We start from the raw sequence: 230,686 nt of genomic DNA on the forward strand, positions 1-230,686 counted from the left end.
GGGACAGGCGGACCCTGGCGGTGGCCGCGCCGGCATGCCGGGCCACGTTCGCCAGGGCCTCGGAGGCGATCCGGTAGGCGGCCACCTCCGCCGCGGCGGGCAACCCCTCGAGATCCTCGCCCTCGACCGTGACGGTCAGGCCCGGTGCGCGGAGACGTTCGGCCTGCTGGCGTACGGCGCCCAGCAGGCCGACGTCGTCCAGGGCCGGCGGCCGCAGGTCGTGCACGAGCCGCCGGACGTCCGCCAGCGCGGCGGTCACGTCCTCGCGGGCCTGGCGCAGCAGCCGGTCCGCCTCCTCGGGCTTGCGGGCGGCCAGGTTGCGGGCGGTGTCGATGCGCAGTGCCACGCCGCCGAGCGTGGGCCCGAGCCCGTCGTGCAGGTCGCGCCGCAGCCGGCGCCGCTCCTCCTCGCGCGCCGCGACGATCCGCTCCCGGCCGCGCTGGAGCTCGGCGGCGAGGTACGCGGTCCGCGCCGCGATCGCCGCCTGCCGCACGATGTCGCCGAGCAGCCGCTCGTCGCGCGCGGACAGCGACGCCCGCCGCGACGGCAGCACCAGCCGGCCGACGGTCTCGTCCCGGTAGGCGATCGGCAGCACCTGCGTGTCCGCCGGGGCGGTCCCGTACGCCGCCACCACGCTCTCCCCGCCGGGGCGGTCGACCTCGACGGCCACGTACGGCACCCGGAACGCGGCCGCGACGCCGCGGGCCACGGCGACGAGCTGCTCCTCCGGGCGGTCCTGCCGTTCCAGCTGCTCGGCCAGGCCGGCGACCACGCCGTACGGGTCGTCGCGGCGGCCGCGCACGAGCCGGCGCACCAGGGTCCACAGCCGCTGCCGCAGCGGGCCGTAGACCGCGGTGACCAGCAGCAGCGCCAGCACGGCGGCGTCGCGTTCGGCCAGCCGCTCGCCCAGCACCGTGCTCGCCACGCCCAGCACGCAGGCGTCGACGAGCAGCACGGAGAGGGCCATGGCTGCGTAGAGAAGGGTGCCCCCGAGGAGCCGGTCGATGTCCACCAGCTGCGGTGCGACGATGCCGACCGTGAGGGCGATCCCGGTGAGGCCCACCGCCACGCTCAGCCCGATCGACGTCAAGGACTGCGGCAGCACGAGCATGGCGAGCATGGCCAGGACGTCCACCACGGCGGCCCAGAGCAGCCAGCGCATCCGGGCGCGGCGCCGCGGGTCGCCCCCGGACCGCCGGTAGCGGCCCAGGACCACCGCGAAGGGTACGACCAGACTGACCGGGACCAGCGCGCCCGCGACGGCCAGCACGGGCGCCCACACGGACGTGGGCAGGGCGATGGTGGTGGGATCGAGGTCGAGACCGGCGAAAGCGGCCGGGAGGGGATGGCCGGCGTCGGCCTGGGCCACGCCGGACGGTGCGAACAACAGCGCCAGCGGCAGCAGGGCGGTGCTCGCCAGCCCGGCGAGCGCGGCGACCCGCCACCGCCCGCGCGGCAGCCGCCCGTCCGGGTAGAGCAGCAGGATCAGCGGCAGCGACAGGAGCAGCGAGGCGCCGAGCCGCTGGTAGAGCCAGAAGGCCAGGCCCGCGCCGGGAAGCGCGGGATCGCTCAGGGTGGCGTACGCCAGCCAGGCGCAGGCCAGCCCGTCCAGGGCCCAGTGAACGCCGGTGATCAGCAGCACCCACGCGACGGGGTGCCGCGGCATGCGGTGCAGGAGCAGCGCACCGGGCGCGCACAGGAACGCCCCGGCGACCCCGGCGACCCAGCCGAGGTCGAGCCGGGTGGCGGCGCGGTGCGCGGCGGGCACGGCGGTGTCGATGACGGCGGCGGCCGCCACCGCGGCGAGCGCGAGGGCGACCGCGGCGCCGCCCACGACCGCCGGCAGCGTGCGGCGGGGCGCGGGAGAGGCGGCCGGCGTCACCCGCGGGCGCGGGGGTGCGTGCGAGGTCACCGGGTCATCGTCGCAGCGTGGGCGTCCCGCGGGCCCGAGGACCGGTGTCCCGGATTTCCCGGGACATTCTCCGGGACGCGGACGGGGGCGCGCGGCCCTGCCGGCCCGGGACGCGTCCCCGCAAGAGTTCTCCCCGTCACCGACGAGCACCACTTCCGCAGGGAGAACGACATGACGATCACCACCGCCCCGGCGCAGGCCCGCACCGACGTCACCACGCCGGCCGCGGCCGCCACCTCGACCCGGCAGGTGCGCCGCACGGGCCTCGCCGTCGCGGCCGGCTCGCTGGTCTGGGCCGCCTCGATGGCCGCCGTCAACCCGCAGTCGACGGACAGCACCGACATCCTGATCACCGACCTGGGCGCGATCCCGTTCCAGCTCTCGCTGTTCGCCCTGGTCACCACGCAGCTGCGGACGGCGGCGACAGGCACCTCCCGCCTCGCCCGGGGCATGCTCGCAACGGAGTACGTCCTGCTGACGCTCGCCACGATCTGGACCGTCCTGCACGGCCTGGTGCCGGCCTTCCGCGACGACCTCTGGCTGGCCGTCCTGGACGCGTTCTGGCCCCTGTCGATGCTGGGCATGTTCGTCATCGGCGCGAAGATCGCCTTCGCGGGCCGCTGGCGGGGCGTGGCCCGCGCCTGGCCGCTGGTCGCGGAGAGCTGGGCGGTCGTGGCCGTCCCCGCGATCGGCATCCTCGGCGCGTCGGGCGGCCGCTTCGTCGGCGCCGCGCACCTGCTGGTGGGCTACGTCGCCCTGGGCCTGATCCTGGCCCTCCGCCCGCACCTCACCACCGCCCGCGACTGACGACCTCACCCTGGGGAGACCCGGCCCTGCGGGCCGGGTCTCCGCCTTTCGCGCGCCACCACTCACGCAGGTCGCCGGGGTGGGCCGAGCGCTCTGGGCGCCCCGCGCCCATGCTCGGCCCGCCCCGGCCCTCGGCGGGAGCAGCGGTCTGTACCCACCACCCCGCTACGACATCCGCCTTTGACTTTGGCTCTTGACCTTGCTTGTGAACCGCCGCCAAAGGGAATGATGACCCTATGCCCTACGTCTCGGAGTCCGGTGAGTTCACCCGCGACCAGCGCTACATCGCCACCCGGATCACCGCGGACGGCCGCGACGGCTACCCGGTGGAGCCGGGCCGCTACCGCCTGGTGGTGAGCCGGGCCTGCCCCTGGGCCAACCGGGCGATCATCGTGCGGCGGCTGCTGGGCCTCGAGGACGTGCTCTCGATGGGCGTCGCCGGGCCGACGCACGACGAGCGGAGCTGGACGTTCGACCTGGATCCGGGCGGACGCGACCCGGTGCTCGGGATCGAGCGCCTCCAGGAGGCGTTCTTCCGGCGCTTCCCGGACTACGACAAGGGCATCACCGTGCCGGCGATCGTCGACGTGCCGACCGGTCAGGTGGTGACGAACGACTTCGCCCAGATCACCCTCGACCTGTCGCTGGAATGGACCGAGTACCACCGCGAGGGCGCACCCCGGCTCTATCCGCCGGAGTTGCGGGAGGAGATCGACAAGGTCGGCGAGTACGTGTTCAAGGACGTCAACAACGGCGTCTACCGGGCCGGGTTCGCCGGGTCGCAGGAGGCGTACGAGCGGGCGTACCACCGGCTCTTCGACCGGCTGGACGAGCTGTCGGACCGGCTCTGCCGGCAGCGCTACCTGGTCGGCGACACGATCACCGAGGCGGACGTGCGGCTCTTCACGACGCTGGTGCGCTTCGACGCGGTCTACCACGGGCACTTCAAGTGCAACCGCAGCAAGCTGACCGAGATGCCGGTGCTGTGGGCGTACGCGCGGGACCTGTTCCAGACGCCCGGCTTCGGGGACACGATCGACTTCGTCCACATCAAGCGGCACTACTACGAGGTGCATCGCGACATCAACCCGACCGGCATCGTCCCGGCGGGACCGGAGCTGTCCGGGTGGCTCGAGGAGCACGGCCGGGAGCGGCTCGGCGGGAGGCCGTTCGGGGACGGGAGCCCGCCGCCGCCACCGAAGGCGGGCGAGGAAGTGCCGGCGCTGTAAAACGTCGTACCCCGCCCCTACAGTCTGCGCGTGCCCGTCGAACGCTGGTCCGCCGCCCAGGTCACCGCCGTCGCCCCCGACGCCGGGTCGCTGACGGGCGCCCGCGGTGTCGCCGCCGCCTCGAAGTGGCAGGCGACCGGCCTGCTCGACGACGTCCTGTGGGGACTGTGCAAGGGCAGCGGGAAGAATCCGTACCAGGTGGCTGTGGACCTCTCCGGCCCGGCTTACAAGTGCTCGTGCCCGAGCCGCAAGTTCCCGTGCAAGCATGCGCTGGGCCTGCTGATGATGTGGGCGGAGGGCACCGCGCCCGACCCGGCCCCCTCGCCGCCCGGGTTCGTCGCGGAGTGGCGGGCGAGCCGGGCGGCGCGCGCCTCGGCCACCGCGCAGAGATCCGCCGGACCGGCGGATCCGGAGGCGGCCCGCAAACGCGCCCGGCAGCGCGCGGAGCGGGTCGCCGCGGGCATGGCGGAGCTGGGGCGGTGGCTCGACGACCAGGTCCAGCAGGGGCTGGCGGGCGCCGAGCGCGCCGGCCGGGCACCGTTCGAGGCGATGGCGGCCCGGCTCGTCGACGCGCAGGCGCCCGGCGCCGCGTCCGCGGTGCGCCGCCTCGGCGACGTCGCCGGCGTCGGCCCGCACTGGGCCGACCGGCTGCTCGGCGACCTCGCCATGCTGCGCCTGCTGGTGGCGGGTCACGAGCGCCTCGACGCGCTGCCCCCGGCGCTGGCGGCCACCGTGCGCGCGCGGATCGGCTTTCCGGTCGCCACGGAGGACGTGCTGGCCACGCCGCCCGTGCCGGACCACTGGCAGGTGCTCGGCCGGGCCGACAGCGACGACGGCACGATCATCACCCGGCGCACGTGGTTGCGCGGTGTCGACAGTGGCCGGTTCGCGCTCCACCTGTCGTTCGCCGCGCCCGGTCAGACGCCGGCCGCCGACCTCGTTCCGGGCACGTCCTTCGACGCCGACCTGTGTTTCTATCCGGGCGCCGCACCGCTGCGGGCGCTCGTCAAGGAGCGGCGGTCGGCGCCCCGGCCGCTGACGGCGCCCAGCGGCGCGACCGGCGCGCGGGAGGCGCTGCGCGGCTGGGCGGCCGTCCTCGCCGCCGAGCCGTGGCGCTTCGATGCTCCGGTGCTGCTGGCGGGCGTCGCTCCCACCACCGACGGCTGTCTCACCGACGCCGCCGGCGACTCGCTGCCGCTCGCGGCCGGGCACCGGGAGCCCTGGTGGCTGCTGGCCGCCGCCGGCGGAGCGCCCGCGACCGTGGCGGCCGAGTGGACACCGGCGGGCCTGCGCCCGCTGGCCGCCTGGGTGGACGGCCGCTTCGTGCCGGCGGCTCCCCCGGTGCCCGACGGCGCGCCGCGGCGCTCCCCCGAGCTGCCGTCCGGCCTGCTCGCGGCCGCCCTGGTGGGCACGAGCCGCCGGCCGTTCTCCGCGGCGACCGTCGACGTCGGCGACCGCGGCATCGAGCTCGGAGCCGGCTGCCCGCTGCTGGAGGCGGCGGCCACCGCCCTGGTCTACCGCCGCGCCGGCACGACACCCTCCACCTCGCACCCGCCGGTCGCGCGGGCGCCCGCCGAGACCGGCCCGCCGGTCCCGGGCGCGGCGGGCGCACGGCTGCTGCGCCTGCTCGGCGACGGCGCACCCGGCGGCACACAGCAGGCTCAGGAGCTGCTCGCCCAGTGGCTCGCCGCCGCCGCAGCGCACGGCGGCCACGTCCCGCCGGAGTCGCTGCCCGCGCTGCTCGACGCGGGCCGCCGCAACGGCGCGGTCCGGCCCGCGATCGGCCGGGTCGCCGGCGCTCGCGGCCGCTGGCTGGCGGACCTGCGACCGGAATGGCGGTGGTTGCGCGAGGAGGCGCCCGGCACGGCCGTCGCCGACGATCCCACCGTCTGGCAGACGGGAACGAGCGGGGAGCGCCTCGCCCACCTCACCCGGCTGCGCGGCGGCGACCCCGCCGCCGGCCTGGCCACACTGCGCGGCACCTGGCACACCGAGGCGCCGGAGGACCGCGCCCGGTTCGTCGCCGCCCTGGGCACCGGGCTGTCCCTCGCCGACGACGAGTTCCTGGAGGCGGCGCTCGACGACCGCCGCAAGGAGGTGCGCGAGGCCGCGGCCGAGCTGCTGCGCCGGCTTCCCGGCTCGGGCCTCGGCCGCCGGATGGCGGCGCGGGCGCTGGCCGCGGTCACGCTCGAGCGCCGCACCCTGGGACGCGACCGGCTGGCCGTCACGCCGCCCGCCGAGGTCACCGCCGAGCTGCGCCGCGACGGGGTCGCCGCCCAGCCCGCCCGCGGCACCGGCGTGCAGGCCTGGCTGCTGGAGGAGATCGTCGCCGGCACGGCGCTGTCCACCTGGACCACGGCGTTCGGCCGCGGCCCGTCCGCGGTCGTGGAGCTGGCGCGCGGCAACGACTGGGAGGCGGCGCTGCTGCACGGCTGGGCCCGGGCCGCGATCGTCCAGGCCGACCCGGGATGGGCTGCCGCGCTGGTGCACAACGACTCCCGGGAGAAGGCGGCGGGGCTGCGCGAGGCGGTCCGGTGGGACCTGCACCTCCTGCTTCCCCCGGCTGACCTCGCCCGGATCGCCGCCGACTTCCTGCGCCGCGAGGACCATCTCGCCCACCGCCTGCTCGCGGTGCACCCCGGCGCCTGGCCGGACGAGCTGGCCGTCGCGGTGGTCGAGACCATCGCGCACCGCGCCCGCACCGACCGGCACAGCTGGCAGCTCGCCGAGCTGTGCCGCGCCGCCGCGACCGCCATGCCACCGGCGTACGCGACGCACGTCACCGCCCTCGCCGCCCGGCTCGACCAGGACGCGGCCGACCCGTCCCGGATCCGGCCGGTCGCCGAGCTGGCCCGCACCCTCACCTTCCGCCACGAGATGCTCCAGGAGTTCGCATGACCGCTCTGCGTCCCCACGCCGAGGACCAGTACGCCGACGAGCTCGCCCTGCTGGCGGAGGCCGACGACCGGCCGCGGCCGCCCGGCTGGCGGCTGTCCCCGCAGGCCGTGGTGACCTACCTGCTGGGCGACGGTGCGAAGATCACCCCGAAGTACGTGGGCCCGCGCCGACTCATGGAGGTGGCGGTGTCCACTCTGGTCACCGACCGGGCGCTGCTGCTGCTCGGTGTGCCGGGCACGGCCAAGACCTGGGTCTCGGAGCACCTCGCCGCCGCCATCAGCGGCGACTCCACCCAGCTCGTGCAGGGCACGGCGGGCACGGCCGAGGAGGCCATCCGGTACGGGTGGAACTACGCGCGGCTGCTCGCCGAGGGCCCGTCCGAGGCGGCTCTGACCCCGAGCCCGGTCATGCGCGCCATGCGCAGCGGCACGATCGCCCGCGTCGAGGAGCTCACCCGGGTGCCCTCCGACGTGCAGGACGCTCTTATCACCATCCTGTCCGAGAAGACGCTGCCGGTGCCGGAGCTGAACACCGAGGTCCAGGCGCAGCGCGGCTTCAACCTGATCGCCACGGCCAACGACCGCGACCGCGGCGTCAACGAGCTGTCGAGCGCGCTGCGGCGCCGCTTCAACACGGTGGTGCTGCCCGTGCCCGCGTCGGCCGACGACGAGGTGGAGATCGTGGCGCGCCGGGTGGCCCAGCTCGGCCGGTCGCTCGATCTGCCGGAGGTGCCCGCCGCACTGGAGGAGATCCGCCGGGTGGTGACGATCTTCCGCGAGCTGCGCAGCGGCATGACCGAGGACGGCCGCACCAAGCTGAAGTCCCCGACCGGCACCCTGTCCACGGCCGAGGCCATCTCCGTGATCACCAGCGGCATGGCCCTGGCCGCGCACTTCGGCGACGGCCGGCTGCATCCGGGCGACGTGGCCGCGGGCATCCTCGGCGCGGTGGTCAAGGACCCGGTCTCCGACAGCGTGGTGTGGCGCGAATACCTCGAGACGGTCGTGCGCGAACGCACCGACTGGCGCGACTTCTACCGCGCGGCCCGCGATGCCTGAACGGCTCTACGGCATCCGCCACCACGGCCCCGGCTCGGCGCGGGCGGTGCTGCGCGAGCTGGAGCGGCACCGGCCGTCGGTGTTGCTGGTCGAGGGCCCGCCGGAGGCGGACGACCTGGTCGGCTGGGTGGCCGACCCGGGCCTGGAGCCGCCGGTGGCGCTGCTCGGCTACGCGCCGGACGACCCGCGCCGGTCCGCGTTCTGGCCGTTCGCCGTCTTCTCGCCGGAGTGGCAGGCGATCCGGTGGGCGGTGCGCCAGGGGATTCCGGTGCGGTTCTTCGACCTGCCCTACGCCTATCGGCTCACCGACGGGGCGACGCCGGCCTCGCCGCCGGCCGCGGGTCCTCCATCGACCGATCCTTCCTCGGCCCCGTCCTCGCCGGATCCTTCGTCGGCTCCTTCCTCACCAAATCCTTCGCCGGGCCCGCCCTCGCCGGATTCTCCGTCGGTTTCGCCCTTGCCGGGTCCGCCCGCGGCGCCGCCGGCCGGGGACGGGGGGTCGCCGGAGCGGGTGCGGCCGGTCGATCCGATCGGTGAGCTGGCCCGGGCAGCCGGGTACGACGATCCCGAGCGGTGGTGGGAGGACGTGGTCGAGCATCGCGGCATGCCCGCCTTCGCCGCGATCGCCGAGGCCATGGCCGCCATCCGGGAGACCTCCGCCGAAGACCCCGAGGACCTTCTCCGCGAGGCCTACATGCGCACGGTCCTGCGCGAGGTGCGGCGCACCCACGAGGACATCGCCGTCGTCTGCGGCGCGTGGCACGTGCCGGCGCTCACCCGCAAGGTCACCGCGAAGGACGACGCCGCGCTGCTCAGGGGACGCCGGAAGGCGAAGGTGGCGTTCACCTGGGTGCCGTGGACGTACGGGCGGCTGGCCTCGTGGTCCGGATACGGCGCCGGGGTGCGCTCCCCCGGCTGGTACCACCACCTCTTCACCGCCGGCGGCGACGTGGTGCCACGGTGGCTCGTCGACGCCGCGGGGGTGCTGCGCGCCGAGGGGGTGCCGACCTCGTCCGCGCACGTCATCGAGGCGACCCGGCTGGCCGAGGCGCTGGCCGCGCTGCGCGGCCGGCCGCTCGCCGGGCTGGCCGAGGTCACCGAGGCCGCCGAGGCGGTCATGTGCGACGGCGAGCCGCTGCGCACCGAGCTCATCGGGCGGCGGCTGGTCGTCGGCGAGCGGCTCGGGGGCGTGCCGGACGAGATGCCCGCCGTACCGCTGGCCAAGGACCTCGCCGCGCGGCAGCGGGCCGTACGCCTCAAGCCGGAGGCCCTGGAACGCGTCCTCGAGCTGGACCTGCGCCGCGACATCGACCTGGCCCGCAGCCGCCTGCTGCACCGGATGCGCGCGATCGGGGTGCCGTGGGGCGAGCCGGAGACGGCCCGGCGCGGCACCGGCACCTTCCGCGAGCAGTGGCGGCTGCGCTGGCTGCCCGACTTCGCGGTGCAACTGGTCGAGGGCAGCATGTACGGCACCACGGTCGAGGCGGCGGCGACCACCAAGGTGACCGACGCGGCCCGCAAGGCGGCCAGCCTGGGCGAGGTGACCGCGCTGGTCGAGGTGTGTCTGCTCGCCGACCTCGCCGACGCCTTCCCGCCGGTGCTCGCCGCCCTGGACACCCGCGCCGCGGTGGACGCCGACATCACCCACCTCATGGCCGCGATCCCCGCCCTGGCACGGGCGCTGCGCTACGGCGACGTGCGGCGTACGGACGTCGCCGGCCTCGCCACGGTGACGGCCAGCCTGCTCACCCGGGTCTGCGCCGGCCTCCCCGCGGCCGTCGGGTCGCTCTCCGACGAGGCCGCCCGGGAACTGCGCGACCGCGTCGACGAGGTGCACCGCGCAGTGGGCCTGCTGGACGACCAGCGCCCGGCCAACCACGACGGCGACAAGCAGGGCGACCACCGCGGCGATAGCGACCCCGACGGCGACCACCGCAGTGACGGCGACCCCGACGGCGGGCCCGACCGCGAGGACCTGCGCGAGCGCTGGCTTGGCACGCTCCTGGCGGTGTCCCGGCGGCCCGGGTTGCACGGGTTGCTCGCCGGGCGGCTGACCCGGCTGCTGCTGGACGCGGGCCGGCTCGACACCGCCGAGGTGCGGCGCCGGCTGCGGCTGCCGCTCACCGTCGGCACGCCGCCCGCGCACGGCGCCGCCTGGGTCGAGGGATTCCTCTCCGGCGGCGGGTTGCTGCTCGTGCACGACGACGCGCTGCTGGAGCTCATCGACGGCTGGCTCGCCGACATCCCGGCGGACGGCTTCGACGACGTGCTGCCGCTGCTGCGGCGCACGTTCGGCGCCTTCGCGACCGGGGAACGCCGGGCCATCGGCGAACGGGTCGCGGGCGGTGCCGGGTCGGCGCCCCCGGAACCGATCACCCTGGACCACGACCGGGCGGCGCTCGTCCTGCCCACTCTGGGCACTCTCCTCGGCCGGGAGATCAGATGAACGGCATGCTGCGGAGCAGCCGCGTGACCGAGGTGCTCGGACGGGAGATCGGATGACCGGCAAGCTCCAGGGCAGCCACGCGACCGACATGCTCGGACGGGAGATCGGATGACCGACATCGACGATGCGGCGCGGCGGGAACGGCTGCGCCGGTGGCGGCTCGTGCTGGGCGGTCCCGCCGACGAGGCGCTCGGCGAGGCGCAGGGTCGCGACGCCCGGATGGACGCCGCCCTGGCCGCCCTCTACGACGGCGCCGAGGACGCGGAGGGCCGGCGCACCGCGCGGTCGGCCGGGCTCGGCGGCTCGGCGCCGAAGGTGGCCCGCTGGCTCGGTGACATCCGGGAGTACTTCCCCAGCACGGTCGTCCAGGTCATGCAGGCGGACGCCATCGAGCGCCTCGACCTGACCCGGCTGCTGCTGGAACCGGAGATGCTCGCGGCGGTCGAGCCGGACGTCCACCTGGTCGGCACGCTGCTGTCGCTGAACCGCGTCATGCCCGCGCGCACCAAGGACGCGGCCCGTCAGGTCGTCCGCAAGGTCGTCGCCGAGCTGGAGGAGCGGATCAGCCAGAAGACCCGGGCGGCGGTCAGCGGCGCGCTGAACCGGGCCGCCCGGATCAACCGTCCCAAGCTGACCGACATCGACTGGGACCGGACCATCCGCGCCAACCTCAGGCACTACCAGCCCGAGCACCGCACGGTCGTCCCGGAACGCCTCGTCGGCTACGGCCGGCGCACCACGGCCGTCCAGCGCGACGTGGTGCTCTGCGTCGACCAGTCCGGCTCGATGGCGGCCTCGGTGGTGTTCTCCGGCGTCTTCGCGGCCGTCCTGGCCTCGATGCGGTCGCTGAAGACCTCGCTGGTCGTCTTCGACACGGCGGTGGTCGACCTGACCGACCAGCTCGCCGACCCGGTGGAGGTCCTCTTCGGCACCCAGCTCGGCGGCGGCACCGACATCAACCGCGCGATCGGCTACGGCCAGCAGTTGATCACCAGGCCCCGGGACAGCATCTTCGTGCTGATCAGCGACCTGTACGAGGGCGGCGTGCGCGAGCAGATGCTGCGCCGGGTGGCCGAGATGACCGCCGCGGGTGTCCAGGTCGTCGTGCTCCTGGCCCTCTCGGACGAGGGCGCCCCGGCCTACGACCACGACAACGCCGCGGCGCTGGCGGCCCTGGGAGTCCCGGCTTTCGCCTGCACCCCGGACGCCTTCCCGGACCTGATGGCGGCGGCCATCGAACGCCGTGACCTGATGGGCTTCGCCCAACGGCTCGCCGAGCGCTGACCTTCAGCCCGGCACCCAGGCAACGCTCCGCCGCCTGCCTCGCGCGGGCCGACCTATCCAACGCCGACAGGTCATGCCTGTCTGCGCCGCAGGCTTTCAAGACGGGCATCGACGCACGGCCACCGAAGACCACAGGTACACCGCCTACGCCGAGGGATCCCGCAACGGCGGCGAGGCCACTGGTCGCGGCTGTCGAGCAGTGCCGTCGCCCGCCACAGGCGGACTTCGCTCAGAAGTGCGACGAGACGCTGGGAGGCGGAGGTCTGCTACTCCGGATCCGCGAGGCGACCGTACGACAAGCACTGACTCCCTGGTTCCGGGAATGGGCGGCCATCGAACGGGACGCGCGCACGCTGCGATCGTTCCAGCCGCTGGTGCTGCCGGGCCGTTTCCAGACGCCGGACTACGCCCACGCACTCTGCGCCATGGGCAGTCCGCTACCGGCGGATCTGGTGGAACAGATCGTCGCGAGCCGGATCGAGCGGCAGGTGGTCTTGGAACGGACGCCACCTCCGCTGCTGGTGGCGGTGACCGACTACACCGTCCTCGAACGGCCCATCGGTGGTCCGAAGACCATGCGCATCCAACTCCAGCGTCTGATCCAACTCGGCGAGCGGCCCAACATCCATATCCACATCGGGCCGAAGAGCGTCGGCGGCCATACCGGCCTGAGCGGTCCGTTCGTCATCGCCTCTCCGTTCGAGGGCAGGGAGGTCGCCTATCTCGACCATCAGATAACTGGTGTGGTGGTCGACCTGCCGACCAAGGTGGGGCTGCTGAACGAGGCGTGGGAGGCTGTGCGGTCCGAGGCTCTGCCGAAACGGCAGAGCGCCGGCGCGGGCGACTACAGGACGATGGCGGTCAGGACGATGCCGTCCGCCACCAGGAAGCGGCCGGTCAGCGTGCCGAACGGCCCCGGGCGGAGCAGCCGCGCGGTGAACTCGCCCGTGTCCGGGGTGAAGGTCAGCGTCGCCTCCTCGAAGCCGAGCCATTCGCCCGTACGCGGGAACCAGACCTTGTAGACGGACTCCTTCGCGCTGAAGAGGAGCCGCTCCCACCACGTCTCCGGATGCTTGGCGGCCAGGGCCGCGAGGTGGTCGCGTTCCTCCGGCAGCGAGACCAGGTCGAGCACTCCGTCCGGCAGCGGGCCGTGCACCTCCGCGTCGACGCCGATGCCGGTCACTTCCGTGTCCCGGGCGACCGCTGCCGCCCGGTAGCCGGCGCAGTGGGTGAGGCTGCCGACGATTCCCCGGGGCCAGATCGGTGCGCCGCGCTCGCCGCGCAGGATCGGGCCGGGTGGGATGCCGAGCTCGGCGAGCGCGGTGCGGGCGCAGTGCCGCACGGTGGTGAACTCGGCGCGCCGTTTGGCGACCGCGGTGGCCACGAGTTCCGCCTCGCCCGGGAACAGCGGGGCGTCGCTCGGGTCGTCGAGGGCGTGGGCCGAGCGGACCGGCGGCGGCAGGATGCGTTCGATCATGCCTGGGACAGCCGGGGTGCGGCATCGGCGAGAATCGGGGGCATGGCGGAACCTTACCGGGCCGCCGCCACCGCAATCCGAGCACGCAGAAGGGGTCGACCATCATGCCATTGACCGGCGAGTACGCACCCAGTCCGTCCGACTGGGCGCGGGAGCAGGCGGAGAAGTACGAGGCGTCGAACGGCGCGGAGGCCGGCACGCTGCAGGGCAAGCCGGTGATCGTGGTCACCTCGGTGGGTGCCAAGTCCGGCAAGCTGCGCAAGACGCCGCTGATGCGCGTCGAGCACGACGGTGAGTACGCGGTCGTCGCCTCGCAGGGCGGTGCGCCGACGCATCCCGTCTGGTACTGGAACCTGGTGAAGAACCCGCACGTCGAGCTCCAGGACGGCGCGGAGAAGCACGACTACCAGGCGCGTGAGGTGCACGGCGAGGAGCGGGCACTGTGGTGGGAGCGGGCCGTCGAGGTGTGGCCGGACTACGCGAACTACCAGACCAAGACGGACCGGGTCATCCCCGTCTTCGTTCTGTCGCGCCTGCCGGAGGCGTGAGGCGGCGGCTCCGGGCGTCCCGCGCGGCCGGCACGACCAGGGGCGTGCCGGTCTGCGGGTCGGGGATGACCGCGCAGCGCAGCCCGTAGACGTCCTCGACGAGCGCCGCGGTGATGACCTCACCCGGGTCGCCCGAGGCGACGATCTTCCCGGCCTTCATGGCGATGAGGTGGGTCGCGTACCGGCAGGCGTGGTTGAGGTCGTGCAGGACCGCGACCAGCGTGCGGCCCTGCTCGTTGAGGTCCGCGCAGAGGTCCAGCAGGTCGATCTGGTAGGCGATGTCGAGGTACGTCGTCGGCTCGTCGAGCAGCAGCAGGTCGGTCTGCTGGGCCAGCGCCATCGCCATCCAGACGCGCTGGCGCTGGCCGCCGGAGAGCTCGTCGACCGCCCGGTCGGCGAGCTCCGTCACGCCGGTGGCCTCCATCGCAACGGCGACCTGGTTCTCGTCCTCGGGAGTCCACTGCCGCAGGAGCTTCTGGTGCGGGTAGCGGCCGCGGGCCACCAGGTCCGCCACCGAGATGCCGTCGGGCGCCGTGGCCGTCTGCGCGAGCAGGCCGAGGCGGCGGGCGACCTCCTTGGCGCGGTACGAGCCGATCGCCTGCCCGTCGAGCACCACCGTGCCGCGCTTCGGGCCGAGCAGGCCGGACAGGGCCCGCAGGAGCGTCGACTTGCCGCAGGCGTTGGGCCCGACGATGACCGTGAACGAGCCGTCCGGGATGGTCACGTCCAGGTCGGACGCGACGACCCGCTTGTCGTAGGCCAAGGTCAGGCCGGATCCCGACAGCCGCGATGTCATCAGCTTCCTCTCCGCCATTGCACACTGAGCACCCAGGCCAGATAGACCCCGCCGACCGCACCGGTGACCACGCCGACCGGCAGCTGGGCCGGGGCCAGGAGCCGCTGGGCGGCGAAGTCGCTGAGCACCATGACCAGCGCGCCGGTGACCGCCGCGGGCACGAGCTGCGGCGTCGCCGAACCGGTCAGCCGCCGGGCGATCTGCGGCGCGGCCAGCGCCACGAAGGCGATCGGACCGGTCGCCGCGGTCGCCACCGCGCAGACCGCGACGGCCAGGAGCACGAGCAGCGGGCGGGTCGGCGCCGCCCGGACGCCGAGGGACCGGGCGGAGTCGTCGCCGAGCTCCAGCATGGCCAGCCGCCGGCCCAGGATCAGCAGCAGCGGCGCGAGCACGAGCAGGGCGATTCCCAGCAGCCTGACGTACTGCCAGGTCCGGCCGTTGAGCGTGCCGACCAGCCAGGTCGCGGCGGCCTGCGCCTCGGCGAGGCGGGCCCGGCTGAGCAGGTAGCCGTTGACGGCGGCGAGCATCGCGCTGACGCCGATGCCGACGAGCACGAGGCGCCGGATCGCGCTGCCGCCGAGCGCCGCCAGCCCGTACACGACGGCCGCGGTGAGGGTGCCGCCCACGACGGCCCCGACGGCCGCGCCTTCGGCGCCGGTGCCGAGGACCAGGATCGCGACGATCGCGCCGGTGGCCGAGCCGACGGTGAACCCGATGACGTCGGGGCTGCCCAGCGGGTTGCGCGACAGGCTCTGGAAGACCGCGCCGGACATGCCGAAGGCGGCGCCCGCGAGCAGCGCCAGGGTGACCCGGGGCAGGCGCAGGTCGAGCACGATGAACCGGTCGGCGCGGCGTCCTCCGCCGCCGAGGACCTCGACCAGGTCGGCGTACGGGATCCGCACCCCGACCGCGGTGACGGTCCAGGCCGCGACGGCCGCCGCCACCAGGACCAGCAGGACGGTCACCGCGATGGTGCGCAGGTCGACCCGGACGGCGATGCCGGGAGCCCGCAGGGTGAGCCGGCGGGTCACAGCGGCACGATCCGGCGGCGCAGGATGATGGCGATGAACACCGGCGCGCCCAGGAAGGCGGTGACCAGGCCGACCTCGAGCTCACCGGGCCGCGCCAGCACCCGGCCCAGGATGTCCGCGAGCAGCAGCAGGACCGGCGCCAGCACCAGCGAGTAGGGCAGCAGCCAGCGCTGGTCCGGCCCGACGAGGGTACGGGCGATGTGCGGCACGGCGAGGCCGATGAAGCCGATCGGGCCGACCGCCGCGGTGGCCGCGCCGCAGAGCAGGGTGATGGCGAGCGCGGAGAGCATCCGCGTGCGGTTCAGGTTGGCGCCGAGGGCGCGGGCGGTGTCCTCGCCGAGCGCGATCGCGTTGAGCGACGGGCCGAGCGCGAGGGTCAGCAGGACGCCCGCGGCGATGAACGGCAGGACCGCGAACAGCACGGAGAGGTTCTTCGCGGTGAGCGAGCCGATCATCCACATGCGGTACTGGTCGTAGGTCGCGGAGTTCAGCAGCGCGACGCCGTTGACGACGGCGAACAGGGCGGCGTTGACCGCGGCGCCCGCGAGGGCCAGCCGCTCGGGCGAGGCGCCGGAGCGGCCGCGCGAGCCGAGCAGGTAGACGAGGGTGAAGGCGGCCGCCGCACCGGCGAAGGCGAACCAGATGTACCCGGTGAGCGTGCCGACGCCGAGGACCTGGATGGCGATGACCACCGCGGCGGCGGCGCCGGCGTCGACGCCGAGGATGCCCGGGTCGCCGAGCGGGTTGCGGGTCAGCGCCTGCAGCAGCGCGCCGCCCAGGCCGAGCGCCATCCCGGCGACCAGGCCGAGCAGCGTACGCGGAATGCGCAGCTCCACGATGAACTGGACGTCCTGGGCCCGCTCGGGCAGGCTCGCCCGGCCGTCCAGGGCGTCGGCGACGGTGCCGAGCGGGATCGACTTGGTGCCGACCGCGACGCTCAACGCCGCGACGGCGGCGAGGGCCACCACCGCGGCGAGCAGGCCGAGGCCGCGCGTCGTGCGGCCGCCGCGGGCACGGACGCGCTCCTCGAGGGGCGCGTACCCCGCGCGCTCGGCGGCCTCGTGCTCCCGCTCGGCGGCGATGGTCACGCCAGGGCGTCCTTGACCATCGGGACGAACTTCTCGATGGTGTACGGGGTGCTCAGCACCGAGTGGGTGGAGAACGCGTTGACCAGGTCGGGGTCGTCGATGACGAGCAGCCGCTTCGCCTTGGCCGACGGGATGCCGTTCAGCACGGTGTCCTTGCGGATGGCGTCGCCCGCGCCGAGGCCGAAGACCACGGTGAGGTCGGCGTCGAGCAGGTTGACGCGCTCCTTGGAGATCTCGGCGTAGAAGCTGGCCGGCTTCAGGTCCTCGATCTTCGGGGAGTTCTCGAAGCCGAGGGCCTCCATGAACTGCACCCGGCCGTCGCCGCGGGTGTAGGCGCCGTACTGTCCGTTGAACGCGGCCGCGACGACGACGCTCTTGCCGGCGAAGCCCGGGTTGGCCGCCTTGGCGTCGGCCAGCGCCTTCTCGCTGGCGGCCACGAGCGCCTCGCCCTCGGCCTTCCTGCCGAGCGCCTCGGCGATGAGCATGGTCTGGTCCTTGAGCGTGGTGCCGTACGGCTGGACGCCGGCCGGCCCGCTCAGCGTGGGCGCGAGCTTCTCCAGCTGCTCCCACTTGGCCTTGTCGTTGTCGCTCTTGGTGAACGTGACGAGGTCGGGCCGCAGGGTCGCGACCTGCTCGTAGTTGATCTCGGGGCCCTTCAGGACGGTGGGCTTCGCGCCGCCGAGCTTGTCCTGCGCCCACGGGCCGACGCCGACCGGCCAGGCCTGGAACCAGTCGAGGATGCCGACCGGGACGACGCCGAGCGCGAGCAGGGCGTCCGCGTCCGCCCAGCCGAGCGAGACGACGCTCTTCGGCGCCTGCTCGACGGTGGTGGTGCCGAACTGGTGGGTGACCTTGGCCGGGAACGCGCCGCCGGCGGGCGCCGAGGTGGCGCTCCCACCGGTGCCGCCGCCGGACTTGTCGTCACCGCACGCCGCGAGCAGCCCGGCGGCCGCGACACCCGCCGCGCCGAAGAACAAACCACGGCGCGAGATGAGCGGGTTGCTCGCCATGTCCGCCTCCTGAATCCATATGTGTGCTGGTCAATGCGGGTTAGGTAACCCTCACCTTAGCGATCGGGCAGGTTTCTTGAGAAAACGGGGTCGCCGGCGGCGCGCCGCCCCTGGCGAACGGTCCCGTTCGGACCATCTTGCGGGAAAACAGGGTGCTCCTCCGGGACTTTGGAACGATCATGGGGTAATGCGTACCCCCCACCAGTCCGTCGACCGGCTCGGCAGCCGTACCGTGGAAGCGGCGGCCGTCCCGCCCGCCCACCACCCGCTGCCGCTGTCCGGTTCCGTCGACGACGGCGACCGGCTGGTGGACGTGGTGGACCTGCTCGCCCTCGACGCCTTCGTGACCGGGCGCGAGCCGTTCGGCCGGACCAGTTACCTGGAGAACGTCCGCGCGGACGCGGCCCTGACCACCGACGACGCCCGGGTGGTCCGCGACGCCCTCGAGGAGGACAGCCACGGACGGTTGTCCACCGGCGACGGCTGGACGCTGCACGTGACGCGCTGGAAGCAGAGCCGCCGCGCCCGGGTGACCGTGACCGCCGTCACCGCCGAGCTCGCGGAGTCGGTGCTCGCCGCGGCCACCGCCCACGCGGTCGAGGAGCCGGCACCGGCCGCGGACAGCGTGCCGATCGGGTTCTGGCACTACGGCCCGCACGGGCCCCGGCGGGTGCAGCGCGAGATCGACGCCGCGCCCTGGGACAAGATCCGGCACAACTACGCCGGCCCGGTCGCCGGCACGCTCGAGCGCCTCATGGCCGTCGACGGCTCCGCCGTCAACGGCCGCCTCCTGCTGCTGCACGGCGAGCCGGGCACCGGGAAGACGACCGCCCTGCGGGCACTGGCCCAGCAGTGGCGCTCGTGGTGCCAGGTGGACTGCGTGCTGGACCCGGAGCGGATGTTCGGCGACCCCGCCTACCTGATGAGCGTGGCGCTGGGCAGCGGCGACGACGACGAGCCGCGCTGGCGGCTGCTCATGCTGGAGGACTGCGACGAGCTGATCAGCGGCGAGGCCAAGGCGAGCGCCGGGCAGTCGCTGTCACGGCTGCTCAACCTGACCGACGGGCTGCTCGGCCAGGGCCGCAACGCGCTGATCGCGATCACCACGAACGAAGACCTGGCGTCGCTGCACCCCGCCGTGGTCCGGCCGGGGCGGTGCCTGGCCAGCATCGAGGTGGGGCGGCTGCCGTACGCGGAGGCGACCGCCTGGCTCGGCACGTCGGCCGGGATCGGCCCGGAGGGGGCCACCCTCGCCGAGCTGTACGCCCTCAGGACCGGCGCCCGCCCGGTCACCGTGCCGAGCACCGCGCCGCCGACCGGCCTCTACCTGTAGCGGTTCAGCTTTCGGAGCCGCCGTGCCGATAGGGCAGGCGTGACCATTTCCTCGTCCCGCTCCGGGATCCACCGCGTCTGGCGGCTCTTCCCGAGCCTGCGTGCCCTGCTCATGACGCTGGCGATCAGCCTCAGCGCCCTGGTCGTGACCATCGAGACCATCGCGGCCGTGATCCTGGTCGGCGACGGCCTCACCGGGCCGGAGTTCGACGCGTTCCTGCGCCGTCAGCTCGTCGTGGGCGTCGTCGCCATCCTGGTGGTGTCACTCGTCGTCTTCTGGGTGTCGTTGAGCGTGACCCGGCCCCTGCGCGACACCCTGGCGTTCCTGAACCGCCTCGTCGCCCGGGACCTGAGCGCCCGCATGCCGGTCGACGGGCGCGACGAGGTGGGCAAGATCGCCGAGGGCCTGAACCGGATGGTGGACATCCTGGCCGAGGCGGTGGGCGGCATGAGCACCAGCGCGGGAGAGCTCACCCGCTCCGCCGAGGAACTGACCACCGTCAGCCGCGAGCTCGGCGGCGACGCCTCGCGGACCTCCGCGCAGGCCGGCGCGGTGTCGTCCGCCGCGGGGCAGGTCAACACCACCATGCAGGCGGTGGCCTCGGGCATCGAGCAGATGCGGGGCAGCATCGCCGAGATCGCCAGCAGCGCCGCCGAGGCGGCCCGGGTCTCCGGCAACGGGGTCACGGTGGCCGCCCGCACCAACGAGGTGGTCGGGCGCCTCGGGGACAGCTCCACGGCCATCCACGACGTGGTCCGGACGATCGCCGCCATCGCCGCGCAGACCAACCTGCTCGCCCTCAACGCCACCATCGAGGCCGCCCGCGCCGGGGAGAGCGGAAAGGGCTTCGCGGTGGTCGCCGGCGAGGTCAAGGCCCTGGCCCAGCAGACGGCGGACGCCACCGAGGACATCACCCGCCGGGTGGCGGCGATCCAGACGGAGAGCGGCGACGCGGTCCAGGCGATCACCGAGATCAACGGCATCATCGCCGAGGTCAGCGCCCTGCAGAACACCATCGCCGCCGCGGTGGAGGAGCAGACCGCGGTGACCGGCGAGATCGGCCGGGGCGTCGCGGAGGCGGCGGGCAGCAGCAGCGACATCGCCGAGGGCGTGACGACCGTGGCGGGCGCCGCGCACAACGCGTCGCTGAGCGTCGACCGGACCCACCGGCTCGCCGAGTCGCTCCGCGACACCGCACATGATCTGCGTACCCTGGTCGACCGCTTCACCCTGCCCTGAGCCGGGCGTCATAATTGTCAAGGCCGCCGCCCTCCGAAAAGGGCGGCGGCCTTAGGTGAGGCTCACTTTAGAAACACTATTACCGAGCCGAGTACGTCAGACAATCCGCGCGGTCCTCGGCGGCCCCGACCGTGATCGCCGGCGCGCGACACTCGAGGTCGGTGTTGTGCACGCACTCGGCGCGGTGGCAGGCGCCCACCTGGGCCATGACCTGGCCCATTCCGCCCTCGTCACCCTCGATGAACGTGTCGCACTCGGTCTTGGCGCGGCCGATCGTGATCGCGAAGGCCGTGCAGCCGTCGTGGTTGTACCCGCAGCCGCTCACCGTGCACGTCTGCACGCGCGGCATCTCCATCATTTGAGTCATGGTCTGGCCTCCCTTTCTCAACGCCGACGATAAACCATTGGCGCGCGCGGCGCGCGGCGGCGGACCGCCATTCCATGAATGCAGGAAAATACGTCAACCATTCTTTAGGCAAGGCAAACCTTTCCTTTCCCGCGCCACCGGGAGGGCGGCGCCGGGGCACCCGTCCGGCCGTTCCCACGGGGGACCCGTCACCCGGCCGCACGGAAGGTGGCAGACTTCGGCGACACGCTGCGACCGCCGGGAGATCACCACATGGCCCAGGAACGCTGGAGCGGCCGCCGGTCGGTGGTGGTCGCGGCCTTCGCGACGCTCGTCATCCTGACCGGCCTCGCCGTCGGCGTGGCGACGGCGGAGTCGCACCGGACCACGCCCGGCGCCGGACCGGCCGCCCCGGCGCCGGCATCCGCCTCCCCGGGCCCGGCCTCGCCCGCCCCGGGCGTCACGACGTCCCGGCCGGCCGCCGGCGCGCGCGATCTCCGGTCGGCGCGGCAGCTCATCGCCCTGCCGCGGGCGAACGGCTCGTGGCCCGGCCCCCACGGCCTGTCCGGCGTGAACGGCGACCCGCGGTTCGACACCGCGCACGTGAACGCGTTCTGCTCGGCCCGGGGCCGGCCGTGCCGGGTCACGCAGACCTACACCGACCGCACGTCCTGGCAGTCCATGACCCGGGGCACCGGCTGGACCTTCGAGCTGCTGGCCGACTTCGACGGCATGCTGGTGATCTCCCAGGGCCTGGTGCCCAAGGGGGCCAGCAAGGATCTGCCGTCCTGCGCCCGCGGGGAGCACGACGCCGACTGGCGGGCGTTCGGCACGCTGATGCGCAACCACGGCCGGGGCGACTCGGTGGTCCGGCTGGGCTGGGAGTTCAACGAGCGGACGTCGCCATGGCTCGCCACGGACCCGAAGACGTGGATCGCGTGCTACCGGCGGGCGGCGGAGAACATCCGCGCCACCAACCCGGACGTCCTGCTGGACTGGACGATCAACGCGCACAGCACCCCGGCCGGCGTGTGCGGCGGCCTGAGCACCAACTGCTATCCCGGCGACGCGTACGTGGACATCATCGGCATCGACAACTACGACCACTATCCGTGGTCGCCGACCAAGGCCGCGTTCGACCGTACGGCGGCCGCCCCCGAGGGCCTGACCTGGCTGTACGACTTCGCCCGGGCACACGGCAAGCCGTTCTCGGTGGGCGAGTGGGGCGTCGTGCCGACGGCGGACGCGGGACGGGAGAACCCGGACTTCGTGACCTGGATGCACGAGTGGTTCGCGGCGCACGCGGAGCACCTGGCCTACGAGGCGTACTTCTCCGACTGCGGCGCCGGCGGCGTGCAGTCGAGCCTGTTCCGCGCCGACCCGGCCTGCCGCCGGAACCCCGGGTCGGCGGCCAGGTACGCGGCGCTGTTCGCCGGCTAGGGTGCGGTCCCCCGGCCCCGAGCGACATGACGGGCGAACCCATGGACGCCGGCACCGTGCATAGTGGACGCATGGACAAACGTGCACTCGTACTCGGCGGAGGCGGCGTCACCGGCGTCGCGTGGGAGATCGGACTGCTGCACGGCCTCGCCGAACACGGTCTCGACCTGACCGCCGCCGACCTGTTCGTCGGCACCTCCGCCGGATCGGTGGTGGCCGCCGAGCTCACCGGCGGCACGCCCCTGCCCGAGCTGTACGCCCGCGAGCTCACCGACACCAGCGGCGACACCAGCGCGGTCGTCGGCACGCGGGTGCTGCTCGGCTTCGTGCTGGCCGCGCTCTGGCCGGGCGGCCGGACGCGGGGCAGGGCACGCCTGGGGCGGGCCGCGCTGCGCGCCCGTACGGTGCCCGAGTCCGAGCGGCGCAGGGCGATCGCGGCACGGGTCCGGCGCGACGACTGGCCCGCGGCCCGCCTGCTGGTGCCGGCCGTCGACGCGCTGACCGGCGCGGTCCAGATCTTCGACCGCGACAGCGGGGTCTCGCTGATCGACGCGGTCGCGGCGAGCTGCGCGGTGCCGCTGGTCTGGCCGCCGATGACGGTCGGCGGCCGGCGCTACGTGGACGGTGGCGTGCGATCCGCCGCGAACGTCGACCTGGCCCGCGACCACGACCGGGTCGTGGTGGTCGCGCCGATCCCCGCCGCCGTCCGGCGCGTGGACCGCCCGGCCGAGCAGGCGAGACGGCTGGGGCCCGGCGTACGCACGGCCGTGGTCAGCCCGGACGCCGCCGCCCGGACCGCCATCGGGCGCAACGCGCTCGACCCCTCGCGTCGCGCCCCGGCGGCCGAGGCAGGCCGGGCGCAGGCGGCCGCGGTGGCCGAGCGGGTGCGCAAGGCCTGGCAGTAGCGGCTCGTGATCCGATCGCCCCGGAAAGTCAGCGCAACCTTTCGCGGCTCCCGCCCGTCTCCACTGTCGTGGGACAAGGCCGACGAGGTGACGACGAGTTCGTCGAGTTCGCCCAGGCGAGCTCGGCGCGGCTGCAGCGTGCCGCATATCTGCTGACCGGCGACCGGCATCAGGCCGAGGAGGCCGCGCAGGCCGCGCTCGTCCGGGTCTACGCGTCCTGGGGCCGGGTACGCCGCAAGGACCCGTACGCCTACGCGCGCACCGTCCTCGCGAACCTGCTCACCGACCAGTGGCGCCGCCCGCTGCGCGAGTACGCGACCGAGGAGCTCCCGGAGCGTCCGGTGGCCCGCGACGTGGCCGACGAGGTCACCCGGCGGCGCTGGCTGATCGGGGCGCTCAAGGCCCTCTCGCCGCGCGAACGCACCGTCATCGTCATGCGACATTTCTTCGACATCACCGAGATGGACGTGGCTCGGGAGCTCAACCTCTCCCTCGGCACGGTCAAGAGCCTCAACTCCCGCGGGCTGGCCAAGCTCCGGGTCTCGATTCCCGCCCCCCGCCAGGGCCTGGAAACCGGAGCGGCACGATGACCGACCTCGACGACCTGAAGGACGCCATGCACTCGACGCCCGGCTTCGAGCCGCGTCCCCTCGACCTCGGCGCGGTCATGGCGCAGGGCGGCCGCCTGCGCCGCCGGCGCCGTCTCGCGATGGGCGCGGCCTCCTCCGCCACGGTCCTGGTCCTGCTGGTCGGCGGCGGGGTGCTGGCCCGCGCCCGCGACGGCGGCGCCGAGCCCGCGCCGGGCCCGGTCGCCGCCGCACCCTCGACCGCAGCGCCCTCCGGCGCACCGTCCGCCACGGCGCGCTCCACCGCCGAACCCCCCACCGACGTGCTCGGCGACGTGATCGACACCGGCCTGCGGACCCCCGGCGGCGAGCCGGTCCTGCTCTGGTTCACGCCGCTGGAGAGCGAGTCGCTGCCCAGGACGACGTTCGGGCTCACCACCGGCCGGCGCACCCCGGACGGAGTCCTGCAACGCGAGGTCCTGACCAACGAGAGCGAGGGCTCGGACCGGGCTCCCGGCTTCCACTCGCCGCACGAGGCCACGGAGGTGGACGGCTTCCTGTCCCCCGCCTTCGGCTACTTCGTGGGCGCCGACGTCGCCCGGATCAGGGCGATGGCGGGCGGGAAGGCCGTCTATGCCAGGCTCGCGCGGTGGAGCGACGATCCGTCGGTCGTCGCGTTCTGGTTCGATCCGGCCGACGCACCGCCCGGGAAGTCGCTGACCAGGCTCTTCGCCCTGGATGCGCAGGGCAGGCCGATGCCCACTCGCGACGTGGGGTTCGGCGTCGGCTGACCCGATCGGGGTGGCCCGAGGCCCGGGTCAGTCGCGGAAGGTCCGGCGCAGCCGCGCGGCCAGGCCGGGCGGTCGCGGCGCGACGGGTGCGGGCCCGCGGGTCGCCGCGGACGGCTGGGAGCGGCCGACCGGCCGGTCGTAGTCGGCGCGGGCGACGGCCTCGACGATCTGCTCCTCGCCGAAGTTCTCCGAGCCCGGGATGGACGGCACGAAACCGACGAGCACGCCGTTGCGCATGATCTGCGCCTCCAGGCCCGCGGTGCCGTCGTTGTCCCAGATCGCCTCGCGGCCGTCGGGCAGCACCACCCGGATCCCGTAGCGGGTGATGCCGGCATGCGGGAGCTTCACGTGCGCGAAGACGTTACGCGCGCGGAGTGTCTCGACGACCCGGTGTGCCCTTTCCTCGTCCATGCCGCGACGCTAACGGCCCGAGCTGTGGACACGCTGAAGAACGGCGGTAGCGCCGTCGATGGTCAACTACTGTTCGCGCATGAAACATAACCGCATGACATACATGCAGGTCACATCGATGCATGTTACTACTTTGTAACCGCGATGTCACTGGATTTCTTTCGGCGAGCCCTTGACTTACTCTTCGGTAACCGGAGCGCTTCGGCCCCCATCCCCCGTGGATCTGGAGGCCCCCGATGAGCAGACGTCTGTGCGTCCTCGCCTGCCTCGTCACGTCCATCCTGCTGACCGTCCTCACCGCGGCCCCGGCGGCCGCCGCTCCACCGTCCGACTGGGACTACGTCGCCATGGGCGACTCCTACTCGTCCGGCGTCGGCACGCCCGGGCAGTCCGGCAGCTGCCTGCGCAGCTCCAACGCGTACCCCGGGCTGTGGGACGCCGCGAACGATCCGGCGTCGTACCGGATGGTCGCGTGCAGCGGCGCCACCACCAGCTCGCTGCGCTCCAGCCAGCTCTCCGCCCTCTCCACGACCACCGACCTGGTGACGGTGACCATCGGCGGCAATGACGCGGGCTTCGCCGAGACCGTCCTCACCTGCACGCTGACCAGCGACAAGGGCTGTGCCGCCAAGGTGGACGAGCAGCTGGAGCTGCTGGACGAGGAGATTCCCGCCCGGCTCGACGCCACGTACCGCGACATCCGGGCGAAGGCGCCGAACGCCAAGGTGGTCGTGCTCGGCTATCCGCTGCTGTTCGACGTGGCCGCGCCGAGCTGCGGCTTCGCCGGCATGAGCATTCCCAAGCGCAAGTCGCTCAACCACGGCGCCGACGAGCTCAACCAGGTCATCGAGGAACGGGTCCGCGCGGCCGGCTTCACCTGGTCGGACGTGACGGACGAGTTCGCCGGCCACGGCATCTGCGGCGCCAGCCCCTGGTTGAACGGGCTCACGCTGCTCCCGCCGACCGACTCGTTCCACCCCAACGGCAACGGCCACAAGTACGGCTACCTGCCCGCGCTCAATTCCGTGCTGCGCTGACCTTCGGTGACGATGACGGCGGGCACGCGTCGACCGTGCCCGCCGCGACCGGCGCTAGAAGGAGAACTCCGAGCCGCGCGCGGAACCGGCCTCGACCCGGCCGTCGCGGCTGAACCGCCAGGACATGACCACCTGGTAGCGATGTCCCCGGCGCGGGCTCACCGTGGCGGGACCGCACTCCCGCGACCGGGAACCCTCCTGGAAGACCAGGCCCGTACAGGTCTTCGCCGGATGGCTGGCGCCGGTCGCCACGTCGCGCAACTCCAGCGAGAGCGTGGCCGTGCCGTCGCGGGGCGCGGTCAGGGTCGCGGAGACCTGGACCTTGTCCCCCACCTTGTGACAGGGCCGCACCGCCATCGCGTTGTCGTAGCTCAGCGCATACTGCTGCGCGCACTCCCAAGGGCCGTAGGTCTTCTCCGTGACCGGGGACCCGGTGGCCGCGGCCCGGCTGGGCCGCGGGCTCGGTGTCGCCACCGCGGCGGCCGCGGCGGCCTTGGCGCCCAGCCGGCTCTGGCTCCGGCCGGAGTCGTCGGCCCGGTTCCGCGCGGAGCGGGCGGCCGGTGGCGCCGATCCGGCGGAGGCGGCGGACGGCCGCACATCGCCGGCTCCGGTCCGGGCCAGCGCCGCCTCGCCGCCCGGTTCCCCGCCGGCCCGGCCGAGGTGCCACGCCGTGGTCGCCACCCCGGAGGCGAGCATCGCGGCGCAGACCAGCGCGATCATCGCCCATGGCCGGGCCCATCGCCAGCTCGCCGGCTGGTTGCGCCGGCGCGGCACCAGCGGCCGGCGTGCGCCGGTGTGCGACGGATGCCGGCCCGGGCCGGCGGCCGGCGGTCTCGAATCGGGGCCGCGCGACGGCCCGGACCCGGCGGGCGCCCCGCCGGGCGACGAGCCACGGCCGCCGGACCCCGGGCCGGGGTCGCCGGGTGACGAGCCGGGGTCGCCGGGTGACGAGCCGGGGTCGCCGGGTGACGAGCCGGGGTCGCCGGGTGACGAGCCGGCGGAGCGGGCCGGCGGGCCGGCGGAGTCCCGGGAGCCGCCCGGCCGCGCGGCCGGCGCGGACAGCGCGGGGGCGTCCACCGCGCGGGACACGTCGCCGAGGTCGACGGCGAGCTCGGCGGCCGTCGGGCGCAGCCCGGGCTTGCGCTCCAGGCAGCTCGCGACGACGTCCCACAGCGGGTCCGGGATGCCCGGCCGGCGCTCCGGAACACCCTCCAGGTGCAGGCGCATCAGGTCGGTGACGGTGTCGCTGTCGTACGGCGGGCGTCCCGACACCATCTCGTACAGCAGCACACCGAGGGCGTACACGTCGGCCGCCGGGGTGGTCGAGGAGCTGTGGAACGCCTCCGGGGCCATGTAGTGCGGGGTGCCCACGACGGCGTGGGTGGTGGTCAGGCTGGGCGCGTTGAGCACCCGCGCGATGCCGAAGTCGGTGAGCCGGATGTCCAGGCGGCCCTCCTCGCGGTGCAGCAGGATGTTGTCCGGCTTGAGGTCGCGGTGCACGATGCCGAGCTCGTGCGCCTCGGCGAGCGCCGCCGCGACCTGGGCGCCGAGCCGCGCTACCTCGGCCGGGGCCAGCGTGGGCCGCTCGCGCAGGTAGTCGCGCAGGCTGCCGCCCGGCACGAGGTCCATGACCAGGGCGAGGGACTCGCCGACGCTGAACAGGTCCCGGACCCGGACCACGTTGCGGTGTCGCAGCATCATCAGGATCGTGCGCTCCTGCACGAAGCGGGTGACCAGCTTCGGCTGCCGCAGCAGGCTCTCGTGCAGCAGCTTGACCGCGACCGGCTCGCCGGAGGAGCGGTCGACGCCGCGCCAGACCGTACCGGTCGCGCCGTGCCCGATGGGGCGGAGGAGGATGTACGAGCTGCCGACGCACCGTCCGCTCAGATCGAGGGTCGACGCGTCGTCGGAATCCGCCGGTGCGCCGCTGCTCGTGGGATCCTGGTCCACCTGTGGTCGTGCCCTTTCGCCCGCCGCGGTGCCGCGACATCCGACTTGGCCGACGGGAATGATGCTGTTTGTCCGGATCAATAGGCAACTCAACGCGTCGGAGTTCGCACGTGAGGTAGGTGTCCGCCGCGGCCCGTCACCGGATCCCCCTCCCGTCGTTGCCCGGAATGAGACTCCAGTGAGCTGGGAAAACACCGGATCCGGGGGTCACGGCACACCGATGCGGGGCGTTACTCGTGGGACGAGCCTCGGCCGGATGGTTGCATTCCTCCTGAACCGCCCGCACCGCGCGCCAGTTCCGCAGATAGTTGCCACATGGGTGTCATGGCTTATCCCCTCCGGTACGCACTGGCCGACCTGGCGCTGGCGCTCAGCCGCGTCGCCGAGAACGCGGAAGAGGTGCGCTCGACCGCCGCACGGGCCGCGGCGGACATGGTCGGCGACGGCGCCGGCGTCCAGCTGCTCGGCGACGACGGCCGCTACGACACGCTGACCTACCACCACGTCGACGACGAGCTGGCCCCCGCGTTCGCCCGGCTGCTCGACCGCGCCGGCGAGCTGCCGGACGACGACTTCTCCACCAGCCTCGCCGCGAGCCGGCGCCCGGTCGTCCTGGCCGGCGAGAACGGTGAGCCCCTCACCGAGCTGCCCCGGCCGCGGCACGAGGCGTACGTCGACCCGGGCGTCCCCGCGCCCGACATCCACGCGGCCGTGCTGTGCCCGATCATCGTCGACAACACGTACGCGGGCTATCTGGTGCTGACCCGCGCCACCCCGGGTGCGGTCTACTCCGCCGCCGAGGTCGAGCTCGCCCGCGACGTCGCCGGCGAGCTGTCCCTGGCCCTGTCCGGCGCGCGCGCCATGGAACGCCTGCGGGCCAGCGAGGAGCGCTACCGCCGGGTGCTGGAGACCATCCCCGAGGGTGTGCTGCAGCTCGACGACGACGGGGTCGCCACCTACGCCAACGAGCCCATCGGCGTCGTGCTCGGCATGCCCCGCGCCCAGCTCATCGGCGTCTCGCTGCGCGGTTTCCTGGACAAGCACGGCCAGGCGGAGCTCACCCGGCGGCTCGCCGAGTGCAAGGCCGGGCGCTCCACGGTCGGCGCCACCAAGCTGATGCGCGCCGACGGCTCGCAGCGCAGCGTACGGATGAGCATGATGCCGCTCGAGGACGAGCACGGCCGCCGCAACGGGGTGCTGTGCATGGTCACCGACACCACCGACCACATCGACGCCAAGGGGCTCAAGCGCCAGCTCGACCACCTGCGCCGGCTCGACAGCATGGGCCAGCTCATCGGCGGCATCTCGCACGACTTCAACAACCTGATGACCGTGGTCGCCGGCTCCGCGGACATGATCGCGACGACGACCGCCGAGGGCACGCCGCAGCACCAGATGGCCAAGGACATCCTGGATGCGGTGGCCACCGGGCGCACGCTGACGCACCAGCTCCTCGCGTTCGGGCGCACCGAAGGCAACCGGCCCGAGATCATCCCGATCCCGGACCTGCTCACCGACGTGCAGAGCCTGTTCAGCCGTACGCTCGGCGAGCGCATCGGCCTCGACCTCGCCTTCAGCCCCGACGTGTGGCCGGTCCGCGCCGAGCGGGGACCGCTGGAGCAGGCGCTGGTCAACCTGGCCGCGAACGCCCGCGACGCGATGCTGCACGGCGGCATGCTGCGGGTGGCCGCCACCAACGAGGTGGTGGAGCCGGGCCAGCTCGCCGAGGGCGCCCCGGCCGGCCGGATCGTGCACATGGTCATCCAGGACACCGGGGTGGGCATGAGCGACGAGACCCGCCGGCGGGCGCTCGAACCGTTCTTCACCACCCGGCCCACCGCCGCCGGGCTGGGGCTGGCCACCACCGCGGGCATCGTGCAGGGCATCGGCGGCCACATCGCCCTGGAGTCGCAGCCGCGCATGGGCACCACGGTGCACCTCTACCTGCCCGCGGCCGAGGAGCGTGCGCCGGCCGTCGACCGCCGCGTCACGCCGGCCGTCATCGGCCGGGTGCTGATCGTCGAGGACCAGCCCGAGGTCGCCCAGCTCGTGCAGCGGCTGATCGAGCCGGCCGGGTACGAGATCACCGTTGCCACCGACGCCCTCACGGCGGTGACCCAGGTGGCCGCGGGCGCCCACCCGGACCTGCTGATCACCGACGTCGTCATGCCGACGATGACCGGACCGGAGCTGGCGGCCGCGCTGCGCACCCACCACCCCGACCTGCCGGTGCTCTACATGTCCGGCTACACCGCGGCGTCGCTGGGGCCGCAGCTGCACCTCGACGCCAACAGCATGCTGGTGGAGAAGCCGTTCACCCGCTCGACGCTGCTCGGCGCCATCCACACCCTCTGCGGCCCGCAGCCCGCGCGCCGCACCTCCTAGGCGAAGAGGGCGCTGACCGACTCGCCGTTGTGGATGCGGCGCATCGCCTCGGCGAGCGCCGGCGCCACCGAGAGCACGGTCAGCTTGTCGGTGCGGTTCGCCGCGGGGATGGGCACCGTGTTGGTGCAGACGATCTCCTCGATGTCCTTCTCGGCGGAGAGCCGCTGCACCGCCTGCGCGGCGAAGAGGCCGTGCGTGCAGGCGACCCGGATGCTGCGGGTGTTGCGCTCGCGCAACCGGTCCAGCAGTTCGAAGACGGTGCTGCCCTTGGCGATCTCGTCGTCCAGGATGATCACGTCCCGGTCGGCCACCTCGCCGATCACCGAGCTGATCACGACCTTGTCGTCGGCGTAGCGCTGCTTGGCGCCGGCGGCCACCTCGATGTTCAGCATCCGGGCGAACGCCGCCGCCTCCTTGGCGTTGCCGAGGTCCGGGGAGACGACGACGGTGTTGCTCAGGTCGTACCCGCGGAAGTGGTGCGCCAGCTCGCGCAGCGCGTGCAGGTGGTCGACGGGGACGCTGAAGAAGCCGTGCACCTGCGGGGAGTGCAGGGTCAGGGCGAGGATCCGGTGGGCACCGGCCGTCTGCAGCAGGTCGGCGACGAGACGCCCGCCGATGGAGATGCGCGGGGCGTCCTTCTTGTCGCTGCGGGCGTACGCGTAATGCGGCAGCACGACCGTGACCCGGGCGGCCGAGGCGCCGCGCGCGGCGTCGAGCATGAACAGCAGCTCCACCAGGTTCTCCTGGACCGGCGGGACCAGCGGCTGGATCAGGAACACGTCCCGCTCGCGGCAGTTGCCCTGCAGCTGCACCTCGATGCAGTCGTTGGCGAAGCGGGACGTCTTGGCCGGCATCAGCGGCACGCCGAGGTGCTCGCAGATCTCCGCCGCCAATGCGGGATGGGCACTTCCGGTGAACACGGCGATGTCACGCACGGCGCCCACCCTAGTGTCCGGGCGGCGGACACCGACGGGTGACCCGTACGGTCGCCCGCACGGTCACCTCCGAGGTCAGCGACCGGGCGATGTAGCACTCCTCGTGGGCCTGCTCCACCAGCCGCAGCACCAGGTCCTCGGCGGTGCCGGCGGCCACGTGCACGACCGGGTTCAGCTCGATCCGCTCGATGCGGGCGTGCCGCAGGTCCGCGCTGAGGTGGCCGGTCGCGTCGTCGGTGTACCGCACCACGTCGACATGCTTGCGGGCGGCCACCGACAGGAACGCCAGCAGTTGGCACGAGCTCGCCGCCAGGACCACGAGCTGCTCCGGGTTGAGCAGGGCGGCGTCGCCGCGGAAGTGCGGATCGGCGCTCAGCCGCAGGGACGCCCCGGCGGGCGGGGCGGTGCCCGTGTGGGCCCGCGAGTACGCCCGGTAGCCCTCCCCCGTCGAGCCGTCCCACTCCAGCCGCGCCGTGTGGGTGAGTCGTGGCATGGCCCTCATCTCACAGCCAGCCGCGGCGCTTGAGGTAGACGTAGAGCCCGCCGGCCGAGACCAGGATCAGGAGCAGGCTGGCGAGGAACCCGGACGGCCGCTCGTAGCCCCAGTACGGCACGTTCTGGCCGAAGAAGCCGGTCAGCGCGGTCGGCACCGCGATGACGGCCGCCCAGGCGGCCAGCTTGCGGGTCACGTCGTTGAGGTCGTTGCTCTGCTCGGTGAGGTCCGCCTCCAGCAGCTCGTTGATGCGTTCCCGGGCACTGTCGATGGTCTCCGTCGCCCGGCGGGCATGGTCGTCGACGTCCCGGTAGTACGGCGCGAGCTGCTCGTCGACGAGCCCGCTCTCCAGGCGCAGCACCTCGGCGATGAGGCCGGGCATGGGCGCCACCGGGCGGCGCAGCTCGGCCAGGGCCTTGCGCAGGCCGAACCCGTAGCGGCGGACCGGACGCGGCGCGCCGCCCTCCTCCAGCATCGTGTCCTCGGTCTTGTCCATCGCCTCGTCGAGGGTGCGGGCGGCGGCGAACTGACCGTCCACGACGACGTCGAGCAGGCCGTACACGAGGAAGGCGACGCCGCCGTGCCGGGCGAGGCCGGCGTCGGCGTCCCAGCGGGCGACGAGGCGGGACACGTCGCTCTCCGACTTGCGTACGGTGATCAGCGCCCGCCCGGTGATGAACGCGCTGATCTCCGCCTTGCGCAGGACCGGGGCGGGATCGCCGGTCGAGACGCGCACGTCGTACACGTTCATGAAGAGATGGCCGGGATAGCGGTCGAGCTTGGGCCGCTGATGGTCGTGCACCGCGTCCTCGACGGCGAGCGGGTGCAGCTCGAACTCCGCGGCCACGGCCCGCAGATCGTCCTCCTCCGGATCGAACAGATCGAGCCAGAGCACGGCCTCCGGGTGCTCGGCGAGCATCCCGGGGACCTGCGCCGCGCCGAAGCCCTCGGCCACGAGCCCGCCCCTCTCGTAGAGCCGGGTGGAGACCGGACAGGCAGGCATCGCCGGTGTGGACGTCACGGCAGATCACTATGCCGCACCGGCGTTCCCACGGGGCTTCGAGCCGCTCTCGAGAGCCGCGCGTCACGGTGATCCACAGGCCGTACGAGCGAGAGGAGCCCGGGTTCCATGCCCACCAGACGCACCGTGATGAAGGCGGGCGGAGCCGTGCTCCTGCCGGCGGCCGCGTACGCGACCTCCGCGCTGGCCGCGGCCCTGCCGAACGAGCGGGGTCCGAAGCCCGTCCGCGCCGAGGCCCCGGAGCCGTTCACGGTCCGGATGCCGATCCCGCCCACGCTGAAGCCGGTGGCCCGCACCTCGACCACCGACTACTACACGATGACCGCCCGCAGGGCGAGCGCGCAGATCCTGCACGGGGCCGCGACCGAGGTCTACGGCTACAACGGCCAGTTCCCCGGCCCGACCATCCGCGCCACCGCCGGGCGCCGCGTCGTCATCGCCCAGACCAACCAGCTCGACATGGACACCGCGGTCCACCTGCACGGCGGCCACACGCCCCCGGCGAGCGACGGCTTCCCGCTGGACGTCATCGCCCCCGGCGCCACGCGGATCTACGAGTACCCGAACCGGCAGCAGGCCACGACGCTGTGGTACCACGACCACGCCCACCACATGGAGTCGGAACACGTCTACCGCGGCCTGCACGGCTTCTACCTGATCGAGGATCCCGCCGAGGCCGCCCTGGGCCTGCCCGCCGGGGAGTACGACGTGCCGATCATGCTGCGCGACGCCCGGTTCGACGAGGACGGCAGCCTGCACTTCGAGGCCGAGGACTTCCAGAAGCGCACCACCATCCTGACCAACGGCCGCACGCAGCCGTACTTCCCGGTGGCCGCCCGCCGCTACCGGTTCCGTCTGCTCAACGGCGCCAACCTGCGCTCGTTCGTGCTGCGCCTGGGCGCCGGCGAGGAGGTGGCGCAGATCGGCACCGACGGCGGCCTGCTCGGCGCGCCCGTGCCGACACGCGAGATCAAGCTCAGTCCCGGCGAGCGCGCCGACGTGGTCTTGGACTTCACCGGCCGGCCCGCCGGCACCCAGGTCATCCTCGCCGACGACAACGCGGGGCCGGTGCTGCGCTTCGACGTGGGCGGCCCGGCCTACGACGCCAGCCGCGTGCCCGCCGTGCTGCGGCCGCTGCCACCGCTGGGCGAGCCGGACGTCGTCCGCACCTTCCACCTGGGCATCGACCCCCAGGACTTCACCTTCAAGATCAACGGCAAGGCCTTCGACCCCAACCGGGTGGACACCACCATCCGCCGGGGCGACACGGAGGTGTGGGAGGTCACCAACGCCGACACGTTCACCATCCCGCACAACTTCCACCTGCATCTGGTGCAGTTCCGCGTACTGAGCCGCAACGGCCGGCCGCCGGCGCCGGCCGAGGCCGGCTGGAAGGACACGGTGCCGCTCCAGCCGGGCGAGACCGTACGGCTGCAGGCCACGTTCGCCGGGCCGGCGGGCCGGTACGTCTACCACTGCCACCTGATCGACCACTCGTCGCACGCCATGATGGCCACGATGGAGATCGTCGATTGATCGGCCGGTACCCTACCGCGCATGATCAACGATTCACGGGTGTCGGTCGTCTCCGGCGGGGGGACGGGCATCGGTCGCGAGGTCGCGCGCACGCTGGCCGGTGACGGCGACCGGGTGGTCGTCATCGGGCGCCGGGCCGGGCTGCTGGAGCGGGCCGCCGAGGAGATCAACCGGGAGCTGGGCGCGCGGCGCGTGATCCCGGTCGCGGCGGACCTGACCGATCCGGCGCAGGTCCGGCGCGCCGCGGACCGCATCGCGGAGCTCGGCACGGTCGGCGTGCTGGTCAACAATGCCGGCGCGATCATCACGCCCTCGGCCGGCGAGGGGCTCGAGGCATTGGCCGACGCCTGGCGCCGCGACCTGGACACCAACCTGATCACCGCGGTGCTGCTCACCAACGCCCTGCTGGGACGGCTGAGCCGGCCGGGCGGCCGGCTGATCCTGGTCAGCTCCGCGGCCGCGCAACGCGGCGGCGCCGGCGCCCACTCGGCCGGCTCGTACGCCGCGGCGAAGGCCGCGCTGCACGGATGGGCCTTCGGGCTGGCCCGGCAGCTCGGCCCGGACGGCATCACGGTGAACGTCCTGGCACCCGGTTACATCCGGGACACCGACATCTTCGACGGCCAGGACACACCGGAGTTCGTGGCCGCCAAGGTGGCCGACACCCTGGTCGGCCGGACCGGGACGCCGGCGGACGTGGCGGCGGCCGTCCGCTACCTCGCCTCGCCCGATGCGGGATATCTCACCGGACAGATCATCGGCCTCAACGGGGGTGCCGTGCTCGGCCGGTGAGCCGCGCCGCCCGAATGCTCAACCATCGCCCGCTCGTGTCGATGACCTCAGACGGAGGGACAAGTGACGGGGCGGTCGGTGATGAGCGAAGCGCAGCGTCCGGAGTCGGTCCGGCGGCCCGCACAGCTGACCGGGCTCGACATCGAGGCGGAGCTGGGTCGTGGCGCGTACACGACCGTGTTCCAGGCGCGCCGCGGCGACGAGCGGTACGCGCTGAAGCGTCCCCGCGGCGAGGCGGCCGGCGCACCGGGCACGCTGCTGGCGTTCTCCCGCGAGGCTGCCCTGCTCGCCTGCGTCGACCACCCCGGCGTGGTCCGCGCGTACGCGGCCGGCCGCTACGAGGACGGCCCGGCGCTGGTCACCGAGCTGCTCGACGGCCGGTCCCTCGCCGACCTGCTCGCCGACGGCCCGCTGCCGCAGGAGCGGGTGCTGCGGCTCGCCACCGAGCTGGCGCAGGCGCTGGCCGCCGCGCACCGTACCGGTCTGGTGCACCGTGACATCAAGCCGCACAACATCATGGTTCCGGCGCAGGGGCACGCGAAGCTGATCGACTTCGGCCTGGCGATGCTCGGCCAGGATCTGGACACCGCCGACAAGACGGTCGGTACGTTCCTCTACTGCTCGCCGGAGCAGTCCGGCATGCTCAAGCGGCCGGTCGACGGCCGCTCGGACCTGTACTCCCTCGGCGTCGTGCTGTTCCAGTGCCTGACGGGCCGCCCGCCGTTCTCGGCCCCGGACGTCGGGGAGCTGCTGCGCCTGCACACCACCGCCCCGGTGCCGGAGCTGGGCCCGGGTATCGACCCGGCGCTGGCCGAGGTGGTCACGCGCCTGCTCGCCAAGGACCCCGACGACCGGTACCAGAGCCCGACGGCCCTGCTCGCCGCGCTGCGCGCCGCTGCCGGCGGGGCGGACCCCGCCCCGGCCGACGCCGCGACGCCGCGGTGGCCGTTGTTCGGCCGCGACGCCGAGATCCGGCAGCTGACCGAGCGGTGGCTGCGTGCCCGGGCGGGCGCCGGCGGCGCCGCGGTCGTCCGCGGCCCGGCGGGCTCGGGCCGCAGCAGCCTCGCGGCCGAGGTCGCCGCCGCGGCGGCCGGCGCGACGGTGCTGTCGGGCCGGTGCGCCGAGGGCGAGGCGGTGCCGCTCGGCGGGCTGCGTGCCGCGCTCGAGGGACACCTGGACGCGGTCGCCCGGCTGGAGCGGCCGGCGCGCGACGCCGCCCAGGAGCGGATCCGGACCGCCGCCGCCGGCGTGGGACCGGGACTGATCGCCGGCCTGTCGCCCCGGCTGGCCGCCATGCTGGGCGACGCGCCCGCGACCGCGAGCGACGGCCGTGACGACCGCCTCCTGGCCGCGGTCGCCGTCTTCCTCAGCGAGCTGGCGCGCGCCGGCGACGGCCTGCTGCTGGTCCTGGACGACGTACAGTGGCTCGACGCGGCGAGCCGGCGGGTGCTCGCCATGCTCGGCCCCGACCTGGCCACCCTGCCGCTGCTCGTGCTGCTCACCGAGCTCGACGGCGCGGCCCGGCCGCTCACCGAGCTGGGTGCGGCGCTGGACACGACCGTGCGCTGCGAGCCGCTCGGCGCGGACGCGACGGCCGCGCTGATCGCCTCCCGGCTGCCCGGCGCCCGGGTCCCGGACGCGCTGGTGGCGCATGTCGCGGCGCTGGCCGACGGTTCGCCGCTGGCCCAGGTCGCGTACCTGTTGCAGCTGGTGGACGCGGGGCTGCTGGTGCCGTTGTGGGGCGAGTGGTATCTCGACGCCGCCGGCGCCGAGGGCCTGCCCGTCGCCTCGGACGCCGGTTCGCTGATCGTGGCCCGCCTGGAGGGAGTGGCGGACGACGTCCGCGAGGTCCTCGCCGCGGCGTCGGTCGTCGGCGGCCGCTTCCGCCAGGAAGTGCTGACCGCCGTGTGCGGCCTGCCCGCCGGGACCGTCGCGGCCGCGCTCGGCACGGCGGTGATCCGGCGGATCGTGGAGATCCGCGAGGGCGGCCGGTACGGCTTCGTCCACACCGCGCTGCGCGACGCCCTGCTGGCCGACGTCGCACCCGAGCGCCGGCGGCGGCTGCACGCCGCGGCCGCGGACGCCCTCGACGTGCTGCCGCTCACGCTGCGCGACACCGACCACGAGTACGTGCTCGCCCGCCATCACCGGCACGCGGGCGACGCGGCCGACCCGGACGCGCGGCGCCGTAGCGCCCTCGCCGCGGGCCGGCGTGCCCTCGCCGACCAGGCACCGGCCGAGGCGATCGAGTACCTGACCGGCATCGCCGGTGCCGACGGCCCGGCCGGCAGCGAGGTGCTGCGTCCGCTCGCCGTGGCGTACCTGCGGGCCGGCCACTTCGCCGAGTGCCGGCAGACGCTGGAACGGGCGCTGGCCACCGAGACCGACCGGCAGCGCCGCGCCGAGCTGCGCACCACCCTGGTGGAGCTGCACCACACCACCTGGGCCGACGACCGGGCCGTGCACGCGGCGACCGAGGCGCTGCACGAGCTCGGCCGCCCGCTGCCGGCGAGCAAGCCGGTCCGGCTGCTGTCCACCCTCGCCCTCGCCGCGGCGGGCGCGTTCGTGCGCCGCACCGGCATCGGGTACGGCACCGCGAAAGGCCGCCGCCGCGACGACCTGGCCGCCCTCGCCGCCGTCCTGGACGCCGGCGGGTACGCCGCGGCGCTCGGCATGCGCCTGCGCGAGGCCGCCGTCTTCACCCTGCGCGCGCTGTACGCCATCAACCGCATCGGCCTGTGCCCCGAGTACGTCCGGGTGTACGCGCTGATCGGCTACGTCGTCGCGATGCTGCGGCTGCACGGTACGGCCGAGCGCTGCCTGGCCCGGGCCGCCCGGGACGCCGAGAAGCTGCGCGACCGGCAGCTGATCGCGTACGTCGACTGGATCGTGGGTCTGGCGCGGCTGTTCGCCGGCATCGACGACGGCAGCACCTACGAGAAGGCCCTCGCCCGGCACTCGCACTGGTTCCACCCGGCGCAGATGCTGCCCGGGATGGCCACGACGGCACTGCGGCTGATGCTGCGCGGGTACACCCGCGAGAGCAAGGCGGACTACGAGCGCAGCCTGCGGCGCCTGGTCGACCCCAGCCAGGTGTACGGCACGTCGTTCAGCATGCTCGGCGTCATGATCCCGGCTCAGCTGGGACTTCCGGCCGAGGCCGCCGCGGCGGACGCGGCCATGCGCGAGGCGCTGCCGCCGGGGGTCGCCACGCCCGTGCAGACCGCCAACATGGCGACCGCCGCACTCTGCGCGGCGGTGGAGGAAGGCGAGTTCGGCTCCCGCTTCGACGAGATCGTCGCGGAGTTCGAGGGGCTCAACCTGCGCAAGAGCGAGCTGATGGCCCAGCTGAAGTGGTTCTACGTCTGGCGGGCGCACGGCCGCATGGCACAGGTGCGGCTGGCCGACGAGGCGGAACGGCCGGCCCGGCTGCTGGCGGCGGAGCAGGCGACGCGGGAGCTCGGCCGGGTGGCCAGCACCGTGCTGCTGCGCACCGGCCACCGCACGGCCCAGGCCGCGCTGCTGCACCTGCGCGGCGAGCACCGCAAGGCCATCGCCCTGGCGGACAAGGTGGAGCGGGACAGCCGCGCGCTGGACGCGCCGCTGGTGTCGTTCGAGGTGGCCCGGATCCGGGCCCGGGCGCTGCGCGCCCTCGGGCACACCGGCGAGGCCGAGCGGCAGGCGAGGATCGCCCACCTGCTGGCCGAGACGTACGGCTGGGAGCACCGCCGCCGCCAGGTCTGCCTGGAGTTCGCCATCGACGAGACCCGGTCGCACCCCCAGCGCGCCGACCGCGACTCGCACGACGGGCGCAACCGCCGCCTGGACGCGCTGCAGCAGGTCAGCGTGGCCGGCGCGACGGTCCTCGACCCGCAGCGGCTGGCCCGGGTGGCGCTCGACGAGACGCTGCGCATCCTGGGCGCCGAGCGGGCCATGCTCTTCCTGGTGGACGAGGCCGGCGCGGTGGCGCCCTTCGCCGGGCGCGACGCCGCGGGCGAGGATCTCGACACGGTGACCGGCTACGGCTCCACGCTGGTGCAGCGGGTCATCGAGACGGGCGAGGCCCTGGTCGTCGCCGGCACCGAGCAGGGCGCCGCCCTCGGCTCGCAGAGCGTCGTCGTGCACGGCCTGCGCAGCATCATGGTGGCGCCGGTGCAGTTCAAGGGCCGGACCCTCGGCGTCGCGTACCTGGACAGCCGGATGGCCCGCGGCATCTTCACCGAGGACGACGTCGAGGTGCTCACCGCGATCACCAGCCACGTCGCGGTGTCGCTGGAGACGGCCCGCGCGGCTCAGCTCGGCCTGGCCGTGCAGACCGCCCGCCACCAGCAGCAGCTCGCCGAGACGCTGCGGTCGAGCCTGGCGGAGCTCAGCGCCATCCTGGATCCGGCGCAGGTGCTCCACCGGTTGTTCGCGACGCTGCACACCCACGTCGGCGCGACGGCCGGCGGGCTGCTGCTCGCCGGCGAGGCGGGGATGGACGTCGTGGCCGTCGCCGGCGCGGCGGACCCGGCCCTGCACGGCTCGTGGCTGGTGGAAGGGGTGGATCCGATGCTGGCCGCGGCGTGCGCGGCGGACCGGCCGGTCATGCTGCCGGCCAGCCCCGAGCTGCGCGGGCGGCTGCTGGGCGACGCGCAGGTCGCGCTCGCCGTACCGCTGGTGTCCCACGACGGCCTGGTCGGGGTGGTGCTGCTCGGCGGCGACGGCTTCGACGACACCGCCCGCGAGGTGGCGGCCGCGCTGGCCAGCCAGGGCATGAGCGCGTACGCGAACGCCGGGCTGTTCGCCCGGGTGCAGGAGCTGGCGACCACCGACGAGCTGACCGGCGTCCACAACCGCCGCCACTTCTACTCCCTGGCCACCACGCTGCTGAACGCCGCCGCCCGCAACAACCACGAGCTGGCCGCGGTGATGCTCGACATCGACAACTTCAAGGCGGTCAACGACACGTACGGGCACGGCGTCGGCGACGACGTCATCCGGGAGGTCGCGCGCCGGGTGACGCAGAGCATCCGCGTCTGCGACGTCCTCGGCCGCTACGGCGGGGAGGAGTTCGCGGTGATCCTGCCGGATCTCGACGAGGGCGGCCCGGACCTGGCGGAACGGATCAGGGAGGCGATCGCCGACACGCCGGTCCCGACCCGCGACGGCGCGCTGCCGGTGACGGTGAGCGTCGGCATCACCCATCTTCACCCGGACGACGACGGCCTGGACCAGGTCCTCGCGCGCGCCGACCACGCGCTGTACCGGGCCAAGCAGGGCGGCCGCAACCGGGTGGAGCAGGCATGAGCATGACGTTCGAGCCCGGCCGCAGCGTGGCCGCGTTCATCGAGGCGATCTCCGGCACGTCAGACGTCGTCTCGGCCGCGATCGCCGCCGTCGACAGCATGGCCGCGGTGCTGGCCGCGGACACCGTGGCGATCCTGCAGGACCGCGCCGTCCTCGCCGTCCGGGGCGTCCTGGACCCCGGGATGCCCCAGCCGCGGGTGCCCGCGACGGGCGCCGCGTGCGAGACCGCCGGGGCCCGTTCCGTCCTGACCGTGGCGATCGGCCGGCACACCGGCCGCCGGCTGCTCGCGGTGCGCGACGGCGGCTCGCCGTTCGTGGACGCCGAGGCCGACCTCGCCACCGGGCTGAGCGCGGCCCTGGCGCTGCAGCTCGCCGCCCTCGACCACCTCGCCGAGCAGCGGCGCTATGCCGGCAGCGACACCGAGGCGGCGGCGCAGGACGCCCGGACCGGGCGGATGCTGCTCGAACAGCTCGCCGTGGTGCAACGGGCGGTCGCCCGCCGCGCGCCGCTGAACGAGATCTTCGACGCGATCACCGCGGGCGCGCGTTCCCTGCTCGGCGACGCCATCGCCGCGCTGGCGATGCGCGACGGCGACGACCCGGACATGCTGCACCTCGCCTCGACGTGCGGCTTCCCCGACGAGGTACGCCACCGCCTGTGGCGGGCCTCGCTGGACGCCGCCGGGGTCACCGGCCAGGCGATCCGGCGCGACGAGATCGTCGTGTTCGACGGCTCCGCGCAGGCGCCGGAGTCCGCGGACGACGGCATCGAGGCCGGCGTGCAGGCGGCCATGGCAGCCCCGGTACGCCACCAGGACAAGGTGGTCGGCGGCCTCTTCGTGGCCTCCCGCCGCCCCGACCGCGTCTACGGCCCCGCCGACCAGGCGGTGCTGACGGCGTTCGCCGAGCACGTCGGCGTCGCCATCGAGGCGGCCCGCGCGGTGGACGGCCTCTACCAGGCGTTCCACGACCCGCTCACCGGGCTCGCCAGCTCGGCGCTGTTCCGCAACCGGCTGGTGCACACGCTGGCGCTGGCCGCCCGCGAGAAGAGCCGGGTGGCGGTCGTGCTGTTCAACCTGCACCGCTTCAAGACGGTCAACGACACCTTCGGTCACGCCGCGGGCGACCTGCTGCTGACCGGCGTGGCGGAGCGCCTCTCCGCCGGCCTGCGCGCCACCGACACCCTGGCCCGCTTCGGCGCGGACGAGTTCGCGATCCTGCTGGCCGGCGTGGAGCAGGCGGAGCCGGCGATGGAGGTCACCGAGCGGCTGGCCGCGTCCCTGCGCCGGCCGTTCTGGATCGGCGGCCGGGAGGTCACGATCGACTCCACGGCGGGCATCGCCTTCAGCGCGCTCGGCGAGCGGGACGCGGACGCCCTGCTCCAGGGCGCGGACCTCGCCCTCACCGCAGCCAAGCAGGACGGCCCGGGCTGCATCGAGATGTTCCAGCCCGGCATGCAGGTGGTCCGGGCCCGGCGCGCCGGCCTGGAGATGGACCTGCGGCACGCGGTGGAACGCGACCAGCTGATGCTGCACTACCAGCCGATCGTCGACCTGAGCGACGGCCGGGTCACCGGCTGCGAGGCGCTGGTGCGCTGGGCCCACCCCGAGCGCGGCACGGTGTCGCCGCTCGACTTCATCTCGCTCGCCGAGGAGACCGGCTACATCGTGTCGGTCGGCTCCTGGGTGCTGCACGAGGCGTGCCGGCAGGCCGCCGAGTGGAACCGGTCGCTGCCCGGCGCGGGCCTGCACATCACGGTCAACCTGTCGGCCCGGCAGATCCGCCGCCCCGACCTGCCCGACCTGGTGGCGGGCGTCCTGCGGCAGACCGGCCTGGCGCCCGAGCTGCTGACGCTCGAGATCACCGAATCGGTCCTCGTGCACGACGTCGACGCCACCGTGCACCAGCTGCACAAGCTGAAGGCGCTGGGCGTCCGGCTGGCCATCGACGACTTCGGCACGGGCTACTCGTCGCTGGCGTACCTGCGCCGCTTCCCGGTGGACATCCTGAAGATCGACAAGATGTTCGTGGACGACATCGGCGTCGAGACCCCCGGCGCCTCCCTCACCCCGGCGATCGTCGGCCTGGGCCGCACCCTCGGCCTGGTCACGGTGGCGGAGGGTATCGAGGACGCGAGCCAGTGGAAGCCGTTGCTGGAGAGCGGCTGCGACCAGGGGCAGGGCTACTACTTCGCGCGGCCGCAGCCGGCCGGGGAGGTGGAGAAGCTGCTCTTCGACGCGTACGGGAGCCGCGTCGTGGGCACGCTCGGCTAGGTCCGGTCCGGCAGGTCATGCCTGCCGTGGCGACTCGGCCAGGTCCTTGATCCCCCGCAGCGTCTCCTCGATGCCGCACCGCAGGTCGCCGAGCCGGTACTGGACCACCGCCTCCTCCTGCTCCGGCATGCGGTCGATGGCGAGGCTGAGCCCGGACCGTGCCGGGCCGATCCGCGCGCCGTGCCGCAGCCGGGTGCCGCCGGCCTCCGCCGCGAGGTCGAACCGCCAGGTGGCCAGCGGGGTCTGCGGGTCGGCCGGGCCCCCGCCGAACCGCCCGTCCGGGTCCACCACCGCCCAGGCGAACGCGCGGGGGGCGGCCAGTTCCACGACGTACGAGACGGTCCGCCAGTCGCCCAGCAAGGCGTTGTGGTTGTGGCCCTCGAACCGCGCGTGCAACGCCGGCCGCTCCGCGCCGTCCAGCCACCGCACTCGCCGCAGCTCCGGGCTGAACCGGGCGGGCAGGCCGATGTCGGTCACCAGTTCCCAGACCTGTGCCGGGGCCGCCTTGATGTGCACGTCGCACTCCACGGCCGGGCCGTCCGCATAGCGCACGTCTGACGTCCCCCTTCTCGACGGTCGTCCATTCGCGCACCGAGTATGCCGCACGCACGCATTGACCACTATGGACGCGGATGCCTAAAGTACTAGACAGAACGTTCTATCTAGTCGGTCACGCCCTGGGAAGGTGTCCATGCCGCGCACTGTGCAGTCCGAGATCGTGTACGACTCCAGCTTCTTCACACCGGTGCAGATGCAGCCCCGCAGCGTGCTCTCGATCGGCTTCGCCAACTGGGCCAAGTGGGCAGCGCGGCATCTCGCCAGCTTTCCGCAGTTGATCCGCCGGTTCGGGGTCAGCTTCGTGGTCGTCCGCATCCGGATCGACTACCTGGAGCCGTTCCGGTTCCTCGACGGCGACCGGGTCGTCGCCTCGACCGGCGTGCAGGTCGACACGACGGGCCGCTACCTGCGCGTCACGTCCCAGGTCACCGACGGCGACCGGGCCATCGCCCGGGCGGAAAGCTACGCCCGCTGCGTCCGGCTCGACAGCGACCGCGGTTTCGGCGCCGAGACGGGGCGCATCCCGGACGCCCTGAGCGAGCTGTTCGATGCCGACGAGCACGGCGCCCCGCCCCCGCCACGCATCCTGCACGAGTCGCTGGAAGACCTGGAAGCGAAGCACCCGGCGGTCGTCACCGCGAGCAACCCGATCGTCATGCACCGCGGCCTGTGCGAGGTCGCCGACCAGTGGAGCTTCGTGGAGATCCCGGCGCAGCTCGGCGCCGCACGGGAGACGCTGGTGGCACAGCACGGCCGCCGGATGCCGCGGATCAGGTCCGGACTGACCCACCCGGTGCGGGGCATCGAGATCGAGCTGATGCGCCCGTTCTTCCTCCTCGACGAGGCGACCTTCGCCGCCTCCGCGCACCACGTCGACGACTCCGTCACGTTCTCCCACCGGCTGGTGGGCCGCGACGGGCGCCTGCACGGCCTCGCGCTGGAAACCTTCGACGCACCGGGCGAACCGTCCGAAGAGGCCGCCTGAACCACCGACCCGCCGATCGCCGGAAGGAAACCCATGCACATCCGTCTGCCGGGAACGCTGCTGCACTACGTCGGCCACAGCGACCCGCTCACCTACGACGCGGGCACCGTACGCGACGCGCTGTCCCAGCTCGTCCAGGAGTACCCGCCGCTCGGCCTGGTGCTGCTCGACCCCGCCGGCCAGGTGCAGCGCTTCCACAGCCTGTTCCTCAACGGCGAACAGCTCCGCCACGACGAGCTGGACCGGCCCGCCGCCGCCGGCGACCGGCTCGAGGTGCTGACCGCCATCGCGGGCGGTTGACCGGGGGTCCACTACCCTTGGCCGCTATGGCCCAGGCACCCACCGCACCCGATCGGCGCTCGTCGCCCGCGCGGCAGCGACTGCTCGACGCCGCCGCGCGGGTGTTCTACGCCGAGGGCATCCACGCCGTCGGCGTCGACCGGATCATCACCGAGGCGGGCGTCACCCGGGCCACCTTCTACCACCATTTCCGGTCCAAGGACGAGCTCGTCGCGGCGTACCTCGACGAGCGGGACCGGGCGGTGCGGGCCCGGGTGACGGCCGCGGACCCCGGCGGCGACGATCCCCGCGCCATCCTGGGCGCCCTCGCCGCCGGGATCACCGAGGAGATGTGCGAGCCCGGCTTCCGGGGCTGCGCCTTCATCAACGCCGCCGCCGAGTATCCCGACCCGGACCATCCGGTGTCGCGGGTGATCGCCGGCCACCGCGCCTGGTTCCGTGCCGCCCTGGCCGACTACCTCGCCCGGGCGGGCCATCCGGATCCGCACCGGGTCGCCGGCATACTCGTCATGCTCCGCGACGGCGCGATGGTCAGCGGACACCTGGAGGGCCCCGAGACCGTCCGCGCGAACTTCACCGCCGCCGTCCTCGGCGTCCTGCAGTACTGAGAACGGCTCCCGGCACGCCGGGGCTGTCCCACGGGCGCGAATCTTCGTATCCTGACCCGGTGCCGCCAGATATCGCCTTGAAGGCCATGAACGCCGTCCACCGGGCCATCCTGCGGGCAAGCTGCGGGCGCCTCGGCTGGCAGGTCGCCGACATGACGGTCCTCGAGCTGGTCACCACCGGCCGCCGCACCGGGACGCCGCGGGCGGTGATGCTCACGTCCCCGGTCACCGACGGCGACGCGTACGTCGTGGTCGCCTCCCGTGGCGGCGACGACCGCCACCCGGCCTGGTTCCTCAACCTCCGCGACCGGCCGCAGGTGGAGGTGTCCGTCGCCGGCGGCCCGCGCCGGCCGATGCTGGCGAGCATCGCCACTCCCGACGAGCGTGCCCGCCTCTGGCCGCAGGTGACGAGCCGCTACCGCAACTACGCGGCCTACCAGAGGCGCACCACGCGCGAGATCCCGCTGGTCCTGCTCCGTCCGCCGGCCTGAGGCCGCCGGTGACCCGCACGGCCGTGGTGGCCGGTGCCGGCATCGGCGGGCTGGCCGCGGCCGCGGGCCTGGTCCGCCGGGGCTGGCAGGTGACCGTCCTCGACCGCGTCCCCGCCTTCCGCCCGGTCGGCGCCGGCCTGGTGCTGCAGGCGAACGGGTTGCGCTGCCTCGACGCGCTCGGGCTCGGTGCGGCGGTGCGCGAGCGCGGCCGCACCGACATGTCCGCCGGCACGCGCACCTCGGACGGCCGCTGGCTGACCCGCGTGCGACCCGGCGACCTGGAGCGGCGGATCGGCACCCCGGCGATCGGCGTCCACCGCGCCACCCTCCACGAGCTCCTGCTCGGCGCCCTGCCCGACGGCACCGTGGTGACCGGCGCCGACGTCGAGGCCGTCACCGAGGACGGCGACGTGCGCTGGCGAGGACCGGACGGGCCGGCCCGGATGCGCGCCGACCTGGTGGTCGCGGCGGACGGCATCCACAGCACCGTACGCCGGCTGTTGTGGCCGGAAGCCGCCGGCGCCGCGCGCATCGGCGTGACGGCGTGGCGGGGCGTGACGGCCTGGGACGGCGATCTGACCGTCGGCATCACGTGGGACCGGGGCGCCGAGTTCGGCATGGTCCCGCTCACCGACGGCCGCATCTACTGGTACGCCGCGGTCAACGCCGCAGCCGCGGAGCCCGCGAACTCCCCGGCCCGGCTGACCGACCGCTTCGGCGGCTGGCACGATCCGATCCCGGCCCTGATCGCGTCGACCGGCACGGTCCTGTACGACGACCTCGCCTGTCTCGACGAGCCCCTGACCACCTACGTCAAGGGCCGGGTCGCCCTGATCGGCGACGCCGCGCACGCGATGACGCCGCACCTGGGCCAGGGCGCCAACCAGGCCCTCGAGGACGCCGTCGTGCTCGCCGCCGTCGCCGACCGCCCGGACGGGCTCGCCAGGTACGACCGGGAGCGCCGCCCCCGCAGCCAGCAGGTGGCGCAGGCGTCCCGCAGGATCGGCCGCCTCGGCCAGCAGCTGCGGAACCCGGTCGCCGTGGCCGCCCGCAACACGATGATGCGCCTCACGCCGCCGGGGCTCGCGCTGCGCGCGATGACCCGCTTCGCCGACTGGCACCCACCCGCCCTCGGCTGAGCCACCTCGTGTCCGGCGCGGAGCGCCGGCGGGTGTCAGACGTCGGAGACGACGCGGTCGCGGCCCTCGCGCTTGGCCACGTACAGGTTGCGGTCGGCCAGCGACAGCAGTGACGCGGGCGAGCCGCGGCCGTCGTCCGAGGTGGTCACCCCGATGCTGGTGGTCACCCGCAGGGCGCCGGTGACGGGTTCCCAGGCGTGCGCGCGGATGCGCAGCCGCAGCCGCTCGCAACGCTCGGCGGCCTCGTCCGCCGCCACGCCCGGCATGATCAGCAGGAACTCCTCGCCGCCCATCCGGGCGGCGATCGCCGGTCCGGTCGCCGCCTCGAGCAGCAGCTGGGCGACCTCCTGGAGCACCACGTCGCCGGTGCCGTGCGACAGCGTGTCGTTCACCCGCTTGAAGTGGTCCAGGTCGAGGATCGCGACCGAGATGGGCTGGCGGCGCACCAGCGCCTCGCCGAGCAGGGCGGGGAGCCGCTCGTTGACGTAGCGCCGGTTGTAGAGGCCGGTCAGGGCGTCACGGTGGGCCATCTCCCGGAAGTGCTCGCTCGCCCGGCGCGCCTCGGTGGCCTCGAAGACCGCCTGCAGTGCCCGGGCCCGCGCCTCGCGCTGCGCCGAGTGCAGGGCGGTCGCGGACTTGTGGAAGGCGCGGTGTTCCTCGTACGCGTCGTCGAAACGACCGGTCGCGGCGTACAGGGCGGCCTGTTCCTCGCGGGCCTGGGCGCGGACCCGGTCGAGGCCGCGCTCCTCGGCGGTCCGCACGGCCGCGTCCAGGGCCTGCTGCGCCGCGGCGTAGCGGCGGTCGAGCCGGCGCGCCTCGGCGAGCGTGAGCAGGCAGACCGCCGGCGCGTCACCCTCGTGCCACTCCACCTTCGACTGGTCGCCGTCGAGCAGGACGCCGAGCGTCTCCTCGGCGGCGTCGTAGCGCCCGCCCATCATGTCGATGCGTGCGATCGTGTCCAGCTCGTGCCCGCTGAAGTTGCGCGGGCTGCGGGCCTGCACCTCGTGCATGTGCCGGACCAGGTCCCGGGCGGCCGCCTCGTCGTCCCGCTCGTACGCCGTGTACGCCATGTTGTTGAGGATGTTGAGGGTCAGCTCGACGTCGCCGACGGTCGTGGCGATGTGCAGCGCCTCCCGGAACCGCCGGTCGCCCTCGGCGTTGGAGCCGCTCTCGTCGAGCGCGATCCCGAGCGTCATGAGGTGTCGCGCCCGGATGTTCGGCGGCTCGTCGTCGGTCAGATGGGAGTAGCACTGGACGGCGTGGGTCAGCCCCTCGGCGAGGTCGCCGATCTGGCGGTAGAAGTTCGACAGGATCCGGTGGGCGCGGGCGAGCAGGAACGGGTGGTCGTGCTCCTGGGCCCAGGCGAGCACCTGGTGCGCCCAGCGGCCGCCCCGTTCCAGGCGGCCCTCGCGGACCAGGACGTCGGCGCGCAGGAGCTTCGCGCGTACGGCGAGGTCGTGGAAGCCGAGGGCCTCGGCCCGGCGCTCGACCGCGGCGGCGGGCACGGTCACGCTGCGGAACCAGGACACGGGACGCTTCTCGAGCTCCTCGAGGGTGGCTTCGAAGTGCGCGCGCGTGTCGTCGGCCAGGGTCCTGCCGGACACCTCTGCAGCCTCGGTCGTCACAAGCGCTCCCCGCCTTCCCGCTCGATCCCCACGGGCTCTTCGGTATGCGGTCCTTGATCGGGCGCCGGCGGTCGACACTGAGGCGTTCTGGCCGGTTATCTAGGTCACAATCTCACCGGCGGGCGGTGCACACCGCCGGGGAGGCGGCCACCTTGTCGACGGTGTAGACGACGGCCACCGTGAAGCAGTAGTCGTTCTGCTCGTTGAGGCCGTAGACGACGTAGTCGGTGGTCCCCGCGGGAAGCTGCTGGAACGCCCGCTGCTCCTGCCCTCGGCGGCCCCCCGAGATCAGCACCGGCCCCTCCGAACCCGGTGGGTAGCGCCAGGTCAGCGAGACGCTGTCCCGGTTGTCGCGCAGCTTGACGTCGATAGGCGCGAGCGGGTCGACGGCCGCCGGCGGGCCGGACACCGCGGCGCTCGCCGTGCCTGGTCCGGAAGCGCCCGACGGGCCGCCCGCGCCGCTCGCCGGCGCGGTCGCCGGGCCGGTCGCGGCAGCGCTCGCCGGGGGCGGGGCGGACGTGCCGGCCCGGTCCCCGCGCGGCAGGGTGACCGCCACGATGGCGGCCGCGGCGGCCACGCCGGCGACCAGCACCGTGGCGAGGACGAACGGCTGCCGGCCCGCCGGCAGATCCCGCTCCTCCACAGGTGCGCCGGGGACCGGGGCGCTGGCCCGGTCGACGGGCCGCCGGAACGGCCGGGGATCGGCGGGAAGGGCGACCACGCCCGGAATGTCCCCGGTGGCATCGGTCGCCTCGGTGGACGAGGCCGCCGACGCCCGGCCCTCCTGCCGGGGAACGTGGCCGGGCCAGGCGGCCGGCGGCGCGACGGAGGACGAGGCACCCGGCGACGCGGCAGCGGACGAGGCACCCGGCGGCGAGGCGGCGGACAGCGGGGCAGCCGGCGGCGAGGTGGCCGGCGGCGGAACGGCCGGCGGGGCGTCGGGGCGGGCGTGGCGGCCGGTGAGGTCTCCCGGAGCCGGCTCCGGGCGCACGGGGTGCACGCCCGGGACCGTGGCCGGCATCCGGTCCGGGAACGGTCCGGTCGCCGGTCCGGTCGCCGGGCCGGTCGAGCGGCGTACCTGCCCGCACCGGTGCTGCCCGGACGGGGGGCTCCCGGCCAGCCGGGCGATCTGCCGCGCCAGGGAATGGTCGGCGCTCAGATGGCGGGCGCAGAGTTCCTGGGCCAGCGCCAGGTGCGCGGCGGCGTCCTCGGCACGGCCGCACTCGCGCTCCATCGCGCCCAGCCGGGCCAGCATCTTGATCCCCGCCGCGGAGGCGTCGCCGTGCGCCTCGCGGTGCCGGGCCCAGGCGTCGGCGAGCCGCGCCCGGGCGGCCGTGCACTGGCCCGCGGAGTGCTCGGCGATCGCCAGGTCGGCCTCGGCGGCCAGCACCCGCGCGGACATGGGCCCGTCGGAGGCCGTCAGCTCGCCGACGAGGTCGTGGTAGAGCTGGGCGGCCCGGCCGTGGTTGCCCACCCGCTGCAGCACCGCGGCGTGGGTCGCGGCCGCGGCGATCGTCCGCTCGTCGTGCGGGCCGTGCAGCCGTTCCTCGGCCGCGTGCGCGAAGCCCGCCCAGCTCCGTGCCGCGTGCGCGTCGCCCAGCGCGACCAGGATGCGGGCCTGCAGGGCGGCCGCGAGCGCCAGGTCCGGCGAGGCGCTGCGCGGGTCGGTTCCGGCCGGATCGAGGACTCCGGAGAGGACGTCCCGGGCGCCGGCGAGGTCACCCTCGGCCGTCAGCGTCTGCGCCTGGGCGGTCAGGGCGGCGAGCGGGAGGGACACGTGCCTCATAGTGTCTGTTCGGCCACCGTAGGTACAAGTCCTGACTCGCGTAGCGTTGCGCCGTCGTACCGGGTAGAACTCGGGTATGAGCGCCGACAGCGTCGCCGACGTCAAACGTGAGATCCTCGTCCGCCACCTCGAGGCGTGGGCCCCCGCGGCGCTGCACCGGGCCCGCCGGGCGGTCTACGCGCACGGGTACGCCGACACCACCCGGCCGCTCGCCGAGGCCGCGCTCGGCGTCTTCACCGAACAGTCCGACCTGGTCAGGGGCCGGGAGCTGGCCATGGTCGCGGTCGGCGGCGAGATCGACGGCACGGGCGCCGCGGGCCTGGGCGTCCACAGTGTCCCGGGGCGCACCGAGGACTCGTGGGCGCCCGCGCTGAAGGCGGCCGGCGCTTCGCGCGTACCCGTGCTGGCCTTTCTGGACGCGACGGCCGCCGGCGAACCGCCCGGCGCGCCCCTGCTCACCGCCCTGGCGGCGGGGAAACCCGCCGAGGTCATCATGGTCTTGCCGGGGTCGTCGCCGGTGCCGCAGGCGCGCGACGACCTGCGCAGGGCCGGCTTTCCCCTGGTCGCCGCGGTGGAGCTGGCGGTCTCCGACGCGCCGGGCGAGATCCTGTGCTATGCGACGGCGCTCGGCAAGAGTCTCGAGGCCTTCAAGGACCTGCTGTGGGCGGTCGACGAGTACGCGGGCGTGCGCTACCGCGACCCGGGCGACCCGGAGCGGCACCTGATCGACATCTCGCTCAGCCCCCACCCCGGCCCGCTGCGCCGCGAGCTCCTGGCGCACCTGCGCAAACAGGGCGAGGCAAGCGTCACCGACCTGCGGACGTTCGCGTTGACCGAGACGGTGTACCGGGCGGCGGACGCCACCCGGGTGCTGCACACGCTGCTGGAGGCCGGCACGGTGACCCGGCGCCCGGAGCACGGCCGCCTCGGCGGAGACGTGATCATCTCCGCGTGAGGGTCACTTGTCCTGCTTCCAGGAGAGCGGGCCGGGCAGGTCGACGCGGTGCGCCCGCGCCTGGGAGTTCCAGGACCAGCGGCCGATCTTGATGGTCCAGGAGGAGAGGCCCCGCTGCGTGAAATTCAGAATCAGCGGCCCGAACTTCTTACGAGTGCGGTACATGATGCCCATCGGGGGATCCTTCCGTGGAATCGGTTGACGCACCGATGCCCGAGGACGGATCCTCCGAAACGTGACTCAGCGCGGCTGCCAGGCGTCCGGGCGGGTGGTCAGCTTGCGCACGTGCGCGGGCATCCGGCCGCTGATCAGATCGGCGAGGCTGACCTCGTCCACCACCTCGCGCACGGCGGCGCGTACGGCGACCCAGAGGTTCGGCAGGTTCTCCGCCGCCCCCGAATACTGCGTCTCCTCGGGGCGCAACCCGCGCACGCCCGCGAGCGGGCCGTCGACCGCGCGCAGGATCTGGCCGATCGTCACATCGCGCGGAGGTTGTGACAGCGTGTAGCCGCCCTCGGCCCCGCGTTGCGCACGGACCACCCCCGCACGGCGGAGGTCCGCCAGCACGGCTTCGAGGAACTTTCGGGGCATGTTCTGGTCCAGGGCGACGGCCTGGGCGGACATCAGGGCCGGATAGGCGTTGGCCAGGCTCAGCGCCGCCCGTACCGCATAGTCGCCACGCGCGGAGATCTGCACCCCTCCATCATGCCGCGTCCGTGCTCGCCCACCTCGTCCGCCCCGGGAAATATGGGAATTCGGACGAGCCCTACTCCGCGGCGGGGCGCGGCGCGGGCACCCGGGAACCTTCGCCGGCCGCCGGCTGCGGCACCCCGGCCGGGGTCTCCGCCGCCGCCGCCCAGGCCCGGAACGCGCCGGGGCTCATCCCCGCCTCCCGGTGGAAGAAGCGACCGAAGTTCGTCGGCTCGCCGAAGCCGAGCCGGCGTCCGATCTCCGCTACGGAGAGTTCGGTGCATGCCAGCAGCCGGCGCGCCTCCAGCGCCACCCGGTCGTCGACGACCTGCTTCGCCGTCCGGCCGGTGAGCGCCAGGCTGGCCCGGGTCAGGGTCCGGACCGAGCAGCCGATCCGGGCCGCGTAGTCCTCGACCCGGCGGCTCTGCGCGTGCCCCGCCTCGAGATCGCGGCGGAACCGCACGAAGGTCCGGGCCTCCGCCACCGAGGTCACGGCGCGGGCGCCGTCGTCGAGCAGGGCGATCCGCAGCAGCAGGACGGCCACCTGATGCCGCAGCAGGCCCGCCGCGATGGCCCCGGACCGGTGCCGCGCGCAGTCGACGCCGAGCTGCGCGACCTCGCTGAGGATCGCGTCCTCGTCCTCGCCGGCGAGCTGCCAGCGCGCCGGGCCGGGAAGATCGTCCACGGGTACGCCGGTGATCTCGGCCGCCGCGAGCAGGTCCCGGTGCCACGTCACCAGGGCGGCGTCGAGGCCCGGCCCGGCGCCGAACCGCACGGCCTGGCCCGGCCGGACCCAGAGCAGGGTGCCCGGGCGGCACCGGTGCGCCACGAAGTCGATCTCGACGGTGCCGTGCCCGGCGGTGGTCAGGACGAGCAGGTGGTAGGGCAGGCGCCGGGGCCTCGCCGGGTCCGCGGCGAGGTCGGTCGCGGAGAGCGCGCAGGTCCCCACGCCGGCCCCGAGCGGGGCGGGTGCGGGCCTGGTGCGCTGCTGTCCCGGTGTGACCATCGAGGCCGACCGTATCCGCCCGTGACCTGCGATGCACGTGGGAGTCCGCAGCTCGGCGGATATCCGCCAGACGATCAGGAAAACGGGCATTGAAACGGACAAAAAAGACGCGCTATCCGTACGCAAAAAGCGACCCGCACGGACCGGCAGTGTCCGCGCGGGTCGCCCCGGAATTCCGTTGTGCTATCGACCGGCCAGCAGCCGGTTGACCGCCGCGTCCACGTCCAGGTGATCGGACTCCCGGCCCCGCGGAACCACCACATAGGTGCGCCGCAGGAACCGGACCAGAACGCTGCGTGGTACTTCGAACAGCGCATTGCCGTCGGGCGACGACAACGCCAGGGCGACGAAGTCGCCCCGCGGCGTGGCCCACGGCCACACCCGGACGTCCCCGATCCCCGCGGGCTCATCGAGCCCGGTCACGAGCAGTTCCCGCGCGAAGGACCAGCTCACGGCTTCCCCACCGGCTGATTCTGCGTGGAACAACACGTGGACCGCGTACGGGTCGGCTGGGTCGTACCGCAGGCTGGCGCGCACGGGCAGGGCCGTGGCATCAGGCGCTACGAGCCGCAGCGATGTTTCGACCTCGACGGTCGTTGGACGAATGGTACTCATGGACGAACTCCCCCCGGCACCGCTGCGAGGCTGGTGAACCCCGCGTTTCCCATACTCAGGTGATCCCTGTCATTACGCTCCGCCATACGCTGATCTCACCCAGTAGTGGGAAGACGGTTCCGATAAGCTCTCCGAACGAGCCGTTAAACGGTATGTTGTCCTGTTCTGCCCAAGTACTCGGTTCCGCCCGGCGTCGGGTGGTCCAGCAGTTGACTCACTCCGGTAACGTCCATTCCTCCCGGGTAGTGACGGGGAGGCGGAACACTAGGGGATGAAATGACCGGGAGCCCGCGATCTTTGCCGTGAAAGTGAACGAGATGTCCCAATCAGACCGCGTGACCGATTCCGACTCGCCCGTCGGCGTCCTCGATCGGATCCGGTCCAACCGCACCAGCCACCTGGCCCTGAAGATCGGCATCGCCATCCTGGGCGGCGTGGTGGTCGCCGTGGGAATCGCCCTCATCCCGCTGCCCGGCCCCGGCTGGGCCATCGTGATCCTCGGCCTCGCCATCTGGGCGGTCGAGTTCGTCTGGGCACGCCACCTGCTGCAGTTCACCAAGAAGCACGTCCAGGCCTGGACCCACTGGGTCATGCGCCAGTCCCTGCCCCTGCGAGCCCTCATCGGCCTGCTCGGCTTCGTCTTCATCAGCGCGGTGGTATGGCTCTCCGTCAAGCTCACCATGGGCGTCGACCTGGCCGTGAAGATCCGCGACCTCCTCACCGGCACCTGACGCGCCGACCCTGATTCGCACGCCCGGCGGGCGGTCCGGTACAGTCTGCTGCGGCAAGGGCGATTAGCTCAGCGGGAGAGCGCTCCGTTCACACCGGAGAGGTCACTGGTTCGATCCCAGTATCGCCCACGAGTCTGGGGCTGCACTGTGCCCGCGGGGAGCGCGGGCCGGGCAGCCTCGTTTTGTTTAGCGCGACTTCGTCGCGCGGAGCGGGGGCTTCGCCACCCGCACCCCCGCTGCCGGTGATCGGCTACTTCGTGGGTCGCCGGGAAGGTGCCTGGTCGAGGCGTTTTTCGCGGGCAGCGTAGGACTTTCGCATCCGCATCCGCGTCCATCCGCATCCGCGTCCATCCGCATCCGCGTCGGTGCCGGTGCCGGTGCCGGTGCTGGTGCCTCCGCATCCTGCTGCCGGGTTTTGGGTCAGGTGGGGAAGCCGTCTTCTAGGCGGCGGGCTTGCCAGGGGTGAGATGTTGCGGCGGTTGTGATGGTGCCTTGGAGGGTGGAGTTGGTTCGGGTGGCGACGGCGCGTTGACCGTCGGCTTCCAGAGTGACGGTGGCGTCGTCGAGGCGGACCGTTAGGGGGGACCATGCCCTTGGGGTTGCGTCGGGGAGCCAGGCGCCGGTCCATGCCGAGGTGTTGCCGGGCGGGTGGCCGATCTGGAACCGGAGGAGACCGCCGTTGCCGATCCAGGCGCCGGCGAGGGGGTCCTTGGTGGCCTGCCAGGGTAGCTTGCGGCCGTCTCGCTCGTAGTGTCCGTGGAAGGTGATCGGTTCGCCGGCGCCGGTGCGCCGGCCGGTGAGGACGCCGGCGCCCGTGGCGTTGCCGGGTATGGCCGCGTGACGCAGGACGAGGGTGCCCAGCGCCGGGTCCGATGTGCCCACTACCGGCAGCGGACTGCGACCGGTTCCCTCGGACAGAATGCCGCGGAGCCAGCCGTCGGGGTCGAGACGGACCGTGATGGTGAACGGCTGACCGTCCAGTGTCCCGGCGAGGAAGGCGGCCGAGCGGCGGCCGGGCCGGACCCGGTCGCCACCGGCGCTGATCTCGCCGAACAGCTGCCTGGCCCCGCGCAGGTCACCGCGGCCGATCGCATACGCGTAGGCCTGCCCTCCCTCGGTCAGGTGACGCGGCATGGCCGGATCGGAGCGGTCGACGGTGTAGAGGCCGAAATGCGCCGCTTGCCGGTAGCCCTCGTGCCACTCCCAGTTGTCCGCCAGGGTCCAGTAGAGGTAGCCGCGGATGGTGACCCCGTCGCGGATGGCGGCCAGCAGCTGGGTGAGGTGCGCGACCAGGAACGCGCCACGATGGTGGTCCCGCGCCTGCGGGATCCCGTTCTCGGTGATCAGTATGGGAAGGGCGTAGGTGGAGTGCAGCCGGCGTAGTAGTTCGCCGAAGCCGGCCGGAGAGATCTCCCAGCCCAGGTCGTTGAGCAGTTGGTGCACCTGGTCGCTGCCCTCGAGATGGTTGAGGAAGCGACCTCCGGTGTAGCCGGCCGAGAGGCTCACCAGCATGTCGGCGAACACGTAGACCGAGCGGTAGTAGTTCAGGCCGACGAAGTCGCAGTGGCTCGACCACGGTGTCGTCGGATCGATGCCCAGGAAGGCGGCCAGGTCGCTGCCGGTGAGGTAGACCCGGTTGCCCGGCCGGCGATGGATGGCGGTGTCGAGGCGGCCGTCGATGACGGCGTCCAGCAGATGCCAGTTGTAGAAGTAGTCGAACTGGTTGCGGGCCGCCTCCTGGTCGCCCAGCGGATGGTCGGTGACCGCGGTCGCGACCTTGGCATGCATCATCGCGTGGGCAAGCCCCACCAGCGAGTCGGCGTCGACGGCCTTGATCGCCTCGTACGCCCGGGTGTGCGCGCGGATCAGGTTGAGGTAGGCGGTCTTCGCCCGGCCGCCGTCCCCGGTGAACCCGGGCGGCCAGATCCCCGCGATGTACCCGACGCCGATCATCGAGCCGACCGGCTCGTTCAGCGTGATCCACCACTTCACCCGGGCCGACCAGCGCGCGACGACGTACCGCACGAAGGCGACGAACGCGTCGACCGTCTCCGCGTTCTCCCAGCCGCGCATCGACGCCTGGAAGTCGGGGTCGTCCCCGCTGGCGAAGGGCAGCCCGACCGCAGAGCCGATGGTCGTCTCCCGCGGCGGGTTGAGCACCCAGACGGGCAGGCTCAGATGGTTGAGCGTCACCACCGGCGTCATTCCGCGCGCCTGGAGCGCATCGAGCACACCGTCGTAATAGGCGACGGCCGTCATGTCGAGGTCCGCGTCGGTCAGCGGGCCGCCGTGGGCGGCCCGGGACGGCTGGATGCGGGCCCATTCGACGGAATAGCGGTAGCTGTTCAGGCCGAGGGCGGCGGCGCGGTCGAGGTCGGCGCCGAGCACGGCCAGGTCGGCATGGCGCAGCGCCTCCCCGGGGCCGGTCAGGTCGACAGGGTGCCCGTCGTGCTCGGTCCAGGCGCGGACCCGCCGGCGGATCGCGGGCGAATCGGTGAACGCCGCCCAGTCGTTGTTGGTGATGCCGCCCTCGTTCTGCATGGCGGCGGTCGCGACGCCGAACAGGAACCCCGGCGGGAACGGAGGCAGGCCGGCCTCCTCGTTCGCCGGCTCGGTCCGCAGCGCCCGCAGCACCGCGTCGGCGTAGGCGCGAGCACCGGCCGGATTGGGATGTCCCACCGAGGCCCGGCGGCACTGGAAGACATCGGTCCGGCTCGCGTTCAGCTCGCAGGCGGGGGCGCGGTCCCCGGCGACGAACAGATCCTGTGGCGACAGGTCGCCGTTGATGCCGTACAGCCACGCCTGCGAGGCCAGCGCGGCGTTGGCCGCGGTGAAACCGGGGTCGGCACAGCGGATCCGCGCGGCCGGCAGCTCGTCGTTGGCCTCCTCGACGGCCGCCCTGATCGCGAGGGCCGACAGGTCGTGGAACGCCCGGCAGTTGGTGATCACCTGAGGGATCAGCGAGCTGGTCAGCACACCGCCGGGCAGGCCGGCCAGGCTGACCCCGGCGGCCACGAGGAAGGCCGACAACAGGCCGGTGTCGCTGTCGTCGGACAGGATGCCGTAGTACGACGTGACGACGATCGTGGCGTTCGGGAACCGGGAGGCCGCCGCGGTCAGCAGGGTGCGCAGGTCGCGGCGGCAGTGGGCGTCCACGGCAGGGGCGAAGTCGGACGGCCGGGCCAGCGGACTGACGATCGAGCGGATGTTGACATCGTTGAGGCCGGCGGTGACCAGGACGAGGTCCACGCGGTCGGCCGTCCCGGCGTACGCGTCGAGCTGTTGCATGACGGTCGGGTAGGACGTCGGTATCTCACCGGGCAGGGCGGGCAGGGTCGTGGTGTCGCCGACGCCGATGGTCGCTCCGGAGTGCGCCAGCATCGTCGTGTAGCTCTTGATGCCGCCGCCGCCCTCGCCGAGCGCGCGTTCGACCACGCTGACGTACTTCTCGTGCGGACGCAGACCCTGGCCCCAGGCCACCGAGTCGCCCAGCACGACGATCACCAGCGTGTCGATCGTGAACGCCACGGCGTTGGACGGCGTGCCGTCGGCGAGCAGAACCTCACCGAGGCCGATCTCGCCGTCGGCGTTGTCCGCCGTCGCCACCGGCCGCTGCAGGGTGAACGTCATCGTCGCGCCGTTGACGAACACCGAGTCGGGCATGTCCTCCCCGTTCACCCGCACCCGGGCGCCGGGGGCGAACCCCGAACCGGTGACGGCAACCGTCGTTCCCGGCCTCACCCGCGACCCGTCGCCCACCGCGGTCACCTGCGGCAGGACGGAGAACGACAGGGCGTTCGACCGGGTGCCGTCGGAGCGGCGTACCCGCAGGATCTGGTTCCCTCCGGTCACCGCCGGGACGCCGAACGTCGCCAGGGTGTCCGCGACGACGGTCATCGGCACCGGCTGGTCGGCGATGGTCAGCACGTCGTCCGGGAGCAGGCGCAGACCGCTGAGAGTGACCGTCGTACCGGCGACCGCACGGGCGGGATCGGCGCGCACCAGCGCCGGCTCGGTGAGCTTGCGACGGAACTCGGCCTCGGTGACCGGCACGAACCGGATGCTGTCGCGGTGCTGCCCGCCGTCGGGACCGCGATCACCGAGGTTTCCCTGCCGGCCCGGCGGGCCTGCCGCGCCGTCGTGCCGTTCCTCGGACATGAAGCAGTTCTTCGGTCGTGCCCCGAGGCGCCCGCCGTGGCCGCCGTCGCCCGGCGCGCCCGGCCCACCGCCGGGCCCGCCGGAACCGCCCTCGGTGCTGATGGTGAAGCCGCCCGAGGCGTACGCCTGCAGCACCGGCGCCGGCGCGTACAGGCCCAGCCGGCCGCCGTGCCCGCCGGGGCCACCCCTTCCGCCGCTCCCGCCGTTGCCGCCCGGCCCGCCGTCGCCGCCCGCCCCGGCACCACTGGCACAGAACCCGAGCCAGTCGTAGCGTTCGGCGATACCGTCGGAGCCGTCGCCGCCGTCGCCGCCGTCGCGTCCTCGCCCACCGGGCGAACCGTCCTGACCGCGCAGGTCGAACACCGGCGATCCGGTCAGCTCCACGGCCCACATCTCGATCTCCGGCGCGGCCACCCCGGCCCACCCGGCCCCGCCGGGCGCCCCGTCCTCGCCCCGTCCGCCGGTCTCACCCCAGTGACCGTCCGGAGTGGGCGCCTTCCAGCCCTTGGGCGGCTTGTCGCCCGGCGGCCAGGACATCACCGCCGCCCCCGGTACCGGATGCTCATAGGTGAAGGTGACCCGTTGCCCCACCCGGATCCGCTCGGCGATGAACGTCAGGAACTGGTGCGGCCGGTTCAGCACCACCACGGTGTCGTCGGCGAGATCGACGGATTCGGCGACGAAGTACGCCACGTCGAGCGTGACGCTCGCCGCCGTGGCGGCCGGCGCCACAGCGAGGAGAGTCGGCTCCGCGGGTGCCACATCGAGGCGGGTGCCGGTGGGTAGCGCCGGTTCGACGAATCCCGGCACCAATGTCCGCGGGCCGGACGGCAGCAGGACCCCCACCGGCCCGAGCCGGACCGGGCGGGCCGGGGTCACCGCGGAGCGGGGCGGGACGAGGACGCCGGGAGTTGCGGCCACCACCCCGGACAGAGCGAGCCGGCCCAGGCCGTTCAGCGTGGCGATGCCGTGCTGCTCCAGCACGGCACGGTGGAATGCCAGCCGGGCGACCGCCTGAGCGCGCGCCTCCGGATTGTCGAGGATGTCCACGGCGGACGATCGCAGAGTCATCGGTGGCATGTCCGCCTCCTCCACGGCGCGGGCCCCGTCGTACCGCGCACCAACTCACGGTGAATCGGCTGTTCGGGGCGGTCAATCCCCCGGTACGTCAGGGAAGTTCACCCACTTGACACCCGCTCGGAGGACCAGGCTGTCCGCGGGGAGGACGTCATGACCGCTTCACAGCAGGGAGCCTCCGAGACCGCCGCGGGTGATCCCCTGAACGAGTTCTCGTGGGCCACCGCGGCGACGGACAACGACGCGAAGATCGGCCTTGCCGACGTACTGGTTCGCCTGCAGTTGATGGCGACCGACGCCGCGCGGGAGAAGGCGGCGGAGAACAGCGGGTGGTGGGCGAAAACCCCGCCGTCCATGCAGGTCATCCGATCGGGCACCCAGGCCGTCACCCGATGGTGGGCCACGGCCGTCGCGGCCGTCGGAGGCGTCTCCGGTCTCCTCGCCGGGATCTCCGGCGCGATCGGGTCGATGCGCAACGCCCTCGGCGACGCCGTCGTGGTCGCCCTGCTCGGTGCTGCGGCAGTGATCCTCGCCGCCACGGCCGTCTCGGTCGCGATGTTCGTTCGCGCGGATCTGGAGTCCCGCGGTCAGGCCACCGCGGCGAGGCACGCCGCACGAGCCGAGGTGGCCGCCGCCTTCCTGCACGCCACGGCGGCGCTTCCGCGCAGAGCACCCGGAGCCATGTCACCGGAACAGTTGCTGGGGATGCTGACCGCCTTCCCCAACCGGGTGCGCGTGAGCACGTTCAGGGACCCGAAGTTGCGCCTCGTCAAGGGCATGGGCGTGCAGCCGGGCGGCGGTGTCCAGGTCGAGCTCGAGGGACGGGACTGGGTTGCGATCGAGGACCTGGACCGATACACGACGGCAGCGCCTTAGGCAGCCGGGGAGGCGGTACGGTAGCCAGCCGCCCGGATCGCCGTCAGACCGCCTCGACGAGGCGGTTGAGGGCTACCTCCAGGCGTTTCGGGTCCTGGGCGAAGCAGATGCGGAAGTAGCCCTCGAAGCCGGGGCCGAAGGCCGTGCCCGGGGCGATGCCGACGCCGGCGCGGCGGACGATGTCCTCGGCGTAGGCCAGGGGGTTGTCGGTGGCGCCGGCGATGCGGAAGAACGAGTAGAAGGATGCCGGCACCTGGGGGGCCATGATGCGGTCGTGGCCCTTGAAAGCGTCCGTGACGAGCTGGCGACCCAGGGCGCAGCGTTCGCGCATCTCCGTGACGAACGGTTCGCCGTGGCGGATCGCCGCGACGCCGGCGTGCTGGACGAAGGTCGCCGAGCCGGTGCTGTTGATGGCGCTGAGGTTGCCGACCTGGTGTGCCAGGCCCGCCGGGTGGACCAGCCAGCCCAGCCGCCAGCCGGTCATCGACCAGGTCTTCGAGAAGCTCTGGACCACGAACAGGGCGTCGTCCTCGGCGGCGACCTCGAGGAAGGACGGGGTGGCCACCGAGCCGTCGTAGACGATGCGGTTGTAGACCTCGTCCGCGATCACCCAGGTGCCGCGGCGGCGGGCCAGGTCGAGGAGGGCGCGCTGCTCCTCGGAGGTCATCGTCCAGCCGGTGGGGTTGTTCGGGGTGGCCACGAAGATCGCGCGGGTGCGATCGTCGCAGGCGGCGTCGACGCGGCCCAGGTCCAGGGACCAGACGTCGGCGTCCGCCTCCAGCGGGACGAACCGGACGGTTGCCCCCATGGCCTCGACGGCGATGACGATGTTCGGCCAGATCGGGGACACCACCACGACGTTGTCGCCGGGCTCCACCAGGCACTGCAGCGAGATCATGATCGAGGTCATGCCCGAGGACGTCGCCGACAGCCGGTCGAGGGAGATCTCGAGGCCGTGCGTACGCCGGTGGTAGTCCTGGATCGCCTGGCGCAGCGGCGCGACGCCCCGGCGGTCCGCATAGGTCGTCTTGCCCTGGGCCATGGCGAGCTCGGCGGCCTCCCGCACGACCAGGGGCGTGGGCAGGTCGGACTCTCCGAAGCAGAGGCTGATGGCGTCGGGATGTTCGCCGCAGAGACGCGCGACGTGCACGATCTCCTGGGTGCGCATCCGGGCGAGGGCGGAGCGGAAGGGCGGGATGTTCGTCGGTGCCGAGGTCATGGCGGTGGTCTCCTCAACAGGAAGTGGTGTCAGCGAACCCGCGGCAACCGGATCCACGGCCACGGGTTGGCCATCTCGCCGACGGGGACCTCGATCACCGTCGGCACTCCGGTGCGGGCGAGAGCCCGGGAGATCTCGGTCCGCAGCTCCTCCGGGTCGTTCGCCCGGACGCCGACCGCACCGAAAGCCTCGGCGAAGCGGACGAAGTCGGGGTTCCGCAGGTCCGTCGCGATGGTGGAATCCATGAATTTGAGCTGCGACCGCTCGACATTGGAGAACGAGCTGTCGTTGAAGACGACGGCGACGACGCCGATCCCGTGCTGCACCGCCGTGGCCAGCTCCGCCGCCGTGTAGAGGAATCCACCGTCGCCCGAGATGGACAGCACCGCCCGGCCGGGATGGGCGATCTTGACGCCGAGCGCCGTGGCGAAGCCGAAGCCGAGGGCGCCGCAGTAGGTCGGCAGGACGTAGGTGGAAGGCGCCAGCACCGGAAAGGCCAGCCGTGCGACGTAGCCGACCTGGGTCATCTCGTCGACGAAGAAGCCGTCGTCCGGCAGGGCGTCGCGGATCGCGCGCAGGAAGCCCACCTGAGGGGTGAGCCCCGCGAGCTCCGCGTCCACGGCGCGCCGCGCGTCCGCCGTCCTGGCCAGCCACTCCGGCCGGTCCTCGACCGGCGGCAGCCCCTCCAGCAGGGCGCGGACCGCCTCCGTCGCGTCGCCCACGAGCGGCACGGCCGGCGCGGACACCCGATGGATCTCCTCCTCGTCGAGGTCCACACGGATGATCCGCAGGCCCTCGACACCCCACTCGACCTGCGGCCGGTAGAGGCGGGTCCCCACGGCCAGGACGACGTCGGCGTGCGGCCACAGCCGGTGGGCGACGGGCAGGGAGACGGATAGATCGTGCTCGTCACTGAGGATCCCGCGACCGCCCAGCTCGGTCGTGACGGGGGCTTTGATCCGCTCGGCCAGCTCGGCGATCTCCGCCGCCGCGCCGCGCGCCCCGCTGCCGACGAAGACGATCGGCGCGCGGGCGCCGGCCAGGGCCGCCCGGGCCGCCTCGACCGCGCGGGGCTCCACCGGCCCCCGGACCGGCGGCGCCACCCACGAGTCGGGCGCCACGACCTCGGCGGCCAGGACGTCGGTCGGGACCTCGATCGCCAGGGGCCGCGGCCGGTCGTGCCGCAGGCGGTGGAAGGCCTCGTCGAGCACGCTGGCGACCCCGCCCGGCTTCTCGACCCGGGCGGCCCACGCCGTCAGGGTCTGGAGCACGCCCAGCTGGTCGGGGATCTCGTGCGGCACACCGAGGTCACGACCGAAGAGCGGCGTGGCGATCTGGCCGGTGAGACAGAGGACCTTGGCGTCACCCGCGTACGCCGTCGCCAGCCCGACCGTGGAGTTCAGCACGCCCGGCCCGGAGATGACGGTGTAGACGCCGACCCGGCGGGTGGTGCGGGCGTACCCGTACGCCATCAGCGCCGCCGCCTGCTCGTGCCGGGCGTGCACCACCCGGATCCCGGTGCCGGCGAGCGCCCCGAAGATCGGGTCCAGCTGCTCACCGGGCACGGTGAAGACCACGTCGACGCCCTCCTCGACGAGTCTCGCGACGATGTGCTCCGCGACGTTCATCGGTACGCGCTCACACCGCCGCGCCCGGGACCGGGGACAGATGGCCCGGGTCCGGGGTGCGTCGGGCGGGCCGGGCCTCGGTGCTCAGCGCCTGGTCCTCGGCGTCGATGAACTTCATCAGCTCGTGCAGGGAGACCGACCGTTCCGGGCCCCGGCTGCGGGCGAACCGCTTCTCCCGGCGCAGGTAGTCGGAGAAGAAGTCGATGCGCTTGGCGAAGAAGCGCTCGAAGGTGGACGGGTCGTCGAACTCCTCGTCGATGATGAAGAGCCGGTCCTGCAGCCCGAGCAGCTTCAGCATGTAGTCGGTGATCTCGCCGACCGCGGACTCGGACTGCCCGCTCACGTGGTAGATGCTCTGCCGCGGCGCCGCGAGCTCGTCCGCCACGATGGCGCGCGAGTCCGCCACGACGTGATCGACCGGGATGAACGAGATGCGGGTGCTCCGGTCCGCCGGGTAGCGGACGGACTCGTCGGAGTCGCCGAGCATCTCCTTGAACTTGCGCAGCTCGCTGAGGTAGCCGTACAGGCCCGTGTAGCTTCCGCTGGGGGTGTACGTGCGGGACGACCCCACGATGACCGAGGGACGCAGGATCAGCGACCTCGGACCCTCGAACCCGGCCACGAGGTGCTCCGCGGCGCACTTGCTCTCCTCGTACACATTGCTGAACGCCGGAGGCTGGTGCAGCTCCTCGGCGATGTCGCCGTGCACCGATCCACAGGTGTACGCGGTGGACATGTAGACGAAGAGGTCGGCGCCGACGCCGGCCGCCAGCTCCAGGGCGTGCCGGGTGCCGTCGACGTTGGTGCGGAACACCTGCTCGCGCTGGCCCCGCCGCCACTGCAGCGACGCCGCGAGGTGCCAGAAGACGAGCGGCCCGTCGCCGCGCGGCAGGGCGGCGGGCGCGACCCCGCACAGGGGCTCGGTGAGCTCCGCCTCCACCACGGTCATGCGGTGCCGGTCGGCGGGACGCTCGTGCCCGGCGACCCGCAGAGCCGCGGCGACGCGGTCGGCGGCCGGAGCGCGGGAGTCGCCGCGGGCCAGCGCGTACACCGCGCCGGCCGGGTCGTCCGAGAGCAGGTCGGCCAGCAGGTGGCTGCCGACGAAACCGGTGGCGCCGGTGAGGATGTGGTCGGTCATGTCAGATCGCCCGCTCTACTGCTCGGGCCAGATCGGCGGCGGACCGGGCCTCGATGTCGTCCGCCGCCTCCGGCACTCGTCGGTCCTTGATGCGAGCCGTCTTCCAGCTCACCCACCCGCCGGTGGCACTCTTGAGATCCAGCAACGGATGGATCCTGACCTCCGCGGGTACGCCGAACGCGGCGGTCAGCCGGCCGGAGACCAGCTGCTTGATCTCGTCGTGGTCGGCGCCTTCCTTGGCCTTGGCCCGGACCTCCAGCCGGTCCGCGCCGCCGTCGGAGAGCACGTCGATCTCGTACCCGTAGACGAGCTCGGGATCGGCGAGGATGGCGTTGTCGATCTCGGCCGCGCTGCGCCGGACGCCGCCGATCGTGGTCATGTCCTTGACCCGCCCGAGGACCTTGACGGCCCGCCGGCCCGAGCCGTCCGGGGTGATCTCGACCAGGTCACCGGTGCGGTACCGGATGAGCGGCTTGAGTCCGGGCACGAGCGTGGTGAGGCAGAGCTCGCCATAGCCCTCCAGCCCCAGGCTCGCCTCGGTCTCCAGGTCGAGGACCTCCAGCAGGTACGTCGGTTCGACCGCGACCACCGTGCCGTCGGCCCGCGTCACCGCCGGGCAGCCGGCCTCCTGGGAGCCGTACATGAAGTTGTAGGACTCGGCGTGCCAGGTCTGCGAGAGCAGGTCGCGCATGCCGTCGGAGCACATCTCGCCGGTGGTGAGCAGGACCTTCACCGAGAGGTCGTCCGGCACCTCCACCCCGTACGTCGAGCTCATCTCGGCCAGGGCCATCAGCAGGCCCGGCGAGCAGAGGATCATGTTGACCTTCAGCTCGACGAGGACCTCGAAGAAGCGGGCGAAGCCGAGGGTCGGCGTGATCGGGAACAGGTCGAGCTTCGCGATGCCCAGCTGCTTCGCCGCGAAGGACAGGCTCAGGCAGGCGGCGTGGACGTCGTTGGGGGCGACCACGGCCAGGATGGGGCGCTCGCCGGTGCCGGTGAAGTGCTTGCGCACGATCCCGTCGAGGGCGTGCGCCAGGGGCAGCACGTTGAGGTCGAAGTCGATCGGGGCCCGGGGGCACGGGGTCGGGCGGCCGGTCGTTCCGGTCGTCTCGAAGTAGAACGCGGCGTCGGCCACGGTGCCGCTGAGCATGTCGTGCATGGCCTCGCGGAGGTCGTCCTTCGTCGTGCAGGGAATGTCCGCGAGGTCCGCCAATTCCTTGATGTCGAGATTCACGCCCGCCAGGCGCCGGCGGTAGAAGGGTGATTTGTCGTAGACGTGACCGAGCACCGTCCGCAGGGCGGATGTCTGCCAATCGGTGAGCTCTTCCGGAGTCACCTTTCCGTCGTTCCAACGCGTTATGAAATCAGCCCACGGAGCGATAGCCACGTTCAGAACTCTCTGTGAGTGGTGACAATTGTTCGGGCCTGGCAACCGGAGAGAATGCGGGGCGACCCGGACCGGCGGCTTGCGGGGTGGGCCGTGCTGAGCTGGTCGGTCGGCACCGGAGCATCCACTCGCGACAGATCATGTCCGCCGGTCATGAACCATGACCGTGTCACATGTGAAGTCAAGATCACAAGAGACAGTCCATTAACCGACGCGGATGTCCGTCCGCATTCGCAAACAACCCGGGCAAGAGCGATGACAAGGGTCTCGTCCGCGGCGGTCGCGGCGTGTATGTTGCGGCAATGGCGCCCGAATCCCCGGCGAACTCCGGTCCTCGATTTCCCCTTCCCCGGCACTTTTCGCGGGTGCTGGTCATCGCCGCGCATCCCGACGACGCCGAGTTCAGCTTCGGTGCCACCGTCGCGCGGCTCGTGGACGAGGGCGCCCGGGTGACCTACCTGGTCGTCACCGACGGCTCGCAGGGCGGGGAGGACCCGGCCGAGCCGGCGGCGGACCTGGTCGCCAGGCGATACGCGGAGCAGCGCGCGGCGGCGCGCGTGCTCGGCGTCGCCGACGTGGTGTTCCTCGGCTTCCCGGACGGGCTGGTCGCCGACACGCCCGAGCTGCGGCGCGCGCTGACCCGGGAGATCCGCCGGCACCGCCCCGACCTCGTGCTCACCCATCAACCGCTGCGGTCGCTGCAGTTCCCGATCGGCGCCTCCCATCCCGACCACCTGGCGGTGGGTCAGTCGGCGCTGAGCGCCGTCTATCCGGACGCCCGCAACCCCCGGGCCTTTCCCGAGCTGCTCGCGGAGGGCCTCGCCCCGCACAAGGTGGCCGAGGTGTGGGTGCCGGGCCACGAGCACACCGATCTGCTGGTCGACGTGGATCGCACGGTCGACCGCAAGGTGACGGCGATCCTCAGTCACCGCAGTCAGTTCCCCGGTTCGGCGGATCCGCGCGCGGACGTGCAATGGGTCGTCGACCGCATGCGCGGCAACGGCGCCGCCCTCGGGTGCGACTACGCCGAGGCGTACAAGCGCATCGTCACGGACGCGCCCGCCGCCGCGGGCCCCACTCCCCCGGGCCCGCAGCGCGACGGCGACGTCTCTGTCGCGGCGCGCTGACGGCTGGTCACTCACGGGACAGATGGACCGGCGTGGCGAAGAACTGCACCACCACGAAGGCGAACACCAGCACGACCGCGGGCAGGAAGACGCTGGCTCCCATGGCCTCGGCGAACGGGCCGCGCAGCGGTTCCGGCAGCGGACCGAGGGACTGCGCGACGTCCTGCCCGGCCCCGGCCGGCATGCCGGGAACGAACGGCTCGAGCTTGCTCTCCACCTGGTGCTGCATGAACACCCCCACGGCGGCGCTGCCCAGCACGGCGCCCACCTGCCGGGTGGTGTTGTAGACCCCGGATCCGGCGCCGGCGAGATGCAGCGGCAGGTTGCGGTTGGCGGTGGCGGTCAGCGGGCCCCAGATGAAGGCGTTGCCGACGCCGATCAGGGCGATCGGCGCCAGGACGTCGGCCACCCCGCTGCCGCCGTCCGCCGTGAGGCCGAGCCAGACGAGGGCGACGGCGCTGGCGACGAAGCCGAAGCCGGTCAGATACCGCGGGTGCACCCGGTCGGCAAGCCTGCCCGCCGGGGCCGCCAGCGCCCCGGAGAGCACGGCCAGCGGGATCAGCAGCGCCGCCGACTCCGTGGGACTCAGCCCCATGGACTTCTGCGCGAACAGCATCAGCGGGACGGCCATCCCGGTGAAGGCGAAACCCATGCCGGCGACGGCCACGTTGGACAGGGTGAAGTTGCGGTCCCGGAAGAGGCCGAGGGTCATCAGCGGCTCCGCCGCCCGCGACTGCCACCACACGAAGACCCCCAGCGCCACCACGCCGGCGATGATCAGTCCCCACACCGAGACCGGCAGCGGCCCGATGTCTCGGATGTGCCCCCAGTCGTACCGCTGCCCCTCCTGGAGCCCGAACACCAGCAGGAACAGGCCGACGCCGCTGAGCAGGATGCCCGGGTAGTCGATCCGGTGCCGGTGGGTGGGCAGGTCGGGCACCAGCACCACCGCGGCGACGAAGGCCAGCACGCCCAGCGGCACGTTCACGAAGAACACCCACGGCCAGCCGAAGCCGTCCACCAGCAGGCCGCCGGCCAGCGGCCCCACCAGGATCGCCACCCCCGCCGCCGCGCCCCACAGGGCCATGGCGGAACCCCGCTTGTGCGCCGGGAAGGTGCGGGTGATCACGCTCATCGTCTGCGGCGCCATCAGCGCGGCGCCGAGTCCCTGCACCACCCGCGCCGCGATCAGCATCTCCGGCGTACGCGAGAAGCCGCACCAGGCCGACGCGGCGGTGAAGACCACCAGGCCGACCAGGTACAGGCGCTTCGGCCCGAACATGTCGCCGAGCTTGCCGGACAGCAGCAGCGGCACCACGTACGCCAGCAGGTAGCCGCTGGTGACCCAGATGACCGCGTTGAGGTCGGTCTTCAGGTCCACCCACAGGGCGTCGGCGGCCACCGCGACGATGGTGGAGTCCACCAGGATCATGAAGATCCCCGCCACCAGCGCCCACAGCGCCGGCCAGGGGCGATAGTCGTCGGGCAACCCGGGCAGAGCGTCGCTCGGCGCGGTCACCGGACCGGCCCTACCGCCGTGCTGTTCGTGATCCATGTCCGCCCCTCACCGTTCCCCCTGGCCCGCGGACGCCGCCCGGTGCGGGCCGAATGCCGAGATGTCGAGCGCCGGCCGCCCGTCGATCGCAAGCTGTGCCAGCACCTCGCCGATGCCGGGCGCGAACTTGAAGCCGTGCCCCGAGCAGGCGCTCACGTAGACGACACCGTCGATCTCCTGCGAGCGTCCGATGTAGAAGCCCTCGTCGTCCGACATCGTGTAGACACATGCTTTTCCGCGGCCGGTGCTGCGTACGCCGGGCAACACGTCTTTGATGGTGCGCCAGAGCTCGAGCCGTTCCGCGTCGCTCGGCGCCCGCCGGTCCGCACCGGGCTTCACCGGTGACAGCTGGCGGTTGTGAAACCCGATCTTCAGGCCGCCGGCCCCGGCCTGCCAGGGTGGCAGCCCGTAGACCAGAGCCCCCGTGGAGTCCTCGACGAGGAAGACGGGGAAACGCCCGGGAAGGTGGTCGGGCCGGCACGACTCCGCCACGTCGAACTCGTAGACGGGGATGCGCATCGGCGTGACCAGCGGGGCGATCTCGCCGGGCAGGAACTCGCCGATCCAGCCGCCGACCGCCAGGACGACCGCGCCGCAGCTCACCTGCCACCCGTCGCCGGAGACCGTCACGCCGCCGGTGCCGGACCGCAGGGCACGGACCCTCCGGCCGTGGACGAGGTGGGCTCCGGCGGCGGTGGCGCGCGAGAGGTAGCCGAGCCGGGCGCGGTCGGCGAAGAGCATCATGGCGTCCGGCTCGTAGACGGCCACGGCGTCGTCCCGGACGTGGAAGGCCGGGAACCGGCGGGTGATCTCGCCGGCCGCCAGGTATTCGTGGACGATTCCGCACCGGGTCGCCGTCCGGCGCGAGCCGTCCACCAGCTTCGACGCGGGAGGACCGACGAAGAGGCCGCCGGTCCGCACCGCGATGCTGTCGTGAGTCGCGTCGGCGAGCTCCATCCAGCCCGCGTAGGACCGGTTCAGCAGGGGGACGTACTGGTCGCCTTCCCAGTACGCCCGGCGGAAGATGCGCGTCTGCCCGTGCGAGGAACCGAGCTCGTGCAGGGGCCCGCCCGCCTCGACGCCGAGGACCCGCAGCCCGCGCCGGGCGAGCTGCCAGAGCGCCGACGCCCCCATGATGCCCAGCCCCACCACCACGGCGTCGTAGGTGGGCCGGACGGCCGGCATGGTCGTGTGCACGGCTAACCGGCTAGCGGCTCGGGACCGGAATGCTGCAAGGCCCGCGCGGGCGCCGCCGCCATCTCCGCGAACGGGAGCAGCCGGGCACTGGCGGCGGCATGGTCCCCGATCGGGGACACCAGAGAAGGCGTTGCCGGCTCTGTCACGGTGACCTCGGTGATCTCGTAGAACCAGTGGATGGTGTTGCCCTTGGTGACGTAGGTGGCCGCATAGTCGTGGCGCCCCTGCTCGAACTGGGCGAGCAGGGAGCTGCGTACCTGCAGCCACTCCTCGGTGTAGAACAGCAGCGGGAACTCGTGCCGTTCCAGCAGCCGGGCGTGGATGGTCGCGTCGTTCACCGGCCGGTCCGTCGACCGGGAGCGCCCGAAGATGTCCGCGATGCCGATCAGCGAGTTCAGGCCGATGATGGCGCGCCCGTTCTGCGCCAGATGCTCCGGCAGGTGCTTGAGGAAGCGCAGCAGCACGCTGTCGCCGTAGAACATGGCCTCGAGGTCGAGCGAGTGCCGCTTCGCCGCCAGCTCCGCCTTGAGCAGCTCGGACGGGCTGCGCCAGCCCGGCGGGTTGAAGACGATGAGGTCGAAACGCTCCCGGTGACCGGCCTCGGCGCCGGGGAACAGATCGCTGTGCCAGAAGTCGATGACGGAGTCGCCGAAGTTCTCGAGCTCGTTCTGCCGGGCCGTCGACACCGCCGAGGCGGAGATGTCGGTGGCCGCGATCGAGGTGGCTCCCAGAGCGCGCAGCAGCAACGCGATCGCGCCGCTCCCCGTGCCGATGTCCAGGATGCGGCCGGCGAGCTCGCTCTCGCGGACGTTGCGGACCAGATGGTCCCCGAGTGCGAGACCCGCCTGGCTGACGCGGAACGTCCCCGGCCGGTCGAACAGGCGGAAGCGATGTCCGAGGTCGAAGCAGGCGTCATAGGTCTCGCACCCGGCGACGGAAGCCGCGGCGGCCTCACCGCCGCCCGGCAGTCCTTCAGCCATCGGTCTCACCGACGCGTACGCCCGCGCTCATGGCGGCGAGCTCCCGCGAGCGGTGTGCGGACGCGGCCAGGGCGGCCAGGACCGACGTCTTCAGGCCGGCGGCGTCGAACGCGGCGATCCCGCGCTCGGTGGTGCCGTTCGGGGTCATCACCTCGCGGCAGAGCTGCATCGGCGGCTTGCCGCTCTCCGCGATCAGGGTCGCGGTGCCACCGAACACCTGCACCGCCATCTCGCGGCCGGCCGCCTCGGTGAAGCCGCAGGACGTGGCGAACTGGCAGAAGGCGTCGACGATGTAGCTGACGAACGCCGGTCCCCCGCCGCAGATCGCGGTGGCGTCGTCGACCAGCTCCTCCGCGCCGACCCGGAAGGCCTTCCCGATCGCGCGCAGCAGCTCGTCCGACTGCGCGACCGTCCGCGGCGACACCGCCGCCTCCGCGAAGTAGACCGACATGCCTTCGAACACCTCGGACGGGGTGTTCGGGATGGCGCGGACGACCTCGCAGGTGCCCAGCGCGGTGCCGATGGCCCGGGACGTGAGCCCGGCCATCACCGACAGCACCGGCGTCCGCGGCGTGAACTTGTGGCGCTCGGCGGCGGCGAAGGCGCCGAAGAGCTGCGGCGGGATGGCGAGCACCACGAAGTCGCCGTCGGCGATCTCGAGCTCGGAGGCGATCGAGAAGCCGCCGTACGCCGCCAGCGCCGCACGCCGCTCGGCGCTGGTCTCCACGACGACGATGTCGCGGCGCGGCGGCGCGCCGAGCAGCCCCCGGACGATCGCGAGCCCCATATGGCCGCAGCCGACGACGATGAGACGCGCGGCGTCCGTCATTGTCCGTCCCCGTTCGAGTCGAAGTGTCGTGGCGCGGCGCTCAGCCGGCCGCGCGTGGGCCGGCCCCCGATGCCCCGGGGCGCGATCCGGCCATCTCCCCGGGCATCGCCGGCGGCTCGAGGTACGAGGTGGCGATGTCGGAGACCGTGGTGCGGTGCAGGACGCGGCGCTGGGTCGGGTCGTACGGCCGCCCGCGGTGCATGGTGCACCGGTTGTCCCACAGCACCAGGTCGCCGACCGTCCACTTCTGGGTGTAGACGAAGCGGTCCTGGGTCGCGAACTCGATGAGCTCCTCGAGCAGCGCCTGCCCCTTCTCGACCGGCCAGCCGATGATGTGCGAGGCGTGCGAGGCGAGGTAGAGGCTCGTGCGCCCGGACTCCGGGTAGTAGTCGACGAGCCGCTGGGGCACGGGCGGCAGGGTGGTGGTGATGTCGCTGTTGAAGCCGTCGAACCCGGTCTTGCGGCGCGAGGTGGCGATGCTGTGCTCCGCGACGAGCCCGTGGAGCTCCCTTCGGCGCTCCTCCGGCAGGGCGTCGTAGGCGGCGCGCATGTCCGCGTACTGGGTCTCGCCACCGGTCGGGGTGACCTCGCGGGCGGACAGCAGCGAGCACTTCGCCCGCCGCGCCTTGAACGAGCTGTCGGTGTGCCACAGCTGGTTGCCGAGGTTGTACTGGTTCAGCCGGTCGGCCGGGTCCAGGATCTTGCCCTCGTGGTCGAGGTTGGAAATGTCGGTGAACTCGTTGCGCAGGCGCAACGCCTTGCCGGCATAGTTCGGGGCGGTCTCCAGCGGGCCGAAGCGCTTGGTGAAGGCGAGCTGCTGGTCGTCGGTGAGCGGCTGACCGGGGAAGACGAGGACCGCGTATTGGTGGAAGGCCGCCTCGATTTCGGCGAAGATGTCGTCGGAAATAGGCGAGGTCAGGTCGACGCCCGTCACTTCCGCGACGAAAAGTGGATGCAGTGGTGCAAGCTTTATTGCCACGTGTCTGCTCCTAGCGCGTAGGTATTCACGGCGGAGGTGCGCTGGCGGTGTGTGGCGACGGGAGAAGGGACGGCCGACCGGTTTCCACAGCGGCTTCCGGCGCCGCTCGAGGTGAACGGATGTGGGCGCTGAGCTGGATGATCAGCATCCGGACATCCACTCGCGACGGATCATGCCCCCGGCCATGAACCGGAACCGTGTCACACGCCGAGTCAAGATCACAAGAGACAGTCCATTAACCGACGCGGATGCATTGGCCACGCGACAGTGAAGGCCCGGCCGTTCACACGTATTTCGGACATAGCCGTGGGCTTACGGACCCATTCGGCGGATCGCCGAAAAGCGGCGCCCACCCCGGACGCTTTGCCGACACCGTCGCGACCCGGGTCGGCAAACGTCTTTCAGCGCCGTTTCATCCGCGGTACAGTGACTCCCGCTTCGATGGATGTCGGCCAATGTCATCCACGGCGAAGAACGGGTTCCCTCGCGGAGAGAGAGGACTGGATGAAGTACGTCATTCCGGCCAAGCGCTCGTCGAGCAGGGTGCCCGACAAGAACTACCGCCCGTTCGCACACGGCAGGTCGCTGCTCGACATCCTGGTCGGGAAGTTGTCCCGCCTCGCCGCCCCCGGCGAGATCTACATCTCCTCCGAGGACGAGTCCACGCGCCTGCTGGCCGACAAGTACGAGGCCACGTTCCTGCCGAGGCCGGCACACCTCGCGGAGAACTCCCACCCGTTCCAGTCGGTGGTCAACGAGGTCTGCAAGCAGCTCCCGGACGACGACGACGTGATGTGGTGCCACGCCACGGACCCGTTCTTCGACGACCACGAGGCCGTGGTGCGGGCGTGGCAGTCGCGCGACGCCTCCACATCGGACTCGATCGTCGTCGTCTATCCGATGAAGGAGTATCTGCTCGACCAGAACTTCTATCCCATCGGCTTCGGGTTCGGGTCCTGGCACCGGCCGTCACAGGAGCTGCCGACCTTCTACCAGCTCGGCTTCACCTGTTCGATCATGACCAGGCACGTGGCTACCACGCTGGGGCTCGTCGGCGCCCGGCCGATGTGGCACCAGGCCTCGAACCTGACCATCGACATCGACACCCAGGCCCAGTTCGACCTCGCCGCCCGGCTCTACGAGCTGGGCGAGGCTCCGGCCGGCCGCGAGGGCACCGGGGCCTAGGGTTGCCCGGCATCGACGACCGGGCGCTGGCGGAGTCGGTCGCCGAGCTCGTCCGCGTCCCCAGCGTCAACCCGCTGCACGGCGGGCCGCGGGCCGCGGAGCACGGCCCGATCGGCGAGGGCGCGCTCGCCCACCTGCTCGCCGAGCGGTTCGACGGGTACGGCGCGGACGAGGTCGTCCTGGACGAGGTGGCGCCCGGCCGCCCGAACGTGTACGGCCGCTTCCCCGGACGGTCCGAGCGGCTCGTCGTGGTGGACGTGCACACCGACACCGTCACCGTCGAGCACATGACCGACCCGCCGTTCGACGGCCGCCTCGCCGACGGCGGCGTGTGGGGTCGCGGCGCCCTCGACAGCAAGGCCACCATGGGCGTGATGCTCTCGCTGCTCGACGCGTGGCACCGCGACGGGCTGCGGCCCGACCCCACGCTCCTGCTCGTCGGCTCGGTCGGCGAGGAGGCCGGTGGGCTGGCCGGCGCCACGCGGTTCCGGCCGTGGGCGCAGCGGCAGGGGCTGACCATCGACCAGATGCTCGTCGCCGAACCGACCGAGTTCCGCCCGGTCCACGGCCTGAAGGGCATGGTGCTGATCGAGGTCACCGCGCACGGCACCGCGGCCCACTCGGCGCGCCCCGACCTCGGCGTCAACGCCGTCGAGGCGATGGCCCCGGTGATCGCCGCCTTCGTCGCCGAGCACGAACGGCTGCAGAGCCTCCCCCCGGCCACCGAGGTGGGCACCGGCACCGTGTCGGTCACCCAGATCTCCGGCGGCGGCACCGGCGGCAACGTCATTCCCGACCGGTGCGCCATCTCGGTGGGCCGGCGGATCGTGCCGGGCGAGGATCCCGACGAGGTGCTGGCCCGGATGTCGGCGATCGCCCGGGCCGCCTGCCCGGTGCCGTGCGACGTCACCTCGCTCCTGCCGCCGACGCCGGACGGCAAGGCCGGTTCTCCCGCCTTCTACCAGAGTCCCGACTCCGGTCTCGTCCGGTTTCTGGCGGACGCCTGCGGGACCGCGCCGGCCGTCGCGCCGTTCGGCGCGAACGCGCTGCGGTACTCGGGCCTGGCGCGGGAGCTGGTGATCTTCGGACCCGGCGCGATCGACCACGCCCATCAGGCCACCGAGCGGGTGGCCGTCGCCGACCTCGCCCGCCTCGCCCGCGTCCTCGAAGCCTGGCTCGCCCCGGCGTGACCCACCCGACCACGACACCGACCAGGAGAGGGAAGCGATGGCGACTGCCACGGCGGCGGAGACGGTCGACCGCGTGTTCGCGCCGGTCCAGGAGTACACCCGCGGTTATCTGCTGGCGAAGTCGACCGATGCGTACGGCATCGCGCTGGGCTTCGCCTCCGGCAGCCAGTTCTGGGTCGTCGGCCGCGCCGGTGTGCTCGGCGGCTGTCCCGCCGACGTCGCCGCGGCGGCCATCGCGTTCGAGCCCCTCGACGCGGTGCGCGCGGCCTGGCACGCCGTACCCCCCGGCTTGACGCACTACGACGTGGCGCTGCACTACCGGGACCGCATCGCCGCCTGGGGTGACCGGTGCCTCGCGGACGCCGACCCGGCGGCCCTGGACGCCGTCGACGTGCTGGGGCGCCGGATCGCCGACGCGGCGCCCGCGGCGCTCGGCACCCTCTTCGCCGGCTGGCGCCACCTCCCGGTCCCCGGCTCGCCGCCCGGCCGGGCGGGGCTGACGATCCACCTCATCCGCGAGATGCGGGGCGCCGCCCACATCGCCGCGATCCTGGCGTGCGGGCTCACCCCGCTCGACGCCATCCTCGCCGCGCCCCATCCGCCGCCGCGCACCGGACCCGCCTACGCCGAGCGCATGGGCTACCGCGGCCCCTTCCGGGATCCGGAAGAGGTACGGGAACGGCGCCTGGAGGCCGAGCGGCTGACCGCGTCGATCCTCGTGCCGTACTTCGCCGAGCTCTCCCCGCAGGAGCTCGCCCGCTTCGGGGATGCGGTGGAGGTCACGTGCGCCACGGCAGTCCCCTGAGCCACAGCCGGATTCCTTGCCCTTCCTTTGAGATCCGCTAGAGGTTGGCTTGAGGTAGCCCTCCGATCTCCAGGGGCATGACCGCCACGCTGGAAATCGCCCCCGCCGCCCCGCTCTTCGACGCGACCGCCCTCTGGGGCCGCGCCGCCGCCGGTGTCGAGCTCTCCGTCGTGGTGCCGTTCTACAACCCGGGCCCGGCGCTGCGCCGCACGATCGAGCGGCTGGTCGCCTGCCTGAGCGAGGCCCAGATCGGCTACGAGGTCATCGCGGTCTCCGACGGCTCGACCGACGGCTCGGCGCAGAGCCTGGGCGGGCTGCCCGGCGTGCGGGTCATCGACAACGCCGTCAACCAGGGCAAGGGCGCGGCCCTGCACCAGGGCTTCTCCGCCGCTCGCGGCGCCTGGATCGGCTTCGTCGACGCCGACGGCGACATCGACCCCCAGCACCTGGTCGAGTACCTGTTCGTGGCCCGGGCCGGCGGCCACGCCCTCGTCTACGCCGACAAGCGGCACGCCGACTCGGTCAGCGCCGCGACCGGCTTCCGCAAGCTGGTGTCGATCTCCTACTCGACCCTGGTCGCCGGGATGTTCCGGCTGGACGTGCGGGACACCCAGACCGGCTGCAAGATCGTCCGCCGGGACGTCCTCGCCGCGGTCCTGCCCCGGATGCGGGAGCGCCGCTTCGCCTTCGACCTGGAGCTGTTCGTCGCCGCCGGCGCCGCCGGCTTCGACAACCTGCAGGGCGCCCCGGTCCGCCTCGAGGAGCGCGTCGCCGGCTCGACCGTCACCACCAAGAGCATCGTCCGCACCATCCGCGACACCTTCGTCATCTACCGCCGCCAGCGGGCCAGCCACTACCGCCCGGCCGCCCAGGTCGCCACCCCGGCCGCCCCGCGCGCCGCGGTCCGCCTCGCCTACGCCGCCTGATCCCTACGCCGCGGCGAGGTCCAGGTCGACGGCGACCGGATAGTGGTCGGAAGCCCACTCCGTCTCGTCGCCGCGGATCACCCGCGCCCGCGTGGCCCGCGCGGCCAGCTCCGGCCGGGCCATGACGTAGTCCAGCCGCATGCCGCAGTTGGAGAACTCCCGGCCGCCACCCCGGGTCGTGGGCACGGTCAGACCGTCGCCCTCGCCCGCCGTACGCCACACGTCCACGAACCCGGCCGCGCCCAGCGCCTCGATCGCCCGGGTGTCCGGCCGCCCGCCGGCCCCCAGGTGCCGGCGGCGGAAGAGCGGGGGCAGCGCGGCCAGGCGCTCGGTGTGCGCGGTGTGCGGGTCCAGGGCGTTGAGGTCGCCGGCGATGACGGTGAGCGGCCCGCGGTAGCGGTGGGCGAGCCAGCGGGCCTCGCGCATCCGCCGGTACGGCCGGAACGGGTTCAGGTGCGTGCTGACCACCGTCAGCGGGCCGGCGGAGGTGGGCACCTCCACCGCGGCCGCCGCGTGGTGCAGGCGCCAGCGGACCGCCGAGCGGCCGGCGATCCGCAGCGGCGGGCGTACCAGCACCCCCACCGGCTGGCCGAAGGCGGAGGGCGCCAGGTGCGCCACCATGCCGAGCGCGTCCGCCACCTCGCGCATGCGCTGCCCGTCGTGCCGCGCGAAGTCGCGCAGCTCCTGCAGGGCGACGACGTCCGGCCGCTCCCGCTTCAGCAGGGCCACGACCGCGTCGAGCCGGCCGCCGCCACCGCCGGTCTTGATGTTCCAGGTGAGCAGGCTAAGCGTCACGGCGCACGTCCGCGTTGGGCCGGATCGAGAAGTACAGCACGGTCAGCCAGCCGGCGGTCAGCAGGGCGGCGCCCAGCATGTCCGTGGGATGGTGCATCCCCCGGTACATCCGCGACAGCGCCACCCCCAGCGGCATGATCACGGCGAGGACCACGAAGATCCAGCGCCACCAGTACGCCCGCAGCCGCGGCACGACCAGCACGGCGATCGCGGCGTAGAGGCACATCGTCGCGGCGATGTGCCCGGAGGGGAACGCCGATGTCGGCAGCTTGCCGTCGAGCTGCTCGACCGGCGGGCGGGGCCGGTCCACGGCGGCCGCCGCGCAGAGGAAGAGGGTCAGCTCGCCGAACATGGCCAGCACGACGTAGAGCACCATCCGCCAGTGCCGCCAGACGGCGAGCGCGACCGGGCAGAACACCAGCGAGACGAGCAGGATGGCGTGCGTGTCTCCGGCCTTGCTCCACGCGTAGCTCACGTCGTCCCACACCGGCGTCCGCATGCTCTGCAACCACGTCGGCACGCCGTCGTCGAACCGGCCGAGCCAGGTGCCCTCGGTGCGGTTCGTCAGGGTCCAGCCGAGCACGTAGAGCACGCCGAAGACGAAGACCCAGCCCACCAGGATCTCCATCGCCCCGGCCCACGGGTGCGGCAGCAGGTGCTCGCCGGGCGTGCCGGGGCGCACGTCGGCGGCGGCCTCCGGCTCCAGGCCGTCCTCCAGCGGGACCTCCGGGCGCCCGATCTCGCGCCGCCAGACCCGGAAGGCGTACGCGGTGACGCCCAGCCAGGCGGCGCCGAGCAGCCAGCCGGCCAGCACGTCGGAGACGTAGTGCACGCCGAGCGAGATCCGGGTGAGCCCGACCGCCGCGACGATCACGGCCACCAGCGTGACGAACCACTTGCGGTGCCGCGCCGAGACCGCCGGGAGGAAGACGAGGAGCAGGGCCCCGTACACGATCATGGAACCGAGGGCGTGCCCGCTGGGGAAGCTGTTGCCGGGAGCCGTGGCGACCGGGACGTCGACGACCGGGCGTACCCGGTCGATCAGGGCCTTGAGCGACGGGTCCAGCAGCAGCGCGCCGACCCCGGTGACCACCAGGTAGATCGCGAGCCGGAACCGCCGGCGGATCAGCAGCCCGACCACGGCGATGGTGACCAGCCACATCATGATCGGCCGGCCGCCCGCCCGGGCCACGACGGTCAGCGCGTCCACCACCGCGGGATGCGGCGACACCAGCGCGTTGAGGCGGTCGGCGGCACCGGCGTCGAGGCGCTCCAGCGGCCCCCACTGCCCGCGGACGAGCAACAGCAGCACGCCGAAGCCGAGGCCGAGCGCGACGACCACGAGCAGTCCCAGCAGGCTGCGCTCGGCGAAACGGGCCAAGGGCCTGGCGCGCACCGGCTCCGGCGCCGCCGTCCTGTCCTGCTGCTCGGTCACCATCGGGGCTCCTGCACACTCGGGGGTGGGCCCGATTTACCCCGTGCGCTGCTCCGGTACACCGGGCTGGGGCGTGCCGGGCTCCCAGCGGTCGCGCAGCGCCGGCCGGGTGATGCCCACCCGCTGCGCCTCGAGCTGGGCGGCGAAAGCGAGACCGAGGAAGAGCGCGATACCGGTGAGGTTGGCCCACAGCAGCAGCGCCATGATCGCGGTGAGCGGGCCGTAGGTGGCGTCGAAGCCGTCGCTGACCCGCACGTACCCGGCCAGGAGCAGGCTGGAGGCCCACCACAGCACGGTGGAGAGGGTGGCGCCGAAGAGCAGCCAGCTGAGCGCGGGCTGGTTGCGGCGCGGGGCGTGCCGGAACAGCAGCCCGACCGCGAAGACGATGAGCAGCAGGCTCAGCGGCCACCGGACGACGTCGAACGCCAGGTGGGCGCCGTAGCCCCAGCCGGCCTGCCGGGCGATCGACTCGCCGGTCGCATGGCCCGCCACGAGCAGCAGGAAGCCGAAGAGCGCGGGCAGACCGGCCACCACGGCCAGCACGGCGGCGCGCGTGTACTTCTCCAGGGCGTTGCGGTCGCGTTCCACGCCGTAGATGCGGTTGGCGCCGCGCTCGATCTGCGCCATCGCCGTGGTCAGCGCCACCAGGCCGGTCAGCAGGCCGAGCACGAGCGCCAGCTCGCCGGCGTCCTCGGTGCGGTCGTCGTCCTGGAGCAGCTCGCGCACCAGCGGTTCGCTGGCGCCGGGGGTGAGGGCGAGCACGGTGTCGGCGACGACCTGGCCGCCCTCCTCGGCGCCCAGGTCGGTGGCCAGCCCGGACAGCGCGATCATGAAGGGCACGATGGCCAGGCAGAGCTGGAACGCCAGGGCGCGCGAGTGGCTGAAGCCGTCGCCGTACCGGAAGCGGATGAAGGCGTCCCGCAGCAGATGCCACCGCCCGTAACGGCGCAGCGCGTGGAAGGCATCGTCCGCCGAGAGCTCGTCCCCCGGCATCATCCTGGTCTCAGGTACGGGCTTGGTGCTGCTCACTTTCTTTCCTCCGCCGCGGCGCGCACCTCCTCGGCGGCCTGCTCGGCGGCGCCGCTGTCGTGGGCGAGGTCGGGATCGCTGTCCGGCTGGGGCACGCACAGCAGCAGGGCGCGGGGCCGGATCCCGATCGACATGCTCAGACCCGGCTCGATGAGGTCGCCGTCGAGCTGGCGCGGCTGCGGCGAGATGCCGCGGATCTCCACCCGCCGGGCGGTGTACCTCTCCATCCGCGGTATCCGCTCCCGGCGCCGGACCACCGCCCAGGCCAGCGCGGCCCAGTGCGCGAGGTTGCGCGGGCTGAGGATCGCGACGTCGAGGCGGCCGTCGGCCGGGTCGGCCTCGCTGAGCAGCCGTACGCCGCCCTGCAGCCGCCCCACGTTGCCGACGATGACGGTCCGGGCCCGGCGGCGCAACGCCGGCTTGCCGTCCAGCGAGATGACCACGGGCATAGGCTTGTCCCGCAGGTGCTTGAGCGCGCCGCCCACGTACGCGATCCAGCCGATGTGCTTCTTGGCGGTCTCGGAGGTGCCCGCGAGCATCTGCGCGTCGAAGCCCATGCCCGCCATGACCGCGAAGCACCGGTCCCCGCAGACGCCGACGTCGATCCGGCGCCGGCCGCCCTGCAGCGCGATCTCCACGCCGGTGGCGGCGTCGCCGTTGAGGCCCAGGTTGGCGGCGAGCAGGTTGCCGGTGCCGGCGGGGATCACGGCCAGCGCGACGTCGGTGCCGGCCAGGGCGCCGACGGCCGCCATGATCGTGCCGTCGCCGCCGCAGACGAAGACCAGCTCGGCGCCCTTCTCGATCGCCTCCAGGGTCTGGCCGCGGCCCGAGTCCTCCCGCGTCGTCTCCAGCCACTGGGGCTCGGGCCAGCCGGCCGCCGCGAGTCCCCCGACGATGGTGCGGCGCAGCAGGTCCAGGTCGGGAACCTTCACGGGGTTCACGACGACGGCGGTACGCGGTCCGGTCACGGCGACAGTGTGCCGGACCGGGATCACAACGGCGACTCGAGATTCCAGGGGTTACAGTGGCATCGGCAACTTGAACGCGTTCAAGTGAGGGGGTCGCGATGGGAGTGTTGGTCAACCTGCTGGTTGCGGTGGGCATGCTGGTCGTCGTCCCGGCGGGGCTGCGCCTGCTCGACGATCCGGCGGCCGGCTTCGCCCGGCGGGCCTGGCCCTTCGGCGCCGTGGCCGGCGCGCTCAGCCTGTGGCTGCCGCGCGGCGCGGCCGCCACGGCGCTGGCCACCGGCTATGCGGTCACGGCGGCGGTGCTCTGTGCGTACGCGCTCAGCAGACCGGCCCGCCCCCGCCGCGAGCGGGCCGCCGAGGCCGCCGTGCTGACCGCGCTGATCGGCCCGGCCGTGGCCGCCGGCGCCCTGGTCGCCGAGCGCAGCGGATATCACCTGTTCGGGTTCGAGCTGGACGTGCTGTCGCTGACCGTGGCGCACTTCCACTTCGCGGGCTTCGCGGCGGCGCTCGTCGCCGGCCTGCAGACCCGGGTCCGGCCCGGACCGGCCGCCGACGCCGCGGCGCTGACCGTGCCGGCCGGCACCCTGATCGTGTTCGTGGGCTACTTCACCGCCGAGTGGGTCGAGCTCGCCGGGGCCCTCGTGCTGACCGCCGGCATGTGGATGGTGGGCGCGCTGACCTGGCTGCACGCCCGCACCGGCGCGCCGGACCGGCTCACCGCGGCACTGCTGGGCGGCTCGGCCCTCGTGCTGGCGGCCTCCATGGTGCTGGCGGTGAGCTGGGCGCTCGGCGAGGCCACCGGACTGCCGCACCCGTCGCTCGCCTGGATGGCCGCGACGCACGGAGTGGCGAACGCGCTCGGATTCGCGGTGTGCGGCATGGTGGGCTGGCGCCGCGCCGGGGCAATCCTCCAGTGACCGAAGGGACACCCATGTTCACCTACGCCGAGGTCGGTGCCACGCTGCACGGGTCGCTGCCCGCCGGCTACCGCCACCTGCGCTACCGCACTTTGCTCGGGCGCGACGCCGGCGCGCTCTTCGACTGCGCGGCCGAGGCGATCCTGACGTTCCGCATGCACCGCGGCACCGGCGCCAAGATCCGGGCGGACGCCGTCCGGGCCGCACCGGGCGTACGGCTCACGGTGGGCGCCGGGCCGCTGCGCGTGCCCTGCGAGGTGGTGTGGACGGCCGAGGAGCCCGGCCGCGCCGGTTTCGGGTACGGCACACTGCCCGGTCACCAGGCCCGCGGCGAGGAGGCCTTCACCGTGGAACGCGACGCCGCGGGCGACGTGTGGTTCTCGGTGACCGCGTTCAGCCTGCCCGCGCGCCCGCTGATGCGCCTCGGCGGGCCGGTCGCCGTGCTCGCCCAGCACCTGTACGCCCGGGTGTGCGGACGCGCCCTCAAGAAGGTGTGCGCGCGGTCCCGTACGGTTGATCCGTGACCGACACGAGCGTCACCTGGTGGGGGCACAGCACCATGTGGCTGACCGACTCCGGCGTCAGCCTGCTCACCGACCCGTTGCTCACCGACCGGCTGGTCCACCTGCGCCGGATGGCGGGACCGTCGCCCGCGCTGCCGGGCGCCCCGGACGCGGTGCTGCTGTCGCACCTGCACGCCGACCACTTCCATCTGCCGTCGCTCCGGGCGGTGCCCGGAGAGCCGCTGCTCGTCGTCCCCCGGGGCGCGGCCGCCTTCGTGGCCGGATCCCTGGGCCGGGCGTACGGCGAGCGCTGTGTCGAGCTGGAGCCCGGCGAGGAGACGACGGTCGGGGCGGTGCGGGTCCGGGCGGTGCCCGCGGCCCACGACGGCGGCCGGGGCCCCTGGTCGCGCCTGCGCTCGGTGGCGATGGGTTTCGTGGTCGAGGGGGCCGCCCGCACCTGGTACGCCGGCGACACCGGCCTGTTCGACGGCATGTCCGCGCTCGGCCCGCTCGACCTGGCCCTGATCCCGGTCGGCGGCTGGGGTCCCACGCTGGGCGCGCACGGTCACCTGGACGCGGCCCACGGCGCGGAGGCCCTGCGCCGGGTCAAGGCCGCCTGGGCGGTGCCGGTGCACTACGGCACGTTCTGGCCGATCGGCATGGCCCGCTTCCGCACCCACATGTTCCGGGACCCGGGCACGGAGTTCGCCCGCCGGGCCGCGACCGCCGCGCCGGACGCCCGGGTACGCGTCCTGGCCCAGGGCGAGACCCTCACGATCGAGCCGGCCGCGTGATCTCCGAACTCGGCGCCCTGGCCTGGCTCCTCGCGGTCGTGGCCTTCGGCGCGATCGTCCCGGTCGTCCCCACCGGCGCCGCGGTCAGCGGCGCGGCGGTCCTCGCGTTCCACGACCATCCCTGGCTGATCGTCCTCGTGGTCGCCGCGGGCGCGGCCGGCGCCTATGCCGGCGACCTCGTCATGTACGCGATGTGCCGGGCCGGCGGGGAGCAGCTCGCCCGCCGCCTGCGCTGGCTGCGTGACGAGGAACGCCTGGTCCCGCTGAAGGAGCGGCTGCGGCGCGGCCAGATCCCGGTGCTGCTGGTCTCGCGGCTGCTGCCCGGCGGCCGGGTGCCGGTCCTGCTCGCGGCGGCGTTCCTGGGGCTGAGCTGGCGCACCTTCGTCGTCGCCAACCTGCCGGCCTGCGCCCTGTGGTCCGCCGTGTACGCCGGCATCGGGGTGGCGGGCGGCTCCATCTTCCCGGAGCCGTGGCAGGGCGTGCTGGCGGCCGTCGCCCTGGTGCTGGTGATCAGCCAGGCGGTCAACCTGGTGAACAAGCGGCGCGCCGCCTCCAGCCCGGCGGCGTAGGCGGTCGTTCAGTATTTGAGGTGCTGCCGGGTCAGCGTGGCGACCCGCTCGACGAGCTCGATGCCGGCGTTCATGGACGGGTTGCCGTGCGAGAGGACCGCGATCGAGACGTCCGTCTGGTCGTCCGCCGACACGACCCGGCCGATCGAGTTGACCGCCCACCGGCCGCCGTCCGCCGTGCGGGTGTCCCAGCCGTTCTTGACGGTCGCCGCCTCGCCCCGCTCGGCGACCTCCGGGACGCCCCACTGCTGGCTCTCGATCACCGTGCTCATCATCAGGAACGCGGTCTGGCGCGAGTCGGCGTCCAGCGGGCTGCGGGTGTCGGCCAGCGCGTCGAGCAGGGTGACCTGATCGTCGACCGTCGTCGTGGTCAGGCCCCAGGCGGCGCTGACCCGCGTCTCGGTGAGGCCGAGGCGCTCGTTGCACCTCGTGACGGCGATGCGGCCGCCGAGCTGCTCGAAGAGCTTGGAGGTGGCGTCGTTGTCGCTGCGCCGGATCATCGGCTCCGCCAGCGCCCGCTCCCCCGGGGTGAGCTCGCGGTCCTCGTCCTGGGCCCGCAGCAGCAGGCAGGCCAGCACCTGCACCTTGACGATGCTGGCGGTGTCGTAGGCCGCCGAGCCCCGGTAGGAGTAGCGCTCACCCGTCCGCCTGTTCAGCACGGCGACGGAGAACTCGGGGGCCTCGGCGGCGACCTGCTTCAGCGCCTCGTCGAGCTTCTTGGCCCGCCGGGCCCGCTCGGCCTTGGCCAGCTCCTCCGGGCTCGGTCCGCGGGAGGTCGCGCGGGGCGTGGCCGTGCGGGGCGACGACGTGTCGCCGCCGATCGTCAGCGAGCTGGGCAGCAGCCCGGAACCACCGCGGCCGTCCTGGATGCCGAGCCCGATCAGGGCGACGCCACCCACGATGATCACCATCGCGAGCGCGAGGATCCACTGCCGGGTGTGCCGCACCCATGCATAGTGCCGTGCTCGCGGCGAGATCCCAAGCCTTGCGCGGGAGGTTCATGTCAGAACACTCTGTGCATGATCACTTGTACGGTTGGTCATGGACCGGGGTGGGCACAATGGGGGCATGTCCCTCCTCCCGTCCCCCGCCGCCCTCCTCGACCTCTCCCGCTACGCCGTCGGCCAGGTGGTCGGCACGGCCGCGACCCTCGCCACCGTGCCCGTGCGGCTGCTGAGCCTGCTGGGCCAGACCGAGCTGCTCGTCGGCCGGGTCACCGTGCTCGCCGAGCGCGCCGACGGCCTGATCGACCGGATCGAGCGCACCGTGGACACCGTCGAGTCCCTGATCGCCCGGGTCGACGACACGGTCGGCGGCGCCCGCACCCTGATGGCCCGCGTCGACGGCACGGTCACCGGGGCAGACGCCCTGGTGAAGCGGGTCGAGGGCACCGTCAGCGGCGCCGACGCCCTGATGGCGCGGGTCGACGGCACGGTCACCGGGGCCGACGCGCTGGTGGGACGGGCCGGTGGGACGGCCGACGACGTGGCGGCCCTCGTCGCGCGGGCCCGTGGCACCGCCGGTGACGTGGAGGCCCTCGTCGCGCGGGCCGGTGGCACCGCCGAGAACGTCGAGGCCCTGATGGCGCGGGTGGGAGACACCGCCGCGACGGCGGAGACGATCATGGCCCGGGTGGCCGCCACGGCCGCGGAGGCCGAGTCCGTCATGGCGCGGATCGACGGCGCGGCCCGGGAGACAGAGGCGATCATGGCGCGGGTCCTGGACACCGCCGGGGAGGCGCAGACGCTGGTGGCGCGGGTCGACCGCACCGCCGGCGAGGCGGGCACCCTGGTCGGCTCCGTGGGCGGGACCGTCGCGGACGCCGCCGACGCCGTCCGGGAGACCAAGGCGATCCTGGCGGCGGCGGCGCTCGCGGTGCAGGAGGTCGCGGCGATCACCAGTACGGCGTCCGCGGTGGTGGCACAGGCCGGGGGCACGTCCACGGAGGCGAAGGAGCTGCTCGACGGTTACGCGCCCACGCTGCGCCGGGCCGCCCCGCTCGCCGCGCGCTTCGTCGAGGAGCTGACGCCCGAGGAGGTCACCGCGGCGATCAAGATGATCGACGAGCTGCCGCGGCTGCGGGAGCACCTCAGCAACGACGTCATGCCGCTGCTCGGCAAGCTGGACCAGGTGGGACCGGACCTGCACGCGCTGCTCGCGGTCACCAACGACCTGCACCTGGCCATCGTCGGCCTGCCGGGACTGAAGCTGCTGCGCCGCCGCGGCGAGGAGCGGGTGGCCGAGGAGAACCTGCCAGACGCCCGCTGAGCTGTGCCTATTTACCGTCGTACACATTGACGAAACAAACTGGCCACAGTTACCGTGGCGGCATCGTGAGAGCGCTCTCTCACGCTCCGGCGACCCCCGAATCCCCCGGAGGTACCGATGCATCCCGCCGCCCCCCGCCGCCTCCTCGCCCCCACCGCCGTCCCCTCCTCCGCCGTCCCCTCCGCCGACCTCCGTCCCCGGCGACGCCTCACCGCTCTCGCCACCGCCGTCACCCTCGTGCTCGGCGCCGGGGTGGCGTCCGTCTCCGTCGCCAGCGGCGCCCAGGCCGCGACCGTCGGCGCGGGCAGCTACACCGAGACCCTCCCGCCGGGCGCCAAGCTCCCCACCGGCTGCGGCGACCTCTCCACCAACCCGCGGCGGTACGTGACCGCGAACGCGCCCGCGGGACCCGTACCCACCAACGACTGGTGGTCCTCGCTGCTGTTCAAGAAGGGCGACGAGTGCAACTTCTCGCAGCCGCTCTACGCCGGGCCGGCCGCCTACCGGCCGGTGCCGGGCGGGCTGGGCCTGTCCTACCAGACCGAGGCGGCCATCAGCGGCAGCGGCACCGGGCTGGGCGAGTACCACTACCCGTACGCCCAGCACGTCGTGGCCGGCGTCGCCGGGCTGCACGCGACGCAGGCGCTGGTCGACGGCTGGAGCGACTGGACGGTCACACCCTCGTGGAGCGACGGCACCCGGACCCTGAAGGCCACCGTCGGCCACGGCCTGCCCCTGACGTTCTTCCAGGCCACCGGCGGCGACGCGCTGCTCACCATCACCGGCCCGCCCACCGCCTGGCAGAACACCGGCGCCCGGATCGGCTTCTCGATCGGCGGGCACGACTACGTCGCCTACGGGCCGACCGGCGCGACCTGGACGCTCAGCGGCAGCACCATCCGCTCCAGCCTGGCGGGCAAGGGGTACTTCTCCGTCGCCGTCCTGCCCACCGACGCCGGCACGAGCACCGCCGACAAGATCGCCCTCGCCGACACCTTCGGCCGGTACGCGCACCAGCACGTCACCGGCACCCGCGTGTCGTACGCCTACAACCAGAGCGCCGGCACGGTGAGCACGACGTACTCGTTCACCACGACGGCGCGCGAGGGCAGCGGTTCCGGCACGGTCATCGCCCTCTACCCGCACCAGTGGCGCTACCTGTCCAGCGGCTCGCCGCTCACCCGCACCTACGTCTCGCCACGCGGCCCGATGAAGATCGTCACCGGTACGTCGTTCGGCACGTCCATGAAGTACACCGGCGTGCTGCCGGAGCTCCCCGCCGTGGGCGACTCGGCCGGCGCCGACCTGGCCCAGATCACCACGTACCTCAACGACGAGCTGGCCGACCCGGCCGCCTTCCGTGGCGACGACACGTACTGGACCGGCAAGGGCCTCGGCCGCGCCGCGCGGATCGCGGAGATCGCCGACCAGCTGGGCCTCACGGCGGTCCGCGACTCGGCGCTGCACGTCATCCGGACCCGGCTCACCGACTGGTTCACCGCCTCGGCGGGCAAGACCGGGCGGCTGTTCTACTACGACCGCAACTGGGGGACGCTGATCGGCTATCCGGCGTCGTACTTCTCCGACGAGGACCTCAACGACCACCACTTCCACTACGGCTACTTCGTGGCCGCGGCGGCGACCCTGGCCAAGTTCGACCCCGGGTGGGCCTCGGACAGCCGGTACGGCGGCATGGTCGACCTGCTCATCCGGGACGCCAACAACTACGACCGCGGCGACACGCGGTTCCCGTACCTGCGCGACTTCGACATCTACGCGGGCCACGACTGGGCCTCCGGGCACGGGGCGTTCGGCGCCGGCAACAACCAGGAGTCCTCCTCGGAGGGTCAGAACTTCGCCAACGCACTGATCCAGTGGGGACAGGTCACCGGCAAGACCGCCGTCCGCGACGCCGGGATCTGGCTGCACACCACCCAGGCCGCGGCGATCAACGAGTACTGGTTCGACGTCCGGAACGAGAACTTCCCCGCCAACTGGGGGCACAACTACTCGGCGATCGCGTGGGGTTCCGGCGGGGCGTACGCGACCTGGTTCTCCGGCGAGCACGCGATGGTCGTGGGCATCAACATGCTGCCGATGACCGGCGGTCAGCTCTACCTCGGCGACTATCCGGCGGTCGTGCGGAACACGTACGCGGAGCTGGTCCGCAACAACGGCGGTGAGCCGACGGTCTGGCGCGACATGCTGTGGCAGTATCTCGCGCTCGGCGACCCGGACGCGGCGCTGGCCAAGTTCCGGGCGAGCGGCGCCTACTCCCCCGAGGAAGGCGAGAGCAGGGCGCACACCTTCCACTGGATCCGCAACCTCGCCGCCCTCGGGCAGGTGGAGACCGGGGTGACCTCGAACCATCCGCTGGCCAAGGTGTTCATCAAGAACGGCTCGCGGACGTACGTGGCGTCGAACATCACCGGTACGCCGCAGAACGTGACCTTCTCCGACGGGAAGACGCTGAACCTGGCTCCCGGCCGTACCGTCGCGAGTGGCGCCACGAACTGGACCGGCGGCACCGCGACCGGCGGGACCTCGGGCGGTGGCACCACCTCCTGACGCCTGGCAAGGGAAAGGCCCCGGCGGGCGGCCGGGGCCTTTCCTGTGGTGGAGGTATGGCTCAGTAGACCGAGACGCCGTAGACGCTCAGCGGCTCCGTCACGGGCTGGAAGTAGGTGGTGCCGCCCGAGGAGCAGTTGCCGCTGCCGCCGGAGGTCAGGCCCATCGCGGTGGTGCCGGCGTAGAGCGGGCCGCCCGAGTCGCCCGGCTGGGCGCACACGGTGGTGCGGATCATGCCGTAGACGGTGCCCTGCGCGTAGTTCACCGTGGCGTTGAGGGCGGTGACCCGGCCGGAGTGCGTGCCGGTCGTGCTGCCGCGCCGGTAGACGGTGGTGCCCACGGCCGGCGTGCCCGCGTTGGTGATGTCCTGCGAGCCCACGTAACCCGGCTTCGAGATGGTGGTGTTGGTGTAGCGCACGATGCCGTAGTCGTTGGTCGGGAAGCTGCTGCCGGTCCGGGTGCCGAGCGTCGTGGAGCCGTTCGTCCACGTCGAGCCGATGTTGGTGCAGTGCCCGGCGGTCAGGAAGTAGTAGGTGCTGCCGCTGCGGACGTTGAAGCCGAGCGAGCACCGGGAGCCACCGGCGTAGATGGCGTCGCCACCGGAGATCATGGGCGCCAGCGTGCCGGGGACGGACTCGACCCGGGCCCGGTCGCCCACGGCGGCGACGGTGGCCCGTACGGCGGCCAGCTTGGCGCCGGTCACGGTGCTGTCGGCGGTGACCAGGATCTGGTTGCTCACCGGGTCGAGGGCGAACGAGGTGCCGGGCGTCGTGAGCGTGGCCTTGAGGGTGGCGTCGGCGGCGGCGAGCGCGGCGCCGCTCCGGGTGACGTAGCGGGCAAGCGCGCCGGCGGCGGCCACGGACCGGGCGGTCGCGGCGTCGGTCACGTTGACGACGACCTTGCCGGCCGAGTCGACGTAGGAACCGGCGGCACGGTCGCCGAGCCGGGTGTCCAGGCTGGCGGCGAGGGCGGAGGGCGCGAACGAGGGGTCGGCGGCGGGACCGGCCGGGACGGCGGAGGCGGGTGACGCGACAACGCTGACGGCCAGCAGTGCGACGGCGAGACCGACGGTCGGCCGGCCGAGCTTGGGGATACGCACGGGGTCCTCCCAGGGGGATGGGTGGTACGCCGGGGGCTCGGCGTACCGAGTGCCACCCGTAGTATTGAGAACAATCAATGACAACTCAAGGCAACAATGTCCTACCGAACGTCACCGAGATGTTTGTCAAATAACCCCTGAGCTGCGACTTCCTTCCTTGCATATCACCGGGCTATCACTCAGCCGGGATGCCGAGGCTGTTCATGATTGACAATCCGACAATCCCCGCCGGGGACGTCCGATCATCGACGGGCCGCCCTTGCGGCATTCCGGCCCGACGATTCCGCCGCGGGATTCCCGGCGCCTTCCGCCTCCGCTCCCGCCTCGTGGGTCGGACTGGGCGACCTCACGCCACCCCGGCGAGCGCCGGACGGGGGCGCAGATCGGTGGCGAGGCGGTGCGCCTGGGCCCGGATCTCCGGCACCGCGGTCGTCTCCCACTGGGCGCCCCGGCGGAGCGGGCCGATCAACCAGAGCCGCTCGTGGACCCGGCCGTCGGCGGCGACGAGCCGGCCCGCCGGATCGATGTCGAGGCCCAGGTCGTGCGGACCCAGCCGCACCAGCCCCTCCTCCAGCAGGGCACCCACGAGCGGGCCCGCGGCACCGGGAAGCCGGCCCGGCCCGGCACAGTTCACCACCGCGGCGTAGTCGGCGAGGCCCGGCCAGGCGGCGACGCCACCCCGGCGGATCTCCAGCAGCCCGGCCTCCCGCAGCGCCACCACCCGGGCGGCGACCTCGGGCGCCATCCGGTGCCGGTGACACTCCCACGCCCGGGCGAGATGCCGCAGGAACGCGCCCTGCTCCTGCGGCGTCAACGCGACCCAGAGCCGATCCAGGTACGGCCGCATCCCGTCGACCACCGGCCGCCAGTCCGCGGCCTCGCCGGCGGCGGCCCGTACGGTCCGGACCACGTCGCGCAGGGTGGCACAGTCGTCGAGGTCGGGCACGGCCGGCGGCGCGGCGTCCACGGTGTGGGTCAGCGGCAGCAGGCCACGCCGGCTGATCGCCACCACGGGCGCGGTGCGGCGGCCGTCGGCGGTCAGGGTGAGTGCGACGTCGACCGCGGTCAGCCCCGTGCCGACGAGCAGCACGGGCCGGTCGGCCGGCAGCGCCTCCAGCACACCGGGCCGCCACGGGTCGTCGATGTACCGGGGATGCTCGAACGGCTGCCGCGCCACGGTGGGACCCCCGACCGCGAGCACGACATGATCGGCGCGCACGCGCGTGCCGTCGTCGAGCACGACCGTGCCACCGCCGGCCCCCGGCACGACCGTGCCACCGCCGGCCCCCGGCACGACCGTGCCACCGCCGGCCCCCGGCACGACCGTGCCACCGCCGGCCCCCGGCACGATCCGCGTCGCCCGGGCGCGCCGCACCTCGACCCGCCCGGGATGGGCCGCCACCGCCTCGTCGAACACCGCGCGCAGATAGCGGCCGTACTCGCGGCGCGGCCGGAAATCGGCGGGAGCGGCACCGGACCACCGCACGAAGTGGTCGGGGTCGTCCGGGTCGGCGCTCATCGCCCCGGCGCGGGAGTTGAGCAGGTGCCAGGGCTGCGCATTGCCGTACGCGACCCCGCCGCCGGGCTCGCCGGGCTCGACCAGGACGACGTGGTCGTCCTCGCCGCATCGCAGCAACTCCCGCGTCACCAGGACACCGGAGCACCCGCCTCCGACCACCGCCACCGTGCGCCGCATGGCACCCCCAATCTCTATCAGCACGATAGGCAAGGGAGGCCTTGGAAGCCAGGACCGCGCCGGACCGATCGTGCGGCCAGCCGCACCATAGCGCGGACCGCCCGGCCGGTGGCCGGTGGCGCGGTGCCGATGGCCGATGGCGCGGTGCCGATGGCCGATGGCGCGGTGCCGATAGCCGATGGCGCGGTGCCAATGGCCGATGGCGCGGTGCCAATGGCCGATGGCGCGGTGCCAATGGCCGGTGGGCGGTGATTTGGCGGTGGGGTGGTCGATGCCGGTGGCCGGCGGTGGGTGGCCGGTGGTCAGGATTCGGTGATGGTGATGGCGGCGTCCTCGGCGAGGCGGTAGCCGATGCCGTACACCGTGGTGATGATTTCCGGGTCGCCCAGCTTGGTGCGCAGCCGGCTGACGTGCACGTCCACCGTCCGCACGGTGGTGTGCGTGTGACCCCAGACGTGGCCGAGCAGCTGGTTGCGGCCGAAGACCTGCCGGGGGTTGCGGGCCAGGAAGACCAGGAGCTCGTATTCCAGGCGGCTCAGGTCGATCAGCTTGCCGTCGAGCGTGGCGGTGCGCGGCCTGAGGTCCAGGTGCAGACCGGCGCGGGGCTCCTCCGGCTCGGGGGCCGCCGGCGGCGCGACGACCGGGGTGCCCAGCGCGATGTCGGCACCGGGGCCGGCGGCCGCGATGAGGTCCCGCAGCGCCTCGAGGAGCCGCTCACCGCCCTCGGAGCCCGGCTCGCCGAGCGTGATGGTCAGGGTCACCGACGAGACGGGATCGCCGGCGACCGGCCGCAGCCGCGCGCTCCGGGGGCGGCCGCCGGGACCGCGGCGGGCGGGCGGGACGCGGCGTGGGAACAGGTCGGCGACGGCGAGAACGGACATGCTGACCTCCGGAGATGTCACCGCTGCCGGATCTCGGCGGCGGTTGAATAATACTTTTCCCACGTGTTCAGTAGGATTATAAGCGCATCGATGCGCGACAAGTTCATGCGAAAGAAGGAGTCACGCCGAGCGGCGCGGCCCCGGTGGTCACCGAGCCACCACTTCGGACCGGAAGACCCGGCCCACCCATGCTCCGGCCCACCCACGGCCGGGCTCACCCCACGCCAGGGCGCGCACCGACAGCCTGGACCACACCACGCTCCAGGTCCGCTCAACCTCGAGCGAACCGCCGCCTCGGGCCAAGCCGGCGCCGTGGCCCCAGCCGAGCCGTAGCCCCAGCCAAGCCGTGGCGTCGGCCTAGCCGTGGCCCCAGCCGAGCCGTAGCCCCAGCCAAGCCGTGGCGTCGGCCTAGCCGTGGCCTCAGCCGAGCGGTGGGCTCAGCGGGAGCCTGGACCCGGCCGACAGCCACCGGCTTCGCGGGAGCGGAGCCGACTGTCGACCGTCGACTGTGGGACTTGGTGACGACGATCCGTTCCGCCCGGGCCCCATCGCCCGCGACGCATGGTCTGCCGGTCAGGTCACCGGAGGACTAGCGGGCGCAACACCGGGCACTCGCACACCGGAGAAGGTCGATGGCGAGGCGGGACGTCAGTCGTGCGTCACGCAACAGCATGCCTCCGATCCTTGTTGCTCCCCGACACCGCGGTCAAAACAAATCCAGAATGCGGGAGCCATTTCTCCGCAACAATAACGGTCACCTGGCCACCCGAGAAAGTGACGACACACACAATTTACATTCGACCGTGATCAATCGCCCACGGGCGCCCGGTTCCACCGCCTGGGTGTGCCGGGGCTTTACCGCCTGTGTGAAGCTGTCGGGATGCAACCGCGCATCCATCCCGTCGTCACCCCGGACGGGCTGACGCTCACGGTCGAGGAGTACGGCACGCCCGGCGACGCCGCATCGATCGTCTTCCTGCCCGCCCTCGGCGTGCCGCTGGCCTACTACGGCAAGTTCTTCGACACCTGGGCCGCCCGGGGCCGGCACCTGGTCGGCGTCGAGCTGCGCGGCATGCCACAGAGCCCGGTCACCGACCTGCGCAAGGAATCGTTCGGCTACGCCCACCTGGTCAACGTCGACCTGCCCGCGGTCTTCGCCGGGTCCGCCGTCCCGGCCACCGGCAAGGTCGCGCTGGTCGGGCACAGTCTCGGCGGCCAGCTCGCGCTGCTCTCCGGCGCCGCCGGGACCGTACGCGCGGACGCGATCGTCACCGTCGGCACCGGGACCAGTTCCACCGCCGCCCGCCGCAGCCGCCTCGGCCGGGCCAGCCGGGCCGCCGGCGTCCGCTTCGTGGGCGCGGTGACCTGTTCCCTCGGCTACTGGCCCGGCCACCGGCTCGGCTTCGCGGGCCGGCAGCCGCGCACGCTGATGGCCGACTGGGGGTACGAGGCCCGGCACGGACGCTACCGGCTGCACGGCGACCGCACCGACTACGAGGCGGCCCTCGCCCGGCTGGAGACGCCGGTCCTGCTCGCCGGCATCGCCGGCGACCGGATGATCACCACCGCCGCGGTGGACCACCTCGCCCGCCGGCTCCCACCGCACGTCGAACGCACCCGCATCGAGACCACCCGGGACCACTTCCTCTGGGCCCGCCGAGCCCCCGAGCAGGTGATCGAGACGGTGGAGACCTGGCTCGCCGGGCACGCCCTCTGACCGAGCCGGATCCCGGGCCACGCCGGTCGCCGTTCAGGGCGAGGCGATCGGCTCCGGTCTCCTGCCGGGCGGCGCGAGCCGGCTGCCCTTGGCCCGGTACATCGCCCCGTCGGCGGCGCGCAGCAACGCCTCGGCGTCGTAGCCCACCTCGTCGGTGACCGCGACACCGAAGCTGGAGCCGGCCAGCAGCCGTGTGCCGCCGAACTCGAAGGGCGGGGTGAGCACCTCCTCCAGGCGCCGCGCCACGGCCCGTGCCTCCTCCGGCCCGGGCAGCTGTTCGCAGAGCACGACGAACTCGTCACCGCCCAGCCGGGCCAGCAGGTCGGGGACGCGGATCGCCCCGGACAGCCGCTGCGCCACACCGACCAGGAGGGCGTCGCCGACATCGTGGCCGTACGTGTCGTTGACCGCCTTGAACTTGTCCAGGTCGGCGAAGATCACGCCGATCGTGCCGCCGGTGCGCCGCGCGTCGGCGACCGCCTGCTCGAGCCGCTCCATGAAGAGCGCGCGGTTCGCCAGCCGGGTCAGCGGGTCCCGCTGCGCCTGGTCGCTGACCCGCTCGAACAGCAGCGCCTTGGAGATGACGAGCGCCGCGAGGTCGGCGAGGTGACGCAGCAGGGCGTCGGGTTCGCTGTCGACCGGCGGAGCACCGCGGACCATCAGCAGCCCCAGCTCCTTGCCGCCGGCGCCGAGTCGCAGCACCCGCACCCCCGGCGGCGGGTCCGCCGGGTCGAGGCCGGGCGGCGGTGCGTCGCCGGCCGTGGCGGCCAGCTCGACCACCGTGCCGCGCTGCAGATGGATGGCGGCGCCGTCGACCGGCACCTCGGCGGTCACGATCCGGGCGATCGCCCGGACCACCTCGGTCAGGTCGAGCATGCCCACCAGCTTGGCGGTCAGCTCGTGGAGCCGGTGCAGCCGCTGCAGCTGGGCGTGGGTGCGGCGTTGCAGCCGCCCGTTGTCCACGGCGAGTGCCACCCGGGTGGCGACGGCCCTGAGCTCGAGCGCGTCGGCGCTGTCGAACGGCGCCTCGGTGCGGCGCACCAGAAGCATGTGTCCCAGGGTCTCGTCGCCGGTGGCGAGCCGCGCCCAGACGACGTGCCGCGGGTCGTAGGGGGTCAGCCATGGTGGTACCGGCACGTCGTCGGCCGTGCCGGACACCAGCGGCTCGGCCCCGGTCGCGGACTCCACGCCGGCCGGCAGCTCGGCGGCCCCGGCCGGGAGGTCGTGCGCCGGGACACCCCAGGAGCCGGCCAGCTCGGTGCGGCCGTCGCGGACCAGCCAGAAGAGGGCGATGTCGGCGGCGAACAGCTCGGCCACCTCGCCGGCGGCGCGCGCGAAGATGTCGTCCACGTCGGTGAGCTGCCCGAGCACGCTCACCACCTGGGCGAGGCGGGTGGCCCGGGACAGCGCGCGTGCCGAGGTGGTCTGCGACGCGGTGATCTGGGCGCGCAGGCGTCGTACCTCCTCGCGCAGCCGTTCCAGTTCGTCGCTGTCGTCCCGGACGTCGGGCCCCGAGATCGTGCCGGTCATCAGAAGGCCAGCACCGCGACGGTGGCGTTGTGGAATCCGCTCGAACCGGTCACCCGGGCGAACTCCCCGTACGTGAAGAAGCCGCCGGCCGGCGCTCCGGCCAGGGCCGACGAGACGGCCTTGGCTTCCGTGTCCACGCGGTCGCCGAACAGGGCCGTGCGCGCGGTGCAGCTGAACACCAGCGCACCGCGCGGCGGACCGGCGAGCTGCCCGACGGCCGCGGCCGTCGCCTGCCCGGCGGCGTCGATGAGCTCCTCGAAGCCGCTCTCCATGATCTGCACGACCGAGTAGTCGCTGACGTACCCGAACATCACCAGACCGCCCTCGGGAGTGCAGTCGAGGATGTGCCGGACGTCGAAGCGGCCGGACGCGTTCGGCAGTCCCAGCGGACGGTCCATGACCAGACCGGCGAAGGCCATCCCGGCGTCGTCGCGGGGGTCGCCACCGCGCATCTCGAGATACGCCTCGCGGGCCGGGCGCCCGTCGATCTCGTGGATCACGTTGCCCTCGGCCCGGGTGACGATCATGGTCTCGCCGGTCGGCCGCCAGCCGTGCTCGGTCGCCACACCCAGCGGGGACGGCGAGTTGAACCAGATGGCAACCACGCCGTTGTGCAGCACCCGTCCCTCGGCCAGCTGATAGGTCTGTTCCATCCGCAGCGGCTCGGCGGCCGCGCCGCCGATGATCGGCACCATCGCGCCCGCGACCGCGTACGCACCGCGCAGCACCTCGCGCTGGTCACCGGCGAGGCCGTCGGAGAGCACCATCAGGACCGAATGCGGGTGCTCCGTGCCCGCCCGCGCCCGGGCAGCCTCGGTGGCGCGGCGGGAGGCCCCGGCGATGTCGGCGCCCAGCGGCTCCTCGGCCGCGACGCCGATCGAGGCGCCGTCCCCGGGGATGTAGATGGCGACGCAGCCCGCCCGCACGTGTCCGGCGGTGGTGAACGACGCGTACGACGAACAGCCCACGAGCGTCGCCTCGCCCGCGGCCGCTTCGGCGGCGGCGAGCACGGCGTGCGGGTCCTGGTCGAAGGTGGGGAAGACCACCACGAGGTCACCGGCGGCCGGCACCCGGCCGCCGAGTGCCTCCGTCACGGCCTCGGTCGCGGCCGAGGCCGCGTCGCCGGCAAGGCTCTGCCCCGTCCCGAGGGCGGACACCCCGGCACCGATTACGCTCATTCTAGGCTCCGTCACGACGGTAGGTCGTTCTTCCCGTACCCATCGGCAGGCCCGCAGCCGGGCTGAGGCCTCCGCCGACAATCCCGGCGGCGGGCCCGCCGGGTTCCGTGGCGCAGGTCACGGTGCCGGGCACCGCCCCCGCCGCGCCGGGTGACTCAGGCGGAGCGGGCGAAGAGGGCCAGGCGGACGCGGTTGGGGCTGTCGGTCTTGGCCATCAGGCTGGTGACGTGGGTCTTGACGGTGGTCACTCCGATGTGGAGCCGCTCGGCGATCTCGGTGTTGGACAGGCCCTCGGCGACGAGCTCCAGCACGTCCCGCTCGCGGGCGGTGAGGCCCGGCACGCGCCTCGGCCGGCCGGTCCGGGCCTCGACCGCGCGGTGCACCAGGCGGCGCAGCACCTCCTGGCTGAAGGGGCTGTCTCCGGCCGCCGCCCGCCGGATGCCGTCGAGCAGCTCGGCCGGGGGTGCGTCCTTGAGCAGGAAGCCGCACGCCCCGGCGGTCAGCGCCGGGTAGAGGTGGTCGTCGTCACCGAAGGTGGTGAGGACGACGACCTTCGCCGCCGGGCGGGCGGCGAGGATGCGGCCGGTGGCGGCGATGCCGTCGACGCCGGGCATCCGGAGGTCCATGACGATGACGTCGGGGGTCAGGCGGGCGGCCAGGGTTATCGCGTCGCGGCCGTTCTCGGCCTCCCCCACCACGTCGAGGTCGGGTTCGGCTTCGCAGAGCATGCGGAGCCCGGCTCGGATGAGCGGCTGGTCGTCGACCAGCAGCACCCGGATCATGCGATGACCTCCGGGGGCAGGCCGGCGCCAGCTGGCGGAGTCGTGACGTCGGGGACCGGGGAGGCTGCGGGGGCAGCTGGGACGGCCGGCAAGGTCGTCGAGACCCGCCAGCCGCCGGCCGCCGGACCGGCGGTGAGCCGGCCGCCGAGGACCTCGACGCGTTCCCGCATGCCGGTCAGTCCGTGACCTCCGCCGGACGGCAGGGCGGGCACGACGCCGCCGCCGTCGTCGGCGACCGACCACAGCACGTCGCCGTTCTCCACCCGTACGACGAGCCGCGCGTGCGCCGCGGGACCGGCGTGCTTCGCCACGTTGGTCAGGGCCTCCTGGGTCAGCCGGAGCACCGCCATGCCGCGGACCGCGTCGATGGATGCCGCCTCCTCGTCGATCGTGCAGTCGACGGTCAGGCCCGCCTGCCGCGCCGTCGACACCGCCGCAGCCAGGGCGGCGGGGAGCGCGGCCGGTTCGATGGCGGTCAGCGCGGCGTCGGTGCGTACGGTGGGATCGCGCAGCACCGCGACCAGCCTGCGCAGGTCCGCGAGCGCCGCGGCGCCGGTGCGGTGCACGTCGTCGAAGACGTCGGTGACCCGCGGGTCCGCGTCCGGCAGGACGTGCCGGGCCACGCCGACCCGCAGCACCATCGAGGCGACGTGGTGGGCGACCACGTCGTGCAACTCGCGGGCGATGGCGCTGCGCTCGTCGGCGCGGGCCGCGCGGCTCTCCGACTCGCGCCGCTGCCGCTCGGCCTCCGCCTTGGCCTCCGCCTGCCGGCCGAGCTCGCGGGTGGTGCGGATGACCAGGCCGAGCAGCACCGGCAGGCCGACCACCACGAGCGCGCCGAAGACGGGGGTGCCCCAGCGGTCCGGGTCGTGCGCGTACCCGGCGACGAGGTGGATGGCCGCCACCAGGGTGGCTCCGGCGGCGTACACCCGCGGGCGCGGGGTCGCCATGGTCAGCTCGAGCAGCGCCCAGGAGGTGCCGACCTCGTTGATCATCTGGTCCCGGACGAGCAGGTTCGCGGCGATCAGCAGCGCCGACTGGACAAGCAGGTTCGCCACCCGCCGCCGGTGCAGCGCCAGCGCCGTGGCGAAGGCCAGCAGGGCGAGGACCCACTGGGTGCGCGTCGGCGACCGGCCCGCCTCGGTGCCGAAGACGAGGTAGCCGACGCCGCTGAGGTCGAGCAGCAGCATGCGGACGAACGTGTCCCGTGCGTCGAAGAGCCGGCCCACCCATCCCACGCCCCTCACCCTAGAGGCCCTCCGGGACGGGCCCCGGCGCGGACAGGACGGCGGTCATGCCGCGAGCTCCAGTTCCGGGCGCCCCGCCCGGACCACCGCGGTCGCGGCCACGGCGGTGGCGGCGGCCAGCGCGGCGACGGCGGCCAGGGTCGGCGCGTCGGGCCGCAGCAACGGCTGCCCGCGCAGCGCCTGCCAGGTCAGCAGCAGCGTCAGCATGCCGTACGCGCCGCCGCCGACGGCGAGCAACCGGACCCGGGTGCGGGCGTCGAAGCGGCGGCTGAGCAGCAGGGCGAGCAGCGGCAGGGCCTGCAGCGCGTGCAGCCCGACGAAGTGACCGATGCGCAGGTCGCCGCCGGTCGTGCTCCAGCCCAGCAGCGGGAGTCCGGGGCCGCCGTCGGCCACCCCGACGCTGTGCGCGCCGGTGATGGCGGCCTGGCCGGGCGGTGCCGCGGAGGGCAGCGTCATCGGCACCGCCACGAGCATGCCGAGCAGAGCCAGACCCAGGCCCCACCGTACGGCGTGGGCGGCGGCGCGGTCGGCGATCCGGGCCCGCAGCACCACGACCGCGATGACGAGATGGCCGGCGAACAGCACCATGATCGAGGTGCCCATGAGCTGCCACAGCAGCGCGTCGAACGGGGTGCGCGCGTTGAAGTGGCTCGTCGTGCCGCGCAGCACCTGGCCGACGATGACGGCCATCTCGACGACGCCGACCGCGGCCACGACGGTCGCCGCCCGCTCGGCGGCGCGGCAGCGGCGCGGCAGCAGGGACAGCATCCAGGCGAGGGTGCCGGCGTAGAGGACGAAGGACGCGGCGAACTTGAGCGGCTTGGCCCAGATCGGCATGCCGGTCAGGACCCGGGGATCGGCGACGAGGCCCGCCGCCGCGACCACGGCGAGCGCCGCCATGGCGGCGGTGAAGGCCAGCAGCGGACGGTGCAGGCGCGACAGGGTTGGCATGCCGTCGATCCTGGCCGTCTCCCGGCTCCTCTTCCTCCGCCCGCGGGTCCGAGGCCTCCTCCCCGGGTAGGAGGCGGTCAGGCCAGGGCGGGGTGGCCGAAGAGACCGGGGAGGCCGCCGCTGTGCAGGAACACCACCTTGCCGTCGGGCGGGTTGGCGCGCAGCCCGGCCAGGGCACGACCGGTGTACGTCGGATCGAGGAACAACCCCTCGGTGCGGGCCGCGAGCACGAGCGCCGACCGTACGGAATCGGTCAGCTCCGCGTAGCCCGCGCCGACCTGGGAGTCGTCGATCTGCAGGGCGGCCGGGTCCACGGCGGCGCCCATGCCGTCGAGCAGCGACGCCACCGCGGCGCGGGGCGCGCTCAGCGCTCCGGTGTCCACTCCGTACACCCGGTGCGGGCCGAGGCCGGCGACCAGCCCGGCCATCGTGCCGCCCGAGCCCAGCGCGACCACGACCGCGGCCAGGTCCGGCAGCTGGGTCAGCAGTTCCGCCGCGCAGTCCACATAGCCGCGGGCCGACACCGGGGACGTGCCACCGAACGGGATGACGTAGCCCTCCTGCGCCGCGGCCACCTCGCCGAGCGGGGCGTCGCCGGCCCAGACGATCGTCGCGCCCGCCAGCTCGTCGAGCAGCAGGTTGCCGCGGTGTGTCCCGGGTGGATCGCCGCGCAGCACCAGCGTGCAGGCCAGGCCCAGGCGGGCGGCGGCGGCCGCGGTCAGGCGGGCGTGGTTGGACTGGGCGGCGCCCGTGGTGACCAGCGTCGTCGCGCCCGCCTCGAGCGCCAGGGCGCACAGGTGCTGCAGCTTGCGGACCTTGTTGCCGCCTCCGCCCAGCCCGGTGAGGTCGTCGCGTTTGATCCACAGTTCGTCCAGGCCGAGCGCCGCGGCCAGGCGCGGGGCCGGCTCCAGCGGGGTCGGCCAGGTGCCGAGGGAGATCGGTGTACGGGGAGCAGCCATCGGACGTCCTCATCGTGGATGGACCGGAAGGTGGCGAGCGTAACCTCCGGCGGCGTCGGTAAACCGCTCGCTCGGTGTTCGCCTCCCACCTAGCATCGACCGCCATGGACGTAGCCATCATCGGCGCGGGACCGACCGGCCTCTTCACGGCCGTCGCGCTCGCCCGCCGCGGGCACCTGGTCACCGTGGTGGACCGCGATCCGGGTCCGGCCCCCGACGGCACCTGGGAGCGCCGCGGCGTCATGCAGTTCCACCACCCGCACGGCATCCGCCGGCAGGTCGTCCGCGCGCTCGAGGCGGAGCTGCCCGAGGTCGCGGAGGCGCTCGTCGCGGCCGGCGCGGAGCTGTCGGTCGTACCGATGGGCGAAGGCGTGCCGCCGATGGTGGTCGGCCTGCACTGCCGGCGGATGGTCTTCGAGCGGGAGCTGCGCGCGGCCGCGGTCGCCGAGCCGGGGGTCACCTTCGTCGCCGGGCACGCCGACGAGGTGCTCAGCGAGCGTGGCCGGGCGGCCGGGTTGCGGGTCGGCGGCGCCGAGCTGCGGGCCGGGCTGGTCGTCGACGCCTCCGGCCGCTCCGGGCGGATCGCCGGCGTCCGGCGCGCCCCGGCGATCGGCGGCGACTGCGGGCTGGCGTACATCTCCCGGCAGTACGCGCTGCGGCCCGGGGCCGAGCCGGGACCGGTGAACGCGCCGCCCGGGCTGGTCACCCGCTTCCCCGGATATCTGGCCGCGGTCTTCCTGCAGGACAGCCGGACGGTGTCGGTCATGATCTCGCGGCTCAGCTCCGACCGGGAGCTGGCCGGCCTGCGCGAGCGGGACGCGTTCGAGGCGGCCGTACGCGTGATTCCGGGGCTGGACGAGTGGACGGCACCGGAACGCGCCGAGCCGATCACCGGCGTCCTGCCCGGCGCCCGGCTGCACAACAGCTATCGCGGGCAGCTCGACGAGGACGGCGAGGTCGCCCTGCCCGGCCTGGTCCACCTCGGCGACGCGGTCTGCACCACCAACCCCACCGCCGGGCGGGGCATCGCGACCTCGCTCATGCAGGCCCGGCAGTTCGTCCGGATCCTCGGCGCCGACGTCGAGTCGGCCACCCGCGAGCTCGACGCCTGGTGCACCGCGCAGATCCGGCCCTGGTTCGACGACCACGTGGCCTGGGACGCCGACGAGGTGCGGCTGTGGTCCGGCGAGGACATCGACCTCGACCGCCCGCTGACCTCCGGGCACATCGTCGCCGCGGGGCAGGCGGAGCCGTCGCTGATGCGGGTGATCGGCCCGTACCTGACGATGAATGCGCTGCCGGCGACGCTGGGCGAGGTGGAGCCGCGGGCCCGGGAGATCTACGCGCGCGGCTGGCGGCCGCCGGTGCCCGCCGGCCCGACCCGCGACGACCTGGCGGAGCTGGTCCGCCGCCACGCGGGCGTCACCGTGTGACGGGCACCCGCGCACGCAGGCGGCGCAGCATCCGGGCGTCGCCGAAACCCACGGCACGCGCGGCGGCCTCCACGGTGGCGCCGTGGCCGATCAGGTGCTCGGCCCGCTCCACCCGCAGGAGCTGCTGGTAACGCAGCGGCGTCTGGCCGGTGGCGGCCTCGAACTGCCGGGTCAGCGTGCGCTCGCTGACCGCCGCCGCGGCCGCGAGCTCGGCCAGCGGCAGCGGCTCGGCGAAGTGCGCGTCGATGCGGTCCTGCACGCGGTGCACCGCGTCGCTCAGGTGGGCCCGGTACCGCAGCATGGCGCTGGACTGCTGCTCGTCGCCGTTGCGCCGGGCGTACACGACCATCTCGCGGGCCACCCGCGCCGCGACCGCCGGGCCGTGCCGCACCGCGACCAGGTGCAGGGCCAGGTCGATGCCGCTGGCGATGCCCGCGGAGGTCACCACCCGGTCGTCGGAGACGTAGAGCACGTCCCGGACCACGCTCGCCCGGGGATAGCGCCGGGCGAGCTCCTCCTGGACGTCGTGGTGGGTGGTGCAGCGGCGGCCGTCGAGCAGCCCGGCCCGGCCCAGCGCGTCGGCGCCCGCGCAGATGCTGGCGACCGTCCCACCCGCGGCGTGGTGGGCGGCGATCCGGCCCAGCGTGCGGTCGCCGAGGGGGCCCGTGCCGGTCAGCCCCGGCGCGCGCCAGCCCGGCACCACGATCAGGTCGTCCGCGCCCAGCCGCGGCCAGGCGGTGCCGGCGCGGAGCTCGACGCCCTGGTGGGTGCGGACGGCGGGCTGCTCCGCGACGTACGACAGGACATGGTCGTGCCCGTGGTCGGCCGCGGTCGAGAACACCTGGGCCGGGCCGGCGAGGTCCAGCAGGTGCAGGCCCGGCACGAGCACGAACACGACGCGACTCACGATCCGGTCAGCTCCCCGGTCAGCTCGGCCACGGTGGCGATGGTAGCGAAGCGGCCGGCCAGGGCGTACTCCGTGCGGGCGGTCACCGCCGCGGCGGGCAGCGTGCGCGGGTCGGCCAGCATCTCTTCCAGGGTCTGGCCGGCGGGGGCGTCACGGTGCGGGATGGGAAAGGTCGCGGTCGCGTCGGTGACGAACGTGACGGCGTAGCCGAGGTCGGCACCCACCCGCGCGGTGGTCTCCACGCACTGCTCCGTACGGATGCCGCAGACCGTCAGCCGGCGCACTCCCCGGGCCGTGAGCAACTGCTGCAGATTGGTCGTGGTGAACGCGTTGTGCGAGGTCTTGGTGATGACGGGCTCGCCGGCCCGGGGCGCAAGCTCGGCGAGGACGCGCACGTGCCCGCTCGCCGGGTCGAAGACGTCGCCGCTGCCGGGCTCGGCGTGCAGCACCCACACGACGAGGTCGCCGGCGGCCCGGGCGGCGGCGGCGAGCCGGCCCACCCGGTCGGCGATCTGCGGGTTGTCGACGGCACGCCACAGCGGGCGGGCGCGGAAGGACTCCTGGACGTCGATGATGATCAGAGCGTTGGTCATGCCTCGATCCTGCGGCCCGACCCACCGCCGGGGTAAGGCACGGACCGGCCCGGGACCGGAACGATCCGGTCACCTCCGCGGGTCAGGTGAGCCGGTCGGTCCCGGCCAGCGGTTCGCCCCGGCGCAGGTAGGAGCGCAGCGACCGCGGCGTCGTCTGGGCCGGCGGGGGAGGCGGGGGCGGCGGCGTCGCCTCGATGCCCAGCTCCTCCCGGATCGCCGCCTCCAGCTGCTGCATCACCAGTGGCACGTGAGCGAGCATCTCGCGCACCGACGTCGAGGGGTCCACGCCGGGCCGGGGCGCGGGGCGGTCGCCGTACAGCTTCTCCAGCAGGAGGTGCACCGCCAGCGCGGCGCTGCGGACCTGGCCCGAGGCGAGCAGGCGCACCTGCATCAGCGCCGGACCCACCTCGTCGACATAGGTGAAGGGCCCCGGCATCCGCTGCCCCGTCTCGAGCGCGGTCCGCATCCGGTACGTCGCCCGCTCGAACTGCGTCAGCAGGGCGACATAGGCGTCGCGGCGCTCGGCGTACCACCGGCGGGTCCGCTTGGCGCGGCTGCGCAGGTAGTCGTCACGGGCCGACACGAGCACCGTCACGCCCGCCCCGGCCAGGGCGAACACGGCGGCGACGAGGGGCAGGCTCCACCACGGGATCTCAGACACCCGACCACGGTAGCGATGCGGGGCCTCGCGAAGCGGCCGGCGCCGGTCAGTTTCGACGGTGGGGTGGGATCATCCGGATTTCATGGTACGGACATCGCGAGGTTCCGCCCCCACGAGGCGGCCCGGGCGGTGGTCCCGGCCGTTGCGCCGCCGCCGGGCCGGCGCGGTGGTCACCGTCTGCACACACGAAGGATCCCGGTCCCCCGTTCGGTGACGAGGGCCGGGATCCTTGCGGCAGTGCGGTGGGTCAGGCGACGAACTCGGTGGCGAGTCGCCGGCGCATCACCGGGAAGGCTCCGGCGCCCGCGACCACGTGCCGGTACCAGTGCCCGCACCATCGCCGGTGCCCGGGACGGTCGGGCCCTCGCCCGCGATGACGACGATCTCCGCGGTGTCGTCGGCGGCGTTGGCGTCCGTGCCGTGCTCCCGGTCCAGGAAGGCGTAGTTGGTGATCACCTTGCTCTTCGTCTCGCCGGCGCGCTCGATCAGGAGGTCGAACTCCCACTCCTGGGTCGCGTTCGGCTTGAGCACGTGGTCCAGGGACGTCGCGAGGTAGCACTCGTACGCCTCGGCATCCGGCATCCAGGAGCGCGGAAGGACCTGCTTGCAGTTCTCGGGCGCCTTGACGACCGTGGTTCCGTCCGGCACGTCGACGAAGGTGCTGTTCAGCAGGCCGCGCGTGCTACCGCCCAGGAAGTTGGCCGCCGCGGGCCCCAGGTTCAGCTGGCCGACCTTCAGCTTGACGGTCTGCCCGGCCGCGCCCCGCACGGTCGCGCCGACCGCCTTCAGGTTGACCGGGTTGTCCCCCGTGATCTTGATATTGGTGACGGTGTCGCGGGTCCGGGATGTGCCGTCGCTCGGCGCGCCCACCGGCTCCGGCGTGGCCTGCAGTCCGAGCTTGTCACCCGTGCCGCGCGTCGGATGCCCCTGGCGCCACGCCTCGAGATTCGGCGCCGCCTCCTCGGCGGTGTACCACTTGGACGTGGTGCGCTGGAACAACGGCGCCATGGAGTCGGCGTCGACGTCGTACTCGACCTGCGGCTGGGCCACGTACTGCTTCCCGGCGGCGAGCTCGGTGCCGATCTCGCAGAAGGCAGCACGCGCGGCGTAGTAGCAGTTCTCGAAGGTCTGGGCCGGCTTCATGCCGGGAGGCCACTCCAGGAGCAGGTAGGCCTGGGCGACGACCGCGGTGCCCGGGTTGCCCACCGCGACCGCGGCCGCGGCCCTGCCGCCCGGCGCGACCGAGACGATCGTGTTCGGACCCGCGACGAGCGCCGGCTGGCCGGCGGCGACCGCTGTGGTCGGCGCAGCTGCGATGACGAGGCCGACGAGCCCGGCGGCGCCGAAACCCCGCAGCCACGGCCGGAGACGAATTCTCGACACTTCTTCCCCCATGAAGAAATTGATCAACAACCCGCGCAGCATAGGAAGCGCCGCAGAGATCAGCAACGGGTGCAGGGGGCAACGAAACCGGCCAATGCCGGCCATCCTGCAAGGAGCAAGGAGACTTTTGTGATCTTAACCATTTCTATCCATCGGTGCCGCGGTCAGCGCACGGTGCCACGGTGGACGAGCTCGTCGTGCTCGGCCGGAAGCGCCGGCTTGCCGTAGAGCCAGCCCTGGGCCAGCTCGCATCCCTGCTCACGCAGCCAGTCGCTCTGCACCTCGGTCTCGACGCCCTCGGCCACCACCCGCAGGTGCATGGCGCGGGTCATGGCGAGCACCGCCCGCACGATCGGCTCGTTGGCGCCGTGCCGGCCGACCTCGCTGACGAACGAGCGGTCGAGCTTGACGATGCCGATCGGCAGCCGGTTGAGGTAGCTCAGCGACGAGTAGCCGGTGCCGAAGTCGTCGACGGCCATCGTGACGCCCAGGTCCCGCAGGGCGTCGAGGGTGGCGAGCGCGGTCTCCAGGTCCTCCATGACGCCGGACTCGGTGATCTCCAGCCACAGTGCCTCGGGCGGCAGGCCGGTCTCGGCCAGCACGTCGCGGACGATGCCGACCAGGGCCCCGTCGCGCAGCTGCCGGACGGACACGTTGACCGACACGTGCAGCGGCCGGGCGTCCGGGCCCCGGGCGGCGCGCCACTTCGCGAGCTGCCCGGCCGCCTCGCGCAGCAGCCAGGCGCCGCTCTCGACGATCAGGCCGGTCTCCTCGGCGATCGGGATGAAGTCGAGCGGCGAAACCGCGCCCAGCGCGGGGTGCTGCCAGCGCATCAGGGCCTCGAAGCCGTCGAGCTCCCCGGTCGCCAGGTCGGTGATCGGCTGGTAGTGCACCGAGAGCTCGCCGCGCGCCAGCGCAGTGCGCAGCGCCTGTTCGAGGTTCATCCGGTCGCGGACCTGGTCGCGCAGGGAGGTGTCGAACAGCGCGTACGCGTTGCGCCCCTGCCCCTTCGCCTTGTACATCGCGGTGTCGGCGTCGCGGATCAGCTCGAGCGCCTGGGTGCCTCCGGGCGACTTCGCGACCCCGATGGACGCCGAGATCACCACGTTGCCCACGGACAGTTCGAACGGCCGCGAGAACTCGTCGAGCACGCGGGCGGCGAGCGACTCGGCGAGCCGCGAGTGCGACGGGCTGGCGAGCGCGATGACGAACTCGTCGCCGCCGATCCGGCACACCAGGTCGTCGTCGCGCACCTGGGCGCCGAGCCGCCCCGCGACCGCGCAGAGCAGCTCGTCGCCGACCTGGTGACCCCAGTGGTCGTTGACCATCTTGAACCGGTCGAGGTCGATGAAGAGCAGGCTGATCTCGAGCTGCCCGGCGGCGGCCCGCTCGCCCCAGCCCGCGACGGTCTCGGCGAGCAGCTCCCGGTTGGGCAGGTCGGTGAGGGCGTCGTGGGTGGCCCGCCGGCGGGTGGCGCGCTCGGCCCGCGCCCGGGAGTTGTTGGAGCGGACCACGCGGTAGAGCACGGCGAGGATCAGCAGGGCACACAGGACGGCCCGGACCGCGCCGTTCACCGGTCCGCCGGCCGGCTCCACCGTGGTGATCACCACGGGGACGACCACCACGACGGCGATCAGGCCCGTACGGATCTTGCTCAGGTCCTTGACGATGATCCGCTGCGGCTGGGTGAGGCTGCGCATGGAGGGTTGCAGCCCGGCGGCCCCGACGAGCAGGAAAGTCGCGGTGAACAGCACGTCCACGGTGTGCTGCGGCACGTCGGCGATCGCGCCGTCGCGGAGCATGAAGAGGAAGTCGCCGGCGAACATGGTCCCGGCGGCCGCGATCAGCAGCCACAGGGCGGGCTGCCGGACGCCGCCGGAGAGCGCGAGCTGGGCGGTGAGAGCCAGCAGCACGACGTCGAAGATGGGGAAGAAGGAGTTGGCGACCCGCAGCGGGGTGAGGTCCGCCTGCGCCATCGCGGGCGCCATCAGGTAGGTCCAGCACATGAACGCCGCCGCCAGGCCGACCAGTACGGCGTCGATCCGGGCCGGGTCGTCCTCGGTGGCCCGCCGCCGGCGCAGCATGCCGGCGAAGGCATAACCCATGATCAGGTACGCCGGTAGCACGAACGCGTCCGGCAGCAGGGCCATGGTGGTCGGCGGGGAGGCGCCCGCGCCGGGGACGACCGCGCGGATCGCGATGCCGCCGAGGAAGAGGACCGCCGACCAGAACAGGCACAGCCACGGGCCGCGCTCGCCGGGCAGCGCCATGCGCACGGCGCCGTACCGCATGGCACCGAGTCCGGCCAGCGCGCTGAGCAGCATCACCGGGGTGCCCAACCACCGCGGACCGGCGACGAGCACGATCAGGGCGACGCCGGCAAGACCGAGGTACGACCAGCTCAGGGTCCGGCAGTACGGGGGCAGCGCGGGCAGGCCGCGGGCCGGCACGACGGCGTCGGCTGCCGCGCGCTGCGGTGCCGACACGGAGCTCACGTCCTTTCATCGGCAGTCCCGTCCGGGTCATTAACCCTCCGGCCCGGTGCGTAACGGTGTCCCCGGAAAGCCCTGCGCGACCCGGGAGGAACGCGTACGTTTCATCCTGATCTGGGCCGGTCCGAAGTCTTTCGCGGGGGGATACGCGTGAAGCGAGCGCACAGGCGAGTCATCAGCACGGCAGTGGGCACCGCCGTCGCCTTGAGCAGCGTTCTGGTGATTCTGAGCAGTGGCGGGCAGGCCGAACCGGTCGACCTGCGGGCGGCGGCGACCGGCGCCGAGCCCACCCTGCAGACCATCGACCTGGCCCCGGCCACGGGGACGGCGCCGACCGGCCGTGGGTTCTCGGCGGCGCCCCGGCGTACCGTCCCTCCCCGCACCACCGGCCGGTTCAGCCTGGTCGGCGCGACCTGGACGGATCCCGCCGCGCGGCTGACCGGCACCGTCCAGGTACGGACCCGCTCGGCCGCGGACGGCACCTGGACGCCGTGGCAGTCCCTGGAGGCCGAAGAGCCGAACCCGGCCGCACCGGGATCCGGCGACGCCGACGGCAACCGGGGCAGCACCGACCCGCTGTGGGTGGGCCCGTCGGACGGCGTCGAGGCCCGGGTGTCGGCGGACTCCGGGGCCACCGCCGCGCTGCCGCCGGGCCTGCGCCTCGACCTGATCGACCCGGGCGAGGCCCCCGCGGCGCCCGCGCCGAGGGCGTACGAGCGGTTGGCGCCGGGCGTGACGGTGCCGCCGCGACCCGCGCCGAACGTCGTCACCCGGGCGCAGTGGGGCGCGAACGAGAAGCTGGTCGAGGAGGCGCCGGAGTACACCACCGACGTGCAGGTCGTCTTCGTGCACCACACGGCCGGGACCAACGGCTACCGCTGCGCCGACTCGCCGGCGATCATCCGCGGCATCCTGGGCTACCACGTCAAGAGCAACCACTGGAACGACATCGGCTACAACTTCCTGGTCGACAAGTGCGGCACCCTCTTCGAGGGCCGCCGGGGCGGGATCGCGCGCGCCGTCCTGGGGGCGCACACCCTGGGCTTCAACGCGCGCAGCAGCGCGATCGCGGTGCTCGGCGACTACGGTTCGCGCGGCGTCCCCGCCCACGTCCGCACGGTGATCGCGCAGGTCGCCGCGTACAAGCTCGGCACGTACGGCAATCCGCCCGCCGGCCGGACCACGCTGATCTCCAGCGGCAGCGACCGCTACGCCAAGGGCAGCCGCGCCGTGCTGAACCGCATCTCCGGGCACCGCGACACCGGCCGGACCGCGTGCCCCGGCAACGTCCTCTACGGCCAGCTCGGCACGATCCGCGGCATCGCCTCGGCGGCGCCCGCCGACCTGAGGCTGACGAAGATGAACGGCGCCACCAGGATCGGCGGCACCTGGTTCAGCCGCGGCGCGATCCGGCCGTACTGGCAGGTGGACACGGCGACGACCCTGATGCACCGCTACGACGTGTACGTCGACGGCACGCTGACCGCCTCGGTGCCGGCCGGCCAGCGGCAGCAGCTGCTGCGGCTCACCCCGGGGCGGCACACCGTACGGGTACGCGCGGTGGCGTTGAACGGCCGGGCCGCGGTCACCGAGACCGCCGTGTTCGCCGACGAGACCCTGCCCGAGTTCACCCGCGGGCCCAGCGTCACGCTGCGGCCCGGCTCGGTCAGCGGCGTCGTGCCGGTCCGCCTGAGCTGGGCGGTCCGGGACGCGGGCGGCCTGCGCGCGGTGCGCCTGACCCGGCCGGTGGCCGCGAACCTGGGCACCACCGCGACGGTCTGGGCCGGCGCGGTGCGGCCGGGCGTGGCGACCACGTACGGCCTGCGGGCCACGGACCGGGCGGGCAACGCGCGGTCGGTGGCGGCGGTCCGGACGCCGGTCCTGGTCGCGGAGGCGCGCGCGGAGCGCGGCGGCACCTGGCGGCCGGTCGGCGGCGCGGCCTACCTCGGCGGCTCGGCACTCCGCGCCACCTCGGCCGGCGCGTCGCTGAGCTGGTCGTTCACCGGCCGCTCGGCCGCGCTCGCGGTGAGCCGTACGGCGGTCTCGGGCCGCGTCCAGGTGTACGTGGACGGCGAGCCCGCGGGCATCGTGGACCTGCGCTCGCCCGCGGCGCTGCACCGCCGCGCGGTCTGGACCCGCTCGTGGAGCTCCAGCGGCCGGCACACCGTCAAGATCGTCGTGGAGGGCACGGCGGGACGGCCCGGGGTCATCTCCGACGGACTGGTCTACCTGCGGTAGGGCTCGGGGTCGTCGCTCGTCTGCCGGTCGAGCACGGACCGCAGCGCCCGCAGCGCGAAGTAGAGGCTGGACTTGACGTCGCGCACCGAGGTGCCCCGGGCCTCGGCGACGGCCTCCAGCGCCGCGCCGCCGTAGAACAGCTCGACGAGGATCTCGCGGTGCGCCGCCGCGAGATCCTCCATCGCCCGCACGATGGTGGTGCCGGGGCGGGGGGACGGCGAGCGCCCCGCCGGCGGCGGCTCGACCCTGTCGTCGTGCCCGGCGGGGGCGGAGCGCTCGCCGTCGCGCAGCACCGTACGGGCCGTGAGCACCAGCCACGGCCGTACCGCGGAGGCCCGTGGGGGGAAACGGGCCGGATCCTGCGCCGCGCGGTAGAGGGTCTCCTTGAGCACATCCGCGGCCGCCACCTCGTCGCCGCCGGTCAGCCGCAGCACGTACGTCTCCAGCGCCGCGCGGTGCGGCGCCACCAGGGCGTCGAACGCCTCGGCGGCCCGCTCCCGCGCCGCGCGGGCGGCGGAGGTGCCGGGCGCCGGGGCGAAGAGGTCGGCGTGCAGCGGCGACCGGGTGGGCCGGTCGGCCGCGTGGCGGCCCATGACGTACCCCTCTCCTCGGTGATCCGTCCGAGGGGTTCCATGCTGATCGACCGCGGCGCCGGCGGCACCGGGAAAAGTACCCGCCTGCGCGGATCCGGGTATCACCCGCGTAGTTCCCCGGTGTCCCCGCGGACGGGGCCGGGCAACCGGGGGCCGCACACACTAACGTGCTCCTATGAGCACCGCCACGAGCGCGCACGGTTCCCTGGGCAACCTGCCCGCCGAGGTGACCAGCTTCGTGGGCCGGCGGCACGAGCTGACCGCCGTCCGGCGGATGCTCGCCACCAGCCGCCTGGTCACCCTCACCGGCGCGGGCGGCGTCGGCAAGACCCGCCTGGCCCGGCACGCCGGGCTGGAGCTGCGCCGCGCGTTCCCCGACGGGGTGTGGCTCGCCGAGCTGGCCGAGCTGCGCGACCCCGACCTGGTCGCGGTCACCGTCGCCGAGGCCCTGGGCGTACGCGAGCAGTCGGTCCGGCCCGACGCACCGGCGCTGGCGACCTTTCTCGCCGACCGGCAGGCACTGCTCATCCTCGACAACTGCGAGCACCTCGTGGCGGCGAGCGCGGATCTGGTGGAGACGCTGCTGCGCGCCTGCCCGCGCCTGCGCGTGCTGGTCACCAGCCGGCAGGCGCTGCGGATCGCCGGCGAGGCGACGCTGACCGTGCAGCCGCTGTCGGTGCCGGCGGCCGACCTCGCGTGCACCCCGGCCGACCTGGCCCGCTACGAGGCGGCGAGCCTGCTGGTGGACCGGGCCACCGCCGTGCTGCCCGGCTTCGCGGTCACCGAGGCCAACTGCGCCACGGTCACGGCGCTGTGCCAGGCCCTGGAGGGCATGCCGCTGGCGATCGAGCTGGCGGTGGCCCGGCTGCGGGCGCTGACCCTGGAGGAGATCCTCGACCGGCTGACCGACCGCTACCGCCTGCTGACCACCGGCGCCCGCAACGCGCCGGCCCGGCAGCAGACCCTGCGGGCGCTGATCGACTGGAGCTGGGACCTGTGCGCCGAGCCGGAGCGCCGGCTCTGGTCCCGGCTCTCGGTCTTCTCCGGCGGCCTGGAGCTGGAGGCGGCCGAGCAGGTGTGCGGGTTCGCGCCGCTGGCGAGCGAGTCGATTCTCGACCTGATCGCTTCCCTGGTGGACAAGTCCGTGATCTTCCGGGTCGGCGACGGCCCGCGGGCGCGCTACAAGATGCTCGAGGTCGTCCGCGAGTACGGCGCCGCGCGGCTGGCCGAGGCGGGCGAGCAGCCCGAGGTGGCCCGGCGGCACTGCGACTGGTTCGCCGAGCTCGCCCGCTACGGCGACGTGCACTGGGCGAGCCCGGACCAGGCGGCCCTGATGCTGCGGCTGCGCCGCGAGCAGGCCAACCTGCGCGTCGCCCTGGAGTATTCGGTCGACTCCGCCCCGCCGGAGGTGGCCCTGCGCTTCGCCGCGGACCTGCAGAACCACTGGTTCGTCCGGGGCTTCCTGTCCGAGGGCCGGCACTGGCTGGAGCGCGCCCTGGCGCTGCCGCCGCCGCGGCACTGGACCCGGGCCCGGGCGCTGCGCGTGGCCGCCTGGATCGCCTGTGTCCAGGGTGACCAGTCGCGCGCCTCGGCGCTGCTGGCGCAGGCCAAGGAGCTCGCCGCCACGCTGCCGCCGTCGGCGGAACGGGCGTTCATCCCGGTGGTCGAGGGCAACATCGCGATGTTCGCCGGCGACCACGCCACCGCGCTGCCGCTGTTCGAGGAGGCGCTCGCCGGGTTCCGGGCGCTGGACGTCCGGGCCGGCGAGCTGTGGTGCCTGGCCGTCCTGGGGCTGGCCCGGGGACTGTCCTCGGGGTCGCCCGCCGACGGCTACGCCGACCTGGCGGCCTGCCGGGACCTGGCGGAATCGCACGGCGAGGTGTGGTGGCGCTCGTTCGCGCTGTGGGCGCTGAGCGTGCTGCGCTGGCGCGCGGGCGACCACGCGGGCGCCGCCGCCGCGGCCAAGGAGAGCCTCGCGATCGGCACGCTCGTCGAGGACGAGCAGTTCACCGTCGGCCTGTCGCTGGAGGCCCTGGGCTGGGTGGCGGCGAGCGTACGCCGCGACCAGCGCGCCGCCCAGCTGCTCGGCGCCTCGGACCGCATGTGGCGGGCCATGCAGGCGTCCCTGACGCACTTCCGCAGCCTGCGTGACTTCCACGACGAGGTCACCGCGCAGCTGCGCGCGCGCCTCGGCGACCGGGCGTTCGAGGCGGCCTTCGAGCGCGGCGTCGCCCTGAGTCCCGCCGAGGCGATGGCCCTGGCGGTCGAGCGGGTCCCGGCCCCGCGCGGGGAACCCGCGCCGGCACCCCTGGACCACCTGAACCTGACGCCCCGGGAACGGGAGGTGGCGGCGCTCGTCGCGGAGGGACTGACCAACCGGGAGATCGCCGCCCGGCTGGTGGTGGCGCAGCGCACGGCCGAGGGGCACGTGGAGAACATCCTCAGCAAGCTGGGCTTCACCTCGCGGGCGCAGGTCGCCGCCTGGCTGGCCGCACGGCGCTGAGCCCGCCACCCGGCGTCAGTTGGCGTGCCAGATGGCCGCGTTCAGCGCGGTCGCGAAGGTCACCCAGGCCCAGTACGGCAGGAGCAGGCCGGCCGCGAGGCGGGAGACCGGGCGGAACAGCAGCACCGTCACGCCGATCGCCAGCCACAGCACGACGATGTCGGCCAGCGCCAGGCCGTACCGGCCGAGACCGAAGAAGATGGGCGTCCAGGCCGCGTTGAGGACGAGCTGGACCGCGTACGCGGTGAGCGCCGGCGTCCAGCCCGACCGGCGCCACACCAGCCAGCCGGCCACGGCGATCATCGCGTACAGCAGCGTCCAGACCGGGCCGAACAGCCACGACGGCGGCGCCCACGACGGCTGGTCCAGGCTCTGGTACTCGGCCGCCGTGCCGCTCACGCCCAGGCCGCCGATCAGCGCGGCGGCCGCCACCGCGGCGCCGAACGCCGGCAGGCTCCACAGCGAACCGTGCGCGGGGCCGGGGCGGTAGGCGACGCGGCTGCTCATGACGGCGCAGTACCCCGGGCGCGGGCGATCATGCCGGGCGCTTGTAGACGACCACCTGCCACGGCTGCAGTTCCAGGCCGGTCGGTGCCGGGACGTTGGTGAGCAGCAGCTCCGCCGACGACCACGCCTCGGCGTCCGGGATCTCGGCGCGGACCCGCTCGCCGGAGAAGTTGCCGATGCACAGCAGCTCCGCGTCGCCGTGCCGGCGGGTGAAGGCGTACAGGCGCTCGTCGTCGGGGAGCAGCATGGTGAAGTCGCCGTACACCACGACCGGGTCGTCGTGCCGGAGCGCGATCAGCCGGCGATAGAAGTGGTAGACCGAGTCGGGGTCCGCGACCGCCGCGGCGGCGTTGATCTCCTTGTAGTTCGGGTTCACCGCGAGCCACGGCGTGCCGGTCGTGAAGCCGGCCTGGGCCGAGTCGTCCCACTGCATCGGCGTCCGCGCGTTGTCCCGGCCGCGGGCCCGCAGCACGGTGAGCACGTCCTCGCCCGAATGCCCCTCGTGCTCGACCGCCTGCGCGTACTGGCCCAGCGCCTCGATGTCACGGAAGTCGGCGATGGACGCGAACGGCGCGTTGGTCATGCCGAGTTCCTCGCCCTGATAGATGTACGGCGTCCCGCGGTGCAGATGCAGCACCGCGCCGAGCATCTTCGCCGACCGTACCCGGAACTCCGGCGAGTCGTCGCCGTAGCGCGAGACCACCCGGGGCTGGTCGTGGTTGTTCCAGTAGAGACTGTTCCAGCCCACCTCCGCGAGCCCGGCCTGCCACCGCCCGAGGATGCCCTTGAGCTTGGTGAGCTGCAGCGGGTACAGCGCCCACGGGTCGGGGCCGCGGTCGACCCAGACGTGCTCGAAGCCGAAGACCATGTCGACCTCGCGCCGCGCCGGGTCGGTGTAGCGGGCCGCCTCCTCGATGGTCACGCTGGGCATCTCGGCGACCGTCAGCAGCGTGTCGCGGCCGGCGAAGACCCGCTCGTGCATCTCGTGCAGGAACTCGTGGTTGCGCGGGCCGTTCATGTAGTGCGGCCCGCCGTCGCCGTAGCGCGAACCCGGGCGCACCACCCCGTCGGGCAGCGACGTGTCCTTGGAGATGTGGTCGATGACGTCCATCCGGAAGCCGTCCACGCCCCGGTCCAGCCACCAGTTCATCATCGCGTACACCGCCTCGCGGACCTGCGGGTTCTCCCAGTTGAGGTCCGGCTGCTTGCGGCTGAAGACGTGCAGGTAGTACTCGCCCGTCGCCGGGTCGTACTCCCAGGCGGAGCCGCCGAAGACGGATCCCCAGTTGTTCGGCTCGGCGCCGGGCGTGCCGGGCTCCATACCCGGCCGGGCCGGCCGCCACCAGTACCAGTCGCGCTTGGGGTTGTCCCTGCTCTTGCGGCTCTCGGTGAACCAGGCGTGCTCGTCCGAGGAGTGGTTCACGACCAGGTCCATGATCAGGCGCATGCCGCGCTCGTGCACCCCGGCCAGCAGCTCGTCGAAGTCGGCGAGCGTGCCGAAGGCCGGGTCGATGTCCTGGTAGTCGCTGATGTCGTAGCCGTTGTCGTCCTGCGGGGACCGGCAGATCGGCGACAGCCAGAGCACGTCGACGCCGAGGCCGGCGATATGGTCCAGGCGCTGGATGATCCCCCTCAGGTCGCCCATCCCGTCGCCGTTCGCGTCGGCGAAGCTGCGCGGGTAGATCTGGTAAACGACGGCCCGATGCCACCAGGGGTTCTCCATGGTCCCTGGTTTAACACGGGAACCACGGACGAAACACCGGTTCCGCTCGCATACTGAGGATCATGAAGGTGGCGCTGCTCGGACCGATCGCATGGCGCACGCCGCCCGTCCACTACGGGCCCTGGGAGCTGATCACCAGTTTGCTGGCCGAGGGGCTGACCGCGCGGGGCGTGGACGTGACGCTGTTCGCGACCCTCGACTCGGTCACGAAGGCCACCCTGGACGGGGTCGTCAGCCGCGGTTACGAGGAGGACCCGGACATCGACGGCCGGGTCTGGGAGGCGCTGCACGTCGGGTACGCCCTGGAGCGCTCCGGCGACTTCGACCTCGTCCACAACCACCTGGACTGGCTGCCGCTGGCGTTCTCGGGCCACTGCCGGGCGCCCATGCTCACCACGATCCACGGTTTCTCCGGGCCGAACATCCTGCCGGCGTACCGCCGGGCCCGGTCGGCGTTCGTGTCCATCTCCGACGCCGACCGCTCGCCCGACCTCGACTACCTCGGCACCGTCTACCACGGCGTCGACCTGGACGAGCTCCCCTTCACCCCGGACGGCGGCGACGGCCTGGTCTGCTTCGGGCGCATCCATCCGGACAAGGGCACCCACGCGGCCGTCGAGATCGCCCGCCGGGCCGGCCGGCGGCTCACGCTGTGCGGCATCGTCCAGGACGAACGGTACTTCCACCAGCAGGTCGAGCCGCACATCGACGGCGACGCCGTGGTCTACCTCGGATCGGTCGGGCCCCAGGACCGGGCACGGATCCTCGGCGGCAGCGCGGCCCTGCTGCACCCGATCCGGTTCGCGGAGCCGTTCGGGCTGTCGGTGGTGGAGTCGATGATCTGTGGCACGCCGGTGATCGCGTACCCGAGAGGCTCGATGCCCGAGGTGGTGGACGAGGGTCTCACCGGCCGCCTCGTCGACGGCGTCGACGAGGCCGTCACGGCCGTCGCGGGCATCGGCCGCCTGGACCGGGCGGCCTGCCGGGCGCGGGCCCGCAGCCGCTTCTCGGCCGACCGCATGGTCGATGACTACCTGAAAATTTATCGGGAATTCGTCGGCCCATAACAGGACTCTTGTTACCGTTTAATACTGAATTGCGGCAAATGCGCATATTTGCGTCCATGTCGTGCTGCGGGGAGGCAGCAACCTGAGCAGAAAGGGCCCGTCATGCCCGCCACGTACGGCTTTCTCAGCACCTATCCCCCGACTCAATGCGGTTTGGCGACGTTCAACGCGGCGCTGGCGTCCCACCTCACCGGCGGCGCACCCGGCAGCGGCGTGGTCCGCCTGCTCTCCGCGGACGCGGCCGGCGGCGGGCTGGAAGTCGACCGCACGGCACCCCGGGTGGTGCACACGTGGCACACCGACACCCCCGGCGGCTGGGCGGCCGCCGCGAACGCGCTGAACCGCTTCGACGTCGCCGTCGTCCAGCACGAGTACGGCATCTACCCCGGCGTCGACGGCGACGAGATCCTGCCGCTGCTGCGCACGCTGAAGATCCCGACGATCGTGGTGCTGCACACCGTCCTCAGCACACCGTCGCCCATGCAGCGCTCGGTGCTGGAGCGCATCGTGGCCCGCGCCGACGCCGTCGTGACCATGACGGACACCGCGCGGCAGCGACTGACCTCCGGATACCGGGTGGACCCGCGCAAGGTCACCGTCATCCCGCACGGCGCCGGCAGCCACTCCAGCGCGCCGCGCGAGACGCTGGAAGTCCCGCACCTGCTCACCTGGGGACTGCTCGGCCCCGGCAAGGGCATCGAGTGGGCGCTGCGCGCGCTGGCCCTGCTCGGCGACCTGGACCCGGCGCCGGTCTACACGGTCGCCGGGCGCACCCATCCCAAGGTGCTCGAGCACCAGGGCGACCGCTACCGGGACTCGCTCAAGGCGCTCGCCGCCGAGCTGGGCGTCACCGAGCGGGTGCGGTGGGAGGACGTCTACCTGGACCAGGCGGCGCTGAGCCGGCTGATCCGCTCCGCCGACGTGGTGGTGCTGCCGTACGACTCGACCGAGCAGGTGACCTCGGGCGTGCTGATCGAGGCGGTCGGCGCCGGAGTGCCCGTCGTCGCGACGGAGTTCCCCCACGCCGTGGAGCTGCTCGCCGACGGGCCCGGCCTGCTCGTGCCGCACCAGGACCCGGAGGCGATGGCGGCCGGCATCCGGCATGCGCTGCACGCCCCGGCCCCCGCGAACCGCCTCACCGGGCTGGCCGGCGGCCCGACCCTGCGCTGGCCCGCCGTGGCCGCCCGCTACCAGAGCCTGGCCGGGCGGCTGCTCGCCGAGCGCCGGCCCGTCGCCGCCTCCGTACCGGCGTGAGCGTCTCCCTGCGGCTGGTACCGCCGCCCATGCACCTGCTCGACGCGCCGGAGCCGAACTGGTCGCACCTGCTCCGGCTCTCCGACGACACCGGTCTGCTCGAGCACGCCCGCAACGCGATCGTGCGGCGCGAACACGGATACTGCGTGGACGACGTGGCCCGGGGCCTGGTCGTGGCGAGCCGCGAACCGCAGCCCGCGGCCCACGTGATCACGCTGGCCGAGCGGTACCTCGCGTTCCTCACCCACGCCACGGCGGCGGACGGCAGGGTTCGCAACCGGCTGTCGTACGAGCGCCGCTGGCTGGACGAGCCCGGCACCGGCGACTGGTGGGGCCGCGCCCTCTGGGGCCTGGGCACGGCGGCCGCCCGCAGCACCGTCCCGTGGATCCGCAAGGAGGCCCGCGAGGCCTTCTCGATCGCCGCCCGGCAGCGCTCGCCGTGGCCGCGGGCGATGGCCTTCGCCGGGCTGGGCGCCGCCGAGGTGCTGCGCGCCGACCCGCGCGCCGGCGAGGCGGCGCAACTGCTGGCCGACGCGGCCACCGTCATCGGGCTGCCCGGCGGCGACCCGCGCTGGGTCTGGCCGGAACGCGAGCTCACGTACGCCAACCCGGCCCTGCCCGAGGTTCTCATCCACGCCGGCGACCTGCTGGGCGACGAGCCCCTGCTCGCCGACGGCCTGCGCATGCTGGGTTGGCTGTGCCGGATGCAGGACCACGACGGGCACCTGTCCACCGTGCCGGTGGGTGGCTGGCGTCCCGGCGCCGAACGGCACCGCTTCGACCAGCAGCCGATCGAGGCCGCCGCCACCGCCGACGCCTGCGCCACGGCCGCGGCGGTCACCGGCGACGACACGTGGGACGCGCCGCTGCGGGCGGCGATCGGGTGGTTCCTCGGCGACAACGACACGGGGACCGTCATGTACGACCCGCAAACCGGCGGGGGATATGACGGATTGACGGCTCATGGGCCTAATCTGAACCAAGGTGCCGAATCCACTCTCGCGCTCGTCTCCACGTTGCAGCACGCCCGCGCGTGGGCAGGTCGCGGCGCGACCAGACAGTCAGGTGGCCCAGCGTGACCGCGACTCTCGACCCGCACGAGGTGCGGACCACCTCCCTCGTCCAGCGCCACGCGATCACGATGCAGCCCGACGGCCGGCGCGTGGTGATCAAGCTCTTCGTGCCCGGTGAGGACGCCCAGGTCGTCCGGACCCGGGCCCACCGCCTCATCGAACGCGTCCTGCAGCTCGACGAGGACGAGATCGGCCGGCTGGTCGACGACGTGATGACCCGGTTCTCGGGCCGCCACCACGACCTGCTGCACACCTTCCAGCACCACTACGACCTGGTGCACCACCGCGTGCCGGCGGACGTCGAGCTGTCACCCAACGCGCGTACGCTGATCGGCGCGTACTTCAGCCACGAGTACTCGGTCGAGGCCGCGGCGCTGTGCAACCCGTCGATGATCCCGCACCCCGACCAGAGCGGCCTGGGCCCGGGGCAGCTGCGGGTGGCGATCAGCCTGCGCCAGATCGGCGAGGGCCACATCTCCTCCATCGGTTTCTGCTCGGCGGTCCTCGGCCCCAACGACGGCATCCGGCTGGAGGACCGCGCCGGGCCGCTGGTGATCGGCGAGCGCACCGGCGCCCGGCACCAGCGCGACCTGCTCGCCGCCGGCCTCGCCGAGCTCGAGATCGACAACGAGCTGACCTGTAGTGTGCTGGGCTCGCTGCCGGAGCGCTACGACGACGAGGAGTTCGAGGACGTCCTCGGCCACCTCCCCGGCGAGCTGCTGGCACGGCCCACCACCGGCGAGACCCTGGCGGTGCTGCGCGAGCTCGTCGCCACCGACTACGCGGTGACGTTCCCGGCCACCGTGCCGCTGCACCAGCGCGTGCTCTGGCCCGCCACGCCGGCCGAGAGCAACGGCATGGAGGACGCCCGCTTCGTGCAGGTCGCCGATTCCGACGGCCGCATGTCCTACCAGGCCACCTACACCGCGTACGACGGCCGGCAGATCGGCGGCCGCATGCTGCACACCCGCGACCTGCGCCACTTCGAGGTCACGGCCCTGCGCGGACCGGCGGCGCGCAACAAGGGCATGGCGTTGTTCCCGCGCCCGGTCAACGGCCGGCACCTCGCGCTGTGCCGCTCGGACGGCGAGACGCTGGGTCTGAGCGAACGCGACGGGTCGAACCAGTGGCAGGAGGCCGTACCCCTGCTGGTGCCGCACCGGGGATGGGACCTCATCCAGGTCGGCAACTGCGGCTCCCCGATCGAGACCGACGCCGGCTGGCTGGTGCTCACCCACGGCGTCGGCCCCATGCGCCGCTACGTGATCGGCGCGATGATGCTCGACCTGGAGCACCCCGAGCGGGTCATCGCCGACCTGCCGCACGGCCTGCTGGACCCGGACGAGATCGAACGCGAGGGCTACGTGCCGAACGTGGTCTACTCCTGCGGGGGCGTGCTGCACAACGGACGCCTCTGGCTGCCGTACGGCGCCAGCGACGTCCGCGTCGGCTTCGCCAGCATCCCCCTGGGCCGCCTGCTGGACGCCATGGTCGTCGTGCCCTGACCCCGGGCGTACCCGCCAAGTCGACTTTGGTTGATCCGGCATCGACTTTCGCCGGTGTCGCCGCCGCGGTCCGTGCGGCAAGATCAAGACGTGATCGAGGACAGGACCGTGGCGACCCCGGTGTGGGTCCGCGCCGCCGTGTGGCTCGCACTGCCCGCCGTCGGCGCCGGAGTCGGCTGGGTGGTGCGGCAACTGCTGGACTGGATCGTGCGCATCCCGTTCGTGCCGATGCGGGACGCGCTGGAGTGGGCTGCCGAAGCGCCCGACCCCCAGGCGACCTTCGTCGCCCTGGCGCTGGGCGCGGCGCTCGGGCTGGTGCTCGCCTACTACGTCGACCGGGAGTCGCTCACGGTGCAGGCCGCCGGCACCGAGGTGGTGCTCACCCGCCCCGGCGTCCGCCGGACGGTCCCCCGCGGCGAGATCACGGCGGCCTACCGCGACCGGGATGAGCTGGTCCTACTCGGCCGCGCCGGGCAGGAGCTGGCCCGCGAGCCGTGCCACCTCGCACCGCGGCGGCTGGCCACCCTGTTCGGCAGCACCTGGCACGACCGTGACCCCTACGCCGACGCCTACCGCCGCTGGGTGCCGGGCCTGCCGGAGCTGCCGGCCGAGGCGGAAGCCATGCTCAAGGCCCGGCAGAAGGCCCTCGACAAGGGCGACACCGACGAGGCCCAGGAGCTCCGCACCGAACTGTCCCGCCTCGGCTTCGTCCTCCGCGACGAGCGCAAGCGCCAGCACTTCCGCCGCACCGGATAGAACGTCGGTGCCGGTTCCCGGGCCGGGGCCCGGTCGACAACCGGGCCGGCGTCGGCGACGAACTACAGTAGGTGTGCGGTGCTGTCCATAGTGTTCGTCGTGGTTCTCCTCGCCGCTGCAGTAGCCGACACCACCTCTGCGCGGACCGTTGGCGAACGCCCAGTCCACGACCGGTCGACGCCGTCCGGTAGACCCGCGCGGATGCGCCGGCACCCCGGCTACCTCGGTGGGAGCGCGGGGGGCGCTGGCGTGGCGGTTCAGGTGAGTGCCACCTCGTGGCCGGGGGCCGGCCGGTCCGCTGCCGCTGCCCGGGCCGACACGCCCCGGGCCAGTAGGTACCCGACCATCCACAACTCGCCGATCGTGGCGGGCGCGGTGAGCGCGTATGCCACCCCGGGCGCGGCGGGGAGGAGGGCGGCGACGGGAACGCTCAGGACGTACCCGATGCCACCGCCGACGAGGATCCAGCCGAGCGGCCGGGGCATGTAGCCGGAACGGCCGACCAGCCATCCCATGGGGATCAGCCACAGCCCGAAGAACAGGCCCGCCAGGCTTGTCGCTGCGGTGTTGAGGTCGTAGAGCAGCAGCGCGTCTGCGCCTGAGGTTGCGTCAGCGCGCAGCGCCACCTTGAGCGCGGTGGCCGAGAACATCGTGGCCACCAGGATCAGCGCGCAGTTCACCAGGCCGAACGCGGCGATCGACGCGGCGGCGACGGGGTGCACCGGCCGGAACAGTCTCCAGAACCACACCGCGGTGACGGCCTGGGTGAGCACCACGGTGACGTCGGCGACGATGCCGAGGCGGGCGAGCCCCTCGTGTGCGACCAGGTCCGCGGCCGTCCGTGCGGCGTCGTCCGGGGCGTAGAGCTGCGCATGGATGAGCAGGAAGGCGAGCACGCCGGAGACGGCGAGGCCGAGGTAGGCCAGGCCGGCGATCCGGGCGGTGCGTCTGGCGTCGGTCATGGAGTCCTCCAGGTTGGCGATGGGGTGGCGCGCGCGTCAGTCGTGCGGTGCGTCGTACTGGAAGACGGCGTCGAGGGGTACGCCGAAGACCTGGGCGATCTGGAACGCCATCTCGAGCGAGGGCGAGTAGCGGCACTGCTCGATCGCGATGACCGTCTGCCTGGTGACGCCGAGGCGGCGGGCCAACTCGGCCTGTGTCATCTGGTCGGTGTCGGAGCGCAGCTGCCGGATGCGGTTGGTCACCCGGGTGGGTTTGGGGCTCATCAGAACCCTCGGCGGTACAGGCGGATCCTGGTGACGGTCTCCACGACCGCACTGACGGCGCCGAACAGGAACAGCAGGTTGCCGATCCAGAACGTGTCGGCGTCGAGCATCGCCAGGACGAGCGCCGCGCCGAAGCCGACGCTGATGACGGTCATCGAGGCGCCCCAGCCGATCCGGCCGATCTCCCGGTCCCGGACGTCGGAGGTCACCTCGCCACGTCCGGCCGGTACGCAGCTGCCGCGGCGGCCGGCCGCGGCGATGACCTCGCACGCGATGGTGAGCACGAGGGCCGCGGCGACGGAGAGTCCGATGGTCCACAGCATCGGGGCCACCCAGGAGATCTCCGGGACCGGCCGGGTCAACAGCCGGGGCACCACCAGTGCGAAGTAGGCGCCCGACGAGACGATCACGGTGACCAGCGTGGCCCAGACGGTGCGTTCCTGCGCGGTCATCGGGATCGGCCCGTCGTCGTCCGGGAGCGGCTCGTCAGCGGCCATGCCGTCCTCCAGTGTCAAAAATGTTTAACACAGCGACTGTATGGCGCCCCCGCCCGGTGAGTCAAACATTTTTTACATTGCCGGTCGCCGGGCCGGGATCCGTTGTCCGGCGCAAGGTGGACGCCTCACGCTGTGCGCACCGGCGCGCGCCAGGCCCGTGCCGCGCGGCGCAGCGTCGCGCCGGCGCCGGCCGCGCGCAGCACCGCCCTGCGGGCGCCCACGGCCAGCGGATGGCGCAGATGGAACAGCCGGACCATCTGTTCGGACTCCTCGACGGCGCCACGTCCGCGGGCGAACATCGACGGCTCGTACCGGGCCATGGCGGTCGCCGGGTCCGGCGCCGCGACCAGCGCGTCGACGAGGTCCCGGGCGTCGAGGAAGGCCGTGTTGCCGCCGAGGCCCCGCTGCGGCGGCATGGCGTGCGCGGCGTCTCCGAGAAGGGTGACCCGGCCGGACGGCCACAGCGGCGCCGTCCGGCGGGCCGGTATCCGGGAGCTGCGCAGCACCAGCGGCTCCATGAGCGCGTCCGCCGGGGTCTCCTCGACCAGCCGGCGCAGGTGCGGGTGCCAGCCCGGGTGGCGCATCGCCGAGACCGCCTCCCGCAGGAGCGCCTGCCGGCCCTCGTCGGTCGTGACGAGACGGCGCCAGTTGTCGTCACCCGGCTCGGTGCTCCTCGACAGTCCCCACAGGACGGTGGGGCTGCGGTCCTCCCGCTCGCAGAAGGAGGTGAAGAGCGCCCACCCGGCCGGGCCGAAGTACTGCACTCCGCCCGTACGGTTCAGCGGCAGCATCGCGTCCCAGGCGTCGGTGCGATCGACGCAGCCGCCGATGCTGCTGACGCCGGCCGGCGCCACCGTGGGGACGGCCGAGCCGGCCACGCCCCGCAGCAGCTCCCGCACGTCGGAGCCGACGCCGTCACAGCCGACCAGCAGGTCGGCCCGGGCGGTGCCACCGTCGGCGAACCGGACCTGCACCCCGGCGCCGTCGTCGGCCAGATCCACCAGGCGCCGTCCCCAGACGACGTCCAGGCCGGCCGCGAGGTGGCGGCGCAGTGCCGCCCGCGCGACCGTACGGGCGCCGGCGTCGCCGGTGAAGCGGAGCAGCCGGCGGCCGGACGCGTCGGCGAACGTGAAGTCGGCGCCGAGCCGGGCGACCTCCGCGTCGGCGAGGGCGGCGAACCGGTCCGGCGGCAGGAGCGCGGCGAGGGCGGCGTTGCCCGCGCCGTTGAGGGAGATGCGGTATCCCTGCGGCCGGGCGTCGGGGCCGGTGTCGCGCTCGTAGACGGTGACGGCGAAGCCGGCGCGGCGCAGGCCCTGGGCGAGGGCGAGGCCACCGAGGCCCGCACCGGCGATGATGATCGATGCGCTGTTCATGCCTGCAGAGGCTAGGGATCCCTCGGCGGTCCGGGCTTGAAGGAATCGGCCGGGATCCGCAGCCGGCTGGGTGCCGTGCCGACCAGGGCGCGCACCTCCCGGGTGAGGTGGGCGTGGTCGGCGAAGCCCAGCTCGGCCGCGAGCGTGGCGAGGTCGGCGCCGGGGTCCTCGACCAGCCGCCGCAGGACCGCCTGCACCCGGGTGATCCGCGCGAACAGCTTCGGGCTCAGCCCCACCCACTCGTCGAAGAGCCGTGCGAGGTTGCGCGGACTCGCCGCGGCCCGGCGCGCCACCGACGCGACCTCCACCGCGCCGCCGCGGTCCAGGATGGCACCGATCGCGGTGCTGACCCGGCCGTCGCGGCGGACGTCGCGCAGCCGGGCGGCGAGGAACGTGTCCAGCAGGGCGAGCCGCGCCGCGATCGAGCCGGCGGCGGCGAGCCGGCCGGTGAGCTCGGTGGCGACCGGGCCGACGAGATCGGCCAGCGGGGACCAGTCGGCGGACAGTGAGGCCACGCTGACGCCGAGCACGGGCAGCGCGGCGCCGGGCAGCAGGCTCGCCCCGATCAGCAGGGTGGGGCGGGTGTGGGTGTACGACTCCGGGCGCCGCATCGGCCCGGCCACCCAGGCGCGGGGCGGTTCCGCGAGGTCGAACGTGAGGTCCACCAGGCCGTCGGGCACGACCCGCGAGGTCGCCGGCAGCCGCCGTACCTCGCAGGTCCAGTAGGACGCCACGTGGTCGGCGAGGTCCGGGTCGGGCCGGTAGCGGCCGAGCGTGAGGCCGCCGTCCGGCAGGACCGAAACCCGCTCCACCGTCCACCTTCCCTCGCCGACCGCGACGACGGTAACAGCTCTTCCTCACCGCGAACGTCGTCGTCGCGCTCGCGTGGGACGATCCGGGCTTCAGCTGGGCCACCCACAACATCAGCGACCTGGGCAACGTGACCTGCGGCGTCTGGGACACCACCCGTCCCCGGTACGTGTGCTCGCCGTGGCACGACGCCACGAACGTGGCCTTCGGGCTGACCGCGGCGCTCCTCGCCGCGGGGCTGGTGGCGACCTGGCGTGACTGGGTCCGGGCCGGGCGGCCCGCCGGGGCCGGTGGCTGCTGCTGGCCGGGTCGGCCGGACTGGGCCTGGCGGGGGCGTTCCCGGCGGACCGCAACGAGAACGTGCACCTGCTGGCCGCGTTGCTGGTCTTCGGATGCGCGAACGCGGGGTTGCTGGCCGCCGGGTGCGCCCGCAGTGGCACGCTGCCGGGCCGTCTGCGAGGGGCCACGCTGATTCTCGGCGCCCTGGGCTGCGCCGGCAGCGTCCTGTTCCTCGCCCGACAGGGGCGCGGGGCTGGGCGTCGGCGGTACGGAGCGCGTCGCCGTCTTCCCGCTGCCGGCATGGGCCTGCTACGCCGGTTGCCACCGCTACCTGACGGCGCGCAGAGACCGCTCGGCCGGAAGCCTCACACGGTGCCCGCCGCGACCCAGATGGTGAGGACGGCGAGGAAGTCGCCGCGGTCGCCGGCCGTGGCGACCTGGCCGAGCCATTCGTCGCGCATGCCGGCCGGGGTCATCCAGTCCTCCTCCGGGACGTCGTGGTTGACCATCGGCAGCACCACCGCGGCCGAGGCCGGGTCCGGGAAGAAGCATGTCACCGGGGTGGCGGTCACGTCCCGCAGGCCGTGGTCGAGCAGGCGGCGGCGCAGGGTACGGCCCATGCCGAGCTGCCGGGACGGGCGCCGGGCGTGCATGTGCCCGATCACCGTGCCGGCCAGTGCCGGGTCCACGCCGTCGAAGGCCAGCGAGGTCCAGTCGGTGTCGAGCAGGCAGACGCGGCCGCCGGTGCGGGTCACCCGGGCCAGCTCGCCCACCGCGGCGTCCGCGTCCTCCACGTGCTGCAGGACGCGCTCGCACCAGACGCCGTCGAAGCTCTCGTCGTCGAAGTCGAGCGCGCAGACGTCTCCGGTGACGTACGAGATGTCGCCGGAGACGTGCCGGGCGCGGGCCGCCGCGAGGGTCGCCGCCGAATAGTCGAGCGCGACCACCTCGCCGTCGGGGGCCACGGCGGCGGCCAGTTCGCGGGACACGTCGCCGGCGCCGCATCCGGCGTCCAGGAGCCGCTGCCCGGGTTCCGGCCGCAGCGCCGTCCAGGCGGCGTGCCGCACTCGGCGGATCTCGGGATGGCGGGACATCGCCTCGAGCGCCGCCACGAGCATGGCGAGCATGTCGGGCGGCATGCGGTCGAGGTCCGCGAACGGGGTGCGGTCCAGCTGTGCGGGCTCCATGGCGCCCATACTTGCTCGGGAAATCACCGCCACGCGGGCGCTCGTCAACCATCTGACACCGTACGTTCACTTTTCGTGTTCGGCGGCTGCGGATCGGCGGCCCGCGCGTGCTTTCCATCACGGCTGACCTGCGCCTGGGTTTGTAGGATCCGCTCCATGACGGCGACACGGATCGGACTGGTCGGGTACGGCTCGGGCGGGCGCATCTTCCACGCACCGCTGCTCGCGTCGGCGGACGGCGTCGAGTTCGCGGGCGTCGTGACCCGCTCGGCCGAGCGGCGCGAGGAACTCGGCCGGGCCCACCCGGAGGTGCCGGCGTACGACTCCCTCGCCGACCTGGCCGCCGCCGGCGCCGAGGCCGTGACGATCTCCACCCCGGCCGCGACGCACGCGGCGCTGGCCCGCGAGGCGATCGGCCTCGGCCTCGCCGTGGTCGTCGACAAGCCGTTCGCGCTCGACGCGGCCACGGCCCGCGAGGTCACCACCCTGGCGGCCGACCGGGGGGTACCGCTCACCGTCTACCAGAACCGCCGCTACGACGCCGACCTGCTGACGGTGCGGCGGCTGATCGCCGACGGCGCCCTGGGCGAGGTCCGCCGCTTCGAGTCGCGGTTCGAGCGCTGGGCCCCGGAGCGCCAGCCGCCGGCCGCGGGCGGCGGCACCCTGCTGGACTTCGGCGCGCACCTCGTGGACCAGGCCCTGCTGCTCTTCGGCCCGGTCACCCGGGCGTACGCGGAGATGCGCGCCGACGGCGACCTGGACAGCGACGTCTTCGTGGCGCTGCACCACGCGGGCGGTGTCGAGTCGCACCTCTGGGGCAGCTGGCGGCAGGCGGCGCCCGGCCCCCGGTTCCGCGTCACCGGCACGACGGGCACCTACGTCGTCGACGGGATCGACGGCCAGGAGGCGCTGCTGAAGGCCGGCCGCTCCCCCGCCGCACTCGGCGAGCGCTGGGGCGTCGAGCCGGAGCACGCGTGGGGCCGCCTCTACCGCGGTGCCACCGGCGCCCCCGTCCGCAGCGAGCGCGGCCGCTGGGACAGCTTCTATCCGGCGTTCGCGGCCGCGGTCCGGGGCGAGGGCCCGCTGCCCGTCGACCCGTGGGACTCGGTGCGCGCCATGGAGGTGCTCGACGCGGCCCGCCGCAGCGCGGCCACCGGCGCGGCCGTGGCGCTCTAGAGGAGACTCCGCAGCAGGGCGCGAAGCGCCGGCGCGTCCATCGCCTCGCTGTTGCAGAGCACCACGATGCGCCGGTCCGACCGTGGCAGGCAGGCGGCGAAGGTCTGGTATCCGGCGTTGTGCCCGCTGTGCTGGAACCAGGGCTCGCCGTCGTAGCAGCCGACGAACCAGCCGTACCCGTAGCCGCGGGAGTGCTCGTCCGCCCGGCCGGTCGCCGCGCGTGCGGTGAGCATCAGCGTGCGCCAGGGCTCGCCCAGCACGTCGCCGGCGCAGAGCCGGCTCATCCAGCGGACCATGTCGCCGGTCGTGGACCAGACGTCCCCCGCACCCATGCCGACGACGTCGAGGTCCCACGACGGCACCGGCTCGCCGTGCCGGTCGTGCCCGGCCGCGAGGTCGGTGCGCCCGCCGGGCCCGCCGGCGAACGTGGCGGCCAGCCCGGCCGGCCCGAAGACCCGGTGCGCCAGGAACTGTGGGTACGCCATGTCGGCGACCCGCTCGACGACCTGCGCCGCCAGCACGTACGCCGGACTGCTGTACCGCCAGCCGGCACCGGGCGCGAACAGCGGCGGCACCGAGCGGAACATGCCGACCAGCTCCGCCTGCGTCACGCGTACGCCGAGGTCGATCATCGGATAGTGGTCCCAGTGCCCGATCCCGGAGGTGTGCGCGAGCAGCTGGTGCAGCGTGACGCCGGGCCACCCGGCGATCCACCGGTCCAGCGGGTCGTCCAGCCGCACCCGCCCGTCCTGGGCGAGCAGCAGCAGCGCCGCGGCGGTGAACTGCTTGCTGACCGAGGCGAGCTGGTACCGGATCGGCGAGTCGCCGCCGACGACGACGTCACCGCCGCGGTCGAGGCGCACCAGTCCTCCCTGTCTCACCCCGCCGACTCTAGGACCGTCGCCAGGGCCTCCGCGAGGGCTGTCGCCGGGCGGCCGGTCAGCCGCTCGATCGCGAGCGGAGCACGTGCCGGGGGTTGACCTCGGGACCGAGAACCCGCGCGGTCGCGAGCGAGTCCGCGAACCGGCTGGGCTCCAGGTCGAGGCCGCCGGGGATCCAGCTCAGCTCACCGGGGTCCGGCGAGGTCATCGCGGCGATGATGTCGGCGGGGCTCAGGCCGCACTCCTGCAGGGCACGGATCTCGCGGGGGTTGATCGCCGGGGGCAGCGGGCCGTTGCCCAGGTCCGTGCCGTAGCGCACTTTTCCTCCGTACCCGAGGAAACGCCGGAGGTTGGCGACGGCGGTGGTCCGCTGCGGGGTGGGGGTGCCGTAGCCGTGGATGTCGAGCGTGCTGATCCACGTCATCCGGCCCGCACACGCGCGGAGCAGGGCGTCGTCGAGCTCCTCGGTCCAGGGCGTGTGCGCGAGCAGGTCGGCGCTGGCCTCGTACGCGGCGGCGACCGTCCCCGCACCCTCGGCGTGCACGACCACCGGCAGCTTGCGGGCGTGCGCCGCCTCCACCACCGCGGCCAGCGTCGCCGGCGCCAGCATCGGGCCGCCCGCGTGCGCCGTCACCTTGACCAGGCTCGCCCCGCCGGCGTGGGCCTCGGCGACCGCCTCCGTCGCGTCGGCCGCCGAGCGCAGCGCCCGGCAGCTTCCCGGCGGCGCCCAGGCGCGGTCACTCGGATAGCCGCCGGGCGCAGTCAGGAACGGCCCGGCGAAGCGCATCCACGGATGGCGGCCCGCCAGCTCGGCCAGGCTTCCGGGCTCGCCGCCGAGGTCCCACACCCAGGCCAGCCCGCCCGCGCGCAGGGTCGCCAGGTCGACCAGCGCCGAGTGCACGTGCGCGTCGCCCAGCCCGGGCAGGACGGTGCCGGGCAGCCGCAGCCGCGGGTCCCCGGCCGGCACGTCGCCGGTCGCGGCGACGACGCCGTCGCGCAGCGCCGGCCCGGCGTGCAGCCGCCCGTCCCACCAGAGCGAATCCGCGAGGATCCAGGTCACGGCTGCTTCTCGAGCAGGTCCCGCAGCATGCCCAGCCCCCGGTGGACCTCGGCGAAGCCGGTGCTCAGCGGCGCCGGGCCGATCCGGAGCCCGTCGGGGCGCCGGTAGTCGGGGATGACCCCGCCCTCCCAGAGCGGCGCCAGCAGCGCCTCGAAGCCCGGGCGGCGCAGGGTCACGTGGCCGCCGCGGCGCTGCGGGTCGCGCGGGCTGACCACCTCGACGCCCAGCGGCGCCAGCCAGCGGTCGGCCAGCTCGATGACGTACTCGGTGAGCAGCAGCGACTTGCGGCGGACGGCGGCGATGCCGGCCTCGGCGAGCAGGTCGAGGTTCACCTCCAGCGGCAGCATGGCCAGGATCGGCGGGGTGCCGCTGAGCATCGCGCGGATGCCCGGCGCCGGCTCGTGCCCCGGTCCCATCTCGAACGAGGCCCGGTGGCCCATCCAGCCCCAGATCGGCTGCCGCAGCTCACCCTGCAGACCGCTGCGCACGTACGCGAAGGCCGGCGCCCCCGGACCGCCGTTGAGATATTTGTACGAGCAGCCGACGGCGAGGTCCACGCCCCACGCGTCCAGCTCGACCTCCACCGAGCCCGCCGAGTGGCACAGGTCCCACAGGGTCAGCGCACCGGCCGCGTGCGCGATCCGGTTGATCTCCGCGACGTCGGCCAGCCACCCCGAGCGGTACGCCACGTGGCTGAACAGCACCAGCGCGGTGTCCTCGCCCACCACCGCGGCGACCTGCTCGGGCGTGATCCCGGCCGCCGGGTCGGTCTCGATCCAGACCAGCTCGACGCCGCGCTCGGCGGCGACGGCCTCGCACACGTACCGGTCGGTGGGGAAGTTGTCGGTGTCGAGCACGATGGTGCGGCGTCCGGGGCGCGCGTCGACGGCGGCCCGCACGAGCTTGTAGAGCAGCACCGTCGTGGAGTCGGCGACGATGGTCTGGCCGGCGGCGGCGCCGAGCGCGAGCGCTCCCAGCCGGTCGCCGAGCCGCTGCGGCTGCTCGAGCCAGCCGTCGGTCCAGCCCCGGATCAGCCGGCCCGCCCACTCCTCCCGGATGAACTCGTTCATCCGCCGCTCGGTCGCGCGCAGCGGGCGGCCCAGCGAGTTGCCGTCCAGGTACGAGACCACGTCGAAGTCGTCCGGTGCCAGGAACCGGTCGCGCAGGGAGGCCAGCGAGTCGGCGGCGTCCAGTGCCTCGGCCCGCTGCAGAAGCTCGTCCGTCATGCCTGCACCACACCGATCTCCGTGCGGACCGCGTAGAGCTCCGGGAAGAAGGTCAGGTCCAGGGCCTTGCGCAGGAAGCCGACGCCGCTGGAGCCGCCGGTGCCGCGCTTGAAGCCGATGGTGCGCTCGACCGTCTTGAGGTGCCGGAAGCGCCAGAACTGGAAGTTCTCCTCCAGGTCGACGAGTTCCTCGCAGGCCTCGTACGCCTCCCAGTACCGCTCGGAGTTCTCGTAGATCGTCACGAAGACCTTGACCAGGTCGGGGTGGAACTCCCACGGCTCGGTCACGTCCCGCTCCAGCACCGCGGCGGGGACGTCGTGGCCGTGCCGGGCGAGGAAGCGCAGGAACTCGTCGTAGACGCTGGGCGTCTCCAGGGCCTCGGTGAGCATCGCGCGGGCACCCGGGTCGTCGTCGAAGACCGACAGCATCCCGCGGTTCTTGTTGCCGAGGGTGAACTCGACCGCCCGGTACTGGTACGACTGGAAGCCCGACGAGGTGCCGAGGAAGCTGCGGAACTCGGCGTACTCGCTGGGCGTCAGGGTGGCCAGCACGGACCACTGCTCGGTGAGGCAGCGCTGGATGTGCTTGACCCGGGCCAGGCCCTTGAGCGCGGGCCGCAGCTGGTCGGCGGCGAGCTGCCGCAGAACCGCGCGCAGCTCGTGCAGGACCAGCTTGAGCCACAGCTCCGAGGTCTGGTGCTGCAGGATGAAGAGCAGCTCGTCGTGGTGCTCCGGGACGCTGACCGGGTGCTGCGCCGACAGGATCCGGTCGAGATCCAGATATTTCCCGTACGAAAGGTTGACCTTGAAGTCGCGGACGATGCCCGGCTCCAACGGCCTCTGGTGCGACGACACGATGCCCTCCTCGAGTGATCCCTTGAAGGGAAACACACGAGGTCAGATGTTGGCGAGGGTCTGGTTGGTAAGGATCGGACCCCAGTACACCCACTGACCGTCGTGGCGCACGAACCGGCTCCGTTCATGCATGTCCCCCGGCTTGCCGCCGTCGCGGTAGTGGGCACGGAACTCCACCACGCCCTCGGCGTCGAAGAGGCCGCCGCCGCTCGCCTCCAGCACGTCGAGGCCGGTCCAGCGCAGCGCCGGGTCCGGCTCGACCGACTCCGGGCGGGTGTCCGGGTGCCAGGACCCCAGCACGTACGCGGCGTCGTCCAGCACGAAGGCGGCGTAGCGGGAGCGCATCAGGGCCTCCGCGGTGGCCGGCGCGTGGCCCTGGTGGGCGGGCCGGCAGCATTCGCCGTACGGCTGGCCGAGGCCGCAGGGGCAGGGCTCGGTCTGGGCGATTCCGGCCGGCGCCGCCGGGCGGCGCCGCTGTGCGCGTCGGGCCATGGCCCTATCCTTCCCCACCGCCGGAGCTTGCGTCAGCCACCCTGCTGTTCCGTCACGATCCCGCTGATGACCATCTGGCAGCGGTCGAGCTCCTCGATGAGCGCCTGCATCTCCTCGATGGCCGACACCGCGTTCTGCGTGTCCGCGCGGATGCCGCCGACCTGCCCGCCGATCTCGTTCGTCGCGGTGGCGGTCTCGTTCGCCAGGTCCTTGACCTCGCTGGCGACGACCGCGAAGCCGCGGCCCGCTTCGCCGGCCCGGGCCGCCTCGATGGTGGCGTTCAGGGCGAGCAGGTTGGTCTGCTTGGCGATCGTGGCGATGAGCTGGACGACCTTGCCGATCTCGGTGCTGCTCGCGTCCAGCCGCTGGATGACCGCCACGGCGGTCTGCGCCGCCTTCACCGCCGACCTCGTCGCCGTCGCCATGTCGCTGCTGACGTCCGCGAGCCGGTGCACCGAGTCACGGACGTCGGTGGTGTACCGGCCGGTTTCCTGCGGAGCCTCGGCGGACCACTCCTCGCCGGTCTCGTAGTCGCTCATCGCATCCCGCCTGTCGCTTGTCCCCGTACACCCAACATCGCATCCCGGCCGGGTGATCCGGGGCCGTTTCCCTCTATTCCGTGAGCGGTCTTCTCAGGTCGGGCGGTCGGCGCGCAGGGACGTCCCCGGCGTGCCCACCCGGCGCAGGCCGGCCACGAGCACGAAGATGCGCCGGCGGGCCACCGCCTGTCCCCGGCGGTCGAGCTGGTAGCCGTCGAGCCACACCCACCCGGAGTACGTGGGCCGGCCGTCGACGGCGATGATCCGGAACGCGAAGCCCGACCGGCCGGTGAACTGCACGCTGGCCGCCCGCCCGACGAGCACGACATCGCCGGGGTGCAGGGCGGCTGCGCCGTCAGTCATGGCTCATGGGCGCCGCGCCCAGGGTCGCCGCAGTCCCGCCTCCCGGACGAAGATGCGCCGGCGCATCACCGGTTGCCCGTAGCGGTCGAGCTGATAGCCGTCGAGCCACACCCAGCCGGCATAGGTGGGGCGCAGGTCCACGTCGAGCACGCGGAACGCGAAACCGGCGGCCCCGGCGAACTGCACGCTCGCCGTCCGGCCCACGAGCACGACGTCACCCGCGCGGGTCACCTGTTCCGCGGTCGCCATCTCTGTCACCTCCGGCCGGGCGACACCTTCGCCCGCACCCAGCCGTACGGAGTCGATGTCACTCCCGGCCGGGTGGGCCGGAGACTTTCGCGCACCGGCCCGGATCCACCTTGGGCCGTCCGGAGGCGGACCTCAATGCCTACCGCGGATATGGCACAAAGACCGCCGGTTCACCCGAGGCGTACGGGCCGCTTCACGCCGCCCTCCACGCGGTACATCCGGGCCTCCGCCAGGTCGAAGTAGAGCCCGGTCAGGGTCAGCCGGCCCGCCTCGACCGCCGCCCGGACGCTCGGGTAGCCCCGCAGATGCTCGAGCTGCTGCGCCACGTTGGCGGTGATGCGGTCCGTCTCGGACCCGCCGTCCAGGGCCGGGCCGGCGGCGGCCAGCCAGGCGCCCAGCGCGGAGGGACCGCCGGCGGCACCGCCCATCATGGCGCGCACGGCACCGCAGCCCGAGTGGCCGCAGACGGTGATGGTGCTGACGCCGAGGACGTCCACGGCGTACTCGACGGCGGCGCCGACCGACGCGTCGCCCGAGCCGTACGGCGGCACGATGTTGCCCACGTTGCGGACGCAGAAGAGGTCGCCCGGGCCGCTGCTGGTGATGAGGTTCGGCACGACCCGCGAGTCCGCGCACGTGATGAAGAGCTGCCCGGGCCGCTGCCCGTCGCGCGCGAGGCCGGCCAGGTGCGGACGGACCAGTGGGGCGACGCTGCGCTCGAACTCGGCGATGCCGGCCTGCATGGCGTCGCGGCGCTGCTCGTTCAGCGACACCCACTGTGGCCACGAGCCGAGCAGTCGCGACGCGCGGGCGGGCTGCGAGCGGGCGACGCCCAGCCGTCCGGCGGTGGCCCGCTGGAACCAGCTGTCGTGGATCTCCCGGACGTGCACCCGGCCGCCGGCGCGCTCGTACGCCTCGCGCCAGTCCCGGATGGTCTCGAAGGCGCCCTGGTCGAGATAGTCGAGGTGCAGCTCCAGTTCCACGAACTCCCCCGGCGGCAGGGCCGACAGCTCGCGCGCGACCCGGCCGGCGCCCACGAAGGCGAGCGTGCCGGTGATGGCCACCGTCCAGTGCCCGGCGACCGCGGAGGTCCGGGTGATCTCGCACCGGGCCAGCCGCACCAGCATGAGCAGCACGGCCGTGGCCATGCCCAGCGCGACGCCGGTCAGCAGGTCCGTGAAGACCACTCCGAGGGCGGTGACCAGGTACGTCGGCAGCTCCCGGTGCCGCACGTACGTCTTGATCTGGGCGAGGCTGACCAGCCGCAGCCCCACCACGACGAGTACGGCGGCCAGCGCGGCGAGCGGGATCTGCTCGAGCAGCGCGCCGAAGAGCAGCACGAAGACGGCGATCCAGAGCCCGTGCAGCACGGCGGACGCCCGCGTCCGGGCCCCGGCGGCGACGTTGGTGGAGCTGCGCACGATCACCCCGGTCACGGGCAGCCCGCCGAGCGCGCCGGACACGGTGTTGGCCGCGCCCTGGGCGAGCAGCTCCCGGTTGAGGTCGGCGCGCTCGCCGTCGTGCAGCCGGTCCACGGCCACCGCGGACAGCAACGACTCCACGCTGGCCACCAGGGCGACGGTGACGACCGCGACCGCGATGTCCGCCGCGGCGCCGTCCGGCCAGCGCGGCAGGATCAGCCCGCCGAGCGGGTCGGCGGGCAGGTCCACCCGCTGCACCGCGAGACCGCCCAAGGTGGCGACGGCCGTCGCCACGCTCACCGCGGCGAGCGCGGCGGGCAGCAGCGAGGTCTTCACGAAGCGCGGCCAGAGCAGCAGGATCACCATGGTCAGCACGCCGACCAGCACGGCGCCTCCGTGGTTGCCCACGATCTGCCGGGGCAGGTCCCGCAGGTTGTCCCAGGCGGCGCTCTGCGGGTCGCCGCCGAGCAGCACGTGCGCCTGGCTCAGCGCGATCACGACACCGATGCCGGCGAGCATGCCGTGCACCACCGCCGGGGAGAGCGCGAGCGCGGCCCGTCCGAGCCGGGACACGCCCAGCACCATCTGCACGACCCCCGCCATGGCGACGACCGCGGCGGTCCCGGCCCAGCCGAAGTCGGCCACGACACCGCCGACGATGACGGTCAGCCCGGCGGCGGGACCGCTGACCTGAAGCGGCGCGCCGCTCAGCGAGCCCGCCACGACGCCGCCGACGACCGCGGCGACGAGCCCGGCCAGCAGCGGCGCCCCGGAGGCGGCGGCGATGCCGAGCGACAGCGGAACGGCGATGAGGAAGACGACGATCGACGCCGGCAGGTCGTGGCGCACCACGGCACGCCAGCGGGAAGCTACGTCGACGTCGGCGGTGTCCGGCGTGGGCATGGCAATCCTTCCGACATTTCGGACACCATATCCACGCTGGGTAAACAGCGAGTTACGGAGAAGGGCCCCTCCGATTACTCACAGCTCTTTCTCAGCCCGCGCACGACGAAAGACGGGCGGCACTCCCCGAGGGAGCGCCGCCCGTACGCGGGAAATCAACGGCTGTCGGAGTCTCCGCCGGTGACGGCCGCACGGCCCGCTTCCAGGCGGGCGACCGGCACCCGGAACGGGGAGCAGGACACGTAGTCGAGGCCCACCTCGTGGAAGAAGTGCACCGACTCCGGGTCGCCGCCGTGCTCGCCGCAGACGCCGAGCTTGAGGTCCGGGCGTACCGCGCGGCCCTCCTCGGCGGCGATGCGGATCAGGCGGCCGACGCCGTCGCGGTCGATGGACTCGAACGGGGAGATGCCGAAGATGCCCAGCTCGAGGTAGCGCCAGAAGAAGGCGCCCTCGACGTCGTCGCGGGAGAAGCCCCAGCCCATCTGGGTCAGGTCGTTGGTGCCGAAGGAGAAGAAGTCCGCGGCCTCGGCGATCTGGCCGGCGGTCAGCGCCGCGCGGGGTACCTCGATCATCGTGCCGATCAGCACCTCGACGCCGCTGCCGGCGACCACCTCGGCGACGATCTGCTCGCACTCCTGGCGGACCATCTCCAGCTCCTGCACGGCGCCCACCAGCGGGACCATGATCTCGGGGCGCGGGTGCAGGCCCTCGCCGGCGAGCTGCACGGCCGCCTCGGCGATGGCGCGTACCTGCATGGCGAACAGGCCCGGGATGACCAGGCCGAGGCGTACGCCGCGCAGGCCCAGCATCGGGTTCTGCTCGTGCATCCGGCGTACGGCGTCGAGCAGCTGCGCCTCCTCCGCGTTCTCCTCGCCGCGCTCGCGGGCGACGGCGACGTTGACCGCCAGCTCCTCGAGCGAGGGCAGGAACTCGTGCAGCGGCGGGTCGATCAGGCGCACCGTGACCGGCAGGCCGTCCATGGCGCGGAACAGGTCGACGAAGTCGGCGCGCTGCAACGGCAGCAGCGCGGCGAGCGCGTCGTTGCGGGCGCTGTCGGTCGCCGCGAGGATCAGGCGCTCGACCAGCTCCTTGCGGTCGCCGAGGAACATGTGCTCGGTGCGGCACAGGCCGATGCCCTCGGCGCCGAAGCGGCGGGCACGGGACGCGTCGTCGCCGGTGTCGGCGTTGGTGCGCACGGCCAGGCGCCGGGTCGCGTCGGCGTGGCGCATGATCGTGTCGACCGCCTCGACCAGGGTGGACTCGACCGTGTCGCCCTCGAAGTACTGCACCACCTCGGAGGGCTGCACCGGCACCGCACCGAGGTAGACCCGGCCGGTGGTGCCGTCGATGGAGAGGACGTCGCCCTCGGCGACCGTCCGGCCGTCCACGGTGAACCGGTCGCGGGCGATCTCCAGCTCGTCGGCGCCGCAGACGCAGGTACGGCCCATGCCGCGGGCCACGACCGCGGCGTGGCTCGTCTTGCCGCCGCGCGCGGTGAGGATGCCACGGGCCGCGATCATGCCGGCCAGGTCCTCCGGGTTGGTCTCCCGGCGTACCAGGATGACGTCCTCCCCCTCGGCGGCCAGCTCGACCGCCCGCTGGGCGCTGAAGACCGCCTTGCCCGACGCGGCGCCGGGCGAGGCGCCGATGCCCTTGGTGAGCACGGCCGGGTCCCCGGACAGGTCGAAACGGGGGAACATGAGCTGCGCGAGCTGCGCCCCGGAGACCCGACGCAGCGCCTCGTCGAGGGTGATCATGCCCTCGTCGACCAGCTGCGCGGCGATCCGGAAGGCGGCCGCGGCGGTGCGCTTGCCGACCCGGGTCTGCAGCATCCACAGCTTGCCGCGCTCGATGGTGAACTCGATGTCGCACAGGTCGCGGTAGTGGCCCTCGAGCTTGGCCATGATCGCGAGAAGCTCCTCGTAGGACTTGGGGTCCAGGCGCTGGAGATCCTCGAGCGGGACGGTGTTGCGGATGCCCGCGACCACGTCCTCGCCCTGGGCGTTCGACAGGTAGTCGCCGTAGATGCCCTGGGCACCGGAGGCGGGGTCGCGGGTGAAGGCCACGCCGGTGCCGGAGTCGGCGCCGAGGTTGCCGAAGACCATCGAGCACACGTTGACCGCGGTGCCCAGGTCGGCCGGAATGCGTTCCTGGCGCCGGTAGAGCACCGCCCGCTCGGCATTCCAGGAGCGGAAGACGGCCTCCATCGCCAGCCGCAACTGCTCGCGCGGATCCTGCGGGAACTCGTATCCGGTGTGCTTGGCGAAAATGCGCTTGAACCGATCGACCAGGGCCCGCAGGTCGGCCGCGTCCAGGTGCAGATCGTCGGTCGCGCCCTTGGCTTTCTTGGCCTCTTCGAGGGCGTCGGAGAATTCCTCGCCGGGCACGTCGCAGACCGTTTTCCCGAACATCTGGATGAGCCGGCGGTAGGAGTCCCAGGCGAAGCGGTCGTTGCCGCCGGCCTGGGCGGCGAGCCCGGCGACGCTGGCGTCGGTCAGGCCGACGTTGAGCACGGTCTCCATCATGCCGGGCATGGAGAAGGCGGCACCGGAACGCACCGAGACCAGCAGCGGGTCCTCGGCGTCGCCCAGCCGCCGGCCCATCGTGCGCTCGAGCGCGGCGAGGTGCTCGTCGATCTCGGCGTCCAGGCCCTCCGGGTTGTGACCGGTCGCCAGGTACGCCTGGCAGGCCCGCGTGGTGACGGTGAATCCGGCCGGCACGGGCAACCCCAGCCGGGTCATCTCCGCGAGGTTCGCGCCTTTGCCGCCGAGGAGCTCCTTGAGATCCTTGTGACCTTCGGAAAAATCGTAGACGTACTTCTCCCCGGCCATTGCCGCCTCCCATTGCCATCGGGCCGAACGCCCGTTAATGGTGTCCCGGAGGCTAGGGGCGCCGCCACCGGAGGCCATAGCCTTCGTGAACAATTGCACATGGATTCGCGTGGTTGAGCGCGGAAGCGAGCACCTTCGAGCATCCTCGCGCACCGCACCCGGGCGCGCACGTCCAGCGAGCGCGGCCGCGGGCTGTGCTGATCATCATGCTTGGCGACGGCCGGAACTGGGCAGTTCACGAGTCCGGTCACGAGCTAGGCGGTGGACAGATGACGGAGTCACTGAGGGTGAGCGAGGGCTGCGACAGCGGCGCCGCAGCCACGGATCTCACGCTCGGCGTGGAAGAGGAACTGCACGTCGTGGACCTCAGGACCCGCGAGCTCGTGCCGCGCGCCCCGGAGATCCTGGACCGGCTCGGCCGCGACCATTTCTCCGCCGAGCTGCACCGCTCGGTGGTGGAGACCAACACCCCGGTGGCCGCCACCCTGGACGAGCTGCGTGACGGCATCGTCACGCTGCGCCGCCGGGCCATCGGGGTCGCCGAGCCGCTCGGCCTGGGCCTGGTGGCCGCCGGGACCGTCCCCGTCGTCGACCTGGACGCGCTGCCCGTCACGCCGACCTCGCGCTACCGCCGGATGCTCGACGACTACCAGATGCTCACCCGGGAACAGCTCATCTGCGGCGCCCAGGTGCACGTCGGCGTCGCCGACCGCGACGAGGCGGTGGCCGTCGCGCGGCGGGTCACCCCGGCCCTGCCGGTGCTGCTGGCGCTCTCCGCCAGCTCGCCGTACTGGATGGGTGAGGACAGCGGCTACGCCAGCGTGCGCTCGCTGGTCTGGACCCGGTGGCCGACGGCCGGCGACAGCGGCGGCGTGGCCGACGCCGCCGAGCACGACGCGCTGGTCGCCGACCTCATCGCGTCCGGCACCATCACCGACCCCAAGATGGTCTATTTCGACGTGCGCCCGTCCGCGCACGTGCCCACGGTGGAGCTGCGGGTCACCGATTCCAGCCCCGACGCGGACACCGTGGTGCTGCTCGCCGGCCTCTTCCGGGGCCTGGTGCTGCGGGCCCTGCAGGACCACCGCGCCGGGCGGCCGTTCGTGCCCGTGCGAGCGCCGCTGCACCGGGCCGCGATGTGGCGTGCCGCCCGCTCCGGCCTGGAAGGCGACCTGCTCGACCTGCCCCGCTCGCCGGTGCCCGTGCCCGCTGCGGTCGCCGTCGAGCGTCTCGTCGCCGAGCTGCGCCCGCACCTGGAGGAGCTCGGCGACTGGGAGCAGGTCTTCGCCCTGTCGGTGCAGGCGCTGAGCCGCGGCAGCTCCGCCGCCCGGCAGCGGCGCGTCATGGCCCGCCGGGGCCGCATCTCCGACGTGGTGGACCTCGTGGTCGCCGACACCCGCGGCGGCGCCACCGGCATCGGCCCGGGCGGGCAGACCGTCCCGGCCGGGCTCACCCCGTACGCGGCGGACGGCGACGAGGCGTTCCCGGGCGGCGACGTCGTGCCCGCGTACGAGCCGATCGTCGGCGTGCTCGGCGCCCTCGGCCCGGCCGGGCTGCGCCGCCGCGAGGACGCCAAGGACGACGAGCAGCGCGCCCGCGGCATCACCTTCAGCGTGGCCGGCGAGGCCGCCACCCGGCTGTTCCCGTTCGACCTCGTGCCGCGGATCGTGCCGGCGCCGGACTGGGAGCGGCTGCGCGGCGGGTTGCTCCAGCGGGTCCGGGCCCTCGACGCGTTCCTCGGCGACGTGTACGGCGACCGCGCCGTGGTCGCCGACGGCGTCGTGCCGGCCTGGGTCATCGACGGCTCCCCCGAGCTGCGGCCCAGCGGCGCCCTGGCCGGCCGGTCCGCCGTCCGCGTGCAGGTGGCCGGCGTCGACCTGGTCCGCGACGGCGGCGGCGCCTGGTGCGTGCTGGAGGACAACCTGCGGGTGCCGTCCGGGATCGCGTACGCGGTGCAGAACCGCCGCCTCACCGAGGCCGTCCTGCCCGAGCTGCCCCGCCCGGCCGGCCTGATCAGTCCCGAGCCGACACCGCGGCTGCTCAAGCAGGCCCTGCTCGACGCCGCCGGACCGGCCGCCGGGGACGATCCGCGGATCGTCGTGCTCAGCCAGGGCCCGGACGACTCGGCGTGGTTCGAGCACCGGATGCTCGCCGGCGAGATGGGCGTGCCGCTGGTCCGCAGCACCGAGCTACTGGTCGACGACGCGGTCCTCTACCGGATCGCGAACGGGCGCAAGCACCGCGTCGACGTGGTGTACCTGCGCATGGGCGAGGACAGCCTGGTGCACTCGCCGGGCGCGGACGGCATGCCGCTGGGTCCCAGCCTGGTCACCGCCCTGCACGCCGGCTCGGTGGTGTGCGCGAACGCGCTGGGCAACGGCGTCGGCGACGACAAGGCCGTGTACGCGTACGTGCCGAAGCTCATCGAGTACTACCTCGGCGAGAAGCCGCTGCTGGCGGACGTGCCGACGTACCTGTGCGGGATCGCGGAACAGCGGGCGGAGGTGCTCGACCGGCTGGACGAGCTGGTCTGCAAGCCGGTGGACGGCTACGGCGGCGACCGTGTCGTGATCGGCCCGCACGCGAGCCCCGACGACCTGGCCGCCGTACGCCGGCAGATCCGCACCGCACCGCACCGCTGGGTGGCCCAGGAGGTGGTGAACCTGTCCACCCACCCGGTCTTCGACGGCCACGAGCTGGTCCCGCGCCACGTCGACCTGCGCGCCTTCGTCTTCACCGGCCGGGAATCGGTGGTCGCCCCCGCGGCCCTGACCCGCGTCGCACCCGCCGGGAGCATGATCGTGAACTCCTCACGCGGTGGCGGCAGCAAGGACACCTGGTTGCTGGCCTGATTCGGCGAGGAGGTTGTTCGCATCATGTGTGGAATCGGCGGAGAGCTGAGGTTCGGCGACCGGGCGGCCGACCCCGGGGCGGTCCGGAGAATGCTGCCGTGCCTGGAGTCCCGCGGTCCCGACGGCGAGGGACTCTGGCACCGGGACGGCGTCGCGTTCGGCCACCGGCGGCTGAAGATCATCGACCTCTCCGAGGCGGGCGCCCAGCCGATGACCGACGAGCGGCTGGGCCTCACCGTGGTCTTCAACGGCTGCATCTACAACTACCGGCAGCTTCGCGAGGAACTGCGCGGCTACGGCTACCGCTTCGCCTCCACCTCGGACACCGAGGTGATCATCAAGGCGTACCACCGCTGGGGCGCCGACTGCGTGCGGCACTTCCTCGGCATGTTCGCCTTCGCGATCGCCGAGCACGCCACCGGCACGGTGATGCTGGCCCGCGACCGGCTCGGCATCAAGCCGCTGTACCTGGCCGAGACCCCCGGCCGGCTACGCTTCGCCTCCACCCTGCCGGCCCTGCTCGCCGCCGGGGACGTCGACACCTCGATCGACAAGGTGGCGCTGCAGCACTACATGACCTTCCACTCGGTCGTGCCCGCCCCGCGCACGATCCTCTCCGGCGTCCGCAAGCTGCCGCCGGCCACCGTCCGGATCATCCGGCCGGACGGCACCTCCACCTCGACGGTGTACTGGGAGGCGTCGCACCGCCGGGTCGCCACCCCGTCCACCCGCGAGGAGTGGGCCGAGGCGATCCATGCCGGGCTGCGGACCGCGGTCGAGCGCCGGATGGTCGCCGACGTGCCGGTCGGCGTGCTGCTCTCCGGCGGGCTCGACTCCTCCTACATCGTGGCGCTGCTGGCCGAGCAGGGGCAGCGCGGGCTCACCACGTTCTCGATCGGCTTCGAGTCCGCGGCCGGCGAGAGCGGCGACGAGTTCGCGTACTCGGACCTGGTCGCCGAGCACTTCGGCACGAAGCACCACCAGATCCGCATCGGCCGGGACCGCTTCCTGCCCGCCGTGGCCCGTACCGTCGCGGCGATGAGCGAGCCGATGGTCAGCCACGACTGCATCGCCTTCAACCTGCTCAGCGAGGACGTGTCGAAGCACGTCACGGTCGTGCAGTCGGGACAGGGCGCGGACGAGATCCTCGCCGGCTACAGCTGGTATCCCCCGCTGGCCGGCGTGCCGCGGGACCGGGCCGTGGACGCGTACGCGGCGGAGTTCTTCGATCGTCCGCACCGCGAGCTCGCCCGGCAGCTCGCCCCGGAGTGGCTGCTCGCCGAGGACGTCAGCCGCGAGTTCGTGGCCCAGAGCTTCACGCGTCCCGGCGCGGACACCGCGGTCGACGCGGCGCTGCGCCTGGACTCGCAGGTCATGCTCGTCGACGATCCGGTCAAACGGGTCGACAACATGACCATGGCGTGGGGGCTGGAGGCGCGCGTACCGTTCCTGGACCACGAGCTGGTCGAGCTCGCGGCGGCCTGCCCGCCCGAGTGGAAGCTGGCCCAGGGCGGCAAGGGCGTGCTCAAGGACGCGGCCCGCGGGCTCGTGCCGGACGAGGTGATCGACCGGACCAAGGGATACTTCCCGGTTCCCGGCATCCGGCACCTCGAAGGCCCGATGCTGGAGCTGGTCCGCGACGCGCTGCACGCGCCGGCGGCCCGGGCGCGGGGACTCTTCCGCCAGGAGTACGTCGACGCGCTCCTGGCCGACCCGAACACGCCGCGGACCACGCTCGGGGCGAACCAGCTGTGGCAGCTCGCTCTGCTGGAGATGTGGTTGCAGGACAAAGGAATGTGAGGGGAAGCCGGATGGACGTCACCGTCCTGCCTGCGGGATGGCTGACCAGGGGCACCTATCCTTCGGAAGCCAGCGGGAGCTGGTCGCCGGCGCTGTCACCCGACGGCCGGCACGTGGCGTACGTGTCGGACCGCGGCGGCTCACCCCAGGTGTGGGTGCAACCGGTCGGCAGCGACCTGACGTTCCTCGTGGACACCGGTCCGGAACCCGTCGAGTCGGTGCACTGGTCCACCGGCGGTGGCTGGCTGGCCTGCGTGATCGCCCCGGGCGGCGCCCCGCGTACGGAAGTCTGGCTGGTCCGCCCGGACGGCTCGGTGCCGCACCAGGTGGCCGGCTTCGGCACGGACAGCGCGGAGAACGTCCGCTGGCTGCCCGGCCGGCCGCTGCTCGCGGTCACCGAGAACCTCACCACGGCGCTGCTGGTCGACGCCGAGCACGGCACCCGGGAGGTGGTCGCCGAGGGCGAGCTGATCTCCCTCTTCGACGTCTCGCCGGACCGGCGCCGGGCCCTGCTGCGGCACGGCCCCCGCGGCAGCCGGTACGTCATGGTGCGCGACCTCGAGGCCGGGACCGAGGAGTACGTGACCAGCGGCGAGCAGGCCTGCTTCGCCCCCGACGGCTCGGTCTGGGCCCGCAGCGACGCCGGGGAACGGACGGTGCTGCTGCGCAGCCGCGACGGCACCGCCGAGATCCTGGCCGCCTCGGAGACCGCGGAGGTGGACACGTTCGCCCTCACCCCCGACGGCACGAAGGCGGCCGTGCTGTGGAACTCGGGCGGCGGCCTCTCCGAGCTCACCGTGCTCGGCGGCGGGCCGGGCCGGATCGAGCTGCCCGGCACGGTGGTCTCCGAGCCGGTGTGGAGCGCCGACGGCGGCACGCTGGCGTTCACCGCCGAGGGACCCGGACAGCCGCACGGCGTCTGGGCGTGGGACGGAGCGCTGCATGCCGTGTCCGTCGAGGAGCCCTCCCCCGGCGCCGTGCACCCGGTGCTGCGCCGGTTCCCGTCCCACGACGGGCTCGAGATCAGCGGCTGGCTGTTCACGCCGCCGTCCGCCGACGGCCCGCACCCGGTGGTGCTCTGGTTGCACGGCGGCCCGGAGGCGCAGGAGCGTCCCGGGCACGGGCCGCTGTTCCAGTCGCTGGTCGCCCGGGGCATCGCGGTGTTCGCGGCGAACGTCCGCGGTTCCTCCGGCTTCGGCCGCAGCTTCGTCAACGCCGACAACGGGCCGCTGCGGTGGGCGGCCGTCGCGGACGTCGCGGCCTGCGTCGCGCACCTGGTGGACACCGGCGTGGCGGACCCGGCGCGGGTGGGCTGCATGGGCCGCTCGTACGGCGGCTACCTGACGCTCGCGGCGCTGACGGCATACCCGGAGCTGTTCGCCGTCGGCGTGGACGTCTGCGGCATGGCGAACTTCGCCACCTTCTACGAGCACACCGAGCCCTGGATCGCCGCCGCGGCCGTGTCCAAGTACGGCGACCCGGTCCGCGACGCCGAGCTGCTGCGTGACCTCTCGCCGATCACGCGGATCGACCGGCTGCGGGCGCCGCTGCTGGTGGTGCACGGCGCGAACGACACCAACGTCCCGGTCGTCGAGGCGGAGCAGGTGGTCGCGGCGCTGGCCGCGGGCGGCGTCGAGCATCGCTATCTGCTCTTCCCGGACGAGGGCCACGAGCTGCTGCACCGCTCGTCGCGAGCCGAGTACCTGCGCGCGACGGTCGGCTGGCTGACCCGGCACCTCGGGGTCGGTCCCGCCGGCCGGTGACGGGACACACGTCCGTTTTGTGGGGTTTGCCATTGGCGCTCCCGGGCAGGCCACGACAGGGTGGTACGGCAGGCGAGCGGACGGAGTGGGTTTCATGCAAGGCGGGGCGCGCGCCTGGGCGGTGTGGGCCGTCGGGCTCGGCGCGTACGTCGTCGCCGTGCTGCACCGCACGTCGCTCGGGGTGGCGGGGCTCGACGCGCAGGCCCGGTTCGGCATCGGGGCCGGCACGCTGGCCTCGTTAGCCGTGCTGCAGCTGCTGGTCTACGCCGGCCTGCAGATCCCGGTCGGCGTGCTCCTGGACCGGTTCGGCTCGCTGCGGCTCGTGGTCGCCGGTGCGCTGATCATGGCGTCCGGGCAGGCCGCGATGGCGGTCGCCGACGGAGCGGGCGCAGCGGTGGCCGCGCGGGTGCTGGTCGGCGCGGGCGACGCGATGACCTTCATCAGCGTGCTGCGCCTGGTGCCGCAGTGGTTCCCGTCGCGGCGGGTACCGGTGGTCACCCAGCTCACCGGCATCGTCGGCCAGCTCGGGCAGGTGCTCAGCGCCGTGCCGCTGGCCGCGCTGCTGGCCGGCGCCGGCTGGACCGCCGCGTTCGTCTGCGCGTCCGCCACCGGGGTGTTCGTCGCCGTCGTCGCGCTCGCGGCGCTGCACGACAGCCCGGAGCGCCGGGTCGTCTCGGGAGAGGCGATGACCGCCCGCCGGCTCGGCGCCGACCTCGTCACCGTGTGGCGGCATCCCGGCACCCGGCTGGGGTTGTGGACGCACTTCACGACCCAGTTCCCCGGGACGGTCTTCGCCCTCATGTGGGGTTACCCGTTCCTGGTCGCCGGCGAGGGCCTGTCGCGGGCCACGGCGAGCGCGTTGCTCACCATGTTCGTGCTCGTCGGGATGGCCGGCGGCCCGGTGCTCGGCGTACTGGTGCAACGGCACCCGCTGCGCCGTTCCTGGCTGGTGCTGGGCGTGATCGCGGCCAACGGGCTCGGCTGGGCGATGGTGATCGCGTGGCCGGGGCGGGCGCCCCTGCCGCTGGTGGTGCTGCTGGTGGTGGCGCTGGGCCTGGGCGGGCCCGGCTCGATGATCGGTTTCGAGTTCGCCCGCACGTTCAACCCGCCGCACCGGCTCGGCACGGCCACCGGCGTGGTCAACGTCGGCGGGTTCGTGGCGTCGCTGGTCACGATCCTGCTCGTCGGGCTCATCCTGGACGTCCGCACGGGCGGGCGGGCCGGCTACGACATCGCCGACTTCAAGGTGGCGATGTCGGTGCAGTATCTGATCGGCGCCGCGGGGGTCGCGGGCATCCTGCGCACCCGCAGGCTGGTCCGCCGGCGGCTGGCCGCCGAGGGCGTCCACGTGCGACCGCTGCGCGCCGTCCTCGCCGAACGAGGATGGTTTGGCGCGCAGCGCTCCGGTAAAAGCTGAGAGCTTCGCCATCGCGGGCTCTCGAGGTGAGGAGGACATGAGCGAGCAGGCACCGGACCGGTTGTGGTCCGGCATCCAGATCAGCAAGGTCATCGCCGGCACGCTCGCGGCGGTGGCAGCCGCCGTGCTCGGCTCGTACCTGGGCGTGGCGGGCACCCTGGCCGGTGCCGCCCTGGCCAGCGTGGTCGGTTCGGTCGGCACGGAGGTGTTCAACAACTCCCTGAAGCGCGGCACGAAACACCTGCAGACGGTGGCGCCGGCGTTCGTCCGGGCGCCGGCGGCGGTGGGCACCCCGCCGGTCGCGGCCGCGACCGTGCAGGAGAACCCGGCGCACACCGTGGCGCAGCCGCCGCCACGGAAGATCCGGTGGGGCCACGTCGTCCTGGCCGCTTGCGCGCTGTTCGCCCTGTCCATGGGCGCGGTGAGCGTCGTCGAGGCGTTCACGGACAAGCCGCTCTCGGCGACGGTGCGCCACACCTCGGGCACGGGAACGACCCTCTTCGGCGGCCGTGACGACGCGGGCGAGAAGGACGAGTCGCCGCGGACGCCGGCTTCCGAGGCGCCCTCCCCCGGCACGGCGCCGGCGGACGAGGAGTCCACCGGGGACCCGGCGCCCAGCCAGGCGCCGTCGGACGTCCCGCAGGAGCCGCCGGCCACCACCGCACCGGCGACGCCGGAGCCGACCACCGAGGCGACCACGGGGCCTCCGGTGCCCAACGGACTGAACGAGCCGGGCCAGGGGGACCAGCCGGAGCAGCCGGCGGCCTCCGCGGCCGAGTAGTTCACCGACAGAGATCCCCGCACCCGGCGACGGGTGCGGGGATCTCTGCTCAGAGGATCCGGTCCCAGTCGACGGTGCGGGCCCAGTCGGCGTAGCTGTGCCACTTCACCTCGGGATACCGGGCGTGCAACGCCTCGACGTCCATGAACTCGGTGGTCTCCTCGAAGCGCTGGAACATGTCGGCGACTTCGTCCCCGGCCCACTGCCGCACCTGCTCCAGCGGCAGTCGACGGTACGGGATCTCGCGGCCGACCACCTCGCTGAGGACGGCGGCCGCCTGCTCCCCGGTGACCCGGTCGGAGACGACGTCGATGCGCTCGCCGACGAAGCGGTCCGGGTGCTCGACGGCGTGCACCGCGAGCGCGGCGATGTCCCGTACGGTGACCTGGTCGAGGGGTTTGCCCGGAGAGAGCGGATTGGCCAGGACGCCGTCGGCGAGGCGGCTGAAGCCCAGATTGAGGGCGTTCTCCATGAAGTAGACGGGCCCGAGAACGGTGGCCCGCACCGGCTGCTGCCGCAGGTATGCCTCGATCTGCTGCTTGCTGTCGGCGTGGCCGATGTCGGTCTTCTGCGTCCGGTCGCCGCCGCGCACCGAGGAATAGACGAGGTGCGCGCCGGCCCGCACCGCGGCGTCGACGAGGTGGCGCCCCTGGGCGACCTCGTCGCGCTGGCCGCCCGGTCCGAAGGGGACGGACAGGCCGAAGACGGCATCGGCGCCGGACGCGGCGGCGGCGAGCGCATCCGGGTCGCGCAGGTCCCCGGCGACGATCCGGGCGCCGGCCGTCGCGAGCGCCGCGGCGGCCGGCGATTTTGGCGATCTGACGTAGACGGTGACGTCGTGGCCGTGGTCGAGCAGGAGGCGGGCGACGGCGCCGCCCTGCCGGCCGGTGGCACCGATGACGAGAACGCTGCTCAAGGGGTCAACTCCAGAGTCGGTGGCGGGTGAACGCGTCTCATCCTGTGCCCTCAACCAAGGTTGAGGGCAAGCCCTAAGATCGACACATGCCACGCCCCCGCACGACGTTCCACGAACTCACCGTCGGCCAGGTCGCCGAGCGCAGCGGCGTCGCCGTCTCCGCGCTGCACTTCTACGAGCGGCACGGCCTCGTCCACAGCACCCGGACGGCGACCAACCAGCGCCGGTACGGCCGAGACACCCTGCGCCGGGTCGCCTTCATCCGGGCGTCCCAGCAGGTCGGCATCTCGCTCGCCGAGATCCGGGAGGCCCTGGACCGGCTACCGAGCGCGCGCACGCCGACGCGGGAGGACTGGGCCCGCCTCTCCGTCGCCTGGCGTGCCGCGCTCGACGCCCGCATCGCGCGGCTCCAGGCCCTGCGCGACAACCTCACCGACTGCATCGGCTGCGGCTGTCTGTCCCTGCGCTCCTGCCACCTCACCAACCCCCGCGACGTCCTGCGCCGCGAAGGCACCGGCGCCCGGCGCCTGCTGGAACCGTCCGGCCCGGCGGTCGGCTAGGTCAGGGCGCCGGCGGCAGGTAGACGACGCCGCTCAGCGCCTGGTCGACCAGGTCCGCACAGCGGGATAACACCTGCTGCTCGACGGCGTGGTGGATGACGACTCGACCACGCAGTTCCGGCCTGGCCGTGAAGAACACGGGGGCGCATCCCGCTGTGCCAGCCGTTCGCCGGCGTGGGACGGGAGACTTAGATCCCGAGGAGGCAGCGCGCCCGGTCGCGAACTCGCGCGAAGAGCGGGAACGGCGGCCTTGCCTGGGAAGCGGCTCGGGGTCAAAGGAGAACACGATGACGCCACGGCGCTGACGCCGTCCGGCGGTGCGTCGGGCCGAGTCGGCGGCGGGCGGGCGGGCCGCGCGCGGCATGTTCGCGCGCGGCAACGAGGCTACGGAAGGCGACAGCGAGGGCGCCCGGTCATTCGGAGGGTGGTTCGGAAGTCGGCAGCCGGACGAGGAAGCGGGTGTCGCCCGGCTCGGAGCGCAGGACGATGTCGCCGCCGTGGCCGTTGACGACGATCCGGTAGGAGATGTCCAGGCCGAGGCCCGTGCCCTCGCCGACCGGCTTCGTGGTGAAGAACGGCTCGAAGACGCGCTTGCGCAGCTCCTCCGGAACGCCGGGGCCGGTGTCACCGATGGAGACCACCACGTCGTCGTCCTCGCGGTAGGTGCGTACGGTCAGGGTGCCCGCGCCGCTCATGGCCTGGACCGCGTTGTCGATGATGTTGGTCCAGACCTGGTTCAGCTCGGCCGGGTGGGCCGGGACCCGCGGCAGGCCGCGGTCGTACTCCTTGACCACGGTGACGCCGTCGCCGATCTTGTGGGCCAGCATCACGAGCGTGCTGTCCAGGCCGGTGTGGACGTCGATCCACTGGTGGGCCGCGCGGTCCAGGTGGGAATACTGCTTGGCGGCCGTGACGAGAGAGGAGACGCGGCCGGTGGCGTCCTCGATGTCGCTCATCAGCTGCTCGGTCTCCAGCGCGTACCCGATCCAGTGGATGGCCTGGTCGAGCAGCTCGGGCGAGCCGACCTTGGCCTCGATGTCGTCGAGGCACCGGACGTCCAGGCCGCCCTGGGCGAAGACCGGGGCGAGGTCCCAGGCGCGGGTCACCTGGCGTTGCTCCATCCAGTCGCCGAGCTCGTCCTCGCGGTCGGCGGTCTCCAGGGCGGTCAGGGCGGGCGCCTTCGCCGCCTTCTCGATGACCTCCTCCTGGAGCTCGACGAGCGCGTCGAGGCGGTCCGCCGCCACCTTGCCGGCGGCCAGCATGCCGAGCTTGTGGCGCATGCCCGCGACCCGCATCCGCAGCGCGCCGGTGGCCCGGGAGGCGGCGGCGGCCGGATTGTTCAGCTCGTGCATCAGGCCCGCGGAGAGCGCGCCGAGGGCGGTGAGCCGCTGGCGCTCGCCGATCGCCGCCTGGGTGTTGCGCATCCCCAGGTAGAGGCCCTCCAGCAGGTGGATGGCCATGGGGAACCACTCGCGCATCATCCACCCGAAGTCGGCGGCGGACAGCACGAAGAAGTCGGCGTCGTCGAGGGCGCGCATCGAGGCCAGGTACGTGCGTGGCACGCCGTCGTCGCGGATGTAGGCCTGCGTGGCGCCCATGTAGACGCCGCGCTGCTCCGTCCGGGTGGTCTGCACGTCGTCGCGCCCCACCCGCCGGGTGAGCGAGATCGTGCCGCTGAGCAGGATGAAGAACTTCTCCGCGGGATCGCCCTCGCGGAGCACGAGCGACCCGGCCGGGGCGTGCATGGTGCAGCCGTGGCCGGCGATCCAGGCGAGCTGGTCGTCGGTGAGCTTCTCGAACAGGAACAGCGTCCTCAGTTGGGCGGGCGTGAGCCGGCCCGGCTCGCAGGGCCGCAGGCCGATCTCCTCGGCGTCGTCGCCGCTCATCACTGCGCCTCCAGGTAACGGTGGACCAGCGTGACCGCCATCGCGCCCTCGCCGACCGCCGAGGCCACCCGCTTCACCGAGCTGGCCCGGACGTCGCCGGCGGCGAAGATTCCGGGAACGCTGCACTCCAGATAGAACGGGTCCCGGTCGCGATCCCATCCCGGCGGGCGGTTGCCGTCGCGCAGCAGATCCGGCCCGGTGCGCACGAAGCCCCGCTCGTCGCGCGCCACCGCGTCGCCGAGCCAGTCCGTCCGCGGTTCGGCGCCGATGAACACGAAGAGGTACCCGCACTCGACGGTGGTGGTGAGCCCGTTCTTGGTGTCGCAGATCGTGATGGCTTCGAGGCGCCCGTCGCCCCGCGCGCCCACCACCTCGCAACGGGTCCGGATCCGGATGTTGTCGATCTTGTCGAGCTGCTGGATGAGGTAGTACGACATCGAGGCTTCGAGCGAGTCGCCGCGGACCAGCAGGGTGACGCTGCGGGCGTACCGGGAGAAGAAGAGCGCGGCCTGACCGGCCGAGTTCGCGCCGCCGATGATGTAGACGTCGCTGCCCGCGCAGGAGGGCCCCTCGGTCGCGGCCGAGCCGTAGAAGACGCCCGAGCCGGTCAGCTCGGCCACCCCGTCGGCGACGAGCGGACGGTACGCGACGCCGGTGGCGAGCACGACCGCATGCGCCGACACCTCCCCGCCGTCCGCGAAGGTCAGCGTGCGCGCCGAGCCGTCCGGGCGCAGCCCGGTGACCTCCCGGGTGGTGAGCACCTCGGCGGCGAACTTGCCGGCCTGCCGCCGGGCGCGGTCGGTCAGCTGCGCGCCCGAGATGCCGTCGGGAAAGCCGAGATAGTTCTCGATCCGGGAGCTCTGCCCGGCCTGGCCGCCGACCGCCCGGCGCTCGACCAGCAGCGTCTTGAGTCCCTCGGACGCACCGTAGACCGCGGCGCCGAGCCCCGCCGGGCCGCCGCCGACGATGATCAGGTCGTAGAAGTCGCGGTGCGGCGCGGTGGGCAGGCCCGCCGCCTCGGCCAGCTCCGCCGCGCTCGGCTGCGCCAGGGTCCGGCCGTCGGCGGTGACCACCAGCGGGATCGCCTCCGGCCCCACCCCGGCCGCCTGGAGCAGGCGGCGGCCCTCCGGCTCGTCCGCGCCGAGCCACCGGTACGGCACCAGGTTGCGCGCCAGGAAGTCTCGGATCTCGTACGACGGCTCGCTCCACCGGTGCCCGACCACCCGGATGTCCCCGGCGTCCTTCTCCCCGGTGGCCAGCCAGGCCTCGATCAGCGCGTCGATGACCGGATAGAGCTTCTCCTCCGGCGGGTCCCAGGGCTTGAGCAGGTAGTGGTCGACGTCCACCACGTTGATCGCCTGGATGGCGGCGTCGGTGTCGGCGTACGCGGTCAGCAGCGCCCGGCGCGCGTGCGGGAACAGGTCCATCGCCTGCTCCAGGAACTCGATGCCGTTCATCTGCGGCATCCGGTAGTCCGCGAGCAGGACGGCCACCCGGGCCCCGCGCAGCTTGAGGTCGCGCAGCGCCTCCAGGGCGTCGGCGGCGGAGGAGGCCCGGACGATCCGGTAGTGCTCGCCGTAGCGCCGGCGCAGGTCCCGGGCGATGGCCCGGGACACCGAGGGGTCGTCGTCGACGGTCAGGATGGCGGGGTGGCCCATGGGGGGTCCTCAGCGGTAGGTCAGGGTGGGCTTGCCGGCGACCTTCAGGACCGCCTCGTCGAGGTAGCACCACCACCAGTCCTCGCCCGGCTCGTACGACTGCACGAGCGGATGGTCCTGCGCGTGGAAGTGCGCGGTCGCGTGCTTGCCGGGCGAGGAGTCGCAGCAGCCGACGTGCCCGCACGTCATGCAGACGCGCAGGTGCACCCAGCGGCCGCCGGACGCCAGGCACTCGGCGCAGCCGTCGCCGGACGGGGTGACGTCGCGGGCCTGGTCGAGATGGCTGCAGACGGTCATGACGGTGCTCCTCCCGTGTCGAGCAGGTCGGTGAACTCGGGGTGCCGCGCCACGTATCCGGCCACGAAGGGGCAGGTCGCCTGCACCCGGGTGGACCGGCGGCGGGCGTCGCCGAGCGCGGCGGCGGCCAGCCGCCCGGCCAGCCCGCGGCCCTCGAAGGCCTGGTCGATCTCGGTGTGCGCGAGCTCGATGCGACTGCCGTGGCGGCGGTAGTGCAGGGCACCGGCGAGCTCGCCGCCGAGCAGGATCTCGTAGCGGGACTGCTCGAAGCTGTCCACGACCACGGCGCCGGCCGGGTCGCCGCCGCTCACCTGCGCGCTGCCCTCGACCCGGAGCTTGCGCCGGGCCCGCTCGTAGAACGACGTGCGACCGAAGCGGATGACCTGCGCGGCCGCCGGCACGGGGATGATCGTCAGCCGGTCGCCGGGACCCGCGTATCCCTGGATGATGCCGTCGACCTCGATGGCGAGGCGGCCGCTGGTCGGCGCCACCTCCAGCTCGAGCTGCTCGTCGGGCGAGAGCATCAGCGAGCGGTTGAACGACGAGTGCGCCGCCGAGGCGGTGACCAGGATGCCTGCCACGTTGGGCGAGACGATCGGGCCGCCGGCCGAGAAGCTGTACGCCGTGGACCCGGTCGGGGTCGCGACGATCACCGCGTCGGCCGCGTAGCGCACGAAGTTGCTGCCCTCGACGTCGATGCCGATGTGGGCGAGGCCGTCGCCGGGGACCCGCACCATCGCGATGTCGTTGAAGGCGGACACCTCCCGGCCGTCCGGCAGGACGGTGCGCACGGCCGTGCGCGACTCGACGGTGAACCCGTGCTCGTCGATCATCGACAGGGCACCGGCCAGGTCCGGCAGGTCGACCTCGGCGAGGAAGCCGAGGCGCCCCACGTTGACGCCGAGCACCGGCGTCTTGCGCCCCTCGACCAGCCGCATGGTGCGCAGCATGGTGCCGTCGCCGCCGAGGCTGACCAGCAGCCCGGCCCGCTCGACCATCTCCTCGGCGGAGACCGCGACGGCCGCGCAGTCGATGCGGGTGATCTCGTCGTGCAGGCCGAGCACCGTCACGTCGCGCGACGCGGCCCACCGCACGATCGCCTCGATCGCGGCACCGCAGTCCCGCCGCGGGTGCAGGACCAGACCGACCACCTTGACCATGCCCATGGCCCTATCCTCCTCCGGCCGACGCCGGCTTCAGCCTTCCACGCCGCACCGGCGACGTGGAACGCCCTGGGGACGAGTCCCAAGCGTGGCCTATCTGGCCGGCGCGCGGCCCGCGTAGTAGCTGCGGGCACGGTCGACCAGCTCCGGCGAACCGCAGCTCTCGGCCAGTTCGAGCCCCTCGCGCAGCACCCGCCGGGCCTGGGGGCGCCGCCGGGCCAGGTTGAGCAGGCCGCCGAGGTCGACCAGCGCCGACGCGAGCTCGAAGCGGCGCGGCGTACCCTGCAGCACCCGCACCGCTTCCTCCGCGGGCTCCTTGCCGGCCAGGCCGGGCCGCACCCGGCCCTGGATCCGCAGCGCCCGCCCGAGTGCCGACGCCAGGCCGTGGCGGCGGGTCAGGGCGACCTCCTCCGCGACCAGCCGCTCCGCCGCCTCGGCCGCGCCGAGTCCGGCCAGGACGGTCGCGGCGGCCGAGCGCCAGGGCAGGACGCCCGGATGGTCCGAGCGGCGGGCGGCCACCCGCTCCCCGCATCGGTACAGGTCGGCGAGCCCCTCGCCGGGGCGGGCGGATGCGGCGTGCAGCCGGCCCCGCACGTAGCGCAGCAGCAGGTATTCGCCTTCGTCGGGCAGGTCGCCGCCGAAGGGGGTGGCGGCGAGGAGGGCGTCCGCCGAGTCGAGCTCGCCGAGGTCCAGCCGGACCGCGATCCGGCGGGCCGTCAGCAGGGCCGCGGTGGGGCCGTCCGGCTCGGCGCCGGAGACCTGCAGGAGTTCGGCGGCGGCCTCCGCGTCGGCGCGCGCCGCGGCCAGGTCGCCCAGGCGGCGGGCCGACGAGCTGCGCTCCGAGTAGGCCATGACGAGACCGGCCGCCGCGCCCTCCCGTCCGGCGACCTCCACGGCCAGGGTGCAGCCCGCGTACGCCACGGCGAGGTCGTCGGCGTCGGACAGCCGGCGCAGGGCGCCCAGGTAGCGCGGCAGGTCGGCCGCCCCGTCGGGGGCCCGCACGGGCACCGGGCGGGCGTGGCGTGCGGCGATGTCGCGACCGGGGGCGGCCAACCTCGGGCGTGCGTCGCGGACGGTCATGGGAGGGTCTGTACCCCTTCCGGCGCAGGAGGCACCTCCCAGGTTTCCCCGCCGCGCCGAGATGCACAAGGCCCGTCCCGCGGAGGGGTAAACGCATCCGCGAGCAGAGACCGGCGTTTGACCTCGCAGATGCGAGCCCTATGCTACGGGCGTGGCGACGTACCGGATCGGCGAGGCGGCCGAGCTGCTCGGGGTCAGCGTGGACACCGTCCGGCGCTGGGTGGACTCGGGCCGGCTCGCCGCCGTCCGCGACGGGCAGGGGCATCGCAGCATCGCGGGCGCCGACCTCGCCGCGTTCGCGCGGGCGCTGGCCGACGAGCCGGACGCGGGGGCGCACCGTTCCTCGGCCCGCAACCGGCTGCGCGGCATCGTCACCGCCGTCGCCCGGGACTCCGTGATGGCACAGGTGGACCTGCAGGCGGGTCCGTTCCGGCTGGTGTCACTCATGAGCCGGGAGGCCGTTGAAGATCTGGGTCTCGAGGTCGGGTCCGTGGCGGTTGCCGTGATCAAGTCCACGACGGTGGTCGTGGAGCGAGGGGACGACAGATGAGGGCACGCGTGCGGGCGGCCGTCTCGCTGGCGGCGGTGCTGCTGACCGCCGGGTGCGACGCCGCCGCCGACGCGCCGGCGAACGGCTCGGCGTCCGGCGCGCCGGCCAGGGCGAACACCAGCACGGTGACGGTGCTCGCCGCGGCGTCGCTGACCGGGTCGTTCGACGAGATCGGCGCGCTCTTCGAGGGGCTGAACCCCGGCGTGGACGTCACCTTCTCGTACGGCGGCAGCTCCGGCCTGGCGCAGCAGATCACCTCGGGCGCGCCGGCGGACGTCTTCGCGGCCGCGAGCCCCGCAACCATGCGGACCGTCGTCGACGCCGGGGACGGCAACGGCGCCGCGGTGACGTTCGCGCGCAACCAGCTCGTCATCGCCGTGCCCAAGGGCAATCCGAAGGGGATCTCCTCGCTCGCCGCGCTCGCGAAGCCGGACGTCAAGGTGGCGCTCTGCGCCGAGCAGGTGCCGTGCGGCGCCGCCGCGGCGAAGGCGCTGGCGGCCGCCGGCGCGGCGGTCACCCCGGTGACCCAGGAGCAGGACGTCAGGGCGGCGCTCGCCAAGGTCAAGCTCGGCGAGGTGGATGCGGCCCTGGTCTACCGTACGGACGCCCGCGCGGCCGCGGCGGAGGTGGACGGCGTGGAGTTCCCCGAGTCGGCCTCGGCGCGCAACGACTACTCGATCGTCGCGCTGGCGAACGCCCCGAACCCGTCCGGCGCGAGCGCGTTCGTGACGTTCGTGCAGACGCCGCAGGCCCAGCGGGTGCTGGCCGACGCAGGGTTCCAGAAGCCCTGAGCCGCCTGCACCGCCGCGCGCCGCTGGTCCTGGCGATCCCTGCGATCGCCGGGCTGGCGTTCCTCGTGCTGCCCCTGGCCGGCCTGCTGGTCCGGGCGCCGTGGCGGACGCTGCCCCAGCGCCTGACCGAGCCCGAGGTCCTGGCCGCCCTGCGGCTGTCGCTGCTCACCGCCAGCCTGGCGACCGGCGTGTGCCTGCTGCTCGGCGTACCCCTGGCATGGTTGCTGGCCCGGAGCTCCTTCCCGGGCCGCCGGATCGTGCGGGCGCTGGTCACCGTGCCGCTGGTGCTGCCGCCGGTGGTCGGCGGCGTCGCGCTGCTGCTGGTCTTCGGCCGGCGCGGCCTGGTCGGTGAGTGGCTGGACGCGGCGTTCGGCGTCACCCTGCCGTTCACCACGACCGGGGTGGTGCTCGCGGAGGCGTTCGTCGCGATGCCGTTCCTGGTGATCAGCGTGGAGGGTGCGCTGCGCGGCGCGGACGCCCGCTACGAGGAGGCGGCGGCGACGCTCGGCGCCGGCCGGTGGACGGCCTTCCGCCGGGTCACGCTGCCGCTGATCGCCCCCGGGGTGGCGGCCGGGGCGGTGCTGTGCTGGGCCCGGGCGCTGGGCGAGTTCGGGGCGACGATCACCTTCGCGGGCAACTTCCCGGGGCGTACGCAGACCATGCCGCTCGCCGTCTACCTCGCCCTGGAGCGCGACGTCGAGGCCGCGATCGTGCTGAGCCTGGTGCTGCTCGCGGTCTCGGTGGCGATCCTCGCCGGCCTGCGCGACCGCTGGCTGGGTGCCGCGTGACCCTGGAGGCGAGGCTGGTCGTCCGGCGCCCGGGGTTCACCCTGGACGCGGCCCTGTCGGCGGCGCCGGGCGAGGTCGTGGCGCTGCTCGGGCCGAACGGCGCGGGCAAGACCACCGCGCTGCGGGCGCTCGCCGGGCTGACCGGCCTCGACGAGGGGCACGTCGTGCTGAACGGGCGCCGCCTGGAGCAGGTCGCGCCGGAGCGGCGCCGCATCGGCGTGGTCTTCCAGGACTATCTGCTCTTCCCGCATCTGTCCGCGGTGGACAACGTGGCGTTCGGGCCGCGCTGCCGCGGCGTCTCCCGGGCCGTCGCGAGAGCGCGCGCGGCCGCTCTGCTCGACCGCGTCGGGTTGGCCGCACACGCGGGTCGCAAGCCCCGGGAGCTGTCCGGCGGGCAGGCACAGCGGGTGGCGCTGGCCCGGGCCCTGGCCACCGAGCCCGAGCTGCTGCTGCTCGACGAGCCGCTCGCCGCCCTGGACGCGCGGACGCGGCTGGAAACCCGCACCCACCTGCGCGGTCATCTGAGCGCGCATCCGGGACCGACGGTGCTGGTCACCCACGATCCGCTGGACGCGATGATGCTCGCCGACCGGTTGATCATCCTCGAGGAGGGCCGGGTGGTGCAGACCGGCGACGCGGCGTCGGTGACGTCCGCGCCACGCACCGACTACGTGGCCCGGCTGGTCGGCCTCAACCTCTATCGCGGCCGGGCGGAGGGGAGCCTGGTCCGGGTGACCCCGGACTTCACCCTGACCACGGCCACGCCGCAGACCGGCGAGGTGTTCGTGGCGTTCCCCCCGGCCGCCGTCGCGCTCTACGCGGAACGGCCGGAGGGCAGCCCGCGCAACACGTGGCCGGCCACGGTGGCCTCGGTGGCCCGGCACGGCGACGCGCTGCGCGTCGAGCTGGGCGGACCGGTCGCGGTCGCCGCCGACGTCACGCCCGCCGCCGCGGTCCAGCTCGGCCTGGCACCGGGCCGCCAGGTGTGGGCCAGTCTCAAGGCCACCGAGGCCTCGTCCTACCCCGCCTGACGGCCCGGCCGGTCAGCCGGCGGTGAAGGTGTACGAGCCGGAGCCGAGCGCGTACGACGCCACGCCCCCGGCGAAGCCCTGCGGCACCGCCTCGGCCGGGGCGGTGACCGCGGTGGGCGCGGACGCGGGCACCTCGATCGTCGCGGCTATACGATCGGGCCGTGCGCTCGTTGCTCCGCTCCGCCTGGGACGAACCGCGCCCCGCCGCGGCACCCCCGCGGGTGTGGCGCGACTGGGCGCTGCTCGCGGTCCTGGGGGTCCTGATCCCGGTGGAAGCGCTGCTGCGGCCGGAGCTGCCGGCGCGGATCGCCTCCACCGTGCTGCTGCTCGCCCTGCTGCCGACCCTTCTGTGGCGCCGGACCCACCCGCTGGCGGCGGTGGCGGTGGCGTTCGGCACGACGGCCCTGCTGCCGCTGGTGACCGGCGGCGCAGTCGCGGAGGGTTACACCACGGCATACCTGCTGCTTCTGCCGTACGCGCTGGTCCGGTGGGGTTCCGGGCGGGAGATCACGCTCGGGTCGGCGATGGTCGCCGGCAAGATCCTGATCTGGTTCTTGACCGGCCCGGCCGCGCTCGGCGACGCCCTGGGCGGGATCGCCGTCATGTCCACCGTCACCGCGCTGGGCCTGGCGTTCCGCTACCGGTCCCGGGCCCGGCAGCGGGAGCTCGACGGGGTACGGCTGCGCGAACGCGAGCGGCTCGCCCGCGACCTGCACGACACCGTGGCGCACCACGTGTCGGCGATGGCCATCCGCGCCCAGGTGGGGCTGGCCACCTCCGACGCCGACCCCGGGGCGGCGGCCGAGGCGCTGCGGCTCATCGAGGCGGAGGCGGCCCGGGCGCTCGCCGAGATGCGGGCGATGGTCCGCGTCCTGCGCCGCGGCGAACCCGCCGACGTCACGCCCAGCCCGGGCATCCGCGACGTGACGGCCTTCGCCGGGCGCGGCCGCGGCGGGCCCGAGGTGGCCGTCGAGATCACCGGTGACGTGACGGACGTGGCACCCTCGGTCGACGCCGCGGTCTACCGGCTGGCCCAGGAGTCCGTCACCAACGCGCGGCGGCACGCCCGGCACGCGCGCCGCATCGAGGTGCGCGTCGACGCCGACGCCGACGCCGTCCACCTGCGGGTCAGCGACGACGGCGACGGCGCGACCGGCCCACGACCGAGCGGGTACGGGATCGCCGGCATGGTGGAACGCGCCGGCCTGCTCGGCGGCACCTGCGCGGCCGGCCCCGGCCCGGGCCGCGGCTGGACGGTCACCGCCACGCTGCCCCGTACCGGCGCCGCATGAGCATCCGCGTGGTCGTCGCCGACGACCAGGAGATCGTGCGCACGGGGCTGACGATGCTGCTCGACACCCATCCGGACATCACCGTGGTGGGCGAGGCGGCCAACGGCGGCCAGGCCGTGGACCTGGCCCGGCGGCTCCGCCCCGACGTGTGCCTCCTCGACATCCGCATGCCCGGCATGGACGGCATCGAGGCCACCCGGCTGCTCGCCGGCCCGGGCGTCGCCGACCCGCTGGCGGTCGTCGTCATCACCACCTTCGACCTCGACGAGCTGGTGTACGCGGCGCTGCGCGCGGGTGCCCGCGGCTTCCTGCTCAAGGAGGCGGGGGCCGCCCTGCTGGCCCAGGCCGTGCACGCCGCCGCCGAGGGGGACGCGCTGATCGCGCCGAGCGTCACCGCGCGGCTGCTGCGGACCTTCGCCGGCGCCGGCCCCGCCGGGACGCCCCGGCAGCCCGTCGACCCGCTGACCGAGCGCGAGGAGCAGGTGCTGCTCACCGTGGCGACCGGGCGGACGAACAGCGAGATCGCCGGCGACCTGCACATCAGCCTGAGCACGGTGAAGACGCACATCGCCAGCCTGATGGCCAAGCTCGGTGCCCGGAACCGGGTGGAGATCGCGATGTGGGCGTACGACAACCGCCGGGTGCCTCGGCCATAAGTACGGCTCGCGCCTCGGCCACAGGCACGGCCCGGCTCCGGCCTTTACCGCGATGATCCGGGGCCGGCACGCCGCGACGATCGACGTATGGCTTCCCGTACCTGGCTCGCACCCGCCGGACTCGTCGCGCTCGCCCTCGTGCCCTCGATCGCCGGCGCGCTGCGCCTGACCCAGCTCGCCACCGGGGCGGAGGCGACCCCCGAGCGGTTCGCCGACCTGCCGCTACCGGTGGTGCTCCACATCCTGACGGCGGTCCCGTACTGCGTCGCCGGCGCCTTCCAGTTCTCCCGGGACCTGCGCCGCCGCAATCCGCGATGGCACCGCGCCGCCGGGCGCGTCCTGGTGCTGTGCGGCCTGCTCGCGGCGGCGTCCGGCCTGTGGATGACGCTCGGCTCCGACCTGCCGGCTGCCGACAACGCGGCCACCAACGCCTACCGGATCGTCTTCGGCACCGGCATGATCGCGGCGATCGTCCTGGGCTTCGCGGCCGTGCGGCGCCGCGACTTCCGGGCCCACGAGGCGTGGATGATCCGGGCGTACGCGATCGGCATGGGCGCCGGCACCCAGGTCCTCACCCACGTGCCGTGGCAGGTCACGCTCGGCACGCCCAGCCCGTTTGCCCGCTCGTTCCTCATGCTGACCGGGTGGGTGGTCAATCTGGCCGTCGCGGAATGGCTCATCCGCCGGCGGCCCGCCCCGCACGCCCGCCACCCCCGGCCTCGGCGCGCGCTCACCGAAGCCTCAGCAAACACCCAACAAAGCCCCGCATAGTGGAGACCCGCCGACTGGAGGTAGCCCATGGGATCCCTGCTCGCCGTCCTGAGCCTGGTGTTGCTGCTGGTGCAGCTGCTGCTGATCGTGCGCGCGATCCTGGACTGGACGGTGGCCCTGGCCGGCCCGAGCCTGCCCGGCTCCTTCCGCTCGCGGCTCTCCGCAGCGGTCCACGCGCTGACGGAGCCGCTCCTCGCCCCGGTGCGCCGCATCCTGCCTCCGCTGCGGGTCGGCGGCGTCGGCATCGACTTGGCGTTCATCGTGGTCTTCCTGGCCATCATCGTGATCCGCTCGCTCCTGCCCTGACCCACACCGGCGCGAAATCGGGGTGCGGACGTCCGGAACCCTCGGCACCATGTCCGGATGCTCATCAGGCCGTACCGCGACGACGACTGGCCGCAGATCGCCCGCATCCACGACGCCGCCCGGCTCGACGAACTCCGCGACTCGGCCGGCGTCGCGGCGTTCCTGACGCTGGCACAGACCGCCGAGGGCGAGGGCCTCTTCGACGGCCGCGTCTGGGTCGCCGAGGACGGCGGCACGGTGGCCGGCTTCGTGGCCCACGACGACGCCGAGATCACCTGGCTGTACGTCGACCCCGCCCGCTACCGGCGGGGCATCGGCCGGGCGCTGCTGCGCCACGCGATGGCCGCCTGCGACGCGGAGCGGATCGAGGTGACGGTGCTCGCGGGCAACGCGGCGGGGCTGGCGCTCTACCGCGCGGAAGGCTTCGAGATCACCGAAACCAGGACCGGCCCCATGGTGGGCAACGAATCCTTCACCGCCACCGGCCACATCATGCACAGGGTCGCCCGCTGACGGACGCCCCGTCGTGCCCGATCGACCGGGCGCTGACCGCGAGCACAGTGACCGGGGGATCGCGTGGCGGCGGCCGGACGACGTGGAGATGCGGTGCCCGCGGCATGCGGTGCACTGCTCCGACCTCGGCCGGTGTCGCGTCTGCGCCGACTGCCCGGGGACGTGACTATGGCGGTCCGTCGTGGGCCGCCCCTGGCGGAGGGCGGCCCACGACAGGTCAGGCGCCGATGAGGCGCAGGGCCCCCGGGCGGACGCGGACCGTCAGCGGGCCCGGGGGCAGCCGCTCGCCGTCGGCGTAGAACGGGGTCGGGCGGTCCGTCGCGATGGTGACCTCGCGGATCGGGCGGCTGGTGATGCCCGGCATGGTGACGTGCTCGCCGCGGCGCATGGCGGTGAGCACGGGGACCAGCCGGCGGCGGTTCAGGTCGCCGATCGTCACCAGGTCCAGCAGGCCGTCGTCCAGGACGGCCGCCGGGGCGACCTTGAGCGCGCCGCCGTAGAAGGCGCAGTTGGCGACCACCACGGTGTTGCCGCGCACCTGTTCGCGTACCCCGTCGACGGTGAGGTCGTAGGTGAGGGGCTGCCAGCGGGCGAGCACGCCGACCGCCGCGATCTGGTACGCGATGGGCTTGCGCGGCAGGCGCCAGCGGTTGGCGGCGTCGTTGGCCGCCGCGTCCAGGCCGGCGCAGACGCTGCCGATGACCACGCGTTCGCCGGCCATCGCGACGTCGACCGGGCGGCTCGGGCTCTCCCGCAGGGCGGCGGCGAACGCCGCCACGTCGTCGCGGGGCAGGTGCACCGCCCGGGCCAGGTCGTTGCCCCGGCCGGCCGGCACGACGCCGAGCTCCGCCTCGGTGCCGAGCACGCCCGCGGCCACCGCGCCGACGATGCCGTCGCCGCCGACCGCGAGCACGGTGTCGCCGCCGGTGGCTGCCGCGGCCGCCAGCTCGGTGGCGTGTTCCAGACCGCGGCTGTACGTGACCTGCACCCGCGCGCCCGTGTCGCGCAGCGCCCGGGCCAGTTCGATCATCGTCGCCGCGGCGGAGCCGGAGCCGGCGGCGGGGTTCACCACGGCCGTGAACGCTTCGCGGATCATGGGAGCAGGATCCCCGGGTTCAGCACGTTGTGCGGATCCGTGGCCTGCTTGACCGCGCGCAGCACCGAGACGCCGACCGGACCGATCTCCGTGGCGTACCAGCTGCGGTGGTCGCGGCCGACGCCGTGGTGATGGGTGATGGTGGCGCCGGAGGCGGAGATCGCGTCGCCGGCCGCCTTCTTGGCCGACCGCCACTGCGCGACCGGGTCCTCGGCCTGCGCCGCCACCACCGTGTAGTAGAGGGAGGCGCCGGTCTCGTACACGTGCGAGATGTGGCACATGACGATCGGCGGCGTGCCGCCGTCGCCGAGGGCGCCGACCAGGGCGTCGCGGACCGCGGCGTACGTCTCGGGGAGCCGGTCCCAGAAGGTCGCGGTCTCCAGCGTCTCGGCGAGCGCGCCCGCGTCCAGCAGCGCGTCGCGCAGGTACGGCGCCCGGAACCGGCCCGCCTCCCACGCCTTGCCGGGCGCCTCTCCGAGCGGCTCGCCCCCGTATTCGGCGAGCCGTTCGGAGGGGTCCGTGCCGGCGAAGCAGCCGACGATCGCGAGGCAGCCGCCGCCGGCGTCGCTGGCCCCGGTCGCCGCGTTGATCATGGTCTCGGCCTCGTCGGAGAGCCGGAGCACCGCCGGCAGCGGCCCGTCCTGGGCGAGCGCGCGCACGGCGCGCATCCCCGCCTCGAAGGAGGGGAAGCTCCAGCCGGTGTAGTGCAGCTCGCGCAGCGGCCGCACGCGCACGGTCACCTCGGTGACCACGCCGAACGCCCCCTCGGAGCCGAGCAGGAGCTGGCGCAGGTCGGGGCCGGCCGCGGACTGCGGCGCCCGTCCGAGGTCGAGCGTGCCGGCGCCGGTGGCGGCGCGCAGGCCGACGACCATCTGGTCGAACCGGCCGAAACCGGCCGAGGCCTGGCCGCTGGAGCGGGTGGCCGCGAAGCCGCCGATCGTCGCGTACTGGAACGACTGGGGGAAGTGGCCGAGGGTGAAGCCCTCGGCGTTGAGCATCTCCTCCGCCCGCGGGGCGGGCACGCCGGCCTCGAAGGTCGCCGTGCGCGAGGTGCGGTCCAGGCGCACCAGCCGGTCGAGACGGCTCAGGTCGAGGGCGACCACGCCGGTGTAGCCCTCCCGGACCGCGCGCAGCCCGCCGACCACCGAGGTACGGCCGCCGTGCGGCACGACCGCCACCCGGTGCTCCGCGGCGATCCGCAGCACCTCGAGCACCTCGTCGTGCGTGGCGGGCCGGGCCACGCCGTCCGGCGCGTCGGGCAGCTCGCCGGTGCGGGCGGTGAGCAGGTCCTCGGTGGACATGCCGGCGCCGTGGCGCAGCCGCGCCTCGGTCGTGACGTCCAGGCCGGGGAAGTCCGGCAGCGGCGCGGGCGGGGCAAGGGCGGGCTCGGCGGCCGGGCGCGGCCCGGTCACGCCCAGAGCGGCCGTGAGCAGGTCGCGCACCGAGGATGGCAGCGTGACGGCGTCGGCGGGATCTCCCCAGCGGAAGGTGGTCATGCGTTACACTGTGACACATGACGTCAACTCGTAACAGTCCCTCCGCGCGCACCAATGCGGAGGACGCCCTGCTCGACGCGGCGCGCGAGTGCGTGCTCGCCGTCGGGCTGCGACGCACGACGCTGACCGACGTGGCCCGGCGGGCCGGTGTCTCCCGGATGACGATGTACCGGCGCTGGCCGGACATGGCGACCCTGATGGCCGACCTGATGACCCGCGAGTGGACCGCGCTGGTGATCGACGCCGAGGCCGAGGCCGAGGGCGGCACCGCCCGCGAGCGCATCGTCGACGGCCTGGTGCGCGGCGCCCGGGCCCTGCGGCGCCACGCGATGTTCCGCCGCGTGGTCGAGCTGGACCCGGAGGTGCTGGTGCCCTACCTGGTCGACCGGCGCGGCGGCGTGCAGGACGCCATCCTGGACCACCTGGTGAGCTGGATCAAGGGGGGCGAGGCCGACGGCTCGCTGCGCCGGCAGGAGCCGGTGCTGCTCGCCCGCTCCGCCATCCTGGCCATGCACGGGTTCGTCATCTCCGCGGGCACCATGCTGGAGCCGGGCGGCCTCGACGGCGAGGTCACCGAGGACGGGCTCGACGACGAGCTGCGGCTGCTCCTCGACCGGTTCTTCCGGCCATGAGCACGACCTCACTCTCCGCCGGCCGCCGCCTGCGCGAGCTGGCCGAGCTCTCCGGCGGCACCACGGTCGACCTGCTCGTCGTCGGCCTGGGCGTCACCGGCGCCGGCGTCGCGCTGGACGCCGCCTCCCGCGGGCTGTCGGTGGCCGCGGTCGACTCGGGCGACCTCGCCTTCGGCACCTCCCGCTGGAGCTCCAAGCTGGTCCACGGCGGCCTGCGCTACCTCGCGGGCGGGCACGTCGCGCTGGCGTACGAGAGCGCCGCGGAACGCCACGTGCTGCTGCGGCGTACGGCGCCGCACCTGGTCAGCGCGCTGCCGATGCTGCTGCCGCTCACGCCGTTCGTGCCGCGCTCGCGGGAGTGGCTGGTCCGCGCCGGGTTCACCGCGGGAGACGCCCTGCGGGCCGCGGCGGGCACCCCGAGCGCCGCGCTCCCCCGCTCCCGGCGGATCTCCGCGCCGGAGGTGCGCCGCCTGGCCCCGGCCGTGCGCCGCAACGGGCTGCGGGGCGGCCTGATGCAGTGGGACGGCCAGCTCGTCGACGACGCGCGGCTGGTGGTGGCGCTGGCCCGGACCGCGGCCGGGCAGGGCGCCCGCATCCTGACCCACTGCGCCGCCGAGGAGCTGCACGGCCGGGGTGCCACCGTCCGCGACACGCTGACCGGTGAGCACCACGAGATCCGGGCCCGCGCGGTGGTCAACGCCACCGGCGTCTGGGCCGGGCAGCTCGATCCGACGGTCCGGCTGCGCCCGTCGCGCGGCACGCATCTGGTGCTGCGCGCCGCCACGCTCGGCCACCCGACGGCGGCCCTGACCATCCCGGTGCCGGGCGAGACCAACCGGTTCGTCTTCGCGCTTCCCCAGCCGGGCGGTCTGGTCTACGCCGGGCTCACCGACGAGCCGGTCGACGGCCCGGTGAGCGACGTCCCGGAGCCCAGCGCGGTGGAGGTCGGGTTCCTGCTCGACGTGCTCGCCACGGCGCTCGACGTCACGGTGACCGAGGCGGACGTGGTCGGCCGGTTCGCCGGCCTGCGGCCACTGCTGGCCGGGCGCGCCGATCGCACCGCCGACCTGTCCCGCAGCCACGCGGTGCTGACCTCCCCCGGCGGCGTCACCACCGTGGTCGGCGGCAAGCTGACGACGTACCGCAGGATGGCGGCGGACGCGGTCGACGCGGCGGTGCGCCACGCCGGCCTCTCCGCGGGCCGGTGCCGCACGACCCGCATTCCGCTGGTCGGCGCGGCGCCGCCCGGCCGGCTGGCCGGCATCCCGGCGCCGGCCCGGCTGATCGCCCGGTACGGCGCCGAGGCCCCGGCGGTGCACGCGCTCGGCGAGGCGGATCCGCGGCTGCGCGAGCCGGTCGCGCCGGGCATCGAGGTGACCGGCGCGGAGCTGCTCTTCGCCGTACGCCACGAGGGCGCGTTGACCGAGGACGACCTGCTGGACCGGCGTACCCGCCTGGGGCTGGTCCCCGAAGACCGAGTCAGAGCCGTACCCGCCGCCCGGGCGGCCCTGGCTTCGGCGCGCCGGGAGGAGGGAAATCCACTAGCTGAGTGAGCGCTCGCTCATTAAGCTTCCCGGCGTGACTTCTCCATCCGGTGAGGCCCGGCGGCGACGGGTGCGTGCCATGGCACCCGACGACCGCCGGGCCGCACTCATCACCGCCACCGTTCCGCTGCTGCACGAGTGCGGGCTCGAGGTCAGCACGCGACAGATCGCCCAGGCCGCCGGGGTGGCCGAGGGCACCATCTTCGGCGTCTTCCCCGACAAGGGCTCTCTCGTGGTGGCCGCCCTGATGCACGCGCTCGACCCGCGGCCGACGGTGCAGGCCATCGAGGCCATCGACCCCGCCGCCCCGCTTCGCGACCGGTTGGCCCGCGCCGCCACCCTGGTCAACGAGCGGTTCGCCAGCAACGCCCATCTCCTGGCGGGCGCCCGCAAGCTGCTCTTCGCCTCGGACTCGCATCCCGACGCCGCCGCCAAGATGGCCCGGGGCCGCGAACGGCTGCATTCCGCCATCGCCGCGCTCATCGAGCCCGACGCCACGCTGCTGCGGCGCTCACCGGGGACGGTCGCGCGGCTGCTTCTGCTCTTCTGCGGAGCGAATTCCTTCGGACCGTTCGGCGACCCGGCGGGCTTCGACGGGGACGAGATGGTCTCGCTCCTGCTCGACGGGCTGCTCGTCACGCCCGGGGCCGACCACGGGGGTGACGACCGGTGCTGATCCGACTGCTGCGCGCGCGGCTGCGGCCGTACCGAAAATCGATCTTCCTGGTGGTGCTCTTCCAGTTCGTCGCGACGCTGGCCACGCTCTACCTGCCCGCGCTCAACGCCGACATCATCGACCAGGGGGTCGTGCCCGGCGACACGGGTTACGTGCTGGAGGTGGGCGCCGGGATGCTCGGCGTCACGCTGGTCCAGATCGTGGCGCAGGTGGCCGCGGTGTACTTCGGCGCGCAGGTCGCCATGGCGGCCGGGCGCGACATCCGGGCCGCGCTCTTCTCCCGGGTGATGGAGTTCTCCGCCCGCGAGGTGGGCCAGTTCGGGGCACCCTCGCTGATCACCCGCGTCACCAACGACGTGCAGCAGGTGCAGATGCTGGTGCTGATGGGCTTCCTGCTCATGGTCTCGGCGCCGATCATGTGCGTGGGCGGCATCCTGCTCGCGCTGCGCGAGGACGTGCCGCTGTCCGGGCTCCTCCTGGTGATCGTGCCGCTGCTGCTGATCGTGGTGGTCGTGCTGATCGCCTTCATGCGCCCGCTGTTCCGCGGCATGCAAACGCGCATCGACACGGTGAACCGGATCATGCGCGAGCAGATCGCCGGCATCCGGGTGATCCGCGCCTTCGTCCGCGACGAGCGCGAGCAGGCCCGGTACGGCACCGCCAACGACGCGCTCACCGACGTCTCGCTGCGGGCCGGCAAGCTCATGGCCCTGATGTTCCCCACCGTGATGCTCGTGGTGAACGTCTCGAGCGTCGCGGTGCTGTGGTTCGGCGGGCACCGCATCGACGGCGGCGCGATGCAGATCGGCGAGCTCACCGCGTTCCTCAGCTACCTGATGCAGATCCTCATGGCGATCATGATGGCCACCTTCATGCTCGTGATGATCCCCCGCGCCGACGTGTGCGCCGAGCGCATCCAGGAGGTGCTGGGCACCGAGCCCTCCGTGCGGCCGGCGGGCGCCCCGGTCACGACGCTCGACCGGCACGGCCATCTGGAGCTGCGCGACGTGGACTTCCACTATCCCGGCGCGCAGGCGCCGGTGCTGTCCGGGGTACGCCTGCAGGCCCGCCCCGGCGAGGTCACCGCGGTCATCGGCAGCACCGGCTCCGGCAAGACCACGCTGCTCAACCTGGTGCCGCGGCTCTTCGACGCGACCGGCGGCACGGTGCTGGTCGACGGCGTCGACGTCCGCGACCTCGACCCCGGGCTGCTGTCGCGCACGGTCGGCCTGGTGCCGCAGAAGCCGTACCTGTTCACCGGCACGGTGGCCTCGAACCTGCGCTACGGCAACCCGGACGCCACCGACGACGAGCTGTGGGAGGCGCTGGAGGTGGCACAGGCACGCGACTTCGTCGAGCGGATGGAGGGCGGGCTCGACGCGCCGATCGCCCAGGGCGGCACCAACGTCTCCGGCGGTCAGCGGCAACGGCTGGCGATCGCCCGGGTGCTCGTGCACCGGCCGGAGATCTACCTGTTCGACGACTCGTTCTCGGCGCTCGACTACGCGACGGACGCGGCGTTGCGGGCGGCCCTGGCCCGCCGGACCGCGGACGCCACCGTGGTCATCGTCGCGCAACGGGTCAGCACCATCCGCGACGCGGACCGGATCGTGGTCCTGGACGACGGCGTGGTCGTGGGCACCGGCACCCACGCCGAGCTGATGGCCACCAACCAGACGTACCGGGAGATCGTGCTCTCGCAGCTCACCGAGCAGGAGGCCGCGGCATGACCGACTGCACCGAGCCTCGCTTGCCGGCGGCGAGCGAGGGCCGGGACGGCGAGGGCCAGGAGGGCATGCCCATGGGGGGAACAGCGTGACGACCACCGAACGGCGGCCGCCGCCGCCTGCCCTGGGGCCTGCGCGGATGATGGCCGGTCAGATGCCGGCCGAGAAACTGCAGGACTTCAAGGGTTCGAGCAAGCGGCTGCTCGGCCTGCTGCGCCCGCAGCGGGCGCTGGCCGCGCTGGTGCTGCTGTGCGGCGTCGCCGGCGTGACGCTGTCGGTGATCGGGCCGCGCATCCTCGGGCACGCCACGGACGTCGTCTTCGCCGGCGTCGTCGGTGGCGCCCTGCCCGCCGGCGCCGGCAAGGAGGAGGTCGTCGCCCAGCTGCGGGCGCGTGGCGAGAACGGCCGCGCCGACCTGCTGGCCGCCGTGGACTTCGTGCCGGGCCGCGGCGTCGACTTCGACCGGCTCGGTGACATCCTGCTCTGGGTGCTGGCGATCTACCTCGCGGCATGGCTCTTCGGGGTGATGCAGGGACGGCTGACCGCACGGGTCGCGCAGAACGCCGTCCACCGGCTGCGCCGCGACGTCGAGGCGAAGCTGTCCCGGTTGCCGCTGTCGTACTTCGACCAGCAGCCCCGCGGCGAGGTGCTCAGCCGGGCGACCAACGACACCGACAACATCGCCCAGACGTTCCAGCAGACCATGGCCCAACTGGTCACGGCGCTGCTGATGATCGTGGGGGTGCTGGCGATGATGTTCTGGATCTCGCCGCTGCTGGCGGTCATCGCGCTGGTCACCGTACCCGTGTCGATCTGGGTCACGACCCGCATCGGCAAGCGCTCGCAGCCGCAGTTCGTCGCGCAGTGGAAGACCACCGGGAAACTCAACGGCCACATCGAGGAGATGTTCACCGGACACTCGCTGGTCAAGGTCTTCGGTCGCGGCAAGGAGGCGGCGGAGACCTTCGAGAAGCACAACACCCAGCTGTACGCGTCCAGCTTCCGTGCCCAGTTCATCTCCGGTCTGATCCAGCCGGCCATGATGTTCATCAGCAACCTCAACTACGTGCTGGTGGCCGTGGTGGGCGGCCTGCGGGTCGCCTCGGGCTCCCTGTCGCTCGGCGAGGTGCAGGCGTTCGTCCAGTACTCGCGCCAGTTCAGCCAGCCGCTGACCCAGGTGGCGAGCATGGCCAACCTCGTGCAGTCCGGGGTGGCCTCGGCGGAGCGGGTCTTCGCCCTGCTCGACGCGCCGGAGCAGGAGCCGGACCCGGCGTCGCCGGGAGTGCGGCCGGGCGCGGGCCGGATCGCCTTCGAGCACGTGTCGTTCCGCTACCTGCCGGACCGGCCGCTGATCGAGGACCTGTCGTTCGTGGCCGAGCCGGGGCAGACGGTGGCGATCGTCGGTCCCACCGGTGCCGGCAAGACCACCCTCGTCAACCTGCTCATGCGCTTCTACGACGTGACCTCGGGGCGCATCACCCTCGACGGCGTCGACATCGCGACGCTGCCCCGGGCCGAGCTGCGCGAGCGGGTCGGGATGGTGCTGCAGGACACCTGGTTGTTCGGCGGGACCATCGCGGAGAACATCGCCTACGGCGCGGACGCACCGTCCGATGCGGACGTGGCCGTGGCCGCGGAGGCCGCGCACGTGGACCGCTTCGTGCGGACCCTGCCGGACGGCATGGACACGGTGATCGACGAGGAGGGCTCGAACGTCTCGTCCGGCGAGAAGCAGCTCGTCACCATCGCGCGCGCGTTCCTGGCGGAGCCCAGCATCCTGATCCTGGACGAGGCCACCAGCTCGGTGGACACGCGCACGGAGGTGCTGATCCAGCGGGCGATGAACACGCTGCGCTCCGGGCGTACGTCGTTCGTCATCGCCCACCGCCTGTCGACCATCCGCGACGCCGACGTGATCCTGGTGATGGAGGACGGCGCGATCGTCGAGCAGGGCACCCACGACGAGCTGATCGCCTCCGGCGGGGCGTACGCGCGGCTGTACTCGGCGCAGTTCGCCGAGGCCGCGGTCGACGTCGACTGACGCGGTGCGGGACAAGCGGAAGGGGGCGGCCCGGCGGGCCGCCCCCTTCGTCGTTACCAGGTGGTTCAGCGCACCGTGACGCGCGCGCCGTTCGAGTAGTTGGTCAGCATGCCGACGTCACCGTCGCCGAGGACCAACGCCTTGAAGTAGACCGACGACCCGGACCGCAGACCGGTGAGCGTCTTGACGAACTTGCCGTTCGCGTCCAGCGTGCCCGAGGCGACCGTGCTCCAGGTGCCGCCGCGGTTGGCGCGCAGCAGGCGGACCGAGAGGCCGGCCACCCGCGGGTCGCCGAAGACCGACAGGGTCGCGGTGCCCCGGCTGGACGAGCGGGCGAAGAAGTCCGGGGACTGCTTCAGGTTCACCTTGATCGTGTTCGACTGGGCGTCGCCGACGGTCGTCCGGAACCACCAGCCGGTGGTGGTGAACTCGGGGTGGAACTCGTACGCGCCGCCGGTGGCGGTGGCGGTGCCGAGGTTCTCCCACGTACCGTTCACGTCGCTGCCGACCGGGGTGCCCCACAGGGTCACGGTGGCCCCGGCGGCGGCCGTACCGGTCAGCTCCAGCGAGCCGACGCCGAGCCGGTACGGGGCCGCGGCCTTGAGGGTCGGGGTGTTCCCGGCCGGCGGGGTCGTGCCACCGTCGCTGGCCGCGATGGTGACGACGCCGTTGACGACGGTGCCGTTGACGGCGTTGCCGGAGGCGAGGATGGTCTCCGGGCCCTCGGGCGTGGCGTCGTCGGCGAGCTTGATGCCCTTGATCACCTTCGGCGCCCCGGACAGCGTGCCACCGGTGACGACCACCGACACGGTGCCCGGGTTGGTGAAGTCGTCCGTCGACGCGGCGGTGCTGCCGTTGACGGACGCGCCCGCGAAGTTGATGTTGAAGGTCGTGTCGCTCTGCGCGACGCCGGTGACGAAGCCCATGACGTTCACGGTCTCGCCCTCGTTGCCGGTGACCGAGGTGACCTCGAACGACGGCATCTCGTCGTCGTTCTTGATCGTCAGGTCGGCGTCCGTGGGGTCTCCGTCGACGTTGGCCGACGGCGTCAGCTCGATCGACACCGTCTCGTCCGGCTCGAAGACCTCGTCGCCGTTGACCAGGTAGAACAGGTAACCCGTGGTCTGGCCCGCCGGAATCGTGATCGGATCCGTCGGCTCCAGGAAGTCGATGTCGCCCGCGGGGTTGCCCACCACCGCATCGGTGGCGCTGCCGCCGGTGCCGGTCAGCGTGAACGTCGTGTCCTGGTAGCTGGCGTTCGACAGCTTGATCGGGAACACGGCCACGGAGCCCGCGTCGCCCTCGTTCATGATGATCGGCGCGACGCTGAACGTCGGCGCGTCGTCGTCGTCGGTGATGGTGTACTCCACCGTGCCGGCGACGCCGTTGCCCGAGACGTCCGCCCCGGAAGCGCTCAGGGCGATGCTGAACGTCTCGTTCGGCTCGTCCATGGTGTCGCCGACGATGTCCACGGTGAAGGTCTTGGTGGTCTCACCGGGCGCGAAGGTCAGCGTGTCGGCCTTCTCGAAGAAGTCCGCGACGTCCGTGGCCGGGGTGGCGCCGGATGCCGCGACCTCGTAGTCGACGGTGACCTCGCGGCCGGACTGCTTGCTGAGCTTGACGGTGTAGGTCTTGGTGACCTTGCCGCTGCTGCCCTCCGTGATCGCCGCGGTGGGCGTCAGGGTGGCCGTGGGAGGCGGGTCGTTGTCCGTGATGGTGCCCGTCGCCTCGGTCTCGTCATCGAGAACGCCGACGGTCGGGTTGCTCAGCGTGACGTGCATCGCCTCGGTTTCCTCGGCGATCGTGTCCGACACCGTCCGGACCGAGATCGTCTGCGCCGTGGCACCGGCGGCCGGGGCGTTGGAGGTGGCGGCGGGGAACGTCACGGTGCCGCTTCCGGCGGTGTAGTCGGTTCCCGCCTTGGCGATCCCGTCCTCCCAGTCCGCCTCGTCCGCGCCGGGACCGTCGGCCGTGGTCCACGCCGCCGTGACGGCGCGCTCCGAGGCCGGGCTGAGCGTCACGGGGAAGGCGAGCGTGTCGGGCTCGCCGACGGTGTCCGCACCGATCGTGATCTTGGACTGTTCCTCGTCGTCCTGGATCGTGACGGTCTCGGTCTCGGTGCCCGTGACGGTGGTGCTCGTGCCACCCTTGACCTGGAAGGTCTGCTGGCTCTCCTCGTACAGCGGGTCGTCCTCGATCGGGATGGTGACCTCGTCCACGGTGGTGGTCGCGCCCACCGGGATGGTGATGCTGTCCGTGGTGGTCGTGTAGTCCTGGCCGGCCTTGGCGGTGCCCGCCACGGTGCTGAGCGGGATCGTGACGGCCTTGCCCGACGGCTCGTCCAGCTCCGCCGTCACCGTCACCTCGCCGGCGGAGAGGTCCTCGGCGGGCGACGGGTCGCTGACGATGAGCGTGTAGCCCGGGGCGGCGTCGTCGTCGGTGATGGTTCCCGTGGCGGTGTCGGTCTCCGCGCCGGCCGTCAGGGTGAGGTCGAACGATTCGGCGGGTTCGTCCGTCGTGTCCTGCAAGGTCTTCACGGTGATGAACAGGCTGTCACCGCCGTAGTTGCCGTCGCCGTCGGCGGTGGTGTCGGCCGGGAACGAGAGGGTGCCGGTGTCGTCCGTGAAGTCGGAGTCCGCCGTCGCCTCCCCGTCCGCGGTGCCCCCGGTGAGCGTCCAGGTGATGTCCGTCTTGGTGGCGTACGAGGCCTGCTTCTCCGCGCGCTTCACTTCGAAGACGATGTCCTCGCCCTCGTCGGCGGAGAGGGTGGCGTCGACGATGGTGAAGTCGGTGATGGCGGCCTCGGCGGGCGCGGTGATGAAGACGGCCGGGGCGAAGGCGATCGCACCGGCGACGGCGGCCGAGAGGACCGTCCGGACCGACTTGGGTCCACGCAGCATGAACGGTACCGAGCCGCTCTTGGCCGCATGGGCTGGTAGATAGCGCATGTGTTTCTGTCTCCTTCGGCGGCTGGGCCGCCTCCCCCTCGGGAGGTCCCTGGCTTTGCGTCCCCGCCTCTCGACGGGTTTGCCTTTTCTCGGTGCCGCACGCGACGGCGGATGGAGCGCCGGCCTCGAAGCCGGTGCGGCGCGCGCTCGGAAGCACGGGGACAAAGCTCGCACTTGGGAACTGCGCCGACCGTACTCTAACCACGGATTTGGGGGCCTGTGGGGGAAATGGACTTTTAGGTCGGATGGCCCCCTCGGCACGGTTTTGGGGCCAGCGGTGATCATCCGTTCGTTCCAGGTCACCGGCTTGCCCCGCACCGCAAAGGGATCGCCGCTACCCTCCGCGGCACCGGCGTCCGCAACGCTTTCCGGCACCGCGGAACGGCATTAACTACAGGAGGGAGCGAAACGGGCCGGGGGGTTGATCTCGATTTGGTAACGCTCCCGACTTTTCCGTGCGGCCGGACGTACTCACCCTCGAGCGTGACCGCGGCACCGGACATGTGCGGACAAGCCTGATTCGCCGTCCGAGGAATTGCCCGGCGCTCTCTTTAGCCCTGCCTTAAGCGTGCATTAGACCCTGATGTGCGAGGCTGTGATCTTCCCGCCTTCCCGCTACGCTCCGACATCGACAAACCACAAGGGAGAGTTGATGTCGCCCAGGGCGCACGCGCCGGCCCACGCGCCGGCGCCACGACGGGGGATCCGCAGCACCCGATCGCTGGTCATCATCGGCACGGCGGTCACCGCCGTCACCGCCGCGACGCTCGTCCCCGTCTTCGCCGGCGACGACAACGGGCTGACCCTGCACCCGGTCGCCGACACGACGGTCACCCAGGTGCGCCAGGACGGCGACACCAGCGCCAAGACGACGCTGGCGAGCTGCCCCGCCCTCTGCGACAACAACCCCCGCGGCCGGCGTGACGCCACCCTCGAGTTCGCGGTGCACAAGCTCCCGGCCAACGCCACCCGGGTGAAGGCGACCCTGCGGGTGTACGCCTGGCACGACGTCACGGCCCGCATCGTGGCCCGCACCATCCCCGGCAGCGTCGGCGCGGCCGGCAATCCGGACCGGATCGCGTCCGCCGCCGCCCCCACCGGCGCCCCGGCGCTGAACGCGGTGAAGAAGGGCTACAACGAGTTCGACGTCTCGGCGTCGGTGCGGCGCAACGGCACGTACACGTTCGCGCTCTCGCAGGAGACCCGCAACACCCGCATCTACTGGGCGTCGCGGGAGAACGCGAAGGACCAGCTGCATCCCGAGCTCGTGCTCTCCTACGAGACGAGCGGCAAACCCAGGCCGGCGCCCACCACGCCCGCGACCGCGCTGCCCCCGCCCACGACGGCACCGCCCAGGCCTACCACGCCGCCGACCACCACCAAACCGGCGCCCACCAAGACCACCACGGCGCCCACCAAGCCGCCGGCGCACACCGTCCCCACCTCCCCGCCGGGCTGGAAGCTGGTCTGGAACGACGAGTTCACCGGGGGCAAGGTCGACCTCTACAAGTGGAACCTGCGCGACGGCGAGGGCCGCGACATGGACCTCGGCTGCAACGTTGACGACCCGAAGAACACCTTCGTCAGCGGCGGAAACCTGACCCTGCGCGCCCTGCGGGAGAATTCCACCTGCAGCTCGCAAAATCGGCAGTACACCCAGTCGTACCTCGACACCATCGGCAAGGCCTCGTGGAAGTACGGCCGCTTCGAGATCCGGGCCAAGTCGCCGAACAAGCCCGAGACGTCCCAGGGCCTGTGGCCGGCGTTCTGGCTGCGCCCCGACGACGGCGGCAACGGCGAGATCGACGTGACCGAGCTCCCCGGCGGCCAGGGCTGGTACGACCAGTCCACCGCGGCGATCTTCTGGGACTACAGCCCGGTCAAGCAGGACACCCGGATCGAACTGCCCAGCGGCGGCATTCCGGCGGACGGCTTCCACACGTACACCACCGAGTGGGACGCGAACGCCCTGAGGTGGTACATCGACGGCAAACTCGTCTGGACCCGGGACCGGACCACCACCCCGTGGTACGACAAGGCGTTCCACAAGCCGTACAACATCCGGCTGAACTTCCAGGTCGGTGGCTGGCTCGGCAACCCGGACGCCAAGACGCAGTTCCCGGCCGACTTCGTCGTCGACTACGTGCGGGTGTACCAACGCTGACGCTCATCCGACAGGGCCCCGGGAGCTGACCCCGGGGCCCTGTTTTTCATGACAGACCTTCACCTATCGTCTAGCTCGTGCTGAACGAGTCGACGCGGGCATCGATCCCCGGGCAGCGTCCCCCGTCCGACCCCGTCGCCGCCCCCCACGACCCCCGGGACCGGCAGGACGGCCTCGGCTGGGTCACCCGCGCCATCTTCGGCGACCCGGGCGTGACGGTCACCATGGGCGACGACCCGTCCGCCACCGTCCGGTACGCGGTGATCCCCAACCTCGACCACGCGCGCTTCCTGCTTCCCCTCGTCTCGCCCAGAGTGACCGCGGCATCGCTGCTGGCCTACAACGCCCTGCGACCGCCCAAGGTCCGGGCCGGCCGCGCCGCCGTCGGGACGCTCGCCCGGCTGGGCCTGCTCGGCCTGACCAAGGCGCCGACCCTGTCCGTGCGCGCCACCGATCCCGGCAACCTGCTCGCCGCCTTCCTGGCCGGCCGGCTCGGCGAGACCCGCCTGCACGCCGCGATCGGCATCCGCCCACCGGATCCGCACCACAAGCCCACCCTCCAGCTCTTCGACGACCGTGGCCGGCCCCGCGGCTACGCGAAGATCGGCTGGAACGACGGCACCCGGGCCATGGTCCGCGCCGAGGCGGCCACCCTGGGCGACCTGCCCACCGGCGGCGGCTTCCCGCCCGCGCCCCGGCTCCTGCTGCACACGCAATGGCGGGGCCGGGAGGTCGCGGTCATCGAGCCCATGCCGCGGACGGTCCGGCGCATCCGGCGGCCCGGCCGGCCCCGGCTGGAGGCCATGCTCGCGGTCGCCCGCCGCGGCGGACCGGCCGCTCCCCCGGCCCCGGTCACCGGCCTGCTGGAGGGGTGGCGGCGCCGCGCGGTGGGCGGCGACCCGCGCATCCACCGCTTCATCGACGCGCTGGACACCGGCATCACGCTCGAGCTCGGCGACTGGCACGGCGACTGGGTGCCGTGGAACATGGCCCGGCATCGCGGCGGCCTGCTGGTCTGGGACTGGGAGAACCGGTCCTCGGGCGTACCGGTCGGCTTCGACCTGGCCCATCAGGCGTTCCAGACGGCCCTGTCCACCCACGGGCGGCCCGCCGCGGCGTGCGCGGTCGCCGTGGACGAGGCGCTGCGCGCGCACGGCCCGGCGCTGGGGCTGGACGCCGCGGCCCAGCGGTTCGTCGCCGACGCCTACCTCGTGGAGCTGTGGCTGCGCACCTACGAGCTCTCCGGCGGCGGCGCCGGCTGGAATCCCAAGCTGCACCCCGCGCTGCTCGACGTGCTGGCCACCCGCCTGCCGCGATGAGTGGTTCCGCCGCGCTGGTCGAGGTGCGTCGCTTCTGGACGGAGCGCGTGGCGCACCTGCACACCCCCGGGGACGCGGAGGCCGCGCAGGTGCGCGCGAGCGCCGTGGCCGTGCTCGACAACGACGGCCGGCTGACGTCGGTGCAGCGGTCCATGCTGGCCGGTGCGGCGGCCGAGCTGGAGCGCCGCGACTTCCCGCACAGCGCCGACCTGCTGCATTTGGCCCGGCTGGTGCAGCGGGCGGCGGCTCAGGACCAGTCGAACGTCATGCCGAGGCGCTCCTCCAGCGCCGCGTTGTAGGGACGGTAGTAGGCGCTCAGCTCCGCGCGTACGGAATCGTCCATGCCCTTGCTGGGACGGTCGTTGTAGACGTCGTAGGCGGGCAGCTCGAACGCCGGCAGCCCGATGAAGTCCAGGATCCGCGCGTACGTCTGCGCCGGCTCGCGGTACAACGTCTCGCTGGCGACGATGAAGAGCTGCGAGCGGTCGAACCGCTCCAACCACGGCTCCAGATGTTCCAGGTAGCGTCCGCGCGCCCGGTAGGAATACCAGTCGAAGGCCGGCGAGAAGTAGCCGGGCTCCGCCTCCAGCCGGGCCTTCTCCCCGGCCGTCCGGCTCTCCTCGGCGGCCAGGGCGGCGGCGAAGTCGAGCGGCTCCACGCCCTCGCCGCGGCGTTCCTTCCAGTGCGAGAAGGCCCGCTCCACCGGGTCGCGCAGCAGCACGATCATCCGCGCCTGCGGCATCAGGTCGGCGACGCGTCCGGCCACCAGCGGATGGAACATGTACAGCGGTGCGGCCTCACCGACCTTGCACGGCCCGCCATGCTTGCGTTCCAGGGCCGCCCGTTGCCGCCGGGTCGGGAAGTGCGACCGGTACCACGCCTCGCCGCGCGGCCAGTTCTCCTCGAAGTAGTGCGAGGTCTTGGTGTTCCAGGCGGGGAACAACCGCGGCACGAGGGGGTGCTGGATCAGGTAGCGCCACAGCGACGTGGTGCCCCCGCGCTTGGTGCCGATCACGAGGAAGTCCGGCAGCGGCCGCTGGTCGCTGGTGCGTTCGCCGTAGCGGACCAGCAGTTCCCGGACCTGTTCCCGGGCGCCTCGCGGTGCGACGCTCTTGAGCCGGTCCTTGACGGTCACTGGTCCTCCTCGGTCGTGGTGCGCGCGGGCTTGAGCTGGGTGCGGACGGACGCCAGGGCCGCGCGGGCCCGGCGGTCGGTGAGCAGGGCGGCGGCGCCGGCGGCCAGGACACCGAGCGCCACGGCCAGGCCGGGCAGTCCCCGGCCGGCGACCAGGGTGCCGATCACCGCGGCGGCGCCGGTCGCGGCCGTCACCGCGAGGGCCGGAACGACGAGGGTACGCCCGAAGAGCGCCTCGCCCAGTGCCCGGCGGGCGAGCACGGCGGCCAGCAGGTTCTCCGCGACGATGCCGCACGACCAGGCGATCGCCGCGCCCAGGGCGCCGTGCCGCGGGATGAGCACCAGGCACAGCGCCACGTTGAGCGTCAGCCCGGTGACGGTGGCGCGCAGATGGCCGCGGCTGTTGCCGCTCATCAGCAGCACGGTCTGCACGAGCCCCACGCCGACGTTGACCAGCATGGCGCCGGCGAGCACGGCCAGCGGCGTGGCCCCCGAACGGAAGTCCGCGCCGAACAGGGCCAGGAACGCCGGGGCGAAGACCGCGAGCATCAGGTACGCCGGCCAGGACAGCACGACGATCCACAGGCTCGTGCGCCGGTAGACCTGGGCCGCCTCGGCGCGCCGGCCGGCGCCGAGCAGCCGGGAGAGCTGGGGCGCGATGGCGACCCGCAGCCCCTGCATGACGAGCAGGCCGGCGAGGGCGTACCTGCCCACGGCGGCGAACACGCCGGCCTCGGCCTGGGTGGCCAGGGCGCCGGTCAGCAGCACACCGACCCACATGCTGCTGGCGTCGATCGCCACCGACGCGGCGCGGGGCAGGGCGAAGCCCCAGAAGGTCCGCCAGTCGCCCGCGGCGGGCCGCAGGGCGGCGCCCGCCCCGACGCCCAGGGGCTTGGCGGCCAGCACGACGGCAAGGAGCAGCGCCACGACGAGGGGCAGCAGCCAGCCGCCGAATCCGGCCAGCACGCCCCCGCCGGCGGCGACCGCGGTGATCATCAGCGCCGGCCGGGCGATCGGGACGAACAGGAACTGCACCGCCACGTACGCCGACACCGCCCGGGTCGCGCGGACGGCCGCGAGCAGCACGGTGGCGGCGACGATCACGGGTACGCCGGCGAACGCCAGCCGGATCAGCGCGGCGCCGTCCGGGTCGTCGAGCAGCGCCCCGGCGATCGGCCCGGCGGCGGCCAGGCCGGCCGCGGCCACGAGCAGGGCCAGTCCCACCGTCGGCAGCAGAGCCGGCGGCAGCAGGCGGGCGGCGTCGCCGTCCGGCCCGGTACGCCGCCGCGGCAGCGCCCACATCAGCGCGGTGTCGGCGCCCAGGCAGCAGAGCGCGCCGACGATGGTGACCAGCCCGATGACGCTGAACAGCGCGCCCGAGCCGTCGGCGCCGAACGCCCGTACCACCACGATGGTCAGCACGAAGCCGAACGCGCCGTTGACCGCCGCACCGACGAGGCCGATCGCTCCGCTGCGGGTGCTGCGGCGTACCTCCGTCGCGGCGACCGTGCTCACTTGTGCGCTTCCTTCGGCTCGCGGTTGACCGGCCCGTCCACCGCCGCCAGCCCGAGGCCCACGGCGAAGAGCAGCACCGACATGTTGGGATCGATGTACGCGTAGAACGGCGTGACCACCGCCGCGATGACCGGCAGGGCGCTGAGCCACAGCCCGGCCGGCGTCACGGCGGCGGCCAGCCGGCGGGCGAGGATGGCCAGAAGCAGGTAGAAGCACATCGTCGCCGGGATGCCGTGGCTGTAGACGAGCTGCCAGATCATGCCCTGGGTGCCGAGCGGCTCGGCGGCGTGCGTCGTGTCGACCGAGTTGGGCTGGCCGAACCCGAGCAGCGGCGATTTCATGACCGCCGCCCAGGTCTGCACGTAGAGGTCGAACCGGTCGGAGGTCGTGTCGGTCGTCGAGGTGCGGTTGGTGATCAGGTCGACGACCGGGATGAAGAGCGTGACGACCCATCCGGCGAACACGATGGCGGTGACCGGCACCAGCAGCCGCACCCGGCCCTTGGCGATCTCCCGGCCGAGCAGGTAGAGCACGCCGGCGCCGAGCCCGATGAACATGCCCCGGTTGAGCGTGAGGAAGGCCGGCACGATCGACAGCGGCAGCGACACGACCAGGATCATCCGCAGCTTCCCGCGCCGCACGGACGTCAGATAGGCCAGGACGAACGGCACGAGGAAGCAGTACGCGGTGCCCCAGTTGTTCGTGTACGGGTACGGCGCCGCGGGGCGGTAGATGGGATTGGCGCTCAGCTTGTTGAACTCGGTGGAGTCCAGGTGGGACACGTCCGTGATGAAGCGCTCGCTCTGCACGCTGCCCGGCAGCACCATCTCGAACGGGCTGGGCATGCTGAACTTGGGCGCGAGCACGCCGAACCAGCCCAGCGCCACCATGGCGAGCCAGAACAGGGCCAGCGGGTTCGCGATCTTCACCCACGAGGCGCGGTCCCGGGCCACGTTGTAGACGTAGATGCCGACCATGAGGCCGGTGAACAGGTGGCCGAGGCGCAGCCCGAAGACGAACAGCGAGGTGACCCGTTCCAGCCGGGTGGCGCTGATCGCGATGATGCCCAGCAGGATGAACCAGAGCCAGGTGCCGGTGGGCAGCCGCACGTCGCCGCGCGTGGTGAGCAGCGCGAGCAGGATGACACCGAAGAACGGCCACACGAAGTACCAGACGCCGAGCCCCCACCAGACCGGCATGAAGGCGAACATCACGGTCAGCGGCCAGAGCGGCAGCTTCGCCGTGCGGACCAGCCAGGCGCGGGGGTCGAGCACGCCGGGCTCGACCGCGGCGACCGCGCGGGCCCGGGCCGGCGCGGTCGCCCGCACCTTGCGCCGGGGCCGCACGGACGTCCTGGCCAAGCCTCAGATCCCCTTGCCGCGCTTCTGCGCCATGCGCAGGATCCACTCGCCGGTCATCAGCCGCAGGATCACCGGCACGGTGACCAGCACGCGCTTCTCCCGCGGGTTGAGCCGGACCACCGCCGCCAGCTCCCGCACCGCCTCGCTGCGCCGGTTGCCGGAGGCGAGGGCGAACGCGATCTGTCCCCGCAGCCGGGCCAGGCCGGCGCGGTTGTCCGCCAGGTCGGGGTGCTTGCGGATGAGGTAGCGCTGCGCCTCGACGATCGTCGCCCACCGGCCGAAGTAGAACGACCCGCCGTGCCAGTCCACGATGACGAGCGGCTCGCGCACGATCGCGACCGGCGTGTGCGCCGAGACGCGCAGCAGCCACTCGTAGTCCTCGCTGTAGCCGCCGGGGATGCCCTCGTCGACCTCGCCCGCGGCCTGCCAGGTGCTGCGGCGGACGAGCATCGTGCTGGAGTGCACCTCCATCACCCGGTCGGCGAGGAAGTCCTCGTGGGTGACGAGGTCCTTGGCGAGCACCCGTTCCTTGTCGATGCCGGGACCGCGCAGCCGCAGCCCGCAGCTCACCGCGCCGATCGCGGGGTCGGCGAGCCGCTCCACCTGGCGGCTCAGCTTCGCCGGCAGCCAGATGTCGTCGTCGTCGCAGAAGGCCAGCAGCTCGCCGGTGGCCGCGTCGACGCCGCTGTTGCGCCCGCCGGGCAGCCCCTGCCGGTGGGTGTTGTCGACGAGCTTGAGCGATCGGTCCGGCCCCGCGGTGACGTTGAGCTCGCGCACGTCGACGTGGTCGTAGACGACGATGCACTCGATGCGGCCGGGATAGTCCTGGTGCAGGATGCTGGCCACCGCCCGCTCCAGCAGCCCCGGCCGGTCGCGCGTGGCGACGACGACGCTGACGTCCGGGTAGTGCTCAGGCACCGTGGCCTCCGGTAAGGACGAAACCGACAGTCTGGGCGCCGGCGGAGCGCAGGCGGTCCACCAGGCGGGTGAGCTCGGCGTTGCGGGTCCGGTCCCGGGCGACGACCAGCACGGCGACGCCGTCCTGCGCGACGCGCACACCGCGCTCGTCGGTGTCCGAGGCGGGCGCGTCGATGACCACCACGCCGGTCTCCGGCTCCTCGCCCAGCGCGCAGAGCCGCACGACGCCGCCACCGATGAGCACGACGTTCGGCGCCTGGGAGTCACGCTCCGAGGTGGACCGGAGCGGCTGGGTGCCGAGCGGCGAGGCGGGGCCGCGCCGGCTGCCGCCCGCCTCCATGATGATCGTGGCGTCGGGATCCTGGGCGGCCGTGGTCATCGGTGTCCGGGTCTCGGCGAGGCGCACGGGCGAGCTGTGCCGGCGGCCGCCGGCGGACGGGCCCTCCGTGCCCTTGCCGGCGCCCAGGCCGAAGCCGCCGGCCATGGCGGTGCCGTTGAGCGCCGTACCGGACGACGGGACGGCCCGCGGCCGGGGCGGCGTCCGCTTCTGCGCCGCGAACAGGATGCGCTTGAGCTCCTCCTGGGTCTCGGCCGGGGCGGCCAGGGTCACGTCCTGGCCGGCCTCGGAGAGCGCCACCGCGAGGTTGCCCGACACCGTGGTGCGACCCTCGTCGTCACGCCCGGAGAGCACGACCAGCGGACGGTCGGGGTGCCGGTCGATCCACTTCAGGACGGCCAGGGAGACGTACCGGGCGTCGGCCGCGGGTCCCGCGTCACCCTCCCGGCCGACGGCCCGGACCACCCCGAGCGCCGGCACCCCGACGATGTCGGCGGCCTGGTCGATCGAGCGGATCCGGCGGTCGAGCGCCTCCCGGGCGTGCGCGGCGACCATGCCGGCGAGCACGCCGCCGAGGAGGGCGGCGGCCAGGTAGAGCATTCCGGCGTCGTGGCTGGACGGCACCGGCGCGCGGGCCGCCGCGGCGATGGAGCCCGGGCTCAGGTCGGCGGAGGCCACCTTCGCGCGGGCGTTCGCGAGCTGGGCGATCTGGTCGTTGAGCGCGCCGACCTGGTCCAGCTTGGCCTGGGTGCGCGGGGTGACCTCGGACCCGGACTCGGCGTCCTCCGGGAGTTCCTTCTGCGCCTCCAGGCGCTGGGCGGTCACCGACTTGATGGTGCTGTCGTACGACTCGATCAGGGCCTTCCGCTGGTCCTTGTAGATGTCCTCGCGGACCTGCAGGTAGGTCTTGGCGGCCGTGTTGGCCCCGGTGATCGCGCTGTCCTCGCTGTCGCCGGCGTACTGGAAGCGCAGCACCTGGCCGCCCGTGGGCACCTCCACGCTGAGCGCCTCGCGCACGTCCTCGGGGTCGCGGGAGAGGCTGCTCGCGGTCGAGTCGATGACGTCGTTGCCGAGCGCGATGCCGTTCTCGGCGGTCATGTTGATGGCCCGGTCCGCGCCGCTGGACGGCAGCGTGAAGGGGTCGGTCACCACCGGCCGCAGCACGACGACCGCGGTGGCGCGGTACGTCGCCGGGAAGAAGAACAGGTAGGCCAGCACGACGAGGGTGAGTCCCGCGGTGGCGGCTGCCACGATGCGCCAGCGGCGCAGCGGAATCCTTACGACGTCCGCAAAGCCGACGACCCGCTGCCGGCTCGCGGCGACGGAATCAGTCACATCCATGTGTCGTGTCTCCCCGACATCTGCATTTGTTTCTCGGTCCGACCAGACGTTCCCGGCCGGGCGACGCTGCCCGGCCGGGAACGGTCCGCTCCTGTGTCCGCTACGCGGTCGATGTCGCTACGACGTCGCGAAGAACAGGGTCGGGTTGTTCCAGGGCACCGACGGGGTGCCGGTCGCCACGACGGTCGCCGTCGAACCGTCGACCGCCGTGTCGGCCGCCGGGTCGAACGCGACGGAGCGCAGCGTCCCGTCCGTGGACCCGTAGACGAGCTTCCCCGCCACCCAGGTCATACCACGGACGGTTCGCCAATCGATACCTTTCGTGGCCACCGGGAACCACGTGCAGCCGATGACCGAGCCGTCCGGCGTGAGGTACCGGTAGAACAAGGTGTTGCTCGTCGATGACGTGTAGTACATCCGGCCCTGAAGGTAGAAGGCGCCGGTCATCGCGGAGGCCTGGAACCAGGAGTTGTAGCCGCTGCCCACCCACGGCGCGCCGATGGTGCCGTTGGTCAGCATCGACACGTTCAGCACCGAACCGGACGGCGCCGAGAAGTCGGTCTTCGCCCAGTACAGCTTGTTGTGCAGGGCGAACGCCGCGCGGCCGTTGGTGAACTGCGGCTGGCTCACCGTCGTCGGGGCGCCGAGGCCGCCCGGACCGTACGAGATCTTGGTGAGCTGGCCGTTGCCCGCACCCAGGTAGAGGAAGCCCGAATCGGCCTGGGGCGCGTCCTGCACACCGATGGTGCGCCCGCCCTGCTCCGGGAAGTAGCCGAGGCGGCCGTGGTACTCGTTGCCGAGACCGTCGGAGTCCTGGCCGACGAAGAGACCGTTCGGACCCTTCCAGATCTCCCACATGATCGGGCCCCAGTTGGTGCCCCCGCTCGGCAGCTGGCTGCCGGGCGAACGGGTCGGGTTCCAGTTCAGCGGCACGCCGTTCTGCTGGTCCAGCGCGGCGATGCCGTAGCGGCTCACGCCGCCGGGACCCTGCGAGTCGTTGCCGTTGGCGTTGTTCTGCCAGCGGAAGTGCCCGCCCACGTAGACGACGCCGTCGGCGACCTCGAGCGAGGTGACCGAGTCGGTGCCGGTGAAGTCGACCCAGGTGGCCGGGACGTTCGTACCCCGCCCGGCGGTCTCCCAGCGCGCGGTGGCGTCGCAGTACGCGTCGTTGCTGCGGCCGCCGTCGGCGATGATGACGAAGTACTTGCCGTCGTCGGAGAAGTCGACGTCGCGCGCGTAGAACGGGAAGGAGCCGCTGTAGCAGGCGGCCACGTACCGGTCGGTGCTCCAGTCGGCGACGGCCGGGGTCGCCGAGGTGTCGATCATGACGACCTGGTTGCGGCTCGCGCCGTTGACCGAGGTGAAGTTGCCGACCGCCACGACGGTCTTGCCGTCCGGGGCGACCGCGAGGCCCCAGACCAGCTCCGTCGAGTTGGGGTAGGGCCGGGCCCCGCCCGCGTCGATCTGGAAGGTCGGGTCGATCGCGCCGGTGGTGGCGTTGAGCCGGGCGAGCAGTGAGTGCTGGGTGCCGTTGACCCAGTGGAAGGCGCCGGCGATGTAGAGGTGGTTGCCCTGCACGATCGCGCGGCGCACGACGCCGCCGTCGCTGCGGCCGACCCAGCTGGTCACCGTCGCGCCGGTCGCCGGGTCGAGCGCGACGAGGTTCTTGCGGGCGACCCCGTTCACGGTGCCGAAGCTGCCGCCGACGATCAGCTTGCCGTCGGGGTTGACCGCGAGGGTCTGCACCGCGCCGTCCAGCACCGGGGCGAAGCCGGTCTTCAGCGCGCCCGTCGTCGCGTCGTACGCGATGAGGTTGCTGGCGGGCGAGAAGGAGGCGGCGCCGGCCGCCTTGATGCCGGTGAACGACCCACCCGCGTAGACAGTGTTACCAATTTGTGCGAACGCCCGCATGCTGCCGTTCTGGGCGTGCGGTGTGTTGTCCGCAGGACTCGCTGCGACGATGGTGGCCGCTTCACTCGGCGGTACGTACACGGCATTCGCCGGAATAGCGGTCATTGCGACCGTCAGACTCGTCACCACAGCCGGCACCAGCAACCTGGTGAGCGGCCGCGGCCGGAGTCGACGCTTCAGGGACACGAGCCCTCCTACTAATAAAAATTTAAGGATTGACGCAGCCTGGTGCCGGAGCGAGCCGCGCGCTATCGACCGTACGGACGAAGACCGCGACCTTTTTCTTTGAACCGTGCACAGGGGACATGAGCACGACGCAGTGTCACCTCGGCGCGAGCCGGAACGGCGCGACACCGGGAGCGGCCCGCACCGACCAGGCTGCGGCTGTTTCGAGATCCGCGAGGGTCACGTTCTGTGCCTCGCGGGCAACCACCAGTTTTCTACCTTCCAGTTCCCGAGCCATCTCGACCTGGTGGTCGTCGATGTGCTCGCCGTACGCCTTTCGCCGGGGGACATACAGCGCACGCTTGCCGGCCTGCATCGCGGCCAGGGCGGAGCCGACTCCCGCGTGGGAGATGACGACGTCCGCCTCCGCCAGCGCCTGCCGCATCTCGGTGATCGGGACCTGCCGGCGCGCACCGTCCGGCATCCTATCGATCACTGTCGAACCCACTTGCCACAGGACGTCCCACTCCGGCGGAAGCAGTCCGACGAGGTGGGTCAGCAGGCGCGGGAACGTGTACCGCGCGTGCGTACCGAGGGTCACCACCGCCTTGCGGATCCGCGGCGGCCCGGGCTTCGCCTCGGCCTCGAAAGCATCGAAGATGGACCCGCCGTAGCGCCAGTTGCCCGCGGCCCATCCCGGATACTGGGTGTACAGGCCGACCCGGGGCACCCGCGCCGCGAGCCGGCCGGTGAGCGACGGACCGGCGGTGCGGGTGGCGCTCTCGATGTAGGAGCACCGCACCCCGGCCGCGGTCGCCGGCAGGAAGAACGCCATGGCGACGGCGGCGCCGGTGCTGATGACGTGTTCGTAGCGCTCGGCCTTGAACATCCGCCGCGCCACCGCCAGGTCGCGCAGGACTCCGGCCATGTCCCGGCTCGTGACCGGCGGGACGAACACGACATCCTCGCCCTCGAGCAGCGAGCGGCTCTGCGGGCTGTCGAACGTCACCCACCGCCGCGCGCCCACGCCGAGCCGCGGAGCCAGGTCGTGCAGCTCCGCGAGATGGCCGCCGGTCGAGGCGACGAGCATGGTCGTCACGCCGCCGGTACCGCCTCGGGTCGCCCTTCGCCCGTGCTCTCCCCGGCCTGCCCGCCCGCGTTCGCGCTCGCCCCGCCCGCGCTCGCCCCGCCCGCGCTCGCCCCGCCCGCGCTCGCCCCGCCCGCGTTCGCGCTCGCCCCGCCCGCGTTCGCGCTCGCCCCGCCCGCGTTCGCGCTCGCCTGGCCCGCGGCGCCGGTCGCCTCGGACGCCGGTCCGCTCGCCGCCGCCCCGGTTTCCGGGCGCGGATAGCGGCCGGCGAGGATGCAGACGGCGACCGCGTAGCCGAGGAACAGGGCCGGCCCGAAGGTCAGGCCGCTGATGACGTCGGTGATCCAGTGCTTCTGCGTGTAGATCCGCGAGTAGCCCTCGTACGCCGCCAGCACGAACACCACCGTGCCCAGCACCACGTGCCAGCGCCGGCTCAGCTTCCAGGTGAGGGCGACGAACAGGGCGATGGCCCCGAAGGTCATGACGACCCGCGCGATGCCGCCCGACGGGTACGACCCCAGCCCGGTCGGCGGGTGCCCGCGGTCCACCATGCCGGCCAGGATCGCCTGGACGTACTGCTCGAGCGGGAAGCTGAGCAGGATCGCGACCAGCGGGATCCAGAAGCGCTTGCGCCACAGCACGGCGAAGACGACCGCGGCGGCCACGACCACCTTCTTGAGCGGGTCCCGGTCACCGAGCGCGGTGTAGAACCAGTTGAACTCCTCGAAGGAGGGGTTGCGCCGCTCGGTCACCCACAGCAGCACCGGCCAGTCGATCGCGTCCTCCAGGCTGTGGGCCAGCAGCCCCACGGGCCAGAACACGGCGACGATGAGCGCGGCCCAGAACAGCACGAACGCCAGCGCCGTGACGGGCCGCCCGAGCGTCACGACGAGCCCGGCGACCGCCGCCCTGGTCCGGGTGACCAGGCGTCCTCGGGCCAGGCGCCGGCCCGGCCCGTAGGCGAGCAGCGGTCCGGCCACCGCCGGAACGATGACCGACAAGGCCGCGAAAAAGTACATCAATACCACTGAAACTGTCCCCACATCTGCGGTGTCCCGACCGCACGATCCCCTTGAATGCCGGGCGCGTCTAGTACGCGCCTGCGCCCCGCGTCACGACCATCACGGTCCGCATGAGGATGACCAGGTCCACGGTGAGTGACCAGTTCTCCACATACTGCAGGTCGAGCCGGATCGAGTCCTCCCACGACAGATCCGACCGGCCGCTCACCTGCCACAGCCCGGTCATGCCCGGCTTGACCATCAACCGCCGGCGCATGTCCTGCGGGTACTGCTCCACCTCGCTGGGCAGCGGCGGCCGCGGCCCCACCAGCGACATCTCACCCAGCAGCACGTTGATGAGCTGGGGCAGCTCGTCCAGCGAATACCGGCGCAGCCAGCGGCCGGAACGGGTGATCCGGGGATCGTCACGCATCTTGAACAGCACGCCGGAGAACTCGTTCTGCTCGCGCATGGCGGCGAAGCGCGCCTCCGCGTCGGTGTGCATCGTCCGGAACTTCACCATCCGGAACGTCTCGCCGCCCCGGGCGACGCGTACCTGCCGGAAGAAGACCGGCCCCCCGGTGTCGAGCTTGATGATCAGCGCGATCGCCAGGAAGACCGGCGCCAGCAGCACCAGCAGCAGGGCCGCCACCGAGACGTCGAAGACCGACTTGATCAGCCGCCGGCCGCCGGACAGGCGGGGGTGCTCGACGTGCATCATCGGCAGCCCGTCCACCGGGCGCACCGTGATGCGGTCGCCCGCCGTATCCACCAGCGAGGACGAGACGATCAGGTCGATGTCGTCGCGCTCCAGCTCCCAGGCCAGCCGGCGCAGCATCGGCCCGTCGAGCTCGGGGCAGGACAGCACCATGACCGTGTCGGCGCCGGCCGCGGCGGCCGAGTTGGCCGCGGCGCCGAGGGCACCGAACACCGGCACCTCCACCAGGTGCGACGCCCCGGCGAGCTGGTCGGCGGGCAGGCAGGCGCCGATGACCTGCAGGCCGTGGTGGTAGCGCCGGTGCAGCTGCCGGGTGAGCTGCGCGACCGCCGGCGCGTGGCCGAGCACCAGGACCCGGTGCATGCAGGCGCCCTTCCGGCGGGCGCGGTGCAGGATCTTGCGCAGCATGATGCGCCCGGAGAGGGACAACACGGTCGTCAGCACCAGCGCGATGAGCAGATAGCCGCGGGCGAGGTCGGCCTTGGCGACGTAGGACACCAGGGCCATGCCGACGGTCAGCCGTACGCCGGCGCGCAGGACGCGCTGGTACTCCTCGCCGCCGACGAACAGGACGCGCCGCTCGTACGCATGCGTCAGCGCCAGCAGGCCCACCCAGAGCGGCGGGATGAGCGCGGACAGCGCGAGATACCAGTCCGCGTACGCGGCGCCCTGGAAGCGCAGCACGAAGGCGGCCAGGGTGGCCACCAGCGTCGCTCCGAAGTCGACGATCAGGAGCAGCTTGACGTAGCGCGCCTCCCAGACCCACCGGTCGGCGTGCCCTCGCCCCCAGACGTCGCCGAGATCCCTGTCGCCGACGTCCGGGTAGTCTGAAATTTTCGGTATGTCCTGAGTGTCGGCGTTCCCCGCCGTCGTTCCCGTCGTTGTCACGACGCCTCTGCCTCCGGTGAGACCCCACGCCCACTCGGCAATTTCGCGCACACCACTTGTTCCACGCCCCCCACCCCTTGGCCCACAACAAACAAGCGCAAGGACGCCTTGGCGGTGAACGCTAGACGAGGAACGGGTTAAAGCCGACCCCGCGTGTCGCAATCTTTACTTGGGTCGCTGGCAAATTTCGGATGCCGTCGCGCGACGCATCCTGTGCATTGCAGGTGAACTCGCCTCTACAACGGACAAACTACCAGTCAAACCGAGAGTGACGGAAGACTTGACATGGCCGTCAATATATGACCGTTTCCTCCGCATTGGCCGCCGTCATTTGTCCGGTACGGGGAGCCGCGATTCCGCACCGTGACACAGTCGCCCCGGAGCGCACTCGCCGGGCTCGTATGATCTTCGATGAGAAGTCGATCGTCCGGACTGGAATGAACCACCCGGTCGGGAGACGCCCGCGCCGATCGGCCCACTTGACAGGGATCGACGCGTCGGCATGCGTCCGGGATGAAGGACTATGATCCGATTCGGCCAGCGAGGTGCGCAGCCGCCGGGCCGGCCCCGGCGAACATCCCGGTGCCCGGCACCGACGATCGGCGCAGCGCCCCGGCCGAACGGACGGCCCGTCCCCGCCGCGCCGCCCCGCGGCCGTCCTCCTGCCCCGCGGCCATCCGACTGCCGCGCGGCCGTGCGACTGCCCGGCCGCCGTCGGCTTGCCCCGGTTTGCCCTACCGCGGTCGGGCGGCGCTGTCGCCGTCGGACTGCTCAGCCGCCGTCGGTTGCCCTGCCGCCGTCGCGGTCGCCCTGCCGGACTTCTTCACCACTCCTGGGTGCGGCGCTCACTCGCCGCGAGGGACCGGTGCGGCAACCCGCAGTGCCCGCTACTCCCAGCGGAACTTGCGGGCGGCGGCCGTGAGGGCGACGGCCGCCCACACGGTGAGGCTCAGCCAGATCGTGCCGGGCACGGCCGCGCCGTCGGTGAGGGTGTTCCGCAGGGCCTCGGCGTGGGCGGCGAGCGGCAGCAGGAAGTGACCCGCCGCACCCAGATCCGGCGCCGCGAACATGATGCCGCCGGCCGCGAGCATCAGGACGTAGATCAACGTGGCCGCCGCGGTGACCGTCTCGGGACGGAGCAGGCTCGCGATGAGCAGGGCCAGGCCGCAGTAGGCGGCCGTCGCCAGAACGGTGACGCCGAGGGCCGGCAGCAGCTGGGACGGCTCCGGGCGCCAGCCGGCGGCGACGCCGACCAGGGCGAGCGCCAGCGTCTGCAGTGCGACGAGGCAGAGGATCGCCGCCGTCTTGGAGAACAGCAGACCGGGCCGGGTGAGCGGCGAGGCGCCGAGCCGCTTGAGCACGCCGTAGCTGCGCTCGTAGCCGGTGGTGATCGCCTGCCCGGTGAAGGCCGTGGACATGACGGTGAGCGCGAGGACGCCCGGGACGACGTAGCCCAGCCGGTCGTCGGTGGGCAGGTTGGTCGCCCGGGTGAGCCCGGCGCCGAGCAGGACGAGCAGCGGGACTCCCATGGCGAGCACCACGGCCTCGCCGCGCCGGGCGGTCAGGAGCAACTCCATGCGGATCTGCTTGCGCAGGATCGCCCGCATGGGTGCGCGGCCGGGCGCCGGCGTGAACGTGCCACCGCCCGCGGGCGGGAAGGTGCCACCGCCTGCCGGAATGAACGTGCCACCACCCGCAGGCGGGAAGGCGCCGTTGCCCGCGGGCTTGCTGGCGCTGCTGCTCATCGGGTCGCTCCGGCGGTCAGGGCGAGGTAGACGTCCTCGAGGGTCCGGCGGCGGGTGTTGACCGCGGTCACCTGGGCCCCGGCCTCGGCGAACCAGGCCAGCACCGCCGCGATCGCCTCGGTGTCGAGGGCACCGGCGACCGTGTAGTCGCCCGGGGACCCCTCCGCGACCGTGGCGTCGAGGCGGGCCGCCAGGGCGGCGACGGGGAGGGCCGGATCCGCGCGTACGTGCAGGAGGTCGATGCCGGCCGCGGCGGTCAGCTCGGCGGGGGTGCCCGTGGCCGCCACCACCCCGTTGTCCATGATCACGACGTGATCGGCCAGGCTCTCGGCCTCGTCGAGCAGATGGGTGGTCAGCAGCACCGACACCCCGTCCGCGCGGAGGCTGTCGACGAGTTGCCAGGTGGTCTGCCGCGCGCCGACGTCCATTCCGGCGGTCGGCTCGTCGAGGAACACGAGCTCGGGACGCCCCACGAGGGCGACGGCGAGCGAGAGCCGCTGCTGTTCGCCGCCGGAGAGGCGCCGGAAGGTGGTCTTGGCGAACTTCCGCAGGCCCAGCCGGTCGAGCAGCATGTCCACATCGAGCGGATTCGCCGCGTACGAGGCGAAGAGCCGCAGGATCTCGCCCGCGGTGGCCCAGGGGTAGACGCCCCCGGACTGCAGCATGATCCCCAGGCGCGGCATCAGGGCGTCGTGGTCGGCGACCGGGTCCAGCCCGAGGACCCGGACCGAGCCGCCGTCCGGGCCGCGGAAACCCTCGCAGACCTGCAGGAGACTGGTCTTCCCGGCGCCGTTGTTGCCCAGCAGCGCGAGGATGGACCCGCGCGGGACGGTCAGGGAGACTCCGTCGACGGCGGTGACATCGCCGTATCTGACGACGACGTCCTGCACCTCGACGGCGGCCTCGACCATGGACGAAACTGTACTGGCTGGGCAGGACGGCGCCGCCGCGCCTCCGGCCGGTGTGGCCCACGTCCTGCACGCGCCGCGGATCGCACGGCCGGCCGCGGTATGCCGGCATCGACGAAGCCCGCACCCGCACGACTGACGCCGAGTGCGCGAACGTGGCCGGTTGCGACCTTGGGAGCGCTCCCATACGCTCCGGGAGAGCGGGACAGGCCGGCGACCCGGACCGGTTCCCCCCGGCAGGCCTGTCCGCGTCACGCAGGCCCCCGGGCCGGCGGCCTGACACCCGCGCCACCCGGCGCCTGACACCCGCGCCACCCGGCGCCTGACACCCGCGCCACCCGGCGCCTGACACCCGCGCCACCCGGCGCCTGACACCCGCGCCACCCGGCGCCTGGCGCGCGGTGCGCGCTCACCCCGTCGACCGCTCCGACGCCCACCTGGCGGCGTGCCGCGGATGACCGCCTTCGTCGTGGTGCGGTCGGCCCGCTTCCGCAACCTGCCGTGAGTGCTGGTGCTGCGGGCCGGCGTGGCGGTGGCGCTGGGTAGGGTGCTGCCCATGACGGGCTCGGTCACGGCGGTGGAGATCTTCACGGATGGCGCCTGCGTGCCGAATCCCGGGCCCGGCGGCTGGGGTGCCGTGCTGCGCTGGGGCACCCGGGAGAAGGACCTCTGCGGCGGGGAGGCCACGCCGACCACCAACAACCGGATGGAGCTGATGGCGCCCATCCGCGCGCTCGAGAGCCTGACCCGGGCGCCGTTGCCGGTCCTGCTCTACACCGACAGCATCTACGTCCGCGACGGCATCACGAAGTGGCTGCCGCGCTGGAAGGCCAACGGCTGGCTGACCTCGGCCCGGCAGCCGGTGAAGAACGTCGACCTCTGGCAGCGCCTCGACGCGGCCGTGCGCCGTCACGAGGTGCAGTGGCACTGGGTGAAGGGACACGCCGGCCACCCGGAGAACGAGCGCGCCGACCGCCTCGCCGCCCGCGGCCTCCAGGAAGCCCTGGCCGCCCGCTGAGCCGCAGACCGCTAGCGATCGCAGGCGCCGCTCAGGAGGAACGCGGCCGCGGAACGAACGGCAGCCGCGTCGTATCCCCGTCCTCGCCAGCGGCCGCCCCGGCCGCCCCGGTCGCCCCGGCGCCGCTTGCCGCCGCGCCGCTTGCCGCCGCGCCGATCGCCGCGCCGGTCGCCGCGGTCGCCGCGTCGTCCCCGGCGACGACGGCCGCCGCCGGCGCGGCACCCGGCACCTTGGCCCGGGCGACGCGGTCGGGCGCCAGGCGGTAGGTCGCCGCCTGCACCAGCTCGTCGGGAACGAGATGCCGCCCGCCGTCCGAATCCCCGGCGACCTCGGGCCGCGTCACCGCCGCCGACGACCCGCCCGGACCCACCGCCGACGACGACCCGCCCCGAGCGACCGCCGCCGACGGCCCGCCCGGGGCCGGTGGCGCGGGTCGGACGGCCGCCGTGCCGCGGGCCGCCCGGCGGGGGCCGATCAGGCGCGCCGCCGTGCTGAAGACGCTGCGGGTGGCGGTCTCGTAGCCGTCCCGGTAGGCCTCGTCGCGGTCCAGGCCCGTGCGATACCACTGGTGCAGGCGGCCCACCGCGTACCCGATGCAGGCGGTGCACGCGGCGAGGAGCGAGATCAGCAAGGCGTCGTGTCCGGGGGCGGCCATGCGACAGATTCTCACCAAGGGCATAGACCGGGAGCTATAGCCCGTTTGACGTACCCCGATCGGTCGACAGGAAAGGTTGCCCACAGAGCCGGAGCTCCCGGCGGTCGGTCCTGCGCTGTCCGTGTGCGTCGCCGGTGCGGGACGGAGACCTAAGCTCGTCCGGTGCCGACCGATCTCTACATCTCGACGGACATCGAGGCGGACGGCCCGATCCCGGGCCCGTACTCGATGCTGTCGCTGGGTATGGCCGCGGCCGCGACGTACGACGGCACCACCTTCCGCCGCCTGGAGACCGAGACCTTCTACCGGGAGCTGCAGCCGATCTCGCCCGAGTTCGTCCCCGAGGCCCTGGCGGTCTCCGGGCTGGACCGGGCGGCGCTGGCCCGCACCGGGGCCGCCCCGGCGGTGGCGATGGCGGAGAACGTGGCGTGGCTGGCGGAGCTGGCCGGGCGGTACCGGGCCCGCCCGGTCTTCGTCGGCTATCCGCTCGGCTTCGACTGGATGTTCACGTACTGGTATCAGGTGCGGTTCACGGGTGGCTCGCCGTTCGGTCACTCCGGTCATCTGGACATGAAGACGCTGTTCGCCCACAAGGCGCGCCGGCCGGTACGGGCGGTCGGCAAGCGGTCGATGCCGGCGGAGCTGCTGGGCGGGCGCCGCCACACCCATCATGCGCTGGACGACGCGATCGAGCAGGCGGAGCTCTTCTGCAACCTCGTGGAGTGGCCCGGCCCGGCGGCGTGACGGGCCTCAGCCCGCCTCCCGGCGCGCCCGCGCCCTCCGCTTGCCCTCGTGCATCGCGGCGACCCGGGCCACCGGGATGGTGTGCCCCTCCTCGACGAGCCCGGGGTCGAGGCGCTGCGGCGGCGGCATCGTCGCCGCCCACGGGTCGGCGTCGCCGAGCAGGCCGGGCACGGTGTGCACGGTGAAGTCGGCGGGGGTCACGTCGCCAAGGTCGTCCCAGGCCACCGGGAAGGACACCGGCACGCCGGGCCGCACCCGCGGGCTGTACGCGGCGACCACGCTCGCCCCGCCGGAGCGCGTCGCGTCGAGGAACACCTTGCCGTGCCGGTCCTCGCGGATGAAGGCGGTCGTGGCGAGCCCCGGGTCGAGCCGCTCGGCGCGGGCCGCCACCGCCCGGGTCGCCGCGGCGACGTCGGCAGTGGTGGCGCCGCCGTCGAGCGGGACGAAGACGTGCAGGCCCTTGGCGCCGCTGGTCTTCACCGCGCCGTCCATGCCCGCGTCGGCGAGCGCCTGCCGGACCAGCCGGGCCGCTCGTACGGCGAGGTCGAAGGCGCCGCCCTCCGGCGGGTCGAGGTCCATGATCAGGTGCGTCGGGCGATCCGGCTCCGCGACCGTCATCAGGGTGGGGTGGTATTCGACCGCACGCTGGTTGGCGAACCAGAGCAGGGTGCGGCGATCGTTGCAGAGCGCGTACAGGACCTCGCGGTGTGACGCCTCGGCCCAGACCTTGGTGCGCGCCACCCACTCCGGCGTGTACGTCGGGAGGTTCTTCTGGACGAACTTGTCCTGCCCGCGGAGCACCCGCACCACGGACAGCGGCCGGTCGCGCAGCACCGGGATCATCCGCGTCCGCACCGCGTCGAGGTAGTCGACCAGGTCACGCTTGGTCGCGCCGGCGTCCGGGAAGAGTTCCTGGTCCAGGTTGGTCAGTGGTACGCCGTCGCGTTCTTCCTTCTCGGCCGCCATCGCCTCATCCTGCCCGCACCATGCTGATCGCGGGAAGCACCATGGCAAGGGTCAGCATGGCGTAGGCGCCGCCGGTGAAGTACAGCCCGTTGCGGGTGGCGATGACCGCGCCGGAGAACGGGAGTACCACGGTCAGCAGGGCGGCGACGAGCAGCGTTCCGGGTGAGCGCTCGGGACCGAGCAGCGCCCAGCCCAAAAGGAACGACACGGACACCAGCCAGATGAGGGTGACGAGCAGGACGTGCAGGGCGGCCTCCGCACGCCGGGCCGCGGCGCGCCGGTCGTCCCGTTTCTCCTGCGCCGTCCGGTGTACGACGGCGCCCCTGGTCAGCGGCGGTCCCTCGATCTCCAGCGTCACGAGATGAACTCTAAGCGAGCCGGCAAGCCGGCGCCCGTCGAGCGGGTCACCCGTGCGGGGGCCTCGCGGCCCGCGGGTGTCCCGCGCGGAGCGCCACGGCGTCAGGCCGGCGGCCGCTCGCCGCTGCCCCGGGCCACCACCGCGGTCGGGACGACCACCGTCTGGGCCGGGCCGGCGAACCCGCTGATCCGCTGGTGCGCCAGCCGGGCCGCCTCGCGGCCCAGGGCGACCGGGTCGTGCGCCACGACCGTGGTGCCGATGACGTCCGCCAGGTCGAAGTCGTCGAAGCCGATCAGGGCCGGCGTCGCGGGGTGCCCGCGCAGCGCCCGCAGCGCCCCTGTGGTCAGCCGGTTGTTGGTGGTGAACAGCGCGGTGGGTGGCGGGTCGAGCGTGAGCAGCTCCCGTACGGTCTGTTCGGCCCGGTGCACGTCGTGCACGTCCGTGCGCAGGTAGGGTCGCCACTGCTCGTTGCCCGCCGCGTCCATGGCCTGCACGAAACCGTCGAGGCGCTCGCGCTGCGGCGCCATCCGGGCCAGGTCGGCGACGAACGCGATCCGCCGGTGACCGTGGGCTAGCAGATGCTCACCCGCCTCCCGGCCCCCGCCACGGTTGTCGATGACCACCGCGTCGGCCGCCAGGCCGTCCGGCGGCCGGTCGAGGAAGACGAAGGGCACGCCGCGGTTGCCCTCGACCGCGAGGTACTCATGGCTCTCGCCGCTGGGGACCACGAGCAGGGCGCGGACCCGGCGCTCGAGGAACGCGTCGACCAGGGCCCGTTCGAGTTCGGCGTCCTCGTCGTTGTTGGCCGTCACGAGCTGCAGCCCGTGCTGGCGCAGCTCGCGTTCGATGCCGCTGGCGACGGCGCTGTAGAACGGGTTCGTCAGGTCGCCGCTGATGAGGCCGACGAGCGCGGAGGTGGCACCCCGGCGCAGTTCCCGGGCGATGCCGTTGAGCCGGTATCCCAGCAGGTCCGCGGCCTGGCGTACCCGGCGCCCGGTGGCCTCGGCGACGTTGGGCTCGTCGTTGAGCGCCCGGGACGCGGTCTTGAGGCTGACGCCGGCCAGCTCGGCGACCTGCGTGAGCGTGGGACGGCGGGGGCCTTCGACGGCCTCGCCGGCGGCCCGGGTTGCGGACATGGTGCTCCGAGTTGTCGAAGTGGCGAAGGACAGCAGTATGACATCGATGTCGGCCATCACCCACCCGCCGGTGCCGGGACGATCGCCGATCGGGCAGCATAAGCGCATGGTTCCCCGGTGGAGTGTGATCGGCGCGCCGTCCAGTGCGGGTGCGCGTACGCCCGGCGTGGAGCGGGCACCGGTGGCGTTGCGCGCCGCCGGCCTGCTCTCCGCGTTCGACGACCGCGGCCTGCACGTCAACGACTTCGGCGACGTCCCCGGCTTCCGCTGGCGGCCGGACCTGGCGCGGCCGGCGGCGCAGAACGCCGGCCCGGTGACCCGGGTGGCCGCCGACGTGGCCAAGGAGGTCATGGCCGCGCCCGGCGTGCCGCTGGTGCTGGGCGGCGACGCCACGGTGACGCTGGGTCTGGTGGCCGCGACGGGCAGCCCGGCGCTGGTCCACGTCGCCGGTGGCCCGGATCTCGGCACGCCGGACACCAGCCCGCACGGCAGCCTCGGCGCGATGCTCCTGGCCCACCTGCTCGGGCTGCCCGGCTGCGACCCGGGAGTGGCGGCGGTCGCCGCGGTGCCTCCGGAGCGCACGGTGGCGTACGGTTTCGACCGTCCGTACGGCGACCCCGAGCTCGACCTGCTGAACCGCCTCAGGCTGACCTTCGTGCCGGCCAACGAGGTGCGCACCGGGCCGGCGAAGGCGGCCGCCCGGGCCCGCTTCGCCGCGGAGGCGATGGCGCAGAACTTCGTGGTCCACCTCGACGTGGCGGTGCTGGCGTTCGCACAGGCACCTTTCGCCGACCTCCCGCAGGCGCAGGGGCTCACCCTGCAGGAGCTGGTCGAGACCCTGTCGGTGCTCGTCGCCAGCCCGCAGTTCGCCGGCCTGGCGGTGACCGGCGTGAACCCCGACCACGTGCCCCCGGAGATCGGCCTGACGCCGCTCGTCGACGCCCTCGCCACCGCGCTGGCATAACCGCGGGCGATCCGCGGGGCGGCGGACTGACATCGATGTCAGGAAAACCTTGTCATCGACGCAGTCACGCGTGACGATGTCTCGCATGCGCCAGCCACGATGGAGTGTCGTCCTGCTGTCCGTCAGTCTCATAGCCGCGGCGACAGCCGTCGCGACCGGTGGCGCGGCGCGGGCCGCGGCAGCCACCTCGTTCCGCTCGTCGTTCGAGCCCGGCGACCCGCAGCCCACCTGGACGGACACGGTGGACGACGGCGAGGGCCGCAGCCACGGCGTCGACGGCGGCGTCACCGCCGGCATGCCGGGCAGCCTGCGCGAGCACGTCACCGCCGTCGCGGCGAACGCGCAACCGAACCCGGACGAGGGCGTCGGCAACCTCAACGACGGCGACCCGGCCACCAAGTGGCTGGTCGACACGCCGACGAGCTGGGCGCAGTACACCCTCGACGCGCCGGCCACCGTCGTCAGCTACGCCCTGACCTCGGCGAACGACGCCCCCGAGCGGGACCCCCGCGACTGGACCCTGGAGGGCTCGGCCGACGGCAGCGCCTGGACCACCGTGGACACCCGCACCGGGCAAGCCTTCGACCAGCGGTTCCAGACGAGGACCTTTCCGGTGGCCAACCCGGCCTCGTTCCGGATCTACCGGCTGTCCGTCACGGGTCACCCGTCGGGCAACCTGACCCAGCTCGCCGACCTGGAGCTCGCCGACGCGAACACCACCCCGCCGCCGGCCGGGCCCATGCAGAGCCGGCTCGGCACCGGCCCGGCCGGCTCCCCCACCGCCAAGGCCGGCGTCGGCTACACCGGGCTGAAGGCGTTCCAGGTCGCCGGACGGCACACCGCCGACGGCCGCGGATACTCGGACAACAAGGTCTTCGACGTCGATGTGGCGGTCACCGCCGACACCGAGCTGTCCTACCTGGTGCTGCCGGAGTTCCGGCGCGACGACCTGAGCAACCCGGCCACGTACACCGCGGTGGACCTGGCCTTCACCGACGGCACCTACCTGTCGGACCTCGGGGCCGTCGACCAGAACGGCGTCGTGGTCAGCCCCGCGGCGCAGGGCACGTCGAAGACGCTCTACACCGCGCAGTGGAACAAGCGGACCACCCGCATCGGCAGGGTCGCCGCGGGCAAGACCATCGACCGGATCCTGATCGGGTACGACAAGCCGGACGGCCCGACGGGTTTCCGGGCCTGGTTCGACGACATCACGATCGCCGAGGTCGCTCCGGCACGGCCCCGGGCGCACCTCTCCGACTACGCCGAGACCCGGCGCGGCACCCACTCGTCGGGCGACTTCTCCCGCGGCAACAACTTCCCGGCGACCGCGGTGCCGCACGGCTTCAACTTCTGGACCCCGGTGACCAACGCCGGCTCCACCTCGTGGCTGTACGAGTACCACCGCCGCAACAACGCCGACAACCGCCCGGTCCTGCAGGCCTTCGCCGCCAGCCACGAGCCGAGCCCGTGGATGGGCGACCGGCAGACGTTCCAGGTCATGCCGTCCGCCGCTGCCGGGACGCCGGACGCCGGCCGGGCGGCCCGGGCGCTCGCGTACGGGCACGAGAACGAGACGGCCAAGCCCTATTACTACGGCGTCACCTTCGACAACGGCATCAAGACGGAGTTCGCGCCGACCGACCACGCGGCGCTGTTCCAGTTCACGTTCCCCGGCGACAGCGCGAACCTGATCTTCGACAACGTCAACGGCGACGCCGGGCTCACCATCGACGCGGCGAACCGGACGGTCAGCGGCTGGTCCGATGTGAACAGCGGCGGCCTCTCCGCGGGCTGGACCCGGATGTTCGTGTACGCCACGATCGACGACCCGATCACCGCGAGCGGCATGCTGCCCGGCGGCAACCGGCCCTCGACCGGCTACGTCAAGGTCGCCGCCGGCGCGGACCGGACCGTGACCATGCGGATCGCCACCTCGCTGATCAGCGTCGCGCAGGCCCGGCACAACCTCGACCTGGAGGTGACGGCCGACGCCACGCTCGCCTCGGTCCGCGACAAGGCGCGAGCCGCATGGGACGCGAAGATGCGGACCGTCGAGGTCGAGGGCGCGTCCGAGGACCAGCTCGTCACCCTGTACTCCAACCTGTACCGGCTGTTCCTCTATCCGAACTCGGGCTTCGAGAACACCGGGACCGCGCAGAGCCCGGTCTACAAGCACACCGTGCAGTCGGCGGTGACCAGCCCGGCCAGCTCGCCGACCGAGACCGGGGCGCCGGTCGAGGACGGCAAGGTGTACGTCAACAACGGCTTCTGGGACACGTACCGCACGACGTGGCCGGCGTACGCGCTGCTGACCCCGGACGCGGCCGGCGAGATGGTGGACGGCTTCGTCCAGCAGTACCGCGACGGCGGCTGGATCTCCCGGTGGTCGTCGCCCGGCTACGCCAACCTGATGGTGGGCACCAGCTCCGACGCCGCGTTCGCGGACGCGTACCTCAAGGGCGTTCCCGGCTTCGACGCCGAAACGGCCTACCGGGCCGCGGTGAAGAACGCGACCGTGACGCCGCCGAACGCCAACGTCGGCCGCAAGGGCCTGGCCACGTCGATCTTCAAGGGCTGGACCCCGAGCGACGCCACCGGCGAGGCCATGTCCTGGGCCATGGACGGCTACATCAACGACTTCGGCATCGCGACCATGGCCGAGGCACTCGCGAAGAAGGGCGGACCCAAGGCCTCCGAGTACGCCGAACAGGCCGGGTACTTCCGCAACCGCGCCCTGAACTACGTCCACATGTTCGACGACTCGGTGGGCTTCTTCCAGGGGCGGGACAGCGCGGGGCGGTGGCGCCGGCCTCCCTCGGACTACGACCCGCGGGTCTGGGGTCACGACTACACCGAGACCAACGGCTGGAACATGGCGTTCCACGTGCCGCAGGACGGCCGCGGCCTGGCCAACCTCTACGGCGGTCGGGACGCGCTGGCGAAGAAGCTCGACGCGTTCTTCTCGACGCCCGAGACCGCCGGCTTCCCCGGCTCCTACGGCGGCACCATCCACGAGATGCTCGAGGCCCGGGACGTACGGATGGGACAGTACGGCCACAGCAACCAGCCGTCACACCACATCATCTACATGTACGACCACGCCGGGCGGCCGGACAAGACGCAGAAGCTGGTCCGCGAGGCGCTGTCCCGGCTCTACCTGGGCAGCGACATCGGTCAGGGCTACCCCGGCGACGAGGACAACGGCGAGATGAGCGCCTGGCAGATCTTCAGCGCGCTCGGCTTCTACCCGCTGCGGATGGGCAGCCCGGCGTACGCGATCGGCTCGCCGCTGTTCACCAAGGCAACCGTCAACCTGCCCGGCGGCAAGCGGATCGTGGTCAACGCCCCGGACAACAGCGCCCGCAACGTGTACGTGCAGTCGCTGAAGGTCAACGGCAAGGCGCACACGTCGACGTCGCTGCCGCACTCGGTGCTGGCCGGCGGCGCGGTGCTGGACTTCGAGATGGGCCCGTCGCCGTCCGCCTGGGGCACCGGCGAGGACGACGCGCCGCCGTCGCTCACGGCCGGTGACAAGGTGGCCGAGCCGATGCGCGACCTGACCGGCCCGGGCCGCGGCACGGCGTCGGACCCGGCCCTGACCGACGACACCTCCGCCACCCGCGCGGCCGTCGGCACGTGGCAGTACGACTTCTCTTCCGGGGGCCAGCGGGCCGACTACTACACCCTCACCTCGGGTGCGGCGGCCGGCGACCCCAAGGCGTGGAAGCTCTCCGGCTCCTACGACGGCACCACCTGGACGACGATCGACGAGCGGCGGGACCAGACGTTCGACTGGCGGCTGCAGACCCGGCCGTACAAGATCGCGAAGCCGGGCCGGTACGCGCACTACAAGCTCGACGTCACGGCGGACACCGGCGAGGCCGGCCCGACGCTGGCCGAGATCGAGCTGCTCGGCACGCCGGCTCCCGCCTGCACCACCACCATCGCCGACAAGGTGGTCGGCGCGGTCTCGGTGAGGTCGGGCGTCACCTGCATCACGCAGGGGGCGACCGTGACGGGCCTCGTGACGGTCGGCAAGGGGGCGTCGCTGCTCGTCTCCGGCGCCACCCTGCGTGCCGCCGTCACGGCGGCCGGCGCGGGCACGGTCTCGCTGCTGCACGCCACGGTCTCCGGGCCGGTGACGGTGAGCGGCTCGGGCCCGGTCCTGCTGGAGGCGTCCACCGTCAAGGGGCCGGTGACGCTGCTCGGCAACCGTACCGCGACCGTGGTCGCGGCCGGCACGATCACCGGCCCGCTCACCTGCACCGGCAACCGGCCGGCGCCGGTCGGCAACGGCCTGCCGCCCGCCGGCACCGGTCCCCGCCTGGGCCAATGCGCCCGGCTCTGACCGCCACGGCCCCCGGGAGCGCCGGGGCCTCCGCGGGAACCCACGGCCTCCGGAGGGAGCACCACGGCCGCCCGGGAGCACCACGGCCTCGGGTGCCTGCGCTGTCCCGCGCGGAGCGCGGCGGCGCGCCGGCGGGGCCGGTGACCACCGGACCGGCACCGGGGCCGGCGCGGCGGACTCTGACCATCCGCTGACGGAAGCGCCGCGGCCCTCCTCCACCGGGCCGCGGCGCTCTACTGTGGTGACATGTCCGACGATGATCTGTGGGCCGCCGTCGTCGCGGCCGACCTGTGCACGCTCGCCACGATCAGGAAGGACGGGCGTCCCCAGCTCTCCGACGTCAACTACACGGCCGACCCGGCCACCCGCGTGCTGCGCGTCTCCACCCGCAACAACCTCGCCAAGGTCCACAACCTGCGCCGCGACCCCCGCGCGACGCTGCGGGTCGGCCCGCCCACCGGCGGCTACGTGGCCGCCGACGTCACCGCGTCCTTCTCCCCGCCGTCGGCCGACGAGCACGACGCCACGGTCGAGGAGCTGATCGAGGTCTACCGCCTGATCGCGGGCAAGGAGCACCCCGACTGGGACGACTACCGCCGCGCGATGGTGGCCGACGGCCGGATCGTGCTGCGCCTCACGGTCGAACGCCTCTACGGCTGGACCATGTCCTGAGCCGGCGCCCCGACCCGCTCCCGGCCACCGGCGGCCGGACCCGCCGCGAGCGCCGACCGGCCACACCCGCGCCCAAGAGCACCCCGCTCCCAAGAGCGGACGGATCACACCCGCTCCTGAGCGCCGCCGGCCCGCAGCCGTGCCCAAGAGCCGGCGGGCCACACCTTCGCCCAAGAGGCGACGGACCACACCCGCTCGTGAGCGTCGACGGGCCGCACGCGCTGCCAAGAGCCGACGGCCGCACCCGCTCCTGGGCGGATGCCTGACCGGGGCCCAGCCGCGTGTCGCGCGCGGAGGCAGGTGACGAACCCCGGCACCGCAAGCGCCAGGGGATCCGGGGGGCTAGGCGGAAACCCGTCCCCGTCGGAGGCAATCGACGCCGGCCGCGGCCGCTTGAGGATTTCTTGATCGCGGGCTCGTGCCGGCCGCCCCGCGAGCGGGTGTCCCGCGGGTCACGATCCTGACTCCGCCCGGCGGAACCCCTCAAGTTTCGGGCCGGGTGTTCCGATGTCGGCAAGTGCGGCCGTCTCGCACCGGGACGGCTTCACGAACCGGAGTCGACCTTGAGGGCACCCACCACGGAACCGCCGGCGGCGGACCGGCGCCGGCCGGGTGCGCGGCGCCGCTGGGCCCGTCTGTGTGTCGCCGTCGCCGTGGTCTCGGCTGGTTTCGGCGTGGTCCTCGGCACCGCGGCGGGTGGCCCGGACGTCGCCAAGACGATCTCGAACTTCGGCCTCTGCGCCGCGGCCCTGTGCGCCGCCGTCGCCTGCCTGATCCGGGCCACGACGCTGCGGGGCCGCATGCGCGCGGCCTGGATCCTGGTCGGGCTGGGGGTGCTCTCCTGGGCCGGCGGGCAGGCCTGCGCCGTACGGCTGGACCTGCTCACCGGCACCGTCCCGCTGCCGTCGGAGGCGGACATCGGCTATCTCGGCATGGTCGTGCTCGCCTCGGCCGGCCTGTTCGTGTTCCCGGCGGCCGCGCAGACGCTCGCCAACCGGGCCCGCAGCGTGCTCGACGGGCTGATGGTCGCCGTCTCGCTGATGCTCGTCGCGTGGATCTTCGTGGTCCGCCCGCTCATCGAGGCCGGTGGCGACAGCACGCTCGCCCTTGCCGTGAGCCTGGCCTACCCGCTGGGCGACGTCGTCATGATCACCATCGTGGTCTACCTGCTCGTCCTGCGGCGCCGCGGTGGGCACACGCTCGCGGAGCTCGCGCTGGTCGGTGCGGGCATCGTCGCGTTCGCGGTCTCCGACATCGAGTACGCGTACCTGAACCTGATCGGCGCGTACTACCCGGGTGACGTCACCGACGTCGGCTGGTTCGCGGGGTTCGCCCTCATCCTGCTCGCCGCGGCGCGTCCCGCCGCGCACGGGCACCGGATCGCCGGGGAACCGGTCACCGGCCGGCAGCCGCTCGGCGTGCTGCTGCCGTACGTGGCGGTGCTCGCCGCGCTGCTCACCAGCGTGCTGTGGTTCGCGCGGACCGGGCACACCAGCGCGTACGTGGAGTACAGCCGCTCGGCGGTGATCCTGCTGATGGTCGGCCGCCAGCTGCTCACCCTGCTGGAGAACCGGGGCCTGACCCGCCACCTGGAGGCCCGCGTCGCCGACCGCACCGCCGAGCTGTACGCCCGCGAGCAGCGCTTCCACGCCCTCGTCCAGCACAGCTCCGACGTGGTGACGGTGGTCGGCACCGACGCCGAGGTGCTCTACCAGAGCGAATCCGTGCAGCGCGTGTTCGGCTACCCGGCCGAGGTACTCACCGGCCGGCGGCTGACCAGCATCATCGACGCGGAGTCGGCCGCACGCCTGGCCGCCGCCCTGCGCTCGGTCGGCAGCCGCCCGTACGCGAGCACGGTCCTGGAACTGACCGTCCGGCACCGCGACCGCCGGCTGCGGCAGGCCGAGATGACCATCACCAACCTGCTCGACGACCCGTCCGTCGGCGGCCTGGTGATCAACACTCGCGACATCAGCGAGCGTAAGGAGCTGCAGGAGCAGCTCGTGCACGAGGCGTACCACGACTCGCTGACACAGCTGGGCAACCGCGCGCTCTTCCGGGAGCGGGTCGCCGAGGCGCTGCAGGAGCGGCCGGCCGACGGCGACGTGACCGTGCTCTTCCTGGACCTCGACGGGTTCAAGGAGGTCAACGACAGCCTCGGTCACCTCGCCGGCGACAAGCTGCTGGTCCAGGTCGCCGACCGGCTGCGCGGGTCGGTCCGCGAGGGCGACATGGTGGCGCGCTTCGGCGGGGACGAGTTCGCGGTGCTGATCGCCTCGGAGCTCGGCTCGGGCGACGCCGAGGGCGTGGCGCGGCGCATCGTCGACGGGCTGCACGAGCCGTTCCGGGTCGACGAGCGCGACCTGCACGTGCGCGGAAGCGTGGGGCTGGCGGCGTACGCGGCCCTCGGCGACGACGCCGCCCGGGGCTCCCACGCGGAGGCGGCCGACCAGCTCATGCGCAACGCCGACCTGGCCATGTACCGCGCCAAGCACAGCGGCGGCAGCGGCTTCGCCAGCTACCACCCGCAGATGCTGGCCGGCCTGGTCGAACGCCTGGAGCTCGAGGCCGACCTGCGCCTCGCCCTGGCCCGCGGCGAGCTGACGGTGCACTACCAGCCGACGATCGACATGAACGACAGCCACGTCGCCGGCTTCGAGGCGCTGGTGCGCTGGCAGCACCCGGTACGCGGCATGATCTCCCCGCTGGACTTCATCCCGCTGGCCGAGGCCACGGGCCTGATCGTGCCGCTCGGCCGCTGGGTGCTCGCCGAGGCGTGCCGGCAGGCCGTGCAGTGGTCCCGGGAGACCGGGCGGCCGCCGGTGAAGATGGCCGTCAACGTCTCCGTACGCCAGTTCGACCACAGCGACCTGGCCGCGATGGTCCGCGAGGTGCTGACCGAGACCGGCATGCCGGCCGACAAGCTGTGCCTCGAGATGACCGAGAGCGTGCTGATGACCGACACCGAGGAGAACCTGGCGCAGCTCGTCCGCCTCAAGGCGCTCGGCGTCACCCTGGCGATCGACGACTTCGGCACCGGCTACTCGTCGCTGGCGTACCTGCGCCGGTTCCCGGTGGACACCCTGAAGATCGACCGCTCGTTCGTGGAGCGGCTGGGCGAACCGGGTGACGACGCCGCGCTCGCGGGCACGATCGTCCAGCTCGGCCAGAGCCTCGGCATGTCCACCGTGGCCGAGGGCATCGAGGAGTACGGCCAGCTCGCGGCGTTGCGCGAGATGGGGTGCACGTTCGCCCAGGGGTTCTACTTCTCCCGGCCGGTGCCCGCCGGCGAGGCCGGGCGCCTGCTCGCCGAGAGCGCCGCGGTCCGCCCCTGCGCCTGACCCGCGGCGGCCATCGGTCACCATGAACGCGTGGGCGACCTCTTGATCAATCTTCTGGCCAGCGTCATCGCCGGCTCGGCGGTGTGGCTGGCCCAGTTCGCCATCCGGCGCCGCCGGCTGGAACGCGAGCGCGCCTTCTTCGGCCTCACCGCGGGTGCGACCAGCCTGCTGGTCGCCTCCCGGCACGCCTCGTCGCCCCGCGAGGAGAGCATCCACCGCCGCGACGTGGCCGCCCTGGTCGAGCTGGCGACGATCGTCCGCGAGTGCGGCGCCCGCGCCGACCTGGTCGGCGGCGGGCAGCCCGTGCACGAGCTGGGCCGCGTCGCCGAGTTCTGCGTCGGCGGCCCGGGCGCCAACCCGCGGGCCGGCACCCACCTGCGGGCGGTGCTGCACGGGCTCAGCTACACGGTGTTCGAGTGGCCCGCGCACGGCGACGGCGCCAAGCTCGCCTTCACGGTCGGCGGCCACGAGTACGTCCACACCCCGCAGACCGGGTACGCCGTCCTGGCCCGCTTCTGGGGCCCGGCGGACGGGCGGCCGGTGTTCTACCTCGGCGGGCTGACCGCCGGCGGCAACCTCGCGACGGCCCGCTACCTGGCGAACCACCACCGGGAGCTGTTCCGGCGCTACGGCGCGGACCGGCCCTTCTGCGTCGTGCTGCGGATCCGGGAGCCGGCCGCGTACGGCAGCGACCTCACCGAGATCGTGGCCGATGTCAGCGAGGTGGCCTTCACCGCGCCGGTGGCACCTGCGCCCGCGCAAGAATGACCCATTTCCCCCGGGATCGCGCGTAATCTCCGCATATGGGGACGACAACGGGGGACACACTGACGGCCGGCAACGAGGCCCTGTACGAGGCCGCGTTCCGGACCGGCGACTACACCCAGGCCGAGGCGACCTTCACCGGCCTGCTGGACGAGGCCCGGGCGGCCGGCGACCGGGCGCTGGAGGCGGCGGCCCTCGACCGGCTGGGCATGCTGGCCCACTTCCGCGCGCTGGAGAACGACCTGGCCGAGGCGGACAGCGGCACCGAGGAGCGCCTCTTCCGGCAGGCGCTGAGCATCCGCCGCGAGCTCGGCGACCCGGCCGGCACGGCGGAGTCGCTCTTCGGCCTCGGTCTCGTGCATCAGGTGCTGCACAACGACTGGGAGGCGGCGATGGCCTGCTTCACCGAGGCGCTGGAGCTGGCCGAGAAGCACGGCGACCTGCTGCTGCGCTCGGAGGTGCACCGCCACATCGGCTTCTATCACGCCAGCGGCGACCTGGAATCGGACCTGGCGCTGCACCACCTGAGGATCTCCCACGAGCTGCGCCAGGAGCTCGGCGACCCGCGCTGGATCCCCGGCGGCACCGTGGCGCTGGGCCTGGCGGAGCTGGCCGACGGGCTCCGCGACCAGGGCCTGGCCCACGTGCGCGAGGCCCTGCGCCAGGCCCGCGAGGCCGGCCTGAGCACCCGGCGCATCGGCTGGATCGAGCAGTTCCTGCGCGAGGCCGAGGCGTCGGTCGATCTTCCATGATTGGAAAGGTCGCCGCCGGGGAAAGCGGCGCTTGTGCTGAAACGTTGGATACCCGCGGTGCTGCTCCTGCTGGGCGGCTGCGCACCGGCCGCGGAGCGCGGTGAGGCGGCCGCCGACGTGGCGGTGCAGCTGCTGACGGCCGTGCAGAGCCGGGACGGAGCCGCGGCCTGCGCGACGCTCGCCCCGGAGACGCTCGCCGAGGTCGAGGAGTCGGCCGGCGAGTCCTGCGCGGCCGCGATCCTCGACGAGGACCTGCCGTCGCCCGGCACCGTCACCGGCACGGACGTCTACGGCCAGTGGGCCCAGGTACGCCTCACCGACGACACCGTGTTCCTCGCCGCCTTCCCCGGCGGCTGGCGGGTGGTCGCCGCCGGCTGCACGCCGCGGGACCAGCGGCCGTACGACTGCGCCGTGCAGGGAGGCTGACCCATGCGGGCACTGTTCATCCTGTTGCTTCTCGTCGTCGGGTCCGGCCTGGCCTACTTCATCGCGCTGGGGGTGCTGCACCGGTGAAACGCTTCGTCCGCGAGAACGCCCTCGGCCTCACCTTCGGCCTGCTGTTCCTCGCCGTGCTCGTCGGCCAGGCCTTCGCCGGCCTCGCCGACTTCAACCAACGGCAGCTCGCCGAGGGTCTGCCGGGGATCTCCCTGGGCCGCTACGTCACCTCGGCCAGCTTCGCCACGGACGTGGCCGAGAACTGGCAGTCGGAGTACCTTCAGTTCTTCCTCTTCATCTTCCTCACCGTCTGGCTCGTGCAGAAGGGCTCGCCGGAGTCCAAGAGCCTGAACCAGGTCGGCCTGGAGTCGGACGAGGACCAGAAGGTCGGCGCCTACGCCGACGAGAACTCCCCCGCGTGGGCGCGGGCCCGCGGCGTCAAGCTGTTCCTCTTCTCGAACTCGCTGGGCTTCGTCATGGGCGCGATCTTCCTGCTGTCCTGGCTCGCGCAGTTCATCGCGGGGCGCGCCGCCTTCAACGAGGAGCAGCTCGGCAACCTCGAGGATCCGCTGAGCCCGGCGGAATACCTGACGGGTCCGGACTTCTGGAACCGTACGCTGCAGAACTGGCAGTCCGAACTGCTCGCGGTGGCCTCCATGGCCATCCTGGCCATCTATCTGCGCCAGCGCGGCTCGTCGCAGTCGAAGCCGGTCGGCTCCGCGCACACCGCCACCGGCGTGGAGGGCTAGCTCAGCCGGTCAGCAGGCGGCCGACCTGCGCCGCCCGGTCCGGCCCCAGCGCGGACCGCAGGGCCTCGGCCGTCTCCTCGGCCGTCAGCGCGCCCGAACCGATGGCGTCGAGCGCCGTCCGGGCGGTGACCTGCGCACCCACCGGGGGCGGCGGCGCGCCCTGCAGCAGAGCGTCCACTCCGGCCCGCACCTGGTCGACCCGGTCGCGGATCTGATAGCCCACGATGGACGCCACGATCGCGCGGTTGAGCGCCCACGCGGCGCCCACCGTCGGGTTGCCCGCGGCGTCGGCGCCGGGGTTGACGATGCCGCCCGGGGGCACCTTGCCGCTCGCGTCCTTGCCCGGGTCGTAGGTCAGCACCGCCCGGGCGAGGGCCTCCCGGCCGGCGGCGCTGCGTGCCCATTCGGTCATCCAGGCGATGAACTCGCTCTTGGTCACGTCGTCCTCCTCGAGCAGCCCCCACGGGCTGGTGTCGCGCTCCTGTGCGGCGGTGTAGCGGGCGCTGAAGTGCGCGTGCCCGGTGTGCGCGTTGGCGCCCGTATAGGCGCGCGCGGTCCAGCCCCACGTACGGGACCAGATGCGGCGCTGGTAGATGACGTTCTGCAGCCGGTCGTCGCGACCGTCGCGGTGGCGCCTGACGATGACGCCGACACACCGGGCCATGGTCCAGCCCGGCCGGCGCAGATCCTTGTCCACATCGATCGCGTGCACCTCGTTGACGCGGTCGCTGTCCTCGTCCGGGGTCCTGCCGGTCTCGTCGGGATTGTGGTCGGACGGGTTCCCCGCATGCGACCGGTCGCCGATCGTGCCGTCCGAGGCCTTGCCGCGGTCCGGTGCCAGCCGGTCGAACTCGGCGCGCAACGACACCAGGCACGGCACCAGAATCCAGCCGGCCATCCGGTTCCTCCTCATCTGAGGCGATAGGAGCGATGATGGCGCACCCCGGGGCCTTCCGGGTACCCCGGTCGGGCGACCGCGGGCCGGGTTCACCCGGCAACCCCGCCGGATCCACCGGCCGGGACGCCTCCTCGCGATCCTGAGTTATCCTCTCGATCCGATGACTACGCCCACCTCTCCCTCCGCCGGGGTGTACCACTCGCGCTCGAGGGTCACCCGCAACCGGGTCGCGCTCACCGCGGCCGGGCTGGCGCTGGTGGCGTTCGGCTACCTGCTCGGCCGGCTCCAGGGCGGCGACGCCGACCCGGCCTCCGCGGCGGCCGCACCGCCGGCTCCCGTTCCCGCGGTCTCCTCGGCGGCCGCCACCCCGGCGCCCTCGGCGCCACCCTCCGCCGCCACCCCGGATCCCTCGGCGCCACCTTCCGTCCCGGCCTCGGCGCCGGCGGGCGGCATCGACGCGTACACCGTCATCCAGGCCGAGGACGCGACCAGCCAGCAAGGCACCGAGCCCGAGGACACCGAGGACGAGGGCGGCGGCCGGAACGTCGGCTGGATCAACAACGGCGACTGGCTGCGCTTCGACGGGGTCGACTTCGGCACCACCCCGGCGACCCGGTTCGCCGCGCGGGTCGCCTCGGACGTCGGCGACGGGGTGACCGGGCAGGTGGAGATCCGCCTCGACAGCCCCGCCGGCCCACCGGTGGGCAACCTCACGGTGGGCAACATGGGCGGCTGGCAGAACTGGCAGACCCAGTCCACGGTGATCACGCCGGTGACCGGGACGCACGCGGTGTACCTGACGTTCGTCTGCCAGACCGGCGCCGAGTTCCTCAACCTGAACTACTTCGCCTTCGGCCGCTGAGGCACCCGCGCGGATCACGTCGCGCATATGTACGACTAGTCAGGTTTCAGGGTAAGGCGATGCTCACCCCACCAAGGCAGAGACAAGTCATGGCGCTGAGAGATGAGCCGGATCTCGGCGTTGATGCTTTCGAGCCGGGGAACTGGACCAGGCCACCACGTCCTCGAAGTCGCTGGTGTGCCGAGCGCCGGGTCGGGCGCACAGCACCTGCTCGGTGCGGACACGGCCGCAGTGCCGCCACCGCCGTGAGGTGTCATATCGAGCTCGCGTCGCGGTCGAGCACGGGCACACCATCCACCGACGGCGTCGACGCAGATGAATGATGAGCCCCCGGTCGGCACATGCCACCGACTCCACCGAGGCTCCGGGCAGCGCCGGAAGGCGGTGGAACGCCGTGGTAAGTCGCACACCGCCACCCGACGAGCGCGCACCGACGGCCGCCTTGGCCGACGCGGCGGCTTCCGAGGCTTCAGGAAAGTTTGAGCACGACGTACTCGACGTTGCCGGTCTTGACGGTTTCGACGTGCTCGAAGCCGCAGCGCCGAAGTAGGCGAAGCGACACCGTGTTACTCACATCGGTGTCGGCGTAGAGCGGACGGAACCGCTCCCGTTCGAGGAACTGCCGCAGCGCCTCGGTGCCGATCCCTCGGCCCCAGAACTCACGGCCGAGCCAGTAGCCGATGGTGCGCCGGCCGTCCTGCCACCAGGCAACGACGTTTCCTGCAGTCTCTCCGTCCACGGTGACTGTTCGGGAATCGACGGTGTCGTCGCCGAGGATCCGCTGAGTCCAGTGGTGTACGAATTCCGCGCGGCTGCGAGGAGTGAAGTTCGCGCGGCGGGCAGCCTCAGGGTCCTGTTCTTGGGCGAAGAACACGTCCACGTCGGCCAGGGCGGGCTCACGCAAAGCCACCTCGAGGTCCATGCGCCTCATTATCGGCTCCCGGCGGTGTGTCCGCGGGACGCGAGCCGCCACAGGCTGGCTCTGCTCGCGAGTTGCAGACTCTGGCGCGAACCGTGTGATGCCCAGCAGCATGTCGCTGTATTGGACCCTCAAGAGCCAGGTGCGCTCCAGGCCAGCCTGGTCCGCCTGACCTTCGACGCAACCGTGACGGCCACAAGCGTCAGGAACAGCAGCGCCAAGGCGACCACCAGTGGATTGACGAAGGCGGGTACCAGATCAGGCCCGCAGCCGGTGTCATGATGACCGAGCCAGCTCATGGATGGCGATCGGGTGCCGCGATCGATCACGAAAGGCGCGCCGGAGCCGCGGAGCCCGAGGAGTCGCACATATGTTCTAAGATGGCGCCCGTGGCTGATCGGGCGACCATCCTGCACGCCGACCTGGACTCGTTCTACGCGTCGGTGGAGCAGCGTGACGACCCGGGCCTGCGGGGCCGGCCGGTGCTCGTCGGCGGCGGCGTCGTGCTGGCCGCCAGCTACGAGGCCAAGGCCTGCGGCGTGCGTACCCCCATGGGCCTCGCCCAGGCGCGGGCGCTGTGCCGGGGCGCGATCGTCGTCCCGCCCCGGATGCCGGCCTACTCGGCGGCGAGCAAGGCGGTCTTCCGGGTGTTCCGCGACACCACGCCGATCGTCGAGGGCATCTCCATCGACGAGGCGTTCCTCGAGGTCGGCGGGCTGCACCGGATCCGCGGCACGCCCGCCGAGATCGCGGCGGCGCTGCGGGCGCAGGTGCGCGAGCGGGTGGGCCTGCCGATCACCGTCGGGGTGGCCCGCACTAAGTTCCTGGCGAAGGTGGCCAGCGGAGTCGGCAAGCCGGACGGGCTGCTCGTCGTGCCGCCCGGCGAGGAGCTGGCGTTCCTGCACCCGCTGCCGGTCGAACGCCTGTGGGGGGTCGGCCCGGTCACCGCGGGCAAGCTGCGCGACCGGCAGATCCGCACGGTCGGGCACGTGGCCCGGATCGGCGAGGCCGCCCTCGTCGCCATCCTCGGCGCCCACGCCGGGCGGCACCTGCACGCCCTGGCGCACAACCGCGACCCCCGGCGGGTGCGGGTGGGGCACCGGCGCGGCTCGATCGGCTCACAGTGCGCCCTCGGGCGCCGGCCGCGCCCGTTCGCGGAGCTCGACGCGACACTCGCGGCGCTGGTCGACCGGGTGACCCGGCGGATGCGGGCGGCCGGACGCGCCGGCCGGACGGTGACGCTGCGGCTACGGTTCGGCGACTTCAGCCGGGCCACCCGGTCCCGCAGCCTGCTCAAGGCGACGATGCAGACCCGGGCGATCCTGGAGACCGCCCGCGCGCTGCTGGCGGCCGCCCGGCCGCTGATCGAGGAGCGCGGCATCACGCTGGTCGGGGTCGCGGTGGGCAACCTGGACAGCGACGGCGCGGTGCAGCTCGAGCTGCCGTTCGAGGACCCGCACGACGACGGCCTCGACACCGCGCTCGACGCGGTCCGGGACCGGTTCGGCTCGGGCTCGGTCACCCGGGCCGCGTCGCTGGGCCGCGAGCTGCACCCGTCGGTGCCCCTCCTGCCGGACTGAGCAGGTGGCACCCGGCCGGCACCGCACTCGCCCGCCCCTCCGGGAGGACGGGCAGGCGGGTGGGGCAGACTGCACGGCGTGCGGAAGATCTACGTCATCGGGATCGGGGCCGGCGACCCCGACCACCTCACCCTGCAGGCAGCCAAGGCGATCGGCCGGACCGACGTGTTCTTCCTGCTCGACAAGGGCGAGGCCAAGGAAAGCATGATCGAGCTGCGGCGCGGGATCCTCAAGGCGTACGGGAAACCCGGCCGCCGCGTCGCCGAGGGCCGCGACCCCGACCGCGACCGCACCCCGGCCGACTACGAGGGCACCATCGCCGACTGGCGGCACCGCCGCTCCGAGGTGACCGAGGCGCTGATCCGTGAGCACCTGCTCGACGGCGAGACCGGCGCCTTCCTGGTCTGGGGCGATCCGTCGCTCTACGACTCCACCATCGCGATCCTCGACGAGATCCTGGCCCGCGGCGGCACCCGCTTCGACTACGAGGTGATCCCCGGCATCAGCAGCGTCTCGGCTCTCGCCGCCAAGCACCGGATCGGCGTCAACCGGATCGGCCGGCCCTTCCAGGTGACCACCGGGCGCCGCCTCGCCGAGGAATGGCCCGCGAACGTCGACGACGTCGTCGTGATGCTCGACGCCCACCAGACCTTCGGCGCCGTCGACGCGCAGGACGTCGACATCTACTGGGGCGCCTACCTCGGTACCCCGGACGAGCTGCTCATATCGGGCCCGCTGGCCGAGGTGGCCGACGAGATCCGCCGGGTCCGCGCCGAGGCCCGCGCCCGGCACGGCTGGATCATGGACACCTACCTGCTGCGCCGCCACCCGACCGGCTAGTCGTCGCCCTCCAGGTCGCCCTCGGTCTCCAGGTAGACCTGCTGCAGGGCGGCGAGCGTCTGCGGGTCGGGTGCCGCCCACAGCTTGCGGTCGGCGGCCTCCAGCAGGCGTTCCGTGATGCCGTGCAGCGCCCACGGGTTCGACTGGGTCATGAACTTCTGGTTCTCCGGGTCCAGCACGTACGTCGCCGCAAGCTGCTCGTACATCCAGTCGGCGACCACGCCCGCGGTCGCGTCGTAGCCGAAGAGGTAGTCGACCGTCGCCGCCAGCTCGAAGGCGCCCTTGTAGCCGTGCCGGCGCATCGCGGCGATCCAGCGGGGGTTGACCACCCGGGCCCGGAAGACCCGGGCGGTCTCCTCGGTCAGGCTGCGGGTGCGTGCGGCGTCCGGGTTGGTGGAGTCGCCGATGTACGCGGCCGGCGCCCGGCCGGTCAGTGCCCGTACGGTGGCGATCATGCCGCCGTGGTACTGGAAATAGTCGTCGGAGTCGGCGATGTCGTGCTCGCGGGTGTCGATGTTCTTCGCCGCCACCTCGATGCGCCGGTACGCGGTCTCCATGTCCGCGCGCGCCTCCACGCCGTCGAGGTCCCGGCCGTAGGCGAAGCCGCCCCAGACCGCGTACACCTCGGCGAGGTCGGCGTCGCCCCGCCAGTTGCGGCTGTCGATCAGCGGCAGGATGCCGGCGCCGTACGCACCCGGCCGGGAGCCGAAGATGCGCGTGGTGGCCTGCCGCCAGGTCCTGCCCTCCCCCGCGTCGGCCAGCGCGTGTGCCCGCACGAAGTTCTGCTCCGGCGCCTCCTCCAGGTCGGCGACCAGCGTGAACGCGTCGTCCAGCAGGGCCACCACGTGCGGGAAGGCGTCCCGGAAGAAGCCGGAGATGCGCACGGTCACGTCGATGCGCGGGCGGCCCAGCTCGGCGAGGTCGATCGGCTCGATGCCGGTGACCCGCCGGGAGGCGGCGTCCCAGACCGGGCGTACGCCGAGCAGCGCGAGGATCTCGGCGATGTCGTCGCCCGCGGTCCGCATGGCGCTGGTGCCCCAGGCGGACAGGCCGACCGACCGCGGCCAGTCGCCGTAGTCGTCGCGGTAGCGCCTGAGCAGCGACTCCGCCATCGCCTGGCCGGTCTCCCAGGCCAGCGCGCTGGGGATGGCCTTGGGGTCCACGGAGTAGAAGTTGCGGCCGGTCGGCAGCACGTTGACCAGCCCGCGCAGCGGCGAGCCGCTGGGCCCGGCCGGCACGTACCCGCCGTCGAGGGCGTGCAGCACGTTCGTCAGCTCGTCGGTGGTCCGCGACAGCCGGGGCACGATCTCCGTCGCCGCGAAGGTCAACACGTCGCGTACCCGCGGGTCGTCGGTGAGGTCCGGGACCTCGGCGGGCCAGCCGGCCTCCTCCATGGCGGTGACCAGCTCCCGGGCCCGGGCCTCGACCGCGTCGGTCTCGGCGGTGGAGGCGTCCTCCCGCAGGCCGAGCGCCTCGCGCAGGCCGGGCAGCGCCGCGACCTGACCGGCCCACATCTGCCGGGCACGCAGCATGGCGAGGACCAGGTTGATCCGCGCCTCGCCGGTCGGCGCGGCGCCGAGCACGTGCAGGCCGTCGCGGATCTGCACGTCCTTGACCTCGCACAGCCAGCCGTCGACGTGCAGGAGGAAGTCGTCGAACTCCTCGTCGCCGGGACGGTTCGCCAGGCCCAGGTCGTGGTCCATCCTCGCGGCCTGGATCAGGGTCCAGATCTGCGACCGGATCGCCGGCAGCTTCGCCGGGTCCAGCGTGGCGATGGTCGCGTGCTCGTCGAGGAGCTGCTCCAGCCGGGCGATGTCACCGTACGACTCGGCGCGCGCCATCGGCGGGATCAGGTGGTCGACCAGGGTGGCGTGGGCCCGGCGCTTCGCCTGGGTGCCCTCGCCGGGGTCGTTGACCAGGAACGGGTAGATCAGCGGCAGATCGCCCAGCGCGGCGTCGGTGCCGTCCGCGGCGGACATGCCGACGTTCTTGCCCGGTAGCCACTCGAGGTTGCCGTGCTTGCCCACGTGCACGACCGCGTGCGCGCCGAACTCGTCGGCGAGCCACCGGTACGCGGCGAGATAGTGGTGGCTCGGCGGCAGGTCCGGATCGTGGTAGATCGCCACGGGATTGGCCCCGAAGCCCCGCGGCGGTTGCACCATGACCACGGTGTTCTCGTCGCGCAGCGCGGCGAGCACGATGTCGCCGCCGTCCACATAGAGCTCGCCGGGCGGCGGGCCCCAGTGCCGCTCCATGGACTCCCGCAGGTCGGCGTCGAGCGTGGCGAACCACGCGGCGTACGCCTCGCCGCTGATCCGCACGGTGTTGCTCTCCAGCTGCTCCTCGGTCAGCCAGTCCGGGTCCTGCCCGCCGGCCGCGATCAGCGCGTGGACGAGCGCGTCGCCGTCCTGCTCGCCGACCCCGGGGAAGGAGCCGATCCGGTAACCGCGCTCACCGAGCGCGGCGAGCAGCCGTACCGTCGAGGCGGGCGTGTCCAGCCCGACCGCGTTGCCGATCCGGGAGTGCTTGGTGGGATATGCCGAGAGCATGACCACGATCCGGCGCTCGGCCGGCGGCACATGCCGCAGCCGGGCGTGCGCGACCGCGATGCCGGCCACCCGCGCGGCCCGCTCCGGATCCGGCACGTACACCGACAGGCCGTCCGGGTCGATCTCCTTGAAGCTGAACGGGACGGTGATGATCCGGCCGTCGAACTCGGGGATGGCGACCTGCGTCGCGGCGTCCAGCGGGGACAGCCCGTCGTCGCTGGCCTCCCACGCCTCGCGGCTGCTGGTCAGGCAGAGCCCCTGCAGGATCGGCACGTCGAGGTCGGCGAGTACCCCGACGTCCCACGCCTCGTCGTCACCGCCGGCGGAGACCGTGGCAGGCTTCGTGCCGCCTGCGGCGAGCACGGTGACGACCAGCGCGTCCGCCTTGCGCAATTCGGCCAGGAGCTCCGCCGATGCCGTACGCAAGGAAGCGGTGAAGATCGGCAGCGGCCGGGCACCCTTCGCCTCGACGGCCTGGCAGAGCGCCTCGACGAACGCCGTGTTGCCGGCCATGTGGTGGGCGCGGTAGTACAGCACGGCGACGGTCGGGCCGCTGGTCTGCGCGGTCCGGCGCTCCAGGATGCCCCAGTCGGGTGCGGGGGCCGGCGCCGCGAAGCCGTGGCCGGTGAGCAGGATGGTGTCCGACAGGAAGTCGTGCAGGGCGGCCAGGTTGCCCGGGCCTCCGTGCGCGAGGTAGGCGTGCGCCTCGGCGGCGACGCCGGCCGGCACGGTGGAGAGCTTCATCAGCTCGGCGTCGGGCGCCTGCTCGCCGCCGAGCACGACGACCGGCACCGGCCCGGCGAGCAGCGCGTCGAGCCCTTCCTCCCAGGCCCGGCGCCCGCCGAGGATCCGCACGACGATCAGCTCGGCGCCCTCGGTGAGCGCGGGAAGATCGCCGACCGCGGTGCGCGCGGGGTTGCCCAGCCGCCAGGCGCGGCCACTGGCCCGGGCGCTGAGCAGGTCGGTGTCGGACGTCGACAGCAGCAGAAACACGGCTCTCCCCTCAGGGTCCGCGCCCTGGGTCGAAGGAATCACGGCGACCGGAGTTCCTGGCTCCCGGGCTCGGCAGAACCCGGTGACAGTGGCGGGACCGCGCCGGACTCGCACCGGCTTCCTCCGCGGCGTCGCCGCACGTGGACTCCCACTCTGCCGACCGCGCCAGCCGGAGTCAACGTGACGCCGTGTGACGGCCCCGACCGGTCCGCGTCGCGCGCCCGCCGTGACGCTCCGACCGGGCCCGCGTAACGGCCTGACGTGATGATCCGACCGGCTCGCGTCGCGGCCTGATGTGACGATCCCGACCGGCCCCGGGGATCTGTCGGACCCGATCCGTAGTATCCGGGCCGTGTCCTTGCCCCCCGACCGTCCCGGCAACGACGCCGGGACGCCGCCCGGCGCTGCCGGTGCCTCTGACGCTTCCCCCGCGCCCGGCATGTCGGCTGCGCCCGGCATTCGCCCCGGGCCCGGCCTTTCGCCGGCGCCCGGCTTCTCCCCGGCGCCCGGCTTCTCCCCGGCGCCCGGCTTCTCCCCGGCGCCCGGTGCGGTCGGTGGCGTCCGCGCCGACTTCGATGCCTGTCCGGGGGCGTTGCGGCTGCACGAGGCTGCCGACGGGCCGCTGGCCCGGGTGCGCATCCCCGGCGGGCGGATCACCGGCACCCAGCTCGCAGCGCTGCGGGCGCTGGCCGAGGAGTGGGGCGACGGGCACGTCGAGCTGACCAGCCGCGCAAACCTGCAGCTGCGGGCGTTGCGCGGCGTCGCGCCGGCCCGGCTCGCCGAGCGGCTCGCGGCGGCCGGGCTGCTGCCGTCGGCGACGCACGAGCTGGTCCGCAACATCGCGGGATCGCCGCTGCTGGAGGATGCCGCGCCGCTCCGGGCGCTGGATGAGGCGCTCTGCGCCGACCCGGCCCTCGCCGCCCTGCCCGGCCGGTTCCTGTTCGCCGTCGACGACGGCACCGGCGACGTGGCCCGATCCGCCGACGTGGCCGCGCTGCCGATGCCGGCAGGACCGAGGGTGGCCGTGCTCCTCGCCGGGCGAGACCTGGGTCTGCGGGTGCGTCCCGACCAGGTGGTCGGCGCGCTGCTGGCGGCGGGCCACGCGTTCCTCACGCTGGCGGCGCACGACGTCGGCTCCGGCCGGCGGCCTCCCTGGCGGGTGCGCGAGCTGACCGACGGGCCGGCCCGGATGGCGGCCCACACCGCGGCGGCGCTGGGCGTGCCCCTCGGCGAGCCGGATCCTGACCTGCTCCGGCCGCCGGTCCGTTCACCCCGGTCGGCCGGGACATCCGCGCCCCTTCTCCGGGAGCCGCTCGGCGTCATCCCCCAGCGCGACGGGCGGCGGGCCGTCGGCGCGCTGGTGCCGCTGGGCCGGCTCGGCGGCGACGCGCTGCGCGCGCTGGAGTCCGCGGAGACGGTCGTCGTCACGCCGTGGCGTGGGGTCGTGGTGCCCGGCCTGCCCGCGGACGGCGCCGGGACGTGGATGCGTAAGCTCGCCGGGGCCGGTCTGGAGACCGCCGCCGGATCGCGGTGGACCGGCGTCACCTCGTGCGCCGGACGGCCCGGATGCGGCAAGGCGCTGGCGGACGTGCGCGCGGACGCCGACGCGACGACGCGGCCCGGTGCCGGGCTGCCGGTGCACTGGGTGGGCTGCGCCCGAGGGTGCGGCAGCCCGCAGGGACCGCACGTGCGGGTCGAGGCCACCGGCTCCGGCTACCTGGTGCGCCGCGCACCACTGCCCGATCAGCGGACGGCGGACGGCCGGGTGCCGGACGCCGCGCGGACGGCGGACGGCCCGGCGCCCGACGCCGCGCGGACGACGGACGGCCCGGCGCCCGACGCTGCGCGGACGACGGACGGCCCGGCGCCCGACGCTGCGCGGACGACGGACGGCCCGGCGCCGGAAGGCGCGCGGGCGGCGGCGGTGGACGACGAAGGGACGGCGGGCGGCTCGGTGCCGGTCGCTGAGGTGGCGGCGCTGGTCGCGGCCGTGAGGAAGGGCTGAGATGGAGTACGTGCGCGACGGCGCGGAGATCTATCGGCGGTCGTTCGCGACCATCCGGGCCGAGGCCGACCTGTCGCGGCTGCCGGCCGATGTGGCGCGGGTCGCCGTCCGCATGATCCATGCGTGCGGGATGGTGGACCTGGTCGACGACATCGGGTACAGCCCGGGGGTCGTGACCGCCGCGCGCAAGGCGTTGCTCGACGGCGCGCCGATCCTCTGCGACGCCGAGATGGTGGCTTCCGGGGTGACCCGCAAGCGGCTGCCCGCCGGCAACGAGGTCGTCTGCACGCTGCGGGATCCGGCCGTACCGGCGCTGGCCGCCGCGATCGGCAACACCCGCAGCGCCGCCGCGCTGGACCTGTGGGGCGACCGGCTCGGCGGGGCCGTGGTGGCGATCGGCAACGCGCCGACCGCGCTGTTCCGGTTGCTGGAGATGGTGGCGGCGGGGGCAACCCGGCCCGCCGCGGTGCTGGGCATCCCGGTCGGGTTCATCGGCGCCGCCGAGTCGAAGGACGCGCTCGCCGAGTCCGGGCTGGAACATCTGATCGTCCGGGGCCGGCGGGGCGGCAGCGCGATGACGGCGGCGGCGGTCAACGCCCTCGCCTCGGAGGAGGAGTGACGGTGGCGGGTCGGTTGTACGGCGTCGGGCTCGGCCCGGGCGACCCGGAGCTGGTCACCGTCAAGGCGGCACGGCTCATCGGGGCGGCGGACGTGATCGCGTACCACGCGGCCCGGCACGGGCGCTCGAACGCGCGGGCGATCGCGGCGGCCTACCTGCGCGAGGGGCAGATCGAGGAGCCGCTGATCTATCCGGTCACCACCGAGACCACCGACCACCCGGGCGGTTACCAGGGGGCGATCGACGAGTTCTACGCGGCGAGCGCCGAACGGCTCGCGGCGCACCTGGACGCCGGGCGCGACGTGGTGGTGCTGGCCGAGGGGGACCCGTTCTTCTACGGCTCGTACATGCACATGCACAAGCGGCTCGCCCACCGCTACGAGACCGCGGTGGTGCCCGGCGTGACCTCGGTGAGCGCCGCGTCGGCGGTGCTCGGGCGGCCCCTGATGGAACGCGACGAGACGCTGACCGTCCTGCCGGGCACGCTGCCGCCGGCCGAGCTCGCCGCCAAGCTGGCGGGCACCGGCTCCGCCGCGATCATGAAGCTGGGCCGCACCTTCGCGGGAGTCCGCGAGGCGCTGGAGCGCGCCGGCCGCCTCGACGACGCCTGGTACGTCGAGCGGGCCACCACCGACCAGGAGCGCCGCGGCCGGCTGGCCGACGTCGACCCGGCCACGGTGCCCTACTTCTCCCTGGCCCTGCTCCCCAGCACCGCCGCCACCGCGTTCATCGAGTCCGGCACCGCACCGGCGGAGGTCACCCCGGCCCCCGCGACGGACGCCACCTCCGCGCCGGACGCCCTCGCCGCGACCGGCACCCCCACCGCTCCCCCGGCGACGGGCACCCTTGCCGCGCCGTCCACCGGGGACGCCTCCTCCGCGGCGGAGGAGTTCCCCGGGGTGGGTGCCGGGGGCCGGGGCGGGCAGGTCACGGTCGTCGGGCTCGGGCCCGGGGCGCGGGAGTGGCTCACCCCGGAGGCGCACGCCGCGCTCGCCGAGGCGGACGACGTCGTGGGCTACGGACCCTACGTGGCGCGCGTTCCGGCGAACCCGCGGCAGCGGCGGCACGCGTCGGACAACCGGGTCGAGGCCGAGCGGGCCGCGTTCGCCCTGGATCTGGCGAAGCGCGGGCGGCGGGTGGCGGTCGTGTCCTCCGGCGATCCCGGTGTGTTCGCGATGGCCGCGGCGGTGCTGGAGGTCAGCGAGGACCCGCAGTGGAAGGACGTGCCGGTCCGCGTCGTGCCCGGCCTCACCGCGGCGCAGGCGGTGGCGAGCCGCGCGGGCGCACCGCTGGGCCACGACTTCTGCATCATGTCGTTGTCGGACCGGCTGAAGCCGTGGGAGATCATCGCGTCCCGGCTGTCCGCCGCCGCGGGCGCCGACCTGGTGATCGCCCTCTACAACCCGGCGTCGCAGAGCCGCAAGGAACAGCTGGTCCGGGCCCGGGAGCTGCTGCTCGAGCACCGCGCCCCGCAGACGCCGGTGGTGGTCGGCCGGGACGTGGGCGGTCCGGAGGAGACGGTGCGGGTCACCACGCTCGGCGACCTCGACCCGGCGACGATCGACATGCGCTGCCTGCTGATCATCGGCTCCAGCCGGACCCGGGTGGTGAGCCGCGGCGACGGCGCCACCCACGTCTACACGCCCCGCAGCTACCCCCGCTGAGCGCGCGCCCCGCAGCTACCCCCGCTGAGCGCGCGCCCCGCAGCTACTTCCGCAGAGCGCACGGCCGCGCAGCCACCGGCGCCGGGCGCGCCGCCCCGCAGCTACCCCCGCTGAGCGAGCCAGGCCACGGCCTCGTCGACGGTCGCGGCGGTCGCCACGTCCGCGGGCAGGGGCGGCCGGTCGACCATCACGACCGGAAGCCCGAGTTCGCGGGCGGCGTCGAGCTTGGCGGCGCCGCCCCCGCTGTCCTTCGTGACCAGCACCTCGATGCGGTGCCGCCGCAGCAGTTCGCGCTCGCCGTCCACGGTGAACGGGCCGCGGTCGAGCAGCACCTCGAGGCGCCGCGGCAGCGGCGGGGCGGGCCGCTCGACCGAGCGGGACAGGAACCAGCACCCGTCCAGGGCGGCGAACGCGGCGATGCTCTGCCGTCCGGTGGTCAGGAAGACCCGCTCGCCGAGGCCGGGCACGAGCGCCGCGGCGGCGGGTAGATGGGGCACGCGGTGCCACACGTCGCCCGGCCCCGAGCGCCATCCCGGGCGGCGCAAGACCAGCAGCGGTACCCCGGTCTGCGAGGTCGCCGCCGCCGCGTGCGCGGTCATGGTCGCGGCGAACGGATGCGTCGCGTCCACCACGGCGCCGATGCGCTCCGTGCGCAGGTAGCGGACCAGACCCTCGACGCCGCCGAAGCCGCCGATGCGCACCTCGCCGGCGGGCAGCAGCGGCCGGGACGTCCGCCCGGCGAGCGAGCTGATCACGGGTACGCGCCCGGCGAGCGCCCGCGCCTCGGTGGTTCCCCCGAGCAGGAGGACCCGCCCGGTCAGCTCCGGCATCGATCGGTCGAGTACAGGTGGCTGTCCGGGAACTGCGACGCGGTCAGCGCCGCACCGACCACGATGACGGCGGTGCGCTTGATGCCCGCGTCGATCACCCGCGCCGCGATGTCGGCCAGCGTGCCGCGCAGGACGACCTCGTCGTCGCGGCTGGCCCGGGCCACCACCGCGACCGGGCACTCCCGGCCGTAGTTCGGTACGAGCTCGGCGACCACCGCCTCGATCCGCTGGACGGCCAGGTGCAACACCATGGTGGCGCGGCTGGCGCCCAGGGTGGCGAGGTCCTCCCCCGGCGGCATCGCGGTGGCGCGTTCCGCCGTACGGGTCAGGATCACCGTCTGTGCCACCTCGGGCACGGTCAGCTCGCGGCCGAGGGAGGCGGCCGCCGCGGCGAAGGCCGGCACGCCCGGGGTCACGTCGTAGGGCACGCCCGCGGCGTCGAGCCGGCGCATCTGCTCGGCCACCGCGCTGAAGACCGACGGGTCGCCGGAGTGCAGCCGGGCCACGTCCTGACCGGCCCTGGTGGCCTCGACCATCTCGGCGACGATCTCGTCCAGGTCGAGGTTCGCGGTATCGACCAGCCGCGCGCCCGGCGGACACGATCCGAGCAGCTCACGCGGGACGAGGCTGCCCGCGTACAGGCAGACCGGCGCGGCGGCGATCAGCCGCTGCCCGCGTACGGTGATCAGGTCCGCGGCCCCGGGACCCGCGCCGATGAAGTGCACCGTCACGGCTTGACCACCGACCAGATCGTCACCGGCATCATCGATCTCCATCCTGTGAACCCGCCGACCGGCGACGCCCGGCTCACCGCGACCCGGGTGAGCTCGCCGCCGAGCTTGGCGTACCAGGCGGCCAGCACCGCCTCCGACTCCAGCGTGACCGCGTTCGCGACCAGCCGCCCGCCCTCGGGCAACGCGGCCCACGCGGCCTCCAGCACGCCGTCGCGCGTCACGCCGCCGCCGATGAAGACCACGTCGGGCGTGGACAACCCGGCCAGGGCGCCGGGTGCGCGACCGACGACGACCTCCAGCTTGGGTACGCCCAGAGCGGCTGCGTTCGCCTCCACGCGCGCCGCCCGCTCGGGCGAGGACTCGACCGCGACGGCCCGGCAGGCGCGATGGCTGCGCATCCACTCGATCGCGATGCTGCCCGACCCGGCGCCGACGTCCCAGAGCAGTTCGCCGGGCTGCGGGCCGAGCATCGCCAGCGTCACCGCGCGCACCTCACGCTTGGTGAGCTGCCCATCACTTTCGTAGGCGTCGTCGGGCAGTCCGGGGGTGAGCGGCAGCCGGGCACCGCCCCGGCCGCACTCGATCGCCACCACGTTGAGCGGGTCCAGCCCGGTGAGGTCGACGGTCGCCGCCGGCCCGCGGACGCTCGCCTCGTCCTCGCCGCCGAGCCGGGAGAGGACCGTCACGGTGCTGTCGCCGTACCCGCGGCTGGTCAGTAATGCGGCCACCTCGGCCGGGGTCGACGCGTCCCGGCTCAGCACCAGGATCCGGCGGCCCGGATGGACCAGCGGGTGCAGCTCCTCGACCCGCGCGGTGACCAGGCTGAGCACGTCGACGTCCGCGAGCGGCCAGCCCAGCCGGGCGGCGGCCAGGGAGACCGACGACGGATGCGGGATGACGCGCACCTGACCGGCATGGCGTCGCAGGGTGGCGCCGATGCCGTGGAACATCGGATCGCCGCTGGCCAGCACCGCGACGCGGCGGTCGCGGTGCGCCTCGAGCAGGCCCGGCAGGGCGGGCAGCAGCGGCGACGGCCAGGCCACGCGCTCACCGGCGACCTGCGGCGGCAGCAGGGCGAGCTGGCGGTCGCTGCCGAGGATCACGTCGGCGGCGGTGAGCGCGGCGGTGGCCGTACCCGTCAGACCGGCCCAGCCGTCGGCGCCGATGCCGACCACGGTGAGTCCGGCGGGGTTGTCAGTCACGCCGGTGACGTTAGCCGGTCGGGTTGTCCGGCCCGGTTTCCGGCTCCGGGTGAGCCGGTCGGGCCTTTTTTCGCTCCGCGTTGAGCCTTCCCCCGCCGCTCCGCGTAGTACCCCTCGACGGCCTGCGCAGACAGGGCCGTCCTGTGGGCCGCCGGGGGGCGGCCCGGCGACGGATGACGACTGCCGGGCGGGTGAGAGCCGATGGCGCGACCAGGGCCGACGATGTTCCAGACCTTCGAGGACCAACGCCCCGCCCGGGACTTCTGGGAGCAACCGGACCTCAACGAGGGCGTGCCGCGCGGCGACATCCTCGTCGAGGCGCCCGGCGACCCGACCGGCTGGCAGGGCTCCGGCCCCGCGATCGTCACCGATGACCGCCCGCCGGCCGAGGCGACCTCCGGCAACCGGCTGCTCACGGTGCTGCTGTTCTTCGCCGGGCTGGCCACCAGCGTCGCGCTGTGGCTCTTCGAGACCGAGGCGGGTGCCATCCAGGACACCGCGGCGCTGATGATGGCGGTGGGCCGGATCACCGGGCTGGTGGGCGGGTACGTCCTTTTCATCCAGCTCCTGATGATGAGCCGGGTCTCGTTCCTCGAGGACTGGGTGGGTGCCCGCGACCTGCTGCGCTGGCACCGCTGGCTCGGCACCTCCCTGGTCGTGCTGGTCGGCGCGCACGTCGTGTTCATCGTGTACGGCTACGCGATGACCAGCGAGACCGGCGTGGTCGACCAGGGCTGGACGATGATCACGACCTTCCCGGACATGATCGGCGCCACGGTCGCCACGGGCCTGCTGGTCTTCATCAGCCTCATCTCGATCCGCGCGCTGCGGAGCAAGATGCCGTACGAGCTCTGGCACCTGATCCACCTGAGCGCCTACCTCGTGCTGCTCCTCGGGTACGGCCACCAGGTCGCGATGGGCGCCAACCTCGGCGGCGACTTCGCCGACGTCTTCTGGCCGGCGCTCGGCGCGCTGGTGATCGCGGCCCTGGTCTGGGGCCGCCTCGTCGAGCCGGTCTGGCTGAACACGCGGCACCGCTTCGAGGTGGCCGAGGTGGTCGCCGAGGGCACGAACACGTTCTCGATCTACATCGACGGCAAGAACCTGGACAAGCTGCCCGCGCAGGCCGGCCAGTTCATGCGCTGGCGGTTCTTCACCGGCAACGGCTGGTGGCAGTCCCACCCGTTCTCGCTCTCCGCGGCACCCAACTCGCAGTGGCTGCGCCTGACGGTCACGGCCGTCGGCGGCCACACCGCCAAGCTGGCCGAGATGGAGCCCGGCACGAAGGTGTGGGCGGAGGGACCGTTCGGCACGTTCACCGCGCAGCGCCGTACCCGCCGCCGCGCCCTGCTCATCGCCGGCGGCAGCGGCATCGCCCCGATCCGCGCCCTGCTGGAGGACATGCCGCCGGACACGATCGTGATCTACCGCGCCAGCCGCCCGGACGAGCTGGTCTTCCGCGAGGAGCTGGAGGACCTGGCGGAACGCCGGGACGCGTGGGTCCGCTACATCGTGGGCTCACGCAACGACCCCGGCCCGCGCCGGCTGTTCACGGCGAACGGCCTGCTCGGCCTGGTGCCGGACGTCAACCGGCGCGACGTGTACCTGTGCGGGCCGCCCGGCCTGGTGGACGCCGCGGTGCAGACGCTGCGGGAGCTCGAGGTCCCCGACAGCCAGCTACACCTGGACCCCTTCGAGTTCTGAACCGTCTCCGCGTCGGTTCCGTGCTTCCCATTGTGAGTCCCGTCCCCTGTCCCCTCGATTCGTGAGCCTCGGGAGTTTTCATGCGACGCAGCACCGCAGCAGCCGTAGGAACGTTGACCGGCGCCGCCCTGATCGTGGGCGTCCGGCTGAGCGTCTCCGCGCCGGCCGCCCCGGTGGCAGCTCCGCCCGCCGTCGACCTGGCCGGTTCGGGGCAGGACGCCTCCACGCCGGGCAAGAAGCCGGGCAAGAAGCCCTCCGGCTCCGAATCGTCCGAGGACTCGAAGGAGGAGTCGTCGGAAGGCGCCGCCGGAGGCAGCGGCATGAAGGACGGCGTCTACAAGGGCTCGGCGGTCAAGAACCCGTACGGCACCGTCCAGGTCTCCATCAAGATCGAAGAAGGAAAGATCACGGCGGCTGACGCCACGTACCCGACGACCGCGGACAGCGCCACCATCAACCCGCCGGCCGTCGGGGCCCTGAACGAGTCGACGGTCAAGGCGCAGAGCGCGGAGGTCGACGCGGTGTCCGGGGCGACGTTCACCAGCGAGTCGTACGCCAAGTCGCTCCAGGCTGCCATCGACCAGGCGAACGCGTAGAGTCCCGCACCATGCACCCGGCCGCCGATCCGACGCACTACGACTTCAGTGGGATCACCTCCCTCGGCCGGCAGGTCTCGCCCGGTGTGGGTTCCGGGTCCGGCGCCGGACCGCAGGTGCCCGCTCCCGCGAGCAGCGGGGCGGCGGGTTCGCGATCCGCGGGTTCGCGATCCGCGGGTGCGGAGGCGGCGGGTTCGCGATCCGCGGGTTCCGAGCGGGTGGGTTCCGGGTTGGCTGGTTCGGGGTCCGCGGGTGCCGGGGTGGCGGGTTCCGGTTTGGGGAACCGGGCCGGCCGGTCCGTGCACCATGTCGAGCATGTCATGGGGACCGTGGTCAGCATCGACATCGCCGACGATCTGCCCGCGTCCACGCTCACCGCGATGATCGAGGACGTGTGCGGGTGGCTGCACGAGGTCGACCGCCGCTTCAGCACGTACCGTGACGACAGCGAGGTGAGCCGCCTGCGCCGCCGAGAGATCGAGGTGGCGGACTGCTCGCCCGACCTGCGCCACGTGCTGGAGGCGTGCGCCGACCTGTGGCGGGCGACGGACGGCTACTTCGACGCGTACGCCGGGGGCCCGCTCGACCCGTCCGGCTATGTCAAGGGCTGGTCCGTGGAGGTCGCCTCCGCCCGCCTGGCGAAGGCCGGCTCGACCAACCACTGCGTGAACGCGGGCGGCGACATCCGCGCCCGGGGCCTGTCGGCCACGGGCGATCCCTGGCGCGTCGGCATCCGCCACCCCTGGGAGGCGGACAAGCTGAGCTGGGTGCTCAGTGTCACCGACGGCGCGGTGGCGACCTCGGGCACCTACGAACGCGGCCACCACGTCTTCAACCCCCGCACCGGCGGCCCGGCGAACGGGCTGCGCTCGGTCACGGTCGTGGGACCGGACCTGACACTGGCCGACGCCTACGCCACCGCGGCCCTGGCCATGGGCGAAGCGGGACTCGCCTGGCTGGCGAAACTCGTCCCCGACGGCTACGAGTCGGCCGCAGTGACCGACGACGGCCGAGCGTTCAGCTCCGCCGGCCTACCCGCCGCTGTCTGACCCGTGCCCTGACCTGGCCCCGCCCTGGCCCTCGCCCCGCCCCTAGGCCTCGCCCGCCCGGGCCTCCCTGGCCCAGCGCCCCGCCCTGGCCCGCTCCCGTCCTGGCCGTGGCCCTGGCGCTGGCCCCGGCCCTCGCCCGCCCTGGCCCCGGCCTCGCCCGCCCTGGCCCGCCTGGCCCGGTCCCGGCCCGGTCCCGTCCTCGCCGTGGCCCTGGCGCTGGCCTCGGCCCCGGTCCCGGTCCTGGCCTCGGCCCCGGCCTCGGCCCCGGCCCCGGCCCTAGGCTGCCTCCTCCCACCGCTCCTTGTCCCGACCTGCCACCGGACGGCCTCCTCGGCTCGCCCGGCGTCTCACCGCACCGTCCGTCCGGCCCACCGCCCTCCATGCGCTGCACCGGCCACTCCCGGCGGCCTCTCTGCGCTTCCCTCCCGGCTTCTCGTCAGAAGTCGGCGAACACGTACGGCATCTTCCGCGGGAACAGCGCGCTCAGCGCCTCCACCGCCGGCGCCTCGACCCGGCCGAATCCGCGGGTCATGACCTCGACCGGGTCGAGGACCCCGTATGCCAGCGCCGAGATGCCGGGGCACGTCAAGGTGGCCTCCGGCTCGTCCTTGGTCTCCTCGACGTTCAGCGTTCCGGCCTCGCCGCTGATGCGGTAGCGGCCCGCGAGCAGCTCGTCGTCGACGACCTCGACGGTCACGCCGCGGTCGGCGCCGGCACTCAGCCCGTTCAGGGCGTCGATCGACAGCAGCCGCACCATGGGGCCGCATTTGCCGGGAAAGTACACCCGGCCCTCGGTCCGCACGGCGAGGTCTGTGTCCCACAGCTCCGGAATCTCGTCCACGCCGACGGTGAGCACGATCTGCGTCACCTGGTCCACATGCCGGGCGAGGAACTGCAGCAGCAGGGCGCGCCCCAGCGGCCCCGTGGTGAGCAGGTCGTCTCCGACCAGATCGCCGCCGTACTGGTCGATCCGGTACGTCACGGCGCCCACCACCTCGCCGTCGACGCGCGCGATCGCCACCCACCGCGGCGGACTATCACGGAACTCGGCGGTGCGCGTGTCGTCGTACACGGAGAAGCCGTGCCTTTCCCGCAGCAGCCGCAGCGTCAAGGCGGTGTACTCGTCGAAGCCCTCGGAGAGCCGGAGCCGCTCGACCTCGCCGGGCAGATCGGCGCGGAGCAGGTGCGACAGCCCCTCCGGCGCGAAGGTGGCGGTCCGCACCCGCGGCACACCCACGTAGCCGAGCCTGCCGTAGAACGACGGCCGGAAGGGATAGAGCGCACTGACGGCGCAACCCTGCTCACGCATCTGACCCATGAGCCTCACCATGAGCTGCCGCACGAACCCCCGGCGGCGCGCGGACGGATGCGTCGAGACGGACGCGACCCCGGCCATGTCGTGCACGACGCCGCGTACGTTCTGCCGCATCGGGAACGCCGCGGCGCCGGCCAGGGTCTGCCCGCCCTCCTCGGCGATGAGGCTGGTGGCGGTGCGGTAGTAGGCCATGCGCCGGGCGTAGGTCTCCCGCTCGGCGTCGTCCCAGGGCGAGGAACCGAACGCGTACGCCTGCAGGGGGAACATGGTGCCGGTGCGCTCGTCGGCCGTGATCTGTCGGATCTCCATGGCCCCTATCCAACCCGGGACGGGCGTACGGGCGCTCGCCGGTTTCGCAGCCTGTGGACAACTCGCGGGCCGCAAGGTTCACGCCGTCCCGTTGCCACCGCGTGACCTGCGGGTCTGCCGGCCCGCGACGCGCCGGGGGACCCCGGTTTGGCAAGGCCCGGGAGGACCGGCTAATGTTTCATCCGTCGCCGGGGGAACCCGGAAGGACAAGCGGACGTAGCGCAGCTGGTAGCGCATCACCTTGCCAAGGTGAGGGTCGCGGGTTCGAATCCCGTCGTCCGCTCGGAGAGGCCGCCACAGGTAACGTGCGGGGCCGGCTCGGTGGAGTGGCCGAGAGGCGAGGCAACGGCCTGCAAAGCCGTGTACACGGGTTCAAATCCCGTCTCCACCTCGGCATTTGATCGAGGGCGATTGGCGCAGCGGGAGCGCGCTTCCTTGACACGGAAGAGGTCACTGGTTCGATCCCAGTATCGCCCACCACGCAACACAGCAGGTCAGAACGGGTTTCGCCCCTCAGGGACGAAGCCCGTTTCTCGTTGAGAGAGGCCGCTGGGAGAAATTTGGGAGAGAATCTTGGCACTCTCACCTGGCACCTTCCACCAGGAGCTGGTCGAGGACCGCCACCGGTGATCTCGGGCAGAGCTCTCGTCGAGCCTGCAGGGCGGCCTCCCATACGGTCGTCAGCCCGTCGAGGAGCCGCTGGATCATCTCCGGCGTCACGTGTGAATACAGCGCCTGCACCGACCCATCCTCATGGCCCATTTGCGCATCCATCAGCGTGGCCGGGGTGCCAAGCTCGATCATCAGCGTCTTGTACGTGTGACGAAGCCGGTGCGGTGTCAACCCGGCCGCGATCGGTGTCCAGCAGACATCAGCCTTGGCCGCCGCCCCGCGTCCCCGGACCGGAATGCCAGGCCACGGGTCGGCGAGGATCGGCACCGGACTGACCGGCCGGGGAGCCTTGGCGGGATATCTGCCGGTGCCGCCGGCTGGAACAGCCAGGTCGCGAAGCCGTTGCGCCGCCAGTGTGCGGCAAGCTGTCCAGCGGGTCGACCACGCACATAGCCGAGCTCCTCCGCAGCGGCCAGCACCCGCGCCGCCGTTGCCTCCGCCACTACCGGCTTGCCGCTGAGCACCGCCGAGGCAGTACCGACCGTGACCTCCGCACGGCGTGCGACATCGACCAGCCGCGGTCCGATAGGTGCCACCTTGCGCTTGGTCGCGCGGTGTCCGCGGAACACGTAGCGCAGGCCATGGCAGGGGCAGGGCTCGGAGCGTACCCGGCCGAGATGATCGGTCAGGAGAGGACTTGGTCTAACACATGACGTTAGCGAGCGTTCTTAGTCTCCGTGAAGTCGTCCTGTGACCAGCAGGCACACGCCTAGCCTGCGAATCATGGCCACCAAGAAGCTCCGGCTCGTTGGGGCACACGAAATCCGCATGATGCTCGGCGGGATCAGCCGCCAGCGCGTGTACCAGATCACCAGCCGCCGTGACTTCCCCGAGCCGGTCGCCGAGCTGGCGATGGGCAACGTCTGGCGCACCGAGGACGTCGAA

At 73.3% G+C, this 230,686-nt stretch carries 192 protein-coding genes, 4 tRNA genes, 1 pseudogene and 2 riboswitches (1 of these 199 running past the window's edge); of the genes and pseudogenes, 96 read left to right on the forward strand and 101 right to left on the reverse strand.

Annotated elements, in window-relative coordinates; genetic code table 11:
• The coding region (locus tag IEY99_RS12525; RefSeq protein ID WP_189202661.1) for a sensor histidine kinase at nt 1–1,912 on the reverse strand (1,912 nt) is incomplete at its 3' end.
• Between the two features lie 171 nt (nt 1,913–2,083).
• Here IEY99_RS12525 and IEY99_RS12530 point away from each other — a divergent pair.
• The 7 genes and pseudogenes from IEY99_RS12530 to IEY99_RS35260 all read left to right on the forward strand — a co-directional run.
• Complete coding sequence (locus IEY99_RS12530) at nt 2,084–2,719, forward strand: hypothetical protein (RefSeq protein WP_189202663.1); 636 nt, start codon at nt 2,084–2,086, stop codon at nt 2,717–2,719.
• Between the two features lie 236 nt (nt 2,720–2,955).
• A complete protein-coding gene (locus IEY99_RS12535; RefSeq protein WP_189202665.1) occupies nt 2,956–3,948 on the forward strand; it encodes a glutathione S-transferase family protein in 993 nt (330 codons plus the stop codon).
• Nucleotides 3,949–3,978: 30 nt separating this feature from the next.
• On the forward strand, nt 3,979–6,846 hold the full coding sequence (locus IEY99_RS12540) for an SWIM zinc finger family protein (protein ID WP_189202666.1): 2,868 nt from the start codon (nt 3,979–3,981) through the stop codon (nt 6,844–6,846).
• Complete coding sequence (locus IEY99_RS12545) at nt 6,843–7,904, forward strand: ATP-binding protein (protein WP_189202668.1); 1,062 nt, start codon at nt 6,843–6,845, stop codon at nt 7,902–7,904. Before IEY99_RS12540 ends, IEY99_RS12545 begins: the two co-directional genes overlap by 4 nt.
• Nucleotides 7,897–10,350, forward strand: a complete 2,454-nt coding sequence (locus IEY99_RS12550; RefSeq protein WP_189202670.1) for a DUF5682 family protein — start codon at nt 7,897–7,899, stop codon at nt 10,348–10,350. The genes IEY99_RS12545 and IEY99_RS12550 overlap by 8 nt, the downstream gene beginning before the upstream one ends.
• 108 nt (nt 10,351–10,458) lie before the next feature.
• Nucleotides 10,459–11,634 (forward strand): VWA domain-containing protein, encoded by a 1,176-nt coding sequence (locus tag IEY99_RS12555; RefSeq protein ID WP_189202672.1) that lies wholly within the window; start codon nt 10,459–10,461, stop codon nt 11,632–11,634.
• Between the two features lie 374 nt (nt 11,635–12,008).
• Nucleotides 12,009–12,407 (forward strand): annotated as a pseudogene (locus tag IEY99_RS35260) (DUF5753 domain-containing protein); the annotation flags it as partial.
• Between the two features lie 71 nt (nt 12,408–12,478).
• Here the strand turns inward: IEY99_RS35260 and IEY99_RS12565 are convergent.
• Nucleotides 12,479–13,111, reverse strand: a complete 633-nt coding sequence (locus IEY99_RS12565) for a 4'-phosphopantetheinyl transferase family protein (RefSeq protein ID WP_189202675.1) — start codon at nt 13,109–13,111, stop codon at nt 12,479–12,481.
• 104 nt (nt 13,112–13,215) lie between these two features.
• On the opposite strand from IEY99_RS12565, the gene IEY99_RS12570 reads away from it, so the two are divergent.
• Nucleotides 13,216–13,659, forward strand: a complete 444-nt coding sequence (locus IEY99_RS12570; RefSeq protein WP_189202678.1) for a nitroreductase family deazaflavin-dependent oxidoreductase — start codon at nt 13,216–13,218, stop codon at nt 13,657–13,659.
• Here IEY99_RS12570 and IEY99_RS12575 read toward each other — a convergent pair.
• The 4 genes from IEY99_RS12575 to IEY99_RS12590 all read right to left on the reverse strand — a co-directional run bounded on the left by IEY99_RS12575 (nt 13,619) and on the right by IEY99_RS12590 (nt 17,584).
• A complete protein-coding gene (locus tag IEY99_RS12575; RefSeq protein ID WP_229798561.1) occupies nt 13,619–14,455 on the reverse strand; it encodes an ABC transporter ATP-binding protein in 837 nt (278 codons plus the stop codon). The genes IEY99_RS12570 and IEY99_RS12575 overlap by 41 nt on opposite strands.
• A complete protein-coding gene (locus IEY99_RS12580) occupies nt 14,455–15,486 on the reverse strand; it encodes a FecCD family ABC transporter permease (protein ID WP_189202682.1) in 1,032 nt (343 codons plus the stop codon). The genes IEY99_RS12575 and IEY99_RS12580 overlap by 1 nt, the downstream gene beginning before the upstream one ends.
• The gene (locus IEY99_RS12585) at nt 15,483–16,454 is read right to left on the reverse strand and encodes an iron chelate uptake ABC transporter family permease subunit (RefSeq protein ID WP_373293355.1); all 972 of its coding nucleotides are present in this window, start codon (nt 16,452–16,454) and stop codon (nt 15,483–15,485) included. The genes IEY99_RS12580 and IEY99_RS12585 overlap by 4 nt, the downstream gene beginning before the upstream one ends.
• Nucleotides 16,455–16,570: 116 nt before the next feature.
• A complete protein-coding gene (locus IEY99_RS12590) occupies nt 16,571–17,584 on the reverse strand; it encodes an ABC transporter substrate-binding protein (RefSeq protein WP_189202684.1) in 1,014 nt (337 codons plus the stop codon).
• 187 nt (nt 17,585–17,771) lie between these two features.
• On the opposite strand from IEY99_RS12590, the gene IEY99_RS12595 reads away from it, so the two are divergent.
• Both IEY99_RS12595 and IEY99_RS12600 read left to right on the forward strand, forming a co-directional pair.
• Nucleotides 17,772–18,917, forward strand: coding sequence for a DUF5925 domain-containing protein (locus IEY99_RS12595; protein ID WP_189202686.1), 1,146 nt, complete (start codon nt 17,772–17,774; stop codon nt 18,915–18,917).
• Nucleotides 18,918–18,956: 39 nt separating this feature from the next.
• A complete protein-coding gene (locus IEY99_RS12600; RefSeq protein ID WP_189202688.1) occupies nt 18,957–20,156 on the forward strand; it encodes a methyl-accepting chemotaxis protein in 1,200 nt (399 codons plus the stop codon).
• A gap of 79 nt (nt 20,157–20,235) precedes the next feature.
• On the opposite strand, the gene IEY99_RS12605 is transcribed toward IEY99_RS12600, so the two are convergent.
• Nucleotides 20,236–20,523: a DUF1540 domain-containing protein gene (locus tag IEY99_RS12605; protein WP_189202690.1), complete on the reverse strand. Its 288-nt coding sequence runs from the start codon at nt 20,521–20,523 to the stop codon at nt 20,236–20,238.
• A 252-nt stretch (nt 20,524–20,775) separates the two neighbouring features.
• Here IEY99_RS12605 and IEY99_RS12610 point away from each other — a divergent pair, with 252 nt between their 5' ends.
• From IEY99_RS12610 to IEY99_RS12625, 4 genes are all read left to right on the forward strand, one after another.
• On the forward strand, nt 20,776–21,942 hold the full coding sequence (locus IEY99_RS12610) for a glycoside hydrolase family 26 protein (RefSeq protein WP_189202692.1): 1,167 nt from the start codon (nt 20,776–20,778) through the stop codon (nt 21,940–21,942).
• 71 nt (nt 21,943–22,013) lie between these two features.
• Nucleotides 22,014–22,847, forward strand: coding sequence for a patatin-like phospholipase family protein (locus IEY99_RS12615; protein WP_189202694.1), 834 nt, complete (start codon nt 22,014–22,016; stop codon nt 22,845–22,847).
• Nucleotides 22,848–22,915: 68 nt separating this feature from the next.
• Nucleotides 22,916–23,437, forward strand: a complete 522-nt coding sequence (locus IEY99_RS12620; protein ID WP_189202696.1) for a SigE family RNA polymerase sigma factor — start codon at nt 22,916–22,918, stop codon at nt 23,435–23,437.
• Nucleotides 23,434–24,204, forward strand: a complete 771-nt coding sequence (locus tag IEY99_RS12625; RefSeq protein WP_189202698.1) for a hypothetical protein — start codon at nt 23,434–23,436, stop codon at nt 24,202–24,204. The genes IEY99_RS12620 and IEY99_RS12625 overlap by 4 nt, the downstream gene beginning before the upstream one ends.
• 27 nt (nt 24,205–24,231) lie before the next feature.
• Here the strand turns inward: IEY99_RS12625 and IEY99_RS12630 are convergent, their stop codons facing one another.
• Nucleotides 24,232–24,615, reverse strand: a complete 384-nt coding sequence (locus IEY99_RS12630; protein ID WP_189202700.1) for a hypothetical protein — start codon at nt 24,613–24,615, stop codon at nt 24,232–24,234.
• Nucleotides 24,616–24,851: 236 nt separating this feature from the next.
• Between IEY99_RS12630 and IEY99_RS12635 the strand changes: the two genes are divergently transcribed.
• Nucleotides 24,852–25,652 (forward strand): SGNH/GDSL hydrolase family protein, encoded by an 801-nt coding sequence (locus tag IEY99_RS12635; protein WP_189202702.1) that lies wholly within the window; start codon nt 24,852–24,854, stop codon nt 25,650–25,652.
• Nucleotides 25,653–25,706: 54 nt separating this feature from the next.
• Here IEY99_RS12635 and IEY99_RS34170 read toward each other — a convergent pair whose 3' ends face one another.
• Nucleotides 25,707–27,602: a serine/threonine-protein kinase gene (locus tag IEY99_RS34170; RefSeq protein WP_229798566.1), complete on the reverse strand. Its 1,896-nt coding sequence runs from the start codon at nt 27,600–27,602 to the stop codon at nt 25,707–25,709.
• Between the two features lie 315 nt (nt 27,603–27,917).
• On the opposite strand from IEY99_RS34170, the gene IEY99_RS12645 reads away from it, so the two are divergent.
• The gene (locus IEY99_RS12645; RefSeq protein ID WP_189202704.1) at nt 27,918–29,987 is read left to right on the forward strand and encodes a hybrid sensor histidine kinase/response regulator; all 2,070 of its coding nucleotides are present in this window, start codon (nt 27,918–27,920) and stop codon (nt 29,985–29,987) included.
• Here the strand turns inward: IEY99_RS12645 and IEY99_RS12650 are convergent.
• Genes IEY99_RS12650 through IEY99_RS12660 form a run of 3 tightly spaced genes read right to left on the reverse strand, consistent with a single transcriptional unit; the run spans nt 29,984 to nt 32,436 of the window.
• Entirely contained in the window at nt 29,984–30,922 is a 939-nt protein-coding gene (locus IEY99_RS12650) for a ribose-phosphate diphosphokinase (protein WP_189202706.1), read from the reverse strand. The two genes, IEY99_RS12645 and IEY99_RS12650, sit on opposite strands and share 4 nt — an antisense overlap.
• 10 nt (nt 30,923–30,932) lie before the next feature.
• Nucleotides 30,933–31,415 (reverse strand): OsmC family protein, encoded by a 483-nt coding sequence (locus IEY99_RS12655; RefSeq protein ID WP_189202708.1) that lies wholly within the window; start codon nt 31,413–31,415, stop codon nt 30,933–30,935.
• A gap of 10 nt (nt 31,416–31,425) precedes the next feature.
• Nucleotides 31,426–32,436 carry a magnesium transporter CorA family protein gene (locus IEY99_RS12660; RefSeq protein WP_229798571.1) on the reverse strand — a complete coding sequence of 337 codons (1,011 nt, stop codon included), beginning with the start codon at nt 32,434–32,436 and terminating at the stop codon, nt 31,426–31,428.
• 108 nt (nt 32,437–32,544) lie between these two features.
• On the opposite strand from IEY99_RS12660, the gene IEY99_RS12665 reads away from it, so the two are divergent.
• From IEY99_RS12665 to IEY99_RS12680, 4 genes are all read left to right on the forward strand, one after another.
• A complete protein-coding gene (locus tag IEY99_RS12665) occupies nt 32,545–33,972 on the forward strand; it encodes a multicopper oxidase family protein (protein WP_189202710.1) in 1,428 nt (475 codons plus the stop codon).
• A gap of 21 nt (nt 33,973–33,993) precedes the next feature.
• Nucleotides 33,994–34,764 (forward strand): SDR family NAD(P)-dependent oxidoreductase, encoded by a 771-nt coding sequence (locus IEY99_RS12670; protein WP_189202712.1) that lies wholly within the window; start codon nt 33,994–33,996, stop codon nt 34,762–34,764.
• 63 nt (nt 34,765–34,827) lie between these two features.
• Nucleotides 34,828–40,053 carry a diguanylate cyclase gene (locus IEY99_RS12675; RefSeq protein WP_229798573.1) on the forward strand — a complete coding sequence of 1,742 codons (5,226 nt, stop codon included), beginning with the start codon at nt 34,828–34,830 and terminating at the stop codon, nt 40,051–40,053.
• Nucleotides 40,050–42,326, forward strand: coding sequence for a putative bifunctional diguanylate cyclase/phosphodiesterase (locus IEY99_RS12680; RefSeq protein WP_189202715.1), 2,277 nt, complete (start codon nt 40,050–40,052; stop codon nt 42,324–42,326). The genes IEY99_RS12675 and IEY99_RS12680 overlap by 4 nt, the downstream gene beginning before the upstream one ends.
• A gap of 15 nt (nt 42,327–42,341) precedes the next feature.
• Here IEY99_RS12680 and IEY99_RS12685 read toward each other — a convergent pair whose 3' ends face one another.
• Complete coding sequence (locus IEY99_RS12685) at nt 42,342–42,878, reverse strand: SRPBCC family protein (protein WP_189202717.1); 537 nt, start codon at nt 42,876–42,878, stop codon at nt 42,342–42,344.
• Between the two features lie 139 nt (nt 42,879–43,017).
• Between IEY99_RS12685 and IEY99_RS12690 the strand changes: the two genes are divergently transcribed.
• The 5 genes from IEY99_RS12690 to IEY99_RS12710 are packed head-to-tail and all read left to right on the forward strand — an operon-like array spanning nt 43,018 to nt 46,407.
• Entirely contained in the window at nt 43,018–43,869 is an 852-nt protein-coding gene (locus IEY99_RS12690; RefSeq protein ID WP_189202719.1) for an acyl-CoA thioesterase family protein, read from the forward strand.
• Nucleotides 43,870–43,902: 33 nt separating this feature from the next.
• A complete protein-coding gene (locus IEY99_RS12695; protein WP_189202721.1) occupies nt 43,903–44,169 on the forward strand; it encodes a MoaD/ThiS family protein in 267 nt (88 codons plus the stop codon).
• A 26-nt stretch (nt 44,170–44,195) separates the two neighbouring features.
• Complete coding sequence (locus IEY99_RS12700) at nt 44,196–44,777, forward strand: TetR/AcrR family transcriptional regulator (protein ID WP_189202723.1); 582 nt, start codon at nt 44,196–44,198, stop codon at nt 44,775–44,777.
• A 59-nt stretch (nt 44,778–44,836) separates the two neighbouring features.
• The gene (locus IEY99_RS12705; RefSeq protein WP_189202725.1) at nt 44,837–45,268 is read left to right on the forward strand and encodes a nitroreductase/quinone reductase family protein; all 432 of its coding nucleotides are present in this window, start codon (nt 44,837–44,839) and stop codon (nt 45,266–45,268) included.
• Nucleotides 45,269–45,276: 8 nt separating this feature from the next.
• On the forward strand, nt 45,277–46,407 hold the full coding sequence (locus IEY99_RS12710) for an FAD-dependent monooxygenase (RefSeq protein ID WP_189202727.1): 1,131 nt from the start codon (nt 45,277–45,279) through the stop codon (nt 46,405–46,407).
• 35 nt (nt 46,408–46,442) lie between these two features.
• Here IEY99_RS12710 and IEY99_RS12715 read toward each other — a convergent pair whose 3' ends face one another.
• Both IEY99_RS12715 and IEY99_RS12720 read right to left on the reverse strand, forming a co-directional pair.
• Nucleotides 46,443–48,032: a GGDEF domain-containing protein gene (locus IEY99_RS12715; protein ID WP_229798576.1), complete on the reverse strand. Its 1,590-nt coding sequence runs from the start codon at nt 48,030–48,032 to the stop codon at nt 46,443–46,445.
• Nucleotides 48,033–48,144: 112 nt separating this feature from the next.
• Nucleotides 48,145–49,809, reverse strand: coding sequence for a fibronectin type III domain-containing protein (locus IEY99_RS12720; RefSeq protein WP_444542443.1), 1,665 nt, complete (start codon nt 49,807–49,809; stop codon nt 48,145–48,147).
• An 85-nt stretch (nt 49,810–49,894) separates the two neighbouring features.
• On the opposite strand from IEY99_RS12720, the gene IEY99_RS12725 reads away from it, so the two are divergent.
• The gene (locus tag IEY99_RS12725) at nt 49,895–50,773 is read left to right on the forward strand and encodes a hypothetical protein (protein ID WP_189202730.1); all 879 of its coding nucleotides are present in this window, start codon (nt 49,895–49,897) and stop codon (nt 50,771–50,773) included.
• Between the two features lie 3 nt (nt 50,774–50,776).
• Here the strand turns inward: IEY99_RS12725 and IEY99_RS12730 are convergent, their stop codons facing one another.
• The 4 genes from IEY99_RS12730 to IEY99_RS12745 form a co-directional block, all read right to left on the reverse strand.
• Nucleotides 50,777–50,947 carry a DUF4236 domain-containing protein gene (locus tag IEY99_RS12730; RefSeq protein WP_189202732.1) on the reverse strand — a complete coding sequence of 57 codons (171 nt, stop codon included), beginning with the start codon at nt 50,945–50,947 and terminating at the stop codon, nt 50,777–50,779.
• 66 nt (nt 50,948–51,013) lie between these two features.
• Nucleotides 51,014–51,469 (reverse strand): RrF2 family transcriptional regulator, encoded by a 456-nt coding sequence (locus IEY99_RS12735; protein ID WP_189202734.1) that lies wholly within the window; start codon nt 51,467–51,469, stop codon nt 51,014–51,016.
• A gap of 70 nt (nt 51,470–51,539) precedes the next feature.
• The gene (locus IEY99_RS12740) at nt 51,540–52,469 is read right to left on the reverse strand and encodes a helix-turn-helix domain-containing protein (RefSeq protein ID WP_189202735.1); all 930 of its coding nucleotides are present in this window, start codon (nt 52,467–52,469) and stop codon (nt 51,540–51,542) included.
• Nucleotides 52,470–52,652: 183 nt separating this feature from the next.
• Nucleotides 52,653–53,084: an SsgA family sporulation/cell division regulator gene (locus IEY99_RS12745; protein ID WP_014446635.1), complete on the reverse strand. Its 432-nt coding sequence runs from the start codon at nt 53,082–53,084 to the stop codon at nt 52,653–52,655.
• Between the two features lie 317 nt (nt 53,085–53,401).
• Between IEY99_RS12745 and IEY99_RS12750 the strand changes: the two genes are divergently transcribed.
• Together IEY99_RS12750 and IEY99_RS12755 are read left to right on the forward strand one after the other, a co-directional pair.
• Nucleotides 53,402–53,815 (forward strand): TIGR02611 family protein, encoded by a 414-nt coding sequence (locus IEY99_RS12750; protein WP_189202737.1) that lies wholly within the window; start codon nt 53,402–53,404, stop codon nt 53,813–53,815.
• A 57-nt stretch (nt 53,816–53,872) separates the two neighbouring features.
• Nucleotides 53,873–53,944: transfer RNA gene (locus IEY99_RS12755), tRNA-Val, on the forward strand.
• 291 nt (nt 53,945–54,235) lie between these two features.
• Here the strand turns inward: IEY99_RS12755 and IEY99_RS12760 are convergent.
• Nucleotides 54,236–59,053 (reverse strand): family 1 glycosylhydrolase, encoded by a 4,818-nt coding sequence (locus IEY99_RS12760; RefSeq protein WP_189202739.1) that lies wholly within the window; start codon nt 59,051–59,053, stop codon nt 54,236–54,238.
• A gap of 150 nt (nt 59,054–59,203) precedes the next feature.
• Between IEY99_RS12760 and IEY99_RS12765 the strand changes: the two genes are divergently transcribed.
• Complete coding sequence (locus IEY99_RS12765; RefSeq protein WP_189202741.1) at nt 59,204–59,926, forward strand: hypothetical protein; 723 nt, start codon at nt 59,204–59,206, stop codon at nt 59,924–59,926.
• A gap of 43 nt (nt 59,927–59,969) precedes the next feature.
• On the opposite strand, the gene IEY99_RS12770 is transcribed toward IEY99_RS12765, so the two are convergent.
• From IEY99_RS12770 to IEY99_RS12785, 4 genes are read right to left on the reverse strand one after another with little or no spacing between them, the layout of a single operon-like run.
• The gene (locus tag IEY99_RS12770; protein ID WP_189202743.1) at nt 59,970–61,145 is read right to left on the reverse strand and encodes a pyridoxal phosphate-dependent aminotransferase; all 1,176 of its coding nucleotides are present in this window, start codon (nt 61,143–61,145) and stop codon (nt 59,970–59,972) included.
• Between the two features lie 29 nt (nt 61,146–61,174).
• Nucleotides 61,175–62,773, reverse strand: coding sequence for a thiamine pyrophosphate-dependent enzyme (locus tag IEY99_RS12775; protein ID WP_189202745.1), 1,599 nt, complete (start codon nt 62,771–62,773; stop codon nt 61,175–61,177).
• Nucleotides 62,774–62,783: 10 nt separating this feature from the next.
• A complete protein-coding gene (locus tag IEY99_RS12780) occupies nt 62,784–63,911 on the reverse strand; it encodes an SDR family oxidoreductase (protein WP_189202747.1) in 1,128 nt (375 codons plus the stop codon).
• Nucleotide 63,912: 1 nt separating this feature from the next.
• A complete protein-coding gene (locus IEY99_RS12785; protein WP_189202749.1) occupies nt 63,913–65,247 on the reverse strand; it encodes a phenylacetate--CoA ligase family protein in 1,335 nt (444 codons plus the stop codon).
• 416 nt (nt 65,248–65,663) lie between these two features.
• Between IEY99_RS12785 and IEY99_RS12790 the strand changes: the two genes are divergently transcribed.
• On the forward strand, nt 65,664–66,425 hold the full coding sequence (locus IEY99_RS12790; RefSeq protein ID WP_189202752.1) for a PIG-L deacetylase family protein: 762 nt from the start codon (nt 65,664–65,666) through the stop codon (nt 66,423–66,425).
• Nucleotides 66,426–66,432: 7 nt separating this feature from the next.
• Here the strand turns inward: IEY99_RS12790 and IEY99_RS12795 are convergent, their stop codons facing one another.
• From IEY99_RS12795 to IEY99_RS12815, 5 genes are read right to left on the reverse strand one after another with little or no spacing between them, the layout of a single operon-like run.
• Nucleotides 66,433–67,980 carry a DHA2 family efflux MFS transporter permease subunit gene (locus IEY99_RS12795; RefSeq protein ID WP_189202754.1) on the reverse strand — a complete coding sequence of 516 codons (1,548 nt, stop codon included), beginning with the start codon at nt 67,978–67,980 and terminating at the stop codon, nt 66,433–66,435.
• A 9-nt stretch (nt 67,981–67,989) separates the two neighbouring features.
• The gene (gene solA, locus IEY99_RS12800; RefSeq protein ID WP_189202756.1) at nt 67,990–69,177 is read right to left on the reverse strand and encodes an N-methyl-L-tryptophan oxidase; all 1,188 of its coding nucleotides are present in this window, start codon (nt 69,175–69,177) and stop codon (nt 67,990–67,992) included.
• A gap of 2 nt (nt 69,178–69,179) precedes the next feature.
• Nucleotides 69,180–70,157, reverse strand: a complete 978-nt coding sequence (locus tag IEY99_RS12805) for a N5-glutamine methyltransferase family protein (RefSeq protein WP_189202758.1) — start codon at nt 70,155–70,157, stop codon at nt 69,180–69,182.
• Entirely contained in the window at nt 70,150–70,986 is an 837-nt protein-coding gene (proC, locus tag IEY99_RS12810) for a pyrroline-5-carboxylate reductase (protein ID WP_189202759.1), read from the reverse strand. Before proC ends, IEY99_RS12805 begins: the two co-directional genes overlap by 8 nt.
• Before the next feature lie 40 nt (nt 70,987–71,026).
• Nucleotides 71,027–71,965 (reverse strand): TauD/TfdA dioxygenase family protein, encoded by a 939-nt coding sequence (locus IEY99_RS12815; protein ID WP_189202761.1) that lies wholly within the window; start codon nt 71,963–71,965, stop codon nt 71,027–71,029.
• 504 nt (nt 71,966–72,469) lie between these two features.
• Here IEY99_RS12815 and IEY99_RS12820 point away from each other — a divergent pair.
• The 4 genes from IEY99_RS12820 (at nt 72,470) to IEY99_RS12835 (ending at nt 76,071) form a co-directional block, all read left to right on the forward strand.
• On the forward strand, nt 72,470–73,150 hold the full coding sequence (locus IEY99_RS12820; RefSeq protein WP_189202763.1) for a cytidylyltransferase domain-containing protein: 681 nt from the start codon (nt 72,470–72,472) through the stop codon (nt 73,148–73,150).
• Between the two features lie 2 nt (nt 73,151–73,152).
• Entirely contained in the window at nt 73,153–74,340 is a 1,188-nt protein-coding gene (locus IEY99_RS12825; RefSeq protein WP_189202765.1) for a M20 family metallopeptidase, read from the forward strand.
• Between the two features lie 37 nt (nt 74,341–74,377).
• On the forward strand, nt 74,378–75,145 hold the full coding sequence (locus IEY99_RS12830; RefSeq protein ID WP_189202767.1) for a helix-turn-helix domain-containing protein: 768 nt from the start codon (nt 74,378–74,380) through the stop codon (nt 75,143–75,145).
• A gap of 77 nt (nt 75,146–75,222) precedes the next feature.
• Entirely contained in the window at nt 75,223–76,071 is an 849-nt protein-coding gene (locus tag IEY99_RS12835) for a glycosyltransferase family 2 protein (protein WP_189202769.1), read from the forward strand.
• Nucleotides 76,072–76,074: 3 nt separating this feature from the next.
• Here IEY99_RS12835 and IEY99_RS12840 read toward each other — a convergent pair whose 3' ends face one another.
• The 4 genes from IEY99_RS12840 to IEY99_RS12855 are packed head-to-tail and all read right to left on the reverse strand — an operon-like array spanning nt 76,075 to nt 80,298.
• Complete coding sequence (locus tag IEY99_RS12840) at nt 76,075–76,866, reverse strand: endonuclease/exonuclease/phosphatase family protein (RefSeq protein ID WP_189202771.1); 792 nt, start codon at nt 76,864–76,866, stop codon at nt 76,075–76,077.
• Nucleotides 76,856–78,304, reverse strand: a complete 1,449-nt coding sequence (locus IEY99_RS12845; protein ID WP_189202773.1) for a phosphatase PAP2 family protein — start codon at nt 78,302–78,304, stop codon at nt 76,856–76,858. The genes IEY99_RS12840 and IEY99_RS12845 overlap by 11 nt, the downstream gene beginning before the upstream one ends.
• Before the next feature lie 33 nt (nt 78,305–78,337).
• A complete protein-coding gene (locus IEY99_RS12850; protein ID WP_189202775.1) occupies nt 78,338–79,330 on the reverse strand; it encodes a YihY/virulence factor BrkB family protein in 993 nt (330 codons plus the stop codon).
• The gene (locus IEY99_RS12855) at nt 79,327–80,298 is read right to left on the reverse strand and encodes a diacylglycerol/lipid kinase family protein (protein ID WP_189202777.1); all 972 of its coding nucleotides are present in this window, start codon (nt 80,296–80,298) and stop codon (nt 79,327–79,329) included. The genes IEY99_RS12850 and IEY99_RS12855 overlap by 4 nt, the downstream gene beginning before the upstream one ends.
• A gap of 98 nt (nt 80,299–80,396) precedes the next feature.
• On the opposite strand from IEY99_RS12855, the gene IEY99_RS12860 reads away from it, so the two are divergent.
• The 4 genes from IEY99_RS12860 to IEY99_RS12875 are packed head-to-tail and all read left to right on the forward strand — an operon-like array spanning nt 80,397 to nt 83,081.
• Entirely contained in the window at nt 80,397–81,215 is an 819-nt protein-coding gene (locus IEY99_RS12860) for a YndJ family protein (RefSeq protein ID WP_189202779.1), read from the forward strand.
• A gap of 14 nt (nt 81,216–81,229) precedes the next feature.
• On the forward strand, nt 81,230–81,739 hold the full coding sequence (locus tag IEY99_RS12865; protein WP_189202781.1) for a DUF1990 domain-containing protein: 510 nt from the start codon (nt 81,230–81,232) through the stop codon (nt 81,737–81,739).
• On the forward strand, nt 81,736–82,512 hold the full coding sequence (locus IEY99_RS12870) for an MBL fold metallo-hydrolase (RefSeq protein ID WP_189202783.1): 777 nt from the start codon (nt 81,736–81,738) through the stop codon (nt 82,510–82,512). Before IEY99_RS12865 ends, IEY99_RS12870 begins: the two co-directional genes overlap by 4 nt.
• Entirely contained in the window at nt 82,509–83,081 is a 573-nt protein-coding gene (locus tag IEY99_RS12875; protein ID WP_189202785.1) for a DedA family protein, read from the forward strand. Before IEY99_RS12870 ends, IEY99_RS12875 begins: the two co-directional genes overlap by 4 nt.
• A gap of 8 nt (nt 83,082–83,089) precedes the next feature.
• Here IEY99_RS12875 and IEY99_RS12880 read toward each other — a convergent pair whose 3' ends face one another.
• A complete protein-coding gene (locus IEY99_RS12880) occupies nt 83,090–84,028 on the reverse strand; it encodes a serine hydrolase (protein WP_229798585.1) in 939 nt (312 codons plus the stop codon).
• Nucleotides 84,029–84,149: 121 nt separating this feature from the next.
• Between IEY99_RS12880 and IEY99_RS12885 the strand changes: the two genes are divergently transcribed.
• Both IEY99_RS12885 and IEY99_RS34895 read left to right on the forward strand, forming a co-directional pair.
• Nucleotides 84,150–85,349, forward strand: a complete 1,200-nt coding sequence (locus tag IEY99_RS12885) for a hypothetical protein (RefSeq protein ID WP_189202787.1) — start codon at nt 84,150–84,152, stop codon at nt 85,347–85,349.
• Nucleotides 85,350–85,466: 117 nt separating this feature from the next.
• Nucleotides 85,467–87,917 (forward strand): glycosyl hydrolase, encoded by a 2,451-nt coding sequence (locus tag IEY99_RS34895; protein ID WP_189202789.1) that lies wholly within the window; start codon nt 85,467–85,469, stop codon nt 87,915–87,917.
• A gap of 61 nt (nt 87,918–87,978) precedes the next feature.
• Here IEY99_RS34895 and IEY99_RS12895 read toward each other — a convergent pair whose 3' ends face one another.
• The 3 genes from IEY99_RS12895 to IEY99_RS12905 form a co-directional block, all read right to left on the reverse strand.
• Complete coding sequence (locus tag IEY99_RS12895; protein ID WP_189202791.1) at nt 87,979–89,016, reverse strand: S1 family peptidase; 1,038 nt, start codon at nt 89,014–89,016, stop codon at nt 87,979–87,981.
• A gap of 346 nt (nt 89,017–89,362) precedes the next feature.
• On the reverse strand, nt 89,363–90,664 hold the full coding sequence (locus IEY99_RS12900) for an FAD/NAD(P)-binding protein (protein ID WP_229798587.1): 1,302 nt from the start codon (nt 90,662–90,664) through the stop codon (nt 89,363–89,365).
• A 350-nt stretch (nt 90,665–91,014) separates the two neighbouring features.
• Nucleotides 91,015–91,593 carry a winged helix-turn-helix domain-containing protein gene (locus tag IEY99_RS12905; RefSeq protein ID WP_189202795.1) on the reverse strand — a complete coding sequence of 193 codons (579 nt, stop codon included), beginning with the start codon at nt 91,591–91,593 and terminating at the stop codon, nt 91,015–91,017.
• A gap of 880 nt (nt 91,594–92,473) precedes the next feature.
• Here IEY99_RS12905 and IEY99_RS12910 point away from each other — a divergent pair.
• Nucleotides 92,474–93,310 carry an alpha/beta fold hydrolase gene (locus tag IEY99_RS12910; RefSeq protein WP_189202797.1) on the forward strand — a complete coding sequence of 279 codons (837 nt, stop codon included), beginning with the start codon at nt 92,474–92,476 and terminating at the stop codon, nt 93,308–93,310.
• A gap of 33 nt (nt 93,311–93,343) precedes the next feature.
• On the opposite strand, the gene IEY99_RS12915 is transcribed toward IEY99_RS12910, so the two are convergent.
• The 6 genes from IEY99_RS12915 to IEY99_RS12940 all read right to left on the reverse strand — a co-directional run bounded on the left by IEY99_RS12915 (nt 93,344) and on the right by IEY99_RS12940 (nt 99,957).
• Nucleotides 93,344–94,840 (reverse strand): sensor domain-containing diguanylate cyclase, encoded by a 1,497-nt coding sequence (locus IEY99_RS12915; RefSeq protein ID WP_189202799.1) that lies wholly within the window; start codon nt 94,838–94,840, stop codon nt 93,344–93,346.
• On the reverse strand, nt 94,840–96,018 hold the full coding sequence (locus IEY99_RS12920; protein ID WP_189202801.1) for an FIST signal transduction protein: 1,179 nt from the start codon (nt 96,016–96,018) through the stop codon (nt 94,840–94,842). Before IEY99_RS12920 ends, IEY99_RS12915 begins: the two co-directional genes overlap by 1 nt.
• Nucleotides 96,019–96,173: 155 nt before the next feature.
• Nucleotides 96,174–96,800: a response regulator gene (locus tag IEY99_RS12925; protein ID WP_189202802.1), complete on the reverse strand. Its 627-nt coding sequence runs from the start codon at nt 96,798–96,800 to the stop codon at nt 96,174–96,176.
• Entirely contained in the window at nt 96,797–98,038 is a 1,242-nt protein-coding gene (locus IEY99_RS12930) for a sensor histidine kinase (RefSeq protein WP_189202804.1), read from the reverse strand. Before IEY99_RS12930 ends, IEY99_RS12925 begins: the two co-directional genes overlap by 4 nt.
• 54 nt (nt 98,039–98,092) lie before the next feature.
• Nucleotides 98,093–98,998 (reverse strand): hypothetical protein, encoded by a 906-nt coding sequence (locus IEY99_RS12935; RefSeq protein WP_189202806.1) that lies wholly within the window; start codon nt 98,996–98,998, stop codon nt 98,093–98,095.
• A 77-nt stretch (nt 98,999–99,075) separates the two neighbouring features.
• Nucleotides 99,076–99,957, reverse strand: coding sequence for a pyridoxal-phosphate dependent enzyme (locus IEY99_RS12940; protein WP_189202807.1), 882 nt, complete (start codon nt 99,955–99,957; stop codon nt 99,076–99,078).
• Between the two features lie 104 nt (nt 99,958–100,061).
• Between IEY99_RS12940 and IEY99_RS12945 the strand changes: the two genes are divergently transcribed.
• Complete coding sequence (locus IEY99_RS12945) at nt 100,062–101,390, forward strand: FAD-dependent oxidoreductase (protein WP_189202809.1); 1,329 nt, start codon at nt 100,062–100,064, stop codon at nt 101,388–101,390.
• Here IEY99_RS12945 and IEY99_RS12950 read toward each other — a convergent pair.
• The 5 genes from IEY99_RS12950 to IEY99_RS12970 form a co-directional block, all read right to left on the reverse strand.
• The gene (locus IEY99_RS12950) at nt 101,380–102,297 is read right to left on the reverse strand and encodes a GlxA family transcriptional regulator (RefSeq protein WP_189202811.1); all 918 of its coding nucleotides are present in this window, start codon (nt 102,295–102,297) and stop codon (nt 101,380–101,382) included. The genes IEY99_RS12945 and IEY99_RS12950 overlap by 11 nt on opposite strands.
• Nucleotides 102,294–102,890 (reverse strand): cysteine hydrolase family protein, encoded by a 597-nt coding sequence (locus IEY99_RS12955; protein WP_189202813.1) that lies wholly within the window; start codon nt 102,888–102,890, stop codon nt 102,294–102,296. The genes IEY99_RS12950 and IEY99_RS12955 overlap by 4 nt, the downstream gene beginning before the upstream one ends.
• An 82-nt stretch (nt 102,891–102,972) precedes the next feature.
• Nucleotides 102,973–103,551 (reverse strand): hypothetical protein, encoded by a 579-nt coding sequence (locus IEY99_RS12960; protein ID WP_189202815.1) that lies wholly within the window; start codon nt 103,549–103,551, stop codon nt 102,973–102,975.
• Nucleotides 103,552–103,833: 282 nt separating this feature from the next.
• The gene (locus tag IEY99_RS12965) at nt 103,834–104,934 is read right to left on the reverse strand and encodes a hypothetical protein (protein WP_189202817.1); all 1,101 of its coding nucleotides are present in this window, start codon (nt 104,932–104,934) and stop codon (nt 103,834–103,836) included.
• Between the two features lie 164 nt (nt 104,935–105,098).
• On the reverse strand, nt 105,099–107,420 hold the full coding sequence (locus IEY99_RS12970; RefSeq protein WP_229798589.1) for a putative bifunctional diguanylate cyclase/phosphodiesterase: 2,322 nt from the start codon (nt 107,418–107,420) through the stop codon (nt 105,099–105,101).
• A 225-nt stretch (nt 107,421–107,645) separates the two neighbouring features.
• Here IEY99_RS12970 and IEY99_RS12975 point away from each other — a divergent pair, with 225 nt between their 5' ends.
• The gene (locus IEY99_RS12975) at nt 107,646–109,664 is read left to right on the forward strand and encodes an N-acetylmuramoyl-L-alanine amidase (protein ID WP_229798591.1); all 2,019 of its coding nucleotides are present in this window, start codon (nt 107,646–107,648) and stop codon (nt 109,662–109,664) included.
• Here the strand turns inward: IEY99_RS12975 and IEY99_RS12980 are convergent.
• Nucleotides 109,652–110,257: a sigma factor gene (locus IEY99_RS12980; protein ID WP_189202820.1), complete on the reverse strand. Its 606-nt coding sequence runs from the start codon at nt 110,255–110,257 to the stop codon at nt 109,652–109,654. The genes IEY99_RS12975 and IEY99_RS12980 overlap by 13 nt on opposite strands.
• 175 nt (nt 110,258–110,432) lie before the next feature.
• Between IEY99_RS12980 and IEY99_RS12985 the strand changes: the two genes are divergently transcribed.
• The gene (locus IEY99_RS12985; RefSeq protein WP_189202822.1) at nt 110,433–112,760 is read left to right on the forward strand and encodes an ATP-binding protein; all 2,328 of its coding nucleotides are present in this window, start codon (nt 110,433–110,435) and stop codon (nt 112,758–112,760) included.
• 15 nt (nt 112,761–112,775) lie between these two features.
• Here IEY99_RS12985 and IEY99_RS12990 read toward each other — a convergent pair whose 3' ends face one another.
• Together IEY99_RS12990 and IEY99_RS12995 are read right to left on the reverse strand one after the other, a co-directional pair.
• Nucleotides 112,776–113,267: a TspO/MBR family protein gene (locus tag IEY99_RS12990; RefSeq protein WP_189202824.1), complete on the reverse strand. Its 492-nt coding sequence runs from the start codon at nt 113,265–113,267 to the stop codon at nt 112,776–112,778.
• A gap of 28 nt (nt 113,268–113,295) precedes the next feature.
• A complete protein-coding gene (locus IEY99_RS12995) occupies nt 113,296–114,990 on the reverse strand; it encodes a glycoside hydrolase family 13 protein (protein ID WP_189202825.1) in 1,695 nt (564 codons plus the stop codon).
• 62 nt (nt 114,991–115,052) lie between these two features.
• Here IEY99_RS12995 and IEY99_RS13000 point away from each other — a divergent pair, with 62 nt between their 5' ends.
• From IEY99_RS13000 to IEY99_RS13020, 5 genes are all read left to right on the forward strand, one after another.
• Nucleotides 115,053–116,057 (forward strand): glycosyltransferase family 4 protein, encoded by a 1,005-nt coding sequence (locus IEY99_RS13000; RefSeq protein WP_189202827.1) that lies wholly within the window; start codon nt 115,053–115,055, stop codon nt 116,055–116,057.
• A gap of 102 nt (nt 116,058–116,159) precedes the next feature.
• Nucleotides 116,160–117,311 (forward strand): glycosyltransferase, encoded by a 1,152-nt coding sequence (locus tag IEY99_RS13005; RefSeq protein WP_189202829.1) that lies wholly within the window; start codon nt 116,160–116,162, stop codon nt 117,309–117,311.
• On the forward strand, nt 117,308–118,390 hold the full coding sequence (locus tag IEY99_RS13010) for a glycosyltransferase (RefSeq protein WP_189202830.1): 1,083 nt from the start codon (nt 117,308–117,310) through the stop codon (nt 118,388–118,390). The genes IEY99_RS13005 and IEY99_RS13010 overlap by 4 nt, the downstream gene beginning before the upstream one ends.
• A complete protein-coding gene (locus tag IEY99_RS13015) occupies nt 118,387–119,889 on the forward strand; it encodes a glycoside hydrolase family 130 protein (protein WP_189202832.1) in 1,503 nt (500 codons plus the stop codon). The genes IEY99_RS13010 and IEY99_RS13015 overlap by 4 nt, the downstream gene beginning before the upstream one ends.
• Before the next feature lie 90 nt (nt 119,890–119,979).
• Nucleotides 119,980–120,645, forward strand: coding sequence for a YqeB family protein (locus tag IEY99_RS13020; protein ID WP_189202834.1), 666 nt, complete (start codon nt 119,980–119,982; stop codon nt 120,643–120,645).
• A 257-nt stretch (nt 120,646–120,902) separates the two neighbouring features.
• Here the strand turns inward: IEY99_RS13020 and IEY99_RS13025 are convergent, their stop codons facing one another.
• The 6 genes from IEY99_RS13025 to IEY99_RS13050 form a co-directional block, all read right to left on the reverse strand.
• The gene (locus tag IEY99_RS13025) at nt 120,903–121,607 is read right to left on the reverse strand and encodes a DUF4386 domain-containing protein (protein ID WP_189202835.1); all 705 of its coding nucleotides are present in this window, start codon (nt 121,605–121,607) and stop codon (nt 120,903–120,905) included.
• A gap of 36 nt (nt 121,608–121,643) precedes the next feature.
• Nucleotides 121,644–121,871, reverse strand: a complete 228-nt coding sequence (locus tag IEY99_RS13030) for a helix-turn-helix transcriptional regulator (protein WP_189202837.1) — start codon at nt 121,869–121,871, stop codon at nt 121,644–121,646.
• Nucleotides 121,871–122,368, reverse strand: coding sequence for a hypothetical protein (locus IEY99_RS13035; RefSeq protein ID WP_189202839.1), 498 nt, complete (start codon nt 122,366–122,368; stop codon nt 121,871–121,873). The genes IEY99_RS13030 and IEY99_RS13035 overlap by 1 nt, the downstream gene beginning before the upstream one ends.
• Nucleotides 122,369–122,493: 125 nt before the next feature.
• The gene (locus IEY99_RS13040; protein WP_189202841.1) at nt 122,494–123,741 is read right to left on the reverse strand and encodes an FAD-dependent oxidoreductase; all 1,248 of its coding nucleotides are present in this window, start codon (nt 123,739–123,741) and stop codon (nt 122,494–122,496) included.
• 11 nt (nt 123,742–123,752) lie between these two features.
• Nucleotides 123,753–124,553: a helix-turn-helix domain-containing protein gene (locus tag IEY99_RS13045; RefSeq protein ID WP_189202842.1), complete on the reverse strand. Its 801-nt coding sequence runs from the start codon at nt 124,551–124,553 to the stop codon at nt 123,753–123,755.
• A 642-nt stretch (nt 124,554–125,195) separates the two neighbouring features.
• Nucleotides 125,196–126,017, reverse strand: coding sequence for a methyltransferase domain-containing protein (locus tag IEY99_RS13050; protein ID WP_189202844.1), 822 nt, complete (start codon nt 126,015–126,017; stop codon nt 125,196–125,198).
• 156 nt (nt 126,018–126,173) lie between these two features.
• Between IEY99_RS13050 and IEY99_RS13055 the strand changes: the two genes are divergently transcribed.
• Nucleotides 126,174–127,193, forward strand: a complete 1,020-nt coding sequence (locus IEY99_RS13055; protein WP_189202846.1) for a Gfo/Idh/MocA family protein — start codon at nt 126,174–126,176, stop codon at nt 127,191–127,193.
• Here the strand turns inward: IEY99_RS13055 and IEY99_RS13060 are convergent.
• From IEY99_RS13060 to ppdK, 10 genes are all read right to left on the reverse strand, one after another.
• The gene (locus IEY99_RS13060; protein ID WP_229798594.1) at nt 127,190–128,074 is read right to left on the reverse strand and encodes a serine hydrolase domain-containing protein; all 885 of its coding nucleotides are present in this window, start codon (nt 128,072–128,074) and stop codon (nt 127,190–127,192) included. The two genes, IEY99_RS13055 and IEY99_RS13060, sit on opposite strands and share 4 nt — an antisense overlap.
• Nucleotides 128,075–128,132: 58 nt before the next feature.
• Nucleotides 128,133–129,134 carry an amidohydrolase family protein gene (locus IEY99_RS13065; protein WP_229798595.1) on the reverse strand — a complete coding sequence of 334 codons (1,002 nt, stop codon included), beginning with the start codon at nt 129,132–129,134 and terminating at the stop codon, nt 128,133–128,135.
• Nucleotides 129,131–130,360 carry a kynureninase gene (kynU, locus tag IEY99_RS13070; protein ID WP_189202848.1) on the reverse strand — a complete coding sequence of 410 codons (1,230 nt, stop codon included), beginning with the start codon at nt 130,358–130,360 and terminating at the stop codon, nt 129,131–129,133. The genes IEY99_RS13065 and kynU overlap by 4 nt, the downstream gene beginning before the upstream one ends.
• The gene (gene kynA, locus IEY99_RS13075) at nt 130,357–131,214 is read right to left on the reverse strand and encodes a tryptophan 2,3-dioxygenase (RefSeq protein ID WP_189202850.1); all 858 of its coding nucleotides are present in this window, start codon (nt 131,212–131,214) and stop codon (nt 130,357–130,359) included. Before kynA ends, kynU begins: the two co-directional genes overlap by 4 nt.
• Nucleotides 131,215–131,256: 42 nt before the next feature.
• Complete coding sequence (locus tag IEY99_RS13080; RefSeq protein WP_189202852.1) at nt 131,257–131,706, reverse strand: YchJ family protein; 450 nt, start codon at nt 131,704–131,706, stop codon at nt 131,257–131,259.
• Nucleotides 131,707–131,738: 32 nt separating this feature from the next.
• Nucleotides 131,739–132,245, reverse strand: coding sequence for a methyl-accepting chemotaxis protein (locus tag IEY99_RS34190; protein WP_189202854.1), 507 nt, complete (start codon nt 132,243–132,245; stop codon nt 131,739–131,741).
• 93 nt (nt 132,246–132,338) lie between these two features.
• A complete protein-coding gene (locus IEY99_RS13090) occupies nt 132,339–132,608 on the reverse strand; it encodes a hypothetical protein (RefSeq protein ID WP_189202856.1) in 270 nt (89 codons plus the stop codon).
• Between the two features lie 3 nt (nt 132,609–132,611).
• Nucleotides 132,612–132,857 carry a hypothetical protein gene (locus IEY99_RS13095; protein ID WP_189202858.1) on the reverse strand — a complete coding sequence of 82 codons (246 nt, stop codon included), beginning with the start codon at nt 132,855–132,857 and terminating at the stop codon, nt 132,612–132,614.
• Between the two features lie 170 nt (nt 132,858–133,027).
• Nucleotides 133,028–135,181: a SulP family inorganic anion transporter gene (locus IEY99_RS13100; protein ID WP_189202860.1), complete on the reverse strand. Its 2,154-nt coding sequence runs from the start codon at nt 135,179–135,181 to the stop codon at nt 133,028–133,030.
• Nucleotides 135,182–135,336: 155 nt separating this feature from the next.
• Entirely contained in the window at nt 135,337–138,012 is a 2,676-nt protein-coding gene (ppdK, locus tag IEY99_RS13105; RefSeq protein ID WP_189202862.1) for a pyruvate, phosphate dikinase, read from the reverse strand.
• 269 nt (nt 138,013–138,281) lie between these two features.
• Between ppdK and IEY99_RS13110 the strand changes: the two genes are divergently transcribed.
• From IEY99_RS13110 to IEY99_RS13130, 5 genes are all read left to right on the forward strand, one after another.
• Nucleotides 138,282–140,864, forward strand: a complete 2,583-nt coding sequence (locus IEY99_RS13110) for a carboxylate--amine ligase/circularly permuted type 2 ATP-grasp protein (protein WP_189202864.1) — start codon at nt 138,282–138,284, stop codon at nt 140,862–140,864.
• Nucleotides 140,865–140,888: 24 nt separating this feature from the next.
• Nucleotides 140,889–142,664, forward strand: a complete 1,776-nt coding sequence (locus IEY99_RS13115; protein ID WP_189202866.1) for an N-acetylglutaminylglutamine amidotransferase — start codon at nt 140,889–140,891, stop codon at nt 142,662–142,664.
• Nucleotides 142,665–142,675: 11 nt separating this feature from the next.
• Nucleotides 142,676–144,427 (forward strand): S9 family peptidase, encoded by a 1,752-nt coding sequence (locus tag IEY99_RS13120; RefSeq protein ID WP_189202868.1) that lies wholly within the window; start codon nt 142,676–142,678, stop codon nt 144,425–144,427.
• 94 nt (nt 144,428–144,521) lie between these two features.
• On the forward strand, nt 144,522–145,844 hold the full coding sequence (locus tag IEY99_RS13125) for an MFS transporter (protein ID WP_189202869.1): 1,323 nt from the start codon (nt 144,522–144,524) through the stop codon (nt 145,842–145,844).
• A 37-nt stretch (nt 145,845–145,881) separates the two neighbouring features.
• Complete coding sequence (locus tag IEY99_RS13130; protein ID WP_189202871.1) at nt 145,882–146,625, forward strand: hypothetical protein; 744 nt, start codon at nt 145,882–145,884, stop codon at nt 146,623–146,625.
• A 49-nt stretch (nt 146,626–146,674) separates the two neighbouring features.
• Here the strand turns inward: IEY99_RS13130 and IEY99_RS13135 are convergent, their stop codons facing one another.
• The gene (locus tag IEY99_RS13135) at nt 146,675–147,541 is read right to left on the reverse strand and encodes an NmrA family NAD(P)-binding protein (RefSeq protein ID WP_189202873.1); all 867 of its coding nucleotides are present in this window, start codon (nt 147,539–147,541) and stop codon (nt 146,675–146,677) included.
• A gap of 86 nt (nt 147,542–147,627) precedes the next feature.
• On the opposite strand from IEY99_RS13135, the gene soxR reads away from it, so the two are divergent.
• The gene (gene soxR / locus IEY99_RS13140) at nt 147,628–148,101 is read left to right on the forward strand and encodes a redox-sensitive transcriptional activator SoxR (protein ID WP_189202875.1); all 474 of its coding nucleotides are present in this window, start codon (nt 147,628–147,630) and stop codon (nt 148,099–148,101) included.
• Nucleotide 148,102: 1 nt separating this feature from the next.
• Here the strand turns inward: soxR and IEY99_RS13145 are convergent, their stop codons facing one another.
• The 6 genes from IEY99_RS13145 to IEY99_RS13170 form a co-directional block, all read right to left on the reverse strand.
• Nucleotides 148,103–148,240 (reverse strand): hypothetical protein, encoded by a 138-nt coding sequence (locus IEY99_RS13145; RefSeq protein WP_189202877.1) that lies wholly within the window; start codon nt 148,238–148,240, stop codon nt 148,103–148,105.
• Nucleotides 148,241–148,514: 274 nt separating this feature from the next.
• The gene (locus IEY99_RS13150; protein ID WP_189202879.1) at nt 148,515–149,987 is read right to left on the reverse strand and encodes an ATP-binding protein; all 1,473 of its coding nucleotides are present in this window, start codon (nt 149,985–149,987) and stop codon (nt 148,515–148,517) included.
• Nucleotides 149,987–151,645, reverse strand: a complete 1,659-nt coding sequence (locus tag IEY99_RS13155) for an NAD(P)/FAD-dependent oxidoreductase (protein WP_189202881.1) — start codon at nt 151,643–151,645, stop codon at nt 149,987–149,989. The genes IEY99_RS13150 and IEY99_RS13155 overlap by 1 nt, the downstream gene beginning before the upstream one ends.
• Before the next feature lie 9 nt (nt 151,646–151,654).
• Nucleotides 151,655–151,942 (reverse strand): UBP-type zinc finger domain-containing protein, encoded by a 288-nt coding sequence (locus tag IEY99_RS13160; protein WP_189202883.1) that lies wholly within the window; start codon nt 151,940–151,942, stop codon nt 151,655–151,657.
• Entirely contained in the window at nt 151,939–153,108 is a 1,170-nt protein-coding gene (locus IEY99_RS13165) for an NAD(+)/NADH kinase (RefSeq protein WP_189202885.1), read from the reverse strand. The genes IEY99_RS13160 and IEY99_RS13165 overlap by 4 nt, the downstream gene beginning before the upstream one ends.
• 90 nt (nt 153,109–153,198) lie before the next feature.
• Nucleotides 153,199–154,185, reverse strand: a complete 987-nt coding sequence (locus IEY99_RS13170; protein ID WP_189202887.1) for a hypothetical protein — start codon at nt 154,183–154,185, stop codon at nt 153,199–153,201.
• A 151-nt stretch (nt 154,186–154,336) separates the two neighbouring features.
• On the opposite strand from IEY99_RS13170, the gene IEY99_RS13175 reads away from it, so the two are divergent.
• The 9 genes from IEY99_RS13175 to IEY99_RS13215 all read left to right on the forward strand — a co-directional run bounded on the left by IEY99_RS13175 (nt 154,337) and on the right by IEY99_RS13215 (nt 160,883).
• Nucleotides 154,337–154,735 carry a TOBE domain-containing protein gene (locus IEY99_RS13175; RefSeq protein WP_189202889.1) on the forward strand — a complete coding sequence of 133 codons (399 nt, stop codon included), beginning with the start codon at nt 154,337–154,339 and terminating at the stop codon, nt 154,733–154,735.
• Nucleotides 154,732–155,526: a molybdate ABC transporter substrate-binding protein gene (gene modA / locus IEY99_RS13180; protein WP_189202891.1), complete on the forward strand. Its 795-nt coding sequence runs from the start codon at nt 154,732–154,734 to the stop codon at nt 155,524–155,526. The genes IEY99_RS13175 and modA overlap by 4 nt, the downstream gene beginning before the upstream one ends.
• Nucleotides 155,523–156,314 carry an ABC transporter permease gene (locus IEY99_RS13185; RefSeq protein WP_189203577.1) on the forward strand — a complete coding sequence of 264 codons (792 nt, stop codon included), beginning with the start codon at nt 155,523–155,525 and terminating at the stop codon, nt 156,312–156,314. The genes modA and IEY99_RS13185 overlap by 4 nt, the downstream gene beginning before the upstream one ends.
• Complete coding sequence (locus tag IEY99_RS13190; protein WP_189202893.1) at nt 156,311–157,345, forward strand: sulfate/molybdate ABC transporter ATP-binding protein; 1,035 nt, start codon at nt 156,311–156,313, stop codon at nt 157,343–157,345. Before IEY99_RS13185 ends, IEY99_RS13190 begins: the two co-directional genes overlap by 4 nt.
• A 161-nt stretch (nt 157,346–157,506) precedes the next feature.
• The gene (locus tag IEY99_RS13195; RefSeq protein WP_189202894.1) at nt 157,507–158,637 is read left to right on the forward strand and encodes a sensor histidine kinase; all 1,131 of its coding nucleotides are present in this window, start codon (nt 157,507–157,509) and stop codon (nt 158,635–158,637) included.
• Entirely contained in the window at nt 158,634–159,293 is a 660-nt protein-coding gene (locus tag IEY99_RS13200; protein ID WP_189202896.1) for a response regulator, read from the forward strand. Before IEY99_RS13195 ends, IEY99_RS13200 begins: the two co-directional genes overlap by 4 nt.
• Before the next feature lie 87 nt (nt 159,294–159,380).
• Nucleotides 159,381–160,064 carry a DUF2306 domain-containing protein gene (locus IEY99_RS13205; RefSeq protein WP_189202898.1) on the forward strand — a complete coding sequence of 228 codons (684 nt, stop codon included), beginning with the start codon at nt 159,381–159,383 and terminating at the stop codon, nt 160,062–160,064.
• Between the two features lie 27 nt (nt 160,065–160,091).
• On the forward strand, nt 160,092–160,370 hold the full coding sequence (locus IEY99_RS13210) for a YggT family protein (RefSeq protein ID WP_189202900.1): 279 nt from the start codon (nt 160,092–160,094) through the stop codon (nt 160,368–160,370).
• A 57-nt stretch (nt 160,371–160,427) separates the two neighbouring features.
• Nucleotides 160,428–160,883, forward strand: a complete 456-nt coding sequence (locus IEY99_RS13215) for a GNAT family N-acetyltransferase (protein WP_189202902.1) — start codon at nt 160,428–160,430, stop codon at nt 160,881–160,883.
• Between the two features lie 217 nt (nt 160,884–161,100).
• On the opposite strand, the gene IEY99_RS13220 is transcribed toward IEY99_RS13215, so the two are convergent.
• The gene (locus IEY99_RS13220) at nt 161,101–161,979 is read right to left on the reverse strand and encodes a diacylglycerol/lipid kinase family protein (protein WP_189202904.1); all 879 of its coding nucleotides are present in this window, start codon (nt 161,977–161,979) and stop codon (nt 161,101–161,103) included.
• A complete protein-coding gene (locus tag IEY99_RS13225) occupies nt 161,976–163,475 on the reverse strand; it encodes an FAD-binding oxidoreductase (RefSeq protein WP_189202906.1) in 1,500 nt (499 codons plus the stop codon). Before IEY99_RS13225 ends, IEY99_RS13220 begins: the two co-directional genes overlap by 4 nt.
• 17 nt (nt 163,476–163,492) lie before the next feature.
• Between IEY99_RS13225 and IEY99_RS13230 the strand changes: the two genes are divergently transcribed.
• The 5 genes from IEY99_RS13230 to IEY99_RS13250 all read left to right on the forward strand — a co-directional run bounded on the left by IEY99_RS13230 (nt 163,493) and on the right by IEY99_RS13250 (nt 170,095).
• Nucleotides 163,493–164,107 carry a TetR/AcrR family transcriptional regulator gene (locus tag IEY99_RS13230; protein ID WP_189202908.1) on the forward strand — a complete coding sequence of 205 codons (615 nt, stop codon included), beginning with the start codon at nt 163,493–163,495 and terminating at the stop codon, nt 164,105–164,107.
• Nucleotides 164,104–165,660: a glycerol-3-phosphate dehydrogenase/oxidase gene (locus IEY99_RS13235; protein ID WP_189202910.1), complete on the forward strand. Its 1,557-nt coding sequence runs from the start codon at nt 164,104–164,106 to the stop codon at nt 165,658–165,660. Before IEY99_RS13230 ends, IEY99_RS13235 begins: the two co-directional genes overlap by 4 nt.
• Nucleotides 165,661–165,730: 70 nt before the next feature.
• Complete coding sequence (locus IEY99_RS13240; protein WP_189202912.1) at nt 165,731–166,327, forward strand: TetR/AcrR family transcriptional regulator; 597 nt, start codon at nt 165,731–165,733, stop codon at nt 166,325–166,327.
• The gene (locus tag IEY99_RS13245; protein ID WP_189202913.1) at nt 166,321–168,057 is read left to right on the forward strand and encodes an ABC transporter ATP-binding protein; all 1,737 of its coding nucleotides are present in this window, start codon (nt 166,321–166,323) and stop codon (nt 168,055–168,057) included. The genes IEY99_RS13240 and IEY99_RS13245 overlap by 7 nt, the downstream gene beginning before the upstream one ends.
• 136 nt (nt 168,058–168,193) lie before the next feature.
• Nucleotides 168,194–170,095, forward strand: coding sequence for an ABC transporter ATP-binding protein (locus IEY99_RS13250; RefSeq protein WP_189203579.1), 1,902 nt, complete (start codon nt 168,194–168,196; stop codon nt 170,093–170,095).
• 65 nt (nt 170,096–170,160) lie between these two features.
• On the opposite strand, the gene IEY99_RS13255 is transcribed toward IEY99_RS13250, so the two are convergent.
• Nucleotides 170,161–173,043, reverse strand: a complete 2,883-nt coding sequence (locus IEY99_RS13255) for a Calx-beta domain-containing protein (protein ID WP_189202915.1) — start codon at nt 173,041–173,043, stop codon at nt 170,161–170,163.
• Nucleotides 173,044–173,057: 14 nt separating this feature from the next.
• Nucleotides 173,058–173,137, reverse strand: a riboswitch (cyclic di-GMP riboswitch).
• A gap of 558 nt (nt 173,138–173,695) precedes the next feature.
• Between IEY99_RS13255 and IEY99_RS13260 the strand changes: the two genes are divergently transcribed.
• The 3 genes from IEY99_RS13260 (at nt 173,696) to IEY99_RS13270 (ending at nt 176,825) form a co-directional block, all read left to right on the forward strand.
• Nucleotides 173,696–175,207: a glycoside hydrolase family 16 protein gene (locus tag IEY99_RS13260; RefSeq protein WP_189202917.1), complete on the forward strand. Its 1,512-nt coding sequence runs from the start codon at nt 173,696–173,698 to the stop codon at nt 175,205–175,207.
• A 77-nt stretch (nt 175,208–175,284) separates the two neighbouring features.
• Nucleotides 175,285–176,526 carry a hypothetical protein gene (locus tag IEY99_RS13265; RefSeq protein WP_373293343.1) on the forward strand — a complete coding sequence of 414 codons (1,242 nt, stop codon included), beginning with the start codon at nt 175,285–175,287 and terminating at the stop codon, nt 176,524–176,526.
• Nucleotides 176,523–176,825 (forward strand): hypothetical protein, encoded by a 303-nt coding sequence (locus IEY99_RS13270; protein WP_189202918.1) that lies wholly within the window; start codon nt 176,523–176,525, stop codon nt 176,823–176,825. The genes IEY99_RS13265 and IEY99_RS13270 overlap by 4 nt, the downstream gene beginning before the upstream one ends.
• Here the strand turns inward: IEY99_RS13270 and IEY99_RS13275 are convergent.
• The 11 genes from IEY99_RS13275 to IEY99_RS13325 form a co-directional block, all read right to left on the reverse strand.
• Entirely contained in the window at nt 176,774–177,661 is an 888-nt protein-coding gene (locus IEY99_RS13275) for a sulfotransferase family protein (RefSeq protein WP_189202919.1), read from the reverse strand. The genes IEY99_RS13270 and IEY99_RS13275 overlap by 52 nt on opposite strands.
• Entirely contained in the window at nt 177,658–179,175 is a 1,518-nt protein-coding gene (locus IEY99_RS13280; RefSeq protein WP_189202920.1) for a lipopolysaccharide biosynthesis protein, read from the reverse strand. The genes IEY99_RS13275 and IEY99_RS13280 overlap by 4 nt, the downstream gene beginning before the upstream one ends.
• Nucleotides 179,172–180,536 (reverse strand): O-antigen ligase family protein, encoded by a 1,365-nt coding sequence (locus tag IEY99_RS13285; RefSeq protein WP_229798598.1) that lies wholly within the window; start codon nt 180,534–180,536, stop codon nt 179,172–179,174. The genes IEY99_RS13280 and IEY99_RS13285 overlap by 4 nt, the downstream gene beginning before the upstream one ends.
• 3 nt (nt 180,537–180,539) lie before the next feature.
• Nucleotides 180,540–181,454 carry a glycosyltransferase family 2 protein gene (locus IEY99_RS13290; RefSeq protein WP_189202921.1) on the reverse strand — a complete coding sequence of 305 codons (915 nt, stop codon included), beginning with the start codon at nt 181,452–181,454 and terminating at the stop codon, nt 180,540–180,542.
• The gene (locus tag IEY99_RS13295) at nt 181,447–183,132 is read right to left on the reverse strand and encodes a hypothetical protein (RefSeq protein WP_189202922.1); all 1,686 of its coding nucleotides are present in this window, start codon (nt 183,130–183,132) and stop codon (nt 181,447–181,449) included. The genes IEY99_RS13290 and IEY99_RS13295 overlap by 8 nt, the downstream gene beginning before the upstream one ends.
• A 117-nt stretch (nt 183,133–183,249) precedes the next feature.
• Nucleotides 183,250–185,184 (reverse strand): NHL repeat-containing protein, encoded by a 1,935-nt coding sequence (locus tag IEY99_RS13300; RefSeq protein WP_189203584.1) that lies wholly within the window; start codon nt 185,182–185,184, stop codon nt 183,250–183,252.
• Between the two features lie 181 nt (nt 185,185–185,365).
• The gene (locus IEY99_RS13305; RefSeq protein ID WP_229798690.1) at nt 185,366–186,298 is read right to left on the reverse strand and encodes a glycosyltransferase; all 933 of its coding nucleotides are present in this window, start codon (nt 186,296–186,298) and stop codon (nt 185,366–185,368) included.
• 5 nt (nt 186,299–186,303) lie between these two features.
• Nucleotides 186,304–187,314 (reverse strand): phosphatase PAP2 family protein, encoded by a 1,011-nt coding sequence (locus IEY99_RS13310; RefSeq protein WP_189202924.1) that lies wholly within the window; start codon nt 187,312–187,314, stop codon nt 186,304–186,306.
• Nucleotides 187,315–187,384: 70 nt separating this feature from the next.
• A complete protein-coding gene (locus IEY99_RS13315) occupies nt 187,385–188,902 on the reverse strand; it encodes a sugar transferase (RefSeq protein ID WP_229798602.1) in 1,518 nt (505 codons plus the stop codon).
• Between the two features lie 887 nt (nt 188,903–189,789).
• Entirely contained in the window at nt 189,790–190,647 is an 858-nt protein-coding gene (locus IEY99_RS13320) for an ABC transporter permease (RefSeq protein WP_229798604.1), read from the reverse strand.
• The gene (locus IEY99_RS13325; RefSeq protein WP_189202925.1) at nt 190,644–191,558 is read right to left on the reverse strand and encodes an ABC transporter ATP-binding protein; all 915 of its coding nucleotides are present in this window, start codon (nt 191,556–191,558) and stop codon (nt 190,644–190,646) included. Before IEY99_RS13325 ends, IEY99_RS13320 begins: the two co-directional genes overlap by 4 nt.
• A gap of 553 nt (nt 191,559–192,111) precedes the next feature.
• Here IEY99_RS13325 and rnhA point away from each other — a divergent pair.
• Entirely contained in the window at nt 192,112–192,573 is a 462-nt protein-coding gene (gene rnhA, locus IEY99_RS13330) for a ribonuclease HI (RefSeq protein WP_189203587.1), read from the forward strand.
• Between the two features lie 31 nt (nt 192,574–192,604).
• Here the strand turns inward: rnhA and IEY99_RS13335 are convergent, their stop codons facing one another.
• Nucleotides 192,605–193,228: a hypothetical protein gene (locus tag IEY99_RS13335; RefSeq protein ID WP_189202926.1), complete on the reverse strand. Its 624-nt coding sequence runs from the start codon at nt 193,226–193,228 to the stop codon at nt 192,605–192,607.
• A 162-nt stretch (nt 193,229–193,390) separates the two neighbouring features.
• Between IEY99_RS13335 and IEY99_RS13340 the strand changes: the two genes are divergently transcribed.
• On the forward strand, nt 193,391–193,972 hold the full coding sequence (locus tag IEY99_RS13340) for a 3'-5' exonuclease family protein (RefSeq protein ID WP_189202927.1): 582 nt from the start codon (nt 193,391–193,393) through the stop codon (nt 193,970–193,972).
• 6 nt (nt 193,973–193,978) lie between these two features.
• On the opposite strand, the gene ligD is transcribed toward IEY99_RS13340, so the two are convergent.
• The 3 genes from ligD to IEY99_RS13355 form a co-directional block, all read right to left on the reverse strand.
• A complete protein-coding gene (gene ligD / locus IEY99_RS13345) occupies nt 193,979–194,938 on the reverse strand; it encodes a non-homologous end-joining DNA ligase (RefSeq protein WP_189202928.1) in 960 nt (319 codons plus the stop codon).
• A 4-nt stretch (nt 194,939–194,942) separates the two neighbouring features.
• Complete coding sequence (locus IEY99_RS13350; RefSeq protein WP_189202929.1) at nt 194,943–195,296, reverse strand: hypothetical protein; 354 nt, start codon at nt 195,294–195,296, stop codon at nt 194,943–194,945.
• A 101-nt stretch (nt 195,297–195,397) separates the two neighbouring features.
• A complete protein-coding gene (locus IEY99_RS13355) occupies nt 195,398–196,432 on the reverse strand; it encodes a LacI family DNA-binding transcriptional regulator (protein ID WP_189202930.1) in 1,035 nt (344 codons plus the stop codon).
• A gap of 106 nt (nt 196,433–196,538) precedes the next feature.
• Here IEY99_RS13355 and IEY99_RS13360 point away from each other — a divergent pair, with 106 nt between their 5' ends.
• The 8 genes from IEY99_RS13360 to IEY99_RS13395 all read left to right on the forward strand — a co-directional run bounded on the left by IEY99_RS13360 (nt 196,539) and on the right by IEY99_RS13395 (nt 208,461).
• Nucleotides 196,539–197,396 carry an arginase family protein gene (locus tag IEY99_RS13360; RefSeq protein ID WP_189202931.1) on the forward strand — a complete coding sequence of 286 codons (858 nt, stop codon included), beginning with the start codon at nt 196,539–196,541 and terminating at the stop codon, nt 197,394–197,396.
• A 76-nt stretch (nt 197,397–197,472) separates the two neighbouring features.
• Nucleotides 197,473–201,747 (forward strand): GH92 family glycosyl hydrolase, encoded by a 4,275-nt coding sequence (locus IEY99_RS13365; RefSeq protein ID WP_444542445.1) that lies wholly within the window; start codon nt 197,473–197,475, stop codon nt 201,745–201,747.
• Nucleotides 201,748–201,993: 246 nt separating this feature from the next.
• The gene (locus tag IEY99_RS13370; protein WP_189202933.1) at nt 201,994–202,419 is read left to right on the forward strand and encodes a PPOX class F420-dependent oxidoreductase; all 426 of its coding nucleotides are present in this window, start codon (nt 201,994–201,996) and stop codon (nt 202,417–202,419) included.
• A gap of 563 nt (nt 202,420–202,982) precedes the next feature.
• Nucleotides 202,983–205,760, forward strand: coding sequence for a putative bifunctional diguanylate cyclase/phosphodiesterase (locus tag IEY99_RS13375; RefSeq protein WP_189202934.1), 2,778 nt, complete (start codon nt 202,983–202,985; stop codon nt 205,758–205,760).
• A 30-nt stretch (nt 205,761–205,790) separates the two neighbouring features.
• Complete coding sequence (locus tag IEY99_RS13380; protein ID WP_189202936.1) at nt 205,791–206,528, forward strand: hypothetical protein; 738 nt, start codon at nt 205,791–205,793, stop codon at nt 206,526–206,528.
• A 35-nt stretch (nt 206,529–206,563) separates the two neighbouring features.
• Complete coding sequence (locus IEY99_RS13385) at nt 206,564–207,277, forward strand: tetratricopeptide repeat protein (RefSeq protein WP_189202938.1); 714 nt, start codon at nt 206,564–206,566, stop codon at nt 207,275–207,277.
• Between the two features lie 57 nt (nt 207,278–207,334).
• A complete protein-coding gene (locus IEY99_RS13390) occupies nt 207,335–207,703 on the forward strand; it encodes a hypothetical protein (RefSeq protein WP_229798606.1) in 369 nt (122 codons plus the stop codon).
• Between the two features lie 83 nt (nt 207,704–207,786).
• Entirely contained in the window at nt 207,787–208,461 is a 675-nt protein-coding gene (locus IEY99_RS13395) for a DUF6766 family protein (protein ID WP_189202939.1), read from the forward strand.
• A gap of 1 nt (nt 208,462) precedes the next feature.
• On the opposite strand, the gene IEY99_RS13400 is transcribed toward IEY99_RS13395, so the two are convergent.
• Nucleotides 208,463–209,359, reverse strand: a complete 897-nt coding sequence (locus tag IEY99_RS13400; protein WP_189202941.1) for a hypothetical protein — start codon at nt 209,357–209,359, stop codon at nt 208,463–208,465.
• A gap of 160 nt (nt 209,360–209,519) precedes the next feature.
• Between IEY99_RS13400 and IEY99_RS13405 the strand changes: the two genes are divergently transcribed.
• Entirely contained in the window at nt 209,520–210,221 is a 702-nt protein-coding gene (locus IEY99_RS13405) for a carbohydrate-binding protein (RefSeq protein ID WP_189202943.1), read from the forward strand.
• 469 nt (nt 210,222–210,690) lie between these two features.
• Here IEY99_RS13405 and IEY99_RS13410 read toward each other — a convergent pair whose 3' ends face one another.
• Nucleotides 210,691–211,143 carry a GNAT family N-acetyltransferase gene (locus IEY99_RS13410; protein ID WP_189202945.1) on the reverse strand — a complete coding sequence of 151 codons (453 nt, stop codon included), beginning with the start codon at nt 211,141–211,143 and terminating at the stop codon, nt 210,691–210,693.
• Nucleotides 211,144–211,529: 386 nt separating this feature from the next.
• On the opposite strand from IEY99_RS13410, the gene dinB reads away from it, so the two are divergent.
• Together dinB and cobF are read left to right on the forward strand one after the other, a co-directional pair.
• Nucleotides 211,530–212,720 carry a DNA polymerase IV gene (gene dinB / locus IEY99_RS13415; protein WP_229798608.1) on the forward strand — a complete coding sequence of 397 codons (1,191 nt, stop codon included), beginning with the start codon at nt 211,530–211,532 and terminating at the stop codon, nt 212,718–212,720.
• Between the two features lie 78 nt (nt 212,721–212,798).
• Nucleotides 212,799–213,560: a precorrin-6A synthase (deacetylating) gene (gene cobF / locus IEY99_RS13420; RefSeq protein WP_189202949.1), complete on the forward strand. Its 762-nt coding sequence runs from the start codon at nt 212,799–212,801 to the stop codon at nt 213,558–213,560.
• Here cobF and cobN read toward each other — a convergent pair.
• Nucleotides 213,557–217,102 (reverse strand): cobaltochelatase subunit CobN, encoded by a 3,546-nt coding sequence (gene cobN / locus IEY99_RS13425; RefSeq protein WP_189202951.1) that lies wholly within the window; start codon nt 217,100–217,102, stop codon nt 213,557–213,559. The genes cobF and cobN overlap by 4 nt on opposite strands.
• A gap of 50 nt (nt 217,103–217,152) precedes the next feature.
• A riboswitch (cobalamin riboswitch) is annotated at nt 217,153–217,226 on the reverse strand.
• A 228-nt stretch (nt 217,227–217,454) separates the two neighbouring features.
• On the opposite strand from cobN, the gene IEY99_RS13430 reads away from it, so the two are divergent.
• Genes IEY99_RS13430 through IEY99_RS13440 form a run of 3 tightly spaced genes read left to right on the forward strand, consistent with a single transcriptional unit; the run spans nt 217,455 to nt 221,390 of the window.
• Entirely contained in the window at nt 217,455–219,107 is a 1,653-nt protein-coding gene (locus IEY99_RS13430) for a ferredoxin-like domain-containing protein (RefSeq protein ID WP_229798610.1), read from the forward strand.
• A gap of 1 nt (nt 219,108) precedes the next feature.
• Entirely contained in the window at nt 219,109–219,726 is a 618-nt protein-coding gene (locus IEY99_RS13435) for a precorrin-8X methylmutase (RefSeq protein WP_189202953.1), read from the forward strand.
• A gap of 2 nt (nt 219,727–219,728) precedes the next feature.
• Complete coding sequence (locus IEY99_RS13440; protein ID WP_189202955.1) at nt 219,729–221,390, forward strand: precorrin-2 C(20)-methyltransferase; 1,662 nt, start codon at nt 219,729–219,731, stop codon at nt 221,388–221,390.
• Nucleotides 221,391–221,491: 101 nt separating this feature from the next.
• Here the strand turns inward: IEY99_RS13440 and IEY99_RS13445 are convergent, their stop codons facing one another.
• The 3 genes from IEY99_RS13445 to cbiE are packed head-to-tail and all read right to left on the reverse strand — an operon-like array spanning nt 221,492 to nt 224,156.
• The gene (locus IEY99_RS13445) at nt 221,492–222,220 is read right to left on the reverse strand and encodes a cobalt-precorrin-6A reductase (protein ID WP_189202957.1); all 729 of its coding nucleotides are present in this window, start codon (nt 222,218–222,220) and stop codon (nt 221,492–221,494) included.
• Nucleotides 222,208–222,996 (reverse strand): precorrin-4 C(11)-methyltransferase, encoded by a 789-nt coding sequence (gene cobM / locus IEY99_RS13450; RefSeq protein WP_229798612.1) that lies wholly within the window; start codon nt 222,994–222,996, stop codon nt 222,208–222,210. Before cobM ends, IEY99_RS13445 begins: the two co-directional genes overlap by 13 nt.
• Complete coding sequence (cbiE, locus tag IEY99_RS13455) at nt 222,948–224,156, reverse strand: precorrin-6y C5,15-methyltransferase (decarboxylating) subunit CbiE (protein ID WP_189202959.1); 1,209 nt, start codon at nt 224,154–224,156, stop codon at nt 222,948–222,950. The genes cobM and cbiE overlap by 49 nt, the downstream gene beginning before the upstream one ends.
• Before the next feature lie 201 nt (nt 224,157–224,357).
• On the opposite strand from cbiE, the gene IEY99_RS13460 reads away from it, so the two are divergent.
• The 3 genes from IEY99_RS13460 to IEY99_RS13470 all read left to right on the forward strand — a co-directional run bounded on the left by IEY99_RS13460 (nt 224,358) and on the right by IEY99_RS13470 (nt 227,505).
• Nucleotides 224,358–225,860: a ferredoxin reductase family protein gene (locus IEY99_RS13460; RefSeq protein WP_229798615.1), complete on the forward strand. Its 1,503-nt coding sequence runs from the start codon at nt 224,358–224,360 to the stop codon at nt 225,858–225,860.
• Nucleotides 225,861–225,940: 80 nt separating this feature from the next.
• Nucleotides 225,941–226,456, forward strand: a complete 516-nt coding sequence (locus tag IEY99_RS13465; RefSeq protein ID WP_189202961.1) for an FMN-binding protein — start codon at nt 225,941–225,943, stop codon at nt 226,454–226,456.
• Nucleotides 226,457–226,776: 320 nt separating this feature from the next.
• The gene (locus IEY99_RS13470; RefSeq protein WP_189202963.1) at nt 226,777–227,505 is read left to right on the forward strand and encodes an FAD:protein FMN transferase; all 729 of its coding nucleotides are present in this window, start codon (nt 226,777–226,779) and stop codon (nt 227,503–227,505) included.
• A 436-nt stretch (nt 227,506–227,941) separates the two neighbouring features.
• On the opposite strand, the gene IEY99_RS13475 is transcribed toward IEY99_RS13470, so the two are convergent.
• A complete protein-coding gene (locus tag IEY99_RS13475; RefSeq protein WP_189202965.1) occupies nt 227,942–229,129 on the reverse strand; it encodes a GNAT family N-acetyltransferase in 1,188 nt (395 codons plus the stop codon).
• Nucleotides 229,130–229,339: 210 nt separating this feature from the next.
• Here IEY99_RS13475 and IEY99_RS13480 point away from each other — a divergent pair.
• From IEY99_RS13480 to IEY99_RS13490, 3 genes are all read left to right on the forward strand, one after another.
• A tRNA-Gly gene (locus tag IEY99_RS13480) sits at nt 229,340–229,412 on the forward strand.
• 37 nt (nt 229,413–229,449) lie between these two features.
• Nucleotides 229,450–229,520: transfer RNA gene (locus IEY99_RS13485), tRNA-Cys, on the forward strand.
• Nucleotides 229,521–229,534: 14 nt separating this feature from the next.
• Nucleotides 229,535–229,609 (forward strand) — tRNA-Val (locus tag IEY99_RS13490).
• A gap of 102 nt (nt 229,610–229,711) precedes the next feature.
• Here IEY99_RS13490 and IEY99_RS35080 read toward each other — a convergent pair.
• Nucleotides 229,712–230,068, reverse strand: coding sequence for a tyrosine-type recombinase/integrase (locus IEY99_RS35080; RefSeq protein ID WP_308427035.1), 357 nt, complete (start codon nt 230,066–230,068; stop codon nt 229,712–229,714).
• Nucleotides 229,969–230,370, reverse strand: a complete 402-nt coding sequence (locus tag IEY99_RS35085; RefSeq protein WP_308427036.1) for a LacI family DNA-binding transcriptional regulator — start codon at nt 230,368–230,370, stop codon at nt 229,969–229,971. Before IEY99_RS35085 ends, IEY99_RS35080 begins: the two co-directional genes overlap by 100 nt.
• A gap of 154 nt (nt 230,371–230,524) precedes the next feature.
• On the opposite strand from IEY99_RS35085, the gene IEY99_RS13500 reads away from it, so the two are divergent.
• Nucleotides 230,525–230,686, forward strand: partial view of a helix-turn-helix transcriptional regulator gene (locus IEY99_RS13500; protein ID WP_189202967.1) — the 5' portion only. It continues 45 nt past the right edge of the window; the window shows 162 of its 207 coding nt (coding positions 1–162); its start codon is at nt 230,525–230,527; its stop codon lies beyond the right edge, outside the window.

Origin of the sequence: Couchioplanes azureus (genome assembly GCF_014648355.1) — a bacterium.
Lineage (GTDB): Bacteria > Actinomycetota > Actinomycetes > Mycobacteriales > Micromonosporaceae > Actinoplanes > Actinoplanes azureus.

Excerpts from the sequence above, each read along its gene's own strand:
- IEY99_RS12935 (WP_189202806.1), bottom strand. The coding sequence starts at position 98,998 with ATGCCAACCCTGTCGCGCCTGCACCGTCCGCTGCTGGCCTTCACCGCC.
- IEY99_RS13400 (WP_189202941.1), bottom strand. The coding sequence starts at position 209,359 with ATGGCCGGCTGGATTCTGGTGCCGTGCCTGGTGTCGTTGCGCGCCGAG.
- IEY99_RS34190 (WP_189202854.1), bottom strand. The coding sequence starts at position 132,245 with ATGAGCGACTACGAGACCGGCGAGGAGTGGTCCGCCGAGGCTCCGCAG.
- IEY99_RS13115 (WP_189202866.1), top strand. The coding sequence starts at position 140,889 with ATGTGTGGAATCGGCGGAGAGCTGAGGTTCGGCGACCGGGCGGCCGAC.
- IEY99_RS12565 (WP_189202675.1), bottom strand. The coding sequence starts at position 13,111 with ATGATCGAACGCATCCTGCCGCCGCCGGTCCGCTCGGCCCACGCCCTC.
- IEY99_RS12550 (WP_189202670.1), top strand. The coding sequence starts at position 7,897 with ATGCCTGAACGGCTCTACGGCATCCGCCACCACGGCCCCGGCTCGGCG.
- IEY99_RS12695 (WP_189202721.1), top strand. The coding sequence starts at position 43,903 with ATGCACATCCGTCTGCCGGGAACGCTGCTGCACTACGTCGGCCACAGC.
- IEY99_RS12940 (WP_189202807.1), bottom strand. The coding sequence starts at position 99,957 with ATGGCTGCTCCCCGTACACCGATCTCCCTCGGCACCTGGCCGACCCCG.
- IEY99_RS13210 (WP_189202900.1), top strand. The coding sequence starts at position 160,092 with ATGGGATCCCTGCTCGCCGTCCTGAGCCTGGTGTTGCTGCTGGTGCAG.
- IEY99_RS13220 (WP_189202904.1), bottom strand. The coding sequence starts at position 161,979 with ATGATCCGCGAAGCGTTCACGGCCGTGGTGAACCCCGCCGCCGGCTCC.
- IEY99_RS13445 (WP_189202957.1), bottom strand. The coding sequence starts at position 222,220 with ATGCCGGAGCTGACCGGGCGGGTCCTCCTGCTCGGGGGAACCACCGAG.
- IEY99_RS13240 (WP_189202912.1), top strand. The coding sequence starts at position 165,731 with ATGGCACCCGACGACCGCCGGGCCGCACTCATCACCGCCACCGTTCCG.
- IEY99_RS12575 (WP_229798561.1), bottom strand. The coding sequence starts at position 14,455 with ATGACATCGCGGCTGTCGGGATCCGGCCTGACCTTGGCCTACGACAAG.
- IEY99_RS13465 (WP_189202961.1), top strand. The coding sequence starts at position 225,941 with ATGCGACGCAGCACCGCAGCAGCCGTAGGAACGTTGACCGGCGCCGCC.
- IEY99_RS12570 (WP_189202678.1), top strand. The coding sequence starts at position 13,216 with ATGCCATTGACCGGCGAGTACGCACCCAGTCCGTCCGACTGGGCGCGG.
- IEY99_RS13170 (WP_189202887.1), bottom strand. The coding sequence starts at position 154,185 with ATGACCGTCCGCGACGCACGCCCGAGGTTGGCCGCCCCCGGTCGCGAC.
- IEY99_RS12775 (WP_189202745.1), bottom strand. The coding sequence starts at position 62,773 with ATGAACGTCGCGGAGCACATCGTCGCGAGACTCGTCGAGGAGGGCGTC.
- IEY99_RS13320 (WP_229798604.1), bottom strand. The coding sequence starts at position 190,647 with ATGAGCAGCAGCGCCAGCAAGCCCGCGGGCAACGGCGCCTTCCCGCCT.
- IEY99_RS13325 (WP_189202925.1), bottom strand. The coding sequence starts at position 191,558 with ATGGTCGAGGCCGCCGTCGAGGTGCAGGACGTCGTCGTCAGATACGGC.
- IEY99_RS12610 (WP_189202692.1), top strand. The coding sequence starts at position 20,776 with ATGGCCCAGGAACGCTGGAGCGGCCGCCGGTCGGTGGTGGTCGCGGCC.
- IEY99_RS13365 (WP_444542445.1), top strand. The coding sequence starts at position 197,473 with ATGTCTCGCATGCGCCAGCCACGATGGAGTGTCGTCCTGCTGTCCGTC.
- IEY99_RS12665 (WP_189202710.1), top strand. The coding sequence starts at position 32,545 with ATGCCCACCAGACGCACCGTGATGAAGGCGGGCGGAGCCGTGCTCCTG.
- IEY99_RS12680 (WP_189202715.1), top strand. The coding sequence starts at position 40,050 with ATGAGCATGACGTTCGAGCCCGGCCGCAGCGTGGCCGCGTTCATCGAG.
- IEY99_RS12670 (WP_189202712.1), top strand. The coding sequence starts at position 33,994 with ATGATCAACGATTCACGGGTGTCGGTCGTCTCCGGCGGGGGGACGGGC.
- IEY99_RS12555 (WP_189202672.1), top strand. The coding sequence starts at position 10,459 with ATGACCGACATCGACGATGCGGCGCGGCGGGAACGGCTGCGCCGGTGG.
- IEY99_RS13405 (WP_189202943.1), top strand. The coding sequence starts at position 209,520 with ATGACTACGCCCACCTCTCCCTCCGCCGGGGTGTACCACTCGCGCTCG.
- IEY99_RS13270 (WP_189202918.1), top strand. The coding sequence starts at position 176,523 with ATGAGTGGTTCCGCCGCGCTGGTCGAGGTGCGTCGCTTCTGGACGGAG.
- IEY99_RS13335 (WP_189202926.1), bottom strand. The coding sequence starts at position 193,228 with ATGGCCGCCCCCGGACACGACGCCTTGCTGATCTCGCTCCTCGCCGCG.
- IEY99_RS34895 (WP_189202789.1), top strand. The coding sequence starts at position 85,467 with ATGCATCCCGCCGCCCCCCGCCGCCTCCTCGCCCCCACCGCCGTCCCC.
- IEY99_RS13110 (WP_189202864.1), top strand. The coding sequence starts at position 138,282 with ATGACGGAGTCACTGAGGGTGAGCGAGGGCTGCGACAGCGGCGCCGCA.
- IEY99_RS12820 (WP_189202763.1), top strand. The coding sequence starts at position 72,470 with ATGAAGTACGTCATTCCGGCCAAGCGCTCGTCGAGCAGGGTGCCCGAC.
- IEY99_RS13150 (WP_189202879.1), bottom strand. The coding sequence starts at position 149,987 with ATGAGCGGCGACGACGCCGAGGAGATCGGCCTGCGGCCCTGCGAGCCG.
- IEY99_RS13355 (WP_189202930.1), bottom strand. The coding sequence starts at position 196,432 with ATGTCCGCAACCCGGGCCGCCGGCGAGGCCGTCGAAGGCCCCCGCCGT.
- IEY99_RS13260 (WP_189202917.1), top strand. The coding sequence starts at position 173,696 with ATGTCGCCCAGGGCGCACGCGCCGGCCCACGCGCCGGCGCCACGACGG.
- IEY99_RS12995 (WP_189202825.1), bottom strand. The coding sequence starts at position 114,990 with ATGGAGAACCCCTGGTGGCATCGGGCCGTCGTTTACCAGATCTACCCG.
- ligD (WP_189202928.1), bottom strand. The coding sequence starts at position 194,938 with ATGGCGGCCGAGAAGGAAGAACGCGACGGCGTACCACTGACCAACCTG.
- IEY99_RS12845 (WP_189202773.1), bottom strand. The coding sequence starts at position 78,304 with ATGGTGACCGAGCAGCAGGACAGGACGGCGGCGCCGGAGCCGGTGCGC.
- IEY99_RS12725 (WP_189202730.1), top strand. The coding sequence starts at position 49,895 with ATGAGCGCCGACAGCGTCGCCGACGTCAAACGTGAGATCCTCGTCCGC.
- IEY99_RS12925 (WP_189202802.1), bottom strand. The coding sequence starts at position 96,800 with ATGATCCGGGTGCTGCTGGTCGACGACCAGCCGCTCATCCGAGCCGGG.
- rnhA (WP_189203587.1), top strand. The coding sequence starts at position 192,112 with ATGACGGGCTCGGTCACGGCGGTGGAGATCTTCACGGATGGCGCCTGC.
- IEY99_RS13025 (WP_189202835.1), bottom strand. The coding sequence starts at position 121,607 with ATGACCGACGCCAGACGCACCGCCCGGATCGCCGGCCTGGCCTACCTC.
- IEY99_RS12980 (WP_189202820.1), bottom strand. The coding sequence starts at position 110,257 with ATGGGCCGCCACGCGGCCGACCGGCCCACCCGGTCGCCGCTGCACGCC.
- IEY99_RS12625 (WP_189202698.1), top strand. The coding sequence starts at position 23,434 with ATGACCGACCTCGACGACCTGAAGGACGCCATGCACTCGACGCCCGGC.
- IEY99_RS12830 (WP_189202767.1), top strand. The coding sequence starts at position 74,378 with ATGGCGACTGCCACGGCGGCGGAGACGGTCGACCGCGTGTTCGCGCCG.
- IEY99_RS12700 (WP_189202723.1), top strand. The coding sequence starts at position 44,196 with ATGGCCCAGGCACCCACCGCACCCGATCGGCGCTCGTCGCCCGCGCGG.
- IEY99_RS13005 (WP_189202829.1), top strand. The coding sequence starts at position 116,160 with ATGCCCGCCACGTACGGCTTTCTCAGCACCTATCCCCCGACTCAATGC.
- IEY99_RS13310 (WP_189202924.1), bottom strand. The coding sequence starts at position 187,314 with ATGTACTTTTTCGCGGCCTTGTCGGTCATCGTTCCGGCGGTGGCCGGA.
- IEY99_RS12760 (WP_189202739.1), bottom strand. The coding sequence starts at position 59,053 with ATGCCACCGATGACTCTGCGATCGTCCGCCGTGGACATCCTCGACAAT.
- IEY99_RS13040 (WP_189202841.1), bottom strand. The coding sequence starts at position 123,741 with ATGAACAGCGCATCGATCATCATCGCCGGTGCGGGCCTCGGTGGCCTC.
- IEY99_RS13250 (WP_189203579.1), top strand. The coding sequence starts at position 168,194 with ATGATGGCCGGTCAGATGCCGGCCGAGAAACTGCAGGACTTCAAGGGT.
- IEY99_RS13030 (WP_189202837.1), bottom strand. The coding sequence starts at position 121,871 with ATGAGCCCCAAACCCACCCGGGTGACCAACCGCATCCGGCAGCTGCGC.
- IEY99_RS13460 (WP_229798615.1), top strand. The coding sequence starts at position 224,358 with ATGGCGCGACCAGGGCCGACGATGTTCCAGACCTTCGAGGACCAACGC.
- IEY99_RS12885 (WP_189202787.1), top strand. The coding sequence starts at position 84,150 with ATGTCCCTCCTCCCGTCCCCCGCCGCCCTCCTCGACCTCTCCCGCTAC.
- IEY99_RS12690 (WP_189202719.1), top strand. The coding sequence starts at position 43,018 with ATGCCGCGCACTGTGCAGTCCGAGATCGTGTACGACTCCAGCTTCTTC.
- IEY99_RS12590 (WP_189202684.1), bottom strand. The coding sequence starts at position 17,584 with ATGGCGAGCAACCCGCTCATCTCGCGCCGTGGTTTGTTCTTCGGCGCG.
- IEY99_RS13255 (WP_189202915.1), bottom strand. The coding sequence starts at position 173,043 with ATGCGCTATCTACCAGCCCATGCGGCCAAGAGCGGCTCGGTACCGTTC.
- IEY99_RS13235 (WP_189202910.1), top strand. The coding sequence starts at position 164,104 with ATGAGCACGACCTCACTCTCCGCCGGCCGCCGCCTGCGCGAGCTGGCC.
- IEY99_RS13295 (WP_189202922.1), bottom strand. The coding sequence starts at position 183,132 with ATGGATGTGACTGATTCCGTCGCCGCGAGCCGGCAGCGGGTCGTCGGC.
- IEY99_RS13160 (WP_189202883.1), bottom strand. The coding sequence starts at position 151,942 with ATGACCGTCTGCAGCCATCTCGACCAGGCCCGCGACGTCACCCCGTCC.
- IEY99_RS12730 (WP_189202732.1), bottom strand. The coding sequence starts at position 50,947 with ATGGGCATCATGTACCGCACTCGTAAGAAGTTCGGGCCGCTGATTCTG.
- IEY99_RS12765 (WP_189202741.1), top strand. The coding sequence starts at position 59,204 with ATGACCGCTTCACAGCAGGGAGCCTCCGAGACCGCCGCGGGTGATCCC.
- IEY99_RS13410 (WP_189202945.1), bottom strand. The coding sequence starts at position 211,143 with ATGGACCTCGAGGTGGCTTTGCGTGAGCCCGCCCTGGCCGACGTGGAC.
- IEY99_RS13215 (WP_189202902.1), top strand. The coding sequence starts at position 160,428 with ATGCTCATCAGGCCGTACCGCGACGACGACTGGCCGCAGATCGCCCGC.
- IEY99_RS13385 (WP_189202938.1), top strand. The coding sequence starts at position 206,564 with ATGGGGACGACAACGGGGGACACACTGACGGCCGGCAACGAGGCCCTG.
- IEY99_RS13125 (WP_189202869.1), top strand. The coding sequence starts at position 144,522 with ATGCAAGGCGGGGCGCGCGCCTGGGCGGTGTGGGCCGTCGGGCTCGGC.
- IEY99_RS12535 (WP_189202665.1), top strand. The coding sequence starts at position 2,956 with ATGCCCTACGTCTCGGAGTCCGGTGAGTTCACCCGCGACCAGCGCTAC.
- IEY99_RS12865 (WP_189202781.1), top strand. The coding sequence starts at position 81,230 with ATGTTCACCTACGCCGAGGTCGGTGCCACGCTGCACGGGTCGCTGCCC.
- IEY99_RS12530 (WP_189202663.1), top strand. The coding sequence starts at position 2,084 with ATGACGATCACCACCGCCCCGGCGCAGGCCCGCACCGACGTCACCACG.
- IEY99_RS13080 (WP_189202852.1), bottom strand. The coding sequence starts at position 131,706 with ATGGCCCGACGCGCACAGCGGCGCCGCCCGGCGGCGCCGGCCGGAATC.
- IEY99_RS13205 (WP_189202898.1), top strand. The coding sequence starts at position 159,381 with ATGGCTTCCCGTACCTGGCTCGCACCCGCCGGACTCGTCGCGCTCGCC.
- IEY99_RS13000 (WP_189202827.1), top strand. The coding sequence starts at position 115,053 with ATGAAGGTGGCGCTGCTCGGACCGATCGCATGGCGCACGCCGCCCGTC.
- IEY99_RS12860 (WP_189202779.1), top strand. The coding sequence starts at position 80,397 with ATGGGAGTGTTGGTCAACCTGCTGGTTGCGGTGGGCATGCTGGTCGTC.
- IEY99_RS13130 (WP_189202871.1), top strand. The coding sequence starts at position 145,882 with ATGAGCGAGCAGGCACCGGACCGGTTGTGGTCCGGCATCCAGATCAGC.
- IEY99_RS12595 (WP_189202686.1), top strand. The coding sequence starts at position 17,772 with ATGCGTACCCCCCACCAGTCCGTCGACCGGCTCGGCAGCCGTACCGTG.
- IEY99_RS12835 (WP_189202769.1), top strand. The coding sequence starts at position 75,223 with ATGACCGCCACGCTGGAAATCGCCCCCGCCGCCCCGCTCTTCGACGCG.
- soxR (WP_189202875.1), top strand. The coding sequence starts at position 147,628 with ATGCCACGCCCCCGCACGACGTTCCACGAACTCACCGTCGGCCAGGTC.
- IEY99_RS13305 (WP_229798690.1), bottom strand. The coding sequence starts at position 186,298 with ATGCTCGTCGCCTCGACCGGCGGCCATCTCGCGGAGCTGCACGACCTG.
- IEY99_RS12945 (WP_189202809.1), top strand. The coding sequence starts at position 100,062 with ATGGACGTAGCCATCATCGGCGCGGGACCGACCGGCCTCTTCACGGCC.
- IEY99_RS13055 (WP_189202846.1), top strand. The coding sequence starts at position 126,174 with ATGACGGCGACACGGATCGGACTGGTCGGGTACGGCTCGGGCGGGCGC.
- IEY99_RS12985 (WP_189202822.1), top strand. The coding sequence starts at position 110,433 with ATGAGCACCGCCACGAGCGCGCACGGTTCCCTGGGCAACCTGCCCGCC.
- IEY99_RS12920 (WP_189202801.1), bottom strand. The coding sequence starts at position 96,018 with ATGAGCGTAATCGGTGCCGGGGTGTCCGCCCTCGGGACGGGGCAGAGC.
- IEY99_RS12990 (WP_189202824.1), bottom strand. The coding sequence starts at position 113,267 with ATGAGCAGCCGCGTCGCCTACCGCCCCGGCCCCGCGCACGGTTCGCTG.
- cobM (WP_229798612.1), bottom strand. The coding sequence starts at position 222,996 with ATGGAGATCGATGATGCCGGTGACGATCTGGTCGGTGGTCAAGCCGTG.
- IEY99_RS13090 (WP_189202856.1), bottom strand. The coding sequence starts at position 132,608 with ATGACTGACGGCGCAGCCGCCCTGCACCCCGGCGATGTCGTGCTCGTC.
- IEY99_RS12795 (WP_189202754.1), bottom strand. The coding sequence starts at position 67,980 with ATGGATCACGAACAGCACGGCGGTAGGGCCGGTCCGGTGACCGCGCCG.
- IEY99_RS12745 (WP_014446635.1), bottom strand. The coding sequence starts at position 53,084 with ATGAGTACCATTCGTCCAACGACCGTCGAGGTCGAAACATCGCTGCGG.
- IEY99_RS12655 (WP_189202708.1), bottom strand. The coding sequence starts at position 31,415 with ATGCCACGACTCACCCACACGGCGCGGCTGGAGTGGGACGGCTCGACG.
- proC (WP_189202759.1), bottom strand. The coding sequence starts at position 70,986 with ATGACGGACGCCGCGCGTCTCATCGTCGTCGGCTGCGGCCATATGGGG.
- IEY99_RS13035 (WP_189202839.1), bottom strand. The coding sequence starts at position 122,368 with ATGGCCGCTGACGAGCCGCTCCCGGACGACGACGGGCCGATCCCGATG.
- IEY99_RS12905 (WP_189202795.1), bottom strand. The coding sequence starts at position 91,593 with ATGTCCGTTCTCGCCGTCGCCGACCTGTTCCCACGCCGCGTCCCGCCC.
- IEY99_RS12740 (WP_189202735.1), bottom strand. The coding sequence starts at position 52,469 with ATGGTCACACCGGGACAGCAGCGCACCAGGCCCGCACCCGCCCCGCTC.
- IEY99_RS12645 (WP_189202704.1), top strand. The coding sequence starts at position 27,918 with ATGGGTGTCATGGCTTATCCCCTCCGGTACGCACTGGCCGACCTGGCG.
- IEY99_RS12805 (WP_189202758.1), bottom strand. The coding sequence starts at position 70,157 with ATGGCTGAAGGACTGCCGGGCGGCGGTGAGGCCGCCGCGGCTTCCGTC.
- IEY99_RS12545 (WP_189202668.1), top strand. The coding sequence starts at position 6,843 with ATGACCGCTCTGCGTCCCCACGCCGAGGACCAGTACGCCGACGAGCTC.
- IEY99_RS12910 (WP_189202797.1), top strand. The coding sequence starts at position 92,474 with ATGCAACCGCGCATCCATCCCGTCGTCACCCCGGACGGGCTGACGCTC.
- IEY99_RS13100 (WP_189202860.1), bottom strand. The coding sequence starts at position 135,181 with ATGCCCACGCCGGACACCGCCGACGTCGACGTAGCTTCCCGCTGGCGT.
- IEY99_RS13230 (WP_189202908.1), top strand. The coding sequence starts at position 163,493 with ATGACGTCAACTCGTAACAGTCCCTCCGCGCGCACCAATGCGGAGGAC.
- IEY99_RS13470 (WP_189202963.1), top strand. The coding sequence starts at position 226,777 with ATGGGGACCGTGGTCAGCATCGACATCGCCGACGATCTGCCCGCGTCC.
- modA (WP_189202891.1), top strand. The coding sequence starts at position 154,732 with ATGAGGGCACGCGTGCGGGCGGCCGTCTCGCTGGCGGCGGTGCTGCTG.
- IEY99_RS12955 (WP_189202813.1), bottom strand. The coding sequence starts at position 102,890 with ATGACCAACGCTCTGATCATCATCGACGTCCAGGAGTCCTTCCGCGCC.
- IEY99_RS12605 (WP_189202690.1), bottom strand. The coding sequence starts at position 20,523 with ATGACTCAAATGATGGAGATGCCGCGCGTGCAGACGTGCACGGTGAGC.
- IEY99_RS12750 (WP_189202737.1), top strand. The coding sequence starts at position 53,402 with ATGTCCCAATCAGACCGCGTGACCGATTCCGACTCGCCCGTCGGCGTC.
- IEY99_RS12915 (WP_189202799.1), bottom strand. The coding sequence starts at position 94,840 with ATGACCGGCACGATCTCGGGGCCCGACGTCCGGGACGACAGCGACGAA.
- IEY99_RS13050 (WP_189202844.1), bottom strand. The coding sequence starts at position 126,017 with ATGGAGCCCGCACAGCTGGACCGCACCCCGTTCGCGGACCTCGACCGC.
- IEY99_RS12770 (WP_189202743.1), bottom strand. The coding sequence starts at position 61,145 with ATGACCTCGGCACCGACGAACATCCCGCCCTTCCGCTCCGCCCTCGCC.
- IEY99_RS13095 (WP_189202858.1), bottom strand. The coding sequence starts at position 132,857 with ATGGCGACCGCGGAACAGGTGACCCGCGCGGGTGACGTCGTGCTCGTG.
- IEY99_RS13435 (WP_189202953.1), top strand. The coding sequence starts at position 219,109 with ATGGAGTACGTGCGCGACGGCGCGGAGATCTATCGGCGGTCGTTCGCG.
- IEY99_RS13200 (WP_189202896.1), top strand. The coding sequence starts at position 158,634 with ATGAGCATCCGCGTGGTCGTCGCCGACGACCAGGAGATCGTGCGCACG.
- IEY99_RS12630 (WP_189202700.1), bottom strand. The coding sequence starts at position 24,615 with ATGGACGAGGAAAGGGCACACCGGGTCGTCGAGACACTCCGCGCGCGT.
- IEY99_RS13360 (WP_189202931.1), top strand. The coding sequence starts at position 196,539 with ATGGTTCCCCGGTGGAGTGTGATCGGCGCGCCGTCCAGTGCGGGTGCG.
- IEY99_RS13165 (WP_189202885.1), bottom strand. The coding sequence starts at position 153,108 with ATGGGCATGGTCAAGGTGGTCGGTCTGGTCCTGCACCCGCGGCGGGAC.
- IEY99_RS12780 (WP_189202747.1), bottom strand. The coding sequence starts at position 63,911 with ATGACCGACCACATCCTCACCGGCGCCACCGGTTTCGTCGGCAGCCAC.
- kynU (WP_189202848.1), bottom strand. The coding sequence starts at position 130,360 with ATGACGGACGAGCTTCTGCAGCGGGCCGAGGCACTGGACGCCGCCGAC.
- IEY99_RS12635 (WP_189202702.1), top strand. The coding sequence starts at position 24,852 with ATGAGCAGACGTCTGTGCGTCCTCGCCTGCCTCGTCACGTCCATCCTG.
- IEY99_RS12615 (WP_189202694.1), top strand. The coding sequence starts at position 22,014 with ATGGACAAACGTGCACTCGTACTCGGCGGAGGCGGCGTCACCGGCGTC.
- IEY99_RS13155 (WP_189202881.1), bottom strand. The coding sequence starts at position 151,645 with ATGGGCCACCCCGCCATCCTGACCGTCGACGACGACCCCTCGGTGTCC.
- IEY99_RS13120 (WP_189202868.1), top strand. The coding sequence starts at position 142,676 with ATGGACGTCACCGTCCTGCCTGCGGGATGGCTGACCAGGGGCACCTAT.
- ppdK (WP_189202862.1), bottom strand. The coding sequence starts at position 138,012 with ATGGCCGGGGAGAAGTACGTCTACGATTTTTCCGAAGGTCACAAGGAT.
- IEY99_RS13475 (WP_189202965.1), bottom strand. The coding sequence starts at position 229,129 with ATGGAGATCCGACAGATCACGGCCGACGAGCGCACCGGCACCATGTTC.
- IEY99_RS13370 (WP_189202933.1), top strand. The coding sequence starts at position 201,994 with ATGTCCGACGATGATCTGTGGGCCGCCGTCGTCGCGGCCGACCTGTGC.
- IEY99_RS13225 (WP_189202906.1), bottom strand. The coding sequence starts at position 163,475 with ATGACCACCTTCCGCTGGGGAGATCCCGCCGACGCCGTCACGCTGCCA.